The organism is Rhodococcus sp. ARC_M12 (assembly GCF_022810385.1).
GTDB lineage: Bacteria > Actinomycetota > Actinomycetes > Mycobacteriales > Mycobacteriaceae > Rhodococcoides > Rhodococcoides navarretei.
Window position 1 is genome coordinate 57,672 of sequence record NZ_JALGQI010000006.1, and the last position, 204,961, is coordinate 262,632.

The following is a 204,961-nucleotide window of genomic DNA, read 5'->3' on the forward strand; positions in this document are numbered from 1 at the left end:
CGGCGTATGTGCCGGTGGATCCGGATCAGCCGGCCGAGCGCAACGACTACATTCTCGACACGGCGTCGCCGGTTGTCGTTCTGTCGACGGCGCGGGACGAATTCGATACGGGCACAGCGATTCCGGTCGTCGACATCACCGATCCGCCGGAGCCGTCCGGGTCGGTGGTGTTTCCGCGCGCCTCCGGGGACGACCTGGCGTACGTGTTGTTCACGTCGGGGTCGACCGGTCGTCCCAAGGGTGTGGCGGTGGAACACCGCGCCATCGTCAATCAGCTGGCCTGGATGGCGAACGAGTACGGACTCGACGCGTCGGATGTGTATCTGCAGAAGACGGCGACGACGTTCGATGTCTCGTTGTGGGGGTTCTTCCTGCCGCTGCGTACCGGTGGTCGGCTGATCGTTGCGGCTCCCGGAGCGCAACGCGATGTGGAAGCCGTTGCTGCCGATATCTCGCGGTACGGTGTGACCGTCACGGACTTCGTGCCGTCCATGTTGACGGTGTTTGCCGAATCGGTTGCTGCGCAGTCAATTTCTTCGCTTCGGCATATTTTCGTGATCGGTGAGGCGTTGCCCGCGCGGACCGTGGTTGCATGCCGGGCCGTGTCGAATGCTCGGGTGCACAATTTGTACGGTCCGACCGAGGCCGCGGTGAGTGTCACCTACCGCGATGTGTCCGAGGACGCCACGGTCGACGGTTCGGTGTCTGTCGGTGTGCCGGAGTGGAATACCTCTGTGTACGTTCTGGATTCGCGATTGCATCCGGTTCCTGTCGGTGTGCCGGGTGAGCTCTATCTGTCCGGGGTGCAGTTGGCTCGCGGTTACGTTGCGCGGCCGGATCTGTCGTCGGAGCGTTTCGTTGCCGATCCGTTCGGTGATGCGGGAGCGCGGATGTATCGCACCGGTGATCTGGTGCGATGGTCGATGGATGCCGGTCGACTCGAATACATCGGTAGAACCGATTTCCAGGTCAAGTTCCGTGGGCAGCGGATCGAGTTGGGGGAGATCGAGACGGCGTTGACCGCGTTGTCGTCGGTGAGTCAGGCCGTTGTGATGGTGGCGCAGTTGTCGGTGGGGGAGTCGTTGGCGGCGTACGTGGTGCCTGCGGTAGGGGCAGATGTCGACGTCGAGACGGTGCGGTCGGAGTTGGGGTCGGCGGTGCCGTCGTACATGGTGCCGTCGGCGTTCGTGGTTCTGGACACGCTCCCGCTCAATGCGGCGGGAAAGCTGGACCGTCGGGCGCTGCCGGCCCCGGAATTCGAGACCCGCGAGTTCAAAGCACCACAGACAGCGGTCGAGGAAACGGTCGCCGCAGTGTTCGCCGAGGTGCTGGGTGTCGAGCGGGTGGGGCTCGACGACGACTTCTTCGCGCTCGGCGGCAACTCGTTGCTGGCGGTGAAGCTGGTATCCGAGATCCGTGCAGCTGTGGGCGGGGGGCCGATACCGTTGAACTGGTTGTTCGTCGATGCGTCGGTGGCCTCGCTCGCCGAGCGGGTCACGGCAGCGACAGCGTCGCCGGGCGAGGGGACCGAATCCAGCGGGCTCGAGACACTCATTCCCCTCCGGATCGGTGGTTCCTCTTCACCGCTGTTCTGCATCCATCCCATCGTTGGTCTGTCCTGGGCCTTCGGCGGACTGTCGGCGTACCTCGGCGACGACCGTCCGATCTATGGGTTGCAGTCTCCTGCCCTCTCCGGAGCCGAACCCCTACCGGAATCGATCGAGCAGTGGGCAGCCCTGTTCGTGGACAGGATTCGCACCGTGCAGCCGTCCGGCCCGTACCACCTGCTCGGCTGGTCGATGGGCGGATCGATCGCTCACGCCATGGCTGTGCAACTGCAGCGTGACGGCGAGTCGGTAGCGACACTGGCCATGATGGATTCGTTCGTCGCGGGCAGGACCGACCACCTCGTGGACCGTCCCGTGTCGGCCGGTGAGATGCTCGGCGGCCTGGGTCTCGGTGCAGCCTCCGATATCGAGATCGGCGAGCTCACGATCGATTCTGCGGCGGAACTGTTGGCGTCGATGCCTGCACCGTTCGATGCGATATCTCGCGAACGGGTCGCCGGGATGCTCGACGGGATCGCCCGCTCGGCCGTGCTGATGGAAGCGTATGTACCCCAGCTGTTTCTCGGGCGGTCGGTTCTCTTCGCGTCGGTCGTCGACGATCCGACAGGAAGCGTGGCGGCGTCGACGTGGGCCGGGTCGGTCAGCGAGGGCGTCACGGTCGTCCCGGTGCATTCCACGCACTGGCAGATGGCCTCGCAGTCTGCGCTCGCGGAGATCGGACCCGTGTTGCAGTCCGAGTTGGACCGGTAGCCGTAGAAGACGACTGGGGCCTCACGACGTGACGTCGTGAGGCCCCAGTCGAACTATTGGGTCGAACTCAGCAGGGTGCCGGTGTCGAGGCAGCGAAGTCGGGATCGAGTGCCGATTGGACCATGTACAGCGGGGCCGGATCGGTGACGAGGCCGATGTGCGAGGTCGTTGCGGCCGGGCATACGTCCTGAACCCACACGTTGTGCACCACCGACGGGTCGCCGGACCGGAGGAAGGTGTTTCCGGGCGGCGTCGATACCGTGTCGTTGCGGGTGGCGATGACGGTGTACTCGACTCCTGGTTGAACGTCTCCGCCATCGTTAAGACTCGTCAACGTCGTAGAGCCGACCAACTGCTGTGCACCGGCCATGTTGTAGATCAACGGGGTGAGCGCGTCACCGGGGAGACCGAGGGAGGTGATCAACTCGGTGAGCTGCTGCAAACCGCCGAACGTGGTGCCGTGGTTGGTCGCGCCGAGGGTGACCAGAGTGTGTACCTTGTTTCGGGCCGGATCCTGTGGATCTGTACCGCCGTCGAACTTCATGTACTGGCGCGAAGATGTGCCACCCTGTGAATGGCCGACGAGATCGACCTGTTCGGCACCGGTGGCCGCAAGTACTTCGTCGACGAACCGGCCGATCTGACGTCCCGACTCGGCAATGTCGCCCGAACCCCACACGGTCGTGTTCGGATCGAACAGAAGCGAGACGCCGCCGTAGTTGGGGGCGAAGACGCAGTACCCCTCACTCTTCAACTGCGGAGCGAGCGACTTCCACGTCGACGCGTCCATCTTGGTTCCGTGCACGAGTACGACCGGACGGGGATGGGCCGCACTGGGAACGCACCCGAAGTCGTTGGCCCCCTCCAGTACGGGAGTGGTCGACACCGACGTACCGGCGGGGGAGGGCGCAGCGGTCGCCGTTCCGGCCCCGGTCAGGCACAGGGCACCGGCTACGGCAGCGGCAACCGCCGCGGGCAGCACTCGGGTAAGCGTCTTCGACATGGCCTCGATCTCGTGTGAAGGCGTGGAACGGGACCGCCGGTTCCGGCTGGTCCGTGCTGTCGACCGTAACATCGGTCATCCATTCGTTACACGCACGTGGGTCAAGAGTGCACTCCGGCCGAGCCGAGGAGCCAGTGGGTGTGTCGGACATCACCGGGGAAATTCCAGGCCTCGAACGGTCTTGCCGAGGGAACCGTGCACTGGGCCGAGCTGCACACGCACGGGGATCAGCCGCTGGACGATGCCTTCTTGTAACCGCGGATGGCCGGGATCAGAAACACAACGGCCATTCCCAGTGACCACGCAAGTGTTTGCAACACCGGTGTCAGGACCGGACCACCCATTGCCAGGTTTCGCATTGCATTGACCGCGACTGACATCGGCTGGGCCCCGACGACCGGTTGAAGCCACGGCGGATACGCGAGCACGGGTACGAAGCCGGCGTTGAAGAACATGAGCAGCGTCGCGAAGATCGACACGACCTCGACCAGGGGTGCATCACCGGCGACAGTGGCCAGGAATGTGATCATCACCGCGAACCCGATACCGAATACGACGGGCAACAAGATCAACAAAATGCCGGCTGGAACTCCCTGGGTGAACCTGAACCCCAGTGCCACACCGGCGCAGGTGATGACGATGGTGGTGACGAGCACCCGGACGGCTTCGGCGATCATCCTGCCCAGCAGACCGGCGGCCCGGTGCGTGGGTGTCGTCCAGAACCGTGACAGCAAACCCGATTTACGTTCGCCCTTGAGACCGACAGCGCTGACGATCGATCCGAACATGGCTCCGACCAGGGCGATCATCGGCACCTGACCGTAGATCGCCGGCGATCCGGTGGCTGCGGAAATCGAGTTGCCGAGCACGACGCGGAACATGACCAACATCAGCGCGGGGTACAGCAACGCTTGGATCATCGTCGACGGATCGCGCATCCATCGCATCAACAGGCGCTTGGCCTGGATCAGACTGTGGGTCCAGAGCGCACGGATCGACCCTTCTCGGAGGGCCATATTGGGCTCGGGAAAGGTCAAGTTGGAAACGCGCGCGGTGTTCACCGACGCTTCTGACATCGTCATCTCGGCCTCGTCATTCCGGCCTGGAGCTCGCCCAGATGGCGAGCGGTACGAAGAACAGAATCAAGCCGGCCACCCACGCGAGCGACGGCCACAACACTTGAAAGCTGACTCCGCCTTCGGCCATGTCGCGCATCGCGAAGGAGAACTGCGAAATCGGTTGATTGCGTACGAACGGTCGGATGAGTTCTGGGAAACCAGTTTCCGGAACGAACCCGCACGAGGCCATACCGAGAATGAGCTGGGGGAGGGTCAGTACCTGGCTGGTTGCTTCGGGACTCTTGGACAGCGTCCCGATCGCATCGGCACCGATCGACAACGTGGTGCTGATCAGCATGGCGAGTGCACAGAACAACAGGGCCTGACCGAATCCTGCAGTGAAGCGAAAACCGATGACATAACCGAAACCGAGGGCGGATACGAGGGACACCAGCGAGCGGACGACTCCGCTCGAGATTCGTGACACCAGTGGGACACCGCGTACGACGGGCATCGTCTTCAAACGAGAATTCAGTCCACTCATAGCCTCCGTCGATGCCCTCTGCGCGGCGGAGATAGCGGTGAACGCCATGGCCTGGAGCACGATGATCGGCATCAGGAACTGCGCGTAGTTGATGCCCTGCAGGCCCATCACGAATTTCAACGGCAGGTAGAAGCCGATGGTGAAGATCAGCGGGGCGATGACCGCGATCAGCAACTCGCCCTTGGTCAGCATGGTCCAGAGGGCACGGCCGGTGAGGGCCTGCCACTGCACGAAGCCCGACGGTCTCGTTCTCGATCGCCGTTTCGGCTGCTGAGTCGTCGACCCGGCACCGGTGCGCTCCACGACCCGTGCCTGCGTCTTGGGGACGCCTCGCGTAGTGGCCGTCACGAGCTCGAACTCGTCTGTGAGTGGCCGGTCAGGGTGAGAAACACGTCGTCGAGCGACGGGCGCCGCAGCGCGATGTCGGCCAACACGATGCCCTGTGCGTCGATACGCCGCAGGATCTCCGACAGAGTCGCAGCGCCGTCGGGTGCGGGCACGGACAGTCGGTCGGAGGCCGCGGTGATCTCGGCGTGCACCGCAGGTGGGACCATGTCGCCCAATGCTTCGGCGGCCGCGCGCAGCTGCCCGGGATCGAGAGGAACCACCTCGCAGTAGCTGCCACCGGTCATGGCCTTGAGCTGATCCGACGTGCCCTCGGCGATCACGGTGCCCTTGTCGATGACGATGATGTTGTCGCTGAGGACGTCGGCCTCTTCGAGATACTGCGTCGTCAACAGCACGGTGATTCCCTGGGCCTTGAGTGCCTCGACCAACGACCACACACCCTGCCTGCTGCGGGGATCGAGGCCGGTGGTCGGCTCGTCCAGGAATACGACTTCCGGCCTCACGACCAGACCGCAGGCGATGTCGATGCGTCGGCGCATGCCGCCCGAGTACCCACGTACGGGCCGTTTGCCGGTATCGGACAGGTCGAACTCGTCGAGCAGTGCTTTGGCGCGGGCCTTGGCTGCCTTCTTGTCCAGGCCCATCAGGCGGCCGAAGAGTTCGATGTTCTCGCGACCGGACAGGGTGTCGTCGAGCGCTGCGTACTGCCCGGTCATCATGATCGAGCGCCGCACTGCCGGGGCATCGGCAGCCACGTCGTGGCCGGCGACGAAGGCTCTGCCGCTGTCCGGTGCGATCAGGGTCGAGAGCACCTTGACGGTGGTGGTCTTGCCTGCACCGTTGGGGCCGAGAATGCCCAGTACGGTCCCTCGCTCGGCGGAGAAGCTGATGCCGCGCAGCGCATGCACATCACCGAAGGACTTGTGAACGTCCTCCACGTGTACGGCTGCGTGTTGAGCTGACGACATCGAATCTCCGAGCTGTTGGGACGGATGGTGGGACCGGACCCATGGGTCGAGGGCCACTGGTTGATACCGGAATTCCCCGGAAATGTTACCTGCGGGTCAGGGCCGGGTGACCTCGGCTGTCAACCCCAGTCGATATCGATGCTGTCCTCGACGTCGAGTTTTCGGCACAGCGACCGCAACCCGCTGTAGTCCTGAACGAGTGCACGGCGGCTCTTGTCCTGCTCGACGTCCGCGAGCATCGCGTCGGCACCGCGCACGCCCTCGAGTTCGAGAATGCGCCCCCAGGTGGAGAAGTCGCTGCTCGAGAACGCATCCATGCCATCGACCAGACCGTCCAGGAACTTCTGGCGGTCGTCCGCTCCGAGTCGGTCGAAGACGATCGCGGCCATGTCGTCGGCAATCGACGCATGGCAGTACTCGTCGCGGTTGTGCAGCTTGACGGTCGCCCGATTGATGGGCTGGATGACGTCGTCGTCCTCGATCAGGTCCAGGTAGGACGTGATCGAGATCTCGGCGACCGTCATGAAGGCGAGCGAGCTGATCGCAGCCGACCAGGCGTCATCGCTGTTCGCCTGTGCCGTGCGCTGCCGGCGAACGGTGGAGCTGAAGGGCAGGGACCGCTCGGAGAGGGCCCAGCCTCGCCCGCGGCGGGTCGCTGCGCTCGCATTGAGGTGCATCAGCGTGTGGTACTGCTCGTCGACCATCGCCTGGGTCACCGCGACGGCAAGGGTGTCGCCCATGCCGGTCTCGAAGACGTCCTGGGCCAGAAGTGCGAACCCGGGGTGGACGACGTGCTGCTCGACGTCCATCACATTCTTGTTGAATGCGATCCAGCCCCACGCGCGCAATCGATCCTGCTGCTCGGGGGTCGCGCCGGTGAAAGTGTCGTGTTCGCCGAAGGGGATGAGGGCGTCGGGAAAATCCTGCTTGGCCGTATCGAACAGATCGTCCAGCTCGGGTTCGGGCTTCTTCACCGTTGCGCGTTGCGCCCAGTTCTTCGCCAACCGTGCGACGACCGCACTCTCCACGACATCGTCGGAGTCGAACTCCGGCAACGACGGCTGTTCCAACATCGTGTGCCTCGCCTCCTCGTGAACCGAACCTGCGTCCGGACGATCCGTGGTCATCGATTACCACCGGTGCCTCGAACGATACCGAACATCTCTGCACACACGGCTCGATACCGATCGGCGCTCCCGCCCAGCGCGGACTCCGCTTGCGTGAGGAGTCGAGCGAACTCGGCCTCGGACCCCGAGTCGACCGTCTCGCTCACCGTCTGCGTCGCACGATGCAGGGCGGATCTGGCCTCGGCGGCGTGAGGGTTGCCGGCCTGGACATCCCAGTAGACCTCGGGTTCCCCGCCGGTGATGCGAGAGAGCACGGCGAGCATCGTCGTGTGCGGGGGAGGCGCGACGGCGTCTATGTCGACGAACGGGAGGTTCAGTTCGGCCAGCGCCAGGCCGAACGCCAGGACGCTGGCATGCGTCAGAGCCTGCGTCGCTGCGGCGAGGCGATCGTGGCGTTCGGCGTCGAGAACGACCACTCGGCCACCCCATCGCGAGATGCTTTCCAGGAAGGCGTCAACCGGTGGTCCCTGGCGATGCACGACGGCGGCCACCGGGCGTCCGGTCATCCCCAGCGAGGGGGCGAACATGGGATTGATCCCCACGATGGAGCCGAGTCGATCGGTCTCGTCCAGGTGGCGGGCGAAGCCGGACTTGACCGACAAGGTTTCCACCAGCACGGCGTCCGGGCGCACAGCGGACAGGTCGGCTGCCAGCGCCACCGATTCCGGCACCGCCAGAATCACCGTGGCTGCTGCCGCGAGCACCGAGGCGAGCTGGTCGTCGGGATCGATGATGTTGCCGACCGTGATGGGCGACGTGGCGTCGGGACGGGCCTGTATGTCCACGATCGTGACGGGGATGCCGTCGCCGCGCAGCAGGTCGGCCATCAGACGACCGACAGCTCCCGCCCCGCCGACCACCACTGCCGAGTTGTCGTGCTCCGATCCCGTCACCGTGTTCATCGGTCGAGTATGTCAACGGGACGCAGCGGACACCCAGATCGTGATGTCTGCGTGCACCACCTCGATGCCTGCGGTGTCGCGGATCGCGACGGGCACGACGATGTCGATTCCATCGGTGATAGTCCCGAAATCGGGGATCTCGTCGAGTTCGGCGACGGCGCGCAGCGAAGTGGTGGCCTTCGTCAGGTACTGAACGTTCATGGACTTCGGAATCCATCGGTGCGAGGTCGGTACGGTCGCTTCGGCGAGCATGCCCATGGCGACCTCGGCGAGATTGCAGGCAGCGATGGCGTGGAACGTGCCGAGGTGGTTTCGAATACCGAACCATTTCGGCGCGGTGACCTCGCAGCGGCCCGGCTCGAGTGCGACGACGCGGGGCAGCACCGATGCGAAGTAGGGAACCCGCAGGCACATGCCGACCGAGAAGAGGGTGGAGCCGACGGTGTTGTTGGGTAGCTTCGACCAGGCGCGATAGGTCGCTCCGGTCGTGTGCTCGACAGTGGTCATTGCGCTACCTTACTGCTCGGTAAGATCGGTCGGGGTCCATAGTCGGAGCCCGAGTTGATCTGTTGCCCGGTCTGCGGCATACTGGTCGGGTTGCCTGGACACGGGACGCGCTTGCGTGCGGCCTGAACCAGGTGAGTCGATCGAAGGGTCGACTGAGCAGAACATGAGACCAGCGCTCCACGTGAGCGCGTCCGGACCACCAGCTCGATGGTGCGGGTTTCGTTTTCCTCGGATGGTTGAAGCGAAAGTTTCAGCGCAGAAGAATGAGCGGAATCGCGACACGCCCGACCGCGTGGACCGGAGAACCATGACAGATGAAGAGCGGCAACGGATACAGGTCACGCCTGGTCGTCAACGTTTTTCACTGTCGTGTGTGCACGAAGGCAGTTCGAGTCGGAGGGATTCCCCCGGCTCGGGGACTGTGCAGACGAGGTGGAGCAGGCCGAACGGCCCGTTCTACGACCAAGCGGCAAGAAAAGGACACTAAGCGTGGCGGGACAAAAGATCCGCATCAGGCTCAAGGCCTACGACCATGAGGCGATCGACGCGTCAGCGCGCAAGATCGTCGAAACGGTCACCCGTACGGGTGCCCGCGTCGTCGGACCGGTGCCGTTGCCGACAGAGAAGAACGTGTACTGCGTCATCCGTTCGCCGCACAAGTACAAGGACTCGCGCGAACACTTCGAGATGCGTACTCACAAGCGGCTCATTGACATCCTCGACCCGACACCGAAGACGGTGGACGCGCTCATGCGCATCGACCTCCCGGCCAGTGTCGACGTCAACATCCAGTGAGCGCGGAGACAACGATGACTGATAACAAGAACCGGCCTGCGACAGGAATTCTGGGCACCAAGCTCGGAATGACCCAGGTCTTCGACGAGAACAACCGCGTCGTTCCGGTGACCGTGATCAAGGCAGGCCCCAACGTGGTCACCCAGATCCGCACCCAGGAACGTGACGGCTACAGCGCCGTCCAGGTCGCATTCGGTGCGATCGACCCGCGCAAGGTGAACAAGCCCACCACCGGCCAGTTCGAGAAGGCAGGTGTCACCCCGCGTCGCCACATCGTGGAGATCCGCGTTGCCGACGCCTCGCAGTTCGAGGTCGGCCAGGAGCTCACCGCTGCAGTGTTCGAGGACGGCGCATACGTCGACGTCACCGGCACCAGTAAGGGCAAGGGCTTCGCCGGAACCATGAAGCGTCACGGCTTCAAGGGCCAGGGAGCGAGCCACGGCGCACAGGCCGTGCACCGTCGCCCCGGATCCATCGGTGGCTGCGCAACACCCGGTCGCGTGTTCAAGGGAATGCGCATGTCCGGACGTATGGGTGGCGACCGCGTCACGACGCAGAACCTCTCGGTCCACAAGGTGGACAGCGAGAACGGTCTGCTGCTGATCAAGGGAGCGATCCCGGGCCGTCGCGGCAACGTCGTGATCGTCAAGTCTGCATTGAAGGGTGGTGCACGGGCATGACCAGCCTCGAGAAGAACACCGAGACCAAGCTGACGCTCGATGTCAAGGAAGCCGGCGGCAAGACCAACGGCACCGTCGATCTCCCCGCGGAGATCTTCGACGCACCGGCGAACATCGCGCTGCTGCACCAGGTCGTCATCGCACAGCTTGCAGCTGCTCGTCAGGGAACCCACTCCACGAAGACTCGTGGCGAGGTTCGCGGCGGTGGCAAGAAGCCGTACCGGCAGAAGGGCACCGGCCGCGCCCGCCAGGGCTCGACCCGCGCTCCGCAGTTCGTCGGCGGTGGCACGGTCCACGGACCGCAGCCGCGCGACTACAGCCAGCGGACTCCCAAGAAGATGAAGGCCGCTGCACTGCGCGGAGCCCTCTCCGACCGGGCCCGCAGCGAGCGTCTGCACGTCATCACCGAACTGGTTGCCGGACAGGTTCCGTCCACCAAGGGTGCCAAGACGTTCCTCGCCGAGATCTCGGACCGCAAGAAGGTCCTGCTCGTCGTCGGCCGCGAGGACATCGCAGCCTGGAAGAGCGTTCAGAACCTGGACGGCGTGCACCCCATTGCACCCGACCAGCTCAACACCTACGACGTGCTCAACGCCGATGATGTCGTTTTCAGCGTGGAAGCGCTGAACACCTTCATCGCTGGGCCTGCAAAGAACGAGGAGGCAAGCAAGTGACCACGATCGCCGATCCCCGCGACATCTTGCTGGCACCGGTCATCTCCGAGAAGTCCTACGGGCTGATCGAAGAAGGCACGTACACGTTCCTGGTGCACCCGGACTCGAACAAGACGCAGATCAAGATTGCCGTCGAGAAAATCTTCGACGTCACCGTGACCAGCGTCAACACGATGAACCGTCAGGGCAAGCGTAAGCGGACCCGGTTCGGTTACGGCAAGCGCAAGGACACCAAGCGCGCGCTCGTAACGCTCTCCGCCGACAGCAAGCCCATCGAGATCTTCGGAGGTCCGGTCGCGTAAGCGACTGGGACTCTTCGGATATAGAGGACGAGAAGACTCATGGCAATCCGTAAATACAAGCCGACAACCCCGGGCCGTCGTGGCTCCAGCGTTTCCGATTTCGCTGAGATCACGCGTTCGACCCCCGAGAAGTCGCTGATCCGCCCGCTGCACGGTCGCGGTGGACGTAACGCACACGGTCGTATCACCACCCGGCACAAGGGTGGCGGTCACAAGCGCGCGTACCGTCTCATCGATTTCCGTCGCAACGACAAGGACGGCGTGCCGGCCAAGGTCGCTCACATCGAGTACGACCCCAACCGCACCGCGAACATCGCACTGCTGCACTTCGCAGACGGCGAGAAGCGTTACATCGTCGCACCCAAGGGCATCGCCCAGGGATCGCCGATCGAGCAGGGTGCCAATGCCGACATCAAGCCCGGCAACAACCTGCCCCTGCGCAACATCCCGACGGGTACGACCATTCACGCGGTCGAGCTCCGTCCGGGTGGTGGCGCGAAGATGGCCCGCTCCGCCGGAGCGAGCATTCAGCTCCTCGGCAAGGAAGGCCCCTACGCCACGCTGCGTATGCCGTCCGGTGAAATCCGTCGCGTCGACGTGCGCTGCCGCGCAACCGTCGGCGAGGTCGGCAACGCCGAGCAGTCGAACATCAACTGGGGCAAGGCCGGCCGCATGCGCTGGAAGGGCAAGCGCCCGACCGTTCGTGGTGTCGTGATGAACCCGGTCGACCACCCGCACGGTGGCGGCGAGGGCAAGACCTCCGGTGGACGCCACCCGGTCAGCCCCTGGGGACAGCCGGAAGGCCGTACCCGCAAGAACAAGGCGAGCGACAAGCTCATCGTCCGTCGTCGTCGTACCGGCAAGAACAAGCGCTAGGAGGGAGTTCAGAATGCCACGCAGCCTGAAGAAAGGCCCGTTCGTAGACGATCACCTCCTCGCGAAGGTTGACGTCCAGAACGACAAGGGAACCAAGCAGGTCATCAAGACCTGGTCCCGTCGATCGACAATCCTGCCCGACTTCATCGGTCACACTTTCGCCGTCCACGACGGTCGTAAGCACGTACCGGTGTTCGTGTCCGACTCCATGGTCGGCCACAAGCTCGGGGAATTTGCACCGACCCGCACGTTCAAGGGTCACATCAAGGACGACCGGAAGGCGAAGAGGCGATGACCAACTTCACCCCCACCGCCAATCCGACTGCCAAGGCCGTAGCGAAGCACGTTCGCGTCACGCCGATGAAGGCACGTCGCGTCGTGGATCTGGTTCGTGGGCGCTCCGTCGAGGACGCGCTCAACATCCTCAAGTTCGCGCCGCAGGCAGCGAGCGAGCCGGTCGCCAAGGTGATCGCCTCCGCAGCAGCCAACGCCGAGAACAACCTGGATCTCGATCCCAGCACGCTGATCGTCGCCACTGCATTCGTCGACGAGGGTGCAACCCTCAAGCGATTCCAGCCGCGCGCTCAGGGCCGGGCATTCCGGATCCGCAAGCGCACCAGCCACATCACGGTGATCGTCGAAAGCCTGCCCAAGACCGGCGGAACGTCTCGCAACCGTCGTAAGGGCCAGGCGTCCAAGGAAGGGGCTCAGTAGTGGGTCAGAAAATCAACCCGCACGGCTTCCGCTTGGGTATCACCACTGACTGGAAGTCGCGCTGGTACGCAGACAAGCAGTACTCGGAGTACGTCAAGGAAGACGTCGAGATCCGCAAGCTTCTTGCCACCGGCATGGAGCGCGCGGGCATCGCGAAGGTCGAGATCGAGCGCACCCGTGACCGTGTCCGCGTGGACATCCACACGGCACGTCCGGGCATCGTCATCGGACGTCGTGGCGCCGAGGCCGACCGCATCCGCGGAGCTCTCGAGAAGCTGACCGGCAAGCAGGTTCAGCTCAACATCCTTGAGGTCAAGAACGCCGAGTCCGAGGCTCAGCTCGTGGCCCAGGGTGTTGCCGAGCAGCTCAGCAACCGCGTCGCATTCCGTCGCGCAATGCGTAAGGCCATCCAATCGGCCATGCGTCAGCCGAACGTCAAGGGCATTCGTGTTCAGTGCTCCGGCCGTCTCGGTGGCGCTGAAATGTCTCGCTCGGAGTTCTACCGCGAGGGACGCGTTCCCCTGCACACGCTCCGTGCCGACATCGACTACGGACTGTACGAGGCCAAGACCACCTTCGGCCGCATCGGCGTGAAGGTCTGGATCTACAAGGGCGACATCGTCGGCGGACGGCGTGAACTCGCTGCCGCTGCGGCCCCGGCCGCCGGTGCAGACCGTCCCCGTCGTGAGCGTCCCACTCGTCCGCGTCGCAGCGGTGCCTCGGGCACCACAGCGACCAGCACCGAGGCCGGCCGCGCGGCATCCGCAACCGAGGCTCCGGCCTCGACCGAGCCCACTCAGGAGGGCTGACGCATGTTGATCCCCCGCCGGGTCAAGCACCGCAAGCAGCACCACCCGAAGCGTTCGGGTGCCGCCAAGGGCGGAACTCAGGTGACATTCGGTGACTACGGCATCCAGGCTCTCGAGCCCGCCTACATCACCAACCGTCAGATCGAGTCCGCTCGTATCGCGATCACTCGCCACATCAAGCGTGGCGGCAAGGTCTGGATCAACATCTTCCCGGACCGCCCCCTCACCAAGAAGCCTGCCGAGACCCGCATGGGTTCCGGTAAGGGTTCGCCCGAGTGGTGGATCGCGAACGTCAAGCCGGGTCGCGTGCTCTTCGAGCTGTCGTACCCCGACGAGACCATCGCGCGTGAGGCACTGACTCGCGCCATCCACAAGCTGCCCATCAAGGCACGCATCATCACCAGGGAGGAGCAGTTCTGATGGCTACCGGAACCCCAGCCGCAGAGCTCCGCGAGCTCACCGGTGAAGAGCTGGTCACCAAGCTGCGTGAGTCGAAGGAAGAGCTGTTCAACCTTCGTTTCCAGATGGCTACCGGCCAGTTGGACAACAACCGTCGACTGCGCACCGTCCGTCACGAGATCGCGCGCATCTACACCGTCCTGCGCGAGCGTGAGCTCGGCTTGGCATCTGGTCCTTCCGAGGACACTGCAGGTGACGCGGCATGAGCGAGGAAAAGACTGTGACTGAAGAGCGCAACAACCGAAAGGTTCGGATCGGCTACGTCGTATCCGACAAGATGGAGAAGACGATCGTGGTCGAGCTCGAGGACAGGGTCAAGCACCCCCTCTACAGCAAGATCATCCGTCGTACCACCAAGGTCAAGGCACATGACGAGAAGGGCGACGCCGGCGTAGGCGATCGCGTTCAGCTCATGGAGACCCGCCCGCTGTCCGCCACGAAGCATTGGCGACTGGTCGAGGTTCTCGAAAAGGCCAAGTAAGCATCTGATGCTCGAAAGACCCACCCCCGGCGACGAGGGTGGGTCTTTTCGTCGTGTCTTCCATCTCCTGTCAGGTGTCGTCGGTGCCCGACTCGTCCACGCGTTTCCCCCGTCGAGTGCCTGCGTCGGTCACGGTGATCGTGCCTGTTCGCAACGGCGCGCACACGATCGGCGCACAGCTCGATGCGCTGCAAGAACAGTCGTACGCGGGCCGATTCGACATTCTTGTATCGGACAACGGGTCGTCCGACGACCTGGCCGGTCTACTCGCACGCAGGCAGGGCCAGGGACGAGTGCCGGTGGGTTATGTTCTGGCCGATGAGCTACCGGGTGCTTCGCACGCACGCAACGTGGGTGCCCGACATGCCACGGAGAATTCATCGCCTACTGCGACGCGGGCGATGTTGTGCGAGAACACTGGTTGCACCACCTGGTTATGGCCGCAGGGTATGCAGACCTCGTGAGCGGGTCTCTGGATACTTCGATGATCAACTCGCCGAAGGACCACATGCGGCGTCCGTTTCAAGGCTCGATCCGCCGTCGGACGCTGTTCGTGTAGCCGCACGTCACCTACCCAACAAGCCGCCGAGCGCCCCGCCGACGCCGGCCTGCTCTCCGCCCCCGGTGCCACCCACCAGCCCACCCGGAGGTTGCTCCGAGGGTTGAACCACGACGAATCCCTGGCCCGAGAACTCCAGCGTGAATCGCTCACCGGTGGATCGACCGATCAGTGTCCCGAGGCCGAACGAATCGTTCTTCTTCACTCGTGTCTGCAAGGAGGACGACCATGCGACGGCCGCCTGCGGGTCGGCGAACGTCGGTTGATCGACGTTCAGCACCACCGGAACACCGTCGGTGGTGATGGCAATGCGGCCCCGGCCGGTGAACACGCAGTTGAAGAAGCCCGCATTGCCGCCGGCCGCTGCACCCTGCACCCGTTTGATGTCGTAGCTCAGTGTGGATTCGAAGGCCAGCACGTTGGCACCGTTGATGGTCAGACCGTCCGAGCCGTCCAGGTCGATCAGATGAACGTCCTGGGCGGCGTTGGCGAGAAAGAGATCCCCCTGGCCGGTGACCTTCATCAGCGGAACACCCTCGCCGGACAAAGCCTGTTTCAGAGCCCGGCCGATGCCTCCGGAGCCCTTGGCCTCGAACTGCAGATTGCCTTGATAGGCGACCATCGAACCGGCTCGAGCCATGATGTCGCCGTTCATCCCGATTCGACACATCTTGCTGCCCTGCTTCTGGATACCCGAGCCGGGAACCTCGGCGTGGGCGGGCGCGAACAGTTCGCTTCTCATGGCCAGAACTCCTTGTCGAGCTGGTGAATTCACGGTGGAATCGGTTATGGGTGAGGACGGCTCGGCGGGCGCAGGTGGCTCGTCCGTTTCGACGCTGATGCCGAATGCGTTGGCCAACCCCGCCAGGCCATCTGCATAACCCTGGCCGACGGCGCGGATCTTCCACTGATCGCCGCGCCGGTAGACCTCGATGCACACGAGCGCAGACTCGTCACCGATGCCGTCTGCCGAGTACGAGACCTGAGGTGCCGACGCGTCGGACACGGCAACAGATACCGGTCCGGCTGCTGCGAACGTCGTCGGCCCGGTGCCATCGAGGGAAGCAGCGATGACGACGGTCTCGATGTCGGCTGGAATCGCCGACGGATCCACCCGAACGAGATGGCCGGACGACGCGCGTCGGTATTCGACGCCTGCACCCTCGGGCTGATTCCAGAAGACCATATCGGCGTCGGACCGCACGCGGCCGTTGGAGGCCAGCAGTAGAGCCGACACGTCGACGTGCGTCGAACTACTCAGTTCGACCGTCAGTGGACCGGTTGGTGCAGGGCAGTTCTCCCCGCGTGCGAGGACTTTCACAGGCACCAGTGTGCCAGGCACATCTGGTGTACGAGAATCTGCCGAGACGCCGGTGTCGCGTTTGAAGGTGTGCGTCAAGGGGTAGTACAGGGAGCCGAGCGGGTGATCCTTGAGCTCATTCACTTCTTGTCGAGAAAGGGTGCTCGATATGCAGTGGTGGGGTTGGGTCATTGTGGCCCTCGTGTTGATTGTGGCGATCGTCGGAGCAGTACTGCTGGTGCAGGCCCGGCGTCGGTCCGGAGGCGTGATCATCACCGCGCCGCGCAACGAAACGCCTACGAAAAAAGAACCATGAGCGAAAAACTGATGCGGTCGAGCGAGATCGCCAAAAGGCCCGTAGTCACCTTCGAAGGCGAGGACGTCGCGCAGGTCAAGGACATCGTGTACGCCCCGGACGGCGGGGCCGTAGCAGGCTTCACCCTCGCAGGCCGAGGCCTTTTCTCCGGCCCGAAGAAAGAGGTCATGCCGTGGCGATCGGTGGCTGCCCTCGGACCGGACGCGGTGATGATTCTCAGCGAGGACGCTCTGACCCCCGCCGATCAGATGTTCGCCGCAGCCGAGGACGACGGTGAGAATTCCGAGCCTGCACCAGAGCGTCGTGGGGACATTCTGGGTTCTACTGTTCTGACGGATACGGGAACCGATCTGGGCACTGTCGTCGACGTGATCATCGAGGTGAGCGGACGGAACGGCGGGCAGTGCGACGTCGTCGGCTACGAGATCAAGTCCTCCGAGTCGATGAAGAACAAGGGAGCAACCGTGCTCATCCCGCTGCCGGACACACTTGCGGCCTCGGGCGAGCACCTCATGGTTCCGGCCAGTGCCACCGATTTCGTACGTGACGACCTCGCAGGTTTCGGCGCGGCCGTGGACGCCTTCCGCGCACAGCTGAAGGGAACTCGCTGATGTTGTTCTCAGAGTCCGTCGGTCGCAAGGTAGTGAGCACCTCCACCGCCGACACCGTCGGTGCTGTCGGGGAATTCCTTGTCGATCCGCGAAGTCGCACCGTAGCCGGTCTACATATCAAGAAAAGCAAAACCGGTGACGCGCTTATGTGGTCCGGTATTTCCTCGTTCGGTTCGGACGCAGTGACAGTCGAGTCGGCGGACTCCATCGTCGATATCGGAACCGAGGACTCACTGTCCGGTCTGCACGGCAAAGCTCACCGCGTGATCGGTAAACGCGCGCTCAGTACTGCTGGGGTCGATCTCGGCACGGTGGACGACGTGGACTTCGATCCGGAGACAGGCGCTGTCACGTCGGTGATCGTGGACACCGTATCCATCGAGGGACGCACCCTCACCGGAGTCGGGTCGTATGCCGTCGTCCTCGATCATCGGGACCGCTGAATTCACACGTCACTGGTGTGCGTCGGGGTCCCGACGAGCATCGACTATTTTGAGATCGGGAATCCCCACGATCGCGTTGGTGGCTGACGCTATACCTATTCCAGCTTCGTCCAGACCGGCGAGAATGTCGCGGGTCATGAGGTCCTTGATCGCTCTGACGCCGCGGTGCGGCACGAGGAACCGTAGCGACAGTTCGACCCAGTTGTCGGTGATCCGCCAGTAGACCGACGGGTTCAACGATGTGGGAGCCAAGGCATAGCGCCTCCGCATGGACTCGAAAGCGCCGTTGGCGCTCGGGTCGTCCACCACCGCGTGGTCGCGTGCAGCACGGAGGAGGATCTGCTCCACCAACTGTCGGTCGTCGGTGTAGGCGATGGGCAGAACGATCTCTTCCCATAGATATGGGAATTCACGGGTGTAGTTGTAGACCGGATCGGTGAAGATGACACCGTTGGTGACGGTGACCAGGCGTCCGGTGTACTGGCGCTAGTTGACCCATATTGCCGGATCGGAGTCCGACACAGCCGGCGGTTGGCCCATCTCCATGATCGTGGTCTTGAGAAAACCGAGACGGACGACGTCACCGCGCACACCGCCCAGAGTGATCCTGTCGCCGATTCCGAAGGTGTCACCTCGCAGGATCACGAAGTAGGCGGCCAGCGAGGTGATCACCTGCTGCAGAGCGAAAGCCAGACCTGCACTGATCAATCCGACGCCGGTGGTGATATCGGTATTCGGGGTCACCCAAATCGAGACCAGGCCCAGCACGAGAACTACGGCGACGATCACCTGCAGGCCCTGGCGCGCCCAGAATCGCCGCGAATCACCGACCTCGCCCCCGAGGGATCGGCGCGTGAGTGCCAACACCAGCCGGCGCAGAGCGAGCACGATGGTGACGAAGACGGCAGTGACCACCAGCTTCACGCCGGTCGTGGTGCTGACTCCCACGAGGGTGACCCCGAATAGTTCGACGGACTGTGCCGTATACATGACGCTCACGAACTACTCCGACTGCCGATCAGGCTGCAGGCATCCACGATACGGGTGCAATCGGCACTCGGCGCACCGCAGTCCTGGTATCGGTGTGATGCGATGACCGAGAAGTTAGCGGCCGTCCAGCCCATCGATCGGGTGGTCGTCACAGCTGAGCCAACGCGATGACTTCTTCCTCGGTGGGCGGACTCTTCGGGTGGTAGGACAGGCACAGGGGAGTGGCGGTACGGCGGAACTCCGCGCCTTCGACCGCCGCGTAGAACTGACCGGCCGGCAGTCGCCCGACATCGGGAACCGAACCGCCCTTGACGCGCGCCATCTCCTTGGCTGCCTCGACCTGCGACGGACTGTTCAACAGGCCGTAGAACTGAGTCGACGCGTTGCCTGCGATGCGGTTGTGCAGGCCCTTCGGAGCCTGGGTCGCGAACACCAAACCGAGCCCGTACTTGCGTGCCTGCGACGCGAGGGCAAGGGTGCTGTGTGTCGCCGCGGTCGTCCTGTCCGAAGGCGCGAAGTTCTGCGCCTCGTCCATGACGAACAGTCCGCCCAGTGGCCGGTCACCTGCCGGGTTCTTCTTGATCCACGCGAACAGGCCCATCTGGAGTTGATTGACGAAACTCTGCTTCTGCTCATCGGTGGTCAGACCGGCCAGGTTGATCACCGACACCCTGGCCTTCTTGCCCTCGACAGGCGTCAGTAGAACAGCTGGATCGACAGGTGTACCGGCCCCGGCGAACATCGGATCGTTCGCGGCGGCGGCCTTGAGATTCTCGGCCAGTCCGGCAGCGATGCGAACGGCGTCGCGCATCTCGCTGACGTCCTCGGGGAACTCCTCCAGCAGGTCGATGAAGTCGGTGAGGTTCCCGCCGTGCGGCCGTCGACCGAACAGATCGAGTGCCGACTTCAGCACGGCCCGACCATGTTTGGCCTTCTGCGAGGTGCCGAGAACGCCGGCCGCCGGTTCGAGCGAAGCCAGTGCGGACTCGACGGAGGCCTCGAACTCGTCGGCGTCGCCGAGGACGCTGACAAAATCGGGAAGTGGCTGGAAGCTGAGCGGGCGACCGGCGGACTTACGCGGCGTCCAGACCACGACATCGGTGTCGCGCAGGTATGCCGTCGCTTTGGCTTCGTCTCCCGGCGGCCACGTTCGCTCGTCCTCCGGCCATGCAGTGCCGAGCCGAGCCAGGTCGTTGTTGACGTCGAGTACGATCGCCGAAACACCCTGCAGGGCACACTCTTCCACCAGGCGGCGGATCAGCACCGTCTTGCCGGAGCCGGAGCCGGCGAAGATCGCAGTGTGCTTACGCAACGCTTCGAGGGGAACGGCGACATCAGCGCCGGTGCTCAGTTCGGCACCTACCACGATGGACGGCCGACGCGCTGCGGCCGGTGCCGCAGCGGCGATCGGGGTCTCCGGTTCGATGAGGGCCGTGTCGTCGTCGACGACACTCACGGCAGGCAAGACCGTCCCGAACAATTCGACGTCGTGTGCCGGCTTGCGCGCGAGCAGCCAGGAGGTGAGTGCGGGCGAATTCTCGCTCAGCAGGATCGACAGTGCTGCCAACGCCCGACGGTCCTCGTCGCTCAACGGCACCACGACGCCTCCCGCGCGACGGAGGGCTGCAATGGTCTGCTCGGTCTTCGCTCCGTTGGGCCACGGGTCGTTCCTGATCAGAATCAGCCGCCGTTTGGGCATGTCGACCCGCAGGCCCGCCGTGGTCACCGCGCGCTCCACGCGGGCCAGCGCGGCCCGAGCGTTGCCGGACGTCACCGCGCGGAAGCACCAGTGCTCCTCGTCGTCGGTATCGGTGTCGACGGTGTGGCGGAGCCGGGCGTGCAGGGCAGGCTTGCCGCTCGGGGGCGGGTCCTGGGCCAGGCTGTCGTCGGACGACTGGTGTTCGTGAATCCACGCGGTCAGTCCCGCGGACAGCAGTGCGGGGACGATCGAGTCCTCGCTGTCAGGTCGCAGGGCAACGGAGACGTCCACCTGTTCGCGAAGTTGCCGGTAGCGATCGTCGAGGGTGTCGAGTTCGTTGACCCGCGCGGTGGGAAGTTCCGGCGCATCGGCCGGGCCGGACCGGTCGGTGAAGCTCGTCAGCTCCGACGCGACGCCGGTGTCGAGGCAGTGCCGGATGTGGCGATCGACGGCAATGAGCAGTTGGCGCGGCGTGAAGTCCGGGGCTTGCTCGAACGCGTCGGGTGCCACCGGCCACGTCGGGTGCGGCGGAGTGAATCCGGCTTCGAGGAAGCACGCCGCGAGGCGTCGCCCGAGTAGCAGACGGCCGATGTCAGACGAAGGAATCGGCTTGAGCGTCTGGGTGACTCGGAAACGGTCTCGCATGGGAGCGACTCCGCGTGCGGCGATCAGTTCCCATGCACTCGACAGAGCCGACAGTACCGAGGCGGTGCGGGGGAGTGTCTCGCGTAGGGACATCAACCCGTGCGCCAGCTGCTCGACGACCTTGTCTTCTTGTGCGTCGGCGAACTCCTGGTCCGATCCAGTGCGTGACTGCGCCACCAGCGTGTCGATCTGGTCGATGGCAAGAATCGTCGGGCCGGTGATGGCGAGCAGGCGAGAGATGTTCTCGGCAATGCCCTGGTGGCCCAGCTCGGCCCGGCGAATGCCCCAGGCGGAGAACTCCTCGGGGTCGACATCGTCGATCGACTGCAGGTAGGCGTCGCCCAGATCCTGAACGGCCGAATCCGGGGCGACGGACAACACCAGCGCGCGCAGCGTGTGCTGCGACGTGCGGCGGTGCCGGGGATGAACCTTGTACACCGCAGTGACGAAAGCGTCGAGGGTCTCGGCGTCGATCATGTTCTCGCCCATGATCTTCGAGCGCTGATCGTCGGAGATCTCGCCGATCTCGCACAGGCGTCGGAGCAGTAGACCGAGCTGGCTGTCGGAGCCGCGGCCCGACGGGCGCATCAGGTCGTCGAGCATCCCCATCAGCGTCGAGCGCCAGAAACCGGCGGCGTCGAGGAGTCTGATCAGAAAGAAGTACCCGCCCTCGAGCTGTACTTCCTCACGTACCTGGCCGAGCAGGTGTGTCTTGCCCGAACCTGCCGGGCCGCGCACGACGACTCCGAGTGGGCTGGCGTCGTCGGAGGCCTCCGCGTCGGCGTAGGCATTCATCACCTCGACGAACACGCGCTCGTGCATCCCCGGTACGTGCACGTTGGACTGTGAACGCCATACGTCGTCGGGTGTCGGTGCCCAGCTCAACCGCACCGATTCGAGAGCTCGGATCTGCTCGTTGTCCGTCATCGTCGAGTCAATACCCATCATGGTTCGATCGAGAGAAGGTGGTTCTGCTGATTGCCGACGACGACGGCCGCGGCGCGTTCCTCGTCGGTCAGCGTCTTCTGATTCTCCTCGGGAATCAGCGCGACGTCTGCGGCGCGGCGCAGGCGCGCCAGGGCGTCGTCCAGATCCGTTCTCGGTATGTCACGCAACTCGTTTCGGAGCCTGGAGAGTCGGACGGTGCTGCCGGGTTCGTGCGCGAGCCGCGCGTAGGCCGCACGAATCGAGGCCTCGATGTCGACGGCCTTGTCGGTCTCGTCGACGGGAGCCGGCTCGTCCCCGCGGGGTGAGAACACCTCTGCTGGGCGACTGTCGGTGCGATCGAGCCATCGACGCAGACCTGCCAGCACGGTGAACATCGCCTTACCGGCTCCGGTCGATCGAGCCGGTGGTTCACCGCCGATGAGTTCGCCGCAGGTGCGCCATCCCTTGTCGGTGAGTTCGAGCGTCATCGGGCGTACCGAGGAATTCACCTCGATCAGACCGGCGTTCTTCAGCTTGTCGCGAGACGGCTTCGCCAATTCGGGGCCCATCGTCTTGAGTTCGGAATTCTTGACCGGACTCGACTCGGCCATCAAGACCAGCAGCACTGCTGCTTCGGTCCCGTTCAGGTCTTCGGTACTCATCGAGGATCCCCCTTCGATCGTCTTCTCGATACTGCCTCGCGGATGGTAGCTACCGCACGGTGCGGGTCGTCGATCACCTGAGCGTTGGTGAAGCGCAACACCAGGTAGCCATGTGTCTGCAGCTGGTTGTCGCGGACGCGGTCCTCGGCGAAACGGTCGGCGGCGCGGTGTTCGTTGCCGTCGATTTCCACGACGATTCTCTCGGTGCGCCACAGTACGTCGACCGTGAACGGTCGTGTCAGCTCACCGAGTCTGATGGTGCGGTTGTGTTCGCGGCCGGCGGCCCATTCGTGGAGGTCGAGCGCCCGGTACAGACGCTTCTCGGGTTCGCTGGCCGGGTGTGGTTGTCCCGCGATGGGCGGGTAGCTCACGGGGCGGAAGCGATCGAGGACGGTGCTGACGCCGGCCGGCACCGCGGGTGCGCGCACCGACACGGACGGAAATCTGTCCGTTCCCGACGCCCCACCGCCGGTCACCCACACCGCTGTCCTCGCGTGGCTGCACAACCATTCCGCCGCAGTCCCGATGACGTCGCCATCCGGTCCCGAGGGCACCACCAACACGAGAGCGGTGGAGCGTCGCTGCTGAGCGGAGGCAAGGATCCGAGCCGACCCCGCTGCTCGGGTCTCGACGGTGAAGGCGTTTCGACGCGGCCGAATCCCCGCGACCGCGGACTCCGCGAGATCTGCGACGTACGGACCGAAGTGCGGGCTATCGGCGGCGAGCCGCACCGCGGTGACGCGTGCCGCGCGCCGATCCAACGTCGACGAGCCTTCGTGGTGGGCGAACTCCCCGAGCCAGAGCGGAACCGCGTCGACAGCCGCGTTCTCCAGTCCGGTGACGACCGCATCCACGAGATCGACAGCGCGATTCGCCGTCGCGGGATCGACCGCGAAGAACACGATCGAGGGCGCGCCCGACGGCAGAGGGTTCACGGCGTCGGCAAGTTCGTGCTCGGTGGCACCGCGTAGTCGGACGACCCGATCCAGCGGCAGAGACGACCACCAGCCCGCGGCGGCATCGTTCGCGGTCACAGCTGCACCACGCCCACCCTGACTCGCCCCATGACCGAACCGTACCGACAGGCTCCGACAAGCGGATGGCTACGACGAGGATTTGGATCCTGCCAGAGTGTTCCCCTACACTTGACCGGTTGCCTGTGGCAGCGGTGTGTCTTCGTGCGCCCGTGCCAGGCAGCCGACCGCGCGTGTCGGGACGGAAATCCGGCACGTACGTACATCCAGGTCAAGGAGAAGTGAGTGATTCAGCAGGAGTCGCGAGTACGCGTCGCTGATAACACGGGCGCGAAGGAAATCCTTTGCATCCGCGTTCTCGGTGGTTCGTCACGTCGCTACGCCGGAATCGGCGACATCATCGTAGCCACGGTGAAGGACGCCATTCCCGGCGGAAACATCAAGAAGGGTGAGGTCGTCAAGGCCGTCATCGTCCGCACCATCAAGGAGCGTCGCCGTCCGGATGGCTCGTACATCCGTTTCGACGAGAACGCTGCGGTGCTGATCAAGCCGGACAACGATCCCCGTGGAACTCGTATCTTCGGCCCGGTCGGCCGTGAGCTGCGTGAGAAGAAGTTCATGAAGATCGTCTCGCTCGCCCCGGAGGTGCTGTAAATGAAGGTGCACAAGGGCGACACCGTTCTCGTGATCGCAGGCAAGGACAAGGGTGCCAAGGGCAAGGTCATTCAGGCCTACCCCGCTGACTCCAAGGTTCTGGTCGAGGGTGTGAACCGCATCAAGAAGCACACCGCGGTCTCCGCCAACCAGCGCGGCGCATCCTCGGGCGGCATCGTCACCCAGGAAGCTCCGATCCACGTTTCGAACGTCGCAGTGGTCGACTCGGACGGAAACCCCACTCGCGTGGGCTACCGGACCGACGAAGAATCCGGCAAGCGCGTTCGTGTTTCCCGGAAGAACGGGAAGGACATCTGAGATGACTACCACCGAAAACATCGCGGGCGAACAGCCCCGCCTCAAGGCGCGCTACCGCGCCGAGATCAAAGACGCCCTGAACACCGAATTTGCATACGAGAACGTCATGCAGATCCCCGGCATCGTCAAGGTCGTCGTCAACATGGGTGTCGGCGACGCCGCCCGTGACGCCAAGCTGATCAACGGTGCAGTTGCCGACCTCGCTGCCATCACCGGCCAGAAGCCGGAGATCCGCAAGGCACGCAAGTCCATCGCACAGTTCAAGCTGCGCGAAGGAATGCCCATCGGCGCACGCGTCACCCTCCGTGGCGACCGCATGTGGGAGTTCCTCGACCGTCTGGTCTCCATTGCCCTTCCCCGAATCAGGGACTTCCGCGGCCTCTCGGGCACGCAGTTCGACGGCAACGGAAACTACACGTTCGGCCTCAACGAGCAGTCGATGTTCCACGAGATCGACGTGGACAAGATCGACCGTCCGCGCGGCATGGACATCACCGTAGTAACCACTGCAACCAACAACGAAGAAGGCCGCGCGCTGCTCAAGCACCTCGGCTTCCCGTTCAAGGAGAACTGAGTCCATGGCGAAGAAGGCATTGGTCAACAAGGCCAACAAGAAGCCGAAGTTCGCGGTGCGTGCATACACTCGCTGCAACCGCTGCGGCCGTCCCCATTCCGTGTTCCGCAAGTTCGGCCTCTGCCGTATCTGCGTGCGCGAGATGGCACACGCCGGAGAGCTTCCCGGAGTTCGCAAGAGCTCCTGGTGACCTGAAGCCTCCGGGCTTCACCACACCACGCTGATGGGCGTGGGTTCCGACAGGAACCCTCGCCCATTTTGCGTTGCTCAGGTCCTGACTTTCACACCGACCACACGTCGTGTCGTAGATCCAGAGAGCGGACCAGATCCACCGCCGCATGATGATGCTGGCTGTCGACGACCAGCAGCAGGCCACGCTCGGACATCGCCGACGCGAGGGCATCGGTGGAGACGGTTCTACATCCAGGCGGCATGTCCGGGTCTCCGAGTTCCCGGTAGGTGTCAGCAATCGCCACTTCGTCCTCGACTGGATCGAATCCCCAGACGGTCACGAAATGTCCTACGTTCCAGTCGAATTCGGTCAACTCTGCAGTATGCACATTCGCCAACGATCCGAAGCGGAAAGGCCCGTCGGCAAGACGGTCGAGTAACAGACGCAATCTCTCGACGGAGGGCCCCACGATGGGAACCACGGCGACGCGGTGATCGGTCGCTTTCTCGATGCCCTCCGTGAGACCTGCTGCCGTGGTCCCGGCTGCGTCGATCGATGCAGCTCTCGGCAGTAGATCCCACCCGTCGGTGATTCGGGGGGTTCCGGGAGGACGGGCCGAGTCGATTGCACCCGGCCAGATCGCGGACCTCGACGCGACCGCGAGTGCCGTCACGCCCGGTGCGTCGTCGCCCATGACGGCCGTCAGCGCCACCGATGCCGAGAACGGTCCGCAGAGTTGATCCGGTTGTGGCAGAGCATGATCGAGGGCCGAGACTATTGTGGTTGCCCCGACGAACCGTCGCAACATGTCAGTAGATCCAGCGCAGCGATTCGAGCAGTTCGTCCTCGGTATGGCCCTCCGCCCACGCGGCGTCGGCGTCCCGGCAGGCAACGAATGCGCCCAGAAGTTCTTCGCCCAACACGTCTCGGACCAGAGCTGACGACAGTAGGTTGTCGCGCTGCTGCGCGTGGGTCGTTGCGAGAGGCGAGATCCCCGCGGCCTCGCGACGAGCATCGTCCCAACCTCCCACGTCCTCCTGCACCGGTGACGGCAACTGCGCCGAATCCGCCACTCCCGACAGGCCGGCCGCGATCGTGACGGCCAGCGCCAGATACGGATTGGCGGACGCGTCGCATGCCTTCAACTCGACGTTGGTGTGCTCCGGGCCGAGAAGGGGAGTGGCCGGTACGAGTCGCACTGCAGCCTCACGGTTTTCGACGCCCCAGAACCCGAAGGCACCTGCCCAGTAGCCCGGTCGACGACGCAGCAGCGACCCCGAACTCGGTGCCGTGATGGCAGTGAGTCCCGGGAGTTCTCGAACGAGGCCCGCGATGTACGCCCGCCCGGTGTCGGACAGTCCGTACTCTCCATCGCCGGTCAGAGCGTTGTGACCGTCGCGAACCAGTGATGTGTGTAGGTGCCATCCGTTACCCGCACTGCTCGACGAGGGCAGGGGAGCGAAGATTGCCCTCAGGCCCTGGGCTTTGGCCGCTGAGTGGATGGTCTGCCGCGCGAGTACCTGCGCGTCGGCCGCAGCAAGTGGATCGAGTGGACTCAGTGCGATCTCCAGCTGGGAGCCGCCGTACTCGGCATGAATCTGCCCGATGTCGAGGCCATTCGCAGACAGCGCCTCGAGCAGCAGTACTACGAATTGATCGACATCGCGGAGTGCGTTCGCCGAGTAGGCAGGTCCGCGATGAGCGGACAGTCCGTCCGACTCGCGAGTCAGGGCGAACTCGATCTCGAATCCGGCCCGTACCTCGAAACCGGCATCGGACGCCTTCTGCACCTGCCGCTCGAGAACTGAGCGCTGATCGTAGGGCCACGGTGTGCCGTCCGCCGACAGCTGTCGTCCATGTGCCCACGCCAGCCCCGGCTGTCCGGACAGGGCGACCACGCTCGACGCGCTCTCGATCACCGGAATCAACCGCACATCGCCGGACGGCGTCGACAGTCCTTCGTGCGCGAAAGTGATCCCGTCGTGCGAATCGAACACCGCGAAGACTGCGGTAACTCCTACTCCACGCCGTGCGGCGGCGGTCAGTTCTGCCGTGGGTACGGTGCGCGATCGGACAATGCCGTTGTTGTCGACCCAGCCGATGGTCACCCCCGCGATGTTGCGGTCGCGGAGAGTGTGGGTGAGGTGGTCGATGTCGACTGCCTTCGAGTCCGTCATGGTCCGACGTTAGCGAAGAAGTGGGAGTTCGGGTGTCCAACTGGGTCTGCGGATTGCGGAATGGCTTGGCTACGCGGGAACTGAGCCGTTGCGTGTGCTCGACCGTGTCTGCGGTTGAGTCCAGGGCGGCTTCGACGCGGCGATGAATCTTTCGTACGACATTGAAACGGGGTTGAAGCGTGCCCGAGGCCTGCATCCGAACCTCCGGACCGTGTCAGGGCGCGTTGTGATGTCAGGTGCCGAGCGACAGTTTCTGGTTGTCGACAGTCATGTTCCCGAGCACGTGGATTTCGGGCCTGTTTGCAGTCGCGTTACAGCTGGCCTCCAGGTGCCAGACTGCCCTTCCTCAGTCGGTGAACAGGCCGATGAAGTACACATTATCGGAGCTGATCCTGAGGTCGCCCTCGATGTACCGCGCGAACTTCGGCACGTCGGCCAATGCGACTGGATATGGTCCCATTTCCAAGGGAAGGTCATCTTCATCGACGTCGATCAGCTCTCTGATTCCGTCTCCTGTAATAGCGACCAGGCGATAGCTGTTTGCGATCGAATCGGTTCGTTTATCATAAGATTCCAAATACCACATACCATCTCTCTAGTTCCGAATCGATCTGGTCGGCCTCGGTCCCTCTTCGAACCGCATGTCTTCCGGCTGTGGCCGTGGAGTGTGACATCTATTTCGGTTCAGCGCGAAATGAAACTTCGTACGAATGTCCTTGGTACTCCCTACGATGGGCTATTCAGCAAGGAATGAGACCCAATACTCGCAATCGGGGTCCGCCTTGATGGGAGTCCGAGCGTTTTGCGCGAACTCGCCAACGAGATCGAGCGGAACATCTTTGGAGCGAACTGCAACCGGCATGTCGAAGTGATTGTCGTCGATACCTAATATTCTCTTCACGATGTCGACAGTCATATCGTAAAGCAGATGGATCTCGGTCCGCTCGTCGGTCGCGTTAGTGAACGCTTCTAGGTGCCACATACCGAAATCTCGCTTTCAAATTGACCCGTACCGAATTGGATTTGTCAGCTGTAAATCTCTACAGCGTTGTGAAGAACGCATGCTCTTTCAGATGTTGAGCAGAAGCATAACCGGGCATCCGCTCCTTCCGTTACTGCACGATTTTGCCTTGCGGAAGGTGATGTAATATTTCGTAAATTTCCGCTTGGGCGGAGCCTGCACCCGCACTGGGGTCGAGGCAAACCAAATTATTCGGGTTCGGCGAGAAACGAGACTTCGTACAAATGTCCTTCCTTTGCCTCGAACGGTACTTGCATGTATTGAGCAAAGGCGCGCACTTTCTCCGCCGGTACGTCGTTCTGACCGACCGCAACGGGCAGGTCGAAGTCGCTGTCATCGATCTGCAGGGTATTTTTGACAATCTCGACGGTCATGTCGCGCAGTAGATGCATCTCTGTCTGCAGTTCGGTTGCATCATCGAATTCTTGCAGGTACCACATTGTCTTTTCCTCGAGTTGATCTGCGAAAAGGCCTACGAAGTAGGTGCAGCTGAGGTCGATCAACAGCTCACCATCAATGTATCTGGCAAATTTCGGTAATTCCGCGGGCGCAACCTCGTGCTTTGCGGCTTCAGTCGGTTTGCTTTCTTCTTTTGCTTCGATCAACTCTTGTATAGTCGTGCTGGTTGTACCCCGAATCGGGGTAGCATTCGGAAAGGGATTCAGATTCGTTCTCCTACGCGTCTAAGTACCGCATTGTCATCCCCCCTGGTTTTCGACGGGGCGCTGGCATTTGGCATGTTCCCGGTGGCTGGAAGGAACTCGTCGGGGTGGAGCCAGTTCCACGCATATATTCGCAGCCCCCATGTTGGTCAGTGTATGAGAATAGATTCTCTTTGCGTCAGTCCAATGTTGTCTATTGTCGAGAGGGCGTTCATCGCTCGGGCAGAGTTTCATTTGGATTTTTACGAAACCGAGGTCCATGCTGCATGGAATTTCATTCGGTGATGGTCAGTCCGAAGAATAGCCAACTTCGTATTCGCAGTTCTCATCCACCGTAAAGGGTTCGTCCATGTAAGCTGCAAAATCTGATGCCTTGGACAGTGGAACATCGTGCTGACGAATCGCAATGGGAAGTTCGTGCTCGTCGTCTGTTGTGTCGAGAATTTTCTCGACTATGTCAGCTGACATGTTGTGGAGGGGGTAATCGGCCACAAGGAGGTGGGTAGTCTTGTCGAATTTCTCTAGGCGCCACATTTATTTTCCTGGCTTTCGGCTGGGTTCTGCAGGTTTGGTCTGGGCTCCGGTGTTGGGGTCGTATTCCCCCAGGTGTTTACCGCTCTTGCTGTACTTTTCGACGGCTCCGTGCTGGTAGTCCCACTCGTAGATATTTCCTTTGTCATCTACCCACCGCTTTCGCCCATTCATGGTCTTTTCGCGTATCGCTTTCGGAAAGCCGGCAAGGTTTCGAGGTGGGGGGTTGTAGTGCCAATTTCCTCCACCAGTGTCTGCGTTGAAGGTCGTCGGACTTGCTTGTAGGAGCGGTTGCACATCCAATGCAATTCCAATGGCCGCCGCCCCGGTTGCCACGGTGACACCGACGGCAATTGCCGACGCCGCTTCCACTCCGGTGAGGACGGCGATGACACTTCCGGCGATGACGCTGCCCGTCGCGCCGGTAACCGCGACCGTTCCCACGCCGAGTGTGAAGAAGCCGGCAACTGCACCGGCGATCGTGCCGGCCACGATGGCCGTCCCCACGATATCGATGACGCTTTGGTGAGCGTCCTGAATGGTCGAGGCCCATTCGCCGCAAGCTCTCGCGAGAGTCTCGAATTGTTCGGCGACGTTGTGCGCAGCGAGGTGGACGCCGTCCATCTGGGCGAGGACCTGCGGCAATTCGTCGGAAGAAAGGTCCTCGATGTCGGTCCATGCCGAGTTCGTGGCGTCGCTCGCTCGGCGTAGCTCCTCGGCGGCGGTGCGCCACGCGCTGCCGAGACCCCGCAACTTCTCCGGATCACCGTTGGGCCACATGTGGCCCTGTAGCCATCGCGTGATCAGGCCCCACCCCATCGGAGCGTCGGTGTCGCCGCCGTAGGAACCGTTGAAGCGCGGTGTATCCGTATGAGGAAGTTGTGGGGGAGTGGGTAGCGGTGGGGGCGGCGGAACGGTGTTCGCATTCTCCGCGTTGGCGTGATTGACGCCGGTTGCCGCCAGCAGATCATGAAGTTTGCCGAACGCATTCGTGATGTCGGTTGCTGCGGAAACTGCGTCGAATGCTGCGGAATCGTAACTGTCGGCCCAAGACTTTCCGGCGTTGTCGGTGCCTGCGCAGCCCCAGTTGCGGTCGAGTTCCGCGGCGAGTTCCGCTATCGCGACGCTCGATATGGTCTTGGCGCTGCCGTACTGGGAAGCCGCATCGGCAAGGATGTCCGGGTCGACGCTGATCGGGGCCATCAGGGCCACATTCGCTTGTTGTGGTCCACGGCTGCGCGGTAGCGGTCATGGGCGCGTCGTGCCAGCGTGCCGAGTTGGGCGAGCGCGGTTCGCATATCGTTCAGTTCCTGCTGGAGTAGCTCGTGCTTCGAGCGGTGCGCCTCGGCCGCTTCGCCCTCCCACTCGACGCCGAGATCGTTCACCTCGCGCTCGACATCGGCGATGGCGGATTCGATCGTGGCTCCAACTGCGTGCGCGCGATCGACGAGAGTGAGAATCCGCTCGACGTCGGCGACATAGCGTGCCATCAACGGTCCAACCGCAGGCCGGGATCCATCGCGTGCGCGTCGATCTTCTTGTCCGCTGCGGCGTAGTCGATTGCAACGCGATCGAGCAGCGCAGCGTCCTCGGTCCGCGCGCCACACATCTTCCGAGCCGAATCGACCCGTTCCGCCCACAGAACTGCATGGGAATCGGCCGCGTTGCCCGTCCAGGAGGACTCCATCAACTCGTCGGCGTCACGGCGGATGAGGTCGATGTCGTCCCACAGCGCATCGGCGAGACCGGACATTCGGGCTGCGGCTCGACGTATGCGGTCCGGATCGGCTCTCACAGCGTCGTCCGGAACGGACCCGGCCACGTTCGGACGCCGACCGTTTCGAAAAGACCACTTGAATGCATCGAACCCCCCGGAGCGATGGAATGATGTCGGAAGGCTACTGCACCGAACCGACGAACGCGGTCGTGTTTGCCGCCTCTCACCGGCGGGGTGCCCCATGAGCTCTACCACGGCCGATTTTGAGAATGCCACCCGGTTCCCTACACTAGAGCGGTTGCCCGGGCTTCGTCGTGCCTGCACGCGAGTCCTTGCAATACAGAACGCAACCTCGAGTTCTCCGTACGTCAGCATCGAAATGCGGAAGCTCGTAACCCTGGCAGTGCAGCGATGCACTGCTTGGAGCGCAACCCCTGACCGGCAACAGTCGGTCAGGACATGTTCACTTCGTTGTAGGCCCACGATGTGACGAGCCAGGCCCGCCGGGTTTTCGAGAATCCAGGGGCACCAGCTCGCGCGTGCTGCATGGGAACCGCTGCGAGAAAGGTGCACAGGTCACACCATGACGATGACCGATCCAATTGCAGACTTCTTGACCCGTCTGCGCAACGCCAATTCGGCGTACCACGACGAGGTGAAGCTTCCCCACTCGAAGCTCAAGGCGAACATCGCCGAGATCCTCAAGCGCGAGGGCTACATCTCCGACTACCGCACGGAAGACGCCGAGGTGGGCAAGACCCTCATCGTCGATCTGAAGTACGGCCCGAGCCGTGAGCGCAGCCTCGCCGGCGTGCGACGCGTCTCCAAGCCCGGTCTTCGGGTGTACGCAAAATCCACCAATCTGCCCAAGGTTCTCGGCGGCCTGGGCGTGGCGATCATCTCCACGTCCACCGGTCTGCTCACGGAGCGTCAGGCGGCCAAGCAGGGTGTGGGCGGAGAAGTCCTCGCCTACGTCTGGTAGGGGAGGCCACCACCATGTCACGTATTGGAAAATTGCCGGTCCCAGTCCCCGCTGGCGTCGATATCACCATCGACGGCCAGAACGTTGCGGTCAAGGGCCCCAAGGGTGCCCTGAGCCTGACGGTCGCCGAACCCATTCAGATCGCTCGCGCCGATGACGGCACCATCTCCGTCACGCGGCCCGACGACGAGCGCAAGAGCCGCTCGCTGCATGGCCTCTCACGCACTCTCGTCTCGAACCTCATCACGGGTGTCACCAACGGTTACACCACGAAGATGGAGATTCACGGCGTCGGTTACCGCGTGGTACTCAAGGGCAATGACCTCGAGTTCGCACTCGGTTACAGCCATCCCGTGCTGATCGAAGCACCCGAGGGCATCACGTTCACGGTCGAGTCGCCCACGCGATTCACCGTTGTCGGCATCGACAAGCAGAAGGTCGGTCAGATCTCTGCCAACATTCGTCGTCTGCGGCGTCCGGACCCGTACAAGGGCAAGGGCATCCGCTACGAGGGTGAAGTGATCCGCCGCAAGGTCGGAAAGACAGGTAAGTGATATGAGCCAGCAAACAGCAGACAAGGCGAACGTCGTCAAGCGCACTCCGCGTGGCACCGACGTCTCGACGAAGCGTCGCCTGTCGAAGGCACGTCGTCACTTCCGCCTTCGCAAGAAGATCTCCGGAACGCCCGAGCGTCCTCGCTTGGTCGTCAACCGGTCCTCGCGTCACATCCACGTGCAGTTGATCGACGACCTCGCGGGCCACACGCTTGCAAGTGCATCGAGCATCGAAGCCGATGTGCGCGCACTCGAGGGCGACAAGAAGGCCGTCAGCGCGAAGGTCGGCGAGCTCATCGCCAGCCGCGCGAAGGCAGCCGGCGTCGAGGCAGTCGTGTTCGACCGCGGCGGCAACAACTACAGCGGCCGCATCGCGGCACTCGCAGACGCAGCCCGCGAAGGCGGGTTGACGTTCTGATGATGACAATGACTGACAACGGAAGGACAGCCTGATGCCGGGACGTCAACGGCGTGACGGCGGAAGCGGCCCCGCCGGACAGAACAGTGGCCCCAACGCAGGTGGCGACAACAACCAGCGCGGCGACAACCGCGGTGGTGGCGGTCGCGATCGTCGTGACAACGGCCGTGGCGGCAACGCTGCGGACAAGTCGAACTTCATCGAGAAGGTCGTCACGATCAACCGCGTCTCCAAGGTGGTCAAGGGTGGTCGACGCTTCAGCTTCACCGCCCTCGTCATCGTCGGTGACGGCAACGGACTGGTCGGCGTCGGCTACGGCAAGGCCAAGGAAGTTCCCGCGGCCATCCAGAAGGGTGTCGAGGAGGCTCGTAAGAGCTTCTTCCGCGTCCCGATGATCGCCGGCACCATCACCCACCCCATCCAGGGCGAAGCCGCTGCCGGCGTCGTCATGTTGCGTCCGGCCAGCGCCGGTACCGGCGTCATCGCCGGTGGTGCTGTTCGCGCAGTGCTGGAGTGCGCCGGTGTCCACGACGTGCTGTCGAAGTCGCTCGGTAGCGACAACGCCATCAACGTCGTGCACGCGACCGTCGCAGCCCTCAAGGGTCTGCAGCGTCCCGAGGAAGTTGCGGCTCGCCGCGGCCTCACCCTCGAAGAGGTTGCACCCGCCGGAATGCTGCGCGCACGCGCACAGGCAGGAGCGGTGAAGTAATGGCTCAGCTGAAGGTCACTCAGATCAAGAGCACCATCGGCCAGAAGGCGAACCAGCGTGACAGCCTGCGTACTCTCGGGCTCAAGGGCATCCGCCAGACGGTCGTCCGCGAGGACAACCCGCAGAACCGCGGACTGGTCAACACGGTGCGCCACCTCGTAACTGTTGAGGAGGTCTAACCATGACCATCAAACTGCACCACCTGCGCCCCGCAGCCGGATCCAAGTCGACGAAGATTCGTGTCGGCCGCGGTGAAGGTGGCAAGCGTGGCAAGACCGCAGGTCGCGGTACCAAGGGAACCGGCGCACGCAAGAACGTGCCGGCACGCTTCGAGGGTGGCCAGATGCCCCTCCACATGCGGCTCCCGAAGCTCAAGGGCTTCACCAACCGCAACCGTGTCGTGTTCCAGGTCGTGAACCTGCGCGACATCGAGCGTCTGTTCCCCGAGGGCGGTCAGATCGGAATCCCCGAGCTCATCGCCAAGGGTGCCGTTCGCAAGAACGAGCCCGTCAAGGTTCTCGGCGACGGAAACCTGACCGTGAAGGTCGAGATCTCGGCCAACAAGTTCACGGGCTCCGCCAAGGAAAAGATCGCCGCTGCCGGCGGTTCTGCAACCGAGGTATGAGCATCGGTTCGATGTGCTGACTAGCAGCGCATCGACCAGCAGTTCGTGACGATGGCCGCAGCCACAGCTCTCGCAGCTGAGCTGCGGCCATCGTTGCCTCGGCACCACGTGCCGTGGTCGACCGAACGGACAGGGTCCAACACTGACCGTCGGGCGGTTCGATACGCACTGTTAGAGTTCTAGAGTTCACAGAAGTTCGTTTCGATGCGGGCGACGCATGTCGCTTGCAGTCCATGCTCGTGAGGCTCACGGGAGCAGCAGTCGCTCCCGACGAAGCACTCGCAGCGTCAATGCAGTCGTGCCAGGAGGATCTTTGCTTTCCGCCTTCGTGTCGGCCCTCAGGACTCCTGACCTGAGACGGAAGATCCTCTTCACGCTCGGTCTGGTCGCCCTGTATCGCTTCGGTGCCACGCTGCCGTCGCCGGGTGTCGACTACGCCAATGTCCGAGCATGCATCGACCAGGTCTCCGGTGGCGATTCGGCGGGGATCTACTCGCTGATCAACCTGTTCTCCGGTGGAGCGCTCCTTCAGCTTTCGGTGTTCGCGATCGGCATCATGCCGTACATCACCGCCAGCATCATCGTGCAGCTGCTCACCGTCGTCATCCCGAAGTTCGAGGAACTCCGCAAGGAGGGGCAGTCGGGACAGGCCAAGATGACGCAGTACACGCGTTATCTGTCGATCGCGTTGGCCATCCTGCAGGCGACCGGCCTGGTGGCGCTCGCCTCACGAGGCCAACTGCTGCAAGGATGCCAGCAGGACATCATCGCCGACCAGAGCATCTTCGGCCTGGTCATCATCGTGCTCGTCATGACCGCAGGTGCAGCCGTCGTCATGTGGTTCGGTGAGGTCATCACCGAGCGCGGCGTCGGCAACGGCATGTCGCTACTGATCTTCGCCGGAATCGCCTCGCGTATCCCGTCCGAGGGCAACTCGATCCTCGAGAGCCGCGGCGGGCTCGTGTTCGGCTTCGTCTGTTTCGCAGCGTTCCTGATCATCAGCGGCGTGGTCTTCGTCGAGCAGGGGCAGCGTCGAATTCCCGTCCAGTACGCCAAGCGCATGGTCGGTCGAAAGATGTACGGCGGCTCGTCCACGTACCTTCCGCTCAAGGTCAATCAGGCCGGCGTCATCCCGGTGATCTTCGCGTCGTCGCTGCTGTACCTGCCGAACCTCATCGCCCAGCTCACGTCTGCGAGCACCGCGGTCGATCCGAGTTGGTGGCAGCGCATCATCAACGAGTACCTGGTGAACCCCGCGAACCCGGTCTACATCGCGATCTTCTTCGGTCTGATCGTCTTCTTCACGTACTTCTACGTGGCGATCACGTTCAACCCCGAAGAGCGCGCCGACGAAATGAAGAAGTTCGGTGGCTTCATCCCCGGCATCCGTCCGGGCAAGCCGACCGCCGACTACCTGAACTACGTCCTCAGTCGCATCACGTTGCCGGGAGCGGTCTACCTGGGCACCATTGCCGTGCTCCCGAACCTGTTCCTCGACATCGGTAGTTCGGGTGGAGGACAGAACCTCCCCTTCGGTGGCACCGCCGTGCTGATCATGGTCAGCGTCGGCCTGGACACCGTGAAGCAAATCGAAAGCCAGCTGATGCAGCGTAACTACGAAGGGTTCCTCAAGTGAGACTTGTTCTGCTCGGTCCCCCCGGTGCCGGCAAAGGCACCCAAGCCGTCCTCCTGTCCGAGAAGCTGGGCGTTCCGCACATCTCGACCGGCGACCTGTTTCGCGCGAACATCGGTGAGAAGACGGCGCTCGGACTCGAAGCGAAGAAGTACCTCGATGCCGGCGACCTGGTTCCCAGTGAGCTGACCATCGACATGGTCCGCAGTCGTCTCGCCGAGCCGGACGCCGTCAACGGCTTCCTGCTCGACGGCTTCCCCCGTTCGGTGGGTCAGGCCGAGGCACTGGTCGGCATCCTGGCGGATCTCGACGCGAAGCTCGACGCCGTACTGTCCTTCGTGGTCGACGAGGACGTCGTCGTCGAACGCATGCTCTCGCGCGGACGCGAGGACGACAAGGAAGACGTCATCCGGAACCGACTCAAGGTGTACCGGGACGAGACTGCTCCTCTGCTCGACTACTACGAGGGTCAACTCGTCACGGTCGACGCGATCGGTGAGGTGGACGAGGTCAACGCTCGCGCGCTGAAGTCCATCGAGGACCACGGCAAGTAATGGCGTTCGGCCGTAAACGCAAGGTCGTGCCGTTCCGCAGTGCCGGCGAACTCGACGCCATGGCTGCGGCCGGCGCGGTCGTCGGCGCTGCTTTGGTTGCCGTCCGGGCAGCGGCGGTACCCGGTGTGTCGACACTCGAGCTCGACCGAGTGGCCGAGGCGGTCATTCGTGACGCCGGTGCCGTGCCGTCGTTCCTCGGTTACCACGGCTTCACCGGCAGTATCTGCTCTTCGGTGAACGACCGTGTGGTGCACGGCATTCCGTCGGCGGACGAGCTCTTGGTCGCGGGCGATCTGGTGTCCATCGACTGTGGGGCGGTGCTCGACGGTTGGCACGGAGACTCTGCGTGGACGTTCGGTGTCGGCGACATCATCGAGGCCGATGCAATGCTGAGTGAGGCGACGAGGCTGTCGATGGAGGCCGGTATCGCCGCGATGCTTCCCGGCAACCGGCTGACCGACGTGTCACACGCCATCGAATCCGGAACCCACGCGGCCGAGCAGGCGCACGGCCGCACGTACGGAATCGTCGACGGGTACGGCGGTCATGGCATCGGCCGGGAAATGCACATGGAGCCTTTCCTCGCGAACGAAGGCGCGCCCGGCAAAGGACCGGAGCTGGTCGTCGGATCCACCCTCGCGATCGAGCCGATGCTGACCCTCGGTACCTACGACACCGACATCCTCGACGACGGGTGGACGGTCGTGACCACCGACGGGTCCAGGTCCGCGCATTGGGAACACACCGTTGCCGTCACCGAGGACGGGCCGCGGATCCTGACGCTACGACCCAGCTAGCGTCGTACGCGGCCAGGGTCACCAGGCCAACGATCCGTAGCGTCGACCGCCGCGGACCAGGCCGAGGTGCGCAGCCACCAGCCGTAGCCAGAGTCGAGTCGGCAGCTTGGTCACTGCAGTGGGCAGCAGTGGGTTCCTGATGCCGAGTACGAGTAGGGCGACGAGAATCGAGCGGAGCCGAAAAGGCGGGCAACCGTGTATGCGATGAAGTCCACGCACATGCGCCGATCCGTACCCCAGAGCGCCTGCTTGTCTCCAGTTCTCTCGGCGGCCGGTGCGTAGTCGATACGAGACCAACGGTTCGGCGATGAAGTGCATGCGATAGCCCTCGTGCTGTGCCCGCCACGAGAATTCCATGTCCTCGCTCGCGTGGATGTGGTCGAGCATGCCCCCGAGGTGTCGGTAGGTCGACGTGCGGCACGCCATGCTGGCGCCGATGACGAACGGCAGGAATCCGGATTGGCCTTGTTCCGAGGACGGTGCGAACGGTGTGGCTGCACGTGCGGCGTCGGAGTTCAGGGAGTCCGTTTCCAGGCCGGTACCCACCAGGTCGTACTCCTCCAGACAGGCGACGATGCGCCGGAGCCAGCTCGGGTGTACTGCATCGTCGGCGTCGCAGAAGGCGAGCAGTTCGCTGTCGGCGGCGTCTGCTCCGCAGTTGCGTGCGAACGATGCGCCGGGGACTCCCGCGGAATCGACATACTTCAAATCCAGGCTGGTGCGAAGGCAATGGTGTTCGACGTGGTCACGAAGGCCGTCGGTCGAGCCGTTGTCGCTGATGATCACTGTGAAGGAATTCTCGTAGTCCTGTCGAGCGAGGGCTCGAAGTTGATCGTCGAGAACATCCTTGGAGTTGTGAACCGGAATGATGACGGATACGACCGGATCGCCGGTGCGCGTGTCTGAGCTCAAGAGGGGTGCCTTGTAGTCGTCGTCGCGGACATGGCCGCCGCTCCGAGCGCGGGCGGGACGGCCTGTAGTTCTGCGGCTGTGATGCAGCCCGACAGAACGGTAGCTCAGGAAATCGAACTGGGCCAGCCGTGGACCTGGAGCATGGACGCGGGACGCATTTGGCCAGACGTGCATTTCCCGGTAACATAGATCGACGGTGCGCCCTGCGTACCGGATGTTCGCGTGCCCTGGTGGCCTGCGAACCGTTCCGGCGACACATCGGCCCGTTGACTCGGGTCGTTCAGTGGGCATCACGGTAACGGAAACAGATGCAATCAACCAGGTGTGAGAGCCAGGATCGCGGAGGATATGGCCAAGAAAGACGGTGCTATCGAGGTAGAGGGCCGAGTTGTCGAACCGCTGCCCAATGCGATGTTTCGCATTGAGCTCGAAAACGGCCACAAGGTGCTCGCTCACATCAGCGGAAAGATGCGTCAGCACTACATCCGCATCCTTCCCGAGGATCGCGTCGTGGTAGAGCTTTCGCCCTACGACCTCACGCGTGGACGCATCGTTTACCGCTACAAGTAAGAGCTTCCCCGGCCACGTCCGGTCGGGGAGAACCATGCTCGGGGCCACTGCACGCAGCGGGGCCGAGCTACACACAGGAGATCAACGACGTGAAGGTTCAGCCGAGCGTCAAGAAGATCTGCGAAAAGTGCAAGGTGATTCGTCGTAACGGACGCGTCATGGTGATCTGCGACAACCTGCGTCACAAGCAGCGTCAGGGATAACCACCGAGCATTTCGCACGTCGGCTTGGCAAAAGCTAGAAGATGACCTCCCAGCACCAACCGCAACACACGCGTTGCGGCATACCCCCGGCACGGAGGCCGGGGCCCCACTGAGTTGGTTGAAAGACGCTTCGCACCCGAGTGGTGAGAAGGACACAGGGGACGGACTGGGAGCAGACCTCCGGACAAGAAAAGGAAATGCCACATGGCACGTCTCGCAGGTGTGGATCTGCCGCGCGAAAAGCGCATGGAGATCGCACTGACTTACATCTACGGCGTCGGCCGTACCCGCTCCAAGGAAATTCTCACAGCGACGGGCGTCAGCCCCGACCTGCGAAGCAAGGATCTCGGCGACGACGATCTGCGCAAGCTCAGCGATTACATCAACGAGTCCCTCAAGGTCGAGGGCGACCTGCGCCGCGAGGTCCAGGCCGACATCCGCCGCAAGATCGAAATCGGCTGCTACCAGGGTCTTCGCCACCGTCGTGGTCTGCCCGTTCGTGGGCAGCGCACCAAGACCAATGCGCGTACCCGTAAGGGACCCAAGCGCACCATTGCCGGCAAGAAGAAGGCGAAGTAATGCCCCCCAAAGCACGCGGTACCGGTCCGAAGAAGGCGCAGAAGACGCGTCGCAGGGACAAGAAGAACGTCCCGCACGGATCTGCGCACATCAAGAGCACGTTCAACAACACGATCGTGTCGATCACCGACCCCGCCGGAAACGTCATCTCGTGGGCGTCCTCGGGACACGTGGGCTTCAAGGGCTCGCGCAAGTCGACTCCGTTCGCCGCACAGCTCGCAGCCGAGAACGCTGCGCGCAAGGCACAGGAGCACGGCGTCAAGAAGGTCGACGTCTTCGTCAAGGGTCCCGGCTCCGGCCGTGAGACCGCTATCCGCTCGCTTCAGGCCGCTGGCCTCGAGGTCGGCACCATCTCCGATGTCACCCCTCAGCCGCACAACGGCTGCCGTCCGCCCAAGCGGCGTCGGGTCTAGCGGGAAGGAAAGGTTTAGAAAATGGCACGTTATACCGGTCCTATCACCCGCAAGTCGCGTCGTCTGCGCGTCGACCTCGTCGGAGGCGACCAGGCGTTCGAGCGTCGTCCCTACCCGCCCGGCCAGCACGGTCGCGCGCGGATCAAGGAGAGCGAGTACCTGCTCCAGCTGCAGGAGAAGCAGAAGGCTCGCTTCACCTACGGCGTGATGGAGAAGCAGTTCCGTCTGTACTACAAGGAAGCCAACAGGACCGTCGGCAAGACCGGCGAGAACCTGCTGACGATCCTCGAGAGTCGGCTCGACAACGTCGTGTACCGCGCCGGACTGGCACGTACGCGTCGTCAGGCCCGTCAGCTGGTCACGCACGGTCACTTCCTGGTGAACAACAAGCGCGTCGACATCCCCAGCTACCGCGTCTCGCAGTACGACATCATCGACGTCCGCGAGAAGTCCGCGCAGACACTGCCGATCCAGATCGCCCGCGAAAGCTACGGCGACCGTCCCGTCGCCCCGTGGCTGCAGGTCGTGCCCAACCGTCTTCGCATCCTGGTGCACAGGTTGCCGGAGCGCGCACAGATCGATGTGCCGCTCCAGGAGCAGCTCATCGTCGAGTACTACTCGAAGTAAGGCGCAGCACGCATGTGAGTCTCCCCGCGAGGCTCACATGCGTCTTCGCCTCCACACGTGGGCGTCAAATAGCGGACGCCCGTACAGGAGGAACACACAATGCTCATTTCACAGCGCCCGACGTTGACCGAAGAGGTCATCGCCGACAACCGCTCGAAATTCGTCATCGAGCCGCTCGAGCCCGGCTTCGGTTACACACTCGGCAACTCGCTCCGCCGCACCCTGCTGTCGTCGATCCCCGGCGCTGCTGTCACCAGCATCCGTATCGACGGCGTCCTCCACGAATTCACCACCGTCCCCGGAGTGAAGGAAGACGTCACCGACGTCATCCTGAACCTCAAGGGCCTCGTGGTGAGCTCCGAAGAAGACGAACCGGTCACCATGTACGTCCGCAAGCAGGGCCCAGGCGCTGTCACCGCAGGCGACATCGTGCCTCCGGCCGGCGTCACGGTGAACAACCCCGATCTGCACATCGCGACCCTGAACGACAAGGGCAAGTTGGAGATCGAGCTCGTCGTCGAGCGCGGTCGCGGCTACGTCCCCGCCGTCCAGAACAAGGCATCGGGTGCCGAGATCGGCCGTATTCCGGTCGACTCGATCTACTCGCCCGTGCTCAAGGTCACCTACAAGGTGGAGGCCACCCGCGTCGAACAGCGCACCGACTTCGATCGGCTCGTTCTCGACGTGGAGACCAAGAATTCCATCACCGCGCGGGACGCGCTCGCTTCGGCGGGCAAGACCCTGGTTGAGCTCTTCGGCCTCGCCCGTGAGCTGAACGTCGAAGCAGAAGGCATCGAGATCGGACCCTCGCCCGCCGAGGCCGATCACATCGCTTCCTTCGGACTCCCCATCGAGGATCTGGACCTCACCGTCCGGTCCTACAACTGCCTCAAGCGCGAGGGTGTTCACACCGTCGGCGAGTTGGTTGGTCGTACCGAGTCCGATCTGCTCGACATCCGTAACTTCGGGCAGAAGTCCATCGACGAGGTGAAGGTCAAGCTGCACTCGCTCGGCCTCTCCCTCAAGGACAGCCCCGCGTCGTTCGATCCGAGCACCGTGCCTGGCTACGACGCCACCACGGGCACGTGGAGTGACACCGACGCCGGCTCCTTCAGTGATACCGAAGGTGCCGAGCAGGACTACGCCGAGACAGAACAGCTGTAATCAGCTCGCTGGAGCTCTTACTAGGAGATTCATCATGCCCAAGCCCACCAAGGGCCGCCGTCTCGGCGGGTCGGCGTCGCACCAGAAGGCCATCCTGGCCAACCTGGCGACGTCACTCTTCGAGCACGGCCGCATCACCACCACCGAGTCGAAGGCCAAGCGCCTTCGTCCCCACGCCGAGAAGCTCGTCACCCACGCCAAAAAGGGTGATCTGGCGCATCGTCGTGAGGTACTCAAGACGATCAACAACAAAGATGTCGTGCACAAGCTGTTCGCCGAGATCGGGCCTTTCTTCGCCGATCGCGACGGTGGCTACACGCGCATCATCAAGACCGTCCCCCGCAAGGGTGACAACTCGCCGATGGCCATCATCGAGCTCGTCAACGAGCAGACGGTGTCCAACGAAGCCGATCGCGCACGCCGCGTGAAGGCATCGAAGGCTGCTCCCGCCGCAACCGAGGCTCCGGCCGAGGACGCGACCGACGAGAACGTCGTCGAGGCTGTCGAAGCCGACGCGACCGACGCCGAGGTGGCCAACGCCGACGCAGTGATCGACGGCATCGAGGACAACGACGCACACGCGTCGGACGCCCCCGAGGCCGAGGAAGCAAAGAAGGATTAGTCCTTTTGAGCTCCGAGCACGATCGAAGCGGGCCCGCCATTCCCTCAGGGGAAGGCGGGCCCGCTTTTTCGGTACCGACCAGATTTCGGCTCGACATCTCCTACGACGGCACGAACTTCTCCGGATGGGCGCGCCAACCGGGAATCCGCACCGTCTGCGGAGTGCTCGAAGAAGCCTTCTCCACAGTGCTGCGGCAACCGATAGAGCTGACCGTGGCGGGGCGAACCGACGCCGGAGTCCACGCGACGGGACAGGTGGCTCACTTCGATGCCATCGACGTTCCGGTCGATCACGACAGACTGGTCCGGCGAATGGCCCGGTTTCTGCCCACCGATGTTCGAGTGCGGGCCATCAGCACCGTCTCCCGCGATTTCGACGCGCGTTTCTCGGCGTACCGCAGGCACTACGAGTATCGATTCGGTACGGCGCTCTACGGCGTCGACCCCCTCGACGTCGCCGGTGTCGTCTCCTGGCCGAGGCCCATCGATCTGGGCGCGGTGCGGGAGGCATCCGCAAAATTGATCGGTCTGCACGATTTCGCCGCGTTCTGCAAACGACGTGACGGTGCCACCACCGTTCGGGAACTGCAGCGGTTCGACTGGGAGCGCAACGGCGATCGCCTCACCGCGTACGTCAGCGCCGACGCATTCTGCTGGTCCATGGTCCGTAGCCTCGTCGGTGCCATGCAGGCCGTGGGGGAAGGTCGCCGAACTCCCGACTGGGCGCGGTCGCTGTTGACTCGCCGTGAGAGAGCGAGCGAGGTGACGGTGGCTCCGGCACATGGCTTGTCTCTGGTTCGCGTCGACTATCCGCCGGCCGACGAGCTGGCCGCCCGGAACGCGGCCACCCGAGAAGTGCGGTCGGCGATCACCGACGACCAGTGCTGTGGGGGAGAGGGTTGACCGAGCGCTCCCGGGTCTAGTGTCGGAGCGATGCAGCCGATACAGCTCGCGATCGTCGTCGGTAGTGTGCGTGCCGGTCGAGTGGGACCGACCGTCGCGGCCTGGGTACGACGTATCGCCGCCGAGCGCAGCACCGTCGAGGTGGTCGACGTCGACCTGGCCGATTTCGAGTTACCCAATTCCCTCGTCCCGTGCGAGAACTCCGAACGATTCACCAGGACCATCGGCGCTGCCGATGCCTTCGTGCTCGTCACGCCCGAGTACAACCACGGCGTACCCGGTGCGCTGAAGACCGCGCTCGACACGGTCAAGTACGAGTGGCGAGGAAAGCCGGTGGGATTCGTGTCCTACGGCGGGCTCGGCGGAGGTATCCGGGCCACCGAACAACTACGGCAGATCACCGCCGAACTGCACATGGTCTCCGTCCGGGACGCCGTATCCCTGCACCGGATACGGAAGCGATTCGACAGCGAGGGTGGTATCGACGATCCGGCTGCCGTCGATGCCCTCGGTCGACTGCTCGATCAAATCGAGTGGTGGGCCGGCGCTCGCCGGCGCACGGACTATCCCGGCTGAGGTCGAGTCAGGCACGGACCGCAGGACGCAGGCTTCGGGGTCGACCGATGAACGCCGTCTCCTGTGGAATCGTGACCAGCGTCAACTCGACATCGACCGGACCGGATCGAACTCGAACTCGATCACCCGACGCGTGAGGTTGGACGATCGTCAGATCCGGCTCCGATGGTGGCGGGCCCTGCTCCTGCTCACTGCTGCCCCTCTGCGGCGCATGCTCGGTCAAGGTCATCACGGTGATACCTGAAAATTGTTGCTGCGGAGGCGGTGCCGAGCCGTGGGCGAAGTCGATCAGAATCACGTCGTAGGCCGAGCGAGATCGGGAGTCGTTGCCGTCGACGACCAGAAGTCGATCGGGAGCGTTCATCGCGTCGAGGAGTGCGCGCCAGGCATGTGGGCGGTCGGTCCGAACGATGACCCTGGCCCCGGTGGCGATGGCACGGAAGAGTAGCTGCTGAGCGAGATAGAGCTCCCCGGCGATCCGAACCCGAGCCAGTCCCGGGCCGAACAACCTGACCGCGACACCGTTTCCGCGGGCGTCCGATCCCACCAGTTGGCCGCAACCGCTGACCGGAAGCACCAACTCGTTCAACGTCGAGACCTCGAGAACTGTGCAGGGAGACAGTGAGTCGAGGGCGGGAATCGCCAGGGGGAGTTGCGCGAACATCCCGTCTCGCTGGCTGCCGCTCATCGAGGTCAACGCGCGAACACGGGGCCGGGCCAACGCAGTTCGGGTGACGAATCGGCACGATCCAGAGACCCGCACCTTGTCGGGATCGCGGGCCGGTTGCAGCCGGAACGACATCGTGGTCCCCAGGGACGACGTCGCCCACAGAGTCGAGATGTCCTCGGCAGTGATTGCGCTGCAATCGATTCCGAAACCGGTACTCGACACACCGGGCAAGGGTGCCGTCGACCATGTCTGTGTCAGATCGTCGCTGCTGACGCCCCGGCACATGGCCAGCACAGCAGATCGAAGTTCGGCGCCCGTCGACAACTTCGAGTACTGCCCGTGCGCCCGAAGAGCGCGCTGAATGCGCGTGCTCGCCACCACGGCCGTGCGAGCAGCACCTGCTCTGCCGCCGCCTCTGACATCGATCGCCCGAGCATTGGTGCGCAGATCGAGCGTGACTGCCACCCACACCGTTCGGTCCGCGACCGCCGGTAGCGGACCGATGAGACCCTCGTACACCTCGGTGGCGATCGAACCCGGCGCGCTGCGGAATCCGAGTGCGATGACGTCGATGGAACGTATTTCGATGTCGTGTTGCCGTAGACACGACGCCAACGCGTCGACGGCCAGTACGTGCTGCGTCTCGGCGCTCGCCCGGCCGAGGACAGTGGTGGCGTGCTGTGGCGGCAGGAGCTCGATGGTGCAGGTGACGGTGTCGCGCTGCCAGTGAACGCCAACCGGCCGGCCGGCACGGTCGACGTGTTCGGTGGTGACGCCCACCGCGGGAGAGCGATCGGCGAGGAACCGCCAGATGGCCCGCAGCCAGTGCACGACGGGTCTGCGCCGGACGGCGACGAACGGAACGAGCGCCACCGCACCAGCCGCGAGCAGTGCCCACGTCAGGGGCACCTGCGCTGTAGACAAGGCAAGACTCGTTGCCACCGCTGCTGCCTCGGCCGCGATCACGCGTCGGACCGTGGGCGTGACGAACGGAACGGCGGGCCGCCCGCGCCCTGTGGAATTCGTACGGATCATCGAAACCTTCCCCCCGAAGGTCGCAGTGCCGTCGATCGCCGCCAACGCGGTCGCCGAGGTGTGCGGACGAACTGTACTGTGTCGCGTGACCCGAGTGGGGATCGGGTCGTCAGCAATCCTGGGGGGAATCGTGGCGTCGACGCCGACAACGAAGTGGCAGGTTGGCGGCTACCGCTTTCTGGTGCGCCGAATGGAACACGCGCTGATCAGGCGCGATGCCCGGATGCTGCACGATCCGATGAAGTCGCAGTCGCGGGCGCTCCTGGTGGGCGTCGTGATCGCCTGCATCGGTTTGGCGGGATGCGCTGCGTTGGCGCTGTTCCGGCCCCAGGACAAGATCGGCGACGCCACGATCGTGGTCGGCAAGGATTCGGCCGCGATGTTCGTGAAGGTGGACGAAGTGTTCCACCCGGTGCTCAATCTCGCGTCGGCTCGGCTGATCGTCGGCGCGCCCGACGAACCGTTGACGGTCAAGGAATCCGAGCTCGCGTCACGACCTCGCGGCGCGCTGGTGGGCATTCCCGGGGCTCCGTCTGCTCTGCCGCACGACGGCGACGGCATCGCCGCGACGTGGACAGTCTGCGATACCGTCGACCCGATCGCAGGAGTGACCACCACGACCGTCCTGGTGGGTAGCCCTCACTACGGTGACAACGCGGCTGCGCTCGCCGATTCCGAGGCGTTCCTGTGGACCTCCGGCGGCACCGCCTACCTGGTGCACAACGGCACCAAATCGCCGGTCGACCTGAACAACAGGGCGGTGGTCCGCGCACTGGGACTCGAAGACGCCAGACCGTCTCCGGTCAGTGCCGGTCTGCTCAATTCCGTGCCTGCATCGCCGCCCGTCGCGGCACCGTTCATTCCCCGAGCGGGCGAGGCACCCTCGTTCCCTTTCGGCGGTCGAACGGTCGGTTCGGTCGTCAAGGTCGCCGGTCGCGACGTCCAGCACTACGTGGTGCTCGAGGACGGTATTCAGGCGATCAACGAAACTGCGGCACTGCTCATCAAGTTCACCGATTCGCAAGGCAGCCCGGACATCGCAGCCGTCAATCCCGACGTACTCGCAGATGCTCCCAAAACATCGATGGGACTGGCGGTGTCGACGTTTCCCGATACGACGCCCTCGATCGTCGATGCCGGTGAGCGCCCTGTCGGTTGCCTGACGTGGGAGCCGCTCGACGTTGCCGACGGCGGACCGTCGGCTCGAGTGGTCGAGTCGGCAGGCCGCGCGTTGCCGCTCGAGTCCGGGGCCCAACCGGTTGCACTGGCTCAGGCGGACGGCGGGGGTGACGCCGTCGATCAGGCTTACCTCGCACCTGGCAGCGGTGGGTTCGTGCGCAGTACCGGTATCTCGACCTCGAGCACCCGTCAAGGCAGCGTCTTCTTCGTGGCAGACACCGGAGTTCGGTACGGAGTGGATGGCCCCGAGGCCGCGTCGGCGCTCGGGTTCGGACCACCGGCTCCTGCACCCTGGCAGATGCTGCAGTTGCTCGGCAACGGACCCACCCTCGGTCGCGGTCAGGCCTTGACGATGCACGACGGGGTTGCCCCGGACCCGGAGGCTGCGGCACTTCCGACCGAGTAACGGTGTCTCACTGGGGCGGACCGCGTCGACGCAGCGGTATCGACAGGGCGAGTCCGAGCGCCAGGACCACCGCCACCAGCACCGAACCGGTGGCCGCTGCCGTTCGCGGACGGTGATCCGGTGCGGGCGGTGGCAGCGGCGCACTCAACGCAACACTGTCCGCAAGTACCGCACGCGGAGCGGGCGTCACGAGATCGGTGACTGCTGCGAGCGGATCGACGACGCCGTGACCGACCAGAGGGTTCCATCCTTCGGCGGGCGCGTGCGCCGTTCGTTGTATCCGGTCCACCACTTCCAGGGCGGACAGCTCGGGCCGGTGGGCGCGCACCAGCGCCGCGACGGCAGCGACCAGCGGTGCCGCGAAGCTCGTGCCGGTCATGGGAAGCACGCCGTCGGTGCCCAGAACACCGTTCGCAAGTCCGTTGCCCGTCGACGACAGTGAGGTCATGTTCGACCCCGGGGCGGCAACGTCGACCCACGGACCGGCGAGGCTGAACGGGGACGGTGTTCCGTCCGACTCGACCGAACCGACCGTCAGGACGTCGTCGAACCACGCCGGAGTTGCGATGGTTCCGAACGAGGCCCACGGATCCGTGCCGGGTCGGACCGGGTCGGTCATCGGGTTCTGTGTCCGGCAGGCCGCGCTGCCGACGTTGCCCGCTGCGGCCACGACGACAACGTTTCTCTCCCGGACGGCGTACTGAACCGCGGCACCGAGTGGACCGTCGGCAACGCCGCCTCCCGCCGGCACGCAGGCCACCTCGGAAATGTTGATGACCGTTGCTCCCGAGTCAACTGCAGTCCGGATCGCCATGGCCATCGTGCGCACGTTGCCGTAGCCGGCGGCATTCTCCGGCTCGGCGGCCTTTTCTTCCTCCGGCCTGTTGTCGACAATCTGAAATGCATTGCTGGACTGCCGAATCGACAGGACGCGTGCGTCCGGTGCGCCGCCGGCGAAGCCGCTGCCCGGTGCAGTCTGTGCCGCGATCAGACCGGCAACCATCGTGCCGTGCGCATCACAGTCGAACAATCCGTCACCTGCACTCACGTAGTCGCCGCCAGACGTCAGACCGGCGAGACGTGGATGAGAAGTGACACCGGTGTCGATGACGGCAACCAGCTGTCCTGCCCCGCGGGTGATGGGCCAGACCGACGCGAAGTCGAGCGTCTCCTGCGCAGTCGGCACCTCCTGGGCGTCGACGGCCTCGGAGGGAAGGGCGCAGGCATTCTTCTGCTCGGTGGGTTCGAGCGGACCAGGCGGACTCGGTGGTGGCAGCTGCGCCGGGTCGATCACAGGACGTTCGGCATACGCCGGGGACACACCGATGACTGCGTTCGACGTCAGGGCGAGTGCAGTGACCCCCGCGATGACGATCCATCGCTGCCTGCGCGGTGTCACAACCCGCGGACGACGCTGTACAGACCGCAGACCCACACTGCGATCGGGATGACCAGGGCAATGGTGGCGTACTCGAGCAGCTCGGCGGATCGCCGCATCACCGGCGAATACGTCCGGGTCGGCACGAGAGCGCCGAAGATCGACGCTGTCACGGCTCCTGCCAGAGCCACACCGAACAACGCGAGAGCGTCGTCCGGGAGCGCGACAACGGCACCCACGAGCAGCGCCAGCAGGATCGTCGTTCCGCCGGCCACCAGAGGAACCGCATGCGTCACCACCGCATAGGTACGACCGCGTAGCAGGAGCACGAGCGCACACAACGCCGCAAGCGCCACCGCGGGCCATCGGACGCCACCTCCGGAATCGACTGCCGCCGCAACGAGAACTCCCGCAACCACGGCGGCGGTGAACGCCAGCAACAGACCGGTCAGACAGCTGCGAGCCCGAGCGGCGGCCACCTGCAGATCGGCGAACGAGATCGCGTCGAGTTCGGCCTCCTCGACCGTGTCCAACGGCGCTCCTGCGGTGGGAACCGCCGGAAGCGGCAACCCGGCCTGCATCATCGACACACGAGCGGACAGCGCAATTCCCGCGAGCCCGACGAGAGCAGCGGCAGTGCCGATCGACGGTAGCGGCATCGTCGTGAACAGCGTGCACACCATGGCGACGAACACCAGGAGTGCCGACACGATCGCCGCAGTGAACAGTGCGAAACCGCATCCGCCGATACGAAGGGACAGCAGGGCTGTTGCGCCCGCCATGGCAGAACCCAGCATCAGTTGAGCCGCACCGAACTGCCCGGGTACCAACAGAGTTCCGCCGGTGAACATCATCGCTACCGCACACCCACCGAAGAGGACAGCGATTGCGTGTTGGTGATACACCCGCCCCAGAATCATCCCCGTGATCGCGAAGAGGATCGACGCGGTGATTGCCGAGAGTCCTTCGACGACGTTGCCGGTGTTCGCGGCCCCCGCCCGGATCGGCCCGCCCAACACGACTGCGCACGCCAGCAACACCAGCGAGCCGGTGACGACCGAACCCACCGTTCGCGCAGTACCGGCCGTCCACTGCGACACATCGTCACTGCCTGCCAGCGCAACAGAATTCATGAGGTCGTCGAAGAGCGGAACCGGCACGGGGCGCTCGGCGACACCCAACACGAGCAGCTCACCGTCGCGCACGGACAACTCGGCGAGGGTCGACGTCGGTGACAGCGGTGGGAAGCCGATCCGCGCGAGGGTCCACGCCACGGGCAACCCCTCCGAAGCGCCCCCGGCCGCGGGCTCCACTCCCGCTATCCCCTGTCGTTCCGCAGGCTCCACTCCCGCAATCATGTCGATGATCCCCGGAACGAGGAGCGAGACCGGAACGTCCACGGGCAGCGCCATGTCCACCTGTGTCGACCTCGCCAGCACCGTCACTCGGCAGACTTCCTGCGCACGTACGGAGTGCGTGCCGGACGAGCGCCGACCGGCATCACCGACGGCATTCGTTTCCGTCGGAGCAGTAGGTGCAGTGCGCGACGGCGCGATACCGGCCGATGGACGGCTCTCGGCACGTGTCATGAAGATCCCCCCCGGATGCGTGCGGTTGTCCCGATGCCCGCCCCAATGGGCATCGGTGTGCAAACCCTACGACATCGCGGCGACAGGCGATCGCCGGTGCTCAGGCGGGAACGAGGTCACTCACCTGTGCGAGCAACTCGAACGAGCGCAGCCACGACGCGCGGTCGGACACACCGGACGCGACGATCAGCTCGTCCGCGCCTGTTCGCTCGGCGAATCGGTCGAGGTAGTCCCTCACCATGTCCGGCGTTCCCACTGCCGAGTACTTGGTCATCTTCGCGATCTGTTGGCCCGCCGGTGCCTCCAGAACCATGTCGGCTTCCTCGTCGGTGAAGGTTCGGCCCCGGCCCAGCAGCAGGCTGACGCGGCTGCGCTTGGTGCGGAGGAACTGTGCCTGAGCGTCGGCCAGCGAATCGGCCGCGATCACGTTGACACCGACGATCAGGTGCGGCTCCGACAACTGCGCCGACGGGCGGAAGTCACGGCGATAGATCTCGACCGCCTGCTCGAGCGCGTCGGGCGCGAAGTGCGACGCGAAGGCGTAGGGAAGGCCGAGTGCCGCGGCGAGTTGGGCACCGAACAGCGACGAGCCGAGGATGTACAGCGGTACCTCGGTGCCGGCTCCCGGCGTCGCGTTCACTCCTGGGACGAGAGATTCCGCCGACAGGTAGCCCTGTAGTTCCTGGACGTCCTGGGGGAAGCGGTCTGCGGACGCGGGGTCGCGACGCATCGCGCGCATCGTCACCTGATCGCTGCCGGGTGCGCGACCGAGACCCAGGTCGATTCGTCCCGGGTACAGCGTTGCCAAGGTGCCGAACTGCTCGGCGATGGTCAGCGGCGCGTGGTTGGGGAGCATGATCCCACCGGATCCCAGCCGAATTCGCTGAGTATGGGCTGCGACGTGCCCGATCAGAACCGACGTGGCCGACGACGCGATGGTCTTCATGTTGTGGTGCTCGGCGTACCAGATCCGTCGGTACCCCCAGTTCTCGGCGTGCTGCGCGAGTGTCACGCTGGCGTCGAAGCTGTCGCGGACTGTTTCGCCCTCGCCCACATGAGCGAGATCGAGGATGGACAGGGGTACGGACACGGTCGGGGCCCAGCCTTTCGTTCGTCGAGCACGCGGCCGAAGAGCCGCTTTTCGGTGCAACGGCGTCGGACGCCGTTCTATTTCTCGCAGCCCTGAGGCCCCCGCGCGAGACCATGAGTGCACCTGTGGACCGCTCGGTCTTCGATGCGCTAGCCTGTCGTCCACGCGGCCTCGGGGGGAGGTCGCTGTACGCAGTAGTGGGGGCGCAGCCGTGGGGGCGGACCGATGAGTACCGTGCGCTTCGTTCGCGTTGCGCGCCGCGAGGTGCCTCGATCGCCGGGCGGTGAGGTGGCCCTGCAGCCGCCACCCGAGATTCCACGCGCGGTGCCGGGCAATCTGCTGATGAAGCTGATGCCACTGGTGATGGTTGCAGCGATGGTCGGCATGGTCGCGCTGATGTTCACTTCCGGCGCGGCGGCGAACCCGATGATGTTGATGTTCCCCGCCATGATGTTGATGTCCATGGTGGGGATGCTGGCCGGCGGTGGAAAGTCCGGTGGAGCGCGCACGGCCGAGGCGAACGAGGACCGCAAGGACTATCTGCGCTACCTCGATCAGCTTCGCCGTGATGTCGCCGACACCGAGCGGGCGCAGCGCAAAGCTCTCGAATGGAGTCACCCGGCCCCCGAAACCCTCTGGTCGATCGCCGGAACCGAGCGGATGTGGGAACGGCGACTGTCGGACCCCGATTTCGCTCACGTGCGAGTCGGTCGCGGGGATCAGCGCCTGGCGACCCGATTGGTTCCGCCCGAGACCGGACCGGTGGAGGATCTGGAACCCGTCTCGGCGGTCTCACTGCGACGGTTCGTGCGGGCGCACTCGGTGGTGGGCGCGCTGCCGACCGCGGTGTCCCTGAGGGGATTCGCTGCACTGTCCATAGCGGGAGATCGTGACGACGCCCGGGCGATGGTGCGAGCAATGTTGGCCTCGCTGTGCAGCTTTCACGGACCCGACCACGTCGCAGTCGCAATCGTCTGCGGTCCGGACACTGTGGAGCAGTGGGAATGGGCCAAGTGGCTTCCGCACACGCAGCACGATGCCCTGCGCGACGGGGCCGGATCCGCGCGAATGATCTTCGGTAGCTTCCTCGAGCTGGAAAGTGCACTGGGCGATGTGCTGGCGATGCGTAATCGGTTCGCGCGCGGCGCGGTTCCGGTCGCCGGTGTCGTGCAGTTGGTGATCGTGGTGGACGGCGGACTTCTCGACAACCGGTCGACCGACCTCACCGATACGGGCCTCGATTCCGTCACGATCGTCGACCTGTCCGGCCTCTGCCCCGGACTGGCTGCGTCCCGTGGCCTGCAGTTGTTCGCCGAGAACGGATCCATCGGAGCGGTCAGCGGAACCACGGTCGAGGTGTTCGCCGTCGCGGACTCGATGAATACCACCCAGGCCCACGCCGTTGCCAGGCGTCTGTCGCCTTTTCGCGTGCCGACGTCCTCGTCGGTCGTCGATGTCGTGGACGACGACGGTGTGCGGATCTCGGGATGGAACAGTCTCGTCGGGATCGCCGACGTAGGTGCACTCGATCCGGACCGGGCTTGGACCACTCGGCGCGGACGCGAGCGGCTGCGGGTACCGATCGGTGTCGCACCCGACGGCAGCACCGTGGAGATCGATCTGAAGGAATCCGCCGAGAGCGGTATGGGGCCTCACGGATTATGTATCGGCGCAACGGGTTCCGGAAAATCGGAGTTTCTCCGAACGCTCGTGCTCGGCTTGGTGTCGACTCACTCACCGGAACAGCTCAATCTGGTACTCGTCGACTTCAAGGGCGGCGCTACGTTCGCGGGACTCGAGGCTGCCCCGCACGTGGCCGCCGTCATCACCAACCTGTCCGAGGACTTGGCGCTGGTGGATCGAATGCGTGATGCCTTGGCCGGCGAGATGAATCGGCGGCAGGAATTGCTGCGCTCGGCCGGGAACTTCGCGAATGTGTCCGATTACGAGAAGGCGCGCGCGGCGGGAGCCGATCTCGCACCGATGCCTGCCCTGTTCGTGGTGGTCGACGAGTTCTCGGAATTGCTGAGCCAGCAGCCGGAATTCGCCGAGCTGTTCGTCGCGATCGGTCGGCTCGGACGTTCGCTTCACATGCACCTGTTGCTCGCCAGTCAGCGACTCGAAGAAGGCAAGCTACGTGGTCTCGACAGTCACCTGTCGTACCGAATCGGACTGAAAACGTTCTCCGCGAACGAGTCTCGCTCGGTCCTCGGCGTCCCCGACGCTTATCACCTTCCCGCGCAACCCGGTGCGGGTTACCTCAAGTGCGATTCGGCCGAGATCGTCAGGTTCGCTGCGGCCTACGTCTCCGGTCCGTATTCACCGCCGCGCTCCGGTTCCGGGACGCGGACTCTGCCCGGCGCAGACATCAGGCCGAAGCCGTTCACCGCCTTCACTGTGCCCCTCGACGTCATCGACCTCGGCCGCATCGAGGATGCCGGCGCGCCGCCGGTCGAACCGGATTCGGTCGATTCGGAGAGTACGGGTGCGTCGGTTCTCGACGTGGTCGTCGGACGAATTCGAGGTCGCGGAATGCCGGCCCACGAGGTGTGGTTGCCGCCGTTGGACACTGCCCCGACCCTCGACCGGTTGGTGCTCGGATCGGTTCTGACCGAGCGTGTCGCTCCGCTCAGCGCTCTGCGCGCCCCCATCGGAATCGTCGACCGGCCGTTCGATCAGCGCCGCGATCTGTTGACCGTCGATCTGTCCGGCGCAGCAGGCCACGTCGCCATCGTCGGAGCACCGCAATCGGGAAAGTCGACGGCACTTCGGTCCTTGATCCTGGCGCTGGCGATGACGCATTCACCCGCGCAGGTGCAGTTCTACTGCTTGGATTTCGGCGGCGGAACGCTGGCCGGTCTGGCCGATCTGCCACACGTCGGGTCGGTGGCCAACCGGCTGGACGTCGATCGGGTTCGACGCACCGTGGCCGAGGTGGCCGCCGTAGTTCGGCAGCGGGAGAGGACGTTCCGCGATCGCGGTATCGACTCGATGGCCGAGTTCCGACGGCGACGCGCGACGCAACCCGTCGATCCCGAGGACCGGTTCGGTGACGTCTTTCTCGTCATCGATGGCTGGCCCTCCATCAGGTCGGACTTCGAGAGTCTGGAACAGCAGATCGCCACCCTGACCACGCAGGGCCTCGCGTTCGGGCTGCATCTGATTCTCACCGCGTCGCGGTGGGCGGAAGTTCGGCCCGCGACCAAGGACCTGATCGGTACTCGGTTGGAACTGCGGCTCGGAGATCCGTCGGATTCGGACATGGGCCGAGCCAAGGCGTCGAGCGTTCCGGAGGGTCGGCCGGGCCGGGGTATGACCAGGGACGGTCTGCATCTGTTGATCGCACTTCCACGGGTGGACGACGTCAGTTCCGTCGACGACCTGTCTCGGGCAGTCGGTGAGTCGGTGGCGGCGATCGCGGCAGCGTCTGCCGGGTCACCCGCGCCGCCGGTGCGAATGCTGCCGGAGCTGCTCGAACGGTCCGCAGTTCTCGATCTGCTCGGTCATTCGTGGCCGCGAACTCGCGGTGCTACTCCGGAGCTGGGAGTTCCGATCGGCATCGACGAGGCAGAGTTGGCACCGGTGGTGATCGACTTCGCAGAGAATCCACACTTCGTCGTGTTCGGCGACAGCGAGTGCGGCAAGACGTCTCTGCTGCGCGGGATCTGTCGATCGCTCGTCGAGGCGAACTCGTCCGACCGCGTCAAGCTCATCATCGCGGACTATCGCCGAATCCTGCTCGGCACAGTCGATTCCGAGCATCTCGCCGGGTATGCGGCGTCGCAGGCGACGCTGACAGCGATGCTCGTCGACCTCGCCGGCCGTATGACCGAGCGCATGCCGGGTGCAGATGTGACGCAGCAGCAGCTCCGCGAGCGGTCGTGGTGGAATGGTCCCGAGGTGTTCGTCGTCGTCGACGACTACGATCTGGTCGCAACGTCGTCGGGGAATCCGCTGGCCCCGTTGGTGGAACATCTTCCGCATGCGCGAGACATCGGGCTGCACGTGATCGTGGCGCGACGTTCGGGCGGGGCAGGCCGGGCCTTGTTCGACCCGGTGATAGGACGGTTGCGCGATCTGGTGACGCCGGGACTGGTCATGAGCGGAAGCCGCGACGAGGGCAACCTGCTCGGGACGGTGCGTCCCAGTGCCTTGCCGCCGGGCCGTGGCGTGTTGGTCAATCGCTCGGGTCAGGCGCTGGTTCAGCTCGGACACTCGAGTTGACGAACCCCGCGTGGCGTTATGCCGCAGTGCATCTGGGGTACACGGAGATCTCCGTCGTCGCCACGGGCGGAGTGTTCGAGGGTCCGAGAGAGAGCGTCGAATCGGCGTTCGCCACAGTGGAGGACGGCGGTCTGGCGTTCGGCAGGCACGCAGCCGGAGCCGATATACCGCCGCTGCTCTGCATCGACGATGCGTCGATCCCGGTGGGGGCCTCGGTGTGGGACCGAACGGCGGTACTGCACGGAATCGTGTGGTCGGCTCTGCACAGTGCAGGGGTGCGCGACCGACTCGACGTGCTCGAGATCGCGTATCCGTCGACGTGGGGAGAAGAGCGCTCGGGCATTCTTCGTGCCACGTTCGCGTCGTCGGCGAGCGAGGTGGTGCTCGTGGAGACAGCCGAGGCGGCCCTGTCGTGGTCGGGTGAACGAGCGCCCGGTGCGGCCGTCGTCATCGAAGTCGGTGCTCTCGATACGTCCGTCGTCGTCCTCGACGAGTCCGGGGCGCACGGCGGGGATACCGGCGCGATCCTGCCCTTCGGTATCGACGACGACTCCGCCTGGCGGCGAGCGGTGGGGGAGTACGCCAGGTCGTCGGTCACGCGCTGCCCCGACGAGGTGTACGTGGTGTCGTCGTCGAGCGTCGGACCCGATCCCATCGTCGATCACTCCACGCACTGGCTGACCGGTCTCGATGTCGCCAGGTCGCTGTACCGTCGAGCCGGGGCGGATCTCGTACCGACACCACCCGTTCGTGCCTCGACGACGCGATCGGCGGCGTGGCTCGACGACGTCGCCGCGCCCCCGCCGCGGTCGAGGAACCGTCGTTCGGCTCTTGTCACGGCGGCGAGCGCTGTGTCAGCGGTGGTCGTATTCGTCTGCGTAGCAGCCTATTTTGCTGTTCGATCGCCCGAGAGCGTCGATGCATCGGCAGCACAACCCTTTTCGCCGATAGTCGCCCCCACGGTGTCACCGTCTTCGGTCGTCGAACCGACGCCGACGACGGTGCCCGCCGCGCCGTTGCCGGTCGAGACGGTGACGTTCGTGTACGGACGCGTGTCGATGCGGTTGCCGGTCACCTGGACGAAGTCGGACGACCAGGACCGCATGGTGTTGATTCCGCCGACCCCGCCCGAGCGGCGGATCGTCGTGACCGTGGCAGACCTGTTGCCGGGTTCGACTCAGGAGCAGGTGGCCACCGAACTTCGGTCGGCCGTCGATGCTCGGGGTCCGGATTCGAGCATCGGCTCTCTCGAACCCACCCGCGATTTCGGCGGCCGCGTCGGGATCGCCTACATCGAGAGACCGGTCGACGACTCGACGGTGCTCTGGCGGGTGTTCGTGGAGTCCGACCTCCAGGTCAGCATCGGTTGTCAGTTCGAGGGGGAGGACTCGGCAGTGATCGACACCGAATGCGGCCAGGCAACGCAGTCGTTGGACATCGTGCCGGTGTCGTGAGATCGGCCCACAGTTTCTCGGAGACTGCCGGAACCGAATCGAGGGGTTGCTGCGTCAAAGGAGATGTAGGGGAGTGAGTGGGCCGACTACAGGCCGGCTCGGTCGAGCAGCACGCGCGCCGCGGGCGTACGTGAATCGAGTATCGAAAACAAGGAGTCGAAGTGGGATATCCAGGGGGACCGGAAGCTACGGGTTCGTCGAACGGCGTCACCGTCACACCGCAGGAGCTCGTCGCTGCCGGAGCCACGATCGAAGGCCTGAGCGTGTCGATCAACGCGTCCAATTCCGCTGTTCGATCGATCGTCGAGCAGACCGCCGAAGCGTGGGTCGGCAAGGCGGGCAAGTCTTTTCAGGACGTCATGGCGCAGTGGGACACCAGTGCGCAGAAGATGCGGAGTGCGCTGGAGCAGATCTCCGCTGACATCAAGACCAACGGCCACGGCTACTCGGACGCCGACGACGACAACGTGTCGGCCGTGAACCAGGTGGCCGGATCCCTGAACTCAGGACTGTCCTCGTTCAAGTGAACGTGACATCCGGAATCACCCGCCAATCCACACGACCACGCTCGACCAAGGAGACCGATCCGACATGAAATACGACTTTGCCCAGATCGCAGCGCTGACCGAGGCGATGAACAAGCAGGCGAACGTGACCAAGGACTTGCTCGCGGACGTGGACACCACCGCGAAGCGACTCTACGAGTCGTGGGAGGGCGACGCGATGACGTCCTACTACGAACTTCAGCGTCAGTGGAACTCTGCATCCGACGAGCTCAACCTCATTCTGTCGAGCCTCGTTGCGGCAGCCCGCACCGGTGGCGAAACGATGCACGGCGTCGAGATGGCCAACAAGGCACGGATGGCTCGCTGACCTTTCGTCGAAAGCAGGAATGCCCCGACCGCGCAATCGGTCGGGGCATCCGTCCTTTAGAACGCTCTGTGTCCTGGTTTCGGTGCCTGCCGGGGTGTCTACTGGTTCGGTGACGGACTTCGGAGCAGTACTCGGGGCCGAGCGGTCTCGTGCCGACCACCGACTCGCCTCTCTTCGGGACGAGTTGGCGTCGGTGATCGAAGGATCTCGCTGGACCACCGACGACGACGAACACGATCCGGAAGGGTCGACCATCGCGTTCGAGCGGGCGAAGATCGCGGCACTGATCGCCGACACCGAATCCGAACTGCGCGACATCGATGCGGCGGAGTCACGGCTCGCGACGGGGACGTACGGTTCGTGCGAGAGGTGTGGCGGCGAGATCCCGGCGATCAGGCTCGAGGCGCTGCCGGCGGCGCGTCGGTGCGTGCACTGCGTGCGCCTGCGGTGAGGTGCGGGCGGGTCGAGGCGTTTTGACCTGGGCGTCCGCTCCCGGTATCGTTCCCCGTTGGCGTGTATGGGCTCGCCATGTACTTGCGTGCATATCGAGCCCTTGTCCTCGGGTCTCAACTGGCCGCCGAGGGCATCCACTCGTCTTGGCCAGCAGCGACATCATGAAGACAGGAATTTTCTGTGTCTACTTACGCCCCGAAGGCCGGGGACACCACCCGGACGTGGCATGTGATCGACGCCACGGACGTCGTGCTCGGACGCCTCGCCGTCCAAGCCGCGACTCTGCTCCGCGGTAAGCACAAGCCCACCTACGCACCCAATGTCGATGGTGGCGACTTCGTCGTCATCATCAACGCCGAGAAGGTTGCCATCAGCGGCAACAAGCTCGACGGCAAGTTCCACCACCACCACTCCGGCCATCCGGGCGGTCTGAAGTCGCGCTCGACCCGTCAGGTCCTCGAGAGCAACCCCGATCGTCTCGTGGAGAAGGCCGTCGTCGGCATGATCCCCAAGAACAAGCTCGGTAGTGCCATCGCGAGCAAGCTGAAGGTCTACGCGGGACCGAACCACCCGCATGCCGCTCAGCAGCCCGTTCCGTTCGAGATCAAGCAGGTGTCCCAGTGACGGCGCCGGAGGGAAATGACGTGACGTCGCAGGAGAACATCGAAGAGATCGCCGCCGACGAGTTCGTGGCAGTCGAAGACCCCGAGGTCGTCTCGGACATCGAAGCTGCAGCCGCTCCGGCACCGATCGTGTTCGATCGCCCGATCCAGACCGTCGGTCGCCGTAAGGAAGCCGTCGCTCGTGTTCGGTTGTCTTCGGGCACCGGCGGATTCAAGCTCAACGGCCGCACCCTCGAGGACTACTTCCCGAACAAGGTGCACCAGCAGTTGATCAAGGCTCCTCTCGTTCTGGTGGACCGCGCTGAGTCCTTCGACATCGTCGCGCTGCTGCACGGTGGCGGACCGTCGGGACAGGCGGGCGCCTTGCGTCTGGCCATCTCGCGTGCACTGATCGAACTCGCACCCGACGATCGCCCGCCGCTCAAGGCCGCGGGCTACCTCACGCGTGACGCGCGTGCAGTCGAGCGCAAGAAGTACGGCCTGAAGAAGGCCCGTAAGGCGTCGCAGTACTCCAAGCGCTGACGCGTCTTACCCGCTTCATCCTCGAGGGCAGGCATCCAGCAGTACCGGTTGCCTGCCCTCGAGGCTTTCTCATCGCATTCTCTCCGCTCGAAGGAGTTCTTGGTTCATGGCGCGATTGTTCGGCACCGACGGAGTTCGGGGACTGGCAGGCGGGGTTCTGACCGCCGAGCTGGCGTTGAGAATCGCGCGCGCCGCAGCCGCCGTGTTGGCACCGAATGTCGACGGCACCAGACGTGTGGCAGTGGTCGGTCGTGATCCGCGTGTCAGCGGCGCGATGCTGAGCGCAGCCGTGTCCGCCGGACTCACCGCATCGGGTGTCGACGTGATCGACGTCGGTGTACTGCCCACACCCGCAGTCGCCTTCCTCACCGCCGAATACGACGCTGCGCTCGGTGTGATGATCTCGGCATCGCACAATGCGATGCCCGACAACGGGATCAAGATTTTCGCTGCCGGCGGGCACAAGCTCGACGACGACGTGGAAGACCGGATAGAAGCTGCCCTCGATCCCGAGGGGCGCTCCCGGAACGACGCGCAGCGCACCGATGCCATCGGTGCCGCGATCGGCCGCATCGACGTCGCGCACGACGCGGCCGCTCGCTACACGGCGCATCTTGCAGACTCGGTGGCGCATCGACTCGACGGTGTCACAGTTGTCGTCGACTGCTCGCACGGTGCCGCCTCGGTCGTCGGCCCCGACATCTACCGACGAGCCGGCGCGACTGTCGTGGCAATCAACGCCGAGCCCGACGGCATCAACATCAACGACGGGTGTGGCTCGACGCATCTGGAGGGATTGCAGAAGGCCGTCGTGGAGCACGGGGCCGACCTCGGTATCGCGCACGATGGAGACGCCGACCGGTGCCTGGCCGTCGACGCGTCGGGTTCCGTGGTGGACGGTGACGCGATCATGACGGTACTGGCCATCGCGATGCACGACGCCGGTCAGTTGACCGACGACACCCTGGTCGCGACGGTCATGAGCAATCTGGGTCTGCACATCGCGATGCGCGAGGCCGGAATCACCTTGCGCACCACAGCCGTCGGAGATCGTTACGTCCTGGAGGAACTGCGACGGGGTGGTTTCGCGCTCGGCGGCGAGCAGAGTGGACACGTTGTTCTGCCCGCGGTCGGAACGACCGGCGACGGGATCGCCACTGCATTGCGACTGATGGAGCGGATGGCGCAGACCGGACGCTCCCTCGCGGATCTGGCGTCGGCCATGCGGACACTGCCGCAGGTGCTGATCAACGTGCGCGTGTCCGACAAAGCAGCCGTGTCATCGGCACCGTCGGTATCGGAAGCCGTGGCGTCGGCCGAGCGCGAACTAGGGGAATCGGGTCGAGTTCTGTTGCGCCCCAGCGGTACCGAACAGTTGGTACGGGTGATGGTCGAGGCATCCGAACTGGACGTGGCGACCCGGCTTGCCGAAGAGCTGGCGGGCCGGGTCGCGTCGGTCTGACGTCTCAGGCAGTCAGTTCACGCAGTGCGGTCAGCTGCGCGACGCGGCCCGCGGTGTTCTCGGCCAGCGGCGCGACATTGAGGGTGGTCACACCCGCTTCGGCGAACGCAGCGACGCGCTCCTTGACGTAGCTTTCCGGACCGATGAGGTTCACTGCGCGAGCGAGCTCGTCGGGGACCGCAGCGGCCGCTTCTTCCTTCTTGCCGGCCAGGTACAGGTCCTGGATCTTCTCGGCCTCGGCCTCGTACCCGTAGCGCTGAGCCAGGGAGTTGTAGAAGTTCTTGCCCTTGGCACCCATGCCGCCGATGTACAGCGCCAGGTGGGGCTTGACCCAGGGCAGGTACTTCTCCGCATCCTCGCCGATGGCCAACGTGGGACTCGCGAACACTTCGAGTTCGCCGAGCGAAGGGTCACGCTTGGCCTTGCCTGCTGCGAGCGAATCGCCCCAGACGTCGGCGGCCTTCTCGGGGAAATAGAAGATGGGCTGCCAACCTTCGGCGATCTCGGCGGTGAGTTCGACATTCTTGGGACCGAGAGCAGCGATGACAACCGGAATGCGTTCGCGTACAGGGTGATTGATCAGCTTGAGTGGCTTGCCCAAGCCGGTTCCCTTGTCGGCAGGCAGCGGGATCTGGTAGTGCTTGCCCTGGTACTGCACCTTCTCGCGACGCCATACCTGCCGGCAGATCTCGATGACCTCGCGGGTTCGTGCGATCGGTGCGTCGTACTTGACGCCGTGAAAGCCTTCGACTACCTGCGGTCCGGACGCGCCGAGGCCGAGAACGAAACGGCCGTCGGACACGTAGTCGAGACCGGCCGCGGTCATGGCCGTCAACGACGGTGTCCTGGTGTAGATCTGGAAGATGCCGGACGCGATCTTGATGGTGCTCGTCTTGGCCGCGAGGAACCCGAGTTGGCTGACGGCGTCGAACGAGTAGGCCTCGGGCACGAAAATGATGTCGAGCCCCGCCTTCTCGAGCTCGGCAACCTCGGCAACGGTCTCGTTGAAACCACCGCTGTAGTTCAGCATCGTTCCGATGTGCATGGGACTCCTCGTTCGGTGAGCAGCTGGTGCAGCCGCTTCAGGTACCTGTTACTGACATTTCACATCGGGACGTTACCGCTCCCAGGGGAACCGATGTGAGTCGGCGCACGTCATAGTGAGAAAGGGGCACTTCGAGGGGGAACGGGGACGTATGAGCGGCGGAGTCTGGGTGGACGTGGATCGCGTCCGCGGAGTTGCAGATGCACTTGTGGTGTCGGCCGACGCCCTCTGCGCAGCTGCCGCTTCCGTTGCCGATGCAGGGTTCGGTCCGGCCGGGGCGGGACGGAACTACGGTGACCTGGGCGCGCTGTACATCCAGGCCCACGCCGGGCTCGGCCGTGCCGTCGGGGCATGGAAGTCCTCGGTCGACGACATCTCCAGTGCCCTCACGACGTCGATGAACGAGTACGACCGACAGGACGACGCCGCCGCGTTCGTGATCGAGTCGGACCGGTGACGCCTCCCCCGGCCGAACCCGGCGGTGCGGAATCGGTCGACGACATTCTCGACACGAACGCGCACGGCCTGCTGTATTTCGAGCGGTTTCTGCCTCTGGCCTGCCGCGTTCCCGGCGTCGAATTCCCGCCGTACGTCGACGTGTGTGCCGGATACGACGAACAGCGCGGGCTGAACTTGGGTGCGCTCGGTCACGATGCCGACGCCGTCGGGGCACTGTCTGCAGTGCTCGGCGAGCAACTCGTGGAGCAGGTTCAGCTGCGGCGGGTTCTGCAACTGAGGTGGCACGGCGAGGCAGGTGAGGCTGTGCAGACGTATCTTTCGGCCGAACAGGAGGAGGCTGACGCGTTCGCTCGATCGATCGAGGATTCGCATCAGACGATGTGTGCGGCCGTCGACGTTCTCCGCGATGCCGTGACCGACAAGGCAGAGCTCGTCGGAGGACTTCCGGTCGACAATGTGGACGGCAAGGATGCCGACCAGATCGATGCCATCTTGGCTGCGTCGGGGCTCGAATGCCTCCCGGTCGACAGGGCGACGGTGTTCCCGCGGTTGGCGTCCGCTTTCCCGGATCTCACCGATCGAGCGCGCAGCGCCGATGTGTCCGACGAGTTCGCCGCCGAGGTCGGCCAGGTGTGTCGAGATTGGATCGAGAACGAGTTCGTACCGCGGGTTCAGGGCACGTACGACGCCATCGTCGGGGCATGCACGGCCACCGACACTGCAGTCAGAGGCTGTCTGAAGTTGGTGGTGGATATTCTGGCCGGTATTCACGAGCCATCGTTCGGCGATCTCGACGAGCGTGGTTGGGCACTTGCGCCCGGCCCGGCAGCGCAGCGGCAGGGGCCCGACTGCTCTCCCGTGGGCCCGGCTTCGGCCGGTCCAGGCCCAGCACCGGCACCTGCAGCCGTCGGGCCGGCGTCGGTCTCGGATGTCGGCGGCACCGCTCTCGTCGGAGCCGAGAGCATGGATCCGGCCGAATCGCGTGTCGCCGCCGATCGCGTCGGTGACACGCCGAGAGATCCAATGGACGGGCTCGTGGACCGGGTGGTTGCCGCCATCGTCGACCGGGTCGAGAATGCACTGAGCGACACGATCGACGGTACCCAGGACGGCCACGACACAGACGACTCCAGCGATCCCGCAGTCGACAGCAATTCTGCGATCGACAGCGCGGTCGGTGGCGACGAGGCGAAGGACCAGGACTCGAACTCGTCTCCGGAGGGCGGATCGGCCGTGCCGGCAGGAGTGGACGACCAGCTGTCGCAGTCGGTGCCCGGGCATTCGTCGCCCGCGGCCACCGACGAGCGTGGCCATCTCGAGGCCGAACTCGATGGGCATCGCGCCCGCATTGCGCTCGAACACAACGGTGTCGTATCTCTCGAACTCGAGACTCCCGGAGTCGGAACTCGCTCGTTCGAGCTCCGAGTCGGACCGTTCGGCCTACCCGAGATAGTCGAAGTTCCCGATAGTGCCGACCCGATGGACACACCGGCCGTGGCTGCACCGAAACCGTCCGAACCTGTGCCTGCTGCACAACCTCCTGTATCCACTACAGAACCTGCGCCGGCTACAGAACCGGTACCTTCTGCGGAACCTGTGGTGCCGCCCGGCTCCGCGTCGGATGCCTCTGCGCAGTGTCCACCCGAGTCACCCGACACGGACCAGCCCGACGCGCAGCTTCCGGTCACTGCCGATCGCCCGGTCACCGATGCTCAACCCGCCGATGCGCAACCCGCCGACGCCGCTACCGGTGCGGGCCTCAGTGAAGCAGGGGAGCTGTGAAGTCCGACAACGGGTGGCGCGCGGAGTTGCATCGAATACGCGACGAGCATCGGGCCGCCATGGCGCGCGCGTCCGAGGCTCTGAGCCGGGCTCAAACTCCTACCGACGGGCGCAGCGGACGACGGTCACCGGACGTGAGCGGGTCGGACTCCGACCGCGAGCCGGCGTCGGGTTCGGTGCTGCAACCGGCTCATCTGGATAGGAGAGAGCCCACTCCGCATGTCGAGACCGAACCCGCCGAGCAGCCGCGGACCTGGCTGGTCTGACTGTCGATCCGGACTAGCCCCGTCCGAGCAGAGCCTTGATCGACGCGGAGGCCTTGGGCTTGGGCTGGGCATCGAGCGGGGCATGCGGATCGACTGCCCTGGTGCCATCGATCTCGCCCGCTGTTCCGGCCAGTTCCTCGTAGTCGGAGTCACCGGTCAGATGGAACAGCAGAAAGGCGGTGAGGACGGCGCGGGTGCGCTGTTGGGTCTTGCGATCGGGCTTGTTGATGCCGAGCGCGCCGAGGATTCGGCGGCCTTCGACGAATCCGTCCGCCGTCGAGCCGTCGACTCGGCGCAGGATGGACGGCCCGTGCCAGGCCTGCGCGAGCGCGAGCGAGTTGTCGGTGAGTGAATCGGCGTTCGAGTTGTCTCCGACGACGAGTCCCGGCACCTTCAGGGTTGCGGCAGCCTCTTCCGACGCGGGTGCCGTCGGTGCCGGAAAAAGAGCGGCCACTGCCTTGATGTCGGATCGCCTGGAGGCAGCGAGAACGGCTGTGCCTGCCCCCATCGCGTGTCCTGCGGCGGCGAGCTTGTCCGGATGCACGCTGATGTTGCCGGGGCCCAGACGCACGCCGGTCATGATGTCGAGCACAGTGCCCAGGTCGGTGGCCAGTCCGCGATGCGACGGTACGAGCCCCCGCTCGGTGTCCGGTGCCGCAACCACGATGCCCCAGGACGCCAGGTGCTTCAGTGTGTCGGTGTAGTGGCTGGGCCGCAGCATCCAGCCGTGTGCGAAGGCAACACCGGGCAGGCCGAAGCCTTCGGCGGGTGTGTAGACGACACCGGGCTGCCCAGCGAGGGCCAAGTCGCCTCGGAGCACCTTGTGCGGGCCGCGCTTGGAGAGAGCAGATGCCAGCTTCTTCGGTTTCGCCACGAGAGATGACGCTACCGAACGACGGCGCGTCAGGGGCACGCGGACACGTCGACCCGAGCGAATGGGTCGTGCGCGCCGTGCCGAGTACCCTGATTGACCATGTGCGGAATCGTGGGTTACGTCGGCCACCGCCCAGCTCTGGGTGTGGTGGTCGAAGCGCTTCGGCGTATGGAATATCGGGGTTACGACTCTGCGGGAATCGCCATCCTCGACGGTGCGGGTGCGACCGCGGTCGAGCGCAAGGCGGGGCGCCTGGCCAATCTCGAAGCCGAACTGGACGACATCGGTACCGACACGTTCGTCGGCACCACCGGGATGGGTCACACTCGATGGGCGACGCACGGCCGTCCCACCGACCGCAACGCCCACCCGCATCGAGACGCGTCCGGCACCGTCGCGGTGGTCCACAACGGAATCATCGAGAACTTCGGTCCGTTGCGCGCCGAGCTCGAATCCGTGGGCACCGAGTTCCTGTCCGACACCGACACCGAGGTGGCCGTCCATCTCGTCTCGCGTGCCTACGCCGAAGGCCCGACTGCGGGCGACTTCGTGGCCAGCGCGAAAGCAGTCCTACGTCGTCTAGAGGGTGCGTTCACCCTCGTGTTCACCCACTCCGATCACGCGGACACGATCGTTGCGGCTCGTCGCTCCACGCCTCTGGTTCTCGGTGTCGGCGACGGCGAGATGTTTCTCGGATCCGATGTCGCCGCGTTCATCGAGCACACGCGTGACGCCGTCGAACTCGGCCAGGATCAGGTGGTCGTCATCACCGCGGACGGCTATGCCATCAGCGATTTCGAGGGCAACGAGGCGCACGGGCGTCCGTTCCGAATCGACTGGGATCTCGCAGCCGCCGAGAAGGGCGGCCACGACTACTTCATGCTCAAGGAGATCCAGGAGCAGCCGGCCGCGGTGGCGGATACGTTGCTCGGCCACTTCGACAACGGTCGAATCGTGCTCGACGAGCAGCGGCTGTCGGATCAGGAGCTGCGCGACGTCGACAAGGTGTTCGTCGTGGCCTGCGGCAGTGCGTACCACTCGGGTCTGCTGGCCAAGTACGCGATCGAGCACTGGACCCGGCTCCCGGTCGAGGTGGAACTGGCCAGTGAATTCCGCTACCGAGACCCGGTCCTGGATCGATCGACCCTGGTCGTCGCCATCTCGCAGTCGGGGGAGACTGCCGACACTCTCGAAGCAGTGCGGCACGCCAAGGACCAGAAGGCGCGTGTTCTGGCGGTGTGCAACACCAATGGCTCGCAGATTCCTCGCGAGGCCGATGCCGTTCTCTACACCCGGGCCGGTCCGGAGATCGGCGTCGCGTCGACCAAGGCCTTTCTCGCCCAGGTGACCGCGAACTATCTGGTCGGGTTGGCGTTGGCGCAGGCTCGCGGCACCAAGTATCCCGACGAGGTTGCGCGTGAATTCGCCGAACTCGAAGCGATGCCCGAGTTGGTGCAGCGGGTGCTCGAGACGGTCGAGCCCGTTCGGGCGCTCGCGCGCGAGCTCTCGACGGCCACGACCATTCTGTTCCTCGGCCGACACGTCGGATACCCGGTCGCTCTCGAAGGCGCGCTCAAGCTCAAGGAATTGGCGTACATGCATGCCGAGGGCTTTGCGGCGGGCGAGCTCAAGCACGGTCCGATCGCGCTCATCGAGGACGGTGTACCGGTGATCATCGTGATGCCGTCGCCGAAGGGTCGGGCGGTGTTGCACTCGAAGATGCTGAGCAACATTCGCGAGATCCAGGCGCGTGGTGCGCGGACGGTCGTGATCGCCGAAGAGGGTGACGAGGCGGTGCGTCCGTTCGCGGACAACCTGATCGAGATCCCGGCCGCGTCGACGCTGCTGCAGCCGCTGTTGTCGACGATCCCACTTCAGGTGTTCGCCGCCGAGGTCGCTCAGGCGCGGGGGTACGACGTGGACAAGCCGCGCAACCTGGCCAAGTCCGTCACCGTCGAATAGGCCTCGCATGCGCGGCTACTACACACCCGAGCAGATTCGCAATGCCGAAGCGCCGCTGCTGGATTCCCTGCCTGACGGCACCTTGATGCGACGCGCCGCGTACGGCCTGGCCACCGTTGTGGCAGGGGAGTTGGCGGCGCGTACCGGAGGTGTCGCCGGGCGGCGCGTGACGATTCTGGTGGGCACGGGCGACAACGGTGGCGACGGTCTGTGGGCCGGGGCGTATCTGCGTCGGCGCGGGGTCTCGGTGTCCGCTCTCCTGCTCGACTCGACGCGGGTGCATGCCGAAGGTCTCGCGGCCCTGCGATCGTCGGGCGGACGAGTGGTCACCCACTGCGGGCCTGCCGACATCGTGATCGACGCCATCGTCGGTATTTCCGGCAAGGGCTCGCTGCGGCCCGATGCTGCTGCCGTGGTCGAGCGGATCACCGCACCGATCGTGGCAGTGGATGTTCCCAGTGGGGTCGACGCGGAGACCGGCGCCGCACCCGGGCCGGCCGTGACGGCCGAGGTGACCGTGACGTTCGGCGCCCGCAAGCCTGTTCACGTGCTGGCCGTACCTCGTTGTGGCCGAATCGAACTCGTGGACATCGGTCTGGACCTGCCCACACCGGCGATGGAGTCGTTCGAGCCGGCCGAGGTGGGACGGGTGTGGCCGATTCCTACGGCGTCGGACGACAAGTACTCGCAGGGCGTGGTGGGTGTCCTGGCCGGCAGCTCCACGTTCCCCGGTGCTGCACTGCTCTGTGTGGGCGCAGCGGTCGCGGCCACCTCCGGAATGGTCCGCTACGTGGGAAGCGCAGGCGCAGAGGTCGTGTCGCACTATCCAGAGGTCGTTGCCGCCCCGGATCTCGACGCGGCGGGAAAGGTGCAGGCGTGGGTGGTCGGTCCCGGTTTCGGCACCGACGAGGAGTCGGCGGACATCGTGCGCCGAGTTCTGGAAACGGACCTGCCGGTCGTCGTCGACGCGGATGCGCTCACGGTTCTCGCGCACAACGAACGCTGGATCGCCGGACGCGCCGCACCGACGCTGCTGACCCCGCATGCCGGAGAATTCGCCCGCCTGACGGGAGCCGACCCTGCACCCGACCGAGTGGGATCGGTTCGAGATCTTGCTGCGCGCTGGGGCGTCACCGTTCTCCTCAAGGGACGAGCGACGATCGTCGCCGACGCAGATGGGACGACGTACATCAGCGACGCCGAGGGATCGGCTGCATCGACCGCCGGCTCCGGCGACGTACTCTCCGGCATCCTCGGAGCCCTGCTCGCGTCGGGAATGGCACCGTCCACTGCGGCTGCGTGCGGAGCGAAGGTCCACGCACTGGCCGCGGCCCGTGCGGCTCACGGTTCGGACGGAGAGTTTGCGGCACCCATTTCTGCGAGCCCGCTGTGCGAGTCCATCTCGGACGCCATCCGAACCGTGCGCTCGCTCACAGTCTGATTGCGGTCGTGCGTGCCCCACGTCCGATGCTCGATGTGTCAGGAGTTGTGGTGCCCTGATCCGTCGTATCGGCGGCGCGGATGGCACTATCGAATGTTGTGACTATCGGCTGCGGCGACGAGAGGACCGATCCTCGGACGGGTTCGGGTGCCGTGGCGTCCGTCGACCTCGACGCAGTGGCGCACAACGTTCACGTGATGCAGCAGTTCGCCGGGGACGCCGCGGTGATGGCTGTCCTCAAGGCCGACGGATACAACCACGGTGCCGTCGAAGTCGCACACGCCGCAATCGCAGCAGGTGCACAGGAGCTCGGCGTCACCACCATCGGCGAGGCCCTCGAACTCCGCGCCGCGGGTATCACCGTTCCGGTGCTGGCGTGGTTGCACCGAACGGATTCGGATTTCGCAGCTGCCATCGACGCGCACGTGGGAATCGGGGTCTCCACGCTTGCCCAGCTGGACGCCGTGGTCGAAGCGGCCCGCCGACTCGGGCGTACAGCGGATCTCTCGCTCAAGATCGATACCGGGCTCAACCGCAACGGGGTCGCGGAATCGGATCTCGATGCCGTCCTCGACGCTACTGCGGCAGCAGTGGCCGACGGCGCCGTGCAGTTGACCGGGATGTTCTCGCACCTGGCCTGCTCCGACGAACCGGCTCACCCCGCCAACGACGCCCAGGCCGAGCGGCTGCGCGACGCGGTGCGGCGCGCCACTCGACGGGGAACGCCTCCCGCCGTCGTGCACCTGTCCAACTCGGCCGCCACGCTGACCAGGCCCGACCTCGGTTTCGACATGGTCCGCCCGGGTATTGCTCTGTACGGCTTGTCGCCGGTGCCCGAGCTGGGAACTTTCGGGTTGCGCCCGGTCATGACGTTGTCGGCGCAGGTGGCGAACATCAAGAAGGTGAGCGAAGGTGAATCGGTGTCCTACGGCTACACCTGGACCGCTCCCGCCGACACGGTGGTCGCACTCGTCGCTCTCGGATATGCCGACGGCGTCGTCCGCCGGCTCAGCGGGCGGTTCGAAGTGACCATCGCAGGTCGTCGCTATCCCTCGGTGGGTCGAGTGTGCATGGATCAATTCGTCGTCGACCTCGGCGGCGATCACTCGGGTGTCGCAGTCGGCGACGACGCGCTACTCTTCGGGCCAGGGGACAGGGGAGAGGCGCACGCTCAGGATTGGGCGGATGCGCTCGAGACCATCAGCTACGAAGTCGTCACCGGCGTTCGTGGACGCGTCCGACGACGGTTCGTCGGCGCTCTCGCAGGGGAGGCGACGATCTAGATCATGCTCGGATTGCTGGAGAGTATTGCGATTGTGGTGCGCGAGACGGCGTTCCGGTCCAACAAGGATCCGCTGGCCACCGAAAATCTCGACCTGATGGATGCCGATCGCGGCAGTATCGTCACCGCGGACGACGGCGTGCCGCTCGCAGTGCGCGAAGTGGGCCCGTCCGACGCCGAGACGACCGTCGTGTTCGTTCACGGCTACTGCCTGCGCACGTCGTCGTGGCATTTTCAGCGTCGTGCGCTCGAACAGCAGTGGGGTTCGACGGTACGCATGGTCTTCTACGATCAGCGCGGTCACGGGCGTTCGGGAGTACCGAGCCCGGACACTTGCACCATCGGTCAGCTCGGCCTCGATCTGGACGCAGTGATTCGCTCGGTGGTCCCCAGGGGACGCATCGTTCTGGTCGGGCACTCGATGGGCGGCATGTCGATCCTGTCCATGGCCCGGCAGCGCTCGGACGTGCTGCGCCAGAGAGTCATCGGCGCGGTGCTGATCTCCACGACCGCCGCTGGTCTTGCGCAGTCCGGGGTGGGTCGTAGTCTGCAGAATCCGGCGGTCGACGCGTTCCGACTCGCCGTACGGACGTCGCCCGGTCTGGTGCAGTTCGGGCGCGGCGCTGTGCGTGCGCTGATCTCCCCGATCCTGCGCGCGGCGTCCTACGGCACCAGAGTCTCCCCGCGACTGGTGGCGTTCTCCCAGTCGATGATCGACGACACGTCCGTCGTCACGATCGTCAATTTCCTCGAGACGCTCGAGTTGCACGACGAGTCCGAGGCGCTGCTGGAATTCGAGAACATCCCGGTGTCGGTGGTGTGTGGCGACGAGGACTGGATCATTCCGTTCGCCAGCTCGGAGGCCCTGGCGCAGGCACTGCCGCGTTCGGAGATGGTGCGGGTCCGTCAGGGTGGCCACCTGGTGCAACTCGAATTCCCGGAACAGGTCAACGGCGCGATCACGCGGCTCGTGGCCCGGGCAACGGAGGCCGCGGGCAAGAAGCGGCGGTGGGGCGTTGTCTGACGACCCTCTGCACCTGCCTGCGACGGCCGAATTGGCCACTGCCGCAGACACTGCCGAGTTCGGCGCGAGGCTTGCACACCTTCTGGTCGCCGGCGATCTGGTGATTCTCGACGGCCCGCTGGGGGCCGGAAAGACCGCCATGACCCAGGGCATAGCCGCCGGACTCGGGGTGCAGGGCCGCGTCACCTCGCCGACGTTCGTCATCGCCCGCGAGCACCGCCCCGGGGCGCGGCCCCATGGTCTACCGCCGGTTGCGCTGGTGCACGTCGATGCCTATCGGCTCGGGATGACCGGACAGTCGGCGGTCGACGAACTCGATGCTCTCGACCTCGATACCGATCTCACCGACGCGGTGGTCGTGGTCGAGTGGGGTGAGGGATTGGTCGAGAAGTTGACGGACGGCCATGTGTCGGTTCGTCTGACGCGTGACCCGGACTCCGATGTTCGACGCGTGACGGTGAGTCGGGTGGACAGCGGGGCGGTCCCGCGAGAACGACGCTGACCGGGTACCGGGTGCGCGACCGTATGCCTGGTGACGGGTAATCTGAAATATCGTGCTTGTACTTGCCGTCGACACCTCGACTCCCGCCGTCACCGCAGGTGTGGTGGACCTGACCGAGCCCGCCGACGCCGGTGCGGTTGTCACGACCCTCGCCACGCGGGTTCGGGTGGACGCGCGATCGCATGCAGAAATTCTGACGCCCAACATTCTTGAGTGCCTCGCCGAGGCGGGAATCACCGCGGCCGAGTTGGGAGCCGTCGTCGTCGGCGTCGGTCCCGGCCCGTACACCGGGTTGCGAGTGGGCATGGCCACGGCTGCCGCGTTCGGTGACGCACTCGGTGTGCCGGTGTACGGAGTCTGCAGTCTCGACGCCATCGCCGCAGATGTCTCCGAACCCGGGTCCCTGTTGGTGGTGACCGATGCGCGGCGACGCGAAATCTACTGGGCGCGTTACGAAGCGGGAACGCGGGTGGCGGGACCCGACGTTGTCGCCCCGGCCGAACTCGATCCCGTCGGAATCGACGCGGTCGCCGGGTCGGCACCGCACGCTGCGGTATTCGCGCTTCCGATTCGCGATGTCCAGGCACCGTCTCCGGCCGGGTTGGTCGCGGTCGCCGTCGCCGATATCGGCAGCGGTATCGACCCGGGTCCGCTCGTTCCGTTGTACCTGCGCCGCCCCGACGCCAAGACGCTCGACGAGCGCGCCGCAGCGAAGGCTGTGAAGTGACGGTATCGATCGAGCCGATGACGGTGGCAGACGCTGCTCGGTGCGCATATCTCGAGACCGTGCTGTTCCCGGGTGACGACCCGTGGGCCGAGGACGCGTTCGTCGCGGAACTGGCGGCACCACACAATCATTACGTCACGGCGCGGGAGAACGGCGAGGTCGTCGGTTACGCAGGCATCTCCCTGTTGGGGCAGCCGACCCGCGGTGCCTTCGTCGTCGGTGAGTCCGAGGTGCACACGATCGGTGTCGATCCGGCGCATCATCGCAGAGGGATCGGCGGGCGACTGCTCGACGAATTGCTTCGCGTGGCCGACGAGCACGGTGGACCGGTCTTTCTGGAGGTCCGCACCGACAACGAGCCCGCGATCGAGTTGTACCGACGCGACGGGTTCGAGATCGTCGGCACCAGAGCACGGTACTACCAGCCGAGCGGAGCCGATGCCTTCACCATGCGTCGGCCCGAGAAGACAGAAGGATCAGCCCGATGATCGTGATGGGTATCGAAAGTTCCTGCGACGAAACAGGAGTCGGGATCGTCCGGTGGGATGCGGCAGGGACGTGCGAGCTGATGGCAGACGAGGTGGCCTCCAGCGTCGACGAACACGCGCGGTACGGCGGAGTGGTGCCCGAGGTGGCGTCGCGCGCACATCTCGAAGCCATCGTGCCGACCATGCGGCGAGCTCTGGCGGCCGCAGACATCGATCGTCCCGACGCCGTCGCTGTGACGATCGGACCGGGCTTGGCCGGGGCGTTGCTGGTCGGGGTTGCCGCTGCCAAGGCGTACGCCGCGGCCTGGGGCGTGCCCTTCTATGCGGTCAACCATCTCGGCGGCCACGTCGCGGTCGACACGCTCGAACACGGCCCGATGCCGTCGTGCGTGGCTCTGTTGGTCTCCGGTGGTCACACGCATCTACTCCACGTCGATGATCTGTCTCGGCCGATCGCCGAGCTCGGGACCACTGTCGACGACGCAGCCGGGGAGGCCTTCGACAAGGTTGCGCGGCTCCTGGGACTGGGTTATCCGGGTGGTCCGGCCCTCGATGATGCTGCGCGCGAGGGCGATCCGACAGCGATCGCGTTTCCCCGAGGAATGACCGGCCCGCGCGATGCCAGGTACGACTTCTCGTTCTCCGGGGTCAAGACCGCCGTCGCTCGTTTCGTCGAGGCCAGGCACCGTGCCGGAGACCCCATCCCGGTCGCAGACATCGCCGCGTCCTTTCAGGAGTCGGTCGCCGATGTCCTGACGATGAAGGCCGTTCGCGCCGCAACCGACGTCGACGTCGACACGATCGTCCTCGGCGGGGGTGCCACCGCCAACTCCCGCATTCGTTCGCTGATCGAACGTCGTTGTGCCGACCAGGGTTTGACGCTGAGAATCCCGAAGCCCCGATTGTGCACCGACAACGGTGTCATGATCGCCGCACTGGGAGCGCATCTCGTCGCAGGCGGTGCGCAGCCGTCTGCGCTCACCGCCGTGACCGATCCCGGCCTCTCGGTCGCGACCAGTCAGGTGCCCGGCTGAGCGTCCTCGGTGGCAGCGACGGTCGGATCGGACGAACGTGATGTCGACGGAACGGCCGCGGACAGCGGTTCGCTGGAGGGAGCCGATACCGGCGGAGACCACACCGTCGGTGGTGCCGTCAGTTCCGGAGTCTGCTCCGAACCGCTCGCATCCGTGGTCGGCACGCTGATGGATCCGGTCGGTACGGGGGTCGACTCGGGAGTCGCTTCGACTGTGGGCTCCGGGGTCGGACCGGGGACGATCTCGGTCGTGTCGCTCGGTGTCGACGATTCCACCGGTTCGGAGGGCCGAACCGGAATCGTGGTGACCGGGGTCGACGGATCGATCGGGATTCCGGAAGTGACCTCGGGGGATACCGGATTCGACGTGGGATCGACAGGCCACTCGAACGGTGGGAGGTCGGGAGCCGGACGCAGAGTCGGCGTTGTGGTGGGTGCGTCGGTCGTGGTGACACGCGTCGACGATCCGGTGGACTCGATCGTGGTCTGCCTCGGATCGGGTCGGTCTCCGGGTACGCCCTCCGTCGTCGCCGAGTCCTCGTCGGGCGAGTACCCCTCGGCGATCGGCCTACCTGCATCGGTCGATTCGGTGGCGGGTCGGGTGGCACTTCCCGCGGGGGAGACGCTCGGATCGTCGGCCGGGGCCATCGTCTGCACTCCGTAGGCGAGCACGAGTCCACCTGCGACGACGGCGGCCGCGATCGCACCGGAGTATCGGCTCATTCGGCCCGCAGTGGTACGCGTCGCCGTCACGAGTTGGAAGCTGCTCCCGACGACCGTTGCGGCGACACCTGCAGCTCCGACGGCCAGAACGGCGTCGGGTTCGGCGATTCGAATCACCGGGGCGTGGAAGCTACCGGTGAGCGTGGTGGCAAGCACGGGGATCTGCGCTCCGCCGCCGATCAGCACTATGGCCTCGGGTTCGTGCGTGCTTCGGTCGAACACCTCGCGGACGAACCGGGCGGCGGCGTCGAACATCGGGGTGGCGGCGGCGTCGAATGCGCCCCGCGTGACGGTCAGCGGGATCCCGCTGTAGCGCTCGATGCGGACCTCGTCGTTGCGGGAGAGCTGTTCCTTGATCGACCGGTACCGCGCAGAGCCGATGCCGCGGTCGTCGCGAAGGTCGTCCCGCAGGTTGTCTCGGGTCATGTCCTGCACGAGGTTCTTGACGAGCGCGTTGAGTGCGTCGCCGCCGACGACGTCGGACCGGTCGTGAGCGAGCACCGTCTCGGCGGATCGGTCGGTGACCGTGACCGACATACCTGCGGCTCCGAGATCGACGAGGGCGATCGTGTCGTATCGATCGACCAGTCCGGTGGTCGCCAGGTGCGCGAATGCGGCCGCTGACTCGGGTACCAGGCGAACATCGCGGGTGGTGTGTGCCAGCGCCGCGCGAATGCCCGCAGCGTGCTCCTCGGTGCGGTAGGTGACAGCGATCGCGTCGGGCGATCGGTGCCCGGGGATCAGCGAGGCCATGAGTTCGATGGCAGAGGTGACCAGATCACCGATGTCGGTGTTCGCCTGGCGATCGGCCGAGACGGTCCGGTACTCGACCGTGCGACTGCCGTCGGTGTCGATGGTGACGAGGGCTGCGCACACGACCTCGGATCCGGTGGATATACCCACTCCTATCCGCATGCTGCACCTCCCGCCCCTGTGTATTCGCCCGGAATCGACTGGTCTGTGTGCCGTGTCGCGGCACAGCTGTCGATCGTTATCGTTCGGACAGCTCCGTTATCGTAACGTTACTTCGAGCTCCGACGCGAGCGTAATGTGCCGCTCGGTCGGTTACCCGACAGAGCTTTCTTGCCGCTTACCAGGACTTTCGATGGATCTGCCGATGCCGGGAAAACAGCGAGAAACGACGCGGAACTTGGGCGTTTCGGGCTCGAATCCCGTCGTTTCCGGGTCGCCGTCGTCGGGTGGGACGGTGCCCGACCACCCTCGTGTGCGCGCGTGCGACCGCGGTGTCGCGAACCTGGCGAACCCAGCCCTTGAGTGCTGGCACTCTCGTGTATAGAGTGCTAGATGGCACCGAGTGAAGTCCCGGCACCCGCGACGACGGGAACGAGCTCAGGCCGCGATTGTCAGAACCGCACGAGAAGTACATACACACAGCTGTCCGGGGATCCGACCCCGGACGCGTACCCCATAACTTTGGAGGGCTCAACGTGGCGAGCGTGAAAATCAAGCCGCTCGAGGACAAGATCCTCGTCCAGGCCAACGAGGCCGAGACGACGACCGCCTCCGGTCTGGTCATCCCCGACACAGCCAAGGAGAAGCCCCAGGAGGGCACCGTCGTCGCCGTGGGCGAAGGCCGTGTCACCGAAAAGGGCAACCGGATCCCGGTCGACGTCAAAGAAGGTGACACCGTCATCTACAGCAAGTACGGCGGCACCGAGATCAAGTACGCCGGCGAGGAGTACCTGATTCTGTCGGCACGCGACGTGCTGGCAGTCATCGCCAAGTAGGCCACAACGCAGCCCGCCCCGGTATCCGATTTTCGTGTCGGTCCCGGGGCGGTGTGCGTTCGATCGAGTTTCTTTACTCGAAGGAGTAACACCGAAACATGGCAAAGCAAATCCAATTCAACGAGGAAGCGCGCCGCGCTCTCGAACGTGGCGTCGACAAGCTGGCCGACGCGGTCAAGGTGACGCTCGGGCCGCGGGGACGCCACGTCGTCCTGTCCAAGGCCTTCGGCGGTCCGACCGTCACCAACGACGGCGTCTCGATCGCTCGTGAGATCGACCTGGAAGATCCGTTCGAGAATCTCGGCGCGCAGCTGGTCAAGAGCGTCGCCACCAAGACCAACGACGTGGCAGGCGACGGAACCACCACCGCGACGGTGCTCGCGCAGGCGCTCGTGCGCGGCGGTCTGAAGAACATCGCAGCGGGTGCCAACCCGATCGCGCTCGGCACCGGTATCTCCAAGGCGGCCGACAAGGTCGCCGAGGCGCTGCTCGCTGCCGCAACCCCGGTCGAGGGCAAGCAGGCGATTGCTCAGGTCGCCACCGTGTCCTCGCGTGACCCCGAGATCGGCGAACTCGTCGGCGAGGCGCTCACCCGCGTCGGCGCAGACGGCGTCGTCACCGTCGAGGAGTCCTCGACGCTGCTCACCGAGTTGTCGGTCACCGAGGGCGTGCAGTTCGACAAGGGCTACCTCTCGCCGTACTTCGTCACCGACGTGGACACGCAGGAAGCAGTTCTCGAGGACGCGTACGTCCTGCTCTACCGCGAGAAGATCACCTCGCTTCCGGATTTCCTTCCCCTGCTGGAGAAGGTTGCCGAGAGCGGCAAGCCGTTGCTGATCATCGCCGAGGACACCGAGGGCGAAGTTCTCTCGACTCTGGTCGTCAACTCCATCCGCAAGACGATCAAGGCCGTTGCCGTCAAGGCACCGTTCTTCGGTGATCGCCGCAAGGCGTTCCTCGACGATCTCGCAGTCGTGACGGCCGGGCAGGTCATCACCGCCGATGTGGGTCTGAGCCTGAAGGAAGCCGGTCTCGAGCTGCTCGGTCGCGCTCGTCGCGTCGTGGTCAGCAAGGACGACACGACCATCGTCGACGGTGCGGGCACGCAGGACGACATCGATGCGCGCGTCGGCCAGCTTCGCCGCGAGATCGAGAACACCGACTCCGAGTGGGATCGCGAGAAGCTCGAAGAGCGTCTGGCGAAGCTCTCGGGCGGCATCGCGGTCATCAAGGTCGGCGCTGCGACCGAAACCGAGCTCAAGGAACGCAAGTTCCGCGTCGACGACGCCGTGGCTGCGGCCAAGGCTGCCGTCGAAGAGGGCATCGTCCCCGGCGGAGGCTCGGCTCTGACACAGGCAGCGTTGGCTCTGGCCGATGATCTCGGCCTGACCGGCGACGAAGCGACCGGTGTTGCCGTGGTGCGCACCGCGCTCAACGCACCGCTGTTCTGGATCGCCTCCAATGCGGGTATCGACGGTTCCGTCGTCGTCAGCAAGGTTGCAGAACTGCCGAAGGGCCACGGATTCAACGCCGCGACCCTGACGTACGGCGACCTGCTGGCCGACGGCGTCGTCGATCCGGTCAAGGTGACTCGCTCCGCTGTGGTCAATGCCGCATCGGTTGCACGCATGATCCTGACGACCGAGAGCGCGATCGTGGAGAAGCCGGAGGAGGCCTCCGAGCCCTCTTCCGGTCACGGACACGCTCACTGACGTTCGGTGACACGAGAAAGCCCCCAACCCGAACGGGTTGGGGGCTTTCTTGCGTCCGGAGGACTACACCGCGATGCGGCGACGGTTGTGACGAGCGTGCAGTTCTCGCTCGGTCTCGGACATCCCGCCCCAGATCCCGTAGGGCTCGCTGACATTGAGAGCGTGGGTACGGCATTGTGCGAGTACGGGACAGCTGCGGCACATTTCCTTGGCCCGCATCTCGCGCTGTGCTCGTGCCCGGCCCCGCTCGCCGTCCGGGTGGAAGAACATGGACGAGTCGACACCACGGCACAGGCCGTGCATCTGCCAATCCCAGATATCGGCGTTCGGCCCAGGGAGATGATTCGGCTGCGGCATGGAAACTCCTAGGGTGGTGTGGCTTGCCGGATTCGTGATCCGAATGCCGACAACGTTATGTGTGCCCACGAAATCGAGTCAATAGTGCTCAACCGTGGGCAAATGCATAGTTATGGGGCCAAGAATTAACACGGGCGATATTTACTTCGACTCGCCCGCATGCGTGGCCTTCCTGTTGAAGAATCCGCCGAGACGGGAGACCATGGAGCGTGCACCGGTGATCCGGCGTCGGAAGCAGCGGCGCAAACCGATGGCGTCCGGCGTTCCCCGATTGACATCTCGCTCGACCGGATTGCACCGTCTCCGTCGGTATTTCCGCTGATCGCGAGCGTGCAGACGATGTTCGAGGCGGCTCTGCTCCCCGTGTCGGATCCGAGGTCCGGCCGTCCGGTCGAAGCCGCGCGAGGTGTCCGACACCATCGCTCGGAGCGCGGGGCGTCGGCCGAATGGGCGCACGAACGGTACGCGATGCGTCGGTGGCGATTGCGCGATCGAGTATGCCGATTAACCTATTCGCCACACGGCGTTCAGATTCTCGACTCCGAAGCGGCCGTTGTTCACATTGTTAATTCCTTGAAAACTGCATTCTGTCCGCGCGGAACGACGCAATGAGATCCTTTCCGGACCGATAGTGAATTCACACCACGGAATTGCGGCGCGTTGCATCGGTGTGACTCGGGCACGGATCGGCACCGGCGTCGCGAGGCTGTCGTCACCGGGGCCCTACCCTTGCGTCCGTGCCATCAGAGCAGAGCTCGCTGTTCACCGCGACGCAGTCCGAACTCTTCGACGCGGCGTTCGGCGGTAGCCCCGGCCGATTCCCGCTTCCCGCAGCCACCGATCCTCGGGAGAGCTGGTACCGGAGTGTCGCGTTGGCCGGCCAGGGGCGGTACGGCGCGGCCGCGGTCGAGCTTCGGCGTCGGCGACCCGACAACACTGAGCTTGCATCGTTGCATGCGTCGACCCGGGCGTCGTGGCTGCGCCAAGTCGGCAAGCACGAGCGGGCCGGCCACTTCGACGGCAGGGCAGTCTTTCTCGTCGGTCTCACGGGCCCTCCGGAGTCCAGTGATGCGGTCGATGCCCGCAGTGATGCGTTGACCGGGCTGGCCGCAGATGCTCTGGGTCGCGGACGCTTCGATCTCTCGGAGACCCTGCTGGCCCGCAGCGCCGCGCAGCGGGACGGTCCGTTCGACACCGGGTCGTGGCGTCCGGCACTGCGGGCGGCTTGGGTGGCGGCCGAGCTGGCAATGATGCGCGGCGACGGTTCAGGGGCCGTCCGACACGCCGAGTGCGCTCGGGCTCTCGCCAACGATGCCGATTCGTTACGCCACCTCGTCAAGACGGACCTGGTGTGCGCAGCGGCGCTGAGTTGCCTCGGCGAGATCACCCGCGCCCGGGAAGCCGCCGTCCAGGTTGCCTACGCTGCGGGGATGCATGGCCTGCTTCCTTTGCGCTGGGCCGCGACGATGCTGTGTGAGGGAACAGGGGGGCTCGATGCCGGGATGGTCGCGTCCGTCGACTTGGCCGCCGAGATCGATCGTCGCGGTGGTTCGACGACCGACTGACCAGGACCGGGGTCGAGGGCGGACCGAGTGGTTCGGTTCTGGCTTGGTGGTGTCGCTATCCTTGGTCTCGTTCCACCACCACGTGGAAGCGCTCCCAGGCGGGTGCGTACCTGTAACGCGGGGAAAATTGTCGACGATGAACACAGCGGGTGAGGAGTTGGACTCTTTCGTCGTTGCCGCAGCGCAAGGCGATCGACTGGCTCTGTCCCGGGTCTTGGAATTCATCCGACCACTCGTCGTGCGGTATTGCCGGGCGCGAGTCGGTTCGGCTGAGCGCGGTCAGCTTTCGGCCGACGACGTGGCGCAGGAGGTCTGTTTGGCAGTCATGACCGCCTTGCCGCGCTACCAGGACCAAGGTCGTCCGTTCATGGCATTCGTGTACGGCATCGCGGCTCACAAGGTCGCTGATGCCCATCGCAGCGCCTCGCGTAACAAATCGGACCCGGCCGCCGAAGTACCAGATGTCGTGTCGATGGAACACGGACCGGAGCAACGCGCTCTCGAATCCGAGTCGAGTCGACAGATGACTGCACTGCTGGACACCTTGCCCGCCAAGCACCGCGAGATTCTGGTGCTCCGACTCGTCGTCGGGTTGTCGGCCGAGGAAACAGCAGCGGCCGTCGGCAGCACTGCAGGCGCTATCCGCGTGGCTCAGCACCGAGCTATCGCAAAACTGAAGAACGAAGTTGTGAGAGCAGGTGAAATGTATGGCTAGGGACAATGGTCACGGTGGCCCCGATGAGACGCCGCGTCGCGGAATCTCGCGTATCGGTGAGCACGTGAGCCCCGCTGGACCGAATCAGAACGATCCCTATGCCGACATCGGCGCGGACGGTGGTCCTGTGGACCTCGTCGCCGTACGTCGTGACGATGCGTTAATCGACGCGATCAGTGGCGACGGACCGATCGCCACCGATGACGCAGACGAGTACCAACTCGCCCTTCTGCTCGCCAATTGGCGAGCGGACGTGATCACGCCGGCGATGCCCGCCGGCCCCTCCCTCGATGTTGTCGTCGCCTCCGTCGAACGTGAGAAGCTCGCCGCCGACATGGCGCGGTCGAGCTCGGCGAACCGTGGCGGACGGATGCGTTTGTTGCGTCCCATCGCAGGTGCCGCTGCCGCGATCGCCGTGGTGATGGGTGGTCTGGTGGTCATCTCGTACAACTCGACTCCCGACGACCCACTGTGGAGCGTCAAGTCCGTCGTCTTCTCCGAGCAGGCGGATTCGACTGTGGCGCAGATCGATACGACGTCCAAGCTGCAAGAGGCCGAAAACCTCATCTCGTCCGGAGACACCACGGCAGCTCGCGCACTGCTCGACGGCGCGTCGAACAGCAGTTCGGCTGTGCTCGACGACAGTCAGCGCGCCGAACTGGATCAGTGGCTTGCACGCCTGATGCAGGAACTACAGGCGCTGACGGTGCCTGCGCCGGTTCTGCCCCCGGCTCCGATTCTTCCGGCTCCAGTGCCCAGCTCGGAAACCTTGTTGCCGCCGGCTCCGGTGGATTCGGTCACGCCCGATGTCACGGGTGTACCGACCACTCCGGCTCCGACCACGACGACGCCCGTGGTTCCTCCCACGACGACGACTCCGAGTCCGGCAACGACCACGGACGTCACGCCGACGGTGCTCGACGCGCCCGATCAGCCGACGGCGACTGCCGGTGGTACCAGCTCCTCGGAGAACCGTGACCGTATGTCGGTTCCCTCCGGCGGTAGCTGACCGGGTTCTCGGCTCCCTCTCGGACAACGAAGAAGCCCGACACGATCATCGTGTCGGGCTTCTTCGTGTGAACAATAGGTGAGTCAGCTGTCGAAGCCGTCGCCGTGCAGAGCGTCGTTCATGGACGCGTCCGCGAAGCCGCGGCAGTAGTCCCAGGTCACGTAGGCATCGGGGACCGGGTCGTAGGCCGGCTCGTGGGGCCGGACGGTGCCGTCGACCAGGAGCTGCAGCAGGTTCGCGCGCAGCATGTCCCAGTCGTGGTAGTGGTCCTGCTGGCAGTCCTCGCAGCACACGACCAGGCCGCGAATGCCGCGGTGGCCGAGGAGTGCCTCGTAGACGGCCAGGTCCGCCAGATCCTCTTCGACGGCGAGCCGCTCCTGAGGATCCAGAGGTTGGCCGGGCTCGATGGCGTCGAGGGCGGCCGACGGGTCGGCTGGGTCTCCAGCGAACGGATCCGGGGGTAGGCCGGGAGGCAGTTGATCGCGCACGCCTCCACGGTACGCAGGACTGGTGGGTCTGCGCCAGCCGTTCGAATGCGACATGCCGGGCGCGTCCACCCCCGACGACCCTCCGAACAGAGATTTCGGTGTTCGAAGGACACCCACAGCGGGAGGCATTCGCACTGGTGATGCCCTAGCCGATACCATGGTTCACGGCGCTGAACAGATGAGTGCAAGTGCCGAAACTCCATCCGTTCTCCAACACCGCACTGGCGGTGCGCCTGCGAGCTCTCACCGGCCGCACGCCGCGCCGAAGTGCAACCAGGCTCTAGGGAGGGCCAGATTCGCATGAGTAGTCCCGGAGCCCACGTCCGCACAGGCGGCGACGATCCCAACAAGGTCGCGATGCTCGGCCTCACGTTCGACGACGTCCTGCTGTTGCCGGCCGCTTCGGATCTGATTCCCAGCTCGGTCGACACCTCCAGTCAGATCACCCGCGAGATTCGGCTGCGGGTGCCGCTGGTCAGCTCGGCCATGGATACCGTCACCGAGGCGCGGATGGCCATCGCCATGGCCCGCGCCGGCGGTATGGGCGTGCTGCACCGCAACCTGTCGTTGCAGGATCAGGCGTCCCAGGTGGAGACGGTCAAGCGTTCGGAGGCCGGGATGGTCACCGATCCGGTCACCTGCAAGCCCACCGACTCGCTGGCCGAGGTCGACGCCATGTGCGCGCGGTTCCGGATCTCCGGGCTCCCCGTCACCGACGAGACCGGCGCGCTGGTCGGCATCATCACCAACCGCGACATGCGCTTCGAGGTCGACCAGAATCGCCGCGTCGCCGACGTGATGACCAAGGCACCGTTGATCACCGCGCAGGAAGGCGTCACTGCCGAAGCCGCTCTCGGCCTGCTGCGTCGTCACAAGATCGAGAAACTGCCGATCGTCGACGGCAAAGGCGCGCTCACCGGTCTGATCACCGTGAAGGACTTCGTCAAGACCGAGCAGCACCCCGACGCCACCAAGGACCGCGACGGTCGCCTGCTGGTCGGTGCCGCGGTAGGCGTCGGGCAGGACGCCTGGGCGCGATCGATGGCACTGACCGACGCCGGCGTGGACGTCATCATCGTCGACACCGCGCACGGCCACAATTCGCAGGTGCTCGAGATGGTCAGCAAGCTCAAGGCCGAGGTGGGCGACCGCGTGCAGGTCGTCGGCGGCAACGTGGCCACCCGCGCCGGAGCGCTGGCTCTCGTCGAGGCGGGCGCCGATGCCGTCAAGGTGGGCGTCGGACCGGGATCCATCTGCACCACGCGTGTCGTCGCAGGCGTCGGTGCCCCGCAGATCACCGCGATCCTCGAAGCGGTCGCCGCGTGCAAGCCGCACGGTGTTCCGGTCATCGCCGACGGCGGTCTGCAGTTCTCCGGCGACATCGCCAAGGCGCTCGCTGCCGGTGCGTCGACCGCCATGCTCGGATCGTTGCTGGCCGGTACCGCGGAGTCCCCGGGCGAGCTGATTCTGGTGGGCGGCAAGCAGTTCAAGAGCTACCGCGGCATGGGTTCGCTCGGCGCGATGCAGGGACGCGGGGGAGCGAAATCGTTCTCCAAGGACCGCTATTTCCAGGACGATGTGCTGGCCGAGGACAAGTTGGTGCCCGAGGGCATCGAAGGTCGCGTCCCGTACCGCGGACCGCTGAACCAGGTCATCCACCAGCTCACCGGTGGTCTTCGAGCGGCGATGGGGTACACCGGGGCCACCTCGATCGAGGACCTGCAGAAGGCTCAGTTCGTGCAGATCACTGCGGCCGGACTCAAGGAGAGCCATCCGCACGACATCACGATGACCGCTGAGGCCCCGAACTACACCACCCGATAGTCGCTTCGGTCGCTCCTCGGCCGAATCGATTCGCTCTCGAAGTAGAAAGGTGCGCGCGTGCGCGACCTCGTTGAAATCGGCATGGGCAGAGAAGCCCGCCGCACCTACCAGCTGGACGACATCGACATCGTGCCGTCCCGTCGTACCCGGTCGTCGAAGGAGGTCTCGACTGCCTGGCAGCTCGACGCCTACCGGTTCGACATTCCGGTGCTGGCACACCCGACCGACGCTCTGGTCTCACCCGAGTTCGCCATCGAGTTGGGCCGCCAGGGTGGGCTGGGGGTCATCAACGGTGAGGGACTCTGGGCGCGCCACTCGGACGTGCAGGCCAAGCTCGATCAGTTGATCCACATCGCCGAAACCGATCTCGATCCCGACGCACCGATCGCCTTTCTGCAAGAGCTGCACGCCGCGCCGCTGCAGCCGGATCTGCTGGCCGCCGCCGTGGGCCAGGTTCGTGATGCCGGGGTGACCGTCGCCGTGCGCGTGAGCCCGCAGAATGCCCGTTCGCTGACGCCCGCTCTCGTGGCATCGGGCCTGGACCTGCTGGTCATTCAAGGCACGATCATCTCCGCGGAACACGTCGCCCACGGTGAGGACGAGCCGCTCAACCTCAAGACCTTCATCGCCGAGCTCGACGTTCCCGTCATCGCCGGCGGGGTGAGCGATCACCGCACCGCGCTGCACCTGATGCGTACCGGCGCGGCGGGCGTCATCGTCGGTTACGGCTCCGTCGAAGGTGGCACGACCACCGGTGAGGTGCTCGGTATCGGTGTTCCGATGGCGACCGCCATCGCCGATGCGGCCGCGGCCCGGCGGGACTACCTGGACGAGACCGGCGGACGCTACGCCCACGTCATCGCCGACGGCGACATCACCACCTCCGGTGCGCTCGCCAAGGCCATCGCCTGCGGAGCCGATGCTGCGGTTCTCGGCGCTCCGCTGGCCGTCGCCGCAGAGGCTCCCGGCGGCGGTTGGTACTGGCCGTCCGCCGCGGCCCATCCGTCGATGCCGCGCGGAGCGTTGTTGCCCATGTCGGCCGGCGACCGTCCGAGCCTGGATCAGGTGTTGCACGGGCCGTCGCGCGAGTCGTACGGCTCGATCAACCTCGTCGGCGGCCTGCGTCGGTCGATGGCGAAGTCGGGGTACTCCGATCTCAAGGAATTCCAGAAGGTGGGCCTGAACGTCAGGGCCTAGACCGGTCGGCTCCATCGGGGCGCGCACTCCTGTCACACGGGAGTGCGCGCCCCTTCTGCTGTCGGTGGTCCACGTAAGTCGACCCTGGGTTGGTGATACCTCTCGTAACAGCTAGAATCGGTTGTGGCGGTAGTCACACGGGGGTGTGCATACTGTTCCCCAGCAACGGATGTAGCGGAGGTCACCATGGGTTCAGCTGTTCGCGCCACGGATTACGACGTTCTGATCGTCGGTTCGGGCTTCGGCGGAAGTGTCACCGCGCTGCGGCTGGTGGAGAAGGGGTACCGCGTCGGGATCCTGGAAGCCGGCCGACGCTTCGAGGACAAGGACTTCGCGAAGAACAGCTGGGATCTCAAACGTTTCCTGTGGGCACCGAAGCTCGGTCTCTACGGCATCCAGCGCGTGCACCTGCTGCGCGATTGCCTCATCCTCGCCGGTGCCGGAGTGGGCGGCGGATCTCTGAACTACGCGAACACCCTCTACAAGCCGCAGGCACCGTTCTTCGAGGACAAGCAGTGGGCGCACATCACGGACTGGAGCAGTGAGCTCTCTCCGTTCTACGACCAGGCCACCCGCATGCTGGGCGTGGTGCGCAATCCGCACATGACCCCCGCCGACGAGGTGATGAAATCGGTCGCCGAGGACATGGGCGTCGCCGATACTTTCATTCAGACCCCGGTGGGAGTGTTCTTCGGTGACGAGCCGGGAAAGACCGTCCCGGATCCGTACTTCGGTGGTGCAGGCCCCGAGCGCACCGGATGCATCGAATGTGGTGAGTGCATGACGGGGTGTCGTCACGGTGCCAAGAACACCCTGCTCAAGAACTACCTCGGTCTCGCCGAGCGCGCGGGAGCCGAGATCGTGCCGATGACGACGGTGTCCGGCCTTCGCCCCCGATCCGACGGCACCTGGGACGTCGACACCGAGCGCACCGGTGCTCGGCTCCGCAAGGGCAAGAAGACGTACAGCGCCGCCAATGTCGTTCTGGCAGCCGGTACCTGGGGCACTCAGAACCTGCTGCACAAGATGAAGGACACCGGCGCGCTGCCGAAGTTGTCGGACACACTCGGCGAACTGACGCGTACCAACTCCGAGTCGATCGTCGGAGCGGCCAAGCTGGCAGTCGATCCGAACATGGACCTCACGCGCGGCGTCGCGATCACGTCCTCGTTCCACCCCAGCCCCAACACGCACATCGAGCCGTGCCGCTACGGCAAGGGTTCCAACGCGATGGGCATGCTGCAGACCCTGATGACCGACGGCGGAGGAAAGATTCCGCGGTGGCTCAAGTTCGTGTTCGCGCTGATCGCACACCCGATTCAGTTCGTCCGCGTCGTCAACGTCCGGCGCTGGAGCGAGCGCACGATCATTGCGCTGGTGATGCAGAACCTGGACAACTCGATCACCACGTTCACCAAGCGTGGGCCGTTCGGACGCAAGATCTCCAGCAGGCAGGGCCACGGTGAGCCGAACCCGACGTGGATCCCCGAGGGCAACGACGCCACCCGGCGCATCGCCAAGAAGATCGGTGGCGTTGCAGGTGGCACCTGGGGAGAGCTGTTCAACATTCCGCTCACCGCCCACTTCCTCGGCGGCTGCGCCATCGCCTCGGATTCGGCGCACGGCGTCATCGATCCGTACCACCGCGTCCACGGATACCCGACGCTGAGCGTGGTGGACGGGGCGGCCGTGTCGGCAAACCTCGGGGTCAATCCGTCGCTGACCATCAGTGCGCAGGCCGAGCGGTCCGCCGCGCTGTGGCCGAACAAGGGTGAGCTGGATCTTCGTCCGGCACAGGGGCTTCCGTATCAGCGGCTCGATCCCATCGCCCCCAACTCGCCCGTCGTTCCGGTGGACGCTCCGGGTGGATTGAGACTGCCGATCGTCGAGATCAGGTCCGGCTCCTCGGCGATGCCTGTCGAGCACTCGGGTGTTGCGTAAGCGCTTCGACAGTCCCACTAGACTGACCCGGTGACCGACTCCTCTGCACACGATCCCTCGCACGCACGGCCGGTTCTGGTCGTCGATTTCGGAGCCCAGTACGCGCAGTTGATCGCCCGCCGGGTGCGCGAGGCCAACGTGTACTCCGAGGTCATCTCGCATACCGCGACCGCCGAGGAGATTGCAGCCAAGGACCCGGTCGCGCTGGTGCTGTCCGGTGGACCCTCCAGCGTTTACGCCGAGGGTGCGCCCGAGCTGGATTCCGCGCTCCTCGAGCTCGGAATCCCGGTGTTCGGGATCTGCTACGGATTCCAGGCGATGGCCCAGGCGCTCGGCGGCACCGTCGAACACACCGGAACGCGGGAGTACGGACGCACCCAACTCAGCGTGGACGGCGGTCGGCTGCACGACGGTCTGCCTGCCACTCAGCCGGTCTGGATGAGTCACGGTGACGCGGTCACGGCAGCGCCGGAGGGCTTCACCGTCACCGCGACCAGCGCGGGTGCGCCCGTTGCCGCCTTCGAGAACGAGGGCACGCGCATGGCGGGCGTGCAGTATCACCCCGAGGTCCTGCATTCGCCGCACGGGCAGCAGGTGCTCAGCCGGTTCCTGCACGAGACGGCGGGCATCGCTCCGGACTGGACCGCGGCCAACATCGCCGATGCCCTGGTCGAGGCGGTGCAAGAACAGGTCGGTCCGACGGGCAAGGCCATCTGTGGCCTTTCGGGTGGCGTCGACTCCGCGGTGGCGGCGGCACTGGTGCAGCGGGCGATCGGTGATCGGCTGACCTGCGTCTTCGTCGACCACGGACTGCTGCGCGCCGGTGAGCGTGAGCAGGTGCAGCAGGACTTCGTGGCTGCAACGGGTGCCAAGCTGGTCACCGTCGACGCGGTCGATACGTTTCTCGGTGCGCTCGAGGGCGTCTCCGATCCGGAGGAGAAGCGCAAGATCATCGGCCGTGAGTTCATTCGTAGCTTCGAGGGTGCCGTCGCCGAGGTACTGGGCGAGAACGCCGAGCACGGCGACGCTGTCGAATTCCTGGTGCAGGGCACGTTGTACCCGGATGTCGTGGAGTCCGGCGGCGGATCCGGAACAGCGAACATCAAGAGCCACCACAACGTCGGCGGGCTGCCGGACGATCTTCAGTTCGCCCTGGTCGAGCCGCTGCGTGCGCTGTTCAAGGACGAGGTGCGTGCGGTCGGTCGTGAGTTGGGCCTGCCCGAGGACATCGTCGGCAGGCAACCGTTCCCCGGACCCGGTCTGGCGATCCGCATCGTCGGCGAGATCACCCGCGACCGTCTGAACACGCTCCGTCATGCCGATTCGATCGTCCGAGAAGAACTGACGGTCGCAGGCTTGGATCAGCAGATCTGGCAGTGCCCGGTGGTGCTGTTGGCCGACGTGCGCAGCGTCGGCGTGCAGGGCGACGGCCGTACCTACGGGCACCCGATCGTGCTGCGTCCGGTCTCGAGCGAGGACGCGATGACCGCGGACTGGACTCGTCTGCCGTACGACGTTCTGGAAACGATCTCGACTCGGGTGACCAACGAGGTTCCGGAGGTCAACCGAGTCGTTCTCGACGTCACGAGCAAGCCGCCGGGCACCATCGAGTGGGAGTAGCGGGGTCAGCTCCTTCTGCTGGGGCCCAGGAGTAGCGCGAAGCCGACGACCACCGCGGCGACCACGAACACCCAGCGGAACTGGACATCGCCCAGAGCCGCGATCGCTCCCTGGCCGATGAGGGCTGCGACCGCGACGACCATGGCGGCCAGCCCGGCGAGAAGCAGTAGTGCCGAGGGTCCGCGTCGGTTCGAGTTGCGATCCTCGGTGGCAGCGTAGTCGTAGTCGTGGCCGACTCGGTCGGTCTTGTTCTTCTTCACTGGTGCACTACCTTCAGGTCTCCGAGTGCCACATCGCCTTCGATGGTGAGCACCGGTGCGTCGGGTCGAGCGGCACTTCCGACCCGTAGACCGGGGGAGCCGCAGTCGGCCGAGCCCAGGACGGTGTCGCATGTCGTCTCGAGGTTCATCGTGTTCGGCACCGTCACGAGCGCACTGCCCAGCGCCACATCGATCTCGACGGTGCGGTCCTCGGTGAGGTCGAGACCTGTGAGGTCGAGGTCGAGGTCACCGAGACCGACGTCGTAGGTGTCGTCGAGGTCGGCAACGGCGATCGGTGCGATGCGCTGCGTTCCCGACGCACCGTTGCCCATGTCCATCGGACCGACTGCTGACGCCAGGACGACGAAGCCGGCCAGGGGTGCGGCGACCACCAGCAATCCGTAGCCCTTGCGGAGGAATGCGCCGAGCACGAGTCCCACGGAGATGACCGCGAGCGCGACAGCTCCGACGCGGCCCGCCGAGGCCCAGTCCCCGCCGGTTGCGGCACCTACCGCCGCGGTGATGCCGGCAGCGAGCAGAGCCAGGCCGAGAAAGCTTGCCGTCCACCGTGACCGGCGCTTGCGTTCGATCGCCGCAGGCGGGAAAGCGCCGGCCGGTTCGGGAAGATCCCAGGCGAACGGGGCCACACCGAGCGGGTCCCACGACGGGGGCGTCACGGTGGGCATGTCGGTGGACGTGTCGTTCGGCTTCTCGGCCGATACGGTCGACTTGCTCAGGTTCACTGTGTGCGCGTCGGCAGAATCCTCGGCGCCGGTGTCCTCGACAGGCTTCGGTGTCGCAACGTAGCTCTTCGGCAGAGTCGTGTACGGGGTGTAGCGCTCGTGCTGGAACTGAGGCGGACGATACTGCGCGGCCGTCCACTGCTCGGCCGACGTGCTCGACGAGCCGAATGGCATCGGCGCGTAGCGGTTACGGGAGAATTCCGCCGTCCGCATGTAGGGCGGCGGCTCAGGGCACCGTTGGTGCAGCAACCAGAGTCCGCCGAGCATCGCCACCAGGGAGATCAGCCCCGAACCGCCGAGTCCGACGCCGACCGGGCCGATGGTCGACACCGCGATGACCAATGCCACCGCCACGACAACCATCTTGGTCGACGAGTCGGAGCTGTTCCCACGACCGACCAGAGACTCTGCGCCCGACGCCGTGTCACCGGCGCGGTTGAGCACCAGCCACGCCGCCAGATACAGGACGATGCCGGTACCGCCGAACAAGGTGGAGACGACGAACGCGATCCGAATCAGAACGGGGTCGACGTCGTAGCGATAGCCGATACCGGCTGCGACACCTGCCACATGCCCGCGTTGCGGCAAGCGGTGCGGACGGGTGCGCCACATCTGCTGTAGTTGATCCGAGACGGTCACGTTGCTCATGAGAACCATCGTGGTTGCCTCGACCACGAAACACATCAGGGATACCCCTGATCTTCATCCCCGAAGTCGATGACCCCGCTGAACATCAGGGCGAACCCTGATGCGACAACCACCGCATCCGTGCCAGGATCGAAGGCGTGCACCCTGTCGACAACCCACCCGTCGACGCCGCCCGCAACGCACCACCCGTGGCCGGCGTCACGCCGGCCACCGCTCCTGGTATCCCGGTCGCTTCTGCAGGCTCCGCTCCTGCTTTTCCGGTCGCTTCTGCGGGCTCCGCTCCTGCTTTTCCGGTCGCTTCTGCGGGCTCCGCTCCTGCTCCCTATCAGCGACGCGGCGGCGGACGCATCGTCGGCGGCGTCGCAGGCGGGCTCGCCGACCATCTCGGCATAGACGTGTTCAAGGTTCGGGTCGCGTTCGCACTGCTGGCCGCGTCCGCCGGAGCCGGCATCGCTGCATACGGCCTGATCTGGATGTTCACCCCAGCGGGTGAGGACACCGCGCACCCGAGTGCCGCCGAACGCCAGCGCGCGCTCGGGTTGGCCGCTATCGGTCTCGGCCTCGCCGTCGGTCTCGCCTGGCTGCTCAGCGGTACCGCTGCATCGGTCATCGTGCCGGTCATCGTCGTGGTGATCGGTGCTGCCCTGGTGTGGCGCGAGTTCGACTCCGAGGGACCGCGAACGGCGTTGGGGCTTCCCCAACACCCGACCGTGTTGAGCTGGGCGAGGGTCGTCGGCGGAGCGACGTTGATCGTGCTCGGCCTCGGCGTGGTGGTGCTCGCCCGCGTCGATCTGGCCGCGCTGCGTTCGTCCTTGCTCGCAGTGGTGGTCACTCTCGTCGGCGTCGGCCTGTTGACGGTTCCCATCTGGTTGCGAACCTGGCGCGCGCTCGGTGCCGAGCGGTCTGCACGTATCCGCAACGACGAACGCGAGGAAATCGCGTCGCACCTGCACGATTCGGTACTGCAGACACTGGCGCTGATCCAGAAGCAGTCCGATCAGCCGCAGGAGGTGATGCGGCTGGCGCGCGGGCAGGAGCGTGAACTACGCAGATGGCTGTTCGACGGCGGCGACACCGACAACCCCAGCTTGGCCGACGCGCTCAAGACCATCTCCGGTGAAGTCGAGGATCAGCACGGCGTGACGGTACGACCCATCACCGTCGGCGACGTGCATCTACTGCCGGACGACGTCGAATCGGGGCTGTCGCGCGAGAGCTTCACCGCTCTGCTGGGTGCCACGCGAGAGGCTCTCGTCAACGCGGCCAAGCATTCCGGTGAGACCAATATCGATCTGTTCGCCGAAACCGAACCGGAACAGGTCAGCGTGTTCGTCCGTGACCGTGGCACCGGGTTCGACGAATCGGAAGTACCCGAGGATCGACGCGGCCTGGCGAAATCCATTCGGGGACGCATCGAGCGCCGCGGCGGCACGGTGCAGGTACGGTCGACCGTCGGCAAGGGAACCGAAGTGCGCATCTTCATGCCCCGCATCGGCAGCGCCGTCACCACCGAACCGTCCGAATCCAGTCAGCAGGAGCAGCCGACGTGACCGAACCCTTCCGCGTTTTTCTCGTCGACGACCATGCGGTGTTCCGCTCCGGAGTGAGAGCCGAACTCGCTCGCGAGGCGGACATCGACGTTGTCGGCGAAGCAGGAGGCGTCGCCGAGGCGGTATCGGGCATCGACTCGACGAAGCCCGATGTGGTGTTGCTCGACGTGCACATGCCCGACGGCGGAGGCGTGGCCGTGTTGAATCGCATCTCCGAGGGGCCGGTATGCCTCGCCCTGAGTGTGTCCGACGCCGCCGAGGACGTGATCGCCGTCATCCGTGCCGGTGCGAGGGGATACGTGACCAAGACTATTTCAGGTTCCGAACTCGCCGACGGTGTTCGACGCGTCGCCGGGGGAGACGCCGTGTTCAGCCCCCGCCTGGCCGGATTCGTCCTCGATTCGTTCACCGGTCGCAGTGCCGTCCCGGAGCCACCGCTGGATCCCGAACTGGATTCGCTCACGCCCCGTGAACTCGAGGTGCTGCGGTTGCTGGCGCGCGGATACACCTATCGCGAAATCGCCGAGGATCTGTTCATCTCCGTCAAGACCGTCGAGACTCACGCGTCGAATGTTCTCCGAAAGACCCAGCAGTCCAACAGGAATGCGCTCACTCGCTGGGCGCACAAGCGTCGAATCGATTAGGTGACCTCGGTCGATCGGGGAAATGTCGCCAGGATCGTCGCGTGACGGAGCAGGAACGTGTGCTCGTCGAGCCTCTTGCGTCTGAGCCACCCGGTCACTTCGCTGTTGTGTTTGCTGGCGTTGCAGGAGGGGCAGGCCGGCACGACGTTGTCGAGTGTGTACCGGCCACCGCGAGAAACCGGCATGATGCAGTCGCGTTGCAGGGGCGCACTCGTCGCTCGACAGTAGGCGCACCCTCCCCATGCATCGAGAAGTTCGGCCCACTGGGAGGCGGTGAGGTCGTTGTCCACTCGGGCGAGCCGTCGTCGCCGTCGATTCGTGTAGCGCGCCCGCGTTGCCTTCGGCAGCGCAGTGGCGGGGAGCTTGCGGCGAGGGTGCACAAGGGCGACGATACTTCGGCCGCGGCAGCGCTTCCGTGTTTTGCCCCAGCGCGCCGAATACACCGTTGTCGAGTGTCACCGGAGGACGAGCATGGTGTTCGACATGGCCACACCTGGCCGGGCGCACAGTGCTTGACCTTCGACCAACCCGAAGCCTCAGGATTTCACCATGACTGATTCGGCAGAAGAATTCGTGACCATCGGTGCGTTCGCTCGTTCGAGCGGGCTGACCCCCAGTGCCCTACGGTTCTACGACGACTGTGCGTTGCTCGTCCCGGCGTTCATCGACGCCAAGTCCGGCTATCGCTACTACACGCGTGCACAATCGAAGCGGGCGAACATCATTCGACAGCTGCGCGAGATCGGTATGCCGCTCGATCAGGTGACCTCCGCGCTCGAGGGCGACGGAGCCGCGGCCGTCGAGATCGTGGATCGGCATGTCGAAGAACTCGCCACACGTGCGAGGGCAGCGGCCGAGGCCGCAGTGTCCATTCGCCGGATGTTCGACGAAACATATTGCACCGCAACGGTAGCTGCCGCCGAGTTCGCGTCGGCGGTGAAACGAGTCGCGTCTGCGGTCGGAACGAGCGAGGAGTTTCCGGTGCTGCGGGGCGTGCTGGTCGAGGTGGACGGCACCGCTGTCACCCTCACCGCGACGGATCGGTACCGACTCTCCACCCGCAGCCTCGTGGCGCAGAGCTCGCCCGGTGCACCCTGGTCGCGCGTTGCAACGGTCGGCTCTCTCGAGGTCGTACCCGCATCGGGCACCCTCGTACTGACGGCAACCGACGGCGCGATGGCTGTCGAATCCGACGACACCCGACACGAGGTCGATCTCGTCGACGGAGACTTCCCCGATTGGCGGACGATCATGGACGGTTTGGCTCCGACCGTGACGAGGGTTGTGGTGCAACGAGATTTCGTTCCCCTCGACAGCGGGACGCTGCGGATCGACGCCGGCCCGGACGGCCTGACAGTCGAGGGTGTTGCCGTCCCCGCGCGAATCACCGGGTCCGAGATGACGGTGTTCTTCGACGCCGCCGTTCTGCAGGCCGCCGTCGCCTCGGCCGTCGGACCGGACCTGATGCTCGATATCGCCGCTCCGGACCATCCGATGCTGGTGCGGTCCGCGGTCGACGGCGCTCTGACGACGTTGGTGATGCCTGTTCTCGGCTGATCGAGGGCTTCCTGTCGTAGAAAGTCGGCGAAGTGTCGACTTTCGATGACTGGGTACCGGCTCCCACACTCGATACCGTGAGGGCATGGACGACAAGATGCTCGGGGAGACGCCACCGGCGGTGCTGTGGTTCTCCCGAGGCGACCGGTTCTTCCTGATCGTCGGTGCCGTGATCATCGGGGGACTGCTGGGATTCGCGCTGCCATATGTGGCGTCCTGGGGAGCATCGTTGACGTGGATTCCGTTCCAGGGTCCGTTGGAGTTGATCGCATCCTGGTCGCAATGGTGGGTGCGGTACGTGTGTATCGGAGTGGGAGTACTGCTCGGGCTGGCTCTGGTGGCGGCCGCGTTCTACGACACTGCACGGGTGGCGGTGTCGGAGGCACACGTGCGTGTCACCGAGAAGGGCGAGACCGTCACCGTGTCCAGATCGCAGGTCGGGACGGTTTTCGTCGACGGCAAGGAACTGGTGTTGCTCGACGCCGCCTCGCGTCAGCTGGTGCGGGTGCCGAGCGAGGAGAAGCGTGAAGAGATCGAGGCGGCATTCGAGGAGCGGGGTTACTCGGTTGCGCCCGGTGATCCCTACGACGATCTCTATCACCTATGGGTGCCCGAGACACCAGGCCTGGCACCGGAAGTGAATGCGGTGATGAAGGCTCGGGACATGGCGCTGAAGAAGAAGGCGGGTTCCGATGCACGCGAATTGCGTTCGGAGCTGGACAGACTCGGCGTAGTGGTGCGCGACAAGAAGACCAGCCAGTACTGGCGCCCTTTGGTCCGATCGTGACGGCGCAATCATGACGTTGCTGCGGCGGCATCGGGAACGCGCGTGGGATGTCGCAGCCATCGCGTTCGCGTTGTTGTTGGTGTTGTCGGTAACCGTAGGCACCGAGGAAATGACCACCACTCGAACGGCCGTCTCGATTGTCGTCGGTGTCCTCGGTGCTGTATTGCTGTGGTGGCGTCGCCGGTGGCCGATCGAGATCGCCGTAGCGCTCGCGGTGTGCGCTGTTCTCACCGATGCAGTGGGCGGCGCAGAGCTGGTGGCCGTCTTCACCGTGGCGTCTCGGAAGTCGTGGCGAGTCACCGCTGCCGTGGTGGTTCTGCACGTTCTGGCACCGGTGATCTGGGCGAGAGTGTGGGACGACGGACAGTCCATTCTGTACATCGCGACACTCAGTCTCGCCTTTCTGAGTATCCCGGCAGCATGGGGCATCGTCGTCAAATCGCGCCGCGAGGTGATCGATTCACTACGTGAGCGTGCCGAGCGAGCGGAATCCGAATCGAATCTGCGTGCCGAGACCGTTCGCGGCCTCGAACGCGAGCGGATCGCGCGCGAGATGCACGACGCTCTCGCACATCGGATTTCGTTGGTCAGCCTCCATGCCGGAGCGCTGGAGGTGCGACCGGACGTCGGTGCGCAGGAGGTCGAAGCGCTCGCGTCGACCATCAGATCCAACGCGCACGGTGCCCTGGAGGATCTGCGGGAAATACTGGGAGTGCTCCGATCGGGTGATGTCGGCTCTGCGCGTCCACAACCGGGTGTGGCAGATATCGCCGAATTGATCGAGGACTCGGAGAAAGCGGGCACGCGCGTGACATTCGTCGACGAGATGCCTGCGAACATCGTGCTACCTGCCTCCACCTCTCGCACCGTCCACCGTGTGATTCAAGAGGGGCTGACCAACGCCAGAAAGCATGCGCCGGGTTTGCCCGTGCAGTGCGGAATTGCAACGTTGGGAAGCGAGATTCGAGTGTGGCTTGAAAACGGCCTCAGTGCGGAGAAATTCGTGGCTGTACCCGGTTCACGGTCGGGAATGATCGGCCTCACCGAACGAATCGAGTTGGCAGGAGGGCGAATCGAATACGGAATCGCTCGAAGGAGTGTCGGCGTGGTCTATCGTCTGGAAGCGTGGCTACCGTGCCCGAACTGACCGATGGCCGCACAGCAGCCGATGTGCTCGATGTCCTACTGGTCGACGACGACGCGTTGGTCCGGGCGGGATTGTCGCTGATTCTGAGTTCGGATCCCGGTATCAGGGTGGTCGGTGAGGCGGCCGACGGTCGCAGTGGGATCGAGGCCGTGAGCGCACTGTCTCCCGACGTGGTTCTGATGGATGTGCGGATGCCGGTCCTGGACGGTCTGGCGGCCACCGAAATACTTCGGGGAGAGGGTGTTACAGCGGCGATCGTAGTGTTGACCACCTTCGACACCGATGAGTATCTGCTGCGGGCACTGCGGGCGGGTGCGAATGGGTTCTTGCTCAAGGACACTCCGCCACGAGAGATCATCGACGCCGTGCATCGCGTCGGAACCGGGGAGTCGATGCTGTCGCCGACGGCTGTCGGACGTTTGGTCGCCCACTGGCGCGAGCAGGATGCCCGTTCGCACGATTCCGGTACGGAACGAGCTCGGACACTGCTCGATGCGCTGACCGATCGTGAACGTGAGGTGGCCTTTGCCGTCGGATCGGGGAAGTCAATGCGGAGATCGGTGCCGCGTTGTACATGAGTGTCGCGACCGTGAAGACCTATGTTTCGCGAATTCTCACGAAATTGGAGTGCGGCAACAGGGTTCAGATCGCGATCACCGTGCACGAGTCGCGTTGAGGGCTCGACTACAGCAGCAGGGCGATCACCAGAATCAGAACGATCACCACGGCAAGCACGAGTGCCGCGAGAACGACGGTCGACGGAATCGACGTTCGGTCGCCGATGGTGTCCTCGATGCGCATCAGAACGTCGTCGATCGGGTTCCTCTTCTTCTTCGTCAGGTCGAACGGTGGTGGCGAATACGTCGACGGAACCGGATTGGCTTGGCTCTCACCGGGTTGCACGGCCGGTAGGCCGGCGATGGTTCTTCCGAACTCCCTCGACGGACGGCGATTTTCGGACACCGGTGTGGAGCGCCTCGCCCATGCGGGAACCACTCCGTCCGCAGACGTCAGGGGCACCCCGCGCAGCTGAGCAATGGTGCCGCGCTTGCTGATAGCGGCGAGAATGATCTCGTCGCGGGCCTGCGCCATGGTGGGGCGTCGGGCAGGATCGGGCTCGAGCATGTGCAGCAGCGGGCCGGTGAGATCCCCGCTGCGGGTGGGGGCGATGATCTGCCCCTTGGCAACTCGGTGCAACAGTGCGATCGAATCGTGATCGATGTCGAACGGCGGTCTGCCTTCGATAGCGGTGTACAGCGTTGCCCCGAGGGAGAACACGTCGCTGGCCGCGGTGGGATCCTGTCCGCGTGCGACCTCGGGTGCGAAATATGCCGGGGTTCCGGTGATCACGCTGTCATCGGCCTCTTCGACGTCACCCTTGGCCCGGGAGATACCGAAATCGCTGATCTTGACGATGCCCAGATCCTTGCCGCGATCGGCGATCAGAATGTTGCCCGGCTTGATGTCTCGGTGCACGATTCCGGCCTCGTGCGCCTCGGTCAGTGCGTCGGCGATCTGTGCGCCGATCTGAGCGACCTCGAACGGTGGTAGCGAATCGGTGGTGCCGAGTGCCTGCGCGAGACTGCGTGAGGACAGGTATTCCATGACCAACCACGGTTCGCCGTCGACGAGAGCGACGTCGTGCATCGCGATGGCGTGGGGGCTGGAGAGTCGGGCAGCGATACGACCCTCGCGCATGGCCCGGTTGCGTACTTCCACGGCCTGCTGTGGGGTCAACCGAGTGGTGGACGTGACCTGTTTGACGGCCACCTGTCGGTGCAGAAGTGTGTCGGTGGCGAGCCATACCGCGCCCATGCCTCCACCTCCCAGCTTGCCGGCAAGGCGGTATCTGCCGGCCAAGAGGTAGTCGGGCCCGACGCCCCGTCGAACACGCTGCTGATCCGTCACGTCCACAGGTTAGTGGACGATGGCGAGACGTGCCTGCAGCCGCGGAACGGAGGCATCTACCAGGGGCTTCGGCATCACCTTGACGAGTTGCCGTCCGAGCGGCTTTACTGAGTGCAGATCGAAATTGTGTTCGAATACGCCACTTCCCGCGTTCGTCGAACACCGAAGTTTCGGGTCGATTTTCTACGCCGCGAAGGGGAGTGACATGACTGTATCGGGAGCTTCCGTCACGCCGGATGTGCTCGACGGGTTGTCGCTGCCGGAGCGCGTGGCGTTGCTACGTAGCCGGATGGCTGCCGTACCTTCCCGGGGCGAAACGGCGTCGGTGCGCATCGAGAATTCGGACTCCGTCGAGCCCGTGCACCCGGAACCGTCGACGCAGCGTCCAACCCGTCAACGGCCCGTTCTTCCGGTGCCGGCTGCGCTGATCGAGGTGCTACCGCACGGCGGCCTGGTGCGTGGAACGGTGGCCTCGGTGTCCGGTGCAGGCTCGCTCCTGATCGGGTTGGTGGCTGCGGTGACCGGTGCCGGTGGGCATGTCGCCGTCATCGGGCAACCTCGTTTCGGGATTCTGGCCGCGGTGGAGATGGGCGCACAGTTGAGCAAGCTGGCCCTGATTCCCGATCCCGGTCCCGACCCGGTAGAAGTGGCGGCCATTCTGCTCGACGGTGTCGACCTCGTCGTACTCGGTCTCGGCGGCCTGTCGGTATCGCCCACTCGGGCCAGGGCGGTGGTGGCCAGAGCGCGTAGCAAGGGTTCGACGCTGCTGGTGACCGATGGGCACTGGGACGGGGCAGAGCTACGACTGGACGCATCGGTGCACGGATACGACGGCCTCGGCACGGGCCGGGAGCTGGGCCGCGGCCGACTGCGCGGCGTCCGATTGTCGGTGTGCGCCCGCGGTAAGGCGATGCGGCCGCGCACCGTTCGACTCGACCTCCGTTCGGAGAACGGCCGTATCGAGTGGCATGCCGAGGAGCGCGAGCAGAATCCATTGTCGATCGCGGTCTCGACATGAGCATCGACCGCTCCAGCCGTGTTCTCGCGCTGTGGTGTCCCGATTGGCCCGCTGTTGCAGCAGCGGCTCAGGCCGATCTGCCTGCGACGCATCCGGTGGTCGTCACCTCGGCCAATCGGGTCGTTGCCTGCTCGGCGACGGCACGGGCGTCGGGTATCAAGCGCGGCCTGCGCCGGCGGGAAGCGCAGGCGCGGTGCCCGGATGTGCATGTCGCTCTCGCCGATACCGATCGTGATGCGCGACTGTTCGAGCCCGTGGTTTCGGCCGTCGCCGCCATTGCGCCGGGAGTGGAAGTGCTGCGACCGGGCCTGTTGGTTCTCTCTGCCCGCGGCGTCGGACGGTATTTCGGTACCGAGCATCGGGCTGCGGAACGGTTGATCGACGAAGCGTCGGCTGCCGGTGTGGAATGTCAGATCGGTATCGCCGACGAGCTGTCCACCGCGGTGGTCGCCGCGCGGTATGCGCAGGTGGTGCCGCGGGGCGGGGGTGCAGGCTTTCTCGCGCCGTTGCCGGTGGCAGAACTCTCGGCGGAACCGAGCATGTCCGCTGCCGATCGCGGTGAGCTGGTGGATCTGTTGCGGCGCTTGGGTTTACGAACCATCGGCGACTTCGCTGCACTGTCCCCGGGGGATGTGGCGTCGCGCTTCGGTACCGATGCCGTGTTGGCGCACCGCAGTGCCCGAGGTGAGCCCGAACGCCCGCCGTCGGCCAGGGCTGTACCGCCGGACCTGGATGTGGAGTACCTGTGCGATCCACCGATCGATCGGGTCGACGCAGCTGCGTTCGCCGGGCGCGGCCTGGCCGAGCAGCTGCACACCAAGCTCGCTGCCGCTGCCGTCGCGTGCACTCGTCTGCTGGTGCATGCCAGTACCGGTAACGGCGAGAATCTGTCGCGGACCTGGCGGTGCGCGGAGCCGTTGACACCGGAGGGAACAGCCGACCGAGTGCGGTGGCAACTCGACGGCTGGATCACCGGGCGCAGCGAGAACAAGCCGACGTCCGCGATCACCGTCCTGCGACTCGAACCGATCGAGGTGGTGGCGGCCGGTGAGCTGCAGCTGGGTTTGTGGGGCAGTGTCGGGGACGAGGACGAGAGGGCGCGGCGGGCGTTGGTGCGGGTGCAGGGTCTGCTCGGCGGCGAATCGGTGCTGGGCGGTGTGCTCAGTGGTGGCCGCGGGCCGGCCGAGCGGATCACGCTGCGTCCCCTCGGCGACGAACTGGTGCCGATGTCCGATCCGTCGGATCCCTGGCCGGGACGGCTGCCCGAGCCTGCTCCGGCGGCAGTGATCGAGACCCGTCCGACGGTGACGCTGATGAATCGGGCGGGAACCGGAATCGGCGTCACCGATCGTGGTGTGTTCGATACGCCGCCGTCGCGATTGCGCTGGGGCACCAAGGAATGGGAACTGACGGGTCTGGCCGGACCGTGGCCGGTGGACGAGCGATGGTGGGACAGCGGCCACGCGTCGACGGGTCCGACGGCGCGAGCCCAGGTGGTGCTCGACGACGAAAGGGCCTTGCTGCTGGTGTTCGACGAGGGTCGGTGGCGGGTGGAAGGAATCTACGAATAGCGGCACCGCTACATTCGAGGGAATGCAGATGATGTCGGAGACGGTCGACCTCGATGGCGTCGATATCGCGTATCGCTCGTTCACCCCGCAGGGGCATGCGAACTCGAATTCGGCACCGGTGATGCTGGTGCACGGCATGGGCGGTGACAGCACAACCTGGGATCGGTTCGGCCGTGCATTGACCACGCACGGCCGCCGGGTGATCACTGTCGATCTGCGCGGGCACGGCAAGAGCGCGCACACGTCGACGTACGAGTTCGACTCTTTCGGCGCGGACCTGCTGGCCCTACTCGACCACCTCGGGCTCACCGAAGTCGATCTCGTCGGCCATTCCCTCGGCGGATACGCCGTCTCGCTCGTCGCACAACGTCGCCCGCAGCTCGTCCGCCGTCTGGTCCTCGAAGAGCTCCCGATACCGATTCGGCCTGGGGACGCACCGCCGACACTGACCGGCAAGATGCCGTCGGTCACCGAACTCTGGCACGCAGCGACCAGCGTCGTTCTGCATCCCCGCGCGGTACTCGCCTTCGATCGCTCGATGACCACCACCGCGCTCGAGCAGTTCCGTCGGCCGAATTCGCAGTGGTGGGCGTCGTTGGCCGACATCACTGCTCCGACGCTGGTGCTTCGCGGAGGTCCCGGCGGCATGGTCGATCCGATTCGGCTCGACGCGATGGTCGCCGAGATTCCGACCTGCCGTGTCGAAGCGTTTCGCACCGGACACAGCATCCATCGCGACGGCTACTCGGCGTTCGAGGCCGCCGTTCTCCCGTTTCTGACGCATTAGGGTCTGCAGGCATGACTCTCGGTTCGCTCGATCGCAGAATGCTGGGCTGGTCGGCGTTGTTCGTCGTATCCCAGGCCAACATCGCCCGACTCCTCGGCCCCGCAGCTCCCAAAGTGCTCGAGGTACAGACGGCGTGGTCCGCCGAGCGCTACCGGCAGATCCTGGCGAGCATGGACGAGACTGAGATCGCTCGGTTCCGCAGCCACTATCTGCCCGACTTCGTGCATCCGGCGATCTACGCCATCGCACTCAGGGCCGGCGGACGCAGCCTGGCGGCGAAGACGTCACTGAGCCCCGCGGCGACGACGGCATTGGCGGTTGCGCCCGTGGCCTCCGCTGCCGGCGACTACATCGAGAACATCGTCGGACTGATGCTGGTCGACAACCGCGAACAGATCACCGACACCGTTGTGCGCGCCACCACCGTGGTCAGCTCCGTCAAATGGATACTGGCAATCGGCTCACTGGCGTACCTGAGTCAGGGATTTCTGCGAGTGTGGGCTAAGGCTCTGTTGCGCTGAACCTTGTGACAGCACTACCCCTGTCGTTCGACCAACTCGCCCCGAGGGGAGTGCGTACGTACAGCACCGATCGCCCCTGTCTGACGCGTCGTTCCACCGCCGCTTCGCGCAGGACGCCGTGGCATGACGAGCATGTTCTGGATCCGCGTCTACGTGAGCGGCGAGGATTCTGCGTAGTAGCCACCACCGTGAGTGTCCACTCTGTGCGACCACACACGGGACCGCGATCGCAAATGGAAATTGTGGACACTGGCGGTACCTGGGACTGACTCGTCACCAACTGGTGCCGGGTACCAATCTGCCGACACGCCGGATCACTTTGCCGATGCGTGCGCTCGGAGCTTTCGGGTCGTACGGGCGGACTCGGTAGGGCACTTTCCCATCCTCGATGGGTACCGGCATTTCGCCTTTGGCGGCAGCGGATTCGGCGAACGTACGGTAGTGCTGGTGCATCGTGCGGTCTTTGCCCTTGGGGGCGAAGATGGCTCCGAATTGCCCGAGTGTTCCCAGCGGTGTGTCGATGCGTTTGGGCTTGTCGCTCAGTGCTCTGATCACGATGGCGGCAGCCTTCTCCGGTGAGAACACGGGGCCGACGTTCTTGTCGCCCGTCGGGGTGATCATCGGTGTGTCGACCAGGGGCATGTGGATCGTGGTGTACGTGATTCCGTCCGAGAGTGTCTCTGCGGCAGCGACATCGGTGAAACCGTCGAGCGCGGCCTTGCTGGCCACGTAGGCCGAGAATCGAGGAGGGTGTCCCAGGACCGCAGCGCTGGAGATGTTGACGACGTGTCCGAAGCTGCGTTCGCGCATGTGTGGCAACAGTGCCAGCACCAGTCGAATGGCCCCGAAGTAGTTGACGGCCATCGTGCGCTCGTAGTCGTGCAGTCGATCGGTGGATCGATAGAGTGCGCGGCGGATGGATCGGCCGGCGCTGTTGACCAGCATGTCGACGTGATCGTGTTCGCTCAGAACGGTTTTCACGGTCTGGTCAACCGATTCGGTGTCGGTGACGTCGCACGAGTAGCCGTAGGCGGTGCCACCCGATTCGCGGATGCGCTCGACCACCTCGTCGAGTTGGTCCTGACCGCGCGCGAGCAGTATGACCACCGCGCCCTTGCGGGCAGCCGCCTCGGCGCTGGCTCGGCCGATTCCGGACGAGCCACCGGTGATGACGATGTGACGGCCGAACAGCGGCCCGCGTGGGTCGTTTCGGCGGTTGCGCTTGGGGTCGAAGTTCTCCCGCCAGTACGTCCACACGCGATCGGCGTACGTTCGTAGTGGTGGTGGCGTGATCGAGCTGCCCTGCAACGCTTTCTGTGTCGATGCCGACTCGAACACGGTGGGCAGAGTCAGGTGTTCGAGCATCACCGGTGGCACACCGACATCGCGGAGGGCGGCGTTGCGCTGTTTGCGCACGGCCCTGGATTTGGGGGAGACGACGGGAGCGACCAGTGCCCCGGGTACGTCGATGATTCTCGCGCGAGATCCGGCTGCCGACGAGAATGCGGCGTAGACCTCCGCCATCGACTGAGGTGCCGGATTGACCAGATGGAACACGCTGCCGGGAGTGGTGTCTCGATGTACGAGCTCGACGATGGCGTCGGCGACGTAGTCGACCGGTACCAGGTTGGTACTGCCCATCTTCGGCACCGTGATCGGTAGCACGGAAGGCAGCTTGGCCAGTTGTGCGAAGAACGGAAAGAAGTAGTAGGGGCCGTCGATCTTGTCGATGGCTCCGGTCTCCGAGTGCCCGATGATCGCAGCAGGCCGGTAGACCCGCCAGTCCGCGGTGCTGTCGCGGACCAATTTCTCCGACTCGAACTTGGTGCGATGGTAGGCCGTCGGAAAGCCTTGCCCGAGATCGAAGTCGTTCTCGGAGAACGTTCCTCGGTAGTCTCCGGCAACGGCGATCGACGAGATGTGGTGCAGGCGGGCCCCGGTCTTCTCGGCGAGGTCGATTACCGCGGCAGTCCCGGCCACGTTGGTCGGGGTCTGCTCGTCGCCTGCAGTCAGGTCGTAGACGGCCCCGAGGTGGAGGATGTGGTCGATATCGGTAGGCACGTCTCGGAGTCCGAGCTCCGGCTCGGTGAGGTCGCCGACCAGCGGGTGGATTCGGTCTCCGCCGTCGAGGTGCTGTGCCAGTCGTTCGAGGCGGGCCACCGACTGCGGACGCACCAGTACGTGGACCGCGGCGAGTGCATCACGTTCCAACAGCCTGGGCAGGATGTTCTTCCCGAGAAACCCGGTACCGCCGGTCACGATGTAGTTCGCCATGCGAGCCGACCTTACTCCGAAGTAAGTTCTGGTGCTAGTGCCCGATACCCGCTTTTTCGTGCACTTTCTTCATCCAGGTGGGTGCCCACCAATTGGCCTCACCCATGAGTTTGACCAAGGACGGAACCAGCAACATACGGATGATCGTCGCGTCGATGATCAGGGCCAGAATGACTCCGACGCCGAGGAACTTCATGATCGACAGACCCGAGATCGTGAAGGCCCCGGTGACGACGATCAGAATCAACGCCGCCGCAGTGACGATGCGTCCGGTGCGTTGAGCGCCGAAGATCACGGCGTCCTCGGTACTCGCTCCAGCCGCGCGAGCCTCGACCATGCGCGACATCAGGAACACCTCGTAGTCGGTCGACAAGCCGAAGATGACCGCGAGAATGAGAACCACGAACGTCGACTCGAGCGGTCCGGGGGTGACGCCGAGCAGGCCGGCGCCGTGGCCCTCCTGGAACACCCACGTGAGTGCGCCGAAGGTGGCAGCCAGGCTCAGTCCGGCCATCAGGACCGCCTTGATCGGCAGCACGATCGATCCGAACGCGAGGAACAGCAACACCAGCGTCGAGACGACCATGATGGCGATCATCACCGGTAGCCACTTCGCGATCGCCGCATTGCCGTCGTCGACGTTGGCTCGTCCGCCGCCGACGAGGATCTCGGTGCCGTCCGGGGGAGTGATCGAGCGCAGAGCAGAGACTGCGTCGGATTGGGATTCGGCCTCGCTCAGCCCGTCGGTCGGTTCACTGTACGACGCCTGCAACGTCACGAAATCGTCCTTGGAACCCAGGAATTCGGCGCGGGCGATACCGGGCGTGGATTCCACAGCGGAGGTCAGTGCCGCGATCGGTGCGCCTTGAGGCTTGACGCCGTCCAGGCCGCGCAGAACCACGGTTGCGCCCTCGCCGGTGGACTCGAAGTCGGAACCGAGAGTCTCGAATGCCATGCGCGCAGGGTTGTCCTTCGGCAGCGCCGTGTAGTCGACCTCGCCGAGTGAGACCTTCAGGATCGGGGTGGCGATGATCAGCAACCCGGCGACGATGACGGCAGCGACGATGCCCGGATGCTTCATCACGCGGGTGACGACGCCGCCCCAGAATTTGTGTGCGCGTGCATCACTGCGATCGGACGCGGTGCGCGACCACGTCCAGGAGTTGATGCGGGTACCGAGAATCGCGAGCAATGCCGGGACCGCGGTCAGTGACAGGACGGCCGCACTCGCGACGGCGGCCATGGCCCCGAACCCGAGGGATCGGATCACCGCCTGCGGGAAAACGAGCATCCCGGCGAACGCGCAGATCAGCAACAATCCCGAGAATACGACGGTCTTGCCTGCGGTGGCGACGGTGCGGATGGTCGCGTCGATCGGCGTCAGTCCACCGCGCAGTTCTTCGCGGAACCTACTGACGATGAACAGTCCGTAGTCGATGGCCAGGCCGAGTCCCAGCAACGACGCGACGTTGATCGAGAACGAGCTGACTTCGGTGAACTCGGTGAGCACCCGCAGGATCGCCAGCGAGCTCAGCACGCTCAGAATGCCGACGAACACCGGAACCGCTGCGGCGACCACCCCGCCGAAGATGAAGATCAGCAGCAGCAGTGTGATGGGAACAGCGATGATCTCGGAGCGGATCAGATCGCGTTCGAGGGTTTCGCTGAGTGATACCCCCACCACCGACGCGCCGGCGAACTGCGATTCGATGCCGGGAACGGCGAGCTGCGGTGGAAGCTCGCCGAAGGTGTTGAACGTGACACCCGAATTCGCTCCGAGGGATACCGTCGCCAGCGCCTTGGTTCGGTCCTTGGAGACCAGGAATTCCCTGCTGATCGGGTCTGCGCTCCAGTACGAGCTGACATTGCCGAGGGTGTATCGACTGCTGAACTCGTCGAGCGTCGCCTGCACCTGCGGTCCGATGTCGTCGATCGTGCTGCCCTCGGGGGCGGTGTAGATCGCAACGATGTCGGGGGTCGGTTGGCCGATGCCCTGCACCAGCCGCGCGACCTCGGACGACTCGCTGCCTGCGTCGGCGTAACCGCCCTCGCTCAGTTTCGAGAAGACACCGAGTCCGAAGACGCCGCCGACTGCGACGACGGCGACGACAACTGCGAGTGCCCATCGTTTGTGCGATACGACGAACGAGGCCCAACGCGTCACGTCTGTGCTCCGGCTCTGTGAAAGGGATTCGGTGGAAAGGGTCAGTGGCGATTCGACTGTAGTTGATCCGTGTCGGACCCTCGTGTTCTCATTAGAACAAGTGTTCGATGAGACGGTGCGTGAAGGTGGGTGGGCTCGATGGGATGGAACGACGGACCACCCACGTGGTCGGAGATGGAGCGCGTCCTGTCCGGACGGCCCAAGCCGATGGCCGAGGGCGACGGCGGCGACAGCCCGGCCTGGTCCCGGAAGCGAGAAGCCTACGAGGGACCTCGCCATCACGAGCCGGTGCGCCCGACAACGCCGTACGCGGAATTGCATGCGCACTCGGCATTCAGCTTTCTCGACGGTGCCTCGCAGCCCGAGGAGATGGTCGAGGAGGCGGTGCGCCTGGGTCTCGAGTCCATCGCCATCACCGACCACGACGGGTTCTACGGAGTCGTGCGGTTCGCCGAGGCGGCCAGAGCTCTCGGCATCGGAACCGTGTTCGGTGCCGAGCTTTCGCTGGACACCCATCGATCCAGAGCCGGGGAGACGGATCCCGACGGCACTCACCTGCTGGTGCTCGCTCGCGGCCAGGAGGGATATCGCCGGCTCTCGCGTCGGATCGCTGCTGCGCATCTGGCAGGCGGGGTCAAAGGTAAGCCGCAGTACGACCTCGACGAGCTCACCGAATCGGCGGGTGGGCACTGGCAGATCCTCACCGGCTGTCGGAAGGGTCACGTTCGGCAGGCGCTCACGCGTGGTGGTCCGGAGGCGGCAGAGGCCGCGCTGCGCACTCTCGTCGACCGGTTCGGATCCGATCGTGTCACCGTCGAACTCACCCGGCACGGCGTCGCAGACGACGACGAGCGCAACGACGCTCTTGCGACGCTGGCTCGGCGGTACGACCTGCCGACGATCGCCACCACGGCTGCGCACTACGCCAGTCCGCGTAGCCGGAGATTGGCCATGGCGATGGCCGCTGTGCGCGCACGGAGCAGCTTGGACGAGGCTGCCGGTTGGTTGGCACCGACCGGCGGCGGACACCTACGGTCCGGGGGGGAAATGGCGGAGCTGTTCCAGCACTATCCGGGCGCGGTGCGCGGTGCCGTCGAGCTCGGTCGTGAGTGTTCGTTCGATCTGCAGTTGATCGCGCCGCGCCTGCCGCCGTTCGAGGTGCCCGACGGATACACCGAGATCAGCTATCTGCGTCGCCTCACCTTCGAGGGAGCCGCTCGCCGGTACGGACCGCAGTCGGCGAACCCGGCGGCCTATTCGCAGCTCGAGTACGAACTCGACATCATCGAGAGGCTCGAATTCCCCGGCTACTTCCTGGTGGTCCACGACATCGTCCATTTCTGCAAGACACACGACATCCTCTGTCAGGGAAGAGGTTCGGCAGCGAACTCCGCCGTCTGCTATGCCATCGGCATCACCAACGTCGACCCGGTAGCCAACAAGCTGCTGTTCGAGCGGTTCCTCGCGCCCGAACGCGACGGGCCGCCGGACATCGACATCGACATCGAATCCGATCGTCGGGAAGAGGCGATCCAGCACGTCTACGCCAAGTACGGCCGCACCCATGCCGCTCAGGTGGCCAACGTCATCACCTATCGCGGTAAGTCCTCGGTCCGAGACATGGCCCGCGCGCTCGGTTTCTCACAGGGACAACAGGACGCGTGGAGCAAGCAGATCACCCGCTGGTCCGGAATCGGTGATCAGGAAGGTGACGGTATTCCCGAGTCGGTTCTCGAACTCGCGCGGCAGATCGAGGGCTTCCCGAGGCACCTGGGCATTCACTCCGGTGGCATGGTGATCTGCGATCGGCCGATCGCCGACGTCTGTCCGGTGGAATGGGCGACGATGGAGAACCGCAGTGTGCTGCAGTGGGACAAAGACGATTGTGCCGCAGTGGGTTTGGTGAAGTTCGACATGCTCGGGCTCGGCATGCTCTCGGCATTGCACTACATGATGGATCTGATCTCCGAGCACAAGGGCATCGACATCGACCTCGCCTCGATCGACCTGTCCGAGCCCGAGGTATACGAGATGCTCCAGCGAGCCGATTCGGTGGGGGTGTTCCAGGTCGAGTCGCGTGCGCAGATGGCCACTCTGCCGCGGCTCAAGCCGCGGAACTTCTACGATCTGGTGGTCGAGGTCGCGCTGATTCGTCCCGGTCCGATCCAGGGTGGTTCGGTGCACCCGTACATCAAGCGTCGCAACGGACTCGAGCCGGTGATCTTCGAGCATCCGTCGCTCAAGAAGGCGCTCGATCGAACTCTGGGCGTACCGCTGTTCCAGGAACAGCTGATGCAGATGGCCATCGATGTCGCCGGTTTCAGTGCCGCCGACGCCGATCAGCTGCGCCGGGCCATGGGGTCGAAGCGATCACCGGAGAAGATGGAACTGCTGCGCGGACGGTTCTACGACGGGATGCGCGATCTTCACGGCATCACCGGTGCGGCAGCGGACCGAATCTACGAAAAGCTGTCGGCTTTCGCCAATTTCGGCTTCCCCGAAAGTCATTCGCAGAGCTTCGCCTCATTGGTGTTCTACTCGTCGTGGTTCAAGTTGCACCATCCGGCTGCCTTCTGTGCCGGTTTGCTGCGTGCTCAACCGATGGGTTTCTACTCACCGCAATCTCTGGTCGCCGACGCCAGAAGGCACGGTGTGCTCGTTCACGGTGCCGACGTGAACGCCAGTCTCGGCCATGCGAACCTCGAGGCGGGCGGCCTCGAGATTCGCATGGGGTTGGCGGATGTGAAGTTCATCGGGACCGCAGTGGCTCAGAAGATCGTCGACGCGCGAGGCGCACACGGGCCGTACACGTCGTTCCTGGATCTGACGGGACGCGTCGAACTGTCGGTGGCACAGGCGGAAGCGCTGGCCACGGCCGGCGCACTCGGGTGTTTCGGCATCACTCGCCGAGAGGCACTGTGGGCTGCGGGCGCGGCAGCGGGGGAGCGTCCGGGCCTGCTTCCTGGTATCGGTGCGTCGACGAAAGCGCCTGCGCTACCGGGAATGTCGGATCTCGATCTGGCCTCGGCCGACGTCTGGGCAACCGGGGTGTCGCCGGATTCCTATCCCACGCAGTTCTTTCGAGATCGGCTCGATTCGCTGGGCGTGGTTCCCGCGAACCGGCTGCTGCAGATTCCTGATGGCGACCGGGTGCTCGTCGGCGGAGCGGTGACGCATCGCCAGCGGCCGGCAACTGCCGGAGGCGTCACGTTCATCAACCTCGAGGACGAGACCGGCATGGTCAACGTGGTGTGCTCGGTCGGGTTGTGGGCCAAGTACCGCAAGCTGGCGATCACCGCTCCGGCGTTGCTGATTCGAGGCAAAGTGCAGAACGCCGAGGGCGCGGTGACCGTGGTGGCCGATCATCTGCAGCTGATGGATCTGCGCGTTGCGTCCAGATCGAGAGATTTCCGCTGACCGAAGAGCCCGAATTTGCATAGCCTTGCCTAAGTGCTACTTTACTGCTCAACCAAAGCCCCGGTAAACATCGAGCAATGGAGTACACCGAAGTGAGAACGTTCCGCGCCCCCCGTCTACTCGTCGCAGCCGCCGCGACCTCGATGCTCGTCCTCGGTGCGTGCAGCACCGATTCGACCACGGGCGAGTCTGCCGACGCCGCAACCGTCACTGTCGACACCAACAACGGCAGCATGGAGGTTCCGGCAAATCCGGTGCGCGTGGCAGCACTGGACAACACCTCGTTCGAGACGCTTCGGGCGTTCGGTGTCGAGCCGGTGGCTCTTCCCAAACCCATCATGCCGTCGACGGGCTTCGAGGAGTGGATCGACAACGACGCCATCCTGGACGTCGGCACCCATCGCGAACCGAACCTCGAAGTGGTGAGCGAAGCAGAACCGGATCTCATCATCGGCGGCTATCGATTCCAGGAATACACCGAGGAGCTCGGCCAGATCGCGCCGACCATCGACATCTCGCCCAACGACGAGAACTTCGTCGAGACGCTGAAGACTCAGACCGAGACGCTCGGCGTCATCTTCGGTCTGCAGGACAGAGCGGCCGAGATCATCGCGGCCCTCGACGCGGCCGAGGCTTCTGCTGCGGCGCAGACCACCGGACAGACGGTATTTCTCGCCAACGTCAACGGCGGCAAGATCGACAACGGTGCTCAGCGCATCGGCCGTCTGCTCGAACCCCTCACGCTGACCGACGTGTTCGCCGGCGAGGCAGGCGACGTTCACGGTGATTCCGGTTTGGCACCGGAAACCATCGCCCAGGCCAACCCCGACTGGGTGATCGTTCTGGACCGCGACGCCGCAGCCGGTGAGCCGGGTTCGTCCCCGGCCAAGGCTGTCTTCGAAGCACAGGAAGCGTTCGCCGAGACCACCTTCACCACCGAGGACCAGATCATCTACCTCGATCCGTTCTTCTACACCCGCGAGGGCATCCAGGCGTACACCGAAGCGTTCCAGTCGATCTCGGACGCGTTCGAGAACGCCGCGTAGGCCGGGCGAACTCCGTACGACGGATCACCGACATGACGAACAAGAGACTGCTGCTTGCCGCGATCGCGGGGGTAGTGACGCTGCTGACCGTCGCGTCACTACTCGTCGGTGGATACGACATCAGTCTCGCCACGATGATCGACGATCCCGCGGCCAGAAACATGTTCCTGATCTCGCGGGTTCCGCGCACTCTGGCGTTGATCTTCGCAGCCATGGCCATGAGCATCTCCGGGGTGATCATGCAGATGATCACCCAGAACAAGTTCGTCGAACCCACCACCGCCGGCACGGCGCAGTGGGCCGGACTCGGTGTCCTGGCCACTTTGATCGTGCTGCCCGACGCACCGCCGATGACCAAGATGCTCGTCGCCACGGTGTTCGCGCTGGTCGGCACGCTGTTGTTCGTCGGAGTGCTCCGGCGGCTGTCGGTCCGGACCACATTGGTGGTTCCGCTCGTCGGCATCATGCTGGGTGCCGTCGTCGGGGCCGTCACCACGTTCCTGGCCGGGACTTTCGATCTCCTGCAGGCGATGTCGGCCTGGCGGTCCGGCGGATTCAGCGGGATAGTGCGAGGGTTCTACGAACCGATGTGGGCGGTGATCGTCATCGCGGTGCTGGCATACCTGCTCGCGCATCGCTTCACCGTGGCCGGACTCGGTAAGGAGCTCGCCACGAACGTCGGGATGAGGTACGAGCAGATCGTTCTGGTCGGCGTCGCGATGGTCGCCGTGGCCACGGGCGTCACCACGGTGGTCGTCGGGTTCATTCCGTTTCTCGGACTCATCGTGCCCAATCTGGTGTCGATGATGCTCGGCGACGACGTTCGCAAGAACCTGCCCTGGGTCGCACTCGTCGGCGCAGGTCTGCTGTTGGCCTGCGATCTCGTCGGCCGAACAGTCGTGGCACCCATGGAAATTCCCGCATCGGTTGTTCTCGGAGTTCTGGGAGCAGTGGTGTTCATCGTTCTGATCGTGAGGCAGCGCCGGTATGTCAGTGCTTAGTTCCCGTGTGGGCCCGCGCATCACCGGACCGATACCGCGCGGACCGGAGGCGTCGCGCTTCACACCGAAGATGCGGTTGGCGGTGCTGTCGGTGATCGTGGCGATCGCCGTCGTGTGTTTCCTGTTCCTGTTCGTGCGCGGTTCGTTCGCCTTCGCATTTCCCCGGCGGCTGAACATGGTGGGAGCCATGGCCGTTGCGGCGTTCACACACGGCCTCGGCACGGTGGTCTTTCACACCGTCACCAACAACCGCATTCTGACACCGTCGATCATCGGGTTCGATTCGCTGTACACGCTGATGCAGACGCTCATGGTGTTCGTCTTCGGTGGCACCGTCATCGCCAACACCGAGGGCATCTCGAAGTTGTTGGCCCAGACGGCATTGATGGTCGCACTCGCCACCGTTCTGTACGGCTGGTTGTTCTCCGGCAAGCTCGGCAGCCTGTTCCTGATGCTGCTCGTCGGCGTTGTGCTCGGACTGGCATTCGACAGCATCTCGACGTTTCTGCAACGCCTGCTCTCACCCACCGAATACGACATGCTGTCGGTCGAACTGTTCGGCCGACTCAGCGCCGTGAAGGGCGACTACCTGCCGTTGGCGTTCGGGGTGTGCCTGTTCGCCGCAGTAGTGCTGTGGAAGCGCCGACGCCACTTGGACGCACTGCTGCTCGGCCGGGAGGCAGCCATGGGAATCGGGGTGTCCTACAAGCGCGAACTGATGTCGATGCTGATGCTCATTGCGCTGCTGGTGGCGTTCTCGACGGCTCTCGTGGGACCCATGACATTCTTCGGTTTCATCGTGGCGACGTTGGCCTACCAGGTGACCGGCAGCTACAAGCACATCTACGTCCTCCCGATGGCGTTCCTGCTGGGCTTCCTGACCTTGCTACTGGGGCAGTTCGTCATGCAGCACATCTTCTACGCCGGCGGGTTCCTCACCGTCATCATCGAATTCGCCGGTGGCATCCTGTTCTTGGTCATGATTCTTCGTAGGGGGACGCTGTGATCGACTTTCGTGATGTGACCAAGTCCTATCAGGGCGCCATCGTTCTCGGTCCCGTCACCGGTGCCATTGCCAAGGGCGGGATCACCTCTCTCGTCGGGCCGAACGGAGCAGGAAAATCCACCTTGCTGACGGTCATCGGGCGATTGCTCGACCCGACCACGGGGACGATCATCGTGGGCGGGATGGACGTTCGCGTCGCGAAGTCTCGGGAACTCGCCAAGCACCTGTCGATCCTGCGCCAAGAGAACCACATCACCGCGCGATTGACGGTCCGTGAGCTGGTCGGGTTCGGCCGGTTCCCGCACTCGAAGGGGAAACTCGGTCCCGAGGACGAGGCGCGCATCGACGACGCCCTCGAATTCTTGAATCTGGCTGCCCTCGAAGGGCGATTTCTGGATCAACTCTCCGGCGGGCAACGGCAACGAGCGTTCGTGGCGATGGTGCTGGCCCAGGACACCGAGTATCTTCTGCTCGACGAGCCCCTGAACAATCTCGACCTCAAGCATTCGGTGCTGATGATGAAGCAGTTGCGTCGTGCTGCAGACGAATTGGGCAAGACCATCGTGCTCATCGTGCACGACATCAACTTCGCCGCCGCCTACTCCGACAGTATCGTCGCCATGCGTGACGGCATCATCGTCAACACGGGCACTGCTGAGGAGATGATGCAGGACGACGTGCTGAGCGAGGTGTTCGACACCCCGGTTCGCGTCCACGTCGTCGAGGGACACCGCACTGCGGTCTATGTGCGGTAGTCGATCGACGACGTGCACAATCGAGTGGTGAAGTTGCTGCTGATTGCTGACACTCATCTCCCGAAGCGGGCTCGCGTACTGCCCGACGAGGTGTGGACCGCCGTCGACGACGCCGATGTGGTGATCCATGCCGGTGATTGGGTGAATCTGGCTGCGTTCGAGGAGCTCTCGCAGCGGTCGCGTCGACTGGTTGCGTGCTGGGGGAACAACGACGGTGACGAGTTGCGGGAGCTGATGCCCGAACGCGCCGACGTGGTGCTCGGCGGGGTTCGGTTCACCGTGGTGCACGAGACCGGTGCCGCGACGGGACGTGAACGACGCATGGCGGCGGCATACCCGGAGACCGACGTGCTCGTGTTCGGCCACAGTCACATCCCGTGGGACACGTTCGCGGACAGCGGGCTACGGCTGCTCAACCCTGGATCGCCGACGGATCGGCGTCGACAACCGTTCTGCACGTACGTGACTGCCGTCGCCGAGAACGGAGAGCTCGGCGAAGTCGAACTGCACCGCATCGCACCTCGTTAGTGGCAGCCGAGGCGTTCACATACCGCCGGCCACCCGAACGACGGTTCCGGTGGCATATCGAGCATCGGCGGAGAGCAACCACGACACCGCACCGGCAATCTCGTCCGGCACACCGGGGCGGCCGAGGGGGATGCTCGACGCCATCTTCTGCGGCCGTCGTCGATCTCGGTGGAAGTCGGTCTCGATGATTCCGGGTGCCACCGCGTTGACGCGAATATTCAGCGAAGCAACCTCTTTGGACAAGCCGACGGTCAGTGTATCCACTGCAGCCTTGGCTGCCGCGTAGTGGACGTATGTTCCCGGACTGCCCAGGGGCGCGGCAGCGGAGGAGATGTTCACGATCGAGCCACCCCATTCGGCCATTGCCGCGATCGCGTACTTGCAGCAAGTGAGTACCCCGACGAGATTCACGTCGAGGTCCGCTCTGATGGTCTCGATGTCGTTGTTCGCCAGCATCCCTATGGCACGCGCCGAGCCGGCGTTGTTCACCAGACCGGTGACAGTGCCGATCTCGGCGGCAGCGCCGAACAGATCGATCACCGCCTGCTCGTCGGTGGTGTCGGCTCGAATGGCGATCACCGTTCTGCCGTCGGCCGACAATTCGTTTGCCACTGCTCGCGCGGTAGCGGAATCGGAGCGGTAGCCGATGACCACGTCGTGCCCGTCGGCCACCAGCCGTCGGGACACCGCAGCGCCGATTCCGCGACTGCCACCGGTGACGATCGTCAAGGGAGCGCTCATCGTTCGACACTAGCCACCGCGGAGAGGGCACAATTGCGGAAGCAGCACCCGCGTTCGACGGAAGGAGGTCTTCGGTGATCGATCGACCGGAGTTGGCCGTTTTTCTGCGGCGGCGACGCGAGTCTTTTGCAGCCCGAGGACATCGGCCTTCCACGTGGACAGCGCAGGCGAACGCGGGGCCTTCGGCGCGAGGAGGTCGCCGAACTGTGTCATATGTCGACCGACTATTACGCCCGCCTCGAACGTGGGTCCGGTCCTGCTCGAGTTACCCATCGGACGAGCATCGCGGCGCGATCGGGGACCATCAACTGGGACGACCTGAACTGGGAGCGTTCCTACGACGTCATGAAGGCATACAGTCAGTCGAAGCTCGCGGTGGCCTTGTTCGCCCGCGAACTCGACGCACGCAGCAGGGCCGGTGGATGGGGAATAACCAGCAACATGGCCCATCCCGGAATTTCACCGACCAATCTGCTTGCGGCCTAACCGGGTCTGGGGCGTCCGAAAGATTCTGCGGGAAGACGGCTCATCGGTGTTCTTGCTCGTATCGGCATCGCGGGAACAGTGGACAGCGCCGCGCAACCGGGTGTGATCGCAGCGATGAGTACAGCCTCGCGCGGTGATCAGTTCGTCGGTCCTACCCGGTTGATCGGTGGGCCGCCGGGCGAGGTCGAGCTGTGGAAGCCACTGCGCAACATGGACGACGCGCGCCGGTTGTGGGAAGCGTCCGAACAGCTGACCGGGGTGCGCGTGTCGTCCTTAACAGTCGACGGCCGTTCTGTCGGCTCGATCGGCGGTAGGCGTCACTGCGGGGTCGGCGCGGGTTCCCGGGCGTGGTCGACCAGGTCGTGCACCAGACCGATGATGACGTCCATCTGAGCGATCACTTCGACGCGCAATCGGTCCTGCTGGTCCTCCGGCATCTCTGGGGTGTCCGGCCGGTCGAGAGACATCAGTAGATCGATGTTGGTGCGCAGTGCTGTCAACGGTTCCATCAGTTCCGCCCCGGCGTCGACGATCAACTGGCCCTGGCGTGCTCGTGAACGAGACAGGGACGCCAGCATCTCGTTGAAGCTATTGGCCAGTGAAGCCAGTTCGTCGTCTCCGTTGACGTCGATGGGCTCGAAATCTTGTGTGCGGGCCACGCGTTCTGTACCGGCACGCAGTCGTGTCACGGGGCGGAGTCCGGTACGTGCGACTGCGGCACCGGCGACGCCTGCGAGCGCAACGAGAAAGGCTCCGACGAGAACGAGTGCCAGCGTCAGTTTGGCCAGTAGAGGTGACGCGGCGCTGAGCGATTCGGCCACCATGATCGTTTCGCCGGCGTCGGTGCGTTTGGCGGAGATGTAGTAACCACGTACTTCGCGCAGGGATTGATTCGTCGTGCCGTCGATGACAGACATTTCCGGGTCGTCCAGAACTCCGTTGGAATTGGTGAACGGCTCCGAGCCGTTCGACGACGTCACCAGAGTGCCGTCGGTCGTCGCGAACGCGACCTTCACCGCGGTCCCCTCGGTGTCTTCGATGCGAAAACCGAGCAGGTTGGCCGGTACCCCCGTTGCAGCGCTGGCAATAATGGCGTCGCTGTTGCGTTCGACGCGGTCGACGATCTGCGAGCGCAGGGCCTGTTCCGCGACGAGATAGATCGCCAGAGCGCTCACCGCTACGGCTAGAGCTGCCACGCTCATCGTCAACACCCGGATGCGGCCGTGCAACGTCAGCGCTCGGGGGCGAGCGGTTGCACGTGGATTGCTCATTTCTCGAGTATGCAGGTCTAGGGGAGACAAGAGTTTTGCAGGCTGCGTAGATCCGGTTCGCCGGCACTGCAGGTGGTGCGCCGGCCGTCCCGGGTCTGCCGTGCCGTGGGCTACTCCCCGGAGCGGCCTGTGGTCAGAATGGTGGGTCTTCGGTGTCCTCGGCCGTTGGTTCCGTTTGGGGCTCGTTGTTGTCGGGTGGGTTGGGGTAGGCGATGATGCCGGATCGTTTCGGTTGGGTGGGGATGTGTGGTCTGAGATCGTTGTCGAGGTTGGGGACGGTGGTTGCGTTGGCGGGCAGGGTGATGCGGGTGGTCTTCGAGGTGGATCGCCAGAGGATGGCTCCGCCGGGGAGCATGACGGCGGTCCAGTAGCCGGCTGTTTTGACGGAGTGGTGGTATTCGCAGAGGCATTGCAGGTTGTTCACGGTGGTCCAGCCGCCGCCGAGTGGGTTGGTGTGGTCGAAGGGGTCGATGTGGTCGAGTTGGCAGCGTGCGGCGGGGCGGTGGCAGTCGGGGAATCGGCAGTGTCGGTCGCGGAGTCGGACGGCGGCGATGGTGAGGGCGTCGGGTCGGTAGATCAGGGCTCGATCGGTGAGGGGGTCGCGTCCGACGGGCTTGCCGAGGGTGGGGTCGGCGGCGATGGCGGCTTCGAGGGCTGCGGCGAGGGAGGCGTTGCCGAGGTGGATGCCGGCGGGCGTGTGGAGGGTGTGGTGGTTCGGCCAGACCATCGAGCGGAGGTCGAGGGCCTTCATGTTGCGGGCGGGGTGTCGGATGTCGTTCAGGTCGAGGGCAGAGCTGTGCCGTGTGCCTCGGCCGACGGGGGTGTGGGTGTAGAACAGGGCTGCAGCGGAGGTCAGGGATTGGGTCCGTCGTTGAGGTTCGTTGCCGCCGCAGTCGGGTGGACTGGGGTCTGCCGATGGATGGGCAGGGGCGTCCTCCGTTTGCTCATCCATCGGAGCCGGTGATGTCGTAGTGCCCGGTTCCGGCCCGAGGAGTCTTCGTTGCGTGGGGGTTGTTGTTGGTGGTGGCCCCGTTGTCGGTGTCGCCGGTGCTGGCCTGGGTTGCTCGGGTCGATCTGGAGCAGTGAGGGTTTCGGGTCGATCGGAAGCATCGCCGGGTGCTGGCTCCGGTGTCGACGTGGGCACCGGCGCAGGTGCTTGTGCTGGATCGGGTGTTCGAGGTGGTTCTCCGGTCGGGTCGGGTGTCGAACTCGATGCGCCGACCGGGCCTCGCGCCGATGCTGCATGCGACGGTGCAGGATCGGAGCCATGGTCGGGTTCTGTTCCCTGACCGGCAGCGGATTCCGGTGCCGGTGCGGTATCGGTGCTCGCTGTCGTTGCGGTTGCCGTTTCGGTGCTGGTTGCCGTTGTTGCTGTCGCTTCAGTGTTCGTGGCCGTATCGGTATCTGTGTTCGACTCCGAGTCCGACTCCTGCTTCTGATCTTTCGGTGTTCGTTCCCAGTCACCCGTCTCGGTGTTCTGGTGTGCGAGTCCGAGTTTCTCGGCGAGGGTGACTGCTTCGGTGAGCAGGATCTGCCAGTTACTGTTGCGCGCCAACTCCCTCGCCAAATCCGCATCGATGGATCCGTGTCCGGCCAGGTAAGCGGGGTTGGCGAGCAGTCCGAGCAGGGTGGCGATGTCGACGGTGATCATCGTCAACGGAGCCCGACAATCCGGCAATGCCGCATCCTTTTTCGGGCAGTCATCGCGTTGGCACAGGCATGCCAGGTGGGGTTCGCCGTGCATGCGGGCCATGAACGCATCGCACAGGCGTTCTTTTCTGCCGCGGGGGTCTTTCGGGCAGAGGGTGTCGGCCATTTCTTCGAGGAGTTGCCAGGCGGCGGCGGCTTCGGGTGCGGTCAATTCCGCTCGGATGCGGGCGAGTTCGCCGGCGGGGCTGTAGGTGATGGTCCGGAATTTCTTCGCGAATTCCCTTAGTGCTGCGGCTTCCTCGGGTGCGACACGGAGCAGGATGTCCCAGATCTCCTGCTCGAGGGGACCCGGTGACGACCGGCGGGCTGCTTCGACGATCTCGTCCTCGACCAACGTGAGGATCTCGTCGGGGAGGTTGTCGAGGATCCGGCACACCGTCCGTACTCGCGGGAGGTCGATCTCCCCGGACTCGAACGCGCTCTTCACCAGTGGAAGCCGGGTATGCAGGGCAACTCCGACGGACACGTACCCCTCGGCGACGGTGGCCGAGCAACCCAACGCCACTGCCATTTCGGTGCGTCCGTATCGGCTGTAGTGCTTGTGTTTGGTGTCGCGGGTAATCCAGTCGCAGTGCACGCGATAGCAGGCGGTGATCTTGCGAAAAGCTTGACGATTCTCTGCGCGTGCGGCAGCGGTCAACGCCTCCAACGACACAGTCGGTACTGCACCCATCCTTTTCACCCCCCCGGTGAGCCGAAACAAGAACGCCTGTTCGAACTGAAAGAAGCGTAACTCGACCCACCGACACAAACGGAAAAATCGCTTCGAGGGGACCGAATCGTCTGGTCAGGGCTGGTGATCGGTCACTTCGGTGTCCTCGTTCCACCGCTGTGCCCATTGCCAGAGTGGTTCGAGTGCCGGCCCCAATTCTTCACCCAGTTCGGTGAGGCGATATGAGCCGTCGGAGTCCTTCATCAGTACGCGCGCTTCGATCAGGGTGCGCAAACGCGTGGCAAGAACGCTGGATGAGATGTCATCGGTGCGTCGCCGTAGCTCGAGGAAGCCAAGGGGGCTGCTGCGTAGTTCCCACAGAATGCGCATGTTCCATCGCTGACCCAGAAGGTCGAGGACGGCCGACATCGAACGGCTGGGTGTGCTTGCCATTTCCATCGCGCTCGATCATAGTGATTCGAAAATCGAAGCAGTTCGAAAATCGAAGTGGAGGCGTCGATGAAGCAGCGAGCAGTCGGAAGATCGGTATTGATTACTGGTGCGTCCCGGGGTATCGGAGCGGAGACCGCGGTGCAACTGGGTGCCGAAGGCGCTGCGATTGCTGTGAACTTCCGCGAGAAGAAGCGTCGAGCCGATGCCGTTGTGCGCACGATCGAGGAGGCCGGAGGGCGCGCACTCGCCGTCGGTGCCGATGTCACCGACCCCGAAGCAGTCGACGCGATGCTGAACGCTGTCGTTGCTGAGTTCGGCGCAATCGACGTTCTGGTTCTCAATGCGTCTGGTGGGCTCGAGCTCGGTGCAGATCCCGGATACGCCATGAGCATCAATCGCGACGCGCAGGTGGCAATGGCTCGAGCGGTCGCCGACCGCATGAAACCAGGCTCACGGATCGTCTTTCTCACCAGTCATCAGGCGCATTTCTACGGCAGGAAGCCCGTGCCCGTCGAGTACGAGCCCATTGCTGCGAGCAAGCGAGCAGGCGAGGACGCCCTTCGCGACATGATTCTGGAAATGAATTCTCGCGGTATCGAATTGGTTGTGGTCTCCGGCGACATGATCGAGGGCACCATCGTCGTCACTCTGCTTGAACGCCGGAATCCGGATGCGGTGGCCGCGCGCACCGCTCAGGGCGCGCTTCCCACGGTTGCCGAATTCGCGGCGGCTGTGGTGGACGCTGCCGTCGGGCCGATCGAGAAGTCCGGTCGCACCGTATATGTAGGAGGAGCCGATTACCTCGACGGGTTCGTGTCGGGGTAATCGGCTCCGTTCGACCGAAGTCGTGTTGTGCGATCGGGCAATCAGCTACCGAGGACGCAGAACTGACCGCTCGTGAGGTTCAGTGCCAACGACAGCGGTCCGACACAATCGACACCCCGTGCCTCCGAGGTGGCTCCGGATCCCCACCCGGCGAGTGCGAGAGTCGTCTGTCCTGCGTCGGCCCACGAGTGAGCGATTCCTCCGCCGAGTGCGAGTGCGTAGGCCGTCCCCGCATTCTTGCTTGCTCCGAGTGCGACGCCGTAGCCGTTGGCGTAGGTGGTAGTCGAGCCGGGGCCGTCGTTGACGCTCACTGCGGTGCCGCTGTCGGCAGCACCTGCGGTGGCCCGTCCGGTGCCGTTCGAGGTAGCTCCGCAGCTGGCGGTGTCATCGACCTGGATGTCGTTGGCCGACGGCGGAGACACGCAGTTGACGGGGGCTGCCGACGCGGTGGCCGTGCCCGACAGGGCTGCGACGGTCAGTCCGGAGCCCATCGCGAATATTGCTGCGGTGCGGGCAATTCGACTACCGAACCGACTCGACGTGCGCGCGGAGGAGGAGGTGGAGGACGAGAGGCGGGGTAGGGAAACAGAGAACAACAGGAAGCTCCTTCACGAGCGAAAACGGGCCGGTGCGGCACACGGTACCCCGCTCTGGGACTCCATGGCAGCAAGCAGGTGCGGATTGTGTAACGGTGCCGCCGGCATCCGGTGACGGATCGTCGTAGAAGTCCGGTTTCTCGCACCCCGGCTGCAGCTGTCGTGGCCGCCCGATGCACGTTCGGGTCTATGTCGTGCGCTGCGTCCGATGCAGCGAGTTCTTTTCCACCGCTGAAGCTTTCGGTGGAATAGGCGCGTCCGATGCTCGCGTTGGAGGCGCCCTTCGACTCCGAACGTCGGTGGTCCTCGACACCGTCCGAACGAAAGCAAATCGTTACCGGGCGGCTCTCGATCCCCGCCGGACAGCCCGCATTCCGGCCGATAGTTCGAGGCTACCGCCAGCCCGATCCGGTACCTGGGCGAACTCGACAGGTCGGTGTCACAGAAGAACTACCTCTCGGGCCGGGTCGATTTGTCGACCCTCACAAAGAGTTTCACCTTTGACAAGAAGGCGCACGGGCGACACCCGGCAGCTTCCGGAACGCAACGCGGGCCGCGCTCCCGTGGTTGCCGGCATCGCAGCGGCCGGCTACTGAGCCGTCCGGTTCCGGCAACGATCGAAAACCTGACGTCACGATTGTCACGGACCGGTGGCACCGCCGTACGTTGCAATCTTGTATTCGGTTGCCACCAGCGAGAGTTGCAGTTCGCGGATCCGACGTCGGACGTTGTCTCGATGCCCGACGAGCATGTCGAGTCGTTCCGGAACGGTGTGTTCCCCGCCGTCCACCAATTCGACGTAGTGCTGCAGGTCGCGCATGGGCATCCCCGACAACCGGATGCGGGTGAGGAACACGATCCGTCGGACGGCCGCATCGTCGTAGCGTCGATGGTCGAGTCCGTCGCGAGCAACCTCGATCAGGCCGCACCGCTCGTAGTACCGCAGCGTGTGCGGGGAGATATCGAGCAACTCGGCGACCTCGGCGATGCCGAGCGGTTCGGAGAGTTCGCCTGGTTCGATCAACTCGTGAACCAGTTCGGCGGTCAACGGTGCCTCCGAATCCGCAACGGCCGCCAGCGCCCTGTTCATCAAGTCCGTCGTCGCCATGAGTACAGAAGATAGTCCGGGCGCAGCCGTCAGACCGGGCGGACGGGTTCGGGTACACCCGGGAAGTCCGCGCTGCATGACAGTTCGGCGTGGGTCTCCACAGACACCAGTTCACGACGGTACGACTCGCGCAGCCGTCGGACGGCCTCGCGTCCGAGAGGAATACGCAGTGGAGCGGACTCTGCCCCGACCAACTGACGGATGACGAGAGCCGCTCGGTGCGGGTCGCCTTCCTGCCGACCGTCGGCCGCGAGCATGTCCGCCCTGAAATCGCCGAGAAGGTCGGCGTACACCTCCACGGGTGTGGCGCGTTCGAGCACGTCGGCACTGTTGAAAGCGGTCCGAAAGCGGCTCGGCTCGACGATCAGAACTCGAATCCCGAACGGTGCGACCTCGCCTGCCAGTGCCTCCGACCAGCCCTCCAGCGCAAACTTTCCAGCGGAGTACGAGCCCGCACCAGGGAACGAGATGCGGCCGCCCTGACTGCTCATCTGCACGATCGTGCCGGTGCCTCGCGCGCGCATCCCCGGCAGCACGGCGCGAGTGAGAGCGGCAGGACCGATCACATGCTGTTCGAGCATGTCCCGCAACCGGGCGTCGTCGATTTCCTCGGCGGAACCGATCTGTCCGACGCCACCGTTGTTGACGAGTACGTCGATCCGTCCGAACCGGCTGATTGCCGCGTCGATCACGGCGGGCGCGGACCCGGTGTCTCGGACATCGAACTCGATCGGCAGTAGCGACTCCGGATACTCGGCGAACAGGTCGTCGATGCGTTCGGGGCGACGCATCGCCGCGACCACGGTCTCGCCTGCTGCCAACGCGGTCTCGGTCAGAGCGCGCCCAGACCGGAGGATGCCCCGGTGAAGAGCCATGTTCGTGGTGGAGTAGGTGTTCGAGTCATGAAACGCACGCTATGACTTCGAGCGCGCTCGAACGCAAACCCGTCAGACGCTGCCCTGATAGCCGTGTTGCCGCCAGGCCTCGTACATCGTGACCGCCGCCGCGTTGGCCAGGTTCAGGGATCGACGGCCGGGGATCATGGGGATTCGAAGTCGATCGGTCACGTGTGGGTCGTCCAAGACGTCGTCGGGCAATCCGGTGGGTTCCGGCCCGAAGAGGAGCACATCGCCGGGTTCGTACGCGACGTCGGCGTAGGGCCGGGTCGCGTGGGCGGTGAAGGCGAACACACGCGTCGGAGCCATCGCTGACCAGGCCGACGGCAGGTCGGCATGCACCGTCACCGACGCCAGATCGTGGTAGTCGAGCCCGGCCCGCTTGAGCTTCGGTTCGGACATGTCGAAGCCGAGCGGGCCCACCAGGTGCAGTTCGCAGCCGGTCCCGGCGACCAGGCGAATCGCGTTTCCGGTGTTCTGTGGGATGCGGGGCTCGAAGAACATGAGTCGAAACACCCGGTTCACTCTGCCATCACGAACCCGGGAAGTATGGGGCAGGTGGACGACGAACAGACGATCGGTGAGGACTTTTCCGACACGCGACTGGACGGGCAGGAGTGGACCGGCAGGCAATTCGTGCGGTGCACCTTCCGCGATGCGGACATGAGCGGTGTCCGAACCGAGTCGGTGGTGTTCACCGAATGCGACTTCACCGGCACCGACCTGACCGAATCGATTCACACGAACTCCGCATTTCGATCGTGCACCTTCACTCGTACCAATCTGCAGCACAGCACTTTTCGTCACTCGACCATGATGGGATCGATGTTCGTCGACAGTCGCATGCGTCCAGCGACGTACGACGAGGTCGACTTCACCCTCGCGTCACTGGGCAACGCGGACCTTCGGGGCCTCGATCTGACGGGGTGCCGGATGCGGGAAGCGAACCTTGTCTCCGCAGACTTTCGGAAGGCCACTGCACGCTCGGTCGATTTCACAGGTGCCCGTACCGTCGACGCGAAGTTCGACGATGCCGATCTGCGCGGAGCCGTCGCCGACGCATCGCTGTGGGTGAGCGCGAGCCTGCGCAACGCGAAGATCGAGCTGATGCAGGCCGTGGCGCACGCGGGAGCACACGGGCTCGTCGTCGAGGGCTGACGGCGGTGACGGGACCGGCGCGCCGCTGCTGACGCCGAACCTGGAACAATGACCGGGTGACTGCAACGATTCTCGATGGCAAAGCGACCCGTGACGAGATATTCGTCGATCTCACCGCCCGCGTGGCGACGCTGCGTGAGAAGGGCATCACCCCGGGTCTGGCGACCGTGTTGGTGGGCGACGATCCCGGTTCGGCCGCGTACGTACGGGGCAAGCACAACGACTGCGCCAAGGTCGGCATCACCTCGATTCGTCGAGACCTGCCTGCGGACATCACCCAAGCGGATCTCGAAGCCGTCATCGACGAACTCAATGCCAACCCTGATTGCACGGGCTACATCGTCCAGCTGCCGTTGCCGAAACAACTCGACGAGAACGCTGCCCTCGAGCGAATCGATCCGGACAAGGACGCGGACGGTCTGCACCCGATCAACCTCGGCCGTCTCGTGCTCGGCAAGGAGGCCGCACTGCCGTGTACGCCTCGCGGGATCGTGCACCTGCTCCGCCGGTACGACGTCGAGCTCGACGGTGCGCACGCGGTGGTCATCGGCCGCGGTGTGACGGTCGGGCGACCCATCGGCCTGCTGCTCACGAGACGTTCGGAGAACTCGACGGTCACGTTGTGCCACACCGGAACTCGCGATCTGGCGGCCGAGGTCTCCCGCGCAGACATCGTCATCGCCGCTGCCGGCGTGCCCGGATTGATCACTGCGGACATGGTCAAGCCCGGCGCTGCCGTGCTCGACGTCGGGGTGACCCGCACCGAGGACGGACTGCGCGGCGATGTCGCCGACGGTGTCGCGGAGGTGGCCGGATTCCTGTCGCCCAACCCCGGCGGCGTCGGACCGCTGACACGGGCCTTCCTGCTCACCAATGTCGTCGAGCGCGCCGAACGCGTCGCCGCCGAGAGCTGAGCGAACCGGACGTGAGCGACACAGAGGATGCGCGGAGCGAGCCCGACGCGGGATTTCGCGCGGCAGTTGCGCGCAACCTACCGATCGTCGCAGTCTCGGTCGTTGTCCTCGCCGCGCTGATCCTGGTGCTGGCCGATCGCTGGCGGCGCGGTTCGTTCATCTTCGGGTGCGCCGCGCTGCTCGCAGCCGTGTTGCGGCTGTGCCTACCCGAAACCCGTGTCGGCACACTGCAAGTACGCAGCCGCGGGTTCGATGTGCTGGCGCTGGGCTGCGTCGGCGGAGCGATCGTGTTCCTGTCGCTGTCGATCGATCCGTTGGGAACCGACTGACTCAGGGCCGACGCGCCGGCCGGACAAGAGTGGCGTCAGCGTCGTCCGAGGCGGGCCAGCTCCATCGTCTCGGCGAGCAGCTTCGCCACCGAATCGGCCTCGGTGAGGAAGCCGTCGTGTCCGTCACGAGACTGGATCACTTCGAGTCCGCGGCACTGGGGGAGTTCGCGAGCGATCTCCTTCTGCAGTCGAAGCGGATACAGCCGATCGGAATCGACTCCGCCGACGATGGTCGGAACAGCTGTGGACGCAAGGGCTTCGGCCACTCCGCCGCGGCCGCGGCCCACATCGTGGCGGTTCATCGCCTCGCTGAGCAGGACGTACGTCGCAGCGTCGAACCGGTTGACGAGCTTGGCAGCCTGATGCTCGAGGTAGCTCTGTGCGGAGTATCTGCCACCGGCCCACGGGTCTTCGTCGTTCTGCGGTGAGTTTGCGAACCTGATGTCGAGTTCGCTCTCGGTCCGGTACGTCAGGTGCGCGATGCGCCGAGCGATGCCGAGTCCGGCCGTCGGCGAGGTGCCGGTGTCGTGATAGTTGCCACCGAGCCATCCTGGATCTGCCTTGATCGCGGCGATTTGAGTTGTCTGTGTACCGATCTGGTCGGCAGTTGCCCTGGCACCGACCGCGAGGACCAACGCGGCAGCCACTCGGTCGGGATGGCCCACGATCCATTCGAGTGTGCGCATCCCGCCCATCGAGCCGCCGACGACGGCTGCGAACCGCTCGATTCCGAGGACGTCGGCCACAGCCGCCTCGGCAGCGACCTGATCGCGGATGGAGATGTCCGGAAAGCGAGACCCGTAGGGCATTCCGTCGGGAGAGACGCTGCTCGGGCCCGTGGTCCCGCCGCAGCCGCCGAGCACGTTGGTTGCCACGACGCACCACTCGTCGGTGTCGATGGGGCAGCCGGGCCCGACCATTCCGTTCCACCAACCTGGCAGAGCGTGATCGGCGTCCGGCGGACCGGACACATGCGAGTCCCCGGTGAGGGCGTGTTCGACCAGCACGACGTTGCTGCGGTCGGTGGCGAGTTCGCCCCACCGCTGCACCGCGACGGTGACCTCGGGGATTCGAGCGCCGTTCTCGAGATCGAGACCGCCGATGTCGATGGTTCCCAACCGCCCGTCCGGAGACGGAAGAACCGCCTCCGGACGAACGCCTGTGTCGCAGCTGTGACTCAAGATGCCGCCGCGCTGAATCCGACCTCGAGATCGGCGATGATGTCGTCGATTCCTTCGATGCCCACGGCGAGACGCACCAGGCCGGGAGTGACGCCCGATGCCAGTTGCTCTTCGGGGGTCAGCTGGGAATGCGTGGTGGATGCGGGGTGGATGACGAGTGAACGCACGTCTCCGATGTTAGCGACATGGCTGTGCAGGGTCAGAGCGTCGACGAACTTCTTACCCGCGTCCACACCACCCTGCAGCTCGAACGCGATGATCGCGCCCTGGCCCTTCGGCAACAATTCCTGCCCGCGCTGGTACCAGGGGGACGATTCGAGTCCGGCGTAGTTGATCGAGACGACATCCTCGCGTCCGGCGAGGAAGGCTGCCACCTTCTGAGCGTTCGCCACATGCCGCTCGATCCGCAGGCTCAATGTCTCCAGACCCTGACTGATGAGGAAGGCGTTGAACGGCGAGACCGCGGCACCGATGTCACGCAACAGTTGAACGCGTGCCTTCAATGCGAACGCGGGCGCACCCAGATCGGCGAACACGACGCCGTGGTAGCTGGGATCCGCGGTGGTGAAGTTGGGATGACGGCCCTGCGTCCAATCGAAGGTGCCACCGTCGACGATGACGCCCGCGATGGCCGTTCCGTGCCCGCCGAGGTACTTCGTCGCCGAGTGCACCACGATGTCGGCACCGTGCTTCAGCGGCTGCAACAGGTACGGCGTCGCCACGGTGTTGTCCACGATCAGCGGGATGCCGTTCTCGTGGGCCACTGCCGAGATCCCCGGGATATCGAGAATGTCGTTTTTCGGGTTGGAGATCGACTCGCCGTAGAAGGCCTTGGTCGACGGAGTGATCGCGGCGCGCCACTGCTCGAGGTCGTCGGGATCGTCGACGAACGAGACGGTGATGCCCAGCTTGGGGAGTGTGTAGTGGAACAGGTTGTACGTGCCGCCGTAGAGGCGCGGGCTCGAGACGATGTGGTCGCCTGCTTCCGCGAGGTTGAGAATCGCGAAAGTTTCGGCGGCTTGACCCGACGCCACCAGTAGTGCCGCAACGCCGCCCTCCAGTGCGGCGATGCGCTGCTCGACGACATCCTGCGTGGGGTTGATGATGCGGGTGTAGATGTTGCCCGGCTCGGCGAGACCGAACAGTGCGGCCGCGTGATCGGTGTTGTCGAACGTGTACGAGGTGGTCTGGTAGATCGGCAACGCGCGAGCGTTCGTGGTGCCGTCCGGGGTCTGACCGGAGTGGATCTGCTTGGTCTCGAAGCTCCACTCGGCCGAGGGGTCCGTGAACGGATCCTCGGTGGGAGCTCCGGTGGCGTCGACGACGTCTGGGGTCGAATCGGTCATGGCTGGTGATACTCCGTTTTCTGAGACGAGTCTGTCTAAGACGAATCGAATGTCGAATGAAGCTCGAGAAGTCGAGCGCTACGGGGCGTATCGGTACAGCAACACATGAGAGAACCTCCTGACAGGCTTCGGACCCTGAGGACCGAAGGTTCAGTGGGTCCGCTTCCTGCGGACCCGCGCTTGTCGATCCGGCACTGACGTGCCGGATCGGCCTGGTCGTTCACCCGGGGCACCCCACCGCGGTTGGAGGGTTGCCGGCCAGCAAGCCGGGGCTCGATGCTGGCACTCATGACCTGGCGAAGATCTTAGCGGGTACGGCAGTGCCGCAGAAAGAAGGGCTCGGATAGAGCTTGAGCAGATGCTCTGGTGAGCACAATCACCACACGGAAACTCGAAAGCTCGTCGATTCGAGGAAGACAATGGACTGCAGGCGCGTTCCCTACGGGGTCGTGCCACCGTCGCGGTCGCTCGCCGACCCGATGTTCTTGCTCGTTTCCCCTTGATGCATACGAAGGTAGTACCGCTGTGACTGTCACCGATTCCGCTCTGTCCCGAGTCAGCGCTGTGCGCGGCAAGGTGTCGAGTGGCCTGAGTGTCAGTCATCGACCGCACTCGACCCGCCGCAAGCTCGCGATGTTGGCGCTGTCCATCGGCGGATTCGGGATCGGTACCACGGAGTTCGCGTCGATGGGACTGCTGCCGGACATCGCGACGACGATGGGGATCTCCGAGCCCTCCGCGGGCCACATGATCTCCGCGTACGCGCTCGGTGTGGTCGTCGGAGCACCGACCATCGCGGCCCTGGCTGCTCGCGTTCCGCGCCGGATGTTGCTGCTGGCACTGATGGTGGCATTCACCCTCGGCAACCTCGGCACCGTCTTCGCACCCAGCTTCAACGAGTTGGTGGCCTCGCGGTTCGTCGCAGGTCTGCCTCACGGTGCGTACTTCGGTGTGGCGGTCCTCGTGGCTGCCCACCTCGCCGAACCGGGCAAGCGAGCCAAGGCCGTCGCGATGGTGATGATGGGACTCTCGGTGGCCAACGTCGTCGGCGTGCCGGTGGCGACCTGGATCGGGCAGGCGCTGGGATGGCGCAGTGCATTCACTCTCGTGGCGGTCATCGGTGCCCTCACCGTCGCCGCACTCGTCCTCTGGATGCCACGACTCGACGCCATGCCGACCACCAGTCCCATCACCGAGCTGGGCGCACTGCGCCGCAGCCAGGTGTGGATGACCCTGTTCGTGGGCATCGTCGGATTCGGTGGCATGTTCGCGGTGTACACGTACATCGCGTCGACTCTGACCGACGTCGCCGGTCTCGCCCGCGCGCTCGTTCCGGTCGCCCTGATGATCTACGGACTCGGAATGGTCGCCGGAAACTATGCAGGCGGATGGCTCGCCGACCGGTACCAGCTCAAGGGCACCTTCGTCGGCCTGGCCGCAACGGCCGTGTCCCTGGCCGCGTTCGTGGTGGCGGCACACAACCCGGTGACCGCGCTGCTTCTCGTCTTCCTGATCGGGGCATCCGGCTCGTCGGTGGTCCCCGGGCTACAGACTCGTCTGATGGATGTTGCGGAGGACGCTCAGACGCTCGCCGCGTCGCTCAACCACGCAGCGTTCAACCTGGCCAACGCCATCGGAGCGGCAGTCGGTGGAGCCGTGATCGCCGCAGGCTTCGGCTACACGGCACCTGCCGCCGTCGGCTCGGGCCTGGCGGTGGCCGGTCTCGGTGTGCTGGCAACCGCCATGTGGATGGACAAGCGTTCCGCAGCATAGAAGCGCCCAGAGCCCAGTGGCGTAGGGCCGGTCACCGTATCCCGACGCGATGTAGAACTTCGGCCCCAACCTTCACCGAACCTCCACATTTCCCGACGGGCTCCTCCACGTGCGCCCTCTAGGGTCAGTTCTCATGAGCCGCACAGTTCTTGTCGTCGACGACGAGCCCACGATCTCCGAGGCCGTCGCCGCTCGGCTGCGCGGCGAGGGGTACGAGGTCGTCACCGCCGCCGACGGCCCGTCTGCCGTCGACGCGTGCGCCCGGATCGACCCCGACGTGGTGGTGCTCGATCTGATGCTGCCCGGGTTCGACGGGCTCGAAGTGTGCCGCCGTATCCAGGCCTCCCGCCCGGTCCCGGTGCTGATGTTGACCGCCAAGTCCGACGAGACGGACATGCTCGTCGGCCTGGGCGTCGGCGCGGACGACTACCTGGGTAAGCCGTTCAGTATGCGCGAGTTGGTCGCTCGCGTGCATGCCCTGGTTCGGCGTGCCGAGCGTTCGGTGGCTGCAGAACCCCACGCGGTTCGAGTCGGTGACGTGCAGATCGATCACCGGGAACGGCGGGTGACCAATTCCTCCGGTGACATTCACTTGACCAGAACAGAATTCGACATTCTCGCCTATCTTGCCGCTCGGCCGCGCACTGCGGTCTCGCGGGAAACGCTGCTGTCGGAACTGTGGGGCTGGGACGATTCGGCCAGCAGTAGGACGGTCGATTCTCACGTGAAAGCGTTGCGTCGCAAACTCGGTGGCGAGCTCATCCGCACCGTGCACGGCGTGGGCTACGCCGTGGAGTCGCCGCGATGACGCGCATGCTGCCGCGCCCGTTGGATCCGTTGCGGTCGTTCAAGCTCAAGGTCTCGCTCGTCGTGGGCATCGTGCTGGTGCTCGCGAGCGTCGTCTTCTGGATCGGGGCGGGCTGGCAATTTCGCTACACCCTCCTTGCCGCGCTCGTCGTGTCCTTGGCCGCAACACAATTCGTCGCCCACGGGATGACGTCACCGCTGCGCGAGATGACTTCGGCCGCCACAGCGATGGCGCGAGGCGACTATTCGACGCGAGTGCGGGCAACGTCCAAGGACGAGGTGGGCGAGCTCGCGACGGCGTTCAACACCATGGCGAGTGATCTGGAAGCCGCCGAGAAGTACCGCCGCGAACTCATCGGCAACGTCTCGCACGAGTTGAAGACGCCCATCGCTGCCCTGCGTGCCGTGCTCGAGAACATGGTCGACGGGGTGACCGACGCGAATCCCGCGACGCTGTCGGTGGCGCTGCGCCAAACCGAAAGACTCGGAGATCTGGTCAGCGAACTGCTCGACCTGTCGCGGGTGGAGGGCGGTGTGCTCACCATTGCCCCGGAGGAGTTCGCGGTGCGGCAATTCCTCGAGGATGCGACGGCCGTCCACCGAGAACGAGTGTCGATCGTCGTCTCGCCGGGTGATTCGACCGTCGTGGCCGACCGATCTCGCATGACACAGGTGATCACCAACCTCGTCGACAACGCCGTGCGGCATTCGCCCCATTCGAGCACCGTGACGCTGCGGGCCCATCGAATCGGCGGAGCGTATGCATTCGACGTCGTCGACCAGGGCCCAGGCATCACGCTCGCCGATCGCCATGCGGTGTTCGACCGATTCACTCGCGGCGGATCCACCGATGGCGGAACAGGTCTGGGCCTCGGCATCGCCCGCTGGGCCACCGAACTGCACGGCGGAACCATCGAAGTTCTCGACAGCGAAGTCGGCTGCCACATCAGAGTGGCCATCCCCGAGCACTGACTCTCTCGATCCACCCGAACCGCGACTGTACGTCCCCGGACCGCAGCCGCCGACCTTCCATGCCCGAAACACAGAAAAGGAAGCGCCATGACCACGATCGACACTCCGATTCATCCGACAGCGAAGCACGGTCACTCTATGTGGGGTCCTCGCACCTGGCCGGTGTTGCGGTATGCGCGGGCCCCCCGTGTGGTGCTCCTCGGGTCCGCTGTTGCCGGGCTCATCGGAGCAGTGACGTTGGTGGACAACACGTTCGGTGTGCTGATCACCGCCCTGGCCTTCGTGATCGTTGTGCTCGCAGCGCGCCGCGGCAGGCTCTCGGGGTGGGAATGGGCAGGGGTGACAGGAGTGCTGGCACTGGCGAGCGTGTCTGCGCTGCGAGCGGCCGAGTGGATCGTGACGATGTCGACGACACTCGCCATCGTGGTCGCAGTGGTGGTGCTCTCCCGTGCCTGGACGTGGACGGGAATCGCACTCGGCGGTCTACTACCGGTGTTTCTGCCGGTGCGCGTGGCTCGGTGGACCCGACGCGGAGCCGGTTCGATCGATCTGGAGGGGCCACGGCCGGTGCGGATCGGCATGGTCTCCATTGTCACGATCGCGCTCCTCGTCGTGTTCGCAGCGTTGTTCGGTGCGGCCGACAAGCGTTTCTCGGATGCATTGGGCGCGGTGACACCCGAGTTCGATGCCGCGTCGATCGCCGGTCGTATTCTCGTCTTCGTGCTCACCGCAGCAGGTGCGCTCGCCGTCGCCTACGTCGCGCTGCATCCGCCTCGGTTCGATCGCCTCGCACCGTCGCCGCGTCGAACACTGCAGTTGTGGGAGTGGATGGTTCCCCTCGGGGCGGTGGTGGCTCTGTTCGTTGTGTTCGTCGGGTTCCAGGTGCCCACGCTGTTCGGCGGGCAGGGGCACGTCCGCACCACCGAGGGGCTGACCAATGCCGAATACGCCCGGCAGGGCTTCTGGCAATTGCTCGCGGTCACGGTATTGACACTGCTCGTCATCGCGGTCACGGTCGCGAAGGCTCGGCGAGAAGACCGGGGAGATCGAATTGCGTTGCGGGCGTTGCTCGGAGCGCTGTGCCTGCTGTCGTTGGTGATCGTTGCGTCGGCCCTGCATCGAATGTCGTTGTACGAGCAGCAGTACGGCTACACGACGCTGAGGTTGTTCGTCACGGCCGTCGAGTGGTGGCTGGCATCGGTGTTCGTACTGGTTCTGGCGTCGGGCGTGCGGATGTCGGGGCGCTGGCTACCGAGAGCTGTGGGAGTCGGTGCGGTTCTCACCGTGCTCGCGCTGGCGGCTCTGAATCCGGATGCGTACATCGCACGGCACAACGTGGAGCGATTCGAGCAGACCGGACGTATCGATGTCTTCTATCTGAGTGGGTTGTCGTCCGACGCCGACGCGGAACTGGATCGATTGCCAGACTTCACGCGAGCGTGTGTACAAGGCCGCGGCGTGGTGCGAGTGGGCAACACATGGCAGTGGTGCACAGACCCGTCGATATCTGTACCCTGAGCAACGACTCGGGTTCGGTGACACGTCAGGGAGGTGCGGGATGAGATATCAGAGCATGGTCGTCACGTCGCTGCTTCTCGTGTCGCTGTACCTGACGATGCCGACCGCAACCGCAGACTTGGCGCTGATCCTCGTCGCGGCGCTGGCAACGCTGATGGTGCTCGCGCACCGGGTCGATGTGCCGGCACTGCTGCGCCTACTGCCGAATGTCGGCCCCACCGCAGAGGAACGCCACCGTCGAGGTGCGTTCCGGCGTCAACATCGCCCGGATGCTCCGGGCCGCCCGCAACCCCGCGCACCCGGTGCACTGGTGGGGGCACTGTAACTCGAAAGTTCCCCCACGCCTTCGCAACCCGTTGTCCGCGAGGCTGTGACAAGGAACCGAAGATGCTCGACTCTCGAACCCTTCACCTGGCAATTCGACGCTACGCCGGGACGATGGTCGGCGTCCTGGCCGTCCTGCTCGTCGTCTTCGCCGTCGTCGACGCCCAACCCGCCGCACAGATAGCGATGTTCGGTGCGCTGGTCGCGGCATCCCTGGTCGTGCTCGGTGCGCCGTCCGACCTCGCCGTGATCGCACCGCTGTCGTCGTGCGCTGCAGGCGCGGACGGGCGGCGACTTCGGGGATCGTTCCGCAGGCAACAGCAACCCGATGCGCCAGGTCGCCCCATGCCCAGAGCCCCCGGTCCGGTCCGTGGACCGGACCGGTGGCTCCAGGTCTCCTGAGCCACTGCGAGATCCGGTCGAGACGCCAACCGACCGACTTCTCTCACAGTGAGGTGCTCCACCATGCTCGATTTCGTCTACTATCCCGTATCCGCGGTGTTGTGGTTCTGGCACAGAGTCTTCGGGTCCGTGTTCGGCCCCGACAACGGGTTCGCCTGGGCCCTGGCGGTGATATTCCTGGTCTTCACGTTGCGCTTGCTGCTGATCAAGCCGTTCGTCAGTCAGATTCGTTCTCAGCTCGCCATGAAAAGACTCCAACCACAGATCAAGGCCGTACAGAAGAAGTACTCGGGGGACCGTGCTCGGCAGGCAGCCGAGATGCGGAAGTTGCAGCAGGAACACGGTTTCAACCCCCTGATGGGGTGCCTGCCCCTGCTGGCGCAGGGCCCGGTTTTCATCGGTCTGCTGCACGTGCTGCGCTCGTTCAACCGAACCGGAACCGGATTCGGTCATCTCGGTATGACGGCGCAGGAGAATGCGAACACCGCGAACTACGTCTTCAGCGCCGCCGATGTGCAGTCCTTCCTCGACGCACGGCTCTTCGGTGCGCCGATCTCGGCTGCCGTCAACAGTTCTCGGGAGGTGCTCGAGGCCTTCGGTCCGTTCGGGGGAGTGCCGTCGGTGTGGAGCATCGCGTTCGTTGCGGTCCCTCTGATGATCGTCGCTGCGGTGGCCACGCACCTGAACTCGCGGGCGTCCGTCGCCCGGCAGGACGCAGCGGCGCTCGCCAACCCACAGACCGCGATCATGAACAAGCTCGTGCTCTGGGTGTTCCCGGCAGGCGTGCTCGTCGGTGGGCCGGTGCTTCCGGTCGCGGTGTTGCTGTACTGGGTGAGCAACAACATCTGGACCTACGCCCAGCAGCACCTCGTCTACCGACGCATCGACCGAGAACCGGTGGTAGTGCCGGAGGTGACATCGGTGGTCACCGCGCCCAAGCCCGGGGCCAAGCCCAGGCGTCGGTGACGGGCCAGTGCCGCCCACCGGAAGGCGGCCCGCCGTCTGTCGGGGGGGGCTCCGCTACCGTCGTCGGCGTGCCGATCACTGTTTCCACTGTCAACGTCAACGGAATTCGCGCAGCTGTTCGTAAGGGCATGTTGCCGTGGCTCGAGGCCACCGATGCCGACGTCATCTGCCTGCAGGAAACCCGTGCCAACGACGGGGAACTGACCAAGGCGCTGGCCCCGGCCCTCGATGCGGGCTGGCACCTGGCCTCGGCCGAGCCGTCCGCGAAAGGACGCAACGGGGTGGCCTTGCTGTCGAAGGCGGCTCCCGATGCGATTCGCACCGGCATCGGGGCCGCCGAATTCGCCGATGCCGGTCGCTACATCGAAGGCGACTTCGGCGATATCACCGTCGCGAGTCTGTACCTGCCCTCGGGCGAGGTGGGCACCGAGCGTCAGGACGAGAAGGAACGCTTCATGGCGGCGTTCGCGAAGTACCTGGCCAAGACGGCCAAGGCAGCGAAGTCCGACGACCGGGACGTGGTGGTGTGCGGCGATTGGAACATCGCCCACACCGAGGCCGATCTCAAGGCTTGGAAGACCAACCGCAAGAACTCCGGCTTCCTGCCCGAGGAACGCGAGTGGGTGACGCGATTGCTCGCCGAGAAGGCTCCCTGGACCGACGTCGTACGGGCGCTGCACCCGGACGTCGACGGTCCGTACAGCTGGTGGTCCTACCGCGGCAAGGCCTTCGACAACGACGCCGGCTGGCGGATCGACTATCAGTTGGCCACCAGTGATCTGGCCGAGCGCGCCAAGGAAGCGAACACGGAGCGGGCCGAGGCGTACGACCAGCGGTGGTCCGATCACGCTCCGGTGACAGTGCGCTACCGCTAGAGCCAGGAAGTGGGCATCGATGGGGTCGTGAAAAGATTGCGGTATGTCTTCTTCCGACTCCATCGACACTCCGCAGGGTCCGCGTCGGCGGGTGCTCTCCGGCATCCAACCGACTGCCGATTCGTTCCATCTCGGTAACTACCTGGGTGCGGTGCGGAACTGGGTGGAGTTGCAGGACGAGTTCGACGCGTTCTACTTCATCCCGGACCTGCATGCGATCACCGTTCCGCAGGATCCCAAGGAGCTTCGTCGCCGCACCCGAGTGGCCGCGGCGCAGTTGCTCGCGGTGGGAATCGATCCGGAGAAGTCGACGCTGTTCGTGCAGAGTCAGGTGCCCGAGCATGCGCAGTTGGCGTGGGTTCTGAACTGCATCACCGGGTTCGGCGAAGCGGCGCGGATGACGCAGTTCAAGGACAAGTCCGCCAAGCAAGGTCGCGATCACACGAGCGTCGGTCTGTTCACCTACCCGATTCTGCAGGCCGCCGATATCCTTCTCTACCGGCCGAATCTGGTACCCGTGGGCGAGGATCAGCGGCAACACCTCGAGTTGACTCGTGATCTGGCGCAGCGTTTCAACACTCGGTTCAAGAAGACGTTCGTCGTGCCCGATGCGCACATCATCAAGGGCACTGCGAAGATCTTCGATCTGCAGGATCCCTCCGCGAAGATGAGTAAGTCCACGTCGAATCCGGCGGGCATCGTCAACATTCTCGACGACCCGAAGGTGTCGGCGAAGAAGATTCGCTCGGCGGTGACCGACAACGAACGCGACATCGTGTTCGATACCGAGAACAAGGCGGGGGTCAGTAATCTGCTGGTCATCCAGTCTGCCTTGTCAGGTACGAGTATCGAGGATCTCGTGGCCGGCTACGCGGGTAAGGGATACGGCGACCTCAAGTCCGACACCGCGGACGTCCTGACCGAATTCGTAGTTCCATTGCGCGAGCGGATGGACGGCTTCATGTCCGACGTCGCCGAACTCGATCGCATCCTCGCGGCCGGTGCGGATCGAGCCAGGGAAGTTGCGGGTCGAACGCTTGCTCAGGTCTACGACCGGGTGGGTTTCCTGCCGCCCGGTGCATAGCATCTACGGCACACTGAGTTTCGTCGTGCTGCGTTTCGGCAAGAAGTACTTCGAGGCGCAGCACCGCGGTGACACGATCCGACAGCAGGCGACGACAGCGAGAAGGTGAGTGCCATGCCAGATTTCAAGGCCATGCTCGACGACCGGCGCAACCGGTGGCCGTGGCTCGATCACACCGTCGTTGCGGCGCAGCGATATCAGGGTCAGAAGGGCGACTACTACGCGGCAGGCATGACGTATTTCAGTGTGCTGGCGTTGTTCCCGCTGCTGATGGTCGCCTTTGCGGTCGCCGGTTTCGTGCTGGCGAGTCAGCCCGAGTGGCTTGCCGAGATCCAGTCCCAGGTTGCCGAGAACGTGCCCGGCAGCTTCGGTGAGACCATTAGTTCGTTGATCGAGACGGCCATCGAATCGCGGACGAGCGTCGGCATCATCGGTCTGCTCGGCGCTCTGTACGCAGGTCTCGGATGGATCGCCAACCTGCGGGAGGCACTGACCGCCATGTGGGAGAGCCAGCACGAGCAGGGCGGTTTTCTCGCGACCAAGGCAAAGGACTTCGCCGCGTTGCTCGGGCTGGGCACTGCACTGGTGTTGTCGCTCGCGCTCTCGGCGCTTGCCGGTGGTGATGTGATGCGCAGCATTCTCGAGTGGGCCAATCTCGACTCCGTTCCGGGAGTCGGTATCGCACTGCGTGTGTTCTCGATTCTCCTGGCATTGGCGGGCACGTGGGCGTTGTTCACCTGGGTGATCTCGCGGCTGCCGCGCGAGCCCGTGTCGTGGCGCAGTGCAGCCAAAGGTGCTCTGCTGGCCGCCGTCGGGTTCGAGATCTTCAAGCAGCTCGGTGCCATCTACCTGGCGTCGGTGACGAGTGGCCCCGCTGGCGTGGTGTTCGGACCGATCATCGGTCTGCTGGTGTTCGTCTTCACGACGTCACGGCTGGTGCTGTTCTCCACGGCGTTCGCTGCGACGACTCGCGAAAGCCTCGCAGAAGCGCATGTTCCGGCACCGGAACCGGCCGTGATCAACACCAGGGTCGAGGTCAGCGAAGGACCGGGCGTGACGGGCGGGCTGGCGCTGGTGGGTGCCGGTGCCCTCGCTGCACTCGGTGTCGCGGGATTGCGCAACAGACGCCGCTGATCAACGGTTGCGCGAAAGCCGTCGAGCTCCCCACAGCAGCCCGATCACCACGATCGAACCGATGACACCTATCGCGATGCGCACGACGGTGTCGCCTTGAGCCTGCATCTCGGACTGGCGGGAGCTCGACCCCGAGGCCGATGCGGGCGGCTGGGCCAGAGTCGGCGTGGCCTCGGGCGCGCGTGTGCTCGTCACCGCGGACGTCGACTGCGGCTCCACGAGTTCGCCTACGCCGCGGCTCGAATCGAGCGCGAACCCGTAGTCCAACAGGCGGGCCGCTTGCTCCCACGGCCGGATCGGCAGCACATCGCCTTTCACGATCGTCACGACGAGACGTCGACCGCCCCGCTCAGCTCCTGCGACGAATGTCTGGCGAGCATCGTCGGTGTACCCGGTTTTGCCGCCGAGTGCTCCCTCGTAGTTGTAGAGCAGCTGATTGTCGTTCGAGAGGGTGAACCCGGGCCGGTCTTGGTCGTCCGGGATCGTAGGATCCCTCGGGTAGCCGGGAAACTGAACGGTCTCGGTCGAAATCAGTTGCGCGAAGGTCGGATTACGCATGGCCGCTCGGTAGATGAGGGCCAGATCGTAGGCCGAGCTCGCCATGCCGGGACCGTCGAGACCCGACGGCGTGGCGGTGCGAGTGTCGAGTGCACCCAGTTCGGCAGCCGTGGCATTCATCTTCTCCACCGTGGCCGCGTCTCCGCCCAGCTGCCTCGACAACGCATGCGCTGCATCGTTTCCCGAGGCCATCACCAGACCCTGCATCAATTGAAGATTGGTGTAGACGCCGTTCTTTCCGATGCCGACGGCACTGCCCTCCGCATCGGCATCCTCGGCGGTCGCGGTGATCTGGGTACTCAGGTCCAGCTCGTTCAGAGCGACGATCGCGAGGAGCACCTTGATGGTGCTCGCCGGACGGTGCCTCCCGTGCGGATCCTTGGCGGCCAGAACGGAACCGGAGTCCATGTCGGCCACCACGAAGCCGGTGGCCGAGATATCCGCAGGCAGTGGGGGAGCACCGTCCGGTAGCACTGCGCCGCACTCGGCGAGTCGATCGCCGCCGACGGCCTCTGCGGGGATCGGAAGCGGCTGCGGAGCAGTGCTTCCCGGTGCAGGGACCTCGGACAGGTCGATCGCAGGGGGAGGCGACGCCGCGAACGGGCAGCTGTCGGTGTCGGGCGTCGTGAACGGCGGTGTCGTCGTCGCGACGGGTGGCTCGGCGGCAGGCTGTGCGAGAGCCGGTCCACTACCGATGCCGACGAGGACCATCGACACCGCCGATACGGCCACGCACACTCTGATCCTTTTCATCGCGAATCACCATAGGCTCTCGGGGGTCGGTCGACGTGGCGACCCACCGGCGAGCATCACTCCAACGACCGCTCCGGTTCTGGTCTCGACATCGTCGCCGGCAACGGCCGACTGTCGACCCTCGCGTCGCGGCACCCGCCCGAATCCAGTATGAGAACTCGCTCATGTTGTGCTCCTTCGCTTCTCACGTTCGACCGCCATCGTTGAGTCATCACCGAAACGGTGGCCCACAGAACCCGGATCGAAGGAGCAGTCATGAGAATGCCAGGAAAGTTCTTGATCGTCGGCGCAGCAGCCGTTGTCGTCACTCTCGGAAGCGTCGGCGCACTCGCGATCGCCGACGACGACCCCACGCAGCAGCGGCCGTCCTCGATCTCGGTGGAACAGCGGCAGCCTGTCGCCGATCCGGTTCCTGTCCAGCCGGCAGTCCCAGCGCAGCCGCCGGCTCCGACGCAGATCCCTGACGACCGCTACGACGACTGGGACGACCGCAACGACGATTGGGATGACCGCAGCGACGACCTGAACGGTCGTGACGACGACGATTGGGACGACCGGAACGATCGTGACGACGATTGGGACGACCGGAACGATGATGACGACGACAACGACAACGACAACGACGACGACAACGACAACGACGACGACAACGATCTGGACGACGACAACGGCCGGGACGACTGAGACCGGTGAGCGGCGTCGGCCCGGCCGACGCCGCTCATTTTTCCGACAGCCGGTATCCCATTCCGCGAACGGTATCGATTTTTTCGGCACCGAATTTCGCTCGTAGATAGCGGACGTAGACGTCGACGACATTGGAGCCCGGGTCGAAGTCGTAGCCCCACACCTGCGACAGGAGTTGTTCCCGCGAGAGGACCTGGCCGGGGTGTCGCATGAAGGTCTCGGCCAGGGCGAACTCGCGGGCCGAGAGGTCGACGGTCCGGTCTGCGACCACTGCTCGCCGGGTACGCAGGTCGAGGGTGAGGTCACCGACGGTGAGCTGGGTGGTGTCGACGGTTCGCTTGGTGCCCAGGCGAACTCGGATACGCGCGAGCAGTTCCTCGAATCGGAACGGCTTGGCCATGTAGTCGTCGGCACCGGTCTCGAGACCGGACACCACGTCCTGGACGCTGTCGCGGGCGGTCAACACGATCACCGGTATCTCGCAGTGCTCTCCACGCAACCGCTGCAGTACCTCGAAGCCGTCCATGATCGGCAGACCGATGTCGAGTACCACCAGATCGAAGTCACCACTGCGGGCGTGTTCGTACGCGGATCTGCCGTCGGAGACCGTCGTCGTGCTGAAACCGCTCGCTCGCAACCCCTTGTGCACGAACGAGGCGATACGAGGTTCGTCTTCGGCGATCAGGATGCGGGCCATGGTCGATCCTTCTGCGGAGGTAGGGAATCGGTCAGTGGAATCGTGATGGTGAACGTGGCCCCGTGCCCGGGTGCGCTGCCGACACTCACCCGTCCTCGGTGGGCCTCTGCGATGGCGGTGACGATGGACAATCCGAGCCCCGCGCCCTCGGTGCGTCTGGTTCCGTTTCGACCGCGGGCGAAGCGCTCGAAGATTCTTTCCTGCTCGTCGCGCTCGATTCCCGGGCCCGAGTCGGTGACCCAGAACCGGATATCGCCGTCGGACAGTTGTGAACCGATACCGATGCGGCTGCCGGGCATCGTGTGGTGAGTGGCGTTGTCCGCCAACGCCAGCAGTGCCTGGGTCAGTCGTTGTGCGTCGATCGGCGCGTGGACGGTTGCGCTCGCCTCCAGCACCCATTCCCGGTCGGCGAGGGTGGTCACCTTGTCGAACACGCTTCGAGTGAGCGCGTCGACATCGGTGTCCACGGGCGTGACGAAGCTCGTCTGGTCGGCCCGGGTGAGCAGCAACAAGTCGGCGACGAGTCGGTTCATCCGATCGAGTTCGTCGTCGACGAGCGCGACGGTATCGCGAACGTCGACGGGGTCGTCGTGGTCGAGCACGTCGAGATGACCGCGGACGATGGTGATGGGAGTGCGGAGTTCGTGGCCTGCGTCGTCGAGGAATCGACGTTGGCTCGCCGCGCCGGACTCGAGCCGGTCGAGCATCGAGTTCAGCGTGTCGATCAGGGCTCCTATGTCGTCGCCTCGACCCGTCGTTCTGGCGTCGGTGATTCGGCCGGACAGGTCGGTCTCGGTGATCGTTCTGGCGGTGGCGGTGATGTGTCTGATCGGCGACATGATGCGGCCCGCGACGAACCACGCCCCCACTGCCGCCAGCACCGAGGTGACGCCGCCGACGACGAGCATCAGAGTCGCGGTCTCGTTCGCCGAGGCGCGTTCCTGGTCGGCGAAGTAGGCGGCGACCACGACCCCGGTCACCGGGTCGCCCGCCAGGGAGACCGGTACCGCGAGGTACACCACCTCACCTGCCGCGCTCGAATACGAACCCTCCACCGGCGCGGTGACGGTGCCGACCTCGGCGGTGAAGCCGGTGTCGTCGGAGAGACGCACCGGTGCCTGCTGCCTGCTCTGCACGGCGAACGTACCGTCCACGTAGCCCAGGAATTTCTCGTTGGGCCGGGCGAGGTTGTAGGTGATCACCACGCGGAGCACGTCGTCGATGTCGTCGAACGGTGCACCGGTTCCCGGATCGACGCCTGCGTCGGTGAGGGTGGTGAACTCGGCGATCTCGGTGCGCAGCGATTCGCGCATGCGATTGTCGGTCGCACGGATCATGAGCAGCCAGGTGGTGACGGTGACGGCTGCCAGAGATGCCAGCACCAGCAGAAGGACCCACGAGAGGATGCGGCTTCGGGCGCTCGTCGGGCGTAGGGCGAGCAGTCGCGTCCGCATCACGTGGTCGGTCTCGCAGCGGAGTCAGTCGTCGTCGTCATCGTCATCCCAGTCGTCGTCGAAATCATCGTCCCAGTCGGCAGGAGGCAGCGGCGGTGGGGGCACGAATCCGTCCGGTGCCACCGGCTGTGGCGCGGTGGTCGGCGCGGGTTCGCCCGGTACCGGTGCCGGGGGAACGGGTTGCGGGGTACCCGGGGCGGATTGCGTGGGTGCGGCGGGTGCGACGATGGGTGCGGGCAACGGGGTCTGCTCGCCCGTCGATCGCGTCGTCAGCAAGGCCGTGACGAGTACGGCGAGCGTGAGCAGTCCCAGGGCCGAGACGATGATGGTTCGCACACAGCCGAGTCTGACGACGATGGATTGTGGCTACGTGAATCCGAGATGAGAGTTCTCTCATGTCGTCCGAGGTCCGATGGTGCGCACACGGTTTCCTCGACCGACGAATAATCGTCGAAGATGCGTGACAGGTACCCATCGTTTCTTACAGTGATCAAGTCGGCGGGTCGGATTCGTCGGTGTTCGACAGCCGGTTGTTGGAAAGGGAAGTGCAATGAAGGTTCGGCAAAGGCGCGGGCCGATCGCGGTATGCGCGGTCGCGGCACTGACTCTCGCTGCCTGTTCGAGCACCGGTGGTGCTCCTCGGTCGTCCGACGACGGGAGCAACGCGGGCGTCGCCGACACGCCGTCGGCGACGATCGCGATGATCACGCACGAGGTTCCCGGCGACACCTTCTGGGATCTGGTTCGCAAGGGTGCCGAGGCCGCGGCGGCCAAGGACAACATCGAGCTGCGCTACTCCGCAGATCCCGAAGCACCCAACCAGGCCAACCTCGTCCAGAGTGCGATCGACTCGAAAGTCGACGGAATCGCGGTCACTCTGGCCAAACCCGACGCGATGGCACCCGCCGTCGAGGCAGCGACCGCCGCGGGCATCCCGGTCGTCGCGTTCAATTCCGGCTACGACTCCTGGAAGGACATGGGAGTCCAGCAGTACTTCGGTCAGGACGAGACCATCGCCGGACAGGCCGCCGGGGCTCGCCTCACCGAGGACGGTGCACGCAAGACTCTGTGCATCATCCAGGAGCAGGGTGCCGTGGCACTCGAGGCGCGCTGTGCAGGCGTGAACCAGGGCTTCGGAGGTACCACCGAGATCCTCAACGTCAACAGCAAGGACATGCCGTCCGTCGAGTCGACCATCACCGCCAAGCTGCAGCAGGACCCGACCATCGACCACGTCATCGCGCTGGCCGCTCCGATCGCGCTGACCGCGGTGCAGTCCAAGAACAATGCGGGCAGCGACGCCACGATCGTCACCTTCGACACCAACGCTGCACTCGTCGATGCGATCGAGTCCGGTGATGTGGCGTGGGCCATCGATCAGCAGCCCTACCTGCAGGGTTACCTGGCCATCGACTCGTTGTGGCTCTATCTCAACAACGGCAACACGATCGGCGGCGGCACCCCGGTGCTGACCGGGCCCGCGTTCATCGATTCGACCAACATCGACGCGGTCGCCGAGTACGCCCGCAACGGCACGCGCTGAGTACGTCGCTTCGGCGCGGAAGGAACATCATGTCCACACAGGCCGATCCGGCTCTGTCCGAACACACCGTGATTGCAGACGAGCGGGTCAAGAAGCAGAAACCGTTGCAGCGGTTGCTGATTCGACCGGAGGTCGGTGCCCTGTTCGGCGCGGTCGCCATCTTCGTCTTCTTCTGCATCGTGGCACCGCCGTTTCGATCGCCCGAGGCTCTGGCCACCGTGCTGTACGCATCCTCGACCATCGGCATCATGGCGATCGGTGTCTCCCTGTTGATGATCGGCGGAGAATTCGACCTCTCCACCGGGGTTGCGGTGACGTTCTCCTCGATCATGGCCTCCATGCTGGCCTACAACCTGCACCTGAACGTCTGGGCGGGCTCTGCGTTGGCGCTGCTGCTGGCACTGGCGGTCGGGTTCGTCAACGGATACCTGGTGATGACGACGAAGATTCCGTCGTTCCTGATCACGTTGGCGTCGTTCCTGATGCTCACCGGCATCAACCTCGCCGTCACCAAGCTCGTCACCGGCCAGGTCGCCACCCCGTCCATCTCGGACATGGAGGGATTCGACTCGGCGAAGGCCGTGTTCTCGTCCTCGTTCTCGCTGCTGGGGGTCTCGGTCCGCATCACCGTCGTGTGGTGGATCGTGTTCACCCTCGCCGCGACCTGGGTGCTGATGAAGACCCGAATCGGCAACTGGATCTTCGCAGTCGGCGGCAACCAGGAATCGGCGCGAGCCGTCGGTGTCCCGGTCACCCGGGTCAAGATCGGCTTGTTCATGTTCGTCGGCTTCTGCGCCTGGTTCGTCGGCATGCACCTGCTGTTCGCGTTCGACACCGTCCAGTCCGGCCAAGGCGTGGGCAACGAATTCCTCTACATCATCGCTGCCGTCATCGGTGGATGCCTGCTCACCGGTGGATACGGCACGGCTGTCGGTGCTTTCATCGGAGCGTTCATCTTCGGCATGACCAACCAGGGCATCGTTTATGCGGGCTGGAACCCGGACTGGTTCAAGTTCTTCCTCGGCGCGATGCTGCTGTTCGCAGTGATCGCGAACAGCTCCTTCCGTAACTACGCGGCGAAAAGGTGACCATGACGTCCTCCGCGAACACGCCCCTCATCGAGCTGAAAGGCGTGGGTAAGAGCTACGGCAACATCATTGCGCTGCACGGGATCGACCTCCGCGTCGGTGCCGGTGAGGTCACCTGCGTTCTCGGTGACAACGGCGCAGGCAAGTCCACTCTGATCAAGATCATGTCCGGTCTGCATCGGCCGTCGGAGGGTGAACTGCTCGTCGATGGCAACCCGACAACGTTCGGTTCGCCCAAGCAGGCGGTGGAACAGGGCATCTCCACGGTCTACCAGGATCTCGCGGTCGTCTCCCTGATGCCGGTGTGGCGCAACTTCTTTCTCGGCCAGGAGCTGCGCAAGGGCAGAGTTTTCAAGACCCTCGACACCCATGCCATGCGCGCGAGAACCATCGACGAACTCCGCAAGATGGGTATCGATCTGCCGGACGTCGATGCCCCCATCGGCTCGTTGTCCGGTGGTCAACGTCAGTGCGTGGCCATCGCTCGGGCCATCTTCTTCGGTGCCCGAGTGCTCATTCTCGACGAGCCGACCGCCGCTCTCGGCGTCAAGCAGTCCGGCATGGTTCTCCGGTACATCTCGGCGGCCAGGGAGAAGGGCTTCGGCGTCGTGTTCATCACCCACAATCCTCACCACGCGTACCTGGTCGGAGATCACTTCGTCCTGCTCGATCGTGGACGTCAGACGTTGGACTGTGCGCACCACGACATCTCGCTCGACGACCTCACCAAGGAAATGGCAGGCGGCGACGAACTGGCGACCCTCTCCGACGAACTGCGCCGCTGACCTGCCAGGGCCCCGGTCCATGCGTGAGAATCGGGCGCGGCGGGTAGAAGATCGGTAGCGGTGCCCGACGGAGGCACCAGACGAAGGAGCCGAACATGAGCGAGCACGAGCCCCTCGGACCACTGTCGCCGGACTTTCTCGAATCCGATTTCTACGGGTATCAGAGCATGCTCGACGATGCCGAGACCGAGGCGGTCCTGCGCACCCGTCGGTTCCTGCAGGACGAGGTCGCGCCGCGGGCGAACGAATTCTGGGAGAAGGCCGCGTCCCCGGTGCACCTGCTGCCCAAGATCGCTGAGCTCGAAATCGCCGGTCTCGGCTACGCATTCTCGGACCGTAAGGCCTCCCGCAAGCTGCTCACCGGCTGGCTCGAGATGGAGTTCGCCCGGGTCGATCCGTCCACGGGAACGATGTTCAGCGTGCACAGTTCGTTGGCGATGAGCAGTATTTCGATACTCGGTTCCGAGGAGCAGCGCGAGCGGTGGTTGCCCGCCATGCGCCGAATGGAGACGATCGGCGCGTTCGGACTGTCCGAACCACACGGTGGCTCCGACGTCGCAGGCGGACTCGAGACCACCGCTCGACTCGACGGAGATCACTGGATCCTCAACGGCAGCAAGCGCTGGATCGGCAACGCCACCTTCGCTGACCTGACCATCGTCTTCGCCAAGGACGAGGCCGACGGCGAGGTCAAGGGCTTCGTCGTCGAGCAGGGTTTCGAGGGATTCCGGGCCGAGAAGATCGAGGGCAAGTACTCGCTCCGCGCGGTCGAGAACGCGGACATCCATCTGGAGAACTGCCGAGTCCCGGTCGCCAACAAGCTTGCCGAGGCCAATTCGTTCGCCGACACCGCGAAGGTGCTCCGCTTGACCCGCGGAGGAGTGGCCTTCCAGGCCGTCGGCGTGATGATGGGCGCGTACGAACGAGCCGTGGCGTATGCGTGCGAACGCGAACAATTCGGATCTCCGATCGCGTCGTTCCAGCTGATCTCCGATCTGATCGCACGCATGACGGCGAACATCACCGCCTCGCTCGGCATGGCGATTCGTGTCGCTCAGTTGCAGGACAACGGCGTCCACTACGACGAACACGCGGCGCTGGCCAAGACGTTCTGCACGACGCGACTGCGCGAGGTCGTCGGCTGGGCGCGAGAGATACTGGGCGGCAACGGAATTCTCATCGAACACGACGTCATCCGATTCTTCGCCGATGCCGAGGCCCTGTACTCCTACGAGGGCACCGCGCAGATCAACAACCTGATCGTCGGTCGCGGAGTGACGGGCTTCGGCGCGTTCGTGTGACGGACAGACGAAAGCGCCCCTTCGCGTGTGCGAAGGGGCGCTCTCGCCGTCGGATTCGGTGACTAGCGGGCGAAGAGCAACGCGCGCTTGACTTCCTGAATCGCCTTGGTGACCTGGATGCCACGAGGGCATGCGTCGGTGCAGTTGAAGGTGGTGCGGCAACGCCACACGCCCTCGACATCGTTGAGGATGTCCAGACGCTCGGTTGCACCCTCGTCACGGCTGTCGAAGATGAACCGGTGTGCGTTGACGATGGCGGCCGGACCGAAGTAACTGCCGTCGCTCCAGAACACGGGGCACGAGGTGGTGCAGCACGCGCACAGGATGCACTTGGTGGTGTCGTCGAACCGGGCGCGGTCCGCTGCGGACTGGATCCGCTCGCGGGTCGGCTCGTTACCCGTCGTCATCAGGAACGGCTTCACGGCGCGGAACGCGTCGAAGAAGGGCTCCATGTCGACGATGAGGTCCTTCTCCACCGGCAGACCCTTGATGGGCTCGATGGTGATGTTCAGCGTCTTCGACGAGTCCTTGGGGAGCATGTCGCGCATCAGCACCTTGCAGGCGAGACGGTTGACACCGTTGATACGCATCGCGTCACTCCCGCAGACACCGTGTGCGCACGAGCGACGGAACGTGAGCGTTCCGTCCAGGTAGCCCTTCACGTACAGCAGGAGGTTGAGCAGACGGTCCGTGGCCAGAGTGGGGACCTGGAAGGTGTCCCAGCGCTGACCGTCTCCGCTCTCGGGATTGAAGCGCGCGATCTTGAGATTGACCATCACCGCGCCCTCGGGGACGGGCGGGAGATCGGACTCGTTGGACTTCTTGTCCAGTGTGGGTGCGCTCATGTCAGTACTTCCGCTCCATCGGCTCGTAGCGGGTTTGGATTACCGGCTTGTAATCCAAGCGGATATCGGTGAGCAGACCTTCGCCCTCTTTGTAGGCCATGGTGTGCTTCATGTACTCGGCGTCGTTGCGCTCGGGGTAGTCCTCGCGAGCGTGTCCGCCGCGCGATTCCTTCCGGTTGAGTGCGCCGACGACCGTGACCTCCGCCATTTCGAGCAGGAAGCCGAGTTCGATGGCCTCGAGCAGGTCGCTGTTGTAGCGCTTGCCCTTGTCCTCGACAGTGATCTTGTTGTACCGCTCCTTGAGGGCGCGGACATCCTTGAGCGCCGTCTCGAGACGCTCCTCCGTACGGAACACCGATGCGTTGTTGTCCATCGACTGCTGCATCTCGGTACGGATGTCGGCTGCGCGCTCGTGACCGTGGTCGGACAGGATCAACTCCAGCCAGTCCTGCACCATCTTCGCCGGCTCCTCGGGGAGCGGGGTGAAGTCGACCGAGTTCGCGTACTCGGCCGCCGCGATGCCGGCACGACGTCCGAAGACGTTGATGTCGAGCAGCGAGTTGGTGCCGAGACGGTTGGCACCGTGGACGGACACGCAGGCACATTCACCGGCTGCATAGAGGCCGGGAACGATGTCGTCGTTGTTGCGCAGTACCTCGCCGCGGATCTTGGTGGGGATACCGCCCATGACGTAGTGACACGTCGGGTAGACGGGTACCGGCTCCTTGACGGGGTCGACGCCGAGGTAGGTGCGCGAGAACTCCATGATGTCCGGGAGCTTCTCGTCCAGAACTTCCTCGGGAATGTGCGTGACGTCGATGTAGACGTAGTCCTTGTTCGGGCCGCCGCCGCGTCCTTCGAGTACCTCGAGCACCATCGAGCGCGCGACGATGTCGCGGGGCGCGAGGTCCTTGATGGTCGGTGCGTAGCGCTCCATGAAGCGTTCGCCCGACTCGTTTCGCAGGATGCCGCCCTCGCCTCGCACGGCCTCGGAGATGAGGATGCCCAGGCCGGCGAGACCTGTCGGGTGGAACTGGTGGAATTCCATGTCCTCCAAGGGGAGACCCTTGCGGAACACGATGCTCATGCCGTCACCGGTGAGAGTGTGGGCGTTGGAGGTGGTCTTGTAGATTCGGCCCGATCCTCCGGTGGCGAAGATGATCGACTTCGCGTGGAAGATGTGCAGCTCACCCGTGGAGAGCTCGTAGGCGATGATGCCGGTCGCGACGGGACCGTCGTCGGTCTCGGTCAGACACAGATCCAGTGCGTAGAACTCGTTGTAGAACTCGACGTCGTGCTTGACGCAGTTCTGGTAGAGCGTCTGCAGGATCATGTGGCCGGTGCGGTCGGCTGCATAGCACGCACGACGCACCGGAGCTTTGCCGTGATCACGAGTGTGGCCACCGAATCGCCGCTGGTCGATCTTGCCTTCGGGGGTCCGGTTGAACGGAAGACCCATCTTCTCCAGATCGAGAACTGCGTCGATGGCTTCCTTGGCCATGATCTCCACCGCGTCCTGGTCGGCGAGGTAGTCGCCGCCCTTGACGGTGTCGAACGTGTGCCACTCCCAGTTGTCTTCCTCGACGTTGGCCAGGGCGGCGCACATGCCGCCCTGAGCAGCGCCGGTGTGCGAGCGCGTGGGGTAGAGCTTGGTCAGTACGGCTGTGCGAGCGCGGGGTCCGGCCTCGATCGCAGCACGCATACCGGCACCGCCTGCGCCGACGATCAGTACGTCGTAACGATGTTCCTGCATGTAAGCGTCAGTGTCCTTAGCTCGCCGAGATGTTGGGATCGAACGTGAAGATGACGTAGGTGCCGACACCCATGATCAGGATCATCGACAGCACCAGCAGCGTGGTCAGCCAGAATCGCGTCGAGTCCTTGCGGGAGTAGTCCGCGATGATCGTCCGGAGGCCGTTACCACCGTGCAGCTGAGCCAGCCACAACATCGTCAGATCCCAGAACTGCCAGAACGGGCTGGCCCAGCGACCGGCGACGAACGCGAAGTTGATGCGGTGCACACCGTCGTCGAGCATCAGCATGATGAACATGTGTCCCAGGACGAGCACGACGAGTGCCAGGCCTGAGAATCGCATGAACAGCCACGCGTAGAGCTCGAAGTTGCCCTTGCTCTGGCGTCGCGGCGAACGCGGGTTCGCCAGGCTGGCCGGACGGTCGTAGTTCGTGCCGAGGACCTTCGCCTCGGGACCCTGCGTCGACATCAGTGACCACCCGCCGTGAACATGTTGTAGAAGATTCGTCCCGCGCCGGGGATCATGACGACGAGCCAGACGACTGCGATCGCCCACAGCATCGGCTTCTGGTACTGCGGTCCCTTGGACCAGAAATCGATCAGCATCACCCGGATGCCGTTCAACGCGTGGTACAGCACTGCTGCGACGAGACCGATTTCCATCAGACCGACGAGCGGAGTCTTGTAGGTTTCGATGATGGCGTCGTACGTCTCGGGGTTGACCCGAACCATCGCCGTGTCGAGGACGTGGACGAACAAGAAGAAGAACGTCAACACGCCAGTGATGCGGTGCAGAACCCAGGACCACATGCCCGGATCCCCGCGGTACAGAGACCGCTTGCGCTCCTTGACCGGAGCGACTTCCGTCGTGCTACTCATCGAGTGCAATGCCTCCAACGTCGTTGGTGGACGCATCGAGCCCCGGTAGCCGGTCTTGCCTGGCTCGATTTGTCGCGATTCGGCCCTAGTGCTGGTTGTACTAGCCGCTTACTCGAAACTGTAAACCCATTCGAAACACGGAACTAATTCGACTCGAGGTTCGTACGGTGCCGAAATGCGGTGTTAGGTTTGCCTTCCCAATTGATGGACGTTGTTTCGGTCGGATCTCTGCATCAATTCAGACGCCGTGCTTGGATGGGTAACCATGAACGAAATCGACTGGAATACGTTGCGCGACAATGCTCATGAGGCAATGGGCCGTGCGTACGCCCCGTACTCGAACTTTCCGGTCGGCGCAGCAGCTCTGGTGGACGACGATCGGATTGTGACCGGGTGCAATGTGGAAAATGTCTCATACGGTTTGGGGCTCTGTGCGGAGTGCGGGTTGGTCTCGAACTTGCACTCGACCGGCGGCGGCAGACTCGTGGCCTTTTCCTGTTGCGATTCCCGGCGTGAAATCCTGATGCCGTGCGGGCGATGCCGACAGCTGCTGTACGAGTTCGGCGGCCCGGATCTGCTCGTCGATACCGCCTCGGGACCGGCTCGCCTGGCAGAGTTGCTCCCGAACGCATTCGGCCCCGACAACCTCGACGAAGGACGCGTGAACAACCATGCCTGACGCCGTATCCATCATCAGCGCCAAGCGCGACGGTCGCGTTCTGGACGACGAGCAGATCGAGTGGGTGATCGCGGAGTTCACGCGCGGAACCGTCGCGCCCGAACAGATGTCGGCACTCGCGATGGCAATTCTGTTGCGCGGATTGTCTCGCCGGGAACTGAGCACGTGGACCCGCGCGATGATCGCCTCCGGTACCCGCATGGACTTCTCCGCGCTACCGCTGCCCACTGTCGACAAGCATTCGACCGGTGGTGTGGGAGACAAGATCACGTTGCCGCTGGCTCCACTCGTGGCTGCCTGTGGGGCCGCGGTACCGCAGCTGTCGGGTCGAGGGCTCGGGCACACCGGGGGGACACTCGACAAGCTCGAGTCCATCCCCGGGTGGCGAGCAGATCTCAGCGGTGAGGAGATGCATCGCATCCTGGCCGATCCGGCGATCGGTGCAGTCGTGTGCGCCGCCGGTGCCGATCTGGCTCCGGCCGACAAGAAGCTCTACGCGCTGCGAGACGTGACCGGCACCGTCGAATCGATTCCGCTGATCGCCAGCTCGATCATGAGCAAGAAGATCGCCGAGGGCACCGGTGCGCTGGTGTTGGACGTCAAGGTGGGCGGTGGCGCGTTCATGAAGAACGTCGACGATGCGCGCGAACTCGCGACCGCGATGGTCGAGCTCGGAACCGATGCGGGCGTACGGACTCTGGCGGTGTTGACGGCGATGGACACCCCACTCGGGCTCACCGCGGGCAACGCGCTCGAGGTGGAGGAATCGGTCGAGGTACTCGCGGGAGGTGGTCCGTCCGACATCGTGGAGCTGACGATCACGCTGGCGCGCACAATGCTTGCCGCGGCCGGCATCGAGGGCATCGACCCGGCCGACAAGCTCGCCGACGGGTCCGCCATGGATCGGTGGCGAACGATGATCGCCGCGCAGGGCGGCGATCCCGATGCCGCGCTCCCCGTCGCCCGGGAGAGCCAGGACTTCACCGCCACGGCCGACGGCGTCGTCACCGGGTTGGACGCGATGGGCGTCGGCCTGGCGGCGTGGCGTCTCGGGGCAGGTCGCGAACGACAGGGTGAGCCGGTGCAGAGTGCAGCCGGTGTGCGTCTGCACGCCAAGCCCGGCGATCGGGTGCGTGCAGGAGATCGGCTCGCAACCCTGTACACCGACACCCCCGAGCGCTTCGAATACGCGCAGCAGGCACTCGAATCCAGCTGGGAGATAGGGGCCACGGCGGTCGAGCCGAGCCCTCTCGTCATCGACCGCATCGGGCAGTAACGCCGTCGGTCAGATCAGGTTCCCCGCCTCGGTCAGAACGCTGCGCAGAATCTGTTCCATCTCGTCGAACTCCTTCTGACCGCAGATGAGCGGCGGAGCCAGCTGTACCACCGGATCGCCGCGATCGTCGGCGCGGCAGTACAGCCCTGCGTCGAACAGAGCGGTGGACAGGAACCCGCGCAGGATGCGTTCGGCTTCGGCGTCGCTGAACGTCTCCTTCGTGGTCTTGTCCTTGACCAACTCGATGCCGTAGAAGAATCCCTCGCCGCGGACGTCTCCGACGATCGGCAGGTCGTGCAGTTTCTCGAGCGTCGCGCGGAACGCCGGTGCGTTGTCTGCGACGTGCGCGTTGATGCCTTCGCGCTCGAAGATGTCGAGATTGGCCATGGCCACGGCGGCGGAGACGGGGTGGCCGCCGAAGGTGTAGCCGTGCGCGAAGCTCGACGTGCCGTCGTCGAACGGCTCGAAGAGCTTGTCGGAGGCGATCATTGCGCCGATGGGGGAATAGCCCGAGGTCATTCCCTTCGCGCAGGTGATGATGTCGGGTACGTAGCCGAAGTCGCTGCAGGCGAACATCGACCCGATCCGGCCGAAAGCGCAGATGACTTCGTCGGAGACGAGCAGAACGTCGTAGCGGTCGCAGATCTCGCGGACCCGCTCGAAGTATCCGGGCGGGGGAGGGAAGCAGCCGCCGGCATTCTGAACCGGCTCGAGGAACAGCGCGGCAACCGTGTCGGGGCCCTCGAATTCGATGGCCTCGGCTATCCGGTCCGCAGCCCAGATTCCGAACGCCTTCGGATCGGTGTCCAGGGGAGCGGGGGCGCGGTAGATGTTGGTGTTCGGCACTCGGAACGCGCCCGGTGTCAGCGGCTCGAAGGGTTCCTTGAGCGCGGGGATTCCGGTGATGGCCAGCGCGCCCTGCGGGGTGCCGTGGTAAGCGATCGCTCGCGAGATCACCTTGTGCTTACCGGGTTTGCCGACCTTCTTGAAGTACTGCTTGGCGAGCTTCCATGCGCTCTCGACGGCCTCGCCCCCGCCGGTGGTGAAGAAGACGCGATTGAGATCGCCGGGGGCGTACCCGGCGAGCCTCTCCGCGAGCTCGATCGCGGGTTCGGTGACGTACGACCACAGCGGGAAGAACGCCAATTCCTTGGCCTGCTTCGCGGCAGCCTCGGCCAGTTCCTCGCGGCCGTGCCCCACCTGCACCACGAACAGCCCCGAGAGACCGTCGATGTAGCTCTTGCCTTTCGAGTCCCAGATGGTCGAACCCTCACCGCGGGTGATGATCGGGGGGGTGACCCCTGCGCCGTGGCGGGTGAAGTGGCCCCACAGATGCCTGGCTGCGGAAGCGTCGAGCTCGGATGTCGTTCGCGTCATCGTGTACCCCAATTGTATTGCTGCTTGACGAGTTTGAGATAGACCAGCGTTTCGGTGCTGGTGACACCGGCCAGGCTGCGGATCTGCTTGTTCAGGATCTGCAGGAGTTGTTCGTCGTCCTCGCACACCACTTCCACGACGACGTCGAACGACCCTGCGGTCAGCACGACGTAGTCGATCGCATCGATCGCCGACAGTTCCTCGGACAGCGCATGACTGTCCCCGGTGCACTTGATGCCGATCATGGCCTGCCGCTTGAATCCGACCTGCACCGGATCGGTGACCGCCACTATCTGCATGACCCCGGAGTCCGTCAGACGCTGAACTCGTTGACGGACAGCCGCTTCCGAGAGTCCGACGGCCTTGCCGATGGCGGCGTACGAGCGACGCCCGTCCTCCTGGAGTTGCTCGATGATCGCCTTGGAGACGTCGTCGAGTGCGATGGGCGGTTGCTCGGGCATGGGTCGATCTTGTCACTGTCGCGGCCGTGAACACAACCCGTCGACGATGAAAAGCGTGTCGATTCTCGATCTGAACGACAGAATCGGTTGTCGAAAGGTTGAAAACAGAGAGAATCCGTGGAACCGACGGTACTCTGCAGTAATGGCGAACATTCCTGGTTGTTGGATCGGTGGACGCTCGGTCGACGGTAGCGGTGATCGGTACGAGATCGACGATCCCGCGACCGGAGCCGTCGTCGCCGACGTCGGCCTGGCCACCGCCGAAGACGTCGATTCTGCTCTCGCACATGCCCGATCGGCACTTCCCGCATGGTCCACTGCCACTCCCGCGCACCGCAGCACCGTGTTGATGGAGCTGGCGAGACTGGTTGCGGCCGATGTGGACGGTTTCGTGTCCGAGGAAGTGGCGCAGACCGGCAAATCGACAAGACTGGCAACGGAATTCGACGTTCCGGGCAGCATCGACAATATCGAGTTCTTCGCCGGAGCGGCGCGGCACCTGGACGGCAAGGCCGCGGCCGAGTATTCGGGTGAGCACACCTCGGTCATCCGGCGCGACGCCGTCGGAGTGGTCGGGTCGATCACGCCGTGGAACTATCCGTTACAGATGGCGGTGTGGAAAGCGATGCCGGCGTTGGCAGCCGGGTGTTCCATCGTGCTCAAGCCCAGTGAACTCACGCCGCTGACCACCTTGCGGTTGGCGCGTTTGGCCACCGAGGCAGGTGTGCCCGACGGGGTGTTCAACGTCGTCACCGGAACCGGTGTCGACGCCGGAGTCGCGCTGTCCTCCCATGGGGGCGTGGACCTGATGACGTTCACCGGGTCCACTCCCGTCGGCAGGCGCGTGATGGCACAGGCGGCCGCGCACGGCACGCGGGTGCAGCTCGAGCTCGGCGGCAAGGCGCCGCTGGTGGTGTTCGAAGACGCCGATCTCGATGCAGCCATCCACGGAGCCGTCGCGGGATCGTTGATCAACGGCGGCCAGGACTGCACGGCGGCCACCCGCGCCATCGTCGCAGAATCCCTCTACGACGACTTCGTTGCCGGAGTCGCCGAGCTGATGGGACGGGTCGTGATGGGAGACCCGACCGATCCGGCAACCGACATGGGCTCGTTGATTTCCGTCGCGCATCGAGATCGGGTGGCGGCGATTGTGGATCGGGCCCGGGACGCGGGGGCGAGAGTGGTGACCGGAGGCCGCGTTCCTGAGGGCCGGGGTGCGTTCTATCCGCCCACCCTGATCGCCGATGTCGGTGAGCAGGACGAGATCTATCGCGACGAGGTGTTCGGTCCGGTGCTCACGGTCTCGAAGCATCACGGGGACGACGATGCGATCCGACGCGCCAACGACACCGAGTTCGGACTCGCCGCCTCCGCCTGGACCAAGGACGTCTACCGCGCAGGCCGAGCGGCTCGGGAGATTGCCGCCGGCTGCGTCTGGGTCAACGACCACATCCCGATCATCAGCGAGATGCCGCACGGCGGATTCGGGGCCTCGGGGTTCGGGAAGGACATGTCGAGCTATTCGCTCGACGAGTACCTCACCGTCAAGCACGTCATGACCGACATCACCGGTGTGGCCCGAAAGTCTTGGCACCGAACGGTATTCGCGTCGGCCGATGCTGCAACTCAGGGAGATGTCCGATGAACGCACCATGGGCAACCACACCCACCGATCGCGGTGTGGCGATGGTGGCGGGCGCGGCACCGGAGTCCTACTGGCTCGACCGTCCCGAACGCCCGGCTCCGCGCAGTCGGCACACCGGCTCTGCGACAGCGGATCTGGTGATCGTCGGCGGCGGGTTCACCGGCCTGTGGGCGGCGGTGCATGCGGCAGAGGAGAATCCGAACCGATCGATCGTGCTGCTCGAAGGCGACCGCATCGCGGAGGGGGCAACCGGACGCAACGGGGGCTTCTGCGCGGCCAGCCTGACGCACGGATTGAGCAACGGGCTCGACCGCTACGCCGACGAACTGCCCGAGTTGCTGCGCATGGGCACCGAAACGCTCGACGCCATCTGCGCGACTGCGGACCGCTACGGAATCGACGCCGACATCGAGCGCACCGGCGAACTCGACATCGCCAATTTCGACTGGCAGGTGGACGACCTGAGGGAAATCGGCAACGAGGGGAGGCGACTGTCGCAGCCGATGGAATATCTCGACGCCCATGCGGTGGCGTCCAGAGTCACCTCGCCGATGGCGCGGGGCGCATTGTTCGACCCCGACGTCGCCATGATCGACCCCGCCAAACTGGCCTGGGGCCTGGCCGATGCGGCGGAGTCGCTCGGCGTTCGCATCCACGAGAACACCCGAGCGCTGTCGATCGACAGATCCGGCAACGGTATTCGAGTGAAGACGGGCTACGGCACCATCGATGCCGCCAAGGTTCTGCTGGCCACGTCGGCATCGAAATCGTTGCGCCGCAAACTTCGTCACTGGATCGTCCCGGTATGGGATTACGTGATCATGACAGAACCGCTGACGTCGGCGCAGCTCGCCGACATCGGCTGGTCGGGCCGCGAAGGATTGGCCGACTCCGGCAACAGATTCCACTACTTCCGGTTGACGGCGGACAACCGCATCCTGTTCGGCGGGTGGGACGCGCATTACTTCTACGGTAGCGACACCGACCCACGCCGAACCCAACATCCCGAAGAGTTCGCGCTGATCGCCGAGCACCTGCTGCAGATGTTCCCCGGGCTCGAGGGAATCCGTGCCACCCACGCCTGGGGCGGATCGATCGACACGTGCTCGCGGTTCAGTGCCTTCTGGGATCTCGGAATGAACGGGCGGGTGGCATCGGTGGCCGGGTTCACCGGCCTCGGCGTCGGCGCATCGCATTTCGGGGCCCGCACCGCCCTCGATCTCCTCGACGGCAAGGACACCGAACGAACACGCCTGAAGATGGTGCGCACCAAGCCGTTGCCGTTCCCACCCGAGCCCCTCAAATCGATCGGCATCAACATCACCCGTGCGGCATTCGCCCGAGCCGACCGGAACGAGGGACGGCGGGGACTGTGGCTGAAGGGCATGGATGCGCTGGGTCTGGGCTTCGACAGTTAGAGCGGCTTCGCCGCACGTGCACGGAAATTCGTTCTCTACTACGAACTATCGCTCACATGCGGCGAAGCCGCTCTTACTCGTGCGGGACCACGACCACCGGCACCGGGGCAGCACGCAGAATCTTGGCCGCACTCGAACCGAGGAACACCCGCTTGGGAGTTGCCAAACGACTCGACCCGAGAAACAACACATCTCCCGGCTTCCAGTCGAGGTTGCCCATCGCCTCGTCCAACGAGGACCCGTCGGCGACGATCGACTCCAGGCCGTCGATGTCGGGGAGAGTACGTGCTGCGAGCTCGAGGTTCTCTTGCGCGGCAGCGACCTGTCGGCGACGCGTATCCAGCGAGGTCTCGTCACTGGGGGCCCCGGTCGATTCGAGCGAGACCAGCGACACCAGTCGAACCGGTACGTGCGCCGCGCTGGCGATTGTGATCGCGAACGGTAACGGATTGGGGGAGGAGGCCCGAGTGGGCACGGCAACGGTCAGATCGGTGATCGGCGCGTCCGAGAGCCGGTAGCCCCGAGGGGCAAGTGCCAGCGGCACTTCCGAGGCATGCAGCAGCTGACCGGCGACCGAACCGATCGAGTGCCGGTTCAGCAGGCCGTCTCCGGCACCGCCGACGACGATGAGGTCGGCATCGGTGTGTACGGCGAAGTCGATGAGGGCGCGGGCGAACGACTCGTGCGAGAGCACGTGCGTGGTCGCCTCGATGCCCGACGGCACCTGGGCGGCTGCGTCGTCCACCCAGCCCTTCGCCCTGGCCTCGAGGATTTTTCGGTACGGTCCGCTGCCTTCCATGACAGGGTCGTCGACAGCCATGACCAGAACGATGTCGATGGATGCGTCGAGGGCGCGAGCGAGGGCGATGGCCAGGGCTACGCCGTCGTCGCCGCTGGGGGTGGCGAGATAGCCGACGGTGATCTTCATGAGTTTCGGTCCTTCTCTTCTAGTAAGTGTCCGGAACCTTGACTTCGGTGGACGCGGTGAGTGTCTTGCCCTGGAAGAAGTCCTTGTTCCCCACGAAGCACAGCAGCATCAGCGGAATGCCGAGTACCAGCATGCCGACACCGAGAACGAAGACTCCGCCGACGGGACCGTAGACGGTGAAACCGTAGTCGGGCTTGATCATGTCCACGGCGCTCTGGACGAACGCCCATGTCATGGACAGCCCGCCGAGAAGTGGAAAGATGCCGCGCATGAACAGGTTTCGGACGGATGAGAACAGCGTCCGGCGGAAGTACCACGTGCACGCGTATGCGGTGATGCCGTAGTAGAACGCCACCGCGAGCCCGAGCGACGCCACCGAATCCTGCAGCGCGTTGGCGCTGACGAAGGTGAGCACCAGGTAGAACATCAGGGCTGCGGCACCCATCACGAGTGTGCCGAAACCGGGCGTCATGTACTTGGGGTGCACGCTGGCGAACCGCTTGGGGAGGGCCTCGTAGACGGCCATCGACAGGGTTCCGCGCGCGGTCGGCAGGATGGTCGTCTGGGTCGAGGACAGCGCCGAGATGGATACCGTCAACAGCAGCAGCGACGCCACGATCGAGCCGGCGACCGGGCCGCCGAGGATGGTGAGCACATCGTCGACATTGTCCGGATTGTTCAGGCCGATGCCGGTATCGCCGAACCCCGCGAACGACTGCACCGCGTATCCGACGAGAACGTAGGTCGCGACGAGGATCAGCGTCGTGATCACCGCGGCGCGTCCCGGCGTCTTCTCCGAGTCCTTCGTTTCCTCGCCGACGGCCAGGCAGGCATCCCAGCCCCAATAGATGAAGATGCACAGGATGATGGCCTGCGCCGCGTCGGACATCGTGACTCCGGTCGGCACCAACCAACTCCACTGGGGCGTGATGGCCTGCGGCCCTGCGGTCCCTGCCCCCACCTTGACCAGTGCCGTCACCGACACTCCGATGAGCACTCCGAACTGCACGACCAGCAGCACGTTCTGCATACGTTCGCTGATGAGGATGCCGCGAAAACTGACATAGGTCATCGAGGCGATGAAGAACGAGCCGAGGGCGACCTTTGCGGCGGTGGACTCCGCCAATCCCGACAGCCCCAGGAACTCGAACAGGTAGATGGCGGCGATCTCGGCGACGTTGGCCAGCACGATGATCGCCGAGACTGCGAGTCCCCATCCCGCCATCCAGCCGACCCAGGGTCCGAATGCCTTGGTGCCCCAGGTGAACGACGTTCCGCAGTCCGGGGTGTCGCGGCCGAGTTCGCGGTATGCGAATGCGGTGAGCAGCATCGGAACGAAGGCGATGAGGAACATCGAGGGTGCTTTGTCGCCGACGGCGAGAACGACGTAGCCGAGGGTCGCGGCGAGGCTGTAGGCCGGCGCGACCGCCGACAGGCCGATGACGATGTTGCCGACCAACCCGAGTGCGCCGGTGTTGAGTCCCTTCCCTGGAAGGGTGTTCGGCGGTTCCACAGTGGACATATGTCTCTCCGAGGTTCGAGTCGACCGAGGACGTCGGAGGGGACCCGACAAGAATCGGCCGCGTGTGTGCGATGAACACTACGATTTCCGTCGCCGATCCGCTGTGTATCGACGGAATTGTTTTCATCGGAGTAACAAAGCAACGAAATACCTCGAAGAATCGGGAGGGATCGGGGGAATCCGCGGACTCGCCGAGTGGCAATGACCGGCGCGCGTGCGCGCGGGCCGCACGCTACCGTCGTCACATGAGCACCGCGGAGAACACTCAGTCCTCGATCGGTGGCAGTGCGCCACTCGATCTCGCGTCGATCAGGACAGCTCCGAAGGCGTTGCTGCACGATCATCTCGACGGCGGGCTCCGCCCGCAGACCGTGCTGGAACTGGCCGACGAGTGCGGTTACGGCGATCTTCCCGCCACCGACGGCGCGGCACTGGGTGAGTGGTTCCGCGAGTCCGCGGACAGTGGCTCGCTCGTGCGGTACCTCGAGACGTTCGCGCACACCGTCGCCGTGATGCAGACCCCCGAAGGACTGTTCCGAGTGGCACGTGAGTGCGCCGAGGATCTGGCCGACGACGGCGTCGTGTACGCCGAGGTGCGCTTCGCGCCGGAGCAGCATCTCGAACGCGGCCTGACCCTCGACGAAGTGGTCACCCACACGCTCGCCGGATTCGAGGCCGGGATCTCCGCGGCCAAGGTTCGCGGCAAGAACATCACGATCGGCACCCTGCTCACCGCGATGCGGCACGCGGCGCGTTCGCGGGAGATCGCCGAACTGACGGTCCGATTCCGTGGCCGCGGCGTCGTGGGCTTCGACATTGCCGGTGCCGAAGCGGGATTCCCTCCCAGCCGCCACCTCGACGCCTTCGAATACATGCGAGCGAGCAACGCACACTTCACCATTCACGCAGGAGAGGCGTTCGGTCTGCCGTCGATCCAGGAAGCAGTGGCGTTCTGCGGCACCGACAGGCTCGGTCACGGGGTTCGGATCACCGACGACATCACCACCGACGACGCCGGTACACACGAACTCGGTCTGCTCGCCGCCTACGTCCGCGACACGAGGATGCCTCTGGAGTTGTGCCCGAGCTCCAACGTCCAGACCGGCGCCGCCGAATCGCTGGCCACGCACCCGTTCGATCTGCTTGCCCGACTACGATTCCGAGTCACCGTCAACACCGACAACCGGTTGATGAGCGACACCTCGATGAGTCGCGAGATGGCCAAGCTCGTCGAGACGTTCGGCTACGGCTGGAGCGATCTCGAGCGATTCACCATCAACGCGATGAAGTCGGCGTTCCTGCCGTTCGACGAGCGACTGGCGCTCATCGACGACGTCATCAAGCCGGGTTACGCAGTATTGATCGGCTGACCGCCCGACCCGACCGGCGGCTACTTCTTGCGTAGTCGGCTCTCGAACTCACGCTCGAGGGCGCGCCACGCCTCGGCCTCGACGTCGAACGGTGCGCTCGGAGCCAGCCGATCGGGACTGGGTTCGAGAGTGTAGGAGACGTACCAACCCAACGGCGTGGACGTGGCGAGCGCCTCGTCCACGGAATCGTCACCGGCGAAATCGGCTGCATCGGTAAACAATTCGACAGCCAGGTCCAATTGGTCGACGTCCACTGCAGTGGGGCCCTCGGCGAGATCGTCGGCCAGACCGGGCAGCACGTACACGTTGTCGTCGGTGATCTGAATGTCGAGTGAACCGTCGATAGCGGCAGTCTGAACGTCCGAGTACGTGCTGACCTGCGCCAGATCGTGGTCGTGGTCGTCGGCCAGATACCGGGCCAGCGAACGCTCGGAACCGAACACGCTGATGGCACCACCGCGGCCGAGGAACACCGGCTTGTCACCGAGGTAGCACCGCAGGGTGTACACCGTGTCGTCCGAGGTGATGATACGAATCGGGTCGATGCCGACGGTGGTCCAGAACGTCTCCTCGGCAGCTGCCGCGGCGATCGGATCCCGGTCCACCTCGGCTGCGTCGTCGTCCGAATCGTCGTCGTCCGAGTCGTCGTCGGAATCGGAGTCGATGTCGTCGGTGACATCGTCGGCGTCGACGGCGTTCTCTGCCGCGGCGGTGATCTCGGCTTCGGCGACGGCAACGGCAGCGGAGTCGACAGCGGGCGAGGTGACGATGGAATCGACTGCGTCGAGGACGTCGTCCCAGTGCTTGGCGACCGCTGCTCCGATGCGGTCCCACAGCTCGCTGCCCTCGCGACCGAGGAAGCTCTCGACGCCTCCGCCGACCGCGCCTACGAACGAGTTGGAACCGAAAAAGCTTGTGACGGCGCGTAGTTCGCAGACATCTCCGATCGAGGAGACAATGTCGAAGGTGGCCTGCAGTTCGGCGAGAACGTCCGCTTCGGGGTCGGAAGCCACCAACTCCGGTACCGCCACCAGATCGAAGCGGTGTAGATCGTCGGGCTCGAGTTCGTGTGCCGCCAGTGCGGAGACCACCCTCCACGACGGATGGTCGACCAGGTCGTTGTCGTCGTCGGACCTGACGAACGCCGCAAGCTCGGCGACGGTCGAGAATCCGTACAGGTCTTCCTCGTGTCCGAGGAATGCCTCCCACTCGTCGTCGCCTTCTCGCCACTCCGGTGCCCACAATGTGGAGAAGTCACCGGCGGTGAGACCGAGTTCGATCGGGATGATGTCTCCAGCCATGGCGCGAAGCCTATCTCAGGAGTCTGTGAAGGAACCCTGCAGACTTTGCAGGATCGCCTCGCGCTGGTCGAGTGCGGCGGCGGCGGCCTCCGCGGCCGTTCCGGTGATCGTCGCAGCGAGTGCGTGGGCGGCAACCGATCGGAGATTCTCGGCGAGTTCGAGCTCGACCATGGCACCGGATCCATCGGCGACGACGGTCACCAGATTGTCCGGCGAGGTGCGTCGAATTCTGATGCGGTCCAGACGCTCGTGCGTTTCGCGAAGCGCATCCAGTCGGTACTGAGCGCTGCCGACCAGAGTGTCGAGTTCGGTGGTGTAGTTGTGGGTCATACCTGCTTCAACCAACTCGTGGGTGCGGAGTCCTCTGCGAGATTCTCGTTCGCTTCGGCGGCGACTCCGGCCCGGGTGGGCAGACCGAGGCGATGGAGAACCTCGGTGGGAACACCGTCCTCGGCCAGGAGCGTGCGGCGCTGAGCTCGTGCGGCCGCACTCGCCCGTACACACTGCTGGAGAATCGTCGACGCCAATGCGCCTCCGCCGTATCGCAGTTCGCGCTCGTCGATCGCGATCCCGATCGGCAGTCCGTGTTCGGTGGCGCGCACCGTCACCGATCCCGATCGAGTTCCCGAAACCGCGCTGACGACGGTGGTGTCCGAGTCCGTCATCGGCCGGCCCTTCATTCGGTCGGACGGTAGAAGCCCTTGAAGCCCATACCGCTGTTGGTCGTTCTGATCGGTCCCACCTGTACTGGATCGCCTGCCTCGACGAGCTGACCGTTGCCGATGACCATGGCCACGTGTCCGTCCCAGACTGCGAGATCACCGGGCATCACCTCACCCGGTGCCACGGCGGAGCCGATGTCCTGTTCCTGCGCCAGACGCGGAATCTCGACGCCCTGCTGGGCGTACGCCCACTGGGTCAATCCGCTGCAGTCCAGCCCGCTGCCCGGCGTGGTGCCGCCCCACGCGTACGGCACACCCTGTTGAGTCAAGGCGCTGCGGACGGCACCCGCGGCCTCGGCGTTGGGTGCAGTGACGGTACTGCCGTCGGGTAGCCGTACGTCGACTCCCCGGCCGGTGTGCTCGGGGGAGCGGGCGGGGTCGGCACCCGTATTACCCAGGTAATTCTGTGTACCGCCGATGCTCGGCGATTCGGTCCCGGCAGCAGGGGACGAGAGAGATTGCGCGAACGTCTTCGCCAGCTTCTCGCCTGCCTCGATCACCTGTGCCGTCGCGGGCGAGGTCATGAGATTCGAGGGGGAGCCGGGGGACGGTGTCGGTCCGCCGCCCACGGGGGCGGGAATTGTCGGCGGAGCGGCCAGTTCACCGACTTTCGCGGTGTGGACGGCCAATTCGCCGCGAACTCGGGCCACCACCACGAGGGCTCGTTCGAGGTGCTCGATGGCTGCCGTGATCAGCATCGTCTGCCCCGGCGGGGTGGCGATGATCGGCCCGGCCGACAGTGCGATTCCCACGAAGGACTGCACGATCGCCTGCAGTTCGAGGAAGCCTCGATGGGTGTCGCGGCAGGCCTGATCCACGACGGCAGCGATGTCGTCGGCGTGGTCGGCGAGGGCGATTGCGCTCGTATGAGCGTTCTCGGCGTAGCGAATGGCCGCGTCGGCGGCCTCACCGTTCCAGTTGGCAGCGAGCTCCGTGACCGCGACCCTGCCGATTCCCTGCGCCGCCTCGATCGCTGCCGAGGACACCCGCAGCACGTCGGCCGGACCGCCGGTGGGGAGCGCGCCGTTGCCGAACGCTCCGAGTAGATCGACGATGGGACGGGCCAGGAGATCTATCATCGGCGCTTACCGTGCGTCCTGCGCGATACCGGCGGCCGAAGCCGCAACGGTTGCGCCGGTGCGGGCATCGGTGAGGGCATACGACACCGCGGAGGCGGTGGCCGCGGAACCGATGCTCGCCACAGCGTCGGCCAGGCGCACCACGGCATCGGTGTGCGCCAGATGGGTGCCGGTGACAGCGCCGAGAAACTCCTGTCCGATCAGACCGAAGACCGGAGCCAGCACAGCGGGGCCGCACGCAGCCGCGGCAGCACCCGCCGCGGCGATCTGCTCGGCCATGGTCGACGCCACCGCACCGTATGCGAGGACCCCCTCGGTTTCGACGACGAGCTCGGCCATCGGTGCCCCCTGAGAATGCAATCGATTCACGGCCGCCGAATGCGACGCCCAACTGGTTCGACGCGGGTGCCCGCCATTCGGTTCCCGTGACTTGCCGTTCGCGTCCTGCCCCCGAAGTCCTATCCTTGTCGGCATGGAAACACACGTGGTCGATCACCCACTGGCCGCAGCCCTGCTCACCAGGATGCGGGACGAGCGCAGCGACAATGCCACGTTCCGGTCGGCTCTGCGGCAGCTCACCCACATGCTGGTCTACGAGGCCACCCGCGATGCTGCGATCGACACCTTCGAGGTACGTACGCCCGTCGCGGTCACCGAGGGCACTCGGCTGGCCCGACCGCCGTTGCTGGTCCCGGTTCTGCGCGCAGGCCTCGGCATGGTGGAGAAGGCCAGTGGTCTCATCCCGCAGTCCCGCGTCGGTTTCGTCGGGATGGCGCGCGACGAAAAAACCCACCAGCCCGTGCCGTACATGGAATCCCTACCCGACGACCTGTCGCAGACACCGGTCTACGTCCTGGACCCGATGCTGGCCACCGGCGGATCGATGGTTCATACGATCGAGCTTCTCGTCGGCCGCGGGGCGGCGGACGTCACGGCCATCTGTGTCGTTGCTGCTCCCGAAGGTGTTGCCGCGCTGGAAGCCTCGGGTCTGCCGGTGCGACTGGTGGCAGCGAGCATCGACGACGGCCTCAACGACAACGCCTTCATCGTTCCCGGCCTCGGTGACGCCGGCGATCGTCAGTTCGGCCCGCGCTGATCTCCGATACCGCCGACCGGTTGGTCCTGGGGGTCTCCTGGCCCTCGGAGGCGTCGCCTGAACCGCGCCCGAGACTGCGGGTGCTCGACGTCGAGACCGAGCAGATCGAGTTCCACGAACTGGTCGGCCGCAGGCTCGGCTTCCATGCGCCGGGTGCGGCGACCGATCGGTACTGCACCGGGCGCATGGCTTTTCGGGCCGACGGCCCGCCGCGCTACGTACCGTGCCCAGGCCGGGAGCGAGCCGTTGTGTCGGGGCAGTGCGCGACGTGCGCCGACAAGGACAGCTTTCGGTTCGTGCACACCGTGCATCGCAGCGGGTTCGTCTCGCGGGATCTGGAAAAGCATGTCATGCAACTACATTGGCTGTATCTGGCGGCGTTTGCCAACGGCACCTTCAAGATCGGGACGGCAGCGGACACGCGTAAATGGGGCCGGCTCGCCGAGCAGGGTGCCATCTGTGCGCGGTACGTCGCCCATGCCGACGACGGAAAAGCCGTCCGGGTGGCCGAGGATCTCGTGACCGAATCGATGGGGCTACGGCAGGCGGTGCGGTCCACGGCGAAAGCCGCCTCGCTGTGTCTGCCGATCGACGTGGACAGGCTCGAGGCCGCCACCGCTGCCCGGGCCGAGCAGGTCCGCGAGATGCTGACCGAGGCAGGCATCGCAGGCTGCACCCCGATCGACGAACGCTGGGTCCCGCCCGCAGGCCGGGAAGCGTTGAGCGAGAACATCAGTCGCGTCGCCTACCCCGCGGATGTCGCAACGGGTTCCCACGGATTCGAGATCAGGACGTGCGTCGGGCAGGCGGTGATCGCGACCATCGACGACGACACGTACGTCGCCGATCTGGCGGCACTCAAGGGTCGACGCATCGAACTCGGGGCCTTCACGTCCGATTTGCCTGCGGTGCAGTCGGCGCTGTTCTGAAGGCTCGTCGACGCCTAGAGGTGCTGGGCGAAGTCCGTCAGTTCGGCGAGGATCTCGCCTGCTGCCGTCCGCGCTCTCGGCAGGTCCTCGGGGCCGTCGACCTGCTCGATCACTTCGAGGTAGGCCTTGAGTTTGGGTTCGGTGCCGGACGGCCGCACGATCATCCGCAGCCCCGATCCGCTGATCTCGACTGCGTCGGTGCGTAGTTCGTCGTCGCGCTGGGCGTAGTCCAGCACGGTGACAGCTCTTCCGGCCAGTTCCGACGGCGGGGCGTTGCGCAACCGATGCATCATGGTCCCGATCTCGGCGAGATCCTGCACCCTCCGCGACACCTGCGCACCGAGATGTACGCCGAACTCGACCGCGAGGTCGTCGAGCACGTCGAGCAGGGTGCGACGATCCTGCTTCAATTCGGCGGCCAGATCCGCGAGCACCACCGCGGCCGAGATACCGTCCTTGTCGCGCACCACATTCGGATCGACGCAGTGCCCGATGGCCTCCTCGTAGGCGTAGACGAGGCCCTCGCCCGCACGGACGAGCCACTTGAATCCGGTCAGAGTGCGGGCGTAGCGGGCACCGCGCGCCGGGGCGAGCGCGGAGAGCAGTTGCGACGAGACGATGGTGTTGGCCACCAGTGAACCGGCGGGCGCATCGGCGAGGAGATGGTTCGCGAGCAGGGCCCCGGTCTCGTCGCCGGTCAGCATGCGCCACCCGCTGTCCGTGGGCACCCCGACCGCACAGCGATCCGCATCGGGGTCGAGGGCAATCGCGATGTCGGCCTCGATCTCGGCCGCCAGTTCTAGCACCGCATCGGCAGCGCCCGGCTCCTCCGGGTTGGGGAACGTCACGGTCGGGAATGTGGGATCGGGCTCGAACTGTTCTTCGACCACCCGGATGTCGCGGAACCCCGCGCCACGCAGCGCAGCCATCGCGAGTTCACCGCCGACACCGTGCAGGGGAGTCAGCGCGATGCGGATGTCCCGAACCGTCGAACGTGGCAGTGCGACAACGGAATCGAGATATCGCGCAGCGATGTCGGAGCCGCCCGGCTGCACGATCGCCCGCGGAACCTCGATCGCGTCGGGAGTGGCCTCGATGAGTGCTTCTATCTGGGCGTCGCTCGGCGGGATCAGTTGCGAGCCGCCGCGGAGGTACACCTTGTACCCGTTGTCCGCGGCGGGATTGTGCGACGCGGTGATCTGCACGCCGAGCTCGGCATCGAGTGCCCGCACCGCGAAGGCGACGACGGGGGTAGGGAGAGGCCGAGGCAGCATCACCACGGAGAAGCCCTGGGCGGAGAAGGTTTCGGCGGCCGCGAATGCGAACTGTTCGGAGCCGTTCCTGGCGTCGCGACCGACCACGACCGTGGAACCACCCAGACCGTTCTCGATCAACCACGCCGCGATGCCGGCCGAGGTCTTCGTCACCACCGCGACGTTCATCCCGTTCGGTCCCGCGCGCACCGGGCCACGTAGACCTGCGGTACCGAATGTCAGGGGACCGCTGAACCGGTCGGCGAGTTCGGCATCGGGCAGGCCGTCGAGTTCCTCGCGAGCAGCGGGGTCGGGGTCTCCTGCGATCCAAGCCCGTACCCGCTCGGTGAGCTCCTCGGTCACAGGCGGGAGACCAACTCGTGCAGCAGCGATCCCATGCGGGCAGCGGACTCCTTGCCTGCAGCGAGTACCTCGGTGTGGTTCAGGTGCTCTCCGGTCATTCCGGCCGCGAGATTGGTCACCAGTGAGATGCCCAGGACGCGTGCGCCTTTCGCCCGAGCGGCAATCGTCTCGTGCACCGTCGACATGCCCACGAGGTCCGCACCGAGCGTGCGCAGCATTCTGATCTCGGCGGGAGTTTCGTAGTGGGGGCCGGGCATGCCGGCATAGACGCCGTCCTCGAGCGACGGATCGATCTCGGCCGCGAGCGCGCGAAGTTCCGGGGAGTACGCGTCGACCAGGTCGACGAACTCGGCACCGACGAGGGGTGAACGAGCCGTGAGGTTGAGATGGTCCGAGATGAGCACGGGCTGTCCGACGCTCATGCCGTCTCGGATACCGCCCGCAGCGTTGGTCAGCACGACGGTCGTGGCACCTGCGGCGATAGCGGTCCGCACCGGATGCACGACGCGTCGCAGGTCGTGGCCCTCGTAGGCATGCGTGCGTCCCTGTAACAAGAGCGTGTGGGTGCCGCCGACGTCCACCGAGGTGATGGTGCCGGAGTGACCCGACGCCGACGGTGGCGCGAAGCCGGGCAGGTCGGCCATGCGCACGGTTGCGGTGGGGGAGCCGAACACGTCGGCTGCTGCCTGCCAGCCGGAGCCGAGGACGATGGCCACGGTATGAGTATCGATCCCGGTTGCTGCGGCGAGTGCGTCGGCGGCGGTGCGCGCGGCACCCTCGGGATCGGTCACGGGGTCGGTCGCATGTGCGTCGGTGATTGCCACGATGAACAACAGTAGGAGATCGACGCCGCGGATGTGCGACCGGCGGAAGTTACCGTTGGGTAGTATCCGCTGCATGCCTTATCTCGAACGCGACGGCGACGTCCACATCCTGTTCCTCGGTGCCGAGAACGGCTCGGACAATCCGGAGAACCGATTCCACCCGGACTGGATCGACTCCGTACATGCGTTGCTCGACGAGGTCGAGGCCTCGACCGGCCCCGCGGCGCTGGTCACCACGTCGGCCGGCAAGTTCTACAGCAACGGTCTCGACACCGATTGGCTGTTCGCCAACCTGGACAAGATCACCTGGTACCTCGACCGAGTCCACACGCTCTACACCCGGTTGCTTGCTTTCCCGATGGCCACCGTCGCCGCTGTGCAGGGCCACGCATTCGGTGCGGGCGCGATGTTCGCCACCTCCCACGACTTCCGCATCCAACGCGTCGATCGCGGTTTCTATTGCTTGCCCGAGGTGAACCTGAACATGCCGTTCACCGTCGGGATGTCAGCACTGATCAACTCCCGGCTTCCCAAGCAGACCGCCGTGGAGGCGATGACGACCGGTCGCCGCTACGGCGGTGCCGACGCCGTGTCCGCCGGAATCGTGGAGGCGACGGCATCGGAAGAGTCGCTGGTGTCCGACGCGGTCGCGAAGGCGGCAGCGTTGACGAGCACCCGAGGTGCGAACCTGGCCGGGATCAAGAGTCGTATCCACGTGGATCTGCTCGCCGCGCTGAACACCGCGACCGACGACAGCAACTTCAGCTTCGGGAAGTAGCAGGACCGTCTTCACCCACGACTGAAGCACAGCTGTTCCGACAGTCGGCCGCGCTAGTGACACACTGTCTCTCGTGATCGACGAATCGAACAGTGCCGACGTGGGCGAGGTGATGGACCGCGCCCTGGCCGCCGCCACCGACGAAGTGGTCGCGCTCTCGCACTCGATTCACGCGGAACCGGAGCTCGCGTTCGCCGAACATCGCAGCGTCGCCAAGATCCTCGACACGCTCCGAGCCCACGATTTCGAGGTCGAGACGGCCGTCGCAGGTATGGACACCGCGTTCACCGCGTCGGTCGGCAGCGGAGATCTGGTGATCGGGATCTGTGCGGAGTACGACGCCCTGCCCGAGATCGGGCATGCGTGTGGGCACAACATCATCGCGGCCTCGGCCGTGGGTGCTGCGCTCGCGCTCGCTCCGGTCGCCGACGCTCTCGGCATCACCGTGCGTGTGCTCGGTACCCCGGCCGAGGAGACCGGCGGCGGCAAGGTGTTGATGCTCGAGCGTGGGGTGTTCGACGGCGTCGGCGCGGCGTTGATGGTCCATCCCGGCCCCTTCGACATCGTGGGCGCAACCTCGTTGGCGCTGGCGGACATCGCCGTGAAGTTCACCGGCCGGGCCGCGCACGCGTCGGCAGCTCCCGAGTGGGGAATCAACGCAGGCGATGCGGTGACCATCAGTCAGGTGGCACTCGGGCTCCTGCGTCAGCACCTCTCGCCGGGTCAGCAGTTGCACGGCATCGTCAGTGACGGGGGTGTGGCACCGAACATCGTGCCCGGCCACGCCGAGTTGCTCTACTACCTGCGCGCGAACACCACCGAATCGCTCCACGCTCTGACGGCCAAGACGTACGCGTGTTTCGAGGCGGGAGCCATCGCCACCGGGTGCACACACGAGATCCGCACGGTGTCGCCCACCTATGCGGCGTTGACGCCGGATTCGTGGCTGGTCGCGGCTTTTCGGCAGGAGATCGAAGCGTTGGGCCGATCGCCCTTGGCTCCGGATTTGGAAGGATTTCGCCCGTTGGGCAGCACAGACATGGGAAACGTGACGAATGTTCTACCCGGTATTCATCCCGTCGTCGGACTCGATGCAGGAGGGGCGGTGACGCATCAGCCGGAGTTCGCCGCCGCGTGTGTCACCGAGTCGGCCGATCGAGCCTTGCTCGACGGAGCACTCGGTCTCGCCAGAGCCGCCGCGCGCGCCGCAGCCGACCCCGGTACTCGCGCCCGCCTGCTCGACGGCGTGCTCGCCCGCTCGGCGGCGCAGTCGTGAGTATCCGCGAAGACGCGATCGATCGGTGGATTCACGCGCACACGGCGGATCTGTCGCTGTGGCGTCGGCACATTCACGCCAATCCGGAACTTGCTCGACGCGAATTCGGTACCACCGCGTTCGTGATGGAGCATCTCGAAGCAGCAGGTCTGTCGCCCAAGCCGCTCCCCGGCGGAACAGGCTTGATCTGCGACATCGGACCCGACGGTCCCCGGGTGGCGTTGCGGGCGGACATGGACGCCCTGCCGCTGCAGGAGAACACCGGCGCGGAGTACTCGTCGACCGTGCCGGGGGTGTCGCACGCCTGCGGGCACGACGCACACACCACGGTGCTGCTCGCGACCGGGCTGGCGCTGGCGTCGCTGCCGGACCTGCAGCACGGGGTACGCCTGATCTTTCAGCCCGCCGAGGAGGTCATGCCGGGCGGTGCCCTCGACGCGGTGGCCGCGGGAGCGCTCGACGGCGTCACCAAGATCTTTGCGCTGCACTGTGATCCGCGGCTCGAAGTGGGGCAGGTCGGCGTGCGCCTCGGCGCGATCACCTCTGCTGCCGACACCGTCGAGCTGCGCCTGGATTCACCCGGCGGACACACGTCTCGGCCGCACCTGACCACCGATCTCATCTATGCATTGGGCACCGTCATCACCGGCCTACCCGGAATGTTGAGCAGGCGTGTCGACCCGCGGACCAGCACGGTCATGGTGTGGGGAGCGGTGGTCGCGGGCCAGGCCCCCAACGCCATACCGCAGACCGGCATGCTGACCGGCACCGTCCGCACCGGCGACCACGAGACCTGGGCATTGCTCGAACCGCTGGTCCGCGAGATCGTCACCGGATTGCTCGCACCGACCGGTGTCCGCTTCGAGCTGCACTACCGTCGCGGCGTGCCTCCGGTGGTCAACGATCCGGCGTCCACGCACACGTTCGAGAAGGCGATCGGCAGGGTCGGACCCGACGCGCTGGCCGATACCGCCCAGTCCGGCGGCGGCGAGGATTTCTCGTGGTACCTCGAACGAGTGCCGGGCGCGATGGCTCGACTCGGTGTGTGGCCGGGCACCGGCCCGCAACTCGACATCCACCAACCCACCTTCGATCTCGACGAACGAGCACTGGCGGTGGGCGTGAAGGTGATGACCGGCATCGCGCTGGATCCGAACTAGAGGCAGGGGACGAGATGGCCCTCGACGTGTCGCCGATCGGGATGGTTCGATCCGATCGGGCCGAGGTGGTGGACGACAACTGGGGAGCGGTCGAGTCCGTCATCGACCTCGACGAGAGTGTGCTCGACGTCGACGCGACCCTCGGTCTCGCCGAGTTCTCCCACCTCGAGGTGGTCTACGGCTTCCACCTGTGTGATCCGGCCGCGACGACCACCGGCTCGCGCCACCCTCGTGGTGACACGACGCTTCCTCGGGTGGGCGTCCTCGCGCAACGGGTCAAGGACCGGCCCAATCATCTCGGGGTGTCGCGGTGCGAGATCGTCGACGTGGACGGACTGCGCATTCGAGTCCGAGGTCTCGACGCGATCGACGGCTCACCGGTGTTCGATGTCAAGCCGTTCCTGCAGTCCATGGTCCCGACGCCTGAGGATGTGACCGAGCCGACGTGGGTGGCGTCGGTCATGAAGAACTACTTCTGAGCGGTACCGCCGGCTACGAGGCGGTACCGGGACCGACGTTGCGGCTGTTGCGGGTTCGTAGGTCTCGCACGTATTCGGCTGGGGCACCGGCGATTTCGGCTGCCTCCGCCATGACGCCGAGGTAACGTGCGGACGGCAGGCCACCCTCGTAGGCGTCGAGCACGTACATCCACGCGAGCACCGGCTCCCGGCCGGTCTCGATGCGCAGCCGAATCTTGCGATGAATGCCGAGTTCGGAGCCCTCCCAGCGATCCAGGCTCTCCTCGTCCTCCTCGGATACGTCGTAGAGCACGACGAAGACCTGTGAGTCGGGATCCTCTACGACCGTGGCCAGCGCGCCTTCCCAGCCGATGTCGCCGCCGCCGAAGGTCAACCGCCATCCATGCAGCCACCCGGTTCCCGACAGGGGCGAGTGTGGGCATCGCTGCAACATCTGCTCCGGATGCATGTTCGATCCGTAGGCGGCATAAATTGGCACGTCGGCCAGCCTAAACCGTATCGGTGCCCACTGACGCCTCGTGGTCGTGTTTCGGTGCGTCGCCCCAGGTCCGACCTCCTGTCGGGCGAACGAAGCCAGCCCTACCGACGCGCGGGGGCAGCCTCTGGAATACCGTTGACGCGACACAGCGAGAGATTTCGAGCATGCGAGAAGAGGATCAATGACCCGGATTGTGATCATCGGTGGTGGTCCGGCAGGGTACGAAGCAGCGTTGGTTGCCGCACAGCACGGCGGAGAGGTGACGCTCGTCGATTCCGACGGTATCGGCGGTGCCTGCGTTCTCTGGGACTGCGTGCCGTCGAAGACGTTCATCGCGTCGACCGGCATTCGCACCGAGATGCGGCGCGCCAGTGACCTCGGCATCTCCCTCGATCCGTCGCAGGCCGCCGTGGCGCTGCCGAAGATTCACGACCGAGTGAAAAGCCTCGCCCAGGCGCAGTCCTCCGACATCGCCCAGCGCGTCAGGTCCGTCGGCGTGCAGCTGCTGGCCGGGCGCGCCGAGATGATCGACTCCCACGTGGGGATGGCCTCGCACCAGATCAAGGCGGTGCTCGCCGATGGCGAAGAGCGCATCCTCGACGCCGATGTCGTCCTCATCGCGACCGGGGCCCGGCCCCGCGTGGTCAAGGGAGCCGAGCCCGACGGCGAGCGAATCCTCAACTGGCGTCAGCTCTACGACCTCGAGGCCCTCCCCGAGCACCTGGTTGTCGTCGGATCCGGTGTGACCGGTGCCGAGTTCGTCTCCGCCTACACCGAGATGGGCGTCAAGGTCACCGCGGTCTCGAGCCGCGACCGCGTCCTTCCGCACGAGGACGAGGATGCCGCGCTGGTGCTCGAGGACGCGTTCAACGAACGTGGCGTCACCCTCGTCAAGCACGCCCGCGCCGATTCCGTGGTCCGCACCGAAAACGGTGTTCTCGTCACGCTCTCGGACGGCCGCACCGTCGAGGGCAGTCATGCGCTGATGACCGTCGGGTCGGTGCCCAACACTTCCGGTCTGGGACTCGAGAATGTCGGCATCGAACTCGACAAGGGTGGATACCTGCGGGTGGATCGCGTCTCACGCACTGCGGTCGCGGGCATCTATGCAGCCGGTGACTGCACCGGTCTGCTGCCGCTGGCCTCGGTCGCGGCGATGCAGGGACGCATTGCGATGTATCACGCACTGGGACAGGCCGTCAGCCCGATCAAGCTCAAGACCGTGGCCTCGGCGGTGTTCACTCGGCCCGAGATCGCGTCGGTCGGCGTCGCGCAGTCCAAGATCGACGCCGGTGACGTACCCGCTCGCGTGGTGATGCTGCCACTGACCACAAACCCGCGAGCGAAGATGAGCGGACTCAAGCGTGGTTTCGTGAAGATCTTCTGCCGCCCGGCCACCGGCGTCGTCATCGGTGGCGTCGTGGTCGCCCCGAGTGCGTCGGAGCTGATCCTGCCCATCGCGATGGCCGTGCAGAACAACCTCTCGGTGAACGACTTGGCGAACACGTTCTCGGTGTACCCGTCGCTGTCCGGTTCGGTCATCGAGGCCGCGCGTCAGCTGATGGCGCACGACGATCTGGACTGATCTCACAATGTGAGAACTGCGTTTCATATTTCGGTAGCACGTGAGACAGTCGAAGGAGCGGACACACCCGTCCGCTCCTTCTTCGACTCAGCGGATCCGCGGGCCGTTCTCCCATTCCTGCTGCCCCGGAGTCTCTCTCATGTCCTCCACGTACCTTCCCGCCGGCTTGGCCGGACGCACCGCATCGCTCACCAGCTCGGCCATCCGTGATCTTCTGGCTCTCACCGCACGCGACGATGTGATCAGCCTGGCCGGAGGTCTACCGGCCACCGACCTGATACCGATCGACCGCATCGCCGCAGCCGCGGAGGCCGTGGTTCGCCGCCCCGACGCGGTGCAGTACTGCGAGACATCCGGCCATCGCACGCTGCGGAGCGTCATTGCGGCCAGGGAAGCGCTCGCTCGCGGGGGAGTCCCTGTTCCGGTCGAGTCCGTCATCGTGACGCACGGTTCGCAACAGGCGCTGACGTTGCTCGCGCAGGCCCTGATCGACCCGGGCGCTCCCGTCGTGGTCGACGAGCCCGCGTACACCGGTGCGCTGCAGGTCTTCTCGATCGCCGAAGCGCGCATCGAGTCCATTCCCATCACCGATACCGGAATGGACACCGAGGAACTCGAACGCAGACTGACGGCGGGGCTGCGGCCCGCGGTGGTGCACACCGTGGCGAACTTCCACAATCCGCGCGGAGTCACGATGAGCGAGCAGCGTCGACGCCACCTCGCGGCGCTCGCGGATCGCTACGGATTCTGGGTGATCGAGGACGACCCGTACGGTGAGATCTGTTTCGACACAACTGAATCCAGTATCGAGGCCCCACCGCTGCCGATCGCGTGTCACAGCGACCGCGTCATCCGACTGTCGAGTGCGTCGAAGATCCTGGCACCGACGCTCCGGGTCGGCTGGTTCGTCGCCCCGCCCGGCGTCTGTGCGGCAGTGGAACTGCTCAAGCAAGGCGCGGATCTGTGTGGATCCTCGATGACACAGTTGATGGCAGCGGAGATGCTCGCCGACACCACCTGGCTCGATGCGCACCTGACCGTTCTGCGGCGTGAGTACGGCACTCGCGCAACGGCATTGACGTCCGCTCTGGCCGCCGAGTTCGGATCTCGGCTCACCGTCTCTCGCCCCGAAGGCGGGATGTTCGCGTGGGCCTCCTTTCGGGACGGGACGGACAGTAGCGAGTTGCTCGATTCGGCGCTCGACCACGGAGTGGCCTTCGTGCCCGGCCGTGCGTTCGCTTCGGCCGCGCAGTACCGTCACTCGCTCCGGCTGAGCTTCGCCGGATCGACACCGTCCGTGCTGGAGGAAGCAGTGCGTCGACTGGGCACCGCGCACTCGGCCTCGGCCCGAGTGCTCTGACCGGGATGCTCTGACCCGCGCGCTCCGGGCTCGGCAGGTTCTGCGCCCGAAGGACCTGGGGCGGTAGCCTGACATGCACGCATTGCGCGAGGATTTTCGAAGGAGAGGGAGCGTTCGAGATGAGCAACCGATCGAATACGAAGTTCCTCGGACCCGAGCAGCGGGTGGAGGCGTGGGGCCAGCTCGGAACCGAGCAGTTCGACGTGGTGGTGATCGGCGGTGGCGTCGTCGGCTCCGGTGCGGCTCTCGACGCGGCGACGCGCGGACTCAAGGTGGCGCTGGTCGAGGCCCGCGACTACGCGTCGGGAACGTCGTCTCGCTCGTCCAAGATGTTCCACGGCGGGCTTCGCTACCTCGAGCAGCTCGAGTTCGGGCTCGTGCGCGAGGCGCTGCACGAACGCGAACTCTCCCTGTCCACGCTCGCGCCGCACTTGGTCAAGCCGCTGAAGTTCCTCTTCCCGTTGACGCATCGGTTGTGGGAGCGGCCCTACGTCGCCGCGGGCATCTTCCTGTACGACCGCATGGGCGGGGCCAAATCGGTGCCGCAACAGAAGCACCTGACGCGATCCGGCGCGCTGCGCATGTCGCCCGGAATCAAGCGTAAATCGTTGATCGGCGGAATTCGGTACTACGACACCGTCGTCGACGACGCCCGGCACACCATGACCGTTGCCAGAACGGCCGCGCACTACGGCGCTGTGGTGCGTACGTCGACACAGGTCGTCGGTTTCCTGCGAGAGGCCGATCGGGTATCGGGTGTGCGAGTACGTGATTCGGAGACCGGTGCCACGACCGACGTGCGCGCACACGTGGTGATCAACGCCACCGGGGTCTGGACCGACGAAATCCAGTCGCTGTCCAACATGCGCGGACGGTTTCGGGTACGTGCCTCGAAGGGCGTGCACATCGTGGTGCCGCGGGATCGGATCGTCAGCGAGGCCGCGATCATTCTGCGCACCGAGAAATCCGTACTGTTCATCATCCCGTGGGGTGCGCACTGGATCATCGGCACCACCGACACCGACTGGAATCTCGATCTCGCGCATCCGGCCGCGACCAAGGCCGACATCGACTACATCCTGGGTGAGGTCAACGGCGTGCTCGTCACGCCGCTCACCCACGAGGACATCGACGGTGTCTACGCGGGTCTACGGCCACTGCTGGCGGGCGAGAGCGACGAGACCTCCAAGCTCTCGCGCGAGCACGCGGTCGCTCGTGTTGCGCCGGGACTCATCGCCATCGCCGGCGGCAAGTACACGACCTATCGGGTGATGGCCGAGGACGCCGTCAATCTGGCGGCGGAGGACATCCCGGTGCGGGTGGCGTCCTCGATCACCGAGAAGGTGCCCCTCGTCGGTGCCGACGGCTACTTCGCGCTGGTCAATCAGGCACCGCACCTGGGTGAGATGTACAACCTGCATCCGCATCGGGTGACGCATCTGCTCGATCGGTACGGTTCGTTGATCGACGAAGTGCTGGCCATGGCCGACGGCAAACCCGAACTGCTGCAACCACTCACCGATGCGCCGGCATACCTCCAGGTGGAGGTGGTGTACGCCGCAGCGGCGGAGGGCGCGCTGCATCTCGAGGACGTGCTGTCGCGGCGTACCCGGATCTCCATCGAGTACTCGCATCGCGGGATGAACTGCGCGGGTCAGGTGGCGGCGTTGATCGCGCCGGTCCTGGGGTGGGACGAGGCCATGGTCGATCGCGAAGTCGAGACCTACCGAGCCCGGGTGGAGGCCGAAATCGAATCGCAGCGTCAGCCCGACGATGCATCGGCGGACGCCCTGCGTGTCGTCGCGCCGGAGGCCCGACAGGAAATCCTCGAGCCGGTTCGCACGATCTAGCGCAGTCTGACCAGCGTCCGGGGTGCGCGAGCCGCCGTTGCGCCGGAGACGGCCATGACCAGCAGGGTGAGTATCGCCAATGTCAACATGCGGTCCATGGTGATCGGCGAAGCTGTGAGCAGGCTTGGTCTTCGCTGACAACGAGCCGTCAGATTTGTTCGCCGCGGTGCTGATCAGGGCGCGAAGGCGAGTCCAGTTGCGCTCGAAGGAACGCCCTTTCTGCCGGCGAGGGGTCGAGAGTCAGAGCGGTTGTTCGCGCAGCTCTGGCCTCCTCCGCCCGGCCGAGTCGATCCAGCATCACAGCTCGACAGGCATGCCAGAGATGATGCCCGGTCAGAGACTCGATGGCGTCGAGTGCATCGAGCCCGGCGGCAGGACCCTGGCTTTCACCGATGGCAACACCTCGGTTGAGTGCCACGATCGGTGTGTTCTCCACAACCGCAAGCGCGTCGTACAGCACGACTATCCGAGGCCAATCGGTGTCGGCGTACGTCGCTGCGCCGGAGTGACATGCTGCGATGGCTGCCTGGATGGTGTACCGGCTGGGTTGGGTGTCGTTGCGCCGTAGCGCACTGTCCATCCACTGCATGCCCTCCTCGATCGCCTCCCTGTTCCAGCGAGAGCGGTCCTGATCTTCGAGCCTGACCAGGCCACCCTCCCCGTCGGTCCTCGTGGCTCGGCGCGAGTCCGTGAACAACATCAGCGCCAACAGCCCCTGAAGTGACGGCTCGTCCGGCATGAGGTCGATCATCAGGCGGGCCAGCCGAATTGCTTCGTCGCACAGCTGAGGTCGCACCAGAGTCTCGCCGCCGAGATGCCCGGCGGTGAACAGCAGATACACCGTGGTGGCCACCGCCTCGAGTCGTTGCGGCAACTCCGCCGAATCCGGTACTCGGTACGGAATGTTGGCGGTGGCGATCTTCTTCTTCGCGCGCGTGAGCCGCTTGGCCATGGTGGCTTCGGGTACGAGCATCAGGCGGGCGACGTCGGCAGTGGCGAGCCCACAGAGGGTGCGCAGGCTCAGTGCCACCTGCGCCTCGACGGAGAGCGTCGGGTGGCAGCAGGTGAAGACCAACCGCAGCAGGTCGTCGCTGACCGAGTCCTGATCGCCGTCACTCCAATCTTGTTTCAGCAGCACTAGATTCGCTGCCTCCCGTTCCTTGGCGCTGCGCCCGGCCTCTCGTCTGACGATGTCGAGCGCCTTGTTGCGAGCCACGGTCGTGAGCCAGGCGCGTGGGTTGTCGGGGACACCCGACCGAGGCCAGTGGGCGAGTGCTGCCACCACGGCTTCGGAGACTGCGTCTTCGGCGACGGCAAGGCTGCCGGTGATCCGCACGAGGGTCGCCAGAACTCGGCGACCCTCGTCACGGACCACGGCCGCCAGGTGCTCGGCCGGTGTGCTCACCGAGCCATCGGGATGATCGGCCGCACTTCGATTGCTCCGTTCCACGCCGCGGGGATCTGTGCTGCCAATGCAATTGCCGCGTCGAGGTCCTGTGCCTCGAGAAGGAAGAACCCCGCGAGTACCTCTTTTGCTTCGGCGAACGGACCGTCCGTTGTCAGGACGTCGCCGCCCTTCCCACCCGACACACGCACCGTGGTGGCGGTCGACGTGGGGTGAAGGACCGCGCCGCCGATGATCGCGGGTCCGGCCGCGGCACTGAATGCACCGTATTCGGCCATCTCTTCCGCCACGTCGGGTGAGGTCCAGTCGGCATCATGGGTGTAGACGATGGCTGCGTATGCGGTCATGGTGAGCTCCTGAGAATCGTCGTGGTCGGCGCCGTTCGCCGACCTACACACGAAGGACGAACGGCGTTCGTCGAAAAGGACACCATGGACCGGACGTTCTCGCCACACCTCAGTTCTGACAGTGCGGGCAGTGGTAGATCTGCCGCTCCTCGAGCGGGTTGTCACCGATCAGACCGAATTCGATGGTGTTTCCACAGCGTCGACACGGCTTGTTCTCGCGCCCGTACACCCAGAAGTGTCGGCCCGGGCGCCGATCCCCGGTAGTGACGCGCTGGTTTCGATCCTTGTTTGCCATGATCAATCGATAGGACAGGTCGATCGTCTTCTTCAGGTCGCCGGCGTCACCGACCGGTGTACGAGGGTCGATTCCGCGCAGAAAACAGATCTCGTTGCGATAGACATTGCCGAGCCCGGCTATGTTGCGCTGATCGAGCAGTGCGAGCCCTATCGGCCGGGCCGGATCCGATGCCAGCCTGGACAGAGCGACGTCGGGGTCCCAGTCCGTACCGAGCAGGTCCGGTCCGAGGTATCCGACGGCCTCCTCCTCGTCCTCGATGATGTCGAGCACTCCGAGCTCGAACCCGATGGCCTGCGCGTTCGCGGTGTTCAAGATGATGCGCGCCTGGAATGCCGGGCGACGCCACCGAGCGCCGGGTGCGTAGACGTGCCAGGTGCCCTCCATCTTCAGATGCGAATGGATGGAGTAGCCGCCCACTCGAATCAGCAGATGCTTCCCGCGTGAGGCAACGGAGTCGACGGTCTCGCCGGTGAAGTCGACTGTGGCGTAACGGGGTACGCGAATGTCGCAGGTGGTGAGCTGCTGGCCCTCCAGCGCGGCGCGCAGGGTGTTGGCTGCGCGCCAGACGGTATCGCCCTCGGGCATCGGAGTCGGTGTCCTCTCTGGTGTTCTTCGTCGGTCACGGATGATTCAGCGGCGTAAGCGAAGCCCTCGTGGTGTTGCCGAGAAACCTGCTTCGGTCAGGGTCCTGGAGAAATCCGTGCCGTGGATGTCGTGACCGTTGATCCGCTCGACGAGCAACTTGTCGACACCGCCGCGTCGAACGGTGGCCGCCAATGCGGTTGCCGCAGCGCCCACGTCCTCGGCATTTTCACCGAACGTCAGCACCGACTTTCCGCCGCGTTCGACGAACATCGTCAATTCGCCTCGGACGAGTACGACCAGTGCGCCGGCTTTGCGACCCGGGCGATGCTTCGTCGTCTCGTCCGGCTTCTCTCCGACACCGACCTCGCCGCTGCCGGCCTTCGGCCAGGGCAGTGCTCCGCCGTAGGGGTTGGCCGGATCGCACGACGCGAGCACCACAGCGCTGGAATTCTTCTTCGGTTCGTCGTAGCTGCGTAGCCGGTCGACCACGTCGGACGTGGAGAACTGCGCACCGCCGAGTGAATCGACGAAATAGCCGCGACGGCAGCGGCCGGAATCCTCGAATCCGGTGAGCACCTTGTACATCGTGGCGAACCCGCCCGGCACACCCTCGTTCATCACCGAACCGCGGGTCACCACGCCGTAGCGTTCGAGCAGTACGTCGGCGGTCGCATGGGCGCGGACGGTGAGGTCGGGTTCGAGCTCGGGTAATCGTGACCATCGTCCACCCGCAGTCGGCGGACCGGTGCGGGTCGGAAGAGCAGGGCGCTCGAACTGCCGGTACGAGCGCAACCGCGGCGTACGACGTGGTGCTCGATGACTCGGGGCCGAGCGGGTGGTCGTGGAGTTCAACAGGGCGCGCAGCGGAGCGAACGTGTCGTTGCTCAGACGGCCCGCCCACACCAACTCCCACAGTGCAGCCTGCAGTGCGGTGTCGTCGGTACTGCCGACGGTGTCGGAGAGCTGCCGGAAGAAGTACGCGCCGCCGCCCGCGACGGCGTCCTGTATGCGAATCTGCAACTCCGACAGGTCGGATTCGGCTGCAGGCACGAGGGTGAGCGGGGCGGTGTCGGCCATGTGCAGGCTCACCCAGCCGTCCTTGGACGAGATCGCGCCGTGTCCCGACCACAACACCTCACCGGTGGAGGTGAGTTCGTCGAGCATCGCCGGGCTGTAGTCGGTCACCCGCGAGGAGAGGACGAGAGATTCCCAGGCCGACGCCGGAACAGGCACGCCCGCAAGCTGTTCGATCACGGTCGCGACGCCGTCGATTCCGCTGAGGCGTCGGCTGTCCACGTGCTGCCACGCCGGCAGGAAGCGGCCGAGGGTGGCGGTGGAGACGGGTTCGACTTCCTGCCGAGCAGCAGCGAGTGAGCGACGGCGTAGACGCCGGAGGACCTCGGCGTCGCACCATTCGCTACCCGTTGCGCCGGGACGGAATTCGCCTTCGACGACTCGTTTGTCGACGGCCAGTCTGCGCAGGACGTCCCGTACCACGGCGGTACCGACGCCGAATCGCGCCGCGGCGTCGTCGAGGGTGAACGGCCCGTGCGTTCGGGCGTACCGGCTGATCAGGTCGACCAGCGGGTCGTCGACGGGTTCGATGAAGGCGGCCGGGGTGCCGATCGGGAGCGGGACGCCCAACGCGTCGCGTAGCCGAGCGGCGTCCTCGATCGCCGTCCACCAGTTCTGGCCGGCGAACGAAACCTCCATTGCCCTTTTGGCATCGGCGAGTTCGGTGAGCCACTGCGGGTATTCGTCGCCGTCGGTTCGGAGGCCGACTTCCTCGACGGTCAGCGGACCGAGCAGTCGCAGGAGGTCTGCGACACCTTCGATGTCCTTGGCGTGGCGGTCCTCGGGGAGGCGCTGTAGTTCGAGTTCGGTGGTGGTGATGACGCTGTCGTCGAGCAATTCTCGCAGTTCGACGCGTCCGAGTAGCTCGGCGAGCAGCGCGGAGTCCAGCGACAGTGCGGCGGCGCGGCGTTCGGCCAAGGGGCTGTCGCCCTCGTACATGAATGCGCCGACGTAGTTGAACAGCAGCGAATTGGCGAACGGTGACGGCGATGGTGTCTCGACGTCGACGATCCTGATTTGGCGCCGACCGATTCTGGCCAGGATGTCTTCGAGGGCGGGGAGGTCGTAGACGTCCTGGAGGCATTCGCGGACGGTCTCGAGCAGGATCGGGAACGTCGGGTACTTGCGTGCCACGTCGAGCAGCTGAGCCGAACGCTGGCGCTGCTGCCACAGCGGCGCTCGTTTACCCGGGTTGCGGCGGGGGAGTAGCAGTGCCCGCGCGGCACATTCGCGGAATCGCGATGCGAACAAGGCCGACCCGCCGACCTGCTCGGTGACGATGTCTGCGATCTCGTCGCGCTCGAACACGAACAGTTCCGCGCCGGGCGGCTGATCGTCGGTATCGGGGAGCCGGACGATGATGCCGTCGTCGGATGCGGTGGGGGCGGCGTCGATGCCGTATCTCTCGATCAGCCTCGCGCCGACCGCTAGCGCCCACGGCGCATGCACCTGCTGGCCGTAGGTGGAATGCAGCACGAGCCGCCAGTCGCCCAGTTCGTCGCGGAACCGCTCGACGATCATCGTCTTGTCGGTGGGGAGCTGGCCGGTGGCCTCGAGTTGCTCGTCGAGCAATGCGATGAGGTTGTTCACGGCGTTGGCGTCGAGACCGTCGGAGCTCAGCCGCTCGGCCAAGTTGCTGCGATCGGTGGTGCTGCGCAGGAACTCGCCCAGAGCTTGACCCAGTTCGGCCGGCCGGCCCAGTCCGTCGCCGTGCCAGAAGGGGAGCCGTCCGGGTTGGCCGTACGCCGGGCTGACGAGCACCCGATCGTGGGTGATCTCCTCGATGCGCCAGCTGGTGGCACCGAGTGCGAACACGTCGCCCACTCGTGATTCGTAGACCATCTCCTCGTCGAGTTCGCCCACCCTGGACTGCTTTTCGCCCACCATGTACACGGTGAACAGGCCGCGGTCGGGGATGGTGCCACCGGAGGTGACGGCCAGCCGTTGCGAGCCGGGACGTCCGGTGAGAGTGTTCGCATCGCGATCCCACACCAGCCGCGGCCGCAGTTCCGCGAACTCGTCCGAGGGGTAGCGACCCGAGAGCAGGTCGAGGGTCGACTCGTACGCCGAACGAGGAAGAGTGGCGAAACTGCCGGTGCGACGGACTGATTCGAACCAGTCCTCGGCGTCGATGGGTTCGAGTGCGCACGCCGCGACGGTCTGCTGGGCGAGGACGTCGAGGGGATTGGCCGGGACGAAGAGGGCCTCGATCTTGCCCGACGTCATGCGTTCGACGGTCACGGCGCAGTGGATCAGGTCGGTGCGGTGCTTGGGGAACAGCACGCCCTTGGAAATCTCGCCGACCTGATGGCCCGCGCGTCCGACGCGTTGCAACCCACTCGCCACCGATGGTGGTGCTTCGACCTGGACGACCAGATCGACTGCGCCCATGTCGATTCCGAGTTCGAGGCTGCTGGTGGCGACGACGCAGCGCAGCCTGCCGGTCTTGAGATCGTCTTCGATCAGCGCACGCTGATCCTTGCTGACGCTGCCGTGGTGGGCTCGGGCCAGCAGGGGATCGGCACCGTGGTTGACGTCGGATGCGGTACCGACCTGGGACGGCGGCTTGTGTTCGGTCGCCACCTCGCCGCCGATCCGCTCGGCGTAGACCTCGTTGAGCCGCGCGGTCAGTCGTTCGGCAAGACGACGAGAATTGGCGAACACGATGCACGACTTGTGCTCGAGGATGAGATCGACCATCTTCTCCTCGACGTGCGGCCAGATCGATCCCTGAGCCGGGGGAGCGGCGGAGGTGTCCGCATTCGGGTCGCTCACGCCCAGTTCGGTCATGTCCTCCACGGGCACCTGAACCGTCAGGTCGAAGGTCTTCGGAGCGGGCGGGGCGACGATCTCGATGGGGGCTGCGCCGGCCAGGAAGCGGCCCACTTCTTCGTGGGGGCGCACCGTCGCCGACAAGCCGATGCGCTGGGCAGGCTTGTCCAGCATCGCGTCGAGCCGCTCGAGGGACACCGCGAGGTGCGCGCCACGTTTGGTGCCTGCAACGGCGTGTACCTCGTCGACGATCACGGTGTCGACCTCGGCGAGGATGTCGCGGGCAGCCGAGGTGAGCATGAGGAACAGTGATTCCGGAGTGGTGATCAGGATGTCCGGGGGAGTCTTGATCATGTTCCGGCGGTCGGCAGCGCTGGTGTCGCCGGATCGCACTCCGACCGAGATCTCGGGTGGGTTCAGCCCGAGGCGCTTGGCGGTCTGGGTGATGCCGACAAGAGGAGCTCGCAGGTTGCGCTCGACGTCCACTGCCAGAGCCTTGAGCGGCGAGATGTAGAGGACCTTGGTCTTGCGGGTGCTGTCCGCGCCCAGTTGCGCCAGCTCGTCCAAGGCCCACAGGAAGGCCGAGAGCGTCTTACCCGAACCCGTCGGAGCGACCACGAGGGTATGTGAACCGCTCGAGATCGACGACCACGCGCCCAATTGCGCGGACGTGGGAGCTGGAAAGGCCCCGGTGAACCACTCACGGGTGGGCCGCGACAGCTTCTTCATCACCGACAGCTCGTTCGCGGCGTCGGTGCCCGTACTGTGCCTGGCCATCCCATCATCATGCCCCCGGGCACCGACAGATAATCCTCACGCAGTTCCCCGGCCGCGGAACGGTGTCGATTCGAGCGATTCGGGTACACCGATTCCATGACCGACGACCAAGAGACCATGCAGAAGATTTCCGCGAAGCTCGACGCTCTGCTCGGCAGCAAGACCAACGGCCTGCAGAACGAGGTGCCTCCGGGCGCGAGCATCCAATCCGACGAGGACGATGCCGAGCATGGGCCACTCGGTCGCGACTACCACCTGGCGAGCAAGTACGCGCAGGCGCTCGCCATCAACGAGCCACAGGTCATCGACCGTGAGGAATTCGATCGATTGGTCGCCGAGTACGGCTGACCAGCACCGCTGTACGACGACAGCCCCGGCCCGCGCACTGGGTCGGGGCTTCGTCGTGTTTGCGGCAGACGTGGCGCAGAGCCTGGCACCGGATCTACAGTCGATGGGGTGACCGAACGCAAGAAGCCAGGAGTCACGTTCGAGTCCTGGGTGGACAAGCAGATTCGTGAGGCGCAGGACAACGGTGCGTTCGAGGGCCTCGAGGGCACCGGCAAGCCGATCCCGGTCGGCGATCCCGGAGACGAGCTGTGGTGGGTCCGCGGTTACCTGAAACGCGAGAACCTGCCTGCCGATGCGTTGCTGCCCACCGCACTGCAGCTACGCAAGGAGATTGAGCGGCTGCCGTCGACACTGATCGGTATCAGGCGCGAGGATTCGGCGCGAGAGGTGTTGGACGAGTTGAACGCTCGCATTGTCGACTGGATCCGGTTCCCGACACCGCCGATCGTGCCGCTGGGCCCGGTCGATGTCGAGACCTGGATGGAGAGCTGGCGGATCAACCGCGCCGATGTCGACCGACTGGAGCGTGAGCATCGCTCGCAGTCGGCCGCCACACCCACGACTGCGACGGGTTCGGATGCGCCGTCCTGGTGGACACGACTGCGCGCGAAGATCGTCCGGAAGCGCCGAGGTCGAGTGCGTTAGTTCTCCGAGTCGCGTTCTTCGTCGGCGAGCTTGTCCTCACCGCGATTGCGGAAGAACTTGAACCCTGGAATGCCGATGACCGCGCGTCGAACGTCCTTGGTGACACCGAGGAGCTCGTGAATCTCGGGGGACACCGTGTCGAGGGTGGCGAGGATCGGAAGCAGCGCTTCCATGTGATCGAGGAGTCCGGGCAGCTGATCGACCATGGCGATCGCGGCGTCGACTTCCTCCTCGGACAGGCTGTCGACGAACTTGCGGGCCATGGGTTCGGACTTTTTAGCGATGGGATCGAACAACTCGATCAGCTCCAGCGCGGTGTGCGAGGCGACCGACGCCGACGCGACCACCTCGTCCGCGGCCCCGGTTGTCCGCTGCACGTGGGCGACCACGGCGTCGGCGGAGTCGATCACGTGATCGATGCGTGTCATCAACATCTCAATGCGCGTCAACAGTGCTTCGATTCGGGCGGGCAGGGTAAGCGCGAAAGCGGTCGTGGTGAGCATCCAGCCCGCACCGGCCCGCGCCACCGCTACTCCGCGCCGGAGCACCGTTTCGGTACCGAGGGGATCGGGGAGAACCACACCTGCCAAGACCAGAGCCATAGGAGCGACAATGCCACACCGACACAACGCCCCGACTGCCGTTAGCCTCGAAGCATGAGAGCTCTCGTCACCGGTGCCAGCGGGTACATCGGGTCGCGGTTGGTGGCCGCTCTGCTGGCCGACGAGGCCGAGGTCGTCGTCGGCTCCCGGACACCGGACAACCTGCGGACCTTCGACTTCTTCGACTCCGTCACCGCAGTTTCGCTCGACGTCACCGACGAGCAGTCCTGCGCTACCGCGTTGGCTGAATCCGGTGACATCGATGTGGCCTATTACCTCGTGCACGCCATCGGCGAGTCCGATTACCGCGCGCAGGATCGGCGATCCGCCGAGCAGTTCGCGGCGGCTGCCGCACGGGCGGGAGTACGCCGAATCGTGTACCTCGGCGGTTTCGTACCCGACGACGACCACCTGTCGGAGCATCTCGCGAGCCGGGCAGACGTCGGCGAGGCTCTGACGGTGGACGGCGTCGAGCTGGTCTGGCTCAGAGCGGCCATCGTCCTGGGTGCAGGTTCGACGTCGTACGAGATGTTGCGCTACCTGGCGGACCGCCTGCCGGTGCTGCCTCTGCCGAGCTGGCTCGCCGAGCCCGTGCAGCCCATCGCCGTCGACGACGTGCTGCACTACCTGCTCGCGTCCGCCGACGCCGACTCGGTTCCCGCGGGTTCCTACGACATCGGTGGGCCCGATGTGGTGCCGTATCGAGATCTGGTGTTCGCGTACGTCGAAGCTGCCGGTCTCCAGCGCATCGGCGTTCCGGTGCCGCTGGTGCCGACCTCGCTCGCAGGTAAGGTCATCGGAAAGATCATTCCGGTTCCCGCCGGACTCGCCGAGGATCTCGTCGGTTCGCTGCACAACACGATGACGACGTCGGAAAGTCGGATCCGTGAGCTCGTACCCGACCCCCGCCGAGGTCTCACCACGATTGCCGACGCCATGGCCCGTAGTGTGCTGGGAACGGTCGGTGACCCTCCCGGTGTGTGTGCGCTGAAGGATCCACTCCGGCTCGCGAGCACCGACGCAGCGTGGAGCGGCGGTGACGCTCTGGGGATCAGACGTCGCGGCGTCGCGGCGTCCTCCGACCGCACGTGGGGGTTGATCGAAGCACTCGGTGGGCGTCGACTGCTGTACTCGAAGCCCGTTGCGGCAGCGGTGCGTACCAATCTCGACGTGGTGGCCGACGTGAATCGACGTGCGAGGTCGGTCGTGCGCCGACTGACCGATACCGAGGAGGCGTGATGGGAACGTGGTCCACGACCGCACTCAACGTGATGAAGTCCGCTCTGGTCGATCCGGTCGAGCGCGATCACCGACAGTCCGACGCAGCGTTTCGTAAGCGCCGAATCGTCGTGCTGATCACCCTGGTGATCGGTGCCACGGTGCTCTACTTCTCGCTCAAGGTCGAGCCGGGCGACCCGGTGTTCTACGCACTGACTCTGCTGTTGGCCGGGGTGTGGACGGTGGGCGGGTTTCTCTCCGGTCCGCTGCATCTCGGACGCATCCAGGTCGGGGGATCGATCAGGCGGCCGATCGTCACGCCCATCCTGATCGGTCTCGCCGTCGGTGGGGTGTTCATGCTCGGCGGTCTCGTGGTGCGGCAGATTCCGCCGCTCGCCGATTTCACCGAGAACGTGCTCGCGCACGCCCGGGTGGGTTCGTTGGTGCTCATCGTGTTCATCGCCCTGCTCAACGGCGTGGCCGAGGAGATCTTCTTCCGCGGAGCGCTGTACTCGGCCATCGGCGTCAAGCATCCGGTGATCATCTCGACGGTCGTCTACGCCATCGCCACCCTCGCGTCGGGCAACCCGATGCTCGGCTTCGCCGCGGTACTTCTCGGCTACGTGATGGGCCTGCAGCGGCGCGCGTCCGGTGGAATTCTGGCACCGATCCTCACGCACGTCAGTTGGTCGGCGGTCATGGTTCTCGCCCTACCGCCGCTTTTCGTGTGACCTCCGGTGTTCGAGCAGAAAGAGGCGCAAGCACCGATTCGACCAGCAGAAACGGACGCCTGCGCTGATTGGTCGCCGATTTGGGCTACATTGCGCAGGTGAGTGAAAATCTCGATCGCGTCGATCGCTTGATCATCGACGAGCTTGTCTCCGACGGCCGCGCTACTTTGGCGACGTTGGCGGAGAAGGCTTCCCTGTCCGTCTCGGCCGTTCAATCCAGAGTTCGACGGCTGGAATCCCGACGCGTCATCCGTGGGTACACGGCGCAGGTCGATCCGGAAGCCCTCGGTCGTCCGCTGTCGGCGTTCGTGGCCATCACTCCGATCGATCCGGCCCAACCGGACGATGCCCCCGCCAGGTTGAAGCATCTGTCGGCCATCGAGTCGTGCCACTCGGTTGCCGGTGAGGAAAGCTACGTCCTGTTGGTCCGAGTCGAGTCCCCGCGCGCGCTGGAACGTTTGCTGCAGGAGATCCGGGCCACCGCCAATGTGCAGACGCGCAGCACGATCATTCTGCAGACGTTCTACGACCGCTGACCGCCCGCCACACGCGGTCCGAGGACATGGGTAGGTCGTACAGTCGGGTACCGACAGCGTCCCGGATCGCGTTGGCCAAGGCCGGTGCCACGGGATTGTACGGAGACTCGCTCATCGACTTCGCGCCGAACGGGCCGAGACGGTCATAGGTGCCGGCGAACAGAACTTCCGTGGGAGGAATGTCCGCGAACTGCGGAACGTGGTAGCTACGAATCGAATCCGTGGTGACCAGACCCGCACCGTCGGTGCGGATTTCCTCGTACAGTGCGCTACCGATCGCCTGGGCGACGCCGCCCTCGACCTGCCCACGGCACTGCTGTGGATTCATCACGGTTCCGGCGTCCGCGCTCTGCACCGACTGCAGTATTTTCACAGTGCCGGTCTCCTCGTGCACCGCCACCCGGAACGCGTGCACGTTGAACGCGAGCGAACGCGGCAGCCCGCCGCTGTTGCCCGCGGTGACGAGGGTGCCCCCCGCCATCGCCAGAACGTCGTCGAGGGTGACGAAGCGATCTCCGCAGCGGACGCCCTCCGGTCCGAGGGTGCAGTCCGAATTCCGATGTCCGGTCGCGGTGGCGGCCAGATCCAGGATCCGAGCCGACATGGCGCGAACCGCCGCATACAGGGCCTTGCCTGCCACCACGGTGCCCGCCGAACCGAAAGCGCCCGTGTCGTACGTGACCGAGTCCGTGTCGGATTGATCGACTCCGATGCGGTCGACGGACGTGCCCAGTTCGCTGGCCGCGATCTGAGTGTGAACGGTGGTGGTTCCGTTGCCGAATTCCGCGGTCCCGACGCGTATCTCGTACCGACCCTCGGGCAGCAACGCCACCGAGGTCTCGGCGCGGTGGCCACGCGGCGGAATGGTCGCGATCATGGCCACCGCCATTCCTTCGCCGACCTTCCAGCCCGCCGGGGCGTGCTCGCCGTTGCCCCGTCGCAGAGCGGCTTCGGCGAGGTCGATGCACTGATCGAGGCCGTAGCTGCCGAACTGCAGGTCGTCTTCTTCGTGATGGGCGGCGACGATGTCGTCGCCGGGGACGATGACGTTGCGTCTGCGGAACTCGAACGGGTCGACGTCGATCTCCCGCGCCAGCTCGTCCATCGCCGATTCGATCGCGAACATCACCTGTCCCAATCCGTAGCCGCGGAAAGCTCCGGACGGGATGTTGTTGGTGTACACGGTTTTCGCGTCGACCCGCTTGTTGGCACACCGGTAGATCGCCACCGACTCGCCGCAGCCGTGGAACATCACGCCTGCACTGTGGTTCCCGTAGGCACCGGCGTCGGTGAGAACGTCGATCGACAGGGCGGTCAACGTGCCGTCGGCGCTGGCGGCGGCGGTGACGTCGACCCGGAACGGATGACGACACGGTGCGACGGTGAACTCGTCCGTGCGGGTGAACTCGAACTGAACCGGTCGACCGGTGCGGAGCACTGCCAGCGTCACGACATCTTCGGTGAGCAACTCCTGCTTGCCGCCGAATCCGCCGCCGACGCGCGCGGTGAACACGCGGACGCGATCGCGTGCCAAGCCGAAGATCTCGCAGATCTCGTCGCGCACCAGAAACGGAACCTGAGTGCTGGTGCGCAGATTCAACTTTCCGGTCTCGTCCAACCAGCCGATGGTGCCGTGGGTTTCCAGGTGTACGTGCTGTATTCGCTGAGTGGTCCATCGGCCGGTGACCACCGCCGCCGCATCACGGACTGCAGCGTCGACGTCCCCGGTACTGCCGTGCAGTTCGGCCACCAGATTGCGAGACGGATCCGCGATGCGAGCCGACGCGTCCTTGTCCCCGTGGATCTTCGGCGCATCGGGTGCGAGCGAGGACTCCGGATCGAACACTGCGGGCAGCACGTCGTACTCGACGACAAGAGCGCGGCATCCCTCCTCGGCTGCTGCGACCGATTCTGCGACCACGATGGCCACCCGCTGGCCGATGAAGCGCACGACGGTATCGAGAACATGGGTGTCGTCCGGATCGTCGACGCGGCGGTCGTGTCGGGCCGTCGAGAAGGCCGTCGTCGGGCTGTCTTTCGCAGTCAGGATCAGGTGCACCCCCGGTACCTGCTCGGCCGCGGTGGTATCGATGGAGACTATCCGGGCATGCGCGTGTGGACTTCCGAGAACACTGGCGTGCAGCAACCCGGGAGGGGTGTGGTCGAGTGTGTAGGGCTCGGTTCCGGTGACGATGCGCGTGCTGGCGGGTGCCGCGACGGATCGTCCACACGCCGGACCGTCGACGGACTTCTCGGTGTTGACCACCCCGCAGACGGCGTCGGACACGGCGCGATACCCGGTGCAGCGACACAGGTTTCCCTTCAGCCGTTCGGGAAGCTCGTCCAGATCGTCCTCGGTCAGTGTCGAGGCGGTGACGACCATTCCGGCAGTGCAGAACCCGCACTGGAAACCGGCGGCGTCGACGAATCGCCTCTGCACCGGATGGAGGTCGTCCGGTGTGCCGAGCCCCGCGACGGTGGTGACGGACCGGTTGGCGGCACGGAACGCGGGAAAGATGCACGAGTGCACCGGTTCGCCGTCGACGAGCACCGAGCATGCGCCGCAGTCGCCCGCGTCGCATCCTTTCTTCACCTCGAAGTGGTCGTGCTCACGGAGCATGGTGCGCAGGCACTGACCGGGCCGCGGAGTGACGTCGGTCGGTACACCGTTGATGTCCACGATCATGACAACTCCTCGCGAATCTGCTGCGCTGCAGTGCAACTGATGTGACGGCGCCAGTCCGGAGCCCCGTGGGGGTCGTCGTACCAGTGCTGGGGACCGATGGTGGCGGCGAGCGCGTCGTCGAGTTCGCCCGCCGTCGGCAGGCTCGGAAAGCGCAGAACGAACGGACGGACGGTCGACGCGCTGACGGTGAGAACGAATTCGCCGCCCTGGTCGACCCGCCCGATCACCACGGCGGCCGATCGGCCCAGCGGCGACAGTGCGAGCTTGCGCATCGCCGTTCTCGACTGGAGTGCGTGCAGCGGAATCTCGATGCTGCGCAGCACGTCTCCCGGTCGAAGGGCGTTGGTGTGCGGGCCCGTGACCAGGTCTGCGATCGCGATGCGGTAGTCGTGATCGGGCCCATCACCCGACCACACTTGCCCGACCCCGTCGAGAGCTGCAGTCAGCGAGATCATCGCACCGGCAGGCAGGGCCAGCGCGATGTTGCCGCCGACCGTGGCGGTCTTCCAGATCTTGAACGAGGCCAACAACGCTGCTGCGCAGCGGGGAAACAATGCGGTGGCCGGCCACGATGAGGTGTAGCGCGCCAAAGTTTCGATGGTGCACGTCGCGGCGATCTCGAGTCCGGTCTCGGTGACGGTCAACGGCTCCCAGCCCAAGGCGGTGACATCGACGAGAGTTGCCAGGTGGTCCTGTTTCTCCGAGAACAGCCAGGTACCTCCGGCGAGCACAGCGGTGTCCGGGCGTCCGGGCGGAAGGTCCGCGCGGGAGCCGGGAACGAGAATGTCGTCGACAGTACCGAGATCCATGGCCCTCGTTCACCTCGTCCTCGCCGGATGATCCACCACGCCGGCAGATCCACCACCCGATGTGCCATCTCGAACTGTAGTGAGTATCTGTTACCGATCTTCGGTCGTTCGGCGATACGCCCGAAACTCGGAGGAAACAACACACACATACTGTTTCTACCTACGAGCTCAGCTGTTTCGAGCGCGCTCAGCGAAGGCCGGGGGAGGAACAGCAGTGCAGGTCAAGGACTTGCTCGACGCCAGGCAGCTCGGCATTCGATTGCTCACCTCCGATGCCGACGCCCTTGGCCGCACGCTCCGATGGACGTACACGACCGATCTGCCCAATCCGTCCCGCTACATCGCCGGCGGCGAGCTGGTCATCACCGGTCTCGTGTGGCATCGAACGCCTGCTGACAGTGAGATGTTCGTCCAGGCTGTCGCCGAATCGGGGGCTTCGGCACTGGCCGCCGGTGAAGGGCTCCTCGGCCACATTCCACCCGACCTGATCGACGCCTGCGAGCGACACGGATTGCCGCTGCTCGCGGTGCCCGAGACCGTCTCGTTCGGTGAGGTGACCGAGTTTCTCGTCGGCCGTGTCACCGGAGACCGCATCGCCTCGCTGAACACCTCGCTCGTCCGGCAACGGCAGCTGCTCACCGCGATCGCGGACGGCAGAGCCCTCGACGAGTTGGCGCTGCACACCTCCAGGGAAACCGGGATGGCGTGTCTGATCTTCACGGCGACCGGACGTCGGCTGGTGGCCGAGGTCTCGGCGTTCTCCGATGCCGACGTGGACATGCTGACGCACGCTGCGCTCTCCTCCGAAAGACTGCCCACGACAACAACTCTCAGTGACGGCGGTGTGTACAGTATCTTCGGCATCGGGCCGTCGCTCGTGCAACGGACCACGCGATGGTTCCTCGCGGTGGCGGGAGACATGACGGCGTTCCCACCCGCCATCTCCGATGCGTTCGGCCAACTCGCGGCCATCGCCGCGCTCGATCGTGCTCGACGCGAGGAGGGACGGCTGGTCCGACGCGAAATCGCCGACCAAGCAGTGGCGTTGATCGAAGCCGACAGCACCGGACCCGAAGCCCTGACGAGGCTGCGTCAGGCAGGAGTCGACCCGGATCGTTCTCTGATCGTCGTCAGGGTCGCCCACAGCGGACGGATCGACCTGCGCGAGATGCTGCGTACCGTGCTGAGCGACACGCTGACCTCTTTCGGTGGCGGATGCGTCGGATGCAGCACGCACGGCGACATCGTCGCGGTCGTCAACACCGACGACCCGAACTTCACGCACACTTTGCGAACCAGATTGAGCCGCTTGGGTTCCGGCATCGGACACAGCCGTCTGCTCGTGGGCGTCAGTTCCGAAGCCACCGGAATCACCATCGACGGCGCGCTGCGATCGGCGCGTCACGCACTCGAAGTCAGCAGGCAAGGGTCGAGCCCGGTGACCGTCACCGCGGGTGCGCAACTGACGTCGGCGGTCTCGATGCTCTCGGCTCTTCCCGACGACGTGCGTCGGTCGTTCGTCGAGCACGTTCTCGCTCCGTTGCTCGACTACGACCGGCGGACCGACGCCGGTCTGACCGACACCCTCCGTGAGTTCCTGGCCACCGGTGGATCGTGGAACAGAACAGCCGAGTCGTTGCACGTCCATCTCAACACCGTGCGCTACCGAATCAAGCGAGTCGAGGAGTTGCTGGGCCGCGACCTCAATTCCACCTCGGACCGACTCGACGTCTACCTCGCGCTTCAATCCATCCCTCGTTCGTCGGCCACCGGGGCCGCATAGGATCGAGTAATGACTGGCTTCACCGGAATACCCTTCGCGGCCCTCGACTTCTACGAGGACCTCGAAGCCGACAACAGCAAGCTCTGGTGGAACGAGCACAAGGATGTCTACGACACCGCGATCAAAGGGCCGATGACGGCGTTGCTCGCGACACTCGAGCCGGAGTTCGGTGCTGCCAAGATCTTCCGCCCCTACCGTGACGTCCGTTTCTCGAAGGACAAGACTCCGTACAAAACCCATCAGGGTGGATTTGTCGCTCGCGGCGACAGTCTGGGCTACTACGTCCAGATCGACCCTGCCGGCTTGTTCGTTGCAGGCGGCTTCTACAACTCCTCGACCGACGGCGTTGCCCGCTACCGCCGCACCGTCGACGACGACGTCCGCGGAGCGGAGCTCGAGCGGATACTGGCGGCGCTGACCAAAGCCGGATACGAGATCGGCGGCGACAAGCTCAAGACCAAGCCGCGGGGATACGAGCTCGACCACCCGCGCATCGACCTTCTGCGCCACAAGTCACTGACGGCGGGCAAGCATTTCGGCTCGCCGGCCTGGCTGGAGACACCCAAGGCCGCGACGAAGGTGCGCGATGCCTGGCGAGCTCTCACGCCGTTGGTGGAGTGGACCGCAGCGCTGCACACGTGAGCGCAGCGCTCTATCCGACGACAGAGTATGTCCGCCAGGCACTTCCGGCATCCGGGGCATCCTCGCGCTCGACGGTTGCCTGAATGAGACCGTACGGCCGATCGTCGGCGTTGAACACCTCGAGATTGTTCTCGATGCCGAACTTGCCCAGGTCGTAGACGAAGTGATGCTTGTTCGGTGCGGACATGGTGATCTCGGCGATGAACGGATACTTCTCCAGCACCGCCTCGCCCATGGCGTACAGGGTCTGCTGGAGGGCCAGCGACTGCAGATTGGCGAACCGCTCGATCATGGCCGCCTTCACGCCCGCGTAGACGGTGTCCCACTCGACGTCGGTGGTGGTGTATCGCCACTGGGCTGTCAGTGATGTCGCCATCACCCGGTCGGTCGTGGGCTCGAGAACTGTCAGGTCGTCCTCGAGGAATCCGTGGAACTCCGAGCCCGTGGACTTGAGAATCACCATCTCCTTGAAACCGCTGATCACCCACGTCTGCTGTGCATCGCCCTTGCCCTCGACGGTCACCGCCGACGTACGGATCTCCTCACCCTTGCGTGTCCACGTGTGATCGTGCTCGACGCCGTCGATCACCGCGCGAGCCCAGGCGTATTCCTCCAGTTCGATGCGGGCACCGTCCACGGGCTCCACATCGTCGACGTAGTGGCGAGCCAGATCGAGGCCGTAGCTCTCCAGGTGCAGTAATCCCTTGGTCTTCGCGTATGCGTATGCGGTCTGCTTCTGAGTATCGGTGGGAAGCACATTGGACTGATCGCCCACCAGGTGAGCGGGGGAGAAGTTCCCACGCAGAGCACTCGAGACGTTGATGTCGTGGATCTCGTGCCGAGGCGAGTCCCGATAGATCCGCACCACACGGTTCTCCGCCTTGCCGTACTGATTGGATCCGAGGACGATCTTTCCGGTCAGGTCGGTCATGTCAGCTCCCGCGATAGGTCGAATAAGCAAAGGGGGACAGCAGCAATGGGACGTGATAGTGGGCATCGGGCTCGGTCACGGTGAACGAGATCGACACCTCGGGGTAGAAGCTCGGTGTCTTCGTGGCCTCGAAATAGTCGCCGGTGTCGAACGAGAGTCGGTAGATGCCCGGATCGATCGGCCCCGGTACGACTTCCCCGATGCGGCCGTCCCCGTCGGTGGTGGCGGTGGAGATCTCGCCCTTCTCGGGGTGGAACAGCCGCACCCGCATTCCCACCGCGGGTGTTCCCGAGGTGGCGTCGAGTACGTGCGTCGACAGCCCGGTCACTGTTCCGGACCCAGCATGCGGCCGAGGCGAATTCGGTTGATCTTGGCCAGTTCCACGCGGAGCACCCGTCTTTCGGTTTCGGCATCGTTGTCGAGCCTCTCCTCGAGGATAGCGAGCAGGTCCTCCGCGGATCTGCCGGTGGCGCACACCAGGTAGACGTGCCCGAACTTGTCCTCGTACGCGCGGTTTCTCGCCGCCAACTTCTCGCGTACCTCGGTGCCCGCAGTCGTCACCGCAGCCTGCTCACGTTTCGACGATGGGTTGTCGGCCTTACCGCCGATCCGGGGATGGCCGTCGAGCGCGTGGTCGATCTCCGCCTCGGGTAGCTCGGCGAGCACTCGATCTGCTCTGTCCAACAGCAGGTCTCGACTGTCGAAGGGACGACCCTTGGCCACTCGACGGGCCCAGATCGACGATGCGCAGCACTCGTAGAGTGCATGCATCGCCTGCCGATCACTGAGCCGATTGAACCCGTCGAGCCCTATCCATTCGTGCAGCACATCTCGCTCGCTATCTGAAGTCGTTGATGCGCCCGAACCGCGCGGCCGCGATCGGGTTGGCGTCGGCCACGAGATCGTCGAACCGGTAGTTCGCGATCTTGGCGATCTCGATCATCGCGAACGACCGCTCCGCCGACGGTGCGTTCTCGACGCGCGACCACCCGTTGGCCAGGACTCGATCGTAACGTTCGGTCTCCCGTGCACAGATCACCAGCGGGAAGCCGAAGTGTTTGCGGTATTCGGCGGCGAGTTGGACGATGTTGTCGTGCTCGTCCTCCTCCAGGTTGGACAAGCCGACGTGGTCCGCCGCATTGAGGGTGCCGGTGGCGTCCTCGCTGCCGAGATCGGGGTAGCTGTTGATCAGCTCGATCTGTTCCTCGGTGGTGCCGGCCAACAGTGCCTCCTGGAAGGCCTCGCGCAGACCGTGCGCATCGGCGAAAGGCCGCTGGTGGTAGGCGCGTTCGACAACCCACGGGGTGCCCTGCACCAAGCCGCCGAACGTGGCAGCGAAGTCCTCGGCGGACATCTCGTTGACCGTGTCGAGGGTGATGCCCTTACTCGGACCACCGGCGACGGCCTGCCCGCGATTACCGATGTGGAAGAACAAGACGTTGAGCACGATTGCCGAGACCGCGCCGAGAACGATGCCACTGCCGAACAACATTTCCAACCAATCGGGCACACCCTCGGAAACCGTCGGTTGAATAGTCACGAGCATCGCGAGCCCGAGGCTCGTCGCGACGATGATCAGGTTGCGGTGATCGGTGAAATCCACCTTCGACAGTGTCTGGATTCCGACCACGGCGACTGTCGCGAAGAGGGCGAGCGCGGCTCCGCCCAGCACCGGGGGTGGGATCGATGCGACGACGGCTGCCGTCTTGGGTAGCAGGCCGAGCAGAATCATGATGCCGCCGGCCGTGGCCACCACCCACCGGCTGCGCACACCGGTCAGGCGGACCAGGCCGACGTTCTCCGAGAAGGCCGTGTACGGGAACGAGTTGAACGTACCGCCGATGACGGTGGCAACTCCGTCCGCTCGCAGAGTCGCTGCGATGTCGTCCTTCTTGATGCGCTTGCCGACGATCTCACCCGTCGCATACACACTGCCGGTGGTTTCGACGGCGATGATGAGCATGACGACGATCATCGAAATGATCGCGACGACACTGAATTTGGGCACACCGAACAGGAAGGGCTGCGTGAAGCCGATCCAGGACGCCTCGGAGGTGCCGTCGAAATTCATGTCTCCCAGGACGAATGCGACGGCACTGCCGATCACCAGGCCCAGCAGCACCGCGATGGTGGCCATGAAGCCCTTGAAGAACCGTTGGATCAGCACGATTATCAGCAGGGTGCCGATCGCGTAGGCCATCCACCGCCCGTTGGACGGATCCTGTTCGTGAGTAGCAGGATTGGTCACTGCATCGTTGACTGCGACGGGGAGCAGCGCCACTCCGATGATCGTGATGACGGTACCGGTCACCACGGGCGGGAAGAAGCGCAACAGCTTGCTGAAATACGGAGCCATGAAGAACGTGACGAGACCGGCGACGATGACGGCACCGTAGACGTACAGCAACCCCTCGGTGCCGCCGCCGTTCGCCATCGCGATCGCGATCACCGGAGAGACACCGGCGAACGTCACACCCTGTAGGAGCGGCAGGCGGACGCCGACCTTCCAGAATCCGACCGATTGAATGATCGATGCGATGCCGCAGGTGAACAGATCCGCATTGATCAGGTGAATCAGTTGTTCGTTGGTCAGTCCGATCGCGCTGCCGATGATGATCGGTACCAAGACAGCGCCTGCGTAGAACGCGACGACATGTTGGAACCCGTAGGCGGCAAGCTTCGGAACCGGGAGAACTTCGTCGACAGGATGGACACGTCTGCGTGTGGTGGGCTTGACGGACATGGGTGGGCACCTCGCGGAAGCAACAGGGCAGGATTCCTGCGACGCTGCAGGAGAAGTGCACTAAGAATCAGTCATCGCGCCTATCCTCGCTAGTCGAGCGCGCACAAACTTGTCGACGTACTCGAGTCGGATGTTGTGCGAACATCCAAGACTCCAATCGAGAGCGAAAGGAACGATCGTGTCGGACCTTGCCGTCGGAGTGCTACTGGCCGCCGGTGCCGGAACGCGATACGGATCCCCCAAAGTTCTCGCCCACGACGGGCTGTGGCTGAGGACAGCGGTGCAGGCACTGCGCGACGGCGGCTGTGATCGCGTGGTCGTGGTGCTCGGCGCCGCGGATGCGCCCATGCCCGACGGCGTGATCGCGGTACACACACCCGACTGGCATCAGGGCATGAGTGCCTCCTTCACCGCCGGGCTGTCGGCGGTGTCGGACGCGGAATACGCGGTGGTGCACGTGGTCGATACCCCGGACGTCGGACCCGAGGTGGTGCGGGCGGTACTCGCCGCAGCGCAGGAAACCGGTCTCGCCAGGGCCGTGTTCGACGGCCGCCCCGGCCATCCGGTCGCGCTGGCGCGTCGACATGTCGAGGCAGCCGTGGCATCGGCGTCGGGAGACGCCGGTGCCCGGGATTTCCTGCGGGGAAGAGACGACGTGATTGCCGTCGAATGTTCGCACTGGGCAACGGGAATCGATCACGACTATCGGTGAGCGGACACCCAGCCTGCATGTTAGACCGAGTCGGTCTCGTCATCGACTACGAGGATCGGGACCAGTAAAAGCGTCCCCGCGGGGACGCCCGATTCCGCGGATCTCGGCGGCAACGGCGTCGATCATGCCGTCGAACTGATGACCACCGGTCGGGAACTCGACCACGGTCGCCGACGGGAGAGCCTTCGAGTTCAGCGCCAGATGAGAAACGGGAACCACGTCGTCGTCCCGGCAGTGGACGAGCGTCAGGTCGGTCTCGGGCTCAGGGTCGGTGAACGCGTAGTCGGCGACGTCCCACCCAGCCGGAGTCCAGTCCGGCATCGCCAACAGGGTGGCCCGCAGGGGCCGTTCCCGTCGATGTTCTGCCAAGACCCCGACGAGGATCGAAGCGCCGAAGGAATGCGCAATCACCGCATCGTCGGGTCCAAGCTGGTCCAGTTGCTGCCGAACCGGCGCGGCCCAGTCTTCGAAACCCATGGCGGTGTCGGACAGCTCCGGCATCCGAAGGTCGAGGCGCAGAGCTCGAGCCAACCCGTGCGCCAGCTTCGCGTCGTTTAGAAATCCGCCGGCACCGTGAACGAACAGAAGTCGACCGACCATGCTGGGTTCCTCTCCTCGGCAATGCTGTCATCGAAGAAGACCGAATCGGGGCCGCGAAGTCACCGGTTGACTCCGTTTCGGGGTCCGTGCGAGCATCGTCGGCAGCGTCGCGTGCCGATGACGGACTGCGTCAGGCATGGAGGCGTCGTACTGCCCAGGAGGCAGCGCATGTCCATTTCGTTCGATCACACCATCATCGTTGCGAAGAACAGTTCCGATTCTGCGGCATTCTTTCGCGACGTGTTCGCACTGCCAGAGGCACCGTCATGGGGGCCGTTCGTCAACGTCCAACTCACCGACGGCACGCTCGTTCAATTCGCCGAGCCCCCTTTCGATGATATTCAGTTTCAGCACTATGCGTTTCGGGTCAGCGACGATCTGTTCGACGCGGCCTACACCAGGCTGGTCGACCGGGGCGTCGAGCACTGGGCCGATCCTCGGATGACCGAACCCGGCACTGTCAACACCGACCACGGTGGCCGCGGAGTGTACTTCCGCGACCCGACCGGGCACTTCTTCGAGATGCTGACGCACTCGTACCTGCCGACGCCGGGTGAGCCGGTACCGTAGCCACTGTGACCGAGCAGCAGCATGTTTCGATGACGAGGGCCGCCTACGACACCGTCGCCGAGAGCTACGCCGACCTCGTTCGTGACGAACTCGACGGGCGACATCTCGAACACGGACTGTTGGCGACATTCGCGGACCGAGTGTCGAGCGGCGGCGTTCTCGAAGTGGGATGCGGAACCGGCCGCATCACCGACCAGTTGCACCGTCTCGGCGTCGACGTAGCAGGAATGGATTTGTCGCCCAACATGATCGAGGTCGCGCGGCGCGAACACCCACACCTGCGATTCGAGGTCGGATCGATGGAGGTAATGGACGCGGGGGACAGCACCCTGGCGGGGATCGTCGCCTGGTACTCGATCATCCACACTCCACCATCGCACCTGCCTGCCGTGTTCGCCGAACTGCATCGAGTGCTGAGGCCGAACGGTCCACTGCTACTGGCATTTCAGTCCGGCGACGAGCGAGTGCGGCTCGAACATGTCTACGGACATTCGGTCTCGTACGACGCATACCGACTCGACCCCGACGCGGTCGTGAGCATGCTCGTCGACGCAGACTTCGAGGTGGACGTGCGCGTGCATCGAGCTCCGATGGGATACGAGTCGACATCGCAGGCATTTCTGTTGGCCCGCAAGCGAACATCGTGACGTCCCGAGACCGGTAGGATTTGCCCGATGCATGCACCCCGCCCACGCGTTCTCTTCGTCACCGACCTGGCGTATCTGTCGAAGGGCCGACGCTATTGCGACGAAGATATTTTTCTGTCGTCACAGCTCCGCGAGTGGGTCGACATTGCGCTGTGTCACCCGCTCGACACGCGTGCGCTGATGGACGGCTTCGATGTTGTCGTTGTCCGGAACTCCGGACCTGTACTCGGATATCAAGATGCTTTCGACGTGTTTGCTCGCCATGCGCGCGAGAACGGCACGAAGGTTTTCACCCAGCTGACCGGCAAAGGCGACCAGAGAGGCAAGCAGTACCTGGTCGATCTTTTCGCAGATGGTTTTCCGGTCATCCCTACCGTCGACAGCCCGCGAGACGTCTCGCGCTTACCCGAGGTGGATACCTATGTGGTGAAACCGAAATGGGGAGCCGACTCGATCGGTATGCGTCAGATCGGGCGCGCCGAACTGTCGCAAGCAGAGCCGGGCAGCCTGATTCAGCCGCGAATCGATTTCGTGTACGAAGTGTCGTTCTACTTCATCGACCGCACGTTGCAATACTCCCTGTACGCTCCAGACCCCGGCCGACGCTGGGACTTGGAGCCGTACTCGACTACTGCTCACGACGAAGAGTTCGCGCAACGATTCGTCGACTGGAACGACATCGACCACGGAATCACCCGGGTCGACGCATGCCGCACCGCCGACGGAGCGCTGCTGTTGGTCGAGCTCGAAGACCTGAACCCGTACCTCTCACTCGACCGGCTGCCCGAGATGCCACGTCGAGAGTTCGTGAACAATATGGCGCAGGCAATCCTGGCACTGAACGCCCAACCGTAGCGGGCGCAACCAGTCGGGTACAGCACGCTCGTCGCTCTCGATTCGGTAGCGTCGAGGCCGCGAAAGGTGGTGGCCGATGCCGATCACGGTGCTGCACATCTCGGCCGCGCTGCTGTCGGTTCTACTCGGGGCCGTAATTCTGCTCGCGCGCAAAGGGACGCCGCGTCACCGGCGCTGGGGGCGTGTGTACGGCGTCGCCCTGCTGGTGATGGTCGCGTCGTCGTTCTTCATCACCGACCTGCGGGACGGCTGGAGCGTGTTTCATGCAGTGTCGATCCTGACGGCCGCGCTGGTGCTGTTCGGGTGGTGGCAGCCCGTGTTCGGGCGCTCTCGAGCGGGTTGGGTGCGACGGCACATGCTGTCGATGCAACTGTCCTACCTGGTGCTCATCGTGACCGGAACGGCCCAGTTCTTCGATTACCTGCCTCTTCCGAACGACGCTCTCAACGCCATCGTTTTTCTGCAGTTGCCCCTGATGGTCGGGATCGTGGCAATCATTCGACGTAGTCGACGACCTATCGGTTCCCACGATTCGCTACCGTCTTCTCCGTGATTCTCGGACCGCACGATGCAGTGTCCCGTCGCCCCGCGAGGATCGTCGTCGCGGGGACATCCGGTTCCGGAAAGACCACGCTGGCCGCTCGCATCGGGTCCTTGCTCGACATCGAACACGTCGAGATCGACAGCTTGTTCCACGGACCGAACTGGACACCGCATCCGACTTTCGAGCGCGATGTCGACGAGTTTCTTGCACGCCCGTCGTGGGTCACCGAGTGGCAGTACAACATCGTCCGGGACCATCTCGCCGATCGAGCCGAGCTGTTCCTGTGGCTCGACCTACCGCGTCGAACAATCATCCGGCAGGTCATCGTTCGCACACTCCGTCGTAGGTTCGGTAGGCAGGAGCTGTGGAACGGGAACATCGAACCGCCGCTGCACCGAATCTTCTTCGATCGCGAGTACATCGTCCGGTGGGCCTGGAGCACCTACCGGTTGACGACCGAGCGGGTGCAGCGACTGAGTGTGCGCTGCCCAGAGCTGACGATTGTTCGCTTCCGTTCGCACCGGGATGTGGACGCGTGGATCGCGCACCAGCTGATTCCGCTGACGTGACAGGTGCTGTCAGCAGCCCAATTGCGTTGCGAGAGAATCGATCGAGTCGACGCTGTAGGTCCAGTCCGATTCCGCAACGAGGTCGGCAGTCTGACTCGGCCCGTGTTCGAGTGGACGGGCGACGAATGCAGTTGCGAAGCCACAGTCCGCGGACGCAGCGAGATCGCTGTTGTGTGCGGCCACCATCATGCACTCGCTCGGCTCGACACCCAGAATGTCCGCGGTGCGGAGATACGCGTCGGGCATGGGCTTGTACGCCTGTACCGGTTCCGCGCCGAGGATCGCGTCCCACGGCAGTCCGGCATTCTTGGCCATGTCCAGCAGCAGCGAGATGTTTCCGTTGGAGAGCGGAGCGACGATGAATTCGGTGCGGAGCCGGGTGAGCCCAGGCACCGAGTCCGGCCATGGATCCAACCGATGCCAGGCGTGATTCAAGGATGCGACATCACTGTCGTCGAGCCGAACATCGAACTCCGACAGTACGACTCGAAGAGACTCGAGATGGAGTACATCGAGTCGGGTGAACGGTCGACTGCCCGATCGAACCTGTTCCATCGCCGGTTGATACAGGCTGCGCCAGCGGTCGGCAAATGCATGACTGTCGACGTCGGAACCACACACCGATTCGACCTCGCGGGCCACGCTGGTGCGCCAATCGACCACCGTGCCGAACACATCGAACAGAAGCGCCTTCAACGATCCTTCTTCTTCTTCTTCGAATTCTTCGAGTGACCGCCTGCGGACAGCAAGGCACCGGCGAGGGGAATGAGAAGGAAGAAGAGCCACTTCTGATCGAAGTCGGTGAGGAAGAACAATGCCAGTGAACCGAAGATGACCAGGGGCATCACCACTGCACGCCAATCGATTCCGGCACCGCCCTCGGCCGGTGCCGGAGACTTCCCGAGCTGGGCGGGTGTGTGCGACGTCGAAGTAGCGGGGAGATCGACGAATACCTTGTCGATCTCCCCACGCGTCGTCGCCGAAGCAACGACGGCGCTGCGCTCGTCGAATTCGGGCACAGTCAGCCGCCCCTCACTGAAGTGCAGGCTCAGTGCCTCGAGGGCCTTCTCCCGATCGGCCGTACCGATCCGAATTTCCGGAAGCTCGGACATCGCTACGTCATTTGATCTCTGCGAGGACGGTGCCTTGGGTGATGGCGTCGCCTGCGGTGACGGTCAGGCCGGTGATGGTGCCTGCTTTGTGGGCGTTGACGGGGTTTTCCATTTTCATCGCTTCCAGGACGGCGACGAGGTCACCGGCGGCGACTTCCTGGCCTTCTTCGACGGCGACTTTGACCACGGTGCCCTGCATCGGTGCGGTGACCGAGTCTCCGGATGCTGCTCCTGCACCGGCACCGCCGCGGGTACGGGCTTTGGGTTTACGCCGCACCGCACCGGCATTCCCGCCGTTGTTGCCGCCGAGGGACAGTTCCCCGGGTAGGGAGACCTCGACACGTCGGCCGCCGACCTCGACGACGACGGACTGGCGGGGTAGTGCGTCGTCGTCGTCGATCGGCTGGCCTGCGGTGAACGGGGGTACCTGGTTGTCCCATTCGGTTTCGATCCAGCGGGTGTGCACCGAGAACGACTCCCCGTCGCCGATGAACGCCGGATCGGAGACCACCGCAGCATGGAACGGGATGACCGTCGCCAACCCGTCGACGGTGAACTCCGCGAGCGCGCGGCGCGAGCGTGCGAGGGCTTCGTCGCGGGTGGCTCCGGTGACGATGAGCTTGGCGAGCATCGAATCGAACTGGCCACCGATCACACTGCCGGACTCGACACCGGAATCGACACGCACACCCGGGCCGGAGGGGGCGGTGAAGGTGGTGACCGGGCCGGGGGCGGGCAGGAACCCGCGGCCGGCGTCTTCGCCGTTGATCCGGAACTCGAACGAATGCCCGCGTGGTTCGGGGTCCTCGGTGATGGACAGTTCTTCGCCGTTGGCGATCTTGAACTGCTGCAGCACGAGGTCGATGCCGGAGGTTTCCTCGGTGACGGGATGCTCGACCTGCAGTCGGGTGTTGAC

General features: G+C 64.9%; 212 protein-coding genes, 1 pseudogene and 1 riboswitch (1 of these 214 running past the window's edge). Of the genes and pseudogenes, 130 read left to right on the plus strand and 83 right to left on the minus strand.

Annotated features, from left to right (window positions below):
* Nucleotides 1-2,318 carry the 3' portion of a non-ribosomal peptide synthetase gene (locus MTX35_RS09345; protein ID WP_243594719.1) on the plus strand. The gene continues 3,544 nt to the left of window position 1, outside the view, so only the last 2,318 of its 5,862 coding nucleotides appear in the window; its start codon lies beyond the left edge, outside the window; its stop codon occupies nucleotides 2,316-2,318.
* Nucleotides 2,319-2,385: 67 nt separating this feature from the next.
* Here MTX35_RS09345 and MTX35_RS09350 read toward each other — a convergent pair whose 3' ends face one another.
* From MTX35_RS09350 to MTX35_RS09380, 7 genes are all read right to left on the minus strand, one after another.
* Entirely contained in the window at nucleotides 2,386-3,321 is a 936-nt protein-coding gene (locus tag MTX35_RS09350; protein ID WP_243594720.1) for a triacylglycerol lipase, read from the minus strand.
* A 227-nt stretch (nucleotides 3,322-3,548) separates the two neighbouring features.
* The gene (locus MTX35_RS09355; protein WP_243594721.1) at nucleotides 3,549-4,403 is read right to left on the minus strand and encodes an ABC transporter permease; all 855 of its coding nucleotides are present in this window, start codon (nucleotides 4,401-4,403) and stop codon (nucleotides 3,549-3,551) included.
* A gap of 10 nt (nucleotides 4,404-4,413) precedes the next feature.
* On the minus strand, nucleotides 4,414-5,271 hold the full coding sequence (locus MTX35_RS09360) for an ABC transporter permease (RefSeq protein ID WP_243594722.1): 858 nt from the start codon (nucleotides 5,269-5,271) through the stop codon (nucleotides 4,414-4,416).
* Nucleotides 5,268-6,239 (minus strand): ATP-binding cassette domain-containing protein, encoded by a 972-nt coding sequence (locus tag MTX35_RS09365; protein ID WP_243594723.1) that lies wholly within the window; start codon nucleotides 6,237-6,239, stop codon nucleotides 5,268-5,270. The genes MTX35_RS09360 and MTX35_RS09365 overlap by 4 nt, the downstream gene beginning before the upstream one ends.
* A gap of 119 nt (nucleotides 6,240-6,358) precedes the next feature.
* Entirely contained in the window at nucleotides 6,359-7,312 is a 954-nt protein-coding gene (locus MTX35_RS09370; protein WP_243594877.1) for a diiron oxygenase, read from the minus strand.
* Nucleotides 7,313-7,362: 50 nt separating this feature from the next.
* A complete protein-coding gene (locus MTX35_RS09375; protein ID WP_243594724.1) occupies nucleotides 7,363-8,268 on the minus strand; it encodes a prephenate dehydrogenase dimerization domain-containing protein in 906 nt (301 codons plus the stop codon).
* Nucleotides 8,269-8,280: 12 nt separating this feature from the next.
* On the minus strand, nucleotides 8,281-8,775 hold the full coding sequence (locus MTX35_RS09380; protein ID WP_243594725.1) for a hotdog fold domain-containing protein: 495 nt from the start codon (nucleotides 8,773-8,775) through the stop codon (nucleotides 8,281-8,283).
* A gap of 489 nt (nucleotides 8,776-9,264) precedes the next feature.
* On the opposite strand from MTX35_RS09380, the gene rpsJ reads away from it, so the two are divergent.
* The 12 genes from rpsJ (at nucleotide 9,265) to MTX35_RS09440 (ending at nucleotide 15,029) form a co-directional block, all read left to right on the plus strand.
* Entirely contained in the window at nucleotides 9,265-9,570 is a 306-nt protein-coding gene (gene rpsJ / locus MTX35_RS09385; RefSeq protein WP_003938093.1) for a 30S ribosomal protein S10, read from the plus strand.
* A 14-nt stretch (nucleotides 9,571-9,584) separates the two neighbouring features.
* Nucleotides 9,585-10,250 carry a 50S ribosomal protein L3 gene (gene rplC / locus MTX35_RS09390; protein ID WP_027496309.1) on the plus strand — a complete coding sequence of 222 codons (666 nt, stop codon included), beginning with the start codon at nucleotides 9,585-9,587 and terminating at the stop codon, nucleotides 10,248-10,250.
* Nucleotides 10,247-10,924 carry a 50S ribosomal protein L4 gene (gene rplD / locus MTX35_RS09395; protein WP_008718317.1) on the plus strand — a complete coding sequence of 226 codons (678 nt, stop codon included), beginning with the start codon at nucleotides 10,247-10,249 and terminating at the stop codon, nucleotides 10,922-10,924. The genes rplC and rplD overlap by 4 nt, the downstream gene beginning before the upstream one ends.
* Nucleotides 10,921-11,226 carry a 50S ribosomal protein L23 gene (gene rplW / locus MTX35_RS09400; protein ID WP_027496310.1) on the plus strand — a complete coding sequence of 102 codons (306 nt, stop codon included), beginning with the start codon at nucleotides 10,921-10,923 and terminating at the stop codon, nucleotides 11,224-11,226. The genes rplD and rplW overlap by 4 nt, the downstream gene beginning before the upstream one ends.
* 39 nt (nucleotides 11,227-11,265) lie before the next feature.
* Entirely contained in the window at nucleotides 11,266-12,102 is an 837-nt protein-coding gene (rplB, locus tag MTX35_RS09405; RefSeq protein ID WP_008718311.1) for a 50S ribosomal protein L2, read from the plus strand.
* Nucleotides 12,103-12,115: 13 nt separating this feature from the next.
* Entirely contained in the window at nucleotides 12,116-12,397 is a 282-nt protein-coding gene (rpsS, locus tag MTX35_RS09410; RefSeq protein WP_008718309.1) for a 30S ribosomal protein S19, read from the plus strand.
* Complete coding sequence (rplV, locus tag MTX35_RS09415) at nucleotides 12,394-12,816, plus strand: 50S ribosomal protein L22 (RefSeq protein WP_037188319.1); 423 nt, start codon at nucleotides 12,394-12,396, stop codon at nucleotides 12,814-12,816. Before rpsS ends, rplV begins: the two co-directional genes overlap by 4 nt.
* Nucleotides 12,816-13,625, plus strand: a complete 810-nt coding sequence (rpsC, locus tag MTX35_RS09420; protein WP_027496312.1) for a 30S ribosomal protein S3 — start codon at nucleotides 12,816-12,818, stop codon at nucleotides 13,623-13,625. Before rplV ends, rpsC begins: the two co-directional genes overlap by 1 nt.
* Nucleotides 13,626-13,628: 3 nt before the next feature.
* A complete protein-coding gene (rplP, locus tag MTX35_RS09425; RefSeq protein WP_027496313.1) occupies nucleotides 13,629-14,045 on the plus strand; it encodes a 50S ribosomal protein L16 in 417 nt (138 codons plus the stop codon).
* Nucleotides 14,045-14,290: a 50S ribosomal protein L29 gene (gene rpmC / locus MTX35_RS09430; RefSeq protein ID WP_027496314.1), complete on the plus strand. Its 246-nt coding sequence runs from the start codon at nucleotides 14,045-14,047 to the stop codon at nucleotides 14,288-14,290. Before rplP ends, rpmC begins: the two co-directional genes overlap by 1 nt.
* The gene (rpsQ, locus tag MTX35_RS09435) at nucleotides 14,287-14,565 is read left to right on the plus strand and encodes a 30S ribosomal protein S17 (protein ID WP_032397542.1); all 279 of its coding nucleotides are present in this window, start codon (nucleotides 14,287-14,289) and stop codon (nucleotides 14,563-14,565) included. The genes rpmC and rpsQ overlap by 4 nt, the downstream gene beginning before the upstream one ends.
* Before the next feature lie 83 nt (nucleotides 14,566-14,648).
* On the plus strand, nucleotides 14,649-15,029 hold the full coding sequence (locus MTX35_RS09440; protein ID WP_243594726.1) for a glycosyltransferase family A protein: 381 nt from the start codon (nucleotides 14,649-14,651) through the stop codon (nucleotides 15,027-15,029).
* Between the two features lie 102 nt (nucleotides 15,030-15,131).
* Here MTX35_RS09440 and MTX35_RS09445 read toward each other — a convergent pair whose 3' ends face one another.
* Nucleotides 15,132-16,445 carry an AIM24 family protein gene (locus tag MTX35_RS09445; protein WP_243594727.1) on the minus strand — a complete coding sequence of 438 codons (1,314 nt, stop codon included), beginning with the start codon at nucleotides 16,443-16,445 and terminating at the stop codon, nucleotides 15,132-15,134.
* 291 nt (nucleotides 16,446-16,736) lie between these two features.
* On the opposite strand from MTX35_RS09445, the gene MTX35_RS09450 reads away from it, so the two are divergent.
* Together MTX35_RS09450 and MTX35_RS09455 are read left to right on the plus strand one after the other, a co-directional pair.
* Nucleotides 16,737-17,351 (plus strand): PRC-barrel domain-containing protein, encoded by a 615-nt coding sequence (locus MTX35_RS09450; protein ID WP_243594728.1) that lies wholly within the window; start codon nucleotides 16,737-16,739, stop codon nucleotides 17,349-17,351.
* Nucleotides 17,351-17,794, plus strand: coding sequence for a PRC-barrel domain-containing protein (locus MTX35_RS09455; protein WP_243594729.1), 444 nt, complete (start codon nucleotides 17,351-17,353; stop codon nucleotides 17,792-17,794). Before MTX35_RS09450 ends, MTX35_RS09455 begins: the two co-directional genes overlap by 1 nt.
* 9 nt (nucleotides 17,795-17,803) lie before the next feature.
* Here MTX35_RS09455 and MTX35_RS09460 read toward each other — a convergent pair whose 3' ends face one another.
* From MTX35_RS09460 to MTX35_RS09480, 5 genes are all read right to left on the minus strand, one after another.
* Nucleotides 17,804-18,142 carry a hypothetical protein gene (locus tag MTX35_RS09460; protein WP_374230266.1) on the minus strand — a complete coding sequence of 113 codons (339 nt, stop codon included), beginning with the start codon at nucleotides 18,140-18,142 and terminating at the stop codon, nucleotides 17,804-17,806.
* Between the two features lie 138 nt (nucleotides 18,143-18,280).
* Nucleotides 18,281-18,784 (minus strand): mechanosensitive ion channel domain-containing protein, encoded by a 504-nt coding sequence (locus MTX35_RS09465; protein ID WP_243594879.1) that lies wholly within the window; start codon nucleotides 18,782-18,784, stop codon nucleotides 18,281-18,283.
* 148 nt (nucleotides 18,785-18,932) lie between these two features.
* Nucleotides 18,933-22,055 (minus strand): ATP-binding protein, encoded by a 3,123-nt coding sequence (locus MTX35_RS09470; protein ID WP_243594730.1) that lies wholly within the window; start codon nucleotides 22,053-22,055, stop codon nucleotides 18,933-18,935.
* Between the two features lie 17 nt (nucleotides 22,056-22,072).
* Nucleotides 22,073-22,717 (minus strand): hypothetical protein, encoded by a 645-nt coding sequence (locus MTX35_RS09475; protein ID WP_243594731.1) that lies wholly within the window; start codon nucleotides 22,715-22,717, stop codon nucleotides 22,073-22,075.
* Nucleotides 22,714-23,751, minus strand: coding sequence for an endonuclease domain-containing protein (locus MTX35_RS09480; RefSeq protein ID WP_243594732.1), 1,038 nt, complete (start codon nucleotides 23,749-23,751; stop codon nucleotides 22,714-22,716). Before MTX35_RS09480 ends, MTX35_RS09475 begins: the two co-directional genes overlap by 4 nt.
* Nucleotides 23,752-23,976: 225 nt before the next feature.
* Between MTX35_RS09480 and rplN the strand changes: the two genes are divergently transcribed.
* Genes rplN through MTX35_RS09500 form a run of 4 tightly spaced genes read left to right on the plus strand, consistent with a single transcriptional unit; the run spans nucleotide 23,977 to nucleotide 25,427 of the window.
* Nucleotides 23,977-24,345: a 50S ribosomal protein L14 gene (rplN, locus tag MTX35_RS09485; protein ID WP_032397538.1), complete on the plus strand. Its 369-nt coding sequence runs from the start codon at nucleotides 23,977-23,979 to the stop codon at nucleotides 24,343-24,345.
* Nucleotides 24,346-24,663, plus strand: a complete 318-nt coding sequence (gene rplX / locus MTX35_RS09490; protein ID WP_008718278.1) for a 50S ribosomal protein L24 — start codon at nucleotides 24,346-24,348, stop codon at nucleotides 24,661-24,663.
* A gap of 1 nt (nucleotide 24,664) precedes the next feature.
* A complete protein-coding gene (gene rplE, locus MTX35_RS09495) occupies nucleotides 24,665-25,237 on the plus strand; it encodes a 50S ribosomal protein L5 (RefSeq protein WP_008718275.1) in 573 nt (190 codons plus the stop codon).
* A 4-nt stretch (nucleotides 25,238-25,241) separates the two neighbouring features.
* Nucleotides 25,242-25,427 carry a type Z 30S ribosomal protein S14 gene (locus MTX35_RS09500; protein ID WP_008718273.1) on the plus strand — a complete coding sequence of 62 codons (186 nt, stop codon included), beginning with the start codon at nucleotides 25,242-25,244 and terminating at the stop codon, nucleotides 25,425-25,427.
* Nucleotides 25,428-25,518: 91 nt separating this feature from the next.
* On the opposite strand, the gene MTX35_RS09505 is transcribed toward MTX35_RS09500, so the two are convergent.
* The 9 genes from MTX35_RS09505 to MTX35_RS25990 form a co-directional block, all read right to left on the minus strand.
* A complete protein-coding gene (locus tag MTX35_RS09505; protein ID WP_243594733.1) occupies nucleotides 25,519-26,217 on the minus strand; it encodes a hypothetical protein in 699 nt (232 codons plus the stop codon).
* A gap of 1 nt (nucleotide 26,218) precedes the next feature.
* On the minus strand, nucleotides 26,219-27,586 hold the full coding sequence (locus tag MTX35_RS09510; RefSeq protein WP_243594734.1) for a glutamine synthetase family protein: 1,368 nt from the start codon (nucleotides 27,584-27,586) through the stop codon (nucleotides 26,219-26,221).
* A 346-nt stretch (nucleotides 27,587-27,932) separates the two neighbouring features.
* The gene (locus MTX35_RS09515; RefSeq protein ID WP_243594735.1) at nucleotides 27,933-28,172 is read right to left on the minus strand and encodes a hypothetical protein; all 240 of its coding nucleotides are present in this window, start codon (nucleotides 28,170-28,172) and stop codon (nucleotides 27,933-27,935) included.
* A 150-nt stretch (nucleotides 28,173-28,322) separates the two neighbouring features.
* Nucleotides 28,323-28,502: a hypothetical protein gene (locus tag MTX35_RS09520; protein ID WP_243594736.1), complete on the minus strand. Its 180-nt coding sequence runs from the start codon at nucleotides 28,500-28,502 to the stop codon at nucleotides 28,323-28,325.
* Nucleotides 28,503-28,795: 293 nt separating this feature from the next.
* Nucleotides 28,796-29,212: a hypothetical protein gene (locus MTX35_RS09525; protein WP_243594737.1), complete on the minus strand. Its 417-nt coding sequence runs from the start codon at nucleotides 29,210-29,212 to the stop codon at nucleotides 28,796-28,798.
* Nucleotides 29,213-29,557: 345 nt separating this feature from the next.
* Nucleotides 29,558-29,761, minus strand: coding sequence for a hypothetical protein (locus tag MTX35_RS09530; RefSeq protein WP_243594738.1), 204 nt, complete (start codon nucleotides 29,759-29,761; stop codon nucleotides 29,558-29,560).
* 42 nt (nucleotides 29,762-29,803) lie between these two features.
* Nucleotides 29,804-31,003, minus strand: a complete 1,200-nt coding sequence (locus MTX35_RS09535) for a colicin E3/pyocin S6 family cytotoxin (protein ID WP_243594739.1) — start codon at nucleotides 31,001-31,003, stop codon at nucleotides 29,804-29,806.
* The gene (locus MTX35_RS09540) at nucleotides 31,003-31,290 is read right to left on the minus strand and encodes a WXG100 family type VII secretion target (RefSeq protein WP_243594740.1); all 288 of its coding nucleotides are present in this window, start codon (nucleotides 31,288-31,290) and stop codon (nucleotides 31,003-31,005) included. The genes MTX35_RS09535 and MTX35_RS09540 overlap by 1 nt, the downstream gene beginning before the upstream one ends.
* The gene (locus MTX35_RS25990) at nucleotides 31,290-31,595 is read right to left on the minus strand and encodes a WXG100 family type VII secretion target (RefSeq protein WP_243594741.1); all 306 of its coding nucleotides are present in this window, start codon (nucleotides 31,593-31,595) and stop codon (nucleotides 31,290-31,292) included. The genes MTX35_RS09540 and MTX35_RS25990 overlap by 1 nt, the downstream gene beginning before the upstream one ends.
* 505 nt (nucleotides 31,596-32,100) lie before the next feature.
* Between MTX35_RS25990 and rpsH the strand changes: the two genes are divergently transcribed.
* From rpsH to map, 9 genes are all read left to right on the plus strand, one after another.
* Nucleotides 32,101-32,499 carry a 30S ribosomal protein S8 gene (rpsH, locus tag MTX35_RS09550; protein ID WP_008718266.1) on the plus strand — a complete coding sequence of 133 codons (399 nt, stop codon included), beginning with the start codon at nucleotides 32,101-32,103 and terminating at the stop codon, nucleotides 32,497-32,499.
* 14 nt (nucleotides 32,500-32,513) lie between these two features.
* Nucleotides 32,514-33,053 carry a 50S ribosomal protein L6 gene (gene rplF, locus MTX35_RS09555; protein ID WP_243594742.1) on the plus strand — a complete coding sequence of 180 codons (540 nt, stop codon included), beginning with the start codon at nucleotides 32,514-32,516 and terminating at the stop codon, nucleotides 33,051-33,053.
* Nucleotide 33,054: 1 nt separating this feature from the next.
* Entirely contained in the window at nucleotides 33,055-33,471 is a 417-nt protein-coding gene (gene rplR, locus MTX35_RS09560) for a 50S ribosomal protein L18 (RefSeq protein ID WP_032365631.1), read from the plus strand.
* A gap of 34 nt (nucleotides 33,472-33,505) precedes the next feature.
* Nucleotides 33,506-34,180, plus strand: coding sequence for a 30S ribosomal protein S5 (rpsE, locus tag MTX35_RS09565; protein WP_032365630.1), 675 nt, complete (start codon nucleotides 33,506-33,508; stop codon nucleotides 34,178-34,180).
* Entirely contained in the window at nucleotides 34,180-34,359 is a 180-nt protein-coding gene (rpmD, locus tag MTX35_RS09570; protein WP_008718256.1) for a 50S ribosomal protein L30, read from the plus strand. Before rpsE ends, rpmD begins: the two co-directional genes overlap by 1 nt.
* Nucleotides 34,360-34,361: 2 nt before the next feature.
* On the plus strand, nucleotides 34,362-34,805 hold the full coding sequence (gene rplO, locus MTX35_RS09575; protein WP_032397532.1) for a 50S ribosomal protein L15: 444 nt from the start codon (nucleotides 34,362-34,364) through the stop codon (nucleotides 34,803-34,805).
* 313 nt (nucleotides 34,806-35,118) lie between these two features.
* Nucleotides 35,119-36,441 (plus strand): preprotein translocase subunit SecY, encoded by a 1,323-nt coding sequence (gene secY, locus MTX35_RS09580; protein ID WP_243594743.1) that lies wholly within the window; start codon nucleotides 35,119-35,121, stop codon nucleotides 36,439-36,441.
* Complete coding sequence (locus tag MTX35_RS09585) at nucleotides 36,438-36,992, plus strand: adenylate kinase (protein ID WP_243594744.1); 555 nt, start codon at nucleotides 36,438-36,440, stop codon at nucleotides 36,990-36,992. Before secY ends, MTX35_RS09585 begins: the two co-directional genes overlap by 4 nt.
* Nucleotides 36,992-37,789 carry a type I methionyl aminopeptidase gene (gene map / locus MTX35_RS09590; RefSeq protein WP_243594745.1) on the plus strand — a complete coding sequence of 266 codons (798 nt, stop codon included), beginning with the start codon at nucleotides 36,992-36,994 and terminating at the stop codon, nucleotides 37,787-37,789. Before MTX35_RS09585 ends, map begins: the two co-directional genes overlap by 1 nt.
* 18 nt (nucleotides 37,790-37,807) lie before the next feature.
* Here map and MTX35_RS09595 read toward each other — a convergent pair whose 3' ends face one another.
* Nucleotides 37,808-38,701, minus strand: coding sequence for a glycosyltransferase family 2 protein (locus MTX35_RS09595; RefSeq protein WP_243594746.1), 894 nt, complete (start codon nucleotides 38,699-38,701; stop codon nucleotides 37,808-37,810).
* 348 nt (nucleotides 38,702-39,049) lie between these two features.
* Between MTX35_RS09595 and infA the strand changes: the two genes are divergently transcribed.
* The 9 genes from infA to MTX35_RS09640 all read left to right on the plus strand — a co-directional run bounded on the left by infA (nucleotide 39,050) and on the right by MTX35_RS09640 (nucleotide 44,357).
* Complete coding sequence (gene infA / locus MTX35_RS09600) at nucleotides 39,050-39,271, plus strand: translation initiation factor IF-1 (protein WP_005140011.1); 222 nt, start codon at nucleotides 39,050-39,052, stop codon at nucleotides 39,269-39,271.
* An 89-nt stretch (nucleotides 39,272-39,360) separates the two neighbouring features.
* A complete protein-coding gene (rpmJ, locus tag MTX35_RS09605; RefSeq protein ID WP_025347279.1) occupies nucleotides 39,361-39,474 on the plus strand; it encodes a 50S ribosomal protein L36 in 114 nt (37 codons plus the stop codon).
* Between the two features lie 204 nt (nucleotides 39,475-39,678).
* A complete protein-coding gene (gene rpsM, locus MTX35_RS09610) occupies nucleotides 39,679-40,053 on the plus strand; it encodes a 30S ribosomal protein S13 (protein WP_008718227.1) in 375 nt (124 codons plus the stop codon).
* Nucleotides 40,053-40,466, plus strand: coding sequence for a 30S ribosomal protein S11 (rpsK, locus tag MTX35_RS09615; protein WP_027496331.1), 414 nt, complete (start codon nucleotides 40,053-40,055; stop codon nucleotides 40,464-40,466). Before rpsM ends, rpsK begins: the two co-directional genes overlap by 1 nt.
* Nucleotides 40,467-40,487: 21 nt before the next feature.
* Entirely contained in the window at nucleotides 40,488-41,093 is a 606-nt protein-coding gene (gene rpsD, locus MTX35_RS09620; RefSeq protein WP_032397528.1) for a 30S ribosomal protein S4, read from the plus strand.
* Between the two features lie 99 nt (nucleotides 41,094-41,192).
* Nucleotides 41,193-42,257 (plus strand): DNA-directed RNA polymerase subunit alpha, encoded by a 1,065-nt coding sequence (locus tag MTX35_RS09625; RefSeq protein ID WP_243594747.1) that lies wholly within the window; start codon nucleotides 41,193-41,195, stop codon nucleotides 42,255-42,257.
* Nucleotides 42,258-42,291: 34 nt separating this feature from the next.
* On the plus strand, nucleotides 42,292-42,879 hold the full coding sequence (rplQ, locus tag MTX35_RS09630; RefSeq protein WP_243594748.1) for a 50S ribosomal protein L17: 588 nt from the start codon (nucleotides 42,292-42,294) through the stop codon (nucleotides 42,877-42,879).
* A gap of 5 nt (nucleotides 42,880-42,884) precedes the next feature.
* Nucleotides 42,885-43,781: a tRNA pseudouridine(38-40) synthase TruA gene (gene truA, locus MTX35_RS09635; protein WP_279395812.1), complete on the plus strand. Its 897-nt coding sequence runs from the start codon at nucleotides 42,885-42,887 to the stop codon at nucleotides 43,779-43,781.
* Between the two features lie 30 nt (nucleotides 43,782-43,811).
* Nucleotides 43,812-44,357 (plus strand): NADPH-dependent FMN reductase, encoded by a 546-nt coding sequence (locus MTX35_RS09640; protein ID WP_243594749.1) that lies wholly within the window; start codon nucleotides 43,812-43,814, stop codon nucleotides 44,355-44,357.
* 7 nt (nucleotides 44,358-44,364) lie between these two features.
* On the opposite strand, the gene eccE is transcribed toward MTX35_RS09640, so the two are convergent.
* Nucleotides 44,365-46,062 (minus strand): type VII secretion protein EccE, encoded by a 1,698-nt coding sequence (gene eccE / locus MTX35_RS09645; RefSeq protein ID WP_243594750.1) that lies wholly within the window; start codon nucleotides 46,060-46,062, stop codon nucleotides 44,365-44,367.
* A 130-nt stretch (nucleotides 46,063-46,192) separates the two neighbouring features.
* Here eccE and eccB point away from each other — a divergent pair, with 130 nt between their 5' ends.
* The gene (gene eccB / locus MTX35_RS09650) at nucleotides 46,193-47,647 is read left to right on the plus strand and encodes a type VII secretion protein EccB (RefSeq protein WP_243594881.1); all 1,455 of its coding nucleotides are present in this window, start codon (nucleotides 46,193-46,195) and stop codon (nucleotides 47,645-47,647) included.
* 7 nt (nucleotides 47,648-47,654) lie between these two features.
* Here the strand turns inward: eccB and mycP are convergent, their stop codons facing one another.
* The 3 genes from mycP to MTX35_RS09665 form a co-directional block, all read right to left on the minus strand.
* Nucleotides 47,655-49,046, minus strand: a complete 1,392-nt coding sequence (mycP, locus tag MTX35_RS09655; RefSeq protein ID WP_243594751.1) for a type VII secretion-associated serine protease mycosin — start codon at nucleotides 49,044-49,046, stop codon at nucleotides 47,655-47,657.
* The gene (gene eccD, locus MTX35_RS09660) at nucleotides 49,043-50,614 is read right to left on the minus strand and encodes a type VII secretion integral membrane protein EccD (RefSeq protein WP_243594752.1); all 1,572 of its coding nucleotides are present in this window, start codon (nucleotides 50,612-50,614) and stop codon (nucleotides 49,043-49,045) included. Before eccD ends, mycP begins: the two co-directional genes overlap by 4 nt.
* 100 nt (nucleotides 50,615-50,714) lie before the next feature.
* Nucleotides 50,715-51,704 (minus strand): LLM class flavin-dependent oxidoreductase, encoded by a 990-nt coding sequence (locus MTX35_RS09665; protein WP_243594753.1) that lies wholly within the window; start codon nucleotides 51,702-51,704, stop codon nucleotides 50,715-50,717.
* Nucleotides 51,705-51,929: 225 nt separating this feature from the next.
* On the opposite strand from MTX35_RS09665, the gene eccCa reads away from it, so the two are divergent.
* The 8 genes from eccCa (at nucleotide 51,930) to glmM (ending at nucleotide 61,315) form a co-directional block, all read left to right on the plus strand.
* Nucleotides 51,930-55,928 carry a type VII secretion protein EccCa gene (gene eccCa, locus MTX35_RS09670; RefSeq protein WP_243594754.1) on the plus strand — a complete coding sequence of 1,333 codons (3,999 nt, stop codon included), beginning with the start codon at nucleotides 51,930-51,932 and terminating at the stop codon, nucleotides 55,926-55,928.
* Nucleotides 55,925-57,382 (plus strand): type VII secretion-associated protein, encoded by a 1,458-nt coding sequence (locus MTX35_RS09675; protein ID WP_243594755.1) that lies wholly within the window; start codon nucleotides 55,925-55,927, stop codon nucleotides 57,380-57,382. Before eccCa ends, MTX35_RS09675 begins: the two co-directional genes overlap by 4 nt.
* A gap of 161 nt (nucleotides 57,383-57,543) precedes the next feature.
* The gene (locus tag MTX35_RS09680) at nucleotides 57,544-57,909 is read left to right on the plus strand and encodes a WXG100 family type VII secretion target (protein ID WP_179273621.1); all 366 of its coding nucleotides are present in this window, start codon (nucleotides 57,544-57,546) and stop codon (nucleotides 57,907-57,909) included.
* A 64-nt stretch (nucleotides 57,910-57,973) separates the two neighbouring features.
* Nucleotides 57,974-58,255, plus strand: a complete 282-nt coding sequence (locus tag MTX35_RS09685) for a WXG100 family type VII secretion target (RefSeq protein ID WP_243594756.1) — start codon at nucleotides 57,974-57,976, stop codon at nucleotides 58,253-58,255.
* A gap of 109 nt (nucleotides 58,256-58,364) precedes the next feature.
* The gene (locus MTX35_RS09690; protein WP_243594757.1) at nucleotides 58,365-58,706 is read left to right on the plus strand and encodes a TraR/DksA C4-type zinc finger protein; all 342 of its coding nucleotides are present in this window, start codon (nucleotides 58,365-58,367) and stop codon (nucleotides 58,704-58,706) included.
* 182 nt (nucleotides 58,707-58,888) lie between these two features.
* The gene (rplM, locus tag MTX35_RS09695; RefSeq protein WP_037188282.1) at nucleotides 58,889-59,332 is read left to right on the plus strand and encodes a 50S ribosomal protein L13; all 444 of its coding nucleotides are present in this window, start codon (nucleotides 58,889-58,891) and stop codon (nucleotides 59,330-59,332) included.
* Nucleotides 59,329-59,853: a 30S ribosomal protein S9 gene (gene rpsI / locus MTX35_RS09700; RefSeq protein WP_032397516.1), complete on the plus strand. Its 525-nt coding sequence runs from the start codon at nucleotides 59,329-59,331 to the stop codon at nucleotides 59,851-59,853. Before rplM ends, rpsI begins: the two co-directional genes overlap by 4 nt.
* Nucleotides 59,854-59,959: 106 nt before the next feature.
* Nucleotides 59,960-61,315 carry a phosphoglucosamine mutase gene (gene glmM / locus MTX35_RS09705; protein WP_243594758.1) on the plus strand — a complete coding sequence of 452 codons (1,356 nt, stop codon included), beginning with the start codon at nucleotides 59,960-59,962 and terminating at the stop codon, nucleotides 61,313-61,315.
* Nucleotides 61,316-61,319: 4 nt separating this feature from the next.
* On the opposite strand, the gene MTX35_RS09710 is transcribed toward glmM, so the two are convergent.
* Nucleotides 61,320-62,360 (minus strand): LLM class F420-dependent oxidoreductase, encoded by a 1,041-nt coding sequence (locus MTX35_RS09710; RefSeq protein WP_243594759.1) that lies wholly within the window; start codon nucleotides 62,358-62,360, stop codon nucleotides 61,320-61,322.
* A 151-nt stretch (nucleotides 62,361-62,511) separates the two neighbouring features.
* Between MTX35_RS09710 and MTX35_RS09715 the strand changes: the two genes are divergently transcribed.
* Genes MTX35_RS09715 through MTX35_RS09725 form a run of 3 tightly spaced genes read left to right on the plus strand, consistent with a single transcriptional unit; the run spans nucleotide 62,512 to nucleotide 64,867 of the window.
* Nucleotides 62,512-62,817 (plus strand): hypothetical protein, encoded by a 306-nt coding sequence (locus tag MTX35_RS09715; RefSeq protein ID WP_243594760.1) that lies wholly within the window; start codon nucleotides 62,512-62,514, stop codon nucleotides 62,815-62,817.
* The gene (locus tag MTX35_RS09720) at nucleotides 62,814-64,601 is read left to right on the plus strand and encodes a hypothetical protein (protein WP_243594761.1); all 1,788 of its coding nucleotides are present in this window, start codon (nucleotides 62,814-62,816) and stop codon (nucleotides 64,599-64,601) included. The genes MTX35_RS09715 and MTX35_RS09720 overlap by 4 nt, the downstream gene beginning before the upstream one ends.
* Nucleotides 64,598-64,867, plus strand: coding sequence for a hypothetical protein (locus tag MTX35_RS09725; RefSeq protein WP_243594762.1), 270 nt, complete (start codon nucleotides 64,598-64,600; stop codon nucleotides 64,865-64,867). The genes MTX35_RS09720 and MTX35_RS09725 overlap by 4 nt, the downstream gene beginning before the upstream one ends.
* A gap of 13 nt (nucleotides 64,868-64,880) precedes the next feature.
* On the opposite strand, the gene MTX35_RS09730 is transcribed toward MTX35_RS09725, so the two are convergent.
* On the minus strand, nucleotides 64,881-65,741 hold the full coding sequence (locus tag MTX35_RS09730) for a hypothetical protein (RefSeq protein WP_243594763.1): 861 nt from the start codon (nucleotides 65,739-65,741) through the stop codon (nucleotides 64,881-64,883).
* A 99-nt stretch (nucleotides 65,742-65,840) separates the two neighbouring features.
* Between MTX35_RS09730 and glmS the strand changes: the two genes are divergently transcribed.
* The 8 genes from glmS to tsaD all read left to right on the plus strand — a co-directional run bounded on the left by glmS (nucleotide 65,841) and on the right by tsaD (nucleotide 74,201).
* On the plus strand, nucleotides 65,841-67,703 hold the full coding sequence (gene glmS / locus MTX35_RS09735; protein WP_243594764.1) for a glutamine--fructose-6-phosphate transaminase (isomerizing): 1,863 nt from the start codon (nucleotides 65,841-65,843) through the stop codon (nucleotides 67,701-67,703).
* A gap of 7 nt (nucleotides 67,704-67,710) precedes the next feature.
* Nucleotides 67,711-69,144, plus strand: a complete 1,434-nt coding sequence (locus MTX35_RS09740) for an NAD(P)H-hydrate dehydratase (protein WP_243594765.1) — start codon at nucleotides 67,711-67,713, stop codon at nucleotides 69,142-69,144.
* Between the two features lie 80 nt (nucleotides 69,145-69,224).
* Complete coding sequence (gene alr / locus MTX35_RS09745; RefSeq protein WP_374230267.1) at nucleotides 69,225-70,427, plus strand: alanine racemase; 1,203 nt, start codon at nucleotides 69,225-69,227, stop codon at nucleotides 70,425-70,427.
* 3 nt (nucleotides 70,428-70,430) lie between these two features.
* Nucleotides 70,431-71,450, plus strand: coding sequence for an alpha/beta fold hydrolase (locus MTX35_RS09750; RefSeq protein WP_243594766.1), 1,020 nt, complete (start codon nucleotides 70,431-70,433; stop codon nucleotides 71,448-71,450).
* On the plus strand, nucleotides 71,443-71,952 hold the full coding sequence (gene tsaE / locus MTX35_RS09755) for a tRNA (adenosine(37)-N6)-threonylcarbamoyltransferase complex ATPase subunit type 1 TsaE (protein WP_374230268.1): 510 nt from the start codon (nucleotides 71,443-71,445) through the stop codon (nucleotides 71,950-71,952). The genes MTX35_RS09750 and tsaE overlap by 8 nt, the downstream gene beginning before the upstream one ends.
* A 52-nt stretch (nucleotides 71,953-72,004) precedes the next feature.
* A complete protein-coding gene (gene tsaB, locus MTX35_RS09760) occupies nucleotides 72,005-72,679 on the plus strand; it encodes a tRNA (adenosine(37)-N6)-threonylcarbamoyltransferase complex dimerization subunit type 1 TsaB (RefSeq protein WP_243594767.1) in 675 nt (224 codons plus the stop codon).
* Nucleotides 72,676-73,167 carry a ribosomal protein S18-alanine N-acetyltransferase gene (gene rimI / locus MTX35_RS09765; RefSeq protein WP_243594768.1) on the plus strand — a complete coding sequence of 164 codons (492 nt, stop codon included), beginning with the start codon at nucleotides 72,676-72,678 and terminating at the stop codon, nucleotides 73,165-73,167. The genes tsaB and rimI overlap by 4 nt, the downstream gene beginning before the upstream one ends.
* Nucleotides 73,164-74,201, plus strand: coding sequence for a tRNA (adenosine(37)-N6)-threonylcarbamoyltransferase complex transferase subunit TsaD (gene tsaD / locus MTX35_RS09770; RefSeq protein WP_243594769.1), 1,038 nt, complete (start codon nucleotides 73,164-73,166; stop codon nucleotides 74,199-74,201). The genes rimI and tsaD overlap by 4 nt, the downstream gene beginning before the upstream one ends.
* On the opposite strand, the gene MTX35_RS09775 is transcribed toward tsaD, so the two are convergent.
* A complete protein-coding gene (locus MTX35_RS09775) occupies nucleotides 74,186-75,838 on the minus strand; it encodes an Hsp70 family protein (protein WP_243594770.1) in 1,653 nt (550 codons plus the stop codon). The two genes, tsaD and MTX35_RS09775, sit on opposite strands and share 16 nt — an antisense overlap.
* 533 nt (nucleotides 75,839-76,371) lie before the next feature.
* Between MTX35_RS09775 and groES the strand changes: the two genes are divergently transcribed.
* Entirely contained in the window at nucleotides 76,372-76,671 is a 300-nt protein-coding gene (gene groES, locus MTX35_RS09780; protein WP_008718149.1) for a co-chaperone GroES, read from the plus strand.
* 98 nt (nucleotides 76,672-76,769) lie between these two features.
* Nucleotides 76,770-78,383, plus strand: a complete 1,614-nt coding sequence (gene groL, locus MTX35_RS09785) for a chaperonin GroEL (protein ID WP_243594771.1) — start codon at nucleotides 76,770-76,772, stop codon at nucleotides 78,381-78,383.
* Between the two features lie 63 nt (nucleotides 78,384-78,446).
* Here the strand turns inward: groL and MTX35_RS09790 are convergent, their stop codons facing one another.
* A complete protein-coding gene (locus tag MTX35_RS09790; RefSeq protein WP_027496361.1) occupies nucleotides 78,447-78,740 on the minus strand; it encodes a WhiB family transcriptional regulator in 294 nt (97 codons plus the stop codon).
* A gap of 737 nt (nucleotides 78,741-79,477) precedes the next feature.
* On the opposite strand from MTX35_RS09790, the gene MTX35_RS09795 reads away from it, so the two are divergent.
* The 3 genes from MTX35_RS09795 to MTX35_RS09805 all read left to right on the plus strand — a co-directional run bounded on the left by MTX35_RS09795 (nucleotide 79,478) and on the right by MTX35_RS09805 (nucleotide 82,029).
* Nucleotides 79,478-80,305 carry a hypothetical protein gene (locus MTX35_RS09795; RefSeq protein WP_243594772.1) on the plus strand — a complete coding sequence of 276 codons (828 nt, stop codon included), beginning with the start codon at nucleotides 79,478-79,480 and terminating at the stop codon, nucleotides 80,303-80,305.
* A gap of 136 nt (nucleotides 80,306-80,441) precedes the next feature.
* Nucleotides 80,442-81,020: a sigma-70 family RNA polymerase sigma factor gene (locus MTX35_RS09800; protein WP_243594773.1), complete on the plus strand. Its 579-nt coding sequence runs from the start codon at nucleotides 80,442-80,444 to the stop codon at nucleotides 81,018-81,020.
* A complete protein-coding gene (locus MTX35_RS09805) occupies nucleotides 81,013-82,029 on the plus strand; it encodes an anti-sigma-D factor RsdA (RefSeq protein ID WP_243594774.1) in 1,017 nt (338 codons plus the stop codon). The genes MTX35_RS09800 and MTX35_RS09805 overlap by 8 nt, the downstream gene beginning before the upstream one ends.
* A gap of 83 nt (nucleotides 82,030-82,112) precedes the next feature.
* On the opposite strand, the gene MTX35_RS09810 is transcribed toward MTX35_RS09805, so the two are convergent.
* Entirely contained in the window at nucleotides 82,113-82,517 is a 405-nt protein-coding gene (locus MTX35_RS09810; RefSeq protein ID WP_032378069.1) for a DUF5319 domain-containing protein, read from the minus strand.
* A gap of 300 nt (nucleotides 82,518-82,817) precedes the next feature.
* Between MTX35_RS09810 and guaB the strand changes: the two genes are divergently transcribed.
* The 4 genes from guaB to guaA all read left to right on the plus strand — a co-directional run bounded on the left by guaB (nucleotide 82,818) and on the right by guaA (nucleotide 89,099).
* Nucleotides 82,818-84,341: an IMP dehydrogenase gene (gene guaB / locus MTX35_RS09815; RefSeq protein ID WP_243594775.1), complete on the plus strand. Its 1,524-nt coding sequence runs from the start codon at nucleotides 82,818-82,820 to the stop codon at nucleotides 84,339-84,341.
* Between the two features lie 57 nt (nucleotides 84,342-84,398).
* Nucleotides 84,399-85,538: a GuaB3 family IMP dehydrogenase-related protein gene (locus tag MTX35_RS09820; protein WP_243594776.1), complete on the plus strand. Its 1,140-nt coding sequence runs from the start codon at nucleotides 84,399-84,401 to the stop codon at nucleotides 85,536-85,538.
* Between the two features lie 186 nt (nucleotides 85,539-85,724).
* Nucleotides 85,725-87,479 (plus strand): FAD-dependent oxidoreductase, encoded by a 1,755-nt coding sequence (locus MTX35_RS09825; RefSeq protein WP_243594777.1) that lies wholly within the window; start codon nucleotides 85,725-85,727, stop codon nucleotides 87,477-87,479.
* Between the two features lie 30 nt (nucleotides 87,480-87,509).
* Complete coding sequence (gene guaA, locus MTX35_RS09830; protein ID WP_243594778.1) at nucleotides 87,510-89,099, plus strand: glutamine-hydrolyzing GMP synthase; 1,590 nt, start codon at nucleotides 87,510-87,512, stop codon at nucleotides 89,097-89,099.
* Nucleotides 89,100-89,104: 5 nt separating this feature from the next.
* Here the strand turns inward: guaA and MTX35_RS09835 are convergent, their stop codons facing one another.
* Complete coding sequence (locus MTX35_RS09835) at nucleotides 89,105-89,359, minus strand: hypothetical protein (protein ID WP_243594779.1); 255 nt, start codon at nucleotides 89,357-89,359, stop codon at nucleotides 89,105-89,107.
* Complete coding sequence (locus MTX35_RS09840; RefSeq protein WP_243594780.1) at nucleotides 89,356-90,750, minus strand: PspC domain-containing protein; 1,395 nt, start codon at nucleotides 90,748-90,750, stop codon at nucleotides 89,356-89,358. The genes MTX35_RS09835 and MTX35_RS09840 overlap by 4 nt, the downstream gene beginning before the upstream one ends.
* Nucleotides 90,751-90,971: 221 nt before the next feature.
* On the opposite strand from MTX35_RS09840, the gene MTX35_RS09845 reads away from it, so the two are divergent.
* Nucleotides 90,972-92,300, plus strand: coding sequence for a sensor histidine kinase (locus MTX35_RS09845; RefSeq protein WP_374230272.1), 1,329 nt, complete (start codon nucleotides 90,972-90,974; stop codon nucleotides 92,298-92,300).
* Nucleotides 92,297-92,944, plus strand: a complete 648-nt coding sequence (locus MTX35_RS09850; protein ID WP_243594781.1) for a response regulator transcription factor — start codon at nucleotides 92,297-92,299, stop codon at nucleotides 92,942-92,944. Before MTX35_RS09845 ends, MTX35_RS09850 begins: the two co-directional genes overlap by 4 nt.
* Here the strand turns inward: MTX35_RS09850 and MTX35_RS09855 are convergent.
* Nucleotides 92,941-93,324 (minus strand): HNH endonuclease, encoded by a 384-nt coding sequence (locus MTX35_RS09855; RefSeq protein ID WP_243594782.1) that lies wholly within the window; start codon nucleotides 93,322-93,324, stop codon nucleotides 92,941-92,943. The two genes, MTX35_RS09850 and MTX35_RS09855, sit on opposite strands and share 4 nt — an antisense overlap.
* Before the next feature lie 169 nt (nucleotides 93,325-93,493).
* Here MTX35_RS09855 and MTX35_RS09860 point away from each other — a divergent pair, with 169 nt between their 5' ends.
* The 5 genes from MTX35_RS09860 to MTX35_RS25995 all read left to right on the plus strand — a co-directional run bounded on the left by MTX35_RS09860 (nucleotide 93,494) and on the right by MTX35_RS25995 (nucleotide 97,111).
* Nucleotides 93,494-94,501, plus strand: coding sequence for a MerR family transcriptional regulator (locus MTX35_RS09860; protein ID WP_243594783.1), 1,008 nt, complete (start codon nucleotides 93,494-93,496; stop codon nucleotides 94,499-94,501).
* Nucleotides 94,502-94,586: 85 nt separating this feature from the next.
* On the plus strand, nucleotides 94,587-95,288 hold the full coding sequence (locus MTX35_RS09865) for a hypothetical protein (RefSeq protein WP_243594784.1): 702 nt from the start codon (nucleotides 94,587-94,589) through the stop codon (nucleotides 95,286-95,288).
* Between the two features lie 10 nt (nucleotides 95,289-95,298).
* On the plus strand, nucleotides 95,299-96,435 hold the full coding sequence (locus tag MTX35_RS09870; RefSeq protein WP_243594785.1) for a sensor histidine kinase: 1,137 nt from the start codon (nucleotides 95,299-95,301) through the stop codon (nucleotides 96,433-96,435).
* On the plus strand, nucleotides 96,414-97,013 hold the full coding sequence (locus tag MTX35_RS09875; RefSeq protein ID WP_308198116.1) for a response regulator transcription factor: 600 nt from the start codon (nucleotides 96,414-96,416) through the stop codon (nucleotides 97,011-97,013). The genes MTX35_RS09870 and MTX35_RS09875 overlap by 22 nt, the downstream gene beginning before the upstream one ends.
* Nucleotides 97,010-97,111: a LuxR C-terminal-related transcriptional regulator gene (locus MTX35_RS25995; protein ID WP_308198117.1), complete on the plus strand. Its 102-nt coding sequence runs from the start codon at nucleotides 97,010-97,012 to the stop codon at nucleotides 97,109-97,111. The genes MTX35_RS09875 and MTX35_RS25995 overlap by 4 nt, the downstream gene beginning before the upstream one ends.
* A gap of 8 nt (nucleotides 97,112-97,119) precedes the next feature.
* Here the strand turns inward: MTX35_RS25995 and MTX35_RS09880 are convergent, their stop codons facing one another.
* Nucleotides 97,120-98,349 carry a serine/threonine-protein kinase gene (locus tag MTX35_RS09880; RefSeq protein ID WP_374230269.1) on the minus strand — a complete coding sequence of 410 codons (1,230 nt, stop codon included), beginning with the start codon at nucleotides 98,347-98,349 and terminating at the stop codon, nucleotides 97,120-97,122.
* Between the two features lie 199 nt (nucleotides 98,350-98,548).
* On the opposite strand from MTX35_RS09880, the gene MTX35_RS09885 reads away from it, so the two are divergent.
* From MTX35_RS09885 to MTX35_RS09900, 4 genes are read left to right on the plus strand one after another with little or no spacing between them, the layout of a single operon-like run.
* On the plus strand, nucleotides 98,549-99,361 hold the full coding sequence (locus tag MTX35_RS09885; protein ID WP_243594787.1) for a hypothetical protein: 813 nt from the start codon (nucleotides 98,549-98,551) through the stop codon (nucleotides 99,359-99,361).
* Nucleotides 99,358-100,932: a DNA polymerase Y family protein gene (locus MTX35_RS09890; RefSeq protein WP_243594788.1), complete on the plus strand. Its 1,575-nt coding sequence runs from the start codon at nucleotides 99,358-99,360 to the stop codon at nucleotides 100,930-100,932. The genes MTX35_RS09885 and MTX35_RS09890 overlap by 4 nt, the downstream gene beginning before the upstream one ends.
* A 22-nt stretch (nucleotides 100,933-100,954) precedes the next feature.
* Nucleotides 100,955-101,719, plus strand: a complete 765-nt coding sequence (locus MTX35_RS09895; RefSeq protein WP_374230270.1) for an alpha/beta fold hydrolase — start codon at nucleotides 100,955-100,957, stop codon at nucleotides 101,717-101,719.
* Nucleotides 101,720-101,730: 11 nt separating this feature from the next.
* The gene (locus MTX35_RS09900) at nucleotides 101,731-102,240 is read left to right on the plus strand and encodes a hypothetical protein (protein WP_243594789.1); all 510 of its coding nucleotides are present in this window, start codon (nucleotides 101,731-101,733) and stop codon (nucleotides 102,238-102,240) included.
* A gap of 273 nt (nucleotides 102,241-102,513) precedes the next feature.
* Here the strand turns inward: MTX35_RS09900 and MTX35_RS09905 are convergent, their stop codons facing one another.
* A complete protein-coding gene (locus tag MTX35_RS09905; protein WP_243594790.1) occupies nucleotides 102,514-104,514 on the minus strand; it encodes an SDR family oxidoreductase in 2,001 nt (666 codons plus the stop codon).
* A gap of 34 nt (nucleotides 104,515-104,548) precedes the next feature.
* Entirely contained in the window at nucleotides 104,549-106,678 is a 2,130-nt protein-coding gene (locus MTX35_RS09910; RefSeq protein ID WP_243594791.1) for an MMPL family transporter, read from the minus strand.
* 138 nt (nucleotides 106,679-106,816) lie between these two features.
* Between MTX35_RS09910 and MTX35_RS09915 the strand changes: the two genes are divergently transcribed.
* From MTX35_RS09915 to MTX35_RS09940, 6 genes are all read left to right on the plus strand, one after another.
* Nucleotides 106,817-110,095, plus strand: coding sequence for an error-prone DNA polymerase (locus tag MTX35_RS09915; RefSeq protein ID WP_243594792.1), 3,279 nt, complete (start codon nucleotides 106,817-106,819; stop codon nucleotides 110,093-110,095).
* Nucleotides 110,096-110,172: 77 nt separating this feature from the next.
* Nucleotides 110,173-111,141 (plus strand): siderophore ABC transporter substrate-binding protein, encoded by a 969-nt coding sequence (locus tag MTX35_RS09920; RefSeq protein ID WP_243594793.1) that lies wholly within the window; start codon nucleotides 110,173-110,175, stop codon nucleotides 111,139-111,141.
* Between the two features lie 32 nt (nucleotides 111,142-111,173).
* Nucleotides 111,174-112,142 (plus strand): ABC transporter permease, encoded by a 969-nt coding sequence (locus tag MTX35_RS09925; RefSeq protein ID WP_243594794.1) that lies wholly within the window; start codon nucleotides 111,174-111,176, stop codon nucleotides 112,140-112,142.
* Nucleotides 112,129-113,148, plus strand: a complete 1,020-nt coding sequence (locus MTX35_RS09930) for an iron chelate uptake ABC transporter family permease subunit (protein WP_243594795.1) — start codon at nucleotides 112,129-112,131, stop codon at nucleotides 113,146-113,148. Before MTX35_RS09925 ends, MTX35_RS09930 begins: the two co-directional genes overlap by 14 nt.
* A complete protein-coding gene (locus tag MTX35_RS09935; protein WP_243594796.1) occupies nucleotides 113,145-113,903 on the plus strand; it encodes an ABC transporter ATP-binding protein in 759 nt (252 codons plus the stop codon). The genes MTX35_RS09930 and MTX35_RS09935 overlap by 4 nt, the downstream gene beginning before the upstream one ends.
* Before the next feature lie 27 nt (nucleotides 113,904-113,930).
* Nucleotides 113,931-114,431 carry a metallophosphoesterase gene (locus MTX35_RS09940; RefSeq protein ID WP_243594797.1) on the plus strand — a complete coding sequence of 167 codons (501 nt, stop codon included), beginning with the start codon at nucleotides 113,931-113,933 and terminating at the stop codon, nucleotides 114,429-114,431.
* A 15-nt stretch (nucleotides 114,432-114,446) separates the two neighbouring features.
* Here MTX35_RS09940 and MTX35_RS09945 read toward each other — a convergent pair whose 3' ends face one another.
* Nucleotides 114,447-115,172 carry an SDR family NAD(P)-dependent oxidoreductase gene (locus tag MTX35_RS09945; RefSeq protein ID WP_243594798.1) on the minus strand — a complete coding sequence of 242 codons (726 nt, stop codon included), beginning with the start codon at nucleotides 115,170-115,172 and terminating at the stop codon, nucleotides 114,447-114,449.
* A 74-nt stretch (nucleotides 115,173-115,246) separates the two neighbouring features.
* Between MTX35_RS09945 and MTX35_RS26000 the strand changes: the two are divergent.
* Nucleotides 115,247-115,430, plus strand: a pseudogene (locus tag MTX35_RS26000) (helix-turn-helix domain-containing protein); the annotation flags it as partial.
* Nucleotides 115,431-115,975: 545 nt separating this feature from the next.
* On the opposite strand, the gene MTX35_RS09955 reads toward MTX35_RS26000, so the two are convergent.
* From MTX35_RS09955 to MTX35_RS09965, 3 genes are all read right to left on the minus strand, one after another.
* A complete protein-coding gene (locus MTX35_RS09955) occupies nucleotides 115,976-116,929 on the minus strand; it encodes a HAMP domain-containing protein (RefSeq protein ID WP_243594799.1) in 954 nt (317 codons plus the stop codon).
* A gap of 133 nt (nucleotides 116,930-117,062) precedes the next feature.
* Nucleotides 117,063-119,312 (minus strand): HNH endonuclease signature motif containing protein, encoded by a 2,250-nt coding sequence (locus tag MTX35_RS09960; protein ID WP_243594800.1) that lies wholly within the window; start codon nucleotides 119,310-119,312, stop codon nucleotides 117,063-117,065.
* Nucleotides 119,313-119,426: 114 nt separating this feature from the next.
* Entirely contained in the window at nucleotides 119,427-119,744 is a 318-nt protein-coding gene (locus tag MTX35_RS09965) for a helix-turn-helix domain-containing protein (protein ID WP_243594801.1), read from the minus strand.
* A 66-nt stretch (nucleotides 119,745-119,810) separates the two neighbouring features.
* On the opposite strand from MTX35_RS09965, the gene MTX35_RS09970 reads away from it, so the two are divergent.
* Complete coding sequence (locus MTX35_RS09970; protein ID WP_243594802.1) at nucleotides 119,811-120,569, plus strand: SDR family oxidoreductase; 759 nt, start codon at nucleotides 119,811-119,813, stop codon at nucleotides 120,567-120,569.
* A 41-nt stretch (nucleotides 120,570-120,610) separates the two neighbouring features.
* Here MTX35_RS09970 and MTX35_RS09975 read toward each other — a convergent pair whose 3' ends face one another.
* The 4 genes from MTX35_RS09975 to MTX35_RS09990 all read right to left on the minus strand — a co-directional run bounded on the left by MTX35_RS09975 (nucleotide 120,611) and on the right by MTX35_RS09990 (nucleotide 123,685).
* A complete protein-coding gene (locus tag MTX35_RS09975) occupies nucleotides 120,611-121,165 on the minus strand; it encodes a DUF6764 family protein (protein ID WP_243594803.1) in 555 nt (184 codons plus the stop codon).
* Nucleotides 121,166-121,805: 640 nt separating this feature from the next.
* Nucleotides 121,806-122,273: a MerR family transcriptional regulator gene (locus MTX35_RS09980; RefSeq protein WP_243594804.1), complete on the minus strand. Its 468-nt coding sequence runs from the start codon at nucleotides 122,271-122,273 to the stop codon at nucleotides 121,806-121,808.
* Nucleotides 122,274-122,302: 29 nt separating this feature from the next.
* Nucleotides 122,303-123,148, minus strand: a complete 846-nt coding sequence (locus MTX35_RS09985) for an SDR family NAD(P)-dependent oxidoreductase (RefSeq protein WP_243594805.1) — start codon at nucleotides 123,146-123,148, stop codon at nucleotides 122,303-122,305.
* Nucleotides 123,149-123,220: 72 nt separating this feature from the next.
* Entirely contained in the window at nucleotides 123,221-123,685 is a 465-nt protein-coding gene (locus MTX35_RS09990; RefSeq protein ID WP_243594806.1) for a tRNA (cytidine(34)-2'-O)-methyltransferase, read from the minus strand.
* 33 nt (nucleotides 123,686-123,718) lie between these two features.
* Between MTX35_RS09990 and MTX35_RS09995 the strand changes: the two genes are divergently transcribed.
* From MTX35_RS09995 to MTX35_RS10005, 3 genes are read left to right on the plus strand one after another with little or no spacing between them, the layout of a single operon-like run.
* Nucleotides 123,719-124,327, plus strand: coding sequence for a pentapeptide repeat-containing protein (locus MTX35_RS09995; RefSeq protein WP_243594807.1), 609 nt, complete (start codon nucleotides 123,719-123,721; stop codon nucleotides 124,325-124,327).
* Between the two features lie 56 nt (nucleotides 124,328-124,383).
* A complete protein-coding gene (locus MTX35_RS10000) occupies nucleotides 124,384-125,241 on the plus strand; it encodes a bifunctional methylenetetrahydrofolate dehydrogenase/methenyltetrahydrofolate cyclohydrolase (RefSeq protein ID WP_243594808.1) in 858 nt (285 codons plus the stop codon).
* Nucleotides 125,242-125,252: 11 nt separating this feature from the next.
* The gene (locus MTX35_RS10005) at nucleotides 125,253-125,570 is read left to right on the plus strand and encodes a DUF3017 domain-containing protein (RefSeq protein ID WP_243594809.1); all 318 of its coding nucleotides are present in this window, start codon (nucleotides 125,253-125,255) and stop codon (nucleotides 125,568-125,570) included.
* A gap of 35 nt (nucleotides 125,571-125,605) precedes the next feature.
* Here MTX35_RS10005 and MTX35_RS10010 read toward each other — a convergent pair whose 3' ends face one another.
* On the minus strand, nucleotides 125,606-126,754 hold the full coding sequence (locus MTX35_RS10010; protein WP_374230273.1) for a homoserine O-acetyltransferase: 1,149 nt from the start codon (nucleotides 126,752-126,754) through the stop codon (nucleotides 125,606-125,608).
* Complete coding sequence (locus tag MTX35_RS10015) at nucleotides 126,748-128,097, minus strand: bifunctional o-acetylhomoserine/o-acetylserine sulfhydrylase (RefSeq protein WP_243594811.1); 1,350 nt, start codon at nucleotides 128,095-128,097, stop codon at nucleotides 126,748-126,750. The genes MTX35_RS10010 and MTX35_RS10015 overlap by 7 nt, the downstream gene beginning before the upstream one ends.
* 171 nt (nucleotides 128,098-128,268) lie before the next feature.
* A riboswitch (SAM riboswitch) is annotated at nucleotides 128,269-128,391 on the minus strand.
* A 339-nt stretch (nucleotides 128,392-128,730) separates the two neighbouring features.
* Between MTX35_RS10015 and MTX35_RS10020 the strand changes: the two genes are divergently transcribed.
* The 10 genes from MTX35_RS10020 to yhjD all read left to right on the plus strand — a co-directional run bounded on the left by MTX35_RS10020 (nucleotide 128,731) and on the right by yhjD (nucleotide 137,952).
* Nucleotides 128,731-129,870, plus strand: coding sequence for an MFS transporter (locus MTX35_RS10020; protein ID WP_243594886.1), 1,140 nt, complete (start codon nucleotides 128,731-128,733; stop codon nucleotides 129,868-129,870).
* 133 nt (nucleotides 129,871-130,003) lie between these two features.
* Nucleotides 130,004-130,678: a response regulator transcription factor gene (locus MTX35_RS10025; protein WP_243594812.1), complete on the plus strand. Its 675-nt coding sequence runs from the start codon at nucleotides 130,004-130,006 to the stop codon at nucleotides 130,676-130,678.
* Complete coding sequence (locus tag MTX35_RS10030; RefSeq protein WP_243594813.1) at nucleotides 130,675-131,649, plus strand: HAMP domain-containing sensor histidine kinase; 975 nt, start codon at nucleotides 130,675-130,677, stop codon at nucleotides 131,647-131,649. The genes MTX35_RS10025 and MTX35_RS10030 overlap by 4 nt, the downstream gene beginning before the upstream one ends.
* 87 nt (nucleotides 131,650-131,736) lie before the next feature.
* Nucleotides 131,737-133,167 (plus strand): DUF4153 domain-containing protein, encoded by a 1,431-nt coding sequence (locus MTX35_RS10035; protein WP_243594814.1) that lies wholly within the window; start codon nucleotides 131,737-131,739, stop codon nucleotides 133,165-133,167.
* A gap of 40 nt (nucleotides 133,168-133,207) precedes the next feature.
* Complete coding sequence (locus MTX35_RS10040) at nucleotides 133,208-133,492, plus strand: DUF6412 domain-containing protein (RefSeq protein ID WP_243594815.1); 285 nt, start codon at nucleotides 133,208-133,210, stop codon at nucleotides 133,490-133,492.
* 62 nt (nucleotides 133,493-133,554) lie between these two features.
* Complete coding sequence (locus tag MTX35_RS10045) at nucleotides 133,555-133,893, plus strand: DUF6412 domain-containing protein (protein ID WP_243594816.1); 339 nt, start codon at nucleotides 133,555-133,557, stop codon at nucleotides 133,891-133,893.
* Nucleotides 133,894-133,956: 63 nt separating this feature from the next.
* Nucleotides 133,957-134,859: a membrane protein insertase YidC gene (yidC, locus tag MTX35_RS10050; protein WP_243594817.1), complete on the plus strand. Its 903-nt coding sequence runs from the start codon at nucleotides 133,957-133,959 to the stop codon at nucleotides 134,857-134,859.
* Nucleotides 134,860-134,987: 128 nt separating this feature from the next.
* Nucleotides 134,988-135,734, plus strand: coding sequence for an exodeoxyribonuclease III (locus tag MTX35_RS10055; protein WP_279395831.1), 747 nt, complete (start codon nucleotides 134,988-134,990; stop codon nucleotides 135,732-135,734).
* Between the two features lie 43 nt (nucleotides 135,735-135,777).
* Nucleotides 135,778-136,818: a tryptophan--tRNA ligase gene (gene trpS, locus MTX35_RS10060; RefSeq protein ID WP_243594819.1), complete on the plus strand. Its 1,041-nt coding sequence runs from the start codon at nucleotides 135,778-135,780 to the stop codon at nucleotides 136,816-136,818.
* A gap of 114 nt (nucleotides 136,819-136,932) precedes the next feature.
* Nucleotides 136,933-137,952 carry an inner membrane protein YhjD gene (gene yhjD, locus MTX35_RS10065; protein ID WP_243594820.1) on the plus strand — a complete coding sequence of 340 codons (1,020 nt, stop codon included), beginning with the start codon at nucleotides 136,933-136,935 and terminating at the stop codon, nucleotides 137,950-137,952.
* Here yhjD and MTX35_RS10070 read toward each other — a convergent pair whose 3' ends face one another.
* Complete coding sequence (locus MTX35_RS10070) at nucleotides 137,953-139,263, minus strand: D-alanyl-D-alanine carboxypeptidase family protein (RefSeq protein WP_243594821.1); 1,311 nt, start codon at nucleotides 139,261-139,263, stop codon at nucleotides 137,953-137,955. It lies immediately after the preceding gene.
* Between the two features lie 255 nt (nucleotides 139,264-139,518).
* On the opposite strand from MTX35_RS10070, the gene MTX35_RS10075 reads away from it, so the two are divergent.
* Nucleotides 139,519-139,947: a hypothetical protein gene (locus MTX35_RS10075; protein WP_243594822.1), complete on the plus strand. Its 429-nt coding sequence runs from the start codon at nucleotides 139,519-139,521 to the stop codon at nucleotides 139,945-139,947.
* A 34-nt stretch (nucleotides 139,948-139,981) separates the two neighbouring features.
* Here the strand turns inward: MTX35_RS10075 and MTX35_RS10080 are convergent, their stop codons facing one another.
* Genes MTX35_RS10080 through MTX35_RS10090 form a run of 3 tightly spaced genes read right to left on the minus strand, consistent with a single transcriptional unit; the run spans nucleotide 139,982 to nucleotide 142,434 of the window.
* The gene (locus MTX35_RS10080) at nucleotides 139,982-140,644 is read right to left on the minus strand and encodes a response regulator transcription factor (protein ID WP_243594823.1); all 663 of its coding nucleotides are present in this window, start codon (nucleotides 140,642-140,644) and stop codon (nucleotides 139,982-139,984) included.
* Nucleotides 140,629-142,098: a HAMP domain-containing sensor histidine kinase gene (locus MTX35_RS10085; protein WP_243594824.1), complete on the minus strand. Its 1,470-nt coding sequence runs from the start codon at nucleotides 142,096-142,098 to the stop codon at nucleotides 140,629-140,631. The genes MTX35_RS10080 and MTX35_RS10085 overlap by 16 nt, the downstream gene beginning before the upstream one ends.
* A 24-nt stretch (nucleotides 142,099-142,122) precedes the next feature.
* Entirely contained in the window at nucleotides 142,123-142,434 is a 312-nt protein-coding gene (locus tag MTX35_RS10090; protein WP_243594825.1) for a hypothetical protein, read from the minus strand.
* A gap of 214 nt (nucleotides 142,435-142,648) precedes the next feature.
* On the opposite strand from MTX35_RS10090, the gene MTX35_RS10095 reads away from it, so the two are divergent.
* The 4 genes from MTX35_RS10095 (at nucleotide 142,649) to MTX35_RS10110 (ending at nucleotide 146,815) form a co-directional block, all read left to right on the plus strand.
* A complete protein-coding gene (locus MTX35_RS10095) occupies nucleotides 142,649-143,641 on the plus strand; it encodes a substrate-binding domain-containing protein (protein ID WP_243594826.1) in 993 nt (330 codons plus the stop codon).
* Between the two features lie 29 nt (nucleotides 143,642-143,670).
* A complete protein-coding gene (locus tag MTX35_RS10100; protein WP_243594827.1) occupies nucleotides 143,671-144,729 on the plus strand; it encodes an ABC transporter permease in 1,059 nt (352 codons plus the stop codon).
* Nucleotides 144,730-144,731: 2 nt separating this feature from the next.
* Nucleotides 144,732-145,514: an ATP-binding cassette domain-containing protein gene (locus tag MTX35_RS10105; protein WP_243594828.1), complete on the plus strand. Its 783-nt coding sequence runs from the start codon at nucleotides 144,732-144,734 to the stop codon at nucleotides 145,512-145,514.
* Between the two features lie 95 nt (nucleotides 145,515-145,609).
* A complete protein-coding gene (locus tag MTX35_RS10110; RefSeq protein ID WP_243594829.1) occupies nucleotides 145,610-146,815 on the plus strand; it encodes an acyl-CoA dehydrogenase family protein in 1,206 nt (401 codons plus the stop codon).
* Between the two features lie 62 nt (nucleotides 146,816-146,877).
* On the opposite strand, the gene MTX35_RS10115 is transcribed toward MTX35_RS10110, so the two are convergent.
* Genes MTX35_RS10115 through sdhC form a run of 4 tightly spaced genes read right to left on the minus strand, consistent with a single transcriptional unit; the run spans nucleotide 146,878 to nucleotide 150,292 of the window.
* A complete protein-coding gene (locus MTX35_RS10115) occupies nucleotides 146,878-147,660 on the minus strand; it encodes a succinate dehydrogenase iron-sulfur subunit (RefSeq protein WP_008718029.1) in 783 nt (260 codons plus the stop codon).
* Between the two features lies 1 nt (nucleotide 147,661).
* The gene (gene sdhA / locus MTX35_RS10120) at nucleotides 147,662-149,413 is read right to left on the minus strand and encodes a succinate dehydrogenase flavoprotein subunit (protein ID WP_243594830.1); all 1,752 of its coding nucleotides are present in this window, start codon (nucleotides 149,411-149,413) and stop codon (nucleotides 147,662-147,664) included.
* A gap of 16 nt (nucleotides 149,414-149,429) precedes the next feature.
* Nucleotides 149,430-149,882: a succinate dehydrogenase hydrophobic membrane anchor subunit gene (locus MTX35_RS10125; protein WP_027496419.1), complete on the minus strand. Its 453-nt coding sequence runs from the start codon at nucleotides 149,880-149,882 to the stop codon at nucleotides 149,430-149,432.
* Nucleotides 149,882-150,292, minus strand: a complete 411-nt coding sequence (gene sdhC / locus MTX35_RS10130; protein ID WP_082073728.1) for a succinate dehydrogenase, cytochrome b556 subunit — start codon at nucleotides 150,290-150,292, stop codon at nucleotides 149,882-149,884. The genes MTX35_RS10125 and sdhC overlap by 1 nt, the downstream gene beginning before the upstream one ends.
* Nucleotides 150,293-150,557: 265 nt before the next feature.
* Here sdhC and MTX35_RS10135 point away from each other — a divergent pair, with 265 nt between their 5' ends.
* Together MTX35_RS10135 and MTX35_RS10140 are read left to right on the plus strand one after the other, a co-directional pair.
* The gene (locus MTX35_RS10135) at nucleotides 150,558-150,971 is read left to right on the plus strand and encodes a cytidine deaminase (protein WP_243594831.1); all 414 of its coding nucleotides are present in this window, start codon (nucleotides 150,558-150,560) and stop codon (nucleotides 150,969-150,971) included.
* Complete coding sequence (locus MTX35_RS10140; protein WP_243594832.1) at nucleotides 150,964-152,247, plus strand: thymidine phosphorylase; 1,284 nt, start codon at nucleotides 150,964-150,966, stop codon at nucleotides 152,245-152,247. Before MTX35_RS10135 ends, MTX35_RS10140 begins: the two co-directional genes overlap by 8 nt.
* Before the next feature lie 9 nt (nucleotides 152,248-152,256).
* On the opposite strand, the gene MTX35_RS10145 is transcribed toward MTX35_RS10140, so the two are convergent.
* Together MTX35_RS10145 and MTX35_RS10150 are read right to left on the minus strand one after the other, a co-directional pair.
* Complete coding sequence (locus MTX35_RS10145; protein WP_243594833.1) at nucleotides 152,257-153,624, minus strand: aspartate aminotransferase family protein; 1,368 nt, start codon at nucleotides 153,622-153,624, stop codon at nucleotides 152,257-152,259.
* Nucleotides 153,621-154,085, minus strand: coding sequence for an Lrp/AsnC family transcriptional regulator (locus MTX35_RS10150; protein ID WP_243594834.1), 465 nt, complete (start codon nucleotides 154,083-154,085; stop codon nucleotides 153,621-153,623). The genes MTX35_RS10145 and MTX35_RS10150 overlap by 4 nt, the downstream gene beginning before the upstream one ends.
* Before the next feature lie 142 nt (nucleotides 154,086-154,227).
* Here MTX35_RS10150 and MTX35_RS10155 point away from each other — a divergent pair, with 142 nt between their 5' ends.
* Nucleotides 154,228-155,733 carry a gamma-aminobutyraldehyde dehydrogenase gene (locus MTX35_RS10155; protein WP_243594835.1) on the plus strand — a complete coding sequence of 502 codons (1,506 nt, stop codon included), beginning with the start codon at nucleotides 154,228-154,230 and terminating at the stop codon, nucleotides 155,731-155,733.
* Nucleotides 155,730-157,151: an FAD-binding oxidoreductase gene (locus MTX35_RS10160; protein ID WP_243594836.1), complete on the plus strand. Its 1,422-nt coding sequence runs from the start codon at nucleotides 155,730-155,732 to the stop codon at nucleotides 157,149-157,151. Before MTX35_RS10155 ends, MTX35_RS10160 begins: the two co-directional genes overlap by 4 nt.
* 73 nt (nucleotides 157,152-157,224) lie before the next feature.
* Here MTX35_RS10160 and MTX35_RS10165 read toward each other — a convergent pair whose 3' ends face one another.
* Both MTX35_RS10165 and MTX35_RS10170 read right to left on the minus strand, forming a co-directional pair.
* Nucleotides 157,225-158,079: a universal stress protein gene (locus MTX35_RS10165; protein WP_243594837.1), complete on the minus strand. Its 855-nt coding sequence runs from the start codon at nucleotides 158,077-158,079 to the stop codon at nucleotides 157,225-157,227.
* Nucleotides 158,080-158,098: 19 nt separating this feature from the next.
* Nucleotides 158,099-159,601, minus strand: a complete 1,503-nt coding sequence (locus MTX35_RS10170) for an APC family permease (RefSeq protein WP_243594838.1) — start codon at nucleotides 159,599-159,601, stop codon at nucleotides 158,099-158,101.
* 245 nt (nucleotides 159,602-159,846) lie between these two features.
* Between MTX35_RS10170 and MTX35_RS10175 the strand changes: the two genes are divergently transcribed.
* Nucleotides 159,847-160,971, plus strand: a complete 1,125-nt coding sequence (locus MTX35_RS10175) for an adenosine deaminase (protein WP_243594839.1) — start codon at nucleotides 159,847-159,849, stop codon at nucleotides 160,969-160,971.
* A gap of 20 nt (nucleotides 160,972-160,991) precedes the next feature.
* On the opposite strand, the gene MTX35_RS10180 is transcribed toward MTX35_RS10175, so the two are convergent.
* From MTX35_RS10180 to MTX35_RS10200, 5 genes are read right to left on the minus strand one after another with little or no spacing between them, the layout of a single operon-like run.
* Nucleotides 160,992-162,272, minus strand: a complete 1,281-nt coding sequence (locus MTX35_RS10180) for a primosomal protein (protein WP_243594840.1) — start codon at nucleotides 162,270-162,272, stop codon at nucleotides 160,992-160,994.
* 15 nt (nucleotides 162,273-162,287) lie between these two features.
* A complete protein-coding gene (locus MTX35_RS10185) occupies nucleotides 162,288-162,602 on the minus strand; it encodes a YbaB/EbfC family nucleoid-associated protein (protein WP_243594841.1) in 315 nt (104 codons plus the stop codon).
* Nucleotides 162,599-162,937 carry a hypothetical protein gene (locus MTX35_RS10190; RefSeq protein ID WP_243594842.1) on the minus strand — a complete coding sequence of 113 codons (339 nt, stop codon included), beginning with the start codon at nucleotides 162,935-162,937 and terminating at the stop codon, nucleotides 162,599-162,601. Before MTX35_RS10190 ends, MTX35_RS10185 begins: the two co-directional genes overlap by 4 nt.
* Before the next feature lie 11 nt (nucleotides 162,938-162,948).
* On the minus strand, nucleotides 162,949-164,073 hold the full coding sequence (locus MTX35_RS10195) for a C40 family peptidase (protein WP_243594843.1): 1,125 nt from the start codon (nucleotides 164,071-164,073) through the stop codon (nucleotides 162,949-162,951).
* Nucleotides 164,074-164,079: 6 nt separating this feature from the next.
* The gene (locus MTX35_RS10200; RefSeq protein ID WP_243594844.1) at nucleotides 164,080-164,412 is read right to left on the minus strand and encodes a type VII secretion target; all 333 of its coding nucleotides are present in this window, start codon (nucleotides 164,410-164,412) and stop codon (nucleotides 164,080-164,082) included.
* A 133-nt stretch (nucleotides 164,413-164,545) separates the two neighbouring features.
* Between MTX35_RS10200 and upp the strand changes: the two genes are divergently transcribed.
* The gene (gene upp, locus MTX35_RS10205) at nucleotides 164,546-165,169 is read left to right on the plus strand and encodes a uracil phosphoribosyltransferase (RefSeq protein WP_243594845.1); all 624 of its coding nucleotides are present in this window, start codon (nucleotides 164,546-164,548) and stop codon (nucleotides 165,167-165,169) included.
* An 80-nt stretch (nucleotides 165,170-165,249) separates the two neighbouring features.
* Nucleotides 165,250-166,098, plus strand: a complete 849-nt coding sequence (locus tag MTX35_RS10210; protein ID WP_243594846.1) for a DUF2797 domain-containing protein — start codon at nucleotides 165,250-165,252, stop codon at nucleotides 166,096-166,098.
* A 14-nt stretch (nucleotides 166,099-166,112) separates the two neighbouring features.
* On the opposite strand, the gene MTX35_RS10215 is transcribed toward MTX35_RS10210, so the two are convergent.
* Complete coding sequence (locus MTX35_RS10215; RefSeq protein ID WP_243594847.1) at nucleotides 166,113-167,714, minus strand: phospho-sugar mutase; 1,602 nt, start codon at nucleotides 167,712-167,714, stop codon at nucleotides 166,113-166,115.
* The gene (locus tag MTX35_RS10220; RefSeq protein WP_279395814.1) at nucleotides 167,711-168,613 is read right to left on the minus strand and encodes a purine-nucleoside phosphorylase; all 903 of its coding nucleotides are present in this window, start codon (nucleotides 168,611-168,613) and stop codon (nucleotides 167,711-167,713) included. Before MTX35_RS10220 ends, MTX35_RS10215 begins: the two co-directional genes overlap by 4 nt.
* Between MTX35_RS10220 and MTX35_RS10225 the strand changes: the two genes are divergently transcribed.
* The 4 genes from MTX35_RS10225 to MTX35_RS10240 all read left to right on the plus strand — a co-directional run bounded on the left by MTX35_RS10225 (nucleotide 168,612) and on the right by MTX35_RS10240 (nucleotide 172,231).
* Nucleotides 168,612-169,316 carry an enoyl-CoA hydratase-related protein gene (locus MTX35_RS10225; RefSeq protein WP_243594849.1) on the plus strand — a complete coding sequence of 235 codons (705 nt, stop codon included), beginning with the start codon at nucleotides 168,612-168,614 and terminating at the stop codon, nucleotides 169,314-169,316. The genes MTX35_RS10220 and MTX35_RS10225 overlap by 2 nt on opposite strands.
* A gap of 112 nt (nucleotides 169,317-169,428) precedes the next feature.
* Complete coding sequence (locus MTX35_RS10230; RefSeq protein ID WP_243594887.1) at nucleotides 169,429-170,592, plus strand: M20 family metallopeptidase; 1,164 nt, start codon at nucleotides 169,429-169,431, stop codon at nucleotides 170,590-170,592.
* On the plus strand, nucleotides 170,589-171,752 hold the full coding sequence (locus tag MTX35_RS10235) for a M20 family metallopeptidase (protein WP_243594850.1): 1,164 nt from the start codon (nucleotides 170,589-170,591) through the stop codon (nucleotides 171,750-171,752). Before MTX35_RS10230 ends, MTX35_RS10235 begins: the two co-directional genes overlap by 4 nt.
* A gap of 14 nt (nucleotides 171,753-171,766) precedes the next feature.
* A complete protein-coding gene (locus MTX35_RS10240; RefSeq protein ID WP_243594851.1) occupies nucleotides 171,767-172,231 on the plus strand; it encodes a TrmO family methyltransferase in 465 nt (154 codons plus the stop codon).
* 13 nt (nucleotides 172,232-172,244) lie between these two features.
* On the opposite strand, the gene MTX35_RS10245 is transcribed toward MTX35_RS10240, so the two are convergent.
* Entirely contained in the window at nucleotides 172,245-172,709 is a 465-nt protein-coding gene (locus MTX35_RS10245) for a gamma-glutamylcyclotransferase (protein WP_037188123.1), read from the minus strand.
* Between the two features lie 181 nt (nucleotides 172,710-172,890).
* On the opposite strand from MTX35_RS10245, the gene MTX35_RS10250 reads away from it, so the two are divergent.
* From MTX35_RS10250 to glpD, 3 genes are all read left to right on the plus strand, one after another.
* Nucleotides 172,891-174,294 carry an NAD(P)H-quinone dehydrogenase gene (locus MTX35_RS10250; protein ID WP_243594852.1) on the plus strand — a complete coding sequence of 468 codons (1,404 nt, stop codon included), beginning with the start codon at nucleotides 172,891-172,893 and terminating at the stop codon, nucleotides 174,292-174,294.
* Nucleotides 174,295-174,433: 139 nt separating this feature from the next.
* Complete coding sequence (locus tag MTX35_RS10255; RefSeq protein ID WP_243594853.1) at nucleotides 174,434-175,654, plus strand: PLP-dependent aminotransferase family protein; 1,221 nt, start codon at nucleotides 174,434-174,436, stop codon at nucleotides 175,652-175,654.
* 119 nt (nucleotides 175,655-175,773) lie between these two features.
* Nucleotides 175,774-177,504, plus strand: coding sequence for a glycerol-3-phosphate dehydrogenase (glpD, locus tag MTX35_RS10260; protein WP_243594854.1), 1,731 nt, complete (start codon nucleotides 175,774-175,776; stop codon nucleotides 177,502-177,504).
* Between the two features lie 148 nt (nucleotides 177,505-177,652).
* Here glpD and MTX35_RS10265 read toward each other — a convergent pair whose 3' ends face one another.
* From MTX35_RS10265 to MTX35_RS10280, 4 genes are all read right to left on the minus strand, one after another.
* Nucleotides 177,653-178,909 carry an RNA polymerase sigma factor gene (locus MTX35_RS10265; protein ID WP_243594855.1) on the minus strand — a complete coding sequence of 419 codons (1,257 nt, stop codon included), beginning with the start codon at nucleotides 178,907-178,909 and terminating at the stop codon, nucleotides 177,653-177,655.
* Nucleotides 178,906-179,256, minus strand: coding sequence for a YciI family protein (locus tag MTX35_RS10270; protein ID WP_243594856.1), 351 nt, complete (start codon nucleotides 179,254-179,256; stop codon nucleotides 178,906-178,908). Before MTX35_RS10270 ends, MTX35_RS10265 begins: the two co-directional genes overlap by 4 nt.
* Nucleotides 179,257-179,365: 109 nt before the next feature.
* Nucleotides 179,366-180,139 (minus strand): DNA-formamidopyrimidine glycosylase family protein, encoded by a 774-nt coding sequence (locus tag MTX35_RS10275; protein WP_243594857.1) that lies wholly within the window; start codon nucleotides 180,137-180,139, stop codon nucleotides 179,366-179,368.
* Nucleotides 180,140-180,184: 45 nt separating this feature from the next.
* Nucleotides 180,185-184,762 carry an ATP-dependent helicase gene (locus MTX35_RS10280; protein ID WP_374230271.1) on the minus strand — a complete coding sequence of 1,526 codons (4,578 nt, stop codon included), beginning with the start codon at nucleotides 184,760-184,762 and terminating at the stop codon, nucleotides 180,185-180,187.
* A 96-nt stretch (nucleotides 184,763-184,858) separates the two neighbouring features.
* On the opposite strand from MTX35_RS10280, the gene MTX35_RS10285 reads away from it, so the two are divergent.
* Both MTX35_RS10285 and MTX35_RS10290 read left to right on the plus strand, forming a co-directional pair.
* The gene (locus tag MTX35_RS10285; protein ID WP_243594858.1) at nucleotides 184,859-185,110 is read left to right on the plus strand and encodes a modification methylase HgiDII; all 252 of its coding nucleotides are present in this window, start codon (nucleotides 184,859-184,861) and stop codon (nucleotides 185,108-185,110) included.
* Between the two features lie 108 nt (nucleotides 185,111-185,218).
* The gene (locus MTX35_RS10290) at nucleotides 185,219-185,755 is read left to right on the plus strand and encodes a DUF1992 domain-containing protein (protein WP_243594859.1); all 537 of its coding nucleotides are present in this window, start codon (nucleotides 185,219-185,221) and stop codon (nucleotides 185,753-185,755) included.
* Here MTX35_RS10290 and MTX35_RS10295 read toward each other — a convergent pair.
* Nucleotides 185,752-186,357, minus strand: a complete 606-nt coding sequence (locus MTX35_RS10295) for a ribulose 1,5-bisphosphate carboxylase large subunit (protein WP_243594860.1) — start codon at nucleotides 186,355-186,357, stop codon at nucleotides 185,752-185,754. The two genes, MTX35_RS10290 and MTX35_RS10295, sit on opposite strands and share 4 nt — an antisense overlap.
* Nucleotides 186,358-186,411: 54 nt before the next feature.
* On the opposite strand from MTX35_RS10295, the gene MTX35_RS10300 reads away from it, so the two are divergent.
* The 3 genes from MTX35_RS10300 (at nucleotide 186,412) to MTX35_RS10310 (ending at nucleotide 188,842) form a co-directional block, all read left to right on the plus strand.
* On the plus strand, nucleotides 186,412-187,596 hold the full coding sequence (locus tag MTX35_RS10300; RefSeq protein WP_243594861.1) for an NAD(P)H-binding protein: 1,185 nt from the start codon (nucleotides 186,412-186,414) through the stop codon (nucleotides 187,594-187,596).
* Entirely contained in the window at nucleotides 187,596-188,306 is a 711-nt protein-coding gene (locus tag MTX35_RS10305) for a CPBP family intramembrane glutamic endopeptidase (protein ID WP_094611703.1), read from the plus strand. The genes MTX35_RS10300 and MTX35_RS10305 overlap by 1 nt, the downstream gene beginning before the upstream one ends.
* Before the next feature lie 98 nt (nucleotides 188,307-188,404).
* A complete protein-coding gene (locus tag MTX35_RS10310; protein ID WP_032376860.1) occupies nucleotides 188,405-188,842 on the plus strand; it encodes an Lrp/AsnC family transcriptional regulator in 438 nt (145 codons plus the stop codon).
* Here MTX35_RS10310 and MTX35_RS10315 read toward each other — a convergent pair.
* On the minus strand, nucleotides 188,814-191,528 hold the full coding sequence (locus MTX35_RS10315) for a molybdopterin cofactor-binding domain-containing protein (protein ID WP_243594862.1): 2,715 nt from the start codon (nucleotides 191,526-191,528) through the stop codon (nucleotides 188,814-188,816). The two genes, MTX35_RS10310 and MTX35_RS10315, sit on opposite strands and share 29 nt — an antisense overlap.
* On the minus strand, nucleotides 191,525-192,337 hold the full coding sequence (locus MTX35_RS10320; RefSeq protein WP_243594863.1) for an FAD binding domain-containing protein: 813 nt from the start codon (nucleotides 192,335-192,337) through the stop codon (nucleotides 191,525-191,527). The genes MTX35_RS10315 and MTX35_RS10320 overlap by 4 nt, the downstream gene beginning before the upstream one ends.
* Before the next feature lie 214 nt (nucleotides 192,338-192,551).
* Here MTX35_RS10320 and MTX35_RS10325 point away from each other — a divergent pair, with 214 nt between their 5' ends.
* Complete coding sequence (locus MTX35_RS10325; protein WP_243594864.1) at nucleotides 192,552-194,120, plus strand: PucR family transcriptional regulator; 1,569 nt, start codon at nucleotides 192,552-192,554, stop codon at nucleotides 194,118-194,120.
* Between the two features lie 9 nt (nucleotides 194,121-194,129).
* Nucleotides 194,130-194,762, plus strand: a complete 633-nt coding sequence (locus MTX35_RS10330) for a DUF2461 domain-containing protein (RefSeq protein WP_243594865.1) — start codon at nucleotides 194,130-194,132, stop codon at nucleotides 194,760-194,762.
* A gap of 10 nt (nucleotides 194,763-194,772) precedes the next feature.
* Here MTX35_RS10330 and pucL read toward each other — a convergent pair whose 3' ends face one another.
* The 4 genes from pucL to uraD (MTX35_RS10350) are packed head-to-tail and all read right to left on the minus strand — an operon-like array spanning nucleotide 194,773 to nucleotide 198,436.
* Entirely contained in the window at nucleotides 194,773-195,693 is a 921-nt protein-coding gene (pucL, locus tag MTX35_RS10335) for a factor-independent urate hydroxylase (protein ID WP_243594866.1), read from the minus strand.
* Between the two features lies 1 nt (nucleotide 195,694).
* Nucleotides 195,695-196,021: a hydroxyisourate hydrolase gene (uraH, locus tag MTX35_RS10340; protein ID WP_243594867.1), complete on the minus strand. Its 327-nt coding sequence runs from the start codon at nucleotides 196,019-196,021 to the stop codon at nucleotides 195,695-195,697.
* The gene (uraD, locus tag MTX35_RS10345; RefSeq protein WP_308198118.1) at nucleotides 196,018-196,521 is read right to left on the minus strand and encodes a 2-oxo-4-hydroxy-4-carboxy-5-ureidoimidazoline decarboxylase; all 504 of its coding nucleotides are present in this window, start codon (nucleotides 196,519-196,521) and stop codon (nucleotides 196,018-196,020) included. The genes uraH and uraD (MTX35_RS10345) overlap by 4 nt, the downstream gene beginning before the upstream one ends.
* Nucleotides 196,522-196,531: 10 nt before the next feature.
* Nucleotides 196,532-198,436 carry a 2-oxo-4-hydroxy-4-carboxy-5-ureidoimidazoline decarboxylase gene (gene uraD / locus MTX35_RS10350; RefSeq protein ID WP_243594868.1) on the minus strand — a complete coding sequence of 635 codons (1,905 nt, stop codon included), beginning with the start codon at nucleotides 198,434-198,436 and terminating at the stop codon, nucleotides 196,532-196,534.
* A gap of 175 nt (nucleotides 198,437-198,611) precedes the next feature.
* Here uraD (MTX35_RS10350) and MTX35_RS10355 point away from each other — a divergent pair, with 175 nt between their 5' ends.
* The gene (locus MTX35_RS10355) at nucleotides 198,612-199,148 is read left to right on the plus strand and encodes an NTP transferase domain-containing protein (RefSeq protein WP_243594890.1); all 537 of its coding nucleotides are present in this window, start codon (nucleotides 198,612-198,614) and stop codon (nucleotides 199,146-199,148) included.
* Nucleotides 199,149-199,187: 39 nt separating this feature from the next.
* Here the strand turns inward: MTX35_RS10355 and MTX35_RS10360 are convergent, their stop codons facing one another.
* A complete protein-coding gene (locus MTX35_RS10360) occupies nucleotides 199,188-199,748 on the minus strand; it encodes an alpha/beta fold hydrolase (protein WP_243594869.1) in 561 nt (186 codons plus the stop codon).
* Between the two features lie 168 nt (nucleotides 199,749-199,916).
* Here MTX35_RS10360 and MTX35_RS10365 point away from each other — a divergent pair, with 168 nt between their 5' ends.
* From MTX35_RS10365 to MTX35_RS10385, 5 genes are all read left to right on the plus strand, one after another.
* Nucleotides 199,917-200,318 carry a VOC family protein gene (locus MTX35_RS10365; RefSeq protein WP_243594870.1) on the plus strand — a complete coding sequence of 134 codons (402 nt, stop codon included), beginning with the start codon at nucleotides 199,917-199,919 and terminating at the stop codon, nucleotides 200,316-200,318.
* Between the two features lie 5 nt (nucleotides 200,319-200,323).
* The gene (locus tag MTX35_RS10370; protein ID WP_243594871.1) at nucleotides 200,324-200,965 is read left to right on the plus strand and encodes a class I SAM-dependent methyltransferase; all 642 of its coding nucleotides are present in this window, start codon (nucleotides 200,324-200,326) and stop codon (nucleotides 200,963-200,965) included.
* Between the two features lie 27 nt (nucleotides 200,966-200,992).
* Complete coding sequence (locus MTX35_RS10375; protein WP_243594872.1) at nucleotides 200,993-201,820, plus strand: hypothetical protein; 828 nt, start codon at nucleotides 200,993-200,995, stop codon at nucleotides 201,818-201,820.
* Between the two features lie 76 nt (nucleotides 201,821-201,896).
* Nucleotides 201,897-202,373, plus strand: coding sequence for a DUF2306 domain-containing protein (locus tag MTX35_RS10380; RefSeq protein ID WP_243594873.1), 477 nt, complete (start codon nucleotides 201,897-201,899; stop codon nucleotides 202,371-202,373).
* Nucleotides 202,370-202,933, plus strand: a complete 564-nt coding sequence (locus MTX35_RS10385; protein ID WP_308198119.1) for an AAA family ATPase — start codon at nucleotides 202,370-202,372, stop codon at nucleotides 202,931-202,933. Before MTX35_RS10380 ends, MTX35_RS10385 begins: the two co-directional genes overlap by 4 nt.
* 9 nt (nucleotides 202,934-202,942) lie before the next feature.
* Here MTX35_RS10385 and MTX35_RS10390 read toward each other — a convergent pair whose 3' ends face one another.
* The 3 genes from MTX35_RS10390 to MTX35_RS10400 all read right to left on the minus strand — a co-directional run.
* Complete coding sequence (locus tag MTX35_RS10390) at nucleotides 202,943-203,629, minus strand: haloacid dehalogenase type II (protein WP_243594874.1); 687 nt, start codon at nucleotides 203,627-203,629, stop codon at nucleotides 202,943-202,945.
* On the minus strand, nucleotides 203,626-204,045 hold the full coding sequence (locus MTX35_RS10395; protein WP_243594875.1) for a DUF1707 domain-containing protein: 420 nt from the start codon (nucleotides 204,043-204,045) through the stop codon (nucleotides 203,626-203,628). The genes MTX35_RS10390 and MTX35_RS10395 overlap by 4 nt, the downstream gene beginning before the upstream one ends.
* A gap of 7 nt (nucleotides 204,046-204,052) precedes the next feature.
* Nucleotides 204,053-204,961: biotin/lipoyl-containing protein (locus MTX35_RS10400; RefSeq protein WP_243594876.1), on the minus strand; the 909-nt coding region annotated here is incomplete at its 5' end.

Coding starts and splice junctions, on each gene's coding strand:
- MTX35_RS10020 (WP_243594886.1), top strand. CDS start 128,731: ATGTTGGCGCTGTCCATCGGCGGATTCGGGATCGGTACCACGGAGTTC.
- MTX35_RS10220 (WP_279395814.1), bottom strand. CDS start 168,613: ATGCAGCGGATACTACCCAACGGTAACTTCCGCCGGTCGCACATCCGC.
- MTX35_RS10170 (WP_243594838.1), bottom strand. CDS start 159,601: ATGTCCACTGTGGAACCGCCGAACACCCTTCCAGGGAAGGGACTCAAC.
- MTX35_RS09750 (WP_243594766.1), top strand. CDS start 70,431: ATGCTCGGATTGCTGGAGAGTATTGCGATTGTGGTGCGCGAGACGGCG.
- yidC (WP_243594817.1), top strand. CDS start 133,957: ATGCTCGATTTCGTCTACTATCCCGTATCCGCGGTGTTGTGGTTCTGG.
- rplC (WP_027496309.1), top strand. CDS start 9,585: ATGACTGATAACAAGAACCGGCCTGCGACAGGAATTCTGGGCACCAAG.
- MTX35_RS10045 (WP_243594816.1), top strand. CDS start 133,555: ATGCTCGACTCTCGAACCCTTCACCTGGCAATTCGACGCTACGCCGGG.
- pucL (WP_243594866.1), bottom strand. CDS start 195,693: ATGACCGACCTGACCGGAAAGATCGTCCTCGGATCCAATCAGTACGGC.
- rplO (WP_032397532.1), top strand. CDS start 34,362: ATGACCATCAAACTGCACCACCTGCGCCCCGCAGCCGGATCCAAGTCG.
- MTX35_RS09790 (WP_027496361.1), bottom strand. CDS start 78,740: ATGCCGCAGCCGAATCATCTCCCTGGGCCGAACGCCGATATCTGGGAT.
- MTX35_RS10185 (WP_243594841.1), bottom strand. CDS start 162,602: ATGACCCACAACTACACCACCGAACTCGACACTCTGGTCGGCAGCGCT.
- MTX35_RS09905 (WP_243594790.1), bottom strand. CDS start 104,514: ATGGCGAACTACATCGTGACCGGCGGTACCGGGTTTCTCGGGAAGAAC.
- MTX35_RS09825 (WP_243594777.1), top strand. CDS start 85,725: ATGGGTTCAGCTGTTCGCGCCACGGATTACGACGTTCTGATCGTCGGT.
- MTX35_RS10015 (WP_243594811.1), bottom strand. CDS start 128,097: ATGACCGATTCGACCCCAGACGTCGTCGACGCCACCGGAGCTCCCACC.
- MTX35_RS10200 (WP_243594844.1), bottom strand. CDS start 164,412: ATGGCCGAGCTCGTCGTCGAAACCGAGGGGGTCCTCGCATACGGTGCG.
- MTX35_RS10190 (WP_243594842.1), bottom strand. CDS start 162,937: ATGACGGACTCGGACACCACCGTCGTCAGCGCGGTTTCGGGAACTCGA.
- MTX35_RS10125 (WP_027496419.1), bottom strand. CDS start 149,882: ATGTCGACGCAGGGTCCCGAGGCGAAGGTCCTCGGCACGAACTACGAC.
- MTX35_RS09740 (WP_243594765.1), top strand. CDS start 67,711: ATGCGCGGCTACTACACACCCGAGCAGATTCGCAATGCCGAAGCGCCG.
- MTX35_RS09800 (WP_243594773.1), top strand. CDS start 80,442: ATGAACACAGCGGGTGAGGAGTTGGACTCTTTCGTCGTTGCCGCAGCG.
- MTX35_RS09625 (WP_243594747.1), top strand. CDS start 41,193: ATGCTCATTTCACAGCGCCCGACGTTGACCGAAGAGGTCATCGCCGAC.
- upp (WP_243594845.1), top strand. CDS start 164,546: ATGGAAACACACGTGGTCGATCACCCACTGGCCGCAGCCCTGCTCACC.
- MTX35_RS10080 (WP_243594823.1), bottom strand. CDS start 140,644: ATGGCCCGCATCCTGATCGCCGAAGACGAACCTCGTATCGCCTCGTTC.
- MTX35_RS10305 (WP_094611703.1), top strand. CDS start 187,596: ATGGGAACGTGGTCCACGACCGCACTCAACGTGATGAAGTCCGCTCTG.
- MTX35_RS10395 (WP_243594875.1), bottom strand. CDS start 204,045: ATGTCCGAGCTTCCGGAAATTCGGATCGGTACGGCCGATCGGGAGAAG.
- MTX35_RS09860 (WP_243594783.1), top strand. CDS start 93,494: ATGACTGATTCGGCAGAAGAATTCGTGACCATCGGTGCGTTCGCTCGT.
- MTX35_RS09900 (WP_243594789.1), top strand. CDS start 101,731: ATGACTCTCGGTTCGCTCGATCGCAGAATGCTGGGCTGGTCGGCGTTG.
- glmS (WP_243594764.1), top strand. CDS start 65,841: ATGTGCGGAATCGTGGGTTACGTCGGCCACCGCCCAGCTCTGGGTGTG.
- MTX35_RS10160 (WP_243594836.1), top strand. CDS start 155,730: ATGAACGCACCATGGGCAACCACACCCACCGATCGCGGTGTGGCGATG.
- rplV (WP_037188319.1), top strand. CDS start 12,394: ATGACCAACTTCACCCCCACCGCCAATCCGACTGCCAAGGCCGTAGCG.
- MTX35_RS09890 (WP_243594788.1), top strand. CDS start 99,358: ATGAGCATCGACCGCTCCAGCCGTGTTCTCGCGCTGTGGTGTCCCGAT.
- rpmC (WP_027496314.1), top strand. CDS start 14,045: ATGGCTACCGGAACCCCAGCCGCAGAGCTCCGCGAGCTCACCGGTGAA.
- MTX35_RS09870 (WP_243594785.1), top strand. CDS start 95,299: ATGACGTTGCTGCGGCGGCATCGGGAACGCGCGTGGGATGTCGCAGCC.
- glmM (WP_243594758.1), top strand. CDS start 59,960: ATGGCGCGATTGTTCGGCACCGACGGAGTTCGGGGACTGGCAGGCGGG.
- MTX35_RS10330 (WP_243594865.1), top strand. CDS start 194,130: ATGACTGGCTTCACCGGAATACCCTTCGCGGCCCTCGACTTCTACGAG.
- MTX35_RS09980 (WP_243594804.1), bottom strand. CDS start 122,273: ATGGCGACGACGGACTTGATGAACAGGGCGCTGGCGGCCGTTGCGGAT.
- MTX35_RS09515 (WP_243594735.1), bottom strand. CDS start 28,172: ATGTGGTATTTGGAATCTTATGATAAACGAACCGATTCGATCGCAAAC.
- MTX35_RS10035 (WP_243594814.1), top strand. CDS start 131,737: ATGACCACGATCGACACTCCGATTCATCCGACAGCGAAGCACGGTCAC.
- MTX35_RS10040 (WP_243594815.1), top strand. CDS start 133,208: ATGAGATATCAGAGCATGGTCGTCACGTCGCTGCTTCTCGTGTCGCTG.
- rplX (WP_008718278.1), top strand. CDS start 24,346: ATGAAGGTGCACAAGGGCGACACCGTTCTCGTGATCGCAGGCAAGGAC.
- MTX35_RS10225 (WP_243594849.1), top strand. CDS start 168,612: ATGCCTTATCTCGAACGCGACGGCGACGTCCACATCCTGTTCCTCGGT.
- MTX35_RS09965 (WP_243594801.1), bottom strand. CDS start 119,744: ATGGCAAGCACACCCAGCCGTTCGATGTCGGCCGTCCTCGACCTTCTG.
- MTX35_RS10280 (WP_374230271.1), bottom strand. CDS start 184,762: ATGGCCAGGCACAGTACGGGCACCGACGCCGCGAACGAGCTGTCGGTG.
- MTX35_RS10255 (WP_243594853.1), top strand. CDS start 174,434: ATGTCCTCCACGTACCTTCCCGCCGGCTTGGCCGGACGCACCGCATCG.
- MTX35_RS10195 (WP_243594843.1), bottom strand. CDS start 164,073: ATGATAGATCTCCTGGCCCGTCCCATCGTCGATCTACTCGGAGCGTTC.
- rplB (WP_008718311.1), top strand. CDS start 11,266: ATGGCAATCCGTAAATACAAGCCGACAACCCCGGGCCGTCGTGGCTCC.
- sdhA (WP_243594830.1), bottom strand. CDS start 149,413: ATGCAGGAACATCGTTACGACGTACTGATCGTCGGCGCAGGCGGTGCC.
- MTX35_RS10240 (WP_243594851.1), top strand. CDS start 171,767: ATGGCCCTCGACGTGTCGCCGATCGGGATGGTTCGATCCGATCGGGCC.
- rpmD (WP_008718256.1), top strand. CDS start 34,180: ATGGCTCAGCTGAAGGTCACTCAGATCAAGAGCACCATCGGCCAGAAG.
- MTX35_RS10150 (WP_243594834.1), bottom strand. CDS start 154,085: ATGCCCGAGCAACCGCCCATCGCACTCGACGACGTCTCCAAGGCGATC.
- yhjD (WP_243594820.1), top strand. CDS start 136,933: ATGCCAGATTTCAAGGCCATGCTCGACGACCGGCGCAACCGGTGGCCG.
- rplR (WP_032365631.1), top strand. CDS start 33,055: ATGAGCCAGCAAACAGCAGACAAGGCGAACGTCGTCAAGCGCACTCCG.
- MTX35_RS10140 (WP_243594832.1), top strand. CDS start 150,964: ATGCCTGACGCCGTATCCATCATCAGCGCCAAGCGCGACGGTCGCGTT.
- MTX35_RS10155 (WP_243594835.1), top strand. CDS start 154,228: ATGGCGAACATTCCTGGTTGTTGGATCGGTGGACGCTCGGTCGACGGT.
- MTX35_RS10315 (WP_243594862.1), bottom strand. CDS start 191,528: ATGATCGTGGACATCAACGGTGTACCGACCGACGTCACTCCGCGGCCC.
- MTX35_RS10030 (WP_243594813.1), top strand. CDS start 130,675: ATGACGCGCATGCTGCCGCGCCCGTTGGATCCGTTGCGGTCGTTCAAG.
- MTX35_RS09960 (WP_243594800.1), bottom strand. CDS start 119,312: ATGGGTGCAGTACCGACTGTGTCGTTGGAGGCGTTGACCGCTGCCGCA.
- tsaD (WP_243594769.1), top strand. CDS start 73,164: ATGATCGTGATGGGTATCGAAAGTTCCTGCGACGAAACAGGAGTCGGG.
- MTX35_RS10365 (WP_243594870.1), top strand. CDS start 199,917: ATGTCCATTTCGTTCGATCACACCATCATCGTTGCGAAGAACAGTTCC.
- MTX35_RS09540 (WP_243594740.1), bottom strand. CDS start 31,290: ATGGCACGCTATGTCGCCGACGTCGAGCGGATTCTCACTCTCGTCGAT.
- MTX35_RS09930 (WP_243594795.1), top strand. CDS start 112,129: ATGTCAGTGCTTAGTTCCCGTGTGGGCCCGCGCATCACCGGACCGATA.
- MTX35_RS10250 (WP_243594852.1), top strand. CDS start 172,891: ATGACCCGGATTGTGATCATCGGTGGTGGTCCGGCAGGGTACGAAGCA.
- MTX35_RS09920 (WP_243594793.1), top strand. CDS start 110,173: ATGGAGTACACCGAAGTGAGAACGTTCCGCGCCCCCCGTCTACTCGTC.
- MTX35_RS10175 (WP_243594839.1), top strand. CDS start 159,847: ATGAGCACCGCGGAGAACACTCAGTCCTCGATCGGTGGCAGTGCGCCA.
- MTX35_RS10055 (WP_279395831.1), top strand. CDS start 134,988: ATGTTGCCGTGGCTCGAGGCCACCGATGCCGACGTCATCTGCCTGCAG.
- MTX35_RS10085 (WP_243594824.1), bottom strand. CDS start 142,098: ATGCGGACGCGACTGCTCGCCCTACGCCCGACGAGCGCCCGAAGCCGC.
- rpsK (WP_027496331.1), top strand. CDS start 40,053: ATGCCCCCCAAAGCACGCGGTACCGGTCCGAAGAAGGCGCAGAAGACG.
- infA (WP_005140011.1), top strand. CDS start 39,050: ATGGCCAAGAAAGACGGTGCTATCGAGGTAGAGGGCCGAGTTGTCGAA.
- rpsE (WP_032365630.1), top strand. CDS start 33,506: ATGCCGGGACGTCAACGGCGTGACGGCGGAAGCGGCCCCGCCGGACAG.
- MTX35_RS09710 (WP_243594759.1), bottom strand. CDS start 62,360: ATGCACATCGGAACGATGCTGAACTACAGCGGTGGTTTCAACGAGACC.
- rplF (WP_243594742.1), top strand. CDS start 32,514: ATGTCACGTATTGGAAAATTGCCGGTCCCAGTCCCCGCTGGCGTCGAT.
- MTX35_RS10380 (WP_243594873.1), top strand. CDS start 201,897: ATGCCGATCACGGTGCTGCACATCTCGGCCGCGCTGCTGTCGGTTCTA.
- MTX35_RS09375 (WP_243594724.1), bottom strand. CDS start 8,268: ATGAACACGGTGACGGGATCGGAGCACGACAACTCGGCAGTGGTGGTC.
- eccCa (WP_243594754.1), top strand. CDS start 51,930: ATGAGTACCGTGCGCTTCGTTCGCGTTGCGCGCCGCGAGGTGCCTCGA.
- MTX35_RS10135 (WP_243594831.1), top strand. CDS start 150,558: ATGAACGAAATCGACTGGAATACGTTGCGCGACAATGCTCATGAGGCA.
- MTX35_RS10275 (WP_243594857.1), bottom strand. CDS start 180,139: ATGCCCGAGGGCGATACCGTCTGGCGCGCAGCCAACACCCTGCGCGCC.
- rplP (WP_027496313.1), top strand. CDS start 13,629: ATGTTGATCCCCCGCCGGGTCAAGCACCGCAAGCAGCACCACCCGAAG.
- MTX35_RS10285 (WP_243594858.1), top strand. CDS start 184,859: ATGACCGACGACCAAGAGACCATGCAGAAGATTTCCGCGAAGCTCGAC.
- MTX35_RS10300 (WP_243594861.1), top strand. CDS start 186,412: ATGAGAGCTCTCGTCACCGGTGCCAGCGGGTACATCGGGTCGCGGTTG.
- MTX35_RS10115 (WP_008718029.1), bottom strand. CDS start 147,660: ATGAGCGCACCCACACTGGACAAGAAGTCCAACGAGTCCGATCTCCCG.
- trpS (WP_243594819.1), top strand. CDS start 135,778: ATGTCTTCTTCCGACTCCATCGACACTCCGCAGGGTCCGCGTCGGCGG.
- MTX35_RS09450 (WP_243594728.1), top strand. CDS start 16,737: ATGAGCGAAAAACTGATGCGGTCGAGCGAGATCGCCAAAAGGCCCGTA.
- eccE (WP_243594750.1), bottom strand. CDS start 46,062: ATGATCCGTACGAATTCCACAGGGCGCGGGCGGCCCGCCGTTCCGTTC.
- MTX35_RS09475 (WP_243594731.1), bottom strand. CDS start 22,717: ATGAGTACCGAAGACCTGAACGGGACCGAAGCAGCAGTGCTGCTGGTC.
- MTX35_RS09535 (WP_243594739.1), bottom strand. CDS start 31,003: ATGGCCCCGATCAGCGTCGACCCGGACATCCTTGCCGATGCGGCTTCC.
- MTX35_RS09470 (WP_243594730.1), bottom strand. CDS start 22,055: ATGACGGACAACGAGCAGATCCGAGCTCTCGAATCGGTGCGGTTGAGC.
- uraD (WP_243594868.1), bottom strand. CDS start 198,436: ATGTCCGTCAAGCCCACCACACGCAGACGTGTCCATCCTGTCGACGAA.
- MTX35_RS09380 (WP_243594725.1), bottom strand. CDS start 8,775: ATGACCACTGTCGAGCACACGACCGGAGCGACCTATCGCGCCTGGTCG.
- MTX35_RS09355 (WP_243594721.1), bottom strand. CDS start 4,403: ATGACGATGTCAGAAGCGTCGGTGAACACCGCGCGCGTTTCCAACTTG.
- MTX35_RS09995 (WP_243594807.1), top strand. CDS start 123,719: ATGGGGCAGGTGGACGACGAACAGACGATCGGTGAGGACTTTTCCGAC.
- MTX35_RS10070 (WP_243594821.1), bottom strand. CDS start 139,263: ATGAAAAGGATCAGAGTGTGCGTGGCCGTATCGGCGGTGTCGATGGTC.
- MTX35_RS09970 (WP_243594802.1), top strand. CDS start 119,811: ATGAAGCAGCGAGCAGTCGGAAGATCGGTATTGATTACTGGTGCGTCC.
- MTX35_RS09370 (WP_243594877.1), bottom strand. CDS start 7,312: ATGTTGGAACAGCCGTCGTTGCCGGAGTTCGACTCCGACGATGTCGTG.
- glpD (WP_243594854.1), top strand. CDS start 175,774: ATGAGCAACCGATCGAATACGAAGTTCCTCGGACCCGAGCAGCGGGTG.
- rpsD (WP_032397528.1), top strand. CDS start 40,488: ATGGCACGTTATACCGGTCCTATCACCCGCAAGTCGCGTCGTCTGCGC.
- guaB (WP_243594775.1), top strand. CDS start 82,818: ATGAGTAGTCCCGGAGCCCACGTCCGCACAGGCGGCGACGATCCCAAC.
- sdhC (WP_082073728.1), bottom strand. CDS start 150,292: ATGAGTAGCACGACGGAAGTCGCTCCGGTCAAGGAGCGCAAGCGGTCT.
- MTX35_RS10105 (WP_243594828.1), top strand. CDS start 144,732: ATGACGTCCTCCGCGAACACGCCCCTCATCGAGCTGAAAGGCGTGGGT.
- MTX35_RS10145 (WP_243594833.1), bottom strand. CDS start 153,624: ATGACGCGAACGACATCCGAGCTCGACGCTTCCGCAGCCAGGCATCTG.
- MTX35_RS09945 (WP_243594798.1), bottom strand. CDS start 115,172: ATGAGCGCTCCCTTGACGATCGTCACCGGTGGCAGTCGCGGAATCGGC.
- MTX35_RS10360 (WP_243594869.1), bottom strand. CDS start 199,748: ATGGTCGGTCGACTTCTGTTCGTTCACGGTGCCGGCGGATTTCTAAAC.
- MTX35_RS09520 (WP_243594736.1), bottom strand. CDS start 28,502: ATGACTGTCGACATCGTGAAGAGAATATTAGGTATCGACGACAATCAC.
- MTX35_RS10095 (WP_243594826.1), top strand. CDS start 142,649: ATGAAGGTTCGGCAAAGGCGCGGGCCGATCGCGGTATGCGCGGTCGCG.
- rpsH (WP_008718266.1), top strand. CDS start 32,101: ATGACGATGACCGATCCAATTGCAGACTTCTTGACCCGTCTGCGCAAC.
- MTX35_RS10295 (WP_243594860.1), bottom strand. CDS start 186,357: ATGGCTCTGGTCTTGGCAGGTGTGGTTCTCCCCGATCCCCTCGGTACC.
- MTX35_RS10025 (WP_243594812.1), top strand. CDS start 130,004: ATGAGCCGCACAGTTCTTGTCGTCGACGACGAGCCCACGATCTCCGAG.
- MTX35_RS09955 (WP_243594799.1), bottom strand. CDS start 116,929: ATGAGCAATCCACGTGCAACCGCTCGCCCCCGAGCGCTGACGTTGCAC.
- MTX35_RS09505 (WP_243594733.1), bottom strand. CDS start 26,217: ATGTTGCGACGGTTCGTCGGGGCAACCACAATAGTCTCGGCCCTCGAT.
- MTX35_RS09915 (WP_243594792.1), top strand. CDS start 106,817: ATGGGATGGAACGACGGACCACCCACGTGGTCGGAGATGGAGCGCGTC.
- MTX35_RS09465 (WP_243594879.1), bottom strand. CDS start 18,784: ATGTATACGGCACAGTCCGTCGAACTATTCGGGGTCACCCTCGTGGGA.
- rpsS (WP_008718309.1), top strand. CDS start 12,116: ATGCCACGCAGCCTGAAGAAAGGCCCGTTCGTAGACGATCACCTCCTC.
- rpsM (WP_008718227.1), top strand. CDS start 39,679: ATGGCACGTCTCGCAGGTGTGGATCTGCCGCGCGAAAAGCGCATGGAG.
- MTX35_RS09500 (WP_008718273.1), top strand. CDS start 25,242: ATGGCGAAGAAGGCATTGGTCAACAAGGCCAACAAGAAGCCGAAGTTC.
- rplD (WP_008718317.1), top strand. CDS start 10,247: ATGACCAGCCTCGAGAAGAACACCGAGACCAAGCTGACGCTCGATGTC.
- eccD (WP_243594752.1), bottom strand. CDS start 50,614: ATGACACGTGCCGAGAGCCGTCCATCGGCCGGTATCGCGCCGTCGCGC.
- MTX35_RS09510 (WP_243594734.1), bottom strand. CDS start 27,586: ATGACGGACTCGAAGGCAGTCGACATCGACCACCTCACCCACACTCTC.
- MTX35_RS09775 (WP_243594770.1), bottom strand. CDS start 75,838: ATGCGGATAGGAGTGGGTATATCCACCGGATCCGAGGTCGTGTGCGCA.
- groL (WP_243594771.1), top strand. CDS start 76,770: ATGGCAAAGCAAATCCAATTCAACGAGGAAGCGCGCCGCGCTCTCGAA.
- MTX35_RS25995 (WP_308198117.1), top strand. CDS start 97,010: ATGAGTGTCGCGACCGTGAAGACCTATGTTTCGCGAATTCTCACGAAA.
- MTX35_RS09925 (WP_243594794.1), top strand. CDS start 111,174: ATGACGAACAAGAGACTGCTGCTTGCCGCGATCGCGGGGGTAGTGACG.
- MTX35_RS10230 (WP_243594887.1), top strand. CDS start 169,429: ATGGACCGCGCCCTGGCCGCCGCCACCGACGAAGTGGTCGCGCTCTCG.
- MTX35_RS10320 (WP_243594863.1), bottom strand. CDS start 192,337: ATGGATCTCGGTACTGTCGACGACATTCTCGTTCCCGGCTCCCGCGCG.
- MTX35_RS09985 (WP_243594805.1), bottom strand. CDS start 123,148: ATGGCTCTTCACCGGGGCATCCTCCGGTCTGGGCGCGCTCTGACCGAG.
- MTX35_RS09715 (WP_243594760.1), top strand. CDS start 62,512: ATGAGCGGCGGAGTCTGGGTGGACGTGGATCGCGTCCGCGGAGTTGCA.
- MTX35_RS10075 (WP_243594822.1), top strand. CDS start 139,519: ATGAGAATGCCAGGAAAGTTCTTGATCGTCGGCGCAGCAGCCGTTGTC.
- MTX35_RS09840 (WP_243594780.1), bottom strand. CDS start 90,750: ATGAGCAACGTGACCGTCTCGGATCAACTACAGCAGATGTGGCGCACC.
- rpsQ (WP_032397542.1), top strand. CDS start 14,287: ATGAGCGAGGAAAAGACTGTGACTGAAGAGCGCAACAACCGAAAGGTT.
- map (WP_243594745.1), top strand. CDS start 36,992: ATGGCGTTCGGCCGTAAACGCAAGGTCGTGCCGTTCCGCAGTGCCGGC.
- MTX35_RS10270 (WP_243594856.1), bottom strand. CDS start 179,256: ATGACCGCATACGCAGCCATCGTCTACACCCATGATGCCGACTGGACC.
- MTX35_RS09805 (WP_243594774.1), top strand. CDS start 81,013: ATGGCTAGGGACAATGGTCACGGTGGCCCCGATGAGACGCCGCGTCGC.
- MTX35_RS09350 (WP_243594720.1), bottom strand. CDS start 3,321: ATGTCGAAGACGCTTACCCGAGTGCTGCCCGCGGCGGTTGCCGCTGCC.
- MTX35_RS10165 (WP_243594837.1), bottom strand. CDS start 158,079: ATGAAGATCACCGTCGGCTATCTCGCCACCCCCAGCGGCGACGACGGC.
- rplQ (WP_243594748.1), top strand. CDS start 42,292: ATGCCCAAGCCCACCAAGGGCCGCCGTCTCGGCGGGTCGGCGTCGCAC.
- alr (WP_374230267.1), top strand. CDS start 69,225: ATGGCACTATCGAATGTTGTGACTATCGGCTGCGGCGACGAGAGGACC.
- MTX35_RS10110 (WP_243594829.1), top strand. CDS start 145,610: ATGAGCGAGCACGAGCCCCTCGGACCACTGTCGCCGGACTTTCTCGAA.
- MTX35_RS09895 (WP_374230270.1), top strand. CDS start 100,955: ATGCAGATGATGTCGGAGACGGTCGACCTCGATGGCGTCGATATCGCG.
- MTX35_RS10375 (WP_243594872.1), top strand. CDS start 200,993: ATGCATGCACCCCGCCCACGCGTTCTCTTCGTCACCGACCTGGCGTAT.
- MTX35_RS09365 (WP_243594723.1), bottom strand. CDS start 6,239: ATGTCGTCAGCTCAACACGCAGCCGTACACGTGGAGGACGTTCACAAG.
- MTX35_RS09685 (WP_243594756.1), top strand. CDS start 57,974: ATGAAATACGACTTTGCCCAGATCGCAGCGCTGACCGAGGCGATGAAC.
- MTX35_RS10180 (WP_243594840.1), bottom strand. CDS start 162,272: ATGGCTGGAGACATCATCCCGATCGAACTCGGTCTCACCGCCGGTGAC.
- MTX35_RS10100 (WP_243594827.1), top strand. CDS start 143,671: ATGTCCACACAGGCCGATCCGGCTCTGTCCGAACACACCGTGATTGCA.
- MTX35_RS09885 (WP_243594787.1), top strand. CDS start 98,549: ATGACTGTATCGGGAGCTTCCGTCACGCCGGATGTGCTCGACGGGTTG.
- MTX35_RS09640 (WP_243594749.1), top strand. CDS start 43,812: ATGCAGCCGATACAGCTCGCGATCGTCGTCGGTAGTGTGCGTGCCGGT.
- MTX35_RS09865 (WP_243594784.1), top strand. CDS start 94,587: ATGGACGACAAGATGCTCGGGGAGACGCCACCGGCGGTGCTGTGGTTC.
- rplE (WP_008718275.1), top strand. CDS start 24,665: ATGACTACCACCGAAAACATCGCGGGCGAACAGCCCCGCCTCAAGGCG.
- MTX35_RS09455 (WP_243594729.1), top strand. CDS start 17,351: ATGTTGTTCTCAGAGTCCGTCGGTCGCAAGGTAGTGAGCACCTCCACC.